This is a genomic window from Vibrio sp. Vb0667 (assembly GCF_033391095.1).
This window is the reverse complement of sequence record NZ_JAWPOL010000003.1, coordinates 1-230686: the sequence shown is the minus strand read 5'-3', so window position 1 is coordinate 230686 and position 230686 is coordinate 1. Positions and strand designations below refer to the sequence as shown.

Genomic DNA, 230686 nt, shown 5'->3' with positions numbered 1-230686 from the left:
GTATTGATCGCATCTGTCGCTCAAACTGGTATGGGGTTTGTTGATACCGTAATGGCTGGCGGCGTTAGCGCCACCGACATGGCTGCGGTTTCTGTCGCTTCAAGTATTTGGCTACCATCCATTTTGTTTGGGGTGGGTTTATTAATGGCATTGGTCCCTGTTGTCGCACAGTTAAATGGCTCTGGTCGTCGAGTGAAAATACCGTTTGAAATTCAGCAAGGCGTCGTTTTGGCATTGCTGATCAGTGTGCCGATAATTGCAGTCCTGCTTCAAACCCAGTTTATTCTCGGGCTGATGGATGTTGAAGCACTGATGGCTGAAAAAACGGTGGGATACATTCATGCCGTTATATTAGCAGTACCCGCTTTTTTACTTTTCCAAACGCTTAGAAGCTTTACGGATGGTATGTCATTGACGAAACCGGCAATGGTTATTGGCTTTATCGGTTTGCTGCTCAACATTCCTCTAAACTGGATTTTCGTGTACGGCAAGTTTGGTGCACCTGAATTAGGCGGTGTTGGCTGTGGTGTAGCAACCACGATTGTTTACTGGGTCATGTTTGCCATGCTATTGCTGTATGTGATGACATCAGAGCGATTGAAAAGCATCAACCTATTTGGAGAATGGCATCGCCCACAATGGAAAGCGCAAGTTCGTCTATTCAAGCTCGGCTTTCCTGTTGCAGCAGCGCTGTTTTTTGAAGTGACATTGTTTGCTGTTGTTGCACTGCTCGTTTCACCACTGGGTCCTATCATTGTGGCAGCGCATCAAGTCGCGATTAACTTCTCCTCGTTGGTATTTATGCTACCAATGAGTATTGGTGCAGCAGTAAGCATTCGTGTCGGCCATCGACTTGGTGAAGAAAACGTAGATGGCGCGCGCGTAGCGTCACGAGTCGGCATTATGGTTGGTCTAGCATTGTCCGTTCTCACAGCGATTTTAACCGTCTTGTCTCGTGAGTGGATCGCCGAGCTTTATACTAGCAACCCAGAGGTAATCACTCTAGCGATGCACCTGCTCGTGTTTGCCGCTGTTTATCAATGTACGGATGCGGTTCAAGTGATCGCAGCTGGTGCATTACGCGGCTATAAAGACATGCGAGCCATCTTCAACCGTACTTTTATTGCTTATTGGATTCTTGGCTTGCCAATTGGTTACGTCCTTGGCCGTACAGACTGGATTGTTGAGCCAATGGGAGCACAAGGCTTCTGGCTTGGTTTTATCATCGGCCTATCTTCTGCGGCCTTTATGTTAGGCGTCAGAATGCGTTGGATGCATCGCCAAGAGCCAGAAGTGCAATTGAACTTTTCAGTTCAATAAAAAGTAAAAAAAGCCAGCATCCGCTGGCTTTTTTGATCGAATAATCACACGGTTGAGTATACTTATAACAAGATTACGAAGCGGTTGATTTTGCTCTCTAGACAACGGATACGAAGTTATAAAAAAGGATATTTGTGCGGTCTATTTTATTGTTCTTAATCTTGATTCTTAATGGTTGTGATAACTGGTTCAATCCAGAGAACGCCATGTTTGATAAGTATCATCAACGTGTAGCCAATGTATTGGACGTTCCTGCTATTCCAATAGAATTACAGTCTACGGTAACGATTCCTGCGAAACGCGTTTTGTTCGAGCCATTGCCAAGGCTATCTATTGGCCTGCTAGAGAGCTATCAATTACGACAGTGCGGACTCTTCAATTTACTTGCTGAGAAAAACTCGCAACTTGGAAAGGTGCAGGATGCCTTTCATGATTTTGATTATCAAACTGCCCTTTTAAGAGTCATGCATCGATGTTTATCCGAATTTCCACTTAGCGATGAAGAACGCGCGACATTGACAGAGCTTTACTCAACCAAGTGGCAACATTTAGACATTCATCTCGACAACTTACTACTCGTAAGTGACGCCATGCAAAAGCAACTAACTGCCTCTGATTGGCTATCTCAAAATACGACGAATGATATTGCACGCATTAACGATGTCTATCGTATTTTCAGCGAAATGTATGATTTACCCCACCGCGCGGTCTCACGTCTACCCGATGTGGAAGTTACGCACTATCAAGAAGAGTTAGAGAAATCTCGTTTACTCGGACGACTTTACTATTCAATGGTAAACACATCCCTTTGGTTAAAAGCGACAACTCAGCTACTTGAGCAGAACCAGAGCAATGTATTGTGCGGGCCGAACAGAGACACCACCCAGTTCCGCTACTTAAGAAATGTCTTTCAATCCATTTACGTTGAAGAAGTGCAACCTTATTTGGCTTATTTAGACAGTACCTATCAACAACTTAATGATGGTGCCACTTTGGTGGAGAACCGTATGCAACTCCATGGTCACCAGTATGGCATCATTGAGGCACATAGGACATTTAGGCAAGAAACCCTAAACCACGTTCAGTTTTGGCAGGGTCTCTTCAAACGATGTGGCGTAACCGTTGGCAACTAGTAAGTGCAGAGCGTTCTATTCCTTCAACCTTTCACGCAAGAATCGAGCAAAACGTGGTTTACCAGTATGTGTAAAACCGTTATATCTAAAAGTAATGGTTGAACCAATTTTCGGAGGCTGGCGACGCACTTCATCGGTAAATCCGCTACCGATGTAAAACTCAATGCCATTTGGTAAGCGAACTAACATTGCTCCCATCATACCTAATAAGCGCCCTGTTCCTGGCTTATAACCCACAACTAACGCTTCATCATCTGCGTATCGTTTTAGTTTAAGCAAATCACTACCGCGTCCAGCCTGATAGCGGCTTGATACCTTCCGCAACATCACCCCTTCACCGTCGGATATTGAAATTTTATCCAACTGTGTAAACAGATGAGCTTCATTTTGAATCGCTCGGTGCTCGACATATTTGATATGAGGCTGGTCGACTTCAAGCACTAAGTCTTTGATGTTGTAATAACGCTTCCGATAATCACCAGCGGAATATGGCATATCAAAGATCATAAAGTCGATGTGTCGCCAAGCAGACTCTACAGGAGTTTTATCTAACACCGTTTGCTGAACAAGATGGAAATTACCTCTCCCAGCCCAAAGTTCACCGTCCAATGGATAATCAGGTAAAGGTCCTGTAAACCAATCTGGGGCGTAGATTCGATTACCATTTCTCGTCACGAGATGTTGCCCAGTCCAATAAGCGCGAACACCATCAAGTTTTTCGCTATACCAATATTCAGACACATCAATGCCATCCTGATAGCTTTGTGCAAGAGAAACTGGTGGTGCGAGAGAAGTATCCGCTTGAGGCTGTGAAGACGCAGCCATAACAGCCAGCGCAATTAATGTCATTTTTAATGGCATAAGAAGACCTTGTACAAAAAATCGCCTTTATTGAAACGTAAGTCCTCTCGATGACCTATTTATTACTAGTTATTCTTCGACTCATAACAATCAACATTAGTAATAATTTGCAAAGATAATCATAAACTTTAGACAGGTTTTGCATTTAGTCGTTACACATTATTCTCGTATGGCGGATGGTTCGTCAATCGAGTTGGAATCTAATCATGACGTGCCTCCCCCGGTCTAACGACTTCTTTCGGCTCAAAACCTCTTATAAGCAAACCATTTCTCTGTGCGTTTTTGATTCTCAATTTGAGAATCAGTCCTTTCTCAAATTGAACAATATAATTAACAATATTTAACTGTTTGATTTTTCATTAATTTCAAATTGGCACGTTACCTGCTCTATATCCAATTAGAAAAACAAACGGAGACAGAGTCATGGAATTACGCAAACTAGAAATCAATCAAGACAAGTTAGCCATTGAGTTTTTTGGTGACTTAGACGCAAGTGGCTGTCGACAAGCACAACATCACATTGATGAAGTAATTCACAACAATCATCACAAAGAAGTCGAAATTAACCTACAGCACGTCCAATTTCTTGATTCTTCAGGGATTGGTGCCATTGTTTACTTATATAAGCGTCTAGTTGAACGTGAAAGAAGCATGAGTATTGAAAACGTATCAGGCCAACCTTTAGAAATCATGAGCTTGCTTCGTATCAACCATGCCATTCCCGTTAACTCAAAAGGACACTAAAAATACCGGTTTAAACGGAGGTTGGCATGGTAAATCTTTTACGACGATATGCAGTAAGCGGTCTTGTTGTCGGCATGTTTGGTTGTTCGTCGTTTGACTACCCAGAACACGGGAAAGGTGGCTTGGCGGAAAGCTATCAAGATATCTCGATCGAGAATTATCAGTTTTCCCCAGTAATGCCTGACGAGCCTTTAGGTCCAGAACATGGGTTAAGGTTTGATTGGCAACTGACCAAGTTACATCTAGACGCACTAATCCAAGAGGGCGCGCGCTGGTGTTTTCCTGCGGCAGTTGTTCAGGCCCTTGAAAAACAAAATAGAATTGCGCGCGAGTTAGAAGGTGGGCTTTTACTCGACGCTGCCAACGACCTTGTGATTCAGCGTCGACGCTTAAACCAGCTCGAACAACAACTCGACTACGTACTGAGCCAAACAACTTGCACACCGCCCGATGATATTGAAGCACTACGTAGCGACCTAAACATAGTCTCGGATATCTATGCACTACTTAATATCGACAACCAGTTTGCTGTCGATTCAGCAGAAATCAACCCGAAGTACATGGGACATTTGGCAGAAGCAGCCTACATTTTACGTGACCACCCCAACCTATCTCTTGTAGTAACGGGGCATGCGGATGCAACTGGAACACCCGATTACAACCAGAAACTTGCTCAAGCGCGTGCGGAACAAGTAAAGCGTTACCTAACCGTATTTGGTATCACTTCAGAGAGAGTCACTACCAAATCTGTCGGAGATAACCTGCCACTCTATGAAGGTGAAACATCCGCCGTGCGTTTAACTAATCGTCGAGTAAGCATCGAGGTTATTAGCCCTAATTCAGATAGCGATACCTCAATAAACCGCAACCCAACGGCAGGAGGCGCGCTATGAACACGATGAAACCATTTATCCTCTTAATGTTGTTGTGTCTGGTCGCGTGGGTACCTTCTTCCATAGCGGATGAGAGCAATACTGTTAAGGTCGGTGATTTAATACAGATTAACTTACCTGGAGAGGCGTCGTTAAACCAAGGGTTTCAGGTTGATCGTCGTGGACGAATTAATTTACCAGAAGTCGGCCCTGTATTAGTGGCCGGCTACAATGAACAACAACTCCAAGACGTGATTATCGACAGGCTAAAGACCGTGTATCGTGACGTTAACAACGCTCGAGTTTTTATTAAACAGCAACAGTTGTTAGTGTCCGTTCAAGGCTACGTGGTCAAACCCGGTGAATATACCTTACCTTTTGGGTCCAACATTCAAATGTTTGTGTACGAAGCTGGCGGCCTGCGCGCTGGGGCTCAGCTTGATAAAATGATCGTGAAACGTGGAAATAAAAACATTGAATTTGACTACAAACGCTTCCTTGATACGGGTGACAATAGCCAACTGCCAAAACTAGAATCACTGGATGTCTTATTTGTCCCCGCTTCCCCACTCGTAGGGAATATTGAGCAAGAGTTTGATGCAGCAAAACTCGCGAATTCAGGTGACAGCGCAGATTCCGCTCGTGCAATCAAAGTCTTTGGTGAAGTCAACGCACCTGGCTCGTTCTCATACAAGCCAAACACCACGCTAGTTGATGTCGTAATGCGAGCTGGCGGCGTGACACGATATGCCAGTGTTGAGCAAATTCGCGTGATAACAAACAATAACCCAACCATGTTTAACCTGAAAAAGTACCTTGATACTGGAGACCAAAGCCTACTGCCAGAGATCCTGCCAGGTGCCACCATCTTTGTCCCAAAACAGGAAGAAGAAATCAAAGCAGGTGCAAATGTGGTTTACGTGATGGGTGAAGTCGCCCATCCTGGGGCATACGAAGGCAAGCAAGGCGCTAGCTTCATGGATATCCTCGCCAACGCTGGCGGGCCCACTCGCTACGCAGAATCTCGCCAAATTCGCGTTATAAAAGCCGATGGCAAAGTCATCAAATTCGATCTTACCGCGCATACAGAAGGACTATCTTCAGCCAGACCACCAAATGTTGGACCAGGAGACGCGATTTTCGTACCGGAGAAAACCGATTTCAATGAGAAGTCTTGGTTAAAAGTAGCACCTAGTCGAGCGGTCGCAGTGATGGGAGAAGTTGTTCGCCCTGGACGCATCGAGTGGTCAGACGAAATGGATTTGATTGATCTGCTTGCACACGTTGGAGGCCCAACTCGACGAGCTGATACCACCAAAATTGAAGTCGCCAATAACGGTCAAATGACACAATTTGACTTAGACCAATACATTCTGGATGGCTCGCCAACATCAAGCCTACCTCGAGTTTCCGCTGGTACAGTCGTAAGGGTACATGCATTGCCTGACGACCCATCCGATAATAAATCGCAATGGGTAAGCCAAAGCTCTGACGCATCAATATACGTTTTCGGACAGATCAATGCACCTGGGCGCTATCGTTTCACCGAAGATATGCATTTTCTGGATATTTTGTCTGCCGCCGACGGACCGACAATGGATGCAGATATTCACAACATCCGTGTCACACACCGAGGCCTAGGTTATGCCAAAGTGAGTAAATTGAATTTATCGATGTACTTTGAAACAGGCGATGAGTCAATTCTGCCCCACGTTCGTCCTGGTGATACCATTTACATTCCAGAAAAAAACAAAAACTGGTTAGATCGTTCAAAAGAGTCCACGGTACGCGTATTAGGTGAAGTAAGAGCCCCAGGGCGATACGTATTCAATGACAACATGACAGTGCTTGATCTGTTAGCGGAAGCAGGAGGACCAACTGACAATGCCTACCTTGAAAAGATCAGTGTGGTCAATATGTCTTGCTGCCAAGGCCAAGCCCGAACATTTGATTTGGTGAACTTTAGTAAAACAGCCAACATTTATGAGCTGCCAGTCATTCGCGCAGGCGACACGATTTACATTCCCCATAAAGACGAGAGCTTTGTTGAAAAAGCGAGGGCAGGATTAAGAGATATTTTACAAATCACCACAACCATCGTGTTAATAGGAGCGTTGTAATGACTATTCCTGCAACTCACGCTGAGATTGAGCAAATTTATCTTCAGAGTGAACAGAAAGGCCACAAAACGATTTGTGTTGTGGGTTGTAAATCTGAAGATGGTGTCACTTCCGTGGCGTCATCTCTTGCAGAGCGCTTGGTTTTAGCAGGCCACAATACTTTGTATGTAGACCTTAACTTATTCAAACCCGCTTATCACACTGTTCACGAATTTGATGATGACGAGAAGGTTGGCCATTTGATCACACGAGAGAATACACATCAAACTTTAGTCGGCCTCCCTGCTCCATCTCTCGCCAGCACTCAGTTAGCGTACCGAGACCCAACAACGCTGAAACAAAACATTGCACAATGGTTAACGCAGTACGAGCGCGTCGTGATAGATACATCACCACTTCTCAGTGTCAACCGAAGCAATATTGCGCCTCAAGTGATTGCTGGCGTATGTGATGCTACTTTGTTAGTAGCGCATTATGGCTCTACGACTACAACCCAGCTCGAGCAAGCCAAAAAGCTACTCGATGCTAGCGATGCGAACTTGATTGGTTCTGTACTGAACATGAAGCACACTCCAAGCCTGAAAGATGAGTTAATCCGCCAAGTTTCCAAGCTGCGTTTCTTACCAAAAAAGTGGAAAGAAAAACTGTCTCAGCAAATTAAAAAAAGCGAACTGTTTATGTTATAGGGAGCGCTATTATGACGATAAATAATACATTGACTATCGAGCAAGAATTAGTGGATGAGCATATTCTTCAGCAAATGATCAAAGATACGTGCGCCGAAATCATCCCTACCTTGATTGATCACTATGTCGAAGAGTCACGCGATCGCATGGAGAAAATAGAGCAAGCATTAAGCACAAAAGACCTTCAAACATTAGAGTTCGAGGTTCACACACTGGGCAGTTCTGCTCTCGCTTTAGGCAATCGAACGCTTTCAAGACAAGCAAGAATGATTGAGAAGTACTGTGTCGAAGGAAAAATACCAAAAGCATTGGAGCTTTGTGAAACACTTCCGCAACTCGCCAATGAATCGTTTGATGCGTTAGAAAAGCGAAAAGCTCAAGGGTTTGAGTAGTATTAGTGTCTTACTCCCTAGCGAAGCATCGCGTTTGATAAAGCGCGATGCCGACATCATCTCAGAAATTTAGGCTCCAAATTCAGTCACCCTCTCCAAGCCACATACCTTGAAATTATTTGGGTATAACTTAATCAATTAAAAAGTATGGATTTTTCGCAAATTTCCTACCTTGTGCTAATACTTAAATAACGCTTTTCTCAAATTGAGAATTTTCAGCACTAGAGAGCTATAAACCACTCATAATGCCAAATAGTAGTGCTGACAAAAATCATAAAAAATGAAACAAACTACGTTGGGATGGGACTATGAGACCAAGGGTGTTACTGGTAGAGGACTCTACTTCACTAGCCATACTTTATAAGCAGTATGTGAAAGACGAACCTTATGACATTTTTCATGTCGAGACAGGTCGCGAAGCGATTCAATTTATTGAAAGAAGCAAACCTCAGCTCATCATTCTCGATTTGAAACTGCCCGACATGTCTGGCGAAGACGTGTTGGATTGGATCAACCAGAATGACATTCCTACGTCCGTTATTATTGCTACGGCACACGGCAGCGTCGACTTAGCCGTTAATCTAATTCAAAAAGGTGCGGAAGATTTCTTAGAAAAGCCCATAAACGCTGATCGCCTAAAAACATCAGTCGCATTGCACCTCAAACGCGCCAAATTGGAAGATTTGGTGGAAAATATTCAGTCCAAGTTTGATCGCCACAACTATCACGGATTCATCGGTTCAAGCCTCCCGATGCAGGCGGTATACAAGACCATTGATGCTGTTGCGCCAACTTCTGCCAGTGTGTTTATTGTGGGAGAAAGCGGCACAGGTAAAGAAGTTTGTGCTGAAGCCGTCCACCGCCAGAGCGACCGTAAAGACAAGCCTTTTATTGCAATTAACTGTGGGGCTATTCCACGAGATTTGATGGAAAGTGAGATTTTTGGTCACGTTAAAGGGGCCTTTACTGGAGCAACAACAGATCGAAAAGGTGCGGCGACGCTGGCACATGGTGGTACGCTTTTTCTTGATGAGCTGTGTGAAATGGAACTTGAGATGCAAAAGAAGTTGCTCCGTTTTCTACAAACGGGCACTTACACCCCTCTTGGTGGCACTCGAGAAATGAAAGTAGATGTGAGAATCATTTGTGCCACTAACCGAGATCCATTAACAGAAGTAGAAGAAGGTCGTTTTCGTGAAGACTTATACTACCGTGTGCACGTTATACCTATCGATATGCCCCCATTACGTGAACGAGGAAGTGACATCGTCACGCTTGCCAAGCACTTCTTGACCACTTACGCCAAACAGGACAAAAAGAAATTCTCAACAATCGACAGCGAAGCTCAACATATCATCAAGCATTACGAATGGCCGGGTAATGTAAGGCAACTACAAAACATCATACGTAACATTGTGGTGCTTAATAACGACGAAAAAGTCACGGTGAGCCACCTACCCGCTCAACTTACTAAAAAGTCTAAAGTGACGAAAACAACGACGCCTGCGCATGTTGCTCAAGAGTCAGCAAACATTGCACCAATCACACCACCACCTGTTTATACTGAGGAACCTTCACCTTCTGCGGTCGAACCGTCGATTACCGCAGCGGAGCTGCCTGGTACACCGTCCTCTGCTGCTACCTCACCGTACTTTAACGCTGATGGAACCATTCGTCCTATGTGGCAAGTAGAGCGTGAAGCAATTCAAAACGCAATCGCGTACTGTGATGGCAACGTCCTCAACGCCGCTGTCATGCTGGAGTTAAGCCCATCTACGGTTTACCGAAAAAAACAAGCGTGGGAAGCGGATGAAATTAATCTCGAACAATCTTGATAAACCTGCCATTGGTGAAATTTGGATCTTGCTTGATAGCCGTCTATTCGGCGGCATTGAAAGTCACGTTATCGAGCTAGCTCGGGGATTAATCGCCTTTGGAAACAAAGCTCGAGTTGTGCTAACCACTGAGTATTCGCCAGCCGCTCAGATTGTACAGAAGGCAAAAGAAGCCGCGATCCCTGTGAGTTACTTAAACTATTTGTCTGGCGAGCCCAATAAAGCTTTAAAAATTAAGCACCTAACAAGCGCCGTCGCCAATCACCAACCCTCAGTGGTTCACTCCCATGGTTATAAAGCGTCGATTTTGTCGCGCTGCGCCAAACTGCTCACCCGAACGTTTCCTCGTTTGATTTCAACTTATCATGCTGGTGAATCGTCCTCAGGGAAGCTATGGCTATACGATTGGCTTGATAGAAGCTCAGGCAGCCTATCTGACCATTGCTTTGCTGTCAGTCCAAGTATTCAGCGCAAAGTTTTTTGTTCTTCAGAACTGCTGAATAACTTTGTTTCGATTCCCAACAGTCAACTCAACTATCAGGAAATCGCTTTTGTCGGCCGATTGAGTCAGGAAAAAGGCGCCGATCAATTTATTGAGGTAGCGAGGGTCTGTCCAACATTACAGTTTAGTGTGTACGGTGATGGCCCAGAAAAAGAGTCGCTTAATCAAACTGCCCCTTCAAATGTGACTTTCTTCGGCCATCAAACCGATATGGAAGGTGTTTGGGAAAATATCAGCGTACTTATTATCTCTTCTCGTTATGAGGGTCTTCCAATGGCGGCGCTTGAAGCCATGTCGAGAGGCATTGCCGTGATGAGCTTACGTGTAGGTCGTCTTCCAGATATTATCCAAACGGGTAAAAATGGTTTTATCGTCGAAGACATTCCCTCTCTTGCTAAATGTCTTCATGACTGGATGTCGATTGGTGAAGCGCAACAATCACTCATTCGCCAGAATGCTCGACAAACCATCATTGATGATTTCTCAGCGCAAAGTGTGATTCCCGTATTGCTACAAAAATATCAAATTGAAGCGGATCACTAATCCATATTGGTTCTCAATATGAGAATGATGAGTTCCAAACATAAATATCATATAAGATTCAATCACATAAACTAATGGCATATTTTGGCATCTCTATTGCAGCTCAGCAGTTAACGCAGATTAATGATGAGACAGAGGTGACTTATGACTACGCCAAAACGCATTCTATATGTTCATTATGGTGATAATTGGATTCGCGGCAGTGAAGTGGTGCTTCTGGATCTCATTTCAGGAATCGACCGCAATAAGTTTGAGCCATTCGTATGGTCAAACTGCCAACCATTAATCGATAAGTGCCAATCGCTCGGAATTGAAGCGGAACATTCAGCCTTCAATTTGGTGGGTGGTTGGAGCGCTCCACGCTGGGATATTAGCGGGTGGAATAGCCTTATCAAACAAGGCTCAGATTTGATCGAAAAGCACAGCATCGACTTGGTACACGTCAATAGCGGCGGCCCTTGTCAATGGATGTGTTTGGCTGCTCGCATGAATCATATACCACTTGTCACGCAACTTCATTGCCATTATACATTGCGCGATCGCTTCTCTCTCGGACTTCACCTCTCTCCAAAATTGATTTGCGTTAGCAAAGATGTTGGACGCGAAATTATTCAGGACGGCTACCCACAAAACCAACTTCATGTCGTACACAACGGCGTGTCACTTCAAGGCGTGGATACACCCATCGACATTAAAGATCGCCTCGGAATCCCATCACAGGCCTTTACCTTTCTGTCGGTGGGTTCGCTGATTAAGCGCAAAGGGTTCGACCGCCTTATTCGCGCAATGCGCATGCACAACTACCACCACCACAACCCTCACCTTGTTATTGTTGGTGACGGCGAAGAAAGAGAAGCATTGCAACAGCTTGCCGCGGATCTTGGTATCCAAGAACGAGTGCACTTTGTCGGGGAGCAACACAATGCCGGAGCGTGGATGTGTGGTAATGCAGACGCTTTTATTAGCGGCGCCTATGAAGAGGCCTTTGGTCTCGTGCTCGGGGAAGCGGCTTTAGCTCAACTGCCTATCGTGGCTCCTAAAACGGGAGGCATTCCTGAGTTGTTCGAGCATAATCACTCTGCATTGCTGTACCAGAACAGTGGAATGGCGAGCCTGTTAAACGCGATTCAACAAGTCATGCAAGACGCGGCATTAAGAAACAAGCTGGCGGAAAACGCTTACCTACATGCTAGCCAGCACTTAACGACGACTGCATCTATCAACGCTATTGAACGTATTTACGAAGGTGAACTTAATAACAACGCCATTACACCAATGCCAATGACTCACTGCATGAAGCCTCTTTCACGCTGGTTGAGCATCAATTGAGGAGCCCGGTCATGAAACGTGTATTGATGTTCGACGCCATCCCAATGCAAGGTGGATCCAAAATCGCGAATGCAGAGCTCCTTAAGCAGTGCGATAAGCTGAACGTGATTGGTTATCTACTCACTACAAATCCAGAGCATTGGGCGTCACTGCTTAGTGATACACCGCGTGTGCAAGTTATAAAAATAAAACCATCACCATTTAACTCGACTCATGGACTGACCTACTGGTTGATGAACGCTTACTACTTTCTCCAACTTCTCTACGCGTGCATGAAGCTGCCAAAAATAGATAGCTTTTTGGGCCTATCTTGCCCAAGTAATGATATGCCTTTGTACTTACTACGATTAATTAGCAAAAAGCCTGTGGTACAGATGGTTCATGGCCCTATTGGACGATCGAGATCTGCTGGCTACTGCTTAGTAAAAGCATCGGCAATTTACTACTTGGCAAACACCCGCGAATCAATGGTAGAAGCATTACAGGCCTACCTCAAAACAGAGAAGCCAGCCACCGAACGCTATTGGTGTGGTTTGAATACATCTACGTTTGTTAATGGATTATCGAAAGATCGCTGGCCAAAACAAGCGAATCCGATTTCAAGCCGCGTTTTCTGGGCAGCTAGCTTACTAAAATGGAAGAACATCGATCTTTTGCTTGATGCTTTAACACTTGATGAGTCGAAAAAGATCAAATCCACCGTGTGTTACATCAAACCTAACGTGGCAGGTGTGGAATATTCAACACCGGACTTCAACACACAAGGTGTTGAATGGCATGAGTGCCCAAACAACTTAGATGAATTGCGTTCACAGTGTGGTGTGTTTGTTTCCACCAGTCTCAACGAACCTTTTGGGTTATCTATTTTGGAGGCGCTCGCTGCAGGTATGTGTGTCGTCATTCCACATGATGATAGTTATTGGGACCGCGTGTTAACTCACGGCCGAAATTGTATTAAATACACGCCTAACAATGTGGCTTCGTTACACAACGCAATTCGCCTTTTGAATGAATCGCCGTGGATGAAAGTAACGATGGGTATCGAAGCACTCAATGTTTCTCAACTATACACAGCCGAACGTTGTTATTTGCCAATCGCCCAGCACCTTGCTGCCGAAATTGCTACCAACAATGATTGCACACTCAAGACACCGCGAGACATCAAAGGATATGACCATGTCTAAAGCAATGACCAACATGACGCTATTTGCTATCGCCTTAGTGATCAATAAAAGCATCAGCCTAATCATGCTGCCTGTATTGCCCCACTTTCTCTCACCAGAACAAATGGGCAAGCTTGAGCTTTTAACAACCTTTGGTGTTGTTACGACCTTGTTTGTCAGTTTCGTTTTGCATGAAGCGCTTTATCGATTCGTCGGCGTTGAAAAGGATAAAAATACACGCACAAGCCTACTAAACCAGCTGTACTCACTTGCTTTACTCATCGCTGGCGTCGTCGCTCTTAGCTTGCTCACTATCATTTTAATCGCCCCCATTCCCGCGCCTTTTACGCGAGTCGAATTTGCTATTGTTATGTTTGCTATCGTTCTAGAAGGCAGTATTGCAATCGGCACTGCCTGGTTAAGAACACAAGACGACAAAGCAAGAACACTGCTTAACGTCATGGTCACTACCACCATTTTTCAGGTCATTTTTATCGTCGCGGCGCTGTCTGTTCATCCCCATGTTATTTCTGTTTTGTGGGGTGGCTTGTTGGCTGCTATTACTCAATTTGTTTGGCTGCACATCGTTAACCGTTACAATGTCACCCTTCCTAAACTGACATTGGCAAAACAATACCTAAACTACTGCCTACCAATGATGATGGCCGGTTTAGTAGCATTTTGTCTCAATGGCGCTGAACGCTGGTTCATTGGTGCCAACACTTCTCTTGCGACGTTAGGGATTTACGCGATAGCGGTAAAATTTGCAGTGGGCATGTGTATTTTAGTGCAGCCATTTGGCATGTGGTGGATGCCACGTCGATTTAACTACTTAGAAGGGCGCAAGAGCACTGAAGCAGTGCGCATCACACACTTAGGTATGATTTACATTACAGGTTTGAGTGTAGTGGTCGGCACATTAGCAATGGTGATGATCACCCACTTACTGCCAGAAACCTATCATGACGCGGTATTATTCAGCTTATTCTTGCTGCCTATCTCCATGTTAAAAGAATGGAGTGAGTTGATTAACATCTCCATTTTGTACAAGCGTCGTACTCGCTGGCTACTGGGTATAAATGTCGTCTCTGCGTGCGTTGCGATTGCTTTGCTGTTTGGCTTATCTTCTCTGGGTATTTATGGTGTGTTCATTGCGCTTTATTACGCACAACTGTGTAAGCTGGGCCTGACTTATGTAGTAGGCCAACAATGTATGACGTTGCCTTTTCACCTCAGTCTGATGGTTTTATTACAGATTATATCCGGTGTGGCACTGTTCCTGCTTCACTCTTCACAATCAATAGGAATCGCCATCGCAATTTGCATTTTGACATGCAGTTTGCTGGCATGGATAGCCACTCGCTACATGAGTAAAGAGACGCTCAATGCTCTCACTCGATACATAGTGAAAAGGCGTGGACAGGTGAAGAGATACTCGTTATGAATGAAACCAAGGTGAGAACAAAACAGTCCATCGCAGCACTGACGATTACAGTCTGTATCGGCCTGCTTTGGATTGTTATGCCTCATCCCATTTTGATTGTTGCGTTGTGTTTCGCACCACTCGCGTTACTGTTTGTTCTCAATCAAACGTTTTGGCTTGTCACACTGTTCGTTATTTTTTCATTCTTTCGTATTCACGAAGCCTTTCCTGTTATCTATAACTTCAAGATCCCATTACTGTTATCACTGGGGGCACTCGCCGCACTCGCCTTTCACCTTCTTATAAGCCGCCAGATTACAGCTTTTTGGCACCCTTCATTAAAGTGGCTGTGTATATTTTGGGGTCTGGTGATCATCGGAATAATATTCGCTTCCAGTCGTGATATCGCAATAACGGTGTTCAAAAATACCTATTGGAAAATCATCATTATGACGTTGGCCATCACCTGGCTTATTACTAAACCTTCACAGCTCGCTCAGATGTCAAAAGCAATTATTTTCGCCGGATTATTGATTGGCTTAGTGGCATTACAAAACGCTGCGAATGGCATTGATTTAGTCGAAGGAACGCGCGTGTCAATAGGACGATCCATAGGTTCAGTACTTGGCGATCCTAACGATTTGGCACTAGTGCTGATGTTTCCCCTTGCCTTTACCGTTAGTCAATTGATGGAGAAGCATTCCCCCAAGCATCTCAGGCTCTTTGCCCTTATCACCTGTTTGGTTTTGTTCTTTGCGATAATTGAGACTCAGAGCCGCGGTGGGTTACTCGGTTCACTGTCTGTATTTGCCTACTTTGCTTTTAAACACATCAAAAGCAAAACATTAGTCTTGGTACTAGGCGCCATCGCAGCGATCGTACTCTACGCATTCGCTGGTATTTCAGGACGAGAATCGGGGGGAGCCGCTGAGGATGGTATAGATGCCTCTGCGATGGGGCGACTTTATGCGTGGGAAGCGGCATTTAAAATGGCGCTGCATCATCCGTTGACTGGCGTAGGTCTAGATAACTTCTACTTTAATTACTATTTCTACAGCCCACACTGGGATGGTATCAACCACGCCGTCCATAGTACTTGGTTTGGCGTGTTAGCAGAAACGGGTTTTGTCGGGCTCGCGGTGTTCATTACTTTAATTGTGTCATTGATCCGCACCTCTTTGCATTCCATCTCATTGCTGACACCAAAATCAGATTACACCCTCTCTGTAGGAGCAAACGCCGTGTTAAGTGGGCTTATCGGTACCATCGTATCAGGTACGTTTCTGACTCAAGGTTTCACTTGGCCAATTTACATTCTAGCGGCATTAACAGTTGTCGTTAGCCGTATTGTTCAAAGTGACTGTCAAAATGAGAAATCCTAGTTTCAAACATAAACAAAACCCATAACTCACTGTTTTAAAATGGCTAATTCCTTGGCACGCATTGTGATTACTCACTTAATTAGTAATCAAATAACCAAGACTCAAGGAGAGCCACATGACGGACATCGTAGTATTTGGAGAAGATTTTGGTGGGTTACCCTCTTCCACTCAGCATATTGTCAAGCAACTAGCAGCGAACCATCGAATCCTTTGGGTGAACTCCATTGGCCTTCGTCAACCTAAGCTGGATTCTAAAGACATACAGCGTGCGTTAAACAAACTCACTCGTGTATTTCATAACGTAGGCTCACACAAGCCAACATTGGACTCTGAAACAAGCCCAAACATTCACATCATCAACTTGCTCACCATTCCTGCCCCTAGTTCTGCATTAGCAAGAAAAGTGGCCGCTAAGATGATGAAACACCAGCTCAATAAACAATTACAAGCTCTTGGTTTTGATAAGCCTGTATTTTGGACGTCGCTCCCGACTGCTGCCGATCTTTGTTCAGAAATGAACCCACGTGGACTGATTTACTATTGTGGCGATGACTTTAGCGCTTTAGCTGGTGTTGACCACGACACGGTGGCCAAGCACGAACGTACTCTTGTTAATGCGGCCAGCGTTATCTTTACGGCAAGCGAAACACTCTCCACCAAATTTCCATCTGGTAAAACCGTCACTTTGCCTCACGGTGTCGACTTTAGTCTGTTTTCTGAGCCAGCACCTAAGGCTGAAGATTTTCCTAATAATGGTCGCAAAGTGCTGGGCTTTTATGGCAGTTTGTCGGAATGGTTAGACTACGACTTAATTGCCCAAGTCGCAGACCAAGCGCCTGACTGGGATCTCGTGTTCATCGGCCCTAACGAGTTCAGTGATAATCCACTTCCACAAAGATGCAACGTATACTACCTGGGCCCGAGAGCGCATCACACTCTGCCACGTTACTCCCAACACTGGGATGCCAGTTGGTTGCCCTTTGTTGATAACGCTCAAATCAAAGCGTGTAATCCGCTTAAACTTCTTGAGTACTTGGCAACAGGAACCCCTGTTATCAGCACACCGTTTCCTGCATTAATGCCCTACAAACATATGCTTCATGTGGTTCAAGATGTCGAAGACGTGCGTGCCAGTCTCGATCACCTCCTACCGCCACCGACAGATTCAAAGTCATTTGTTCAACAGCAAAGCTGGGAAGCAAGAGCCAACCAAGTTGATAAATTAGTGAGGGCGCTATGAACGATTTGAGAGAGAACCTTAGTGTATTACTACATGGCGCTTGGCGACGTCGTTACATGATCGTTATCCCTATGCTTGTCTTGCCGGTGCTGGGCTTCATCGTAAGTAAGCTGGTTCCGACGACTTATGTTGCTCATACCAGCATGCTTATTCAAGAGACAGCGAAAATGAACCCGTTCCTTCAAGACCTTGCCGTCTCAACAATGCTTAAAGACCGATTGAGCGCACTCAGTACTCTGCTAAAAAGCCGACACGTTTTGTATTCTGTCGCAAAAGAACAATCGCTGATCAATGACGAGATGAGTGCAAAAGAGCAAGAGTTCATCATAAAAGATCTTGCGTCGCGCCTGTCTATTCAGCCACTCGGTAAAGACTTCATTCAAATTCAATTGCAAAGTGGTAAATCAGAAGGAATGGAGTCGATGCTGCTCTCTGTCAGAGAGCATTTTGTCGAACAGCTTTTGGCTCCTGAGCGTTCTTCGATTAAAGATTCGAGTCATTTTTTGACTATCCATATCAACAAACGCAGGGAAGAACTAGACAAGGCTGAACAAGCTTTTGCAGAGTATAAAAATACTTACTCAGACGCGACACCCGAAATGCAAGCTCAAAGCCTTACTCGCCTTGCTAGCCTCAAACAAACGCTAGCCGAAAAGGAGGCGGAGCTTGCTGGTGTTTCACGAAGTCTAGGCAGTTTGGATCAACAACTATCCAAAACGAACCCGGTTATCGGTAAACTGGAAGAGCAAATCATCGACATTCGTAGTGAACTTACCCTGCTTCGCGCTAAATACACAGAGGCGCATAGTTTAGTTCAAGGTAAGTTGCGAGAATTAAACCGGTTGGAGCAGGAACGCTCGGTACTCTTGAACTCTAAACAACCAGAACTAAACAGTGCTCAACTATGGGATATCGCGAGCAATACCACAGTAAACAGTCTTGGCGAAGCACAGCCTCTACTTGTCTCCCAACTACATCAATTACAAATGATGCGTGGACGTTTTGAAGCACTTACGGAAGAAACCAACAGCTTGCGAGACATGATCCAAGAATTAGAGCGAAATGCGCACCAATTTGGGAGCACAGCAACAGAAATCAACCGCTTAGCTCGTGACGTCGCAGTGAAGAGAGAAATGTATGATGAACTCGTCGAACGCTATGAGATGGCCCAACTAACGGGTTCTTTGGGAGAGTTTGAAGAGAATAAGCGCGTAAAAATCATTGATGAACCGTTCACGCCAACGATTCCAACTAACTTACCTAGTTTTGTATTTGTCATTTTAGGATTTATTGGTGGCGCTGGTTTAGGCATTGGATTAGCGACGATACTTGAGTTAGCCGATAACTCTATCCGCTCAAAAAGAGCATTAGAAAAACACCTTGGTGTTCCTGTCATCACCACTTTACCTAACGTAGTGTACGGAAACTAACCGCCATAAGAACTCATTTACAAGCACTCGGTCGGCGAGTGCTTTTCTTTTACTACTGCCTTATACAGCCTCATAGCATGTCCACTAATATGAATCTCAAATTGAGAATAAACATAGAACCTCACACGAACTGAAGCTAACTTATTGTTTTTAAATGTTTAATTTCTTGGCACGTTGTCTGCAATTCCTAAATAAACAAAGAACTCAACGAGGGTTTGAAAATGGAAGTCAGACAAAAGCACAATAACACTAAGCACAGCAAAAAAGTGATATTACACGTCGTGCAGCACTTAGCTCCTGGCGGCTTAGAAACGCTCGTACTAGAAATGCTTCGTTTTGCGCAGCCAAACCATTCCGTTTTTGTCGTAAGTTTAGAGGGAAGCAAAGCGCAAGCACTGCAATGCTGGCAAAAACTATTGCCCTACCAAGGCCAACTGCACTTTCTTAATAAAAGACCTGGATTCAGCGGGAAGACCATCGCTACACTGACTTCAATGATAAAAAGAATGCGACCAGACGTGGTCCACACCCATCATATCGGACCACTCTTATATGGTGGTATTGCTGCACGTTTAGCGCACGTACCTGTAGTGATTCATACCGAGCACGACGCATGGCACCTTAATAACAAAAAATCAGCTCAACTACAGTCCCTTTTGCTAACGATGATTCGCCCGCAAGTGGTTGCCGATGCTAACTTCGTCGCCCATCAAATACAGACCAAGTTAAAGTATCGCAAAGTTTGTACTATCCATAACGGGATTGACTGTCAGAAGTTTAAAAGCGGTGACCAAACGGCAACAAGACACTTGTTTGAACTTCCAACCGACAAAATCGTGATTGGCGTTGCCGGGCGTCTAGAAGCAGTTAAAGGCCATAAAGTGCTTATCGAAGCATTCTCTCATCTTACGCCAAACACACACCTAGCCATTGCTGGAGATGGTTCTCAGCGAGCTCAATTGGAAGCACAAGTTAGAACGTTAAAACTTGAAGATCGAGTAACCTTTTTAGGCTTGGTCGACGATATGCCCAGCTTTTACCAAAGCCTAGACTTGTTTTGCTTACCATCACTTCAAGAGGGATTTCCTCTCTCAACCCTCGAGGCTCAAGCATGTGACATTCCTTGCGTCGCGACGGATGTTGGCGGCGTGAAAGAGACGCTCTGTCCGAACAACAGCACACTGGTTGAAGCAAATCGCGTGTTTTCGTTGGCCGAAGCGTTATCACAGCAACTGGAATCATCACACCATTCTCCTCGAACTTTTATTCTCAAACACTTTGATATCAGAGACATGGTGAGTCGCTACTCACGTTTGGCCAAGGAGGCTAGCTATGAATGATTTACTTTGGATTATAGGGTTTGGTTTATCCGCGTTTTTGATTGTCTATCATCACGTTGGGTATCCACTGCTCCTTAAGTGGCTTCCTTTAAAACAGCAAGACGAAACCAAAGCACCATTTGTAGAGCGAGCTTACAAAGCCTCCAAAACAGACAGCCAGCTACCCTCTATTACTGTCATCGTGCCCGCCTACAATGAAGAACAATGGATAGCAGAGAAGATCCGTAACCTTGCGAGCCTAGATTACCCAAGGGATAAGTTAAGAGTAGTGATCGCATGTGATGGCTGCACAGATAACACAGCCGAGATTGCTCAAGCGACAATTCAAGAAGCAATCTGCTCTGATACTCTGTTCATTATTAATGATCACCAAATCAATCGCGGTAAAGTTGCCCTACTCAACGAAGAAATGCGTCATGTTAGCTCGGACATTACCGCACTGAGTGACACGTCGGCATTGATTTCTTGCGATTCTCTGTTGCTAGCTAGTCAGCATTATCAAAATGAGAACGTTGGAGTGGTTAACGCAACATATCAAATAATGAGCACTAATAACCAAGGTGAAGCGGCGTATTGGCAATACCAGTCTCGAGTAAAGCACCAAGAATCCTTGTTAGGTTCAACGATTGGTTCCCACGGTGCGTTTTACACTTTCAGAACTCACTTATTTGAACCACTGGAAGTTAGCACCATTAATGACGACTTTATTCTCCCTATGAGAATCGTTTTGCGAGGCTATAGCGCTATTTACGAGCCAAACATGCTGGCTCTTGAGCTCGAACAAAGCTCAGACGACGCAGATTTCAAACGACGCCTAAGAATTTCAGCGGGTAACATGCAGCAGCTCATGCAATTAAAGAAATTACTGCTACCTCGTTATCGTGGCACTGCCTTTGCATTTCTATCGGGAAAGGTTCTGCGCTTAGCAACACCCTATTTGATGATTGTTTGCTTTATTTGCTCACTACTACTGGCACACAATCCGCTGTTTCAAGTAATGCTGTTCGCACAAGTTGGTATTTACAGCATCGCGCTTATTACTTACTTAATGCCAGCACTTAACACTATTAAACCTTTTAAGCTGATTAGCTACATCGTCATTGGTCATCTCGCCAACTTTATCGGCGGTATGAAGTATTTGCTCGGAATGGAAAATGGACGTTGGAAACGCGTCAACCAATAAGGAAAGCATCATGAAAAACTCACGCTACGATTCAAATGTATGCCACGCAAAAAGAACGTTTGATGTACTGGTTGCAATGCTTATTTTGGTCGTCACTGCACCACTATTCCCATTTATCGCGCTAGCGATCAAAACCACATCGAAAGGCCCTGTGATTTATCGCCAATTGCGAGTAGGACGCTGCACACCAGAAAAAATGGATCTTTTTCAAATCATGAAGTTTCGCACCATGTATATTGATGCAGAGCAACGCTCTGGCGCAGTATGGGCAACTGAAAATGATCCCCGCATCACGCCAGTAGGACGCTTTTTACGCAAAACGCGTTTAGATGAACTACCTCAACTGTTTAATGTGTTGAGAGGTGAAATGTCGATGATTGGGCCGCGCCCAGAACGCCCAGCTTTCTACCAGAAATTAGAAGATGAAATCCCCTATTTTGTAGAGCGCACATATGGCGTGTTACCGGGTATCACAGGCTTAGCTCAGGTTAACCAAGGCTATGATGCATGCATTGAAGATGTAAGACGCAAAGTTGGGTTTGACCACAGTTACGCACTAAGCTTAGGTTCGTTTTACTCTTGGATTTCAATGGACCTTTCAATCATGAGCAAAACATTCGTTGTGATGATTGACGGACGAGGTCAATAACTTCCGGTTCTGGTAACGGTCACTCTTGCCACTGGCGGCGCATCTTTTCTATCGTCGCTGGTGGCACGTCATGAATGCTTTGATACGCTCCGTGACACACTTTAATTTCCACCTCGATGCGCTTCTTCATGCAGTAGTCCATGTAACGCTTCATCTCCCAATGTCGAACAAACGTATTGCTCACAATCACGACTCTCCCTTTGTTCAACCACTTTCTAGTTTGCTGAAAACACCACTCATGCGCTTGAGGTAATTGAACCGGTTCAAAGTGATAATCACCTTCATCATTTTCAAAATACATGTCAGCTTCAAAATGCTTAGCACCAAGCTCTATTGCCAGTTGTTTTGCTAAGGTTGTTTTACCTGAACCCGGAAGTCCACGAATAAGAATGAGTTTAGCCAGTGACATAATGCAGTTTAATGAGGTGGAAATAAGCCTAAACTGTAACGAAATTATTGGAAAAGAAAAGTAGAAATAAAAAATGCCGAGCACATTAGGCTCGGCATTTAAACTCAATCATGGATCGCGTTGTATTTATTTGTAAGCTGGCAGTTCAGTTCTTAACCCTTTCACCAAACTGACACACATCAACAGCAGAACAAAAGTAAACGGTAATCCTGTTGCAACAACGCCTGATTGCAATGCTTGCAGGGCTTCTTTACCACCAACCCAAAGCATTACGGCTGCAATTGCACCTTCAATACACGCCCAGAAAATGCGTTGCGGTACTGGTGCATCAATCTTACCACCGGCGGTAATACTATCGATAACCAGCGAGCCAGAGTCTGACGATGTAATAAAGAATACCAGAATCAGCACGATAGAAAGCATTGAAATCACTGAGCTGTACGGAAGCGCATCGTAAACATGGAACAGAGTCAATGAAATATCAGTTAGGCCATTTGCACCTAGCTCACCAACTTTATTCACCACTTGGTCAAGCGCGATACCACCAAACACAGACATCCAAATCAAAGTAACAACTGTAGGAATAACGATGACTGCGAATAAGAATTCTCGAACCGTACGACCTTTAGACACACGCGCGATAAACATACCAACAAACGGTGACCAAGATACCCACCAAGCCCAGTAGAATACCGTCCAGCCGTGCATCCAAGTTTCATCTTCACGACCGTGAGGGTTACTCAATGGAATAATATTTTCAATGTAAGCCATTGTTGTGTCGCGTAGCGAGCTCCACGCCGTATCAAACGTGATGAAGGTAATGAAAATAAGCAGCGCAAACGCAACCACCATATTGACGTTACTCAGTAGCTTAACACCACCATCAATGCCACGAATCACTGATAACACCGCGATAAAGGTAACGAAGGTGATCACAATCATTTGTGTACCAATGCCGCCTTCTAGACCAAAGACATGGTTAATACCACTGGTCGCCTGCTGAGCACCTAGACCTAGCGACGTTGCAAGACCAAATAGCGTCGACAAAACGGCAAGGATATCAATAACGTGACCTAACCAACCCCATGCACGGTCACCAAAAATTGGATAGAACGCCGCGCGCAATGAAAGTGGTAAACCTTTGTTAAAGGCAAAAAACGCTAATGCTAGTGCAACGAGTGCGTAAATACTCCAACCATGCACACCCCAGTGGAACATAGTGGCACCCATCGCAAGGGATTTTGCTTCTTCGGTGTATGGTACTGCGTTAAGTGGCATTCCCCACCAATCAGTGAAATACGCGGTCGGCTCAGCCACACTCCAGAACAGAAGACCAATACCCATACCCGCGGCGAAAAGCATCGACAACCAAGAAACGGTTGAGTGATCCGGCGTTGCTTCTTTGCCACCTAAGCGGATTTTACCTAGCGGAGAAAAAAGAAGAGCAACGGCGAACAATAAGAAGAAGTTTGTCGACCACATAAAAAACGCATCAAACTGTTCGATAATTCCGTTTTTTAGACCGTTTAATACGTCACGAGCAGTGGTTGGCTCAACAAGAAGAAGTGAAATCAGACAGAAAACAACGAGCCCCGCACTAATGCCAAAAACCGGGTTATGTATATCGAATCCCCACTTTTGAACGTTATCCTGTCCAACCTGATAATCGGTTGTATCAATACTATATTTTTTAAATGCATTATCCATAAATACAAATTTAACGTGAATTTGAAACGCCCCTCAGGTGAGAAGAACTCCAATACCGCCCTCCATTAATTTGAACTCTAAAGTTTTAAAGCGGGACAAATTTTAGCAGCAATCACATATTTTTGCAAAAAGTCGTGATTTATTGCATTTTAAGCTCAATTCGAGACAGATGAAGGGGAAATAATATCAACACAAAATTATGAGGTCTAACGATTGATTTTGTCGTAGGTTGTAGACTAGAAAAGACACAAGAAAGACTTAAGTTCATAGCCAGTCACAGCGCAAATAGAGAAGACCTGCGCTGATTTGGTTTCACAATTAACGACGAAACCAAATCAGCAAACCTTTCATCCAGCGAGCGTTATAAGAAATGGAAGGTGATGTTCCCTGTTACGCTGCTAACGGTATCGCTATCGCCTTCAATATCCACGCCAAACGCTTGATAACTCGCGCCCACAGACACATTGTCAAGCAAGAAGTATTCGGCACCAACACCATACATGTAAGAGACGCCATCATCTTTGTCTAAGTTTCTCAGTCCGCCGTCATAATCAACGTTGAATGCATTGATGCCGCCTTTTGCGTAAACGTGTAACGGGCCGAAGTCGATACTAGGTTTCGCCGCTAAATAGAATGAATCAAAATCAGCACTACCCCTGCTGCCACTCAAAGATAAATCCACTTTGCCGTGGTTAAAGTAGCCTGCTTCAATGCCAATGAATGGCAAAATACCAGTACCGACATGAATACCATAAGTTGTATCATTTTCGCTGTCGATATCGGACTGACCAATTTGACCACCAGCGTAAATCCAAGAGTCAGCCATTGCTGACGTTGAGCACAACGTTAGAGCGAATAACGAGAGTGTTTTTTTCATACTATCCCTTCCTGATCGATTCCTAAGCGAAACATTACGCAAATATGCGCATTTAATCGCCACTATATATTGGAAAGCATAGGCATTTTAAGACTCTAAAAGTGAATAATTTATGTTCAACTTTTGTTTTGTGACTTCCAGACAAAAAAACACCGACATAAAGCCGGTGTGTTTCATATGGTGTTAGAAAGCTTGACGCTTATAGGAAATGTAGTGTTGCGTTAACAGAGAACGTGCTGATATCGTCTTTACCAGCAGTGTAGTTCATGTAGCTAGCACCAACAGACATTGGGCCAAAAATGAAGTACTCAGCACCCACACCGTACATTAGGTCCAAATCGTCATCGTCTTTGCCGCCTTTCACTTTTTTGTCCCACTGATGGAAACCACCTTTTGCGTACACGTGTAGCGGACCGAAGTCGATGCTTGGCTTAAGTGCTGCGTAGTAAGAAGTTAGCTTAGTGTCTTGACCATTTACGTTGAACTCACCGTGTTGTGTTACACCAGCTTCAACACCAATGATAGGTAGAATGCCTGTACCAACGTGAACAGAGTATGATGTGTCCGTTTCACCTTTGTAGTCAGACTGACCTACTGTTGCACCACCGTAAATCCAAGAATCCGCCATTGCCGCAGAAGATGCGCCAAGTAGCGCCACTGCTAATAGAGTTTTTTTCATCATCTACCTTTACTCTTTATTATTCCCACGTCTGCATAACTCAGTCGTTGGTACTACAAATAAAGGGAGGCGAACTATTGCCTCCCGGAACTAAAAAATAATGCTTATTGAGTTACTAGCAATTAGTGTACCAGCAACTTCTTAAGCGATAATTACAAATCTGACACTATTTTACTGGTTGATTAGCAAGCATCAATCGCGTTTTTGACTCGTTTATCAGAAACAGGATAAGGAGTGCCTAATTGTTGAGCAAAGTAACTCACGCGAAGTTCTTCAATCATCCAACGCACTTCTTTTACATTTTCAGGAATGGCCACACCTTTCGGGATCTTGTTCAGCAACTCTTTATAGTCTTGAGTCACAGATTCAATCTTCAGCATATGTAAACGATCTTTGTTTGGATCGATTGGCAACTTCTCCATACGGCGCTCTATCGCGCGCATGTAGCGAAGAATATCCGGCAAGCGCTTCCAGCCACATTCCGTTGCAAAGCCTTTGAAGATCAAGCCTTCAATTTGTGCTTTGATATCGGACAGAGCAAACGCCATTGTGAAGTCGATCTTGCCTTTTAGCTTCTTATTGATGCTAAACGCCGTGGTCAGAATAGTCTCAACCTGTTGAGCGATCTCTACAACGGTGTCACCCAATTCAGCACGAACGTGTTCTTTCAACGCTTCGAACTTCTCTGGCTCCCAAACTAAACCACCCTGCTCTTCAATAAGCTTATCGACACCGCAGGCAATGCAGTCATCTATCAGATCAAGCACCTTGCCGTAAGGGTTAAAATACAACCCCAACTTCGATTTGTTCGGTAAGTTAGCGTGCAAATATTTAATTGGAGACGGTACATTCAACAAAATCAAACGACGCTGGCCAGCGCGCATTGCGGTGATCTGCTCAAATTCGGTTTCGTAGAGTTTGATTTCAACGCTGTCTTTGCTATCAACAAGCGCCGGATACGCTTTTACATCGTAGCCGCCACGTTTTTGTTGATACACTTTCGGCAATTCGCCAAAACTCCACGTATGCAGACCTTGCTGTTCGATATCGTCATCCGCAACTTTGGAAAGCGTTTCTTGAACTTTGTCTTTCAAACTTTCTTTAAGTTCATGAAGGTCTTTATGTTCCTTCAGTTTACGATTTCGATGATCAACCGCGCGGAACGTGACTTTCAAGTGCTCAGGTACTTGTTCCAAGTTCCAGTCTTCACGCAGTACCTCTACGCCCGTCATGCGTCGCAACTCTTTCTCTAATGAATCTAGCAGCGGCGCTTCCATTGGCGTGACACGTGCTAAGAATGCATCGGCATAGTTTGGCGCAGGCACAAAGTTCTTACGAATTGTCTTTGGCAACGATTTAATCAAGCTAACCACAAGCTCATGGCGTAAACCTGGGATCTGCCAATCAAAACCCGCTGGTTCAACTTGGTTTAAAATCGGCAACGGCAAATGCACTGTGACACCGTCACTATCATCGCCTGGTTCAAATTGGTAACTCAATTTGAGCTTCAAACCATTTTGATGCCAGAAGTTCGGGTAATCCAAATCGGTCACATGGCTAGCATCACCCTTGAACAGCATCTCTTTTTCAAAGTTCAGCAGTTCCGGATTTTCTTTAGATGCCTTTTTCCACCACGTATCGAAGTGTTTGCCAGAAACGACTTCAGTACCAACACGTTGGTCATAGAAATCAAACAGCTCATCATCATCCACCAAGATGTCACGACGACGAGATTTATGCTCAAGCTCTTCCACTTCTTGCAGAAGCTTACGGTTTTGCTTAAAGAACGCGTGTTTGGTTTCCCATTCCCCCTCAACCAATGCACTACGAATGAAGATTTCGCGACTTACGGTCGAATCGATACTGCCGTAGTTGACCAAGCGTTTCGGTACGATTGGTACGCCGTAAAGCATCACTTTTTCGTGCGCCATCACCGCAGCGCGTTTCTTCGACCAATGTGGTTCGCTGTAACTACGTTTAATAAGGTGTTTAGCTAACGGTTCAATCCATTCTGGCTGAATCTTTGCGATGATACGACCCCAAAGTTTTGAGGTTTCCACCAACTCAGCAGACATGATCCACTTAGGCTGTTTCTTGAATAGACCTGATGCAGGGAAGATATGGAAACGAGCATTACGCGCGCCTTGATATTCATTCTTTTCTTGGTCTTTCATGCCGATGTGCGACAGCAAACCAACCAAAATGGCACTGTGTACGCCATGGTAAGAAGCGGGCTCATCGTTAAGCTTGAACTCCATCTCACGCATCGACTGATGAATTTGGAAGTACACGTCTTGCCACTCGCGAACGCGCAAGTAGTTCAAATAGTCTTGCTTACACTGTTTGCGGAACTGATTGCTAGACAAGGCTTTTTGCTGCTTTTGGATGTATTCCCACAAATTCACAAATGTCAGGAAGTCCGACTCTTCATGGAAGAAGCGACGATGTTTATCGTCTGACGATTGTTGTTTGTCGGAAGGACGCTCGCGTGGATCTTGAATCGACAAGGCCGCTGCAATGATCATCACTTCTTTAAGCGCACCATATTTTGGTGCTTCCAATACCATACGCGCCAAGCGCGGATCGATTGGCAAACGCGCTAATTGGCGACCAATGGAAGTCAGGCGTTTTTTCGGGTCTTTTACCTCAGAGTTAATCGCACCAAGCTCTTCCAGCAAACGTACGCCGTCTTGGATGTTACGTTTATCCGGTGCTTCCACAAATGGAAACGCTTGAATATCACCCAAACCAAGTGCCGTCATTTGCAAGATAACCGACGCTAGGTTGGTACGCAGGATTTCAGGATCAGTAAACTCTGGGCGCGACTCAAAATCTTCCTCTGAGTACAGACGAATACAGATACCCTCTTCCACACGACCACAACGACCTTTACGCTGGTTCGCACTCGCCTGAGAAACTGGCTCGATTGGAAGACGCTGAACCTTAGTACGGTAACTGTATCGACTGATACGCGCCGTACCCGGGTCGATAACGTATTTAATGCCCGGAACAGTTAGCGAGGTTTCTGCCACGTTGGTTGCCAGTACAATTCGGCGACCAGTGTGAGGTTGGAAAATCTTATTCTGCTCACCTGCCGACAAACGCGCGTAAAGCGGCACAATTTCCGTGCTCTTCAGATTACGTTTGGACAATGCATCTGCGGTATCACGGATTTCACGTTCACCGTTCATGAAAATCAGGATGTCACCTAAACCTTCATCGCACAGTTCATCTACCGCTTCGAAGATGCCTTCAAGCTGGTCACGATCATTGTCGTCATCACCGCTTAGTGGGCGGTAACGTGTTTCTACTGGGTAAGTACGACCCGATACTTCAATGATTGGTGCATTGTTGAAGTGTTTTGAGAAGCGTTCTGGGTCGATGGTTGCCGACGTGATGATCACTTTCAAATCAGGACGACGTGGCAGCAACTCTTTCAAGTAACCCAAGATGAAATCGATGTTGAGGCTGCGCTCGTGCGCTTCATCGATAATGATGGTGTCGTATTGATTCAAGAAACGGTCATGCTGAATTTCAGCTAGCAAGATACCGTCCGTCATCAATTTGATTTGGGTATTTTCAGAGATCTGATCGTTGAATCGAACCTTGTAACCAACAAACTCACCAAGCTTGGTTTCCATCTCTTCGGCAATACGGTTAGCAACCGAACGCGCTGCAAGACGACGAGGCTGAGTATGACCAATCAGACCAAATTTACCGCGACCAAGCTCAGCACAGATTTTGGGTAGCTGAGTGGTTTTACCTGAACCGGTTTCACCCGCGACGATAACCACTTGGTTTTCTTCGATCGCTTTCGCAATATCGTCGCGTTTTTGGCTGACTGGAAGAATTTCAGGGTATTCAATCGTTGGTTTGTAGCTACTACGTTGCTCCACAACCATCATGGATTGGGCGATGTCTAATGCGATTTCGTCGAACACAGCATTACGCGCTGCGTCCTTCTTAATTTTGCTTGCACCAGAAATACGTTTACTCAAGCGGAAACGGTCGCGCATCATGCACTGATTCAGCGCTTTACGCAGAGATGCAGCACTATTCACTTGAGCCTGAGGTGTTTGAGCTTGTTTCGCTGTCGCTTTTTGCGCACCATTTGACGGTGTCGCTTGCTCTTCAGCTAGATTCTTTTTTGGGGGCTGTGACGAAGTCAAAGCGTTTCCTATTCTTTTCATTACAAAAACTGCGCGGATTGTATCACACAAGATCTGTAACAAGATAACCGAAAGCTCATTCAATTTTTTCGAACATGTTCAGCGAATCGCTAGGCTTTTGAACTCACTTACGTTGCTTATAATAGCTCCCATAGTCGAAAGCACTTATTTAAGGAATAACCATTATGTCTCGTGTACTAGCTCTAAAATCAAGCATCCTTGGCGATTACTCTCAATCAAACAAATTGGTTGAAAACTTCATCAAAAATGTAGACCAAGACAAGCTTACTGTTCGTGATTTGGCTGCAAACCCTCTACCTGTTTTGGACTTCGCCGTTGCGACTGCACTGCGCGCTACGGAAGATCTTTCACAAGAACAGCAAGCGGTGGTCGACTTGTCTGACACCCTTATTGAAGAAGTAAAGGCCGCAGACACTTTGGTTATTGCCGCTCCAATGTACAACTTCACCATCCCGACTCAGCTTAAAAACTGGATTGATTTGATTGCTCGTGCAGGCGTGACATTCAAATACACAGAAAACGGCGTTCAAGGTTTGATTGAAGGTAAAAAGGCGATTGTAGTAACGACTCGTGGTGGTATTCATAAAGATTCACCAACTGACAACGTTACGCCATACCTACGCACTGTACTGGGTTTTGTAGGAATCACTGATGTAGAATTTGTTTACGCAGAAGCGCTAAACATGGGTGAAGATGCGGCTGCAAAAGGCATTTCAGAAGCGCAAAGCCAACTTGCAACAATGGCGTAAGTTAGAATAAACCAGAATACAAAAGGGATTGGTTCGCGCCAATCCCTTTTTGGATCCTGATGCCTTGAACGTATTTATAGGGTCTCTTACATCGTCAAAGACGATTCACTTTCTCCAAGTTGCGTATTGCATCGAGGTAGACTTTTTCTAAAGACCGCTCAGCTTCGCTTATCATATTCTCGATCATCGCATTAAACGCGACATCGCTACGGATTTCTATATTGTCTCCCGCCTTAACGTCAAGAGAGTTGACGTACAACACCAACCATTCATCTCCCTCCAAATGCCCTTCTCCGTGAATGGCAAAAAAGCGTTTAGCAAATTCATAGTTAGTACAATTTATCGCTTCAATTTGAATATTGAATGAGGAGTCGATACTCATGGTGCTCATGCCATCCGATTCATCAGATGCATCACAAACAGTCTTAACTCTGGCACGATATACGAAATTTCTCGTTGAAAGCAGCATAGTATTATTCATCTTTACTCATAATGGGCGATAAATAAGTCAGTTGCAAATCCGACCTATATGCATCTCGCGATGCGCTAAAACTCGAACTGGAAATAAATAGTATTGTAGTTGCTCCCACCTTTAATTCGCCCAAACTGGGAAGCGCTTTCAAAAATCGCCGAGCGGTGATGCAATGAATAGCCCACCCACATATTGTTCCAGCTCTTTTGGTTGAAGAGATCGCCTACATTGACATCAAACGAGAAATCTAGGTAGTTGAGCAACTTGCTTGGTGTATAACCCTTGTCTTCCATTTCTGTGCCTTCAATATAGGTAATGCTATCAATGTATGACACACCTTCCGCTACACCAAATCGCCAAGTCGTAGGCCAATTAACCGTATAATAAGCCTTAATCGCCATGACGTATTCTGTGCTCGCAGACTGAACACTGGACGACCAGTGATGAACCAACCCTGGAGTTAAATAAATATCAAGAGGAAAACCAAACAGCTCATCCGTTAATGGATGCCCATAAAACAATGAAGTAAGTTGATTGTCGTATGGGTCTTTTTCTCTCTCAAAGCTAAATATTTCACCGATGTTCGAAGGCGTCGCCCAACCATGCGCAATACGTAGGTATGCTTTATTGCTCAGTGTTGGTTTCGGAGCTTTGCTTTTATCGTTGAAAAAGCCAAAACCGACAAACACTTCTCCCTGATATCGATCTTCTACAAGCTGACTGTTGTAGGCGTTATCATCTAAGCGAGTAACACTCGTCTCACCCAATAAATACAAATTTGAAGTTACATGGTAACGAGCTTTAATACCAAGATTGGTGTCAAGTCCAGCTCCAATTCTCTCGCCAGTAATATCCTTAAAGGAATAATATTCACTATTGAAATCAGCGTCTTTGTATCGAATCGTAATCGATGGCTCTAATTCCCAATCACCAAATACATAATTGGCAGCAAGGCGGTAATTAGAGTGAAACTGGAGTTCGTCGTCCGTCATCAACTCTACTTCTGCGCGCCAAGTGTCGTTAATGCTATAACGCACTTGCCCACCGAAATCGACTCTGTCCCCTTCATTAGCATTTTGTAGCGACATGGGAATATCGACAAATCTCAATCGCATGAGTGCGCTCGCGCGCCAGTCGGAATAACTCTCGTTATACAAAAAAGCGCCACCTTCAATGCCATTGATATACACATGTTCGTTTTCAAAGAACATCATTGGTACAAATGTACTCACCGTAGAGTCATTATCGGCGGTGTAAAACGGAATCGATGCTGTGCGATACATCGCAGCAATCCCCCACGTTTGTTCGTCTGCACCATGCGCAGAAGAAACTGCCGCAGCTAAAGGTAAAGCGAGTGTTGTTAGAATTAATCTCTTCATGAGTTCGAAAAATGTTGGTTGAGAAGCAGGCAAACATCAATGATTTGCCATTAAAAGCTTATGTTCTGCTGATGATAGCCGTTACAATGGCAAATGTTGTCATCCTCGTGACAGTTTGAGTCCCAAGATCATATTAATATTGCACGACTAGGTGAGCTTGTTTGCGAATATTTTACCATTACAACAAGCGCTTAAACTCTAGCTTAGTTCTAAATCAAACATAATGAAGTAAAAAGTGAAAGCATCAGAACTCATCTCTACCTTGAATCATTTACCCGCAGATACAGACCCAGACATTGTGATGGGAGAAGCATGGCTGCCAGAGAGGTTGATAGGGACTCAACTCGATGGTGACATGTTGTTTTTGCACTTTGATAATGCACCAGAAGATGGTCAAGGTGACGAAGAAGGGCGTGGCTTCGTCGAACACGAAATCGACCTAATTAGAACTCGGCTTCAGCAAATTTTGGATGAAGACAGTGATAACGCGTCAAAAGCCGATGCGATGCTTGGTTTGTTCCTTATGGGACATGAACTTAGTAGCTCGCAAGTTATCGAAATATTAGAAGAAGAAGCTGACACATAAGGAGCCGTTTTGCCAGCATTGATGAACACGACTGAAATTTCTTCACTTCCTCTTGTCGTTGCAGGTCCGATCCTACGTAAAGTGACCGCAACTGAAATCAATATTTGGCTAGTCACCACCCAACGCTTGGAGGGTATGGTGCAAATTACGGATGAAAATGCCTCCATCCTTTATCAAGCCCCTTTAAGTGAACAAAAAGAACAGCTTCAAATCGGCCTCAATGCGTGGTGTTGCTTACTTAAATTAGAAGGCGAGTTTCCAACCCATCAAGCGTTACGCTATCAAATAAAAACGCAATATGGATTAGTGACGGAACTGCTCCCTCACCTAACTTATGAGCGAGATAATACGCCAAACTTGGGTGTTGAGTTCCTCGTTAGTGAAAAAGCGGATTATCTCCTACATGGCTCTTGCCGTAATCCCCATCACTTCAGTGATGATACATTGGTCGCTGCGGATCATAAAATCGCGTCTCAATCCATTGAAGAAAGACCGGATATGCTCATCATGAGTGGTGATCAAATCTATGCAGACCATGTTGCAGGCCCCACTCTCGATGCCATTGAGCAAGTCATAGCTTTATTGGGTTTGCCAGGCGAAGAATTCGATCAAGCTCCGATAAAAAATACCAATGAGCTCTACCAACACCCTGCTTGCTATTATGGTCGAGATAAATTGTTGCCTCATTATGTGAGTGATGACAGTTTACTAAGTAAGTTTTTTCCACACCGAGGGACACCAATATTCAGCGCCAAAGAGTGTGAGAATCACCTAATAAGCTTTGCTGAGTGCTTTGCAATGTACTTATTGGTTTGGTCTCCGACCTTGTGGAAGCTTGTTCGAACGGATCGTTTGTTAGAAAACGAATTTACTGTCGGCGGAGAAGTTCTTGAACCCAAATGGCAGCAGCAATGGCGCGAAGAAAAAAAACAAATTGATAAATTCGTCGCAGGTCTGGACAAGGTTCAACGCTTACTCGCTCACATTCCAACCTATATGATTTTTGATGATCACGATGTCACCGACGATTGGAATCTCACCATAGGCTGGGAACAAGCCGCATACAGCAACACGTTTGCAAAACGCATTATCGGTAATAGCTTGATTGCTTACTGGCTTTGCCAAGGTTGGGGAAATGCGCCAGAAAAATTCAATGATGAATTTATGAGCCTCGCTCAACGCTTTATCGATGAGCGAACCTCGCAAACCCAAGATGCATTTATTCAATATTTGTATCGCTTTGAGAATTGGCACTACACCATTCCTACGACACCAAAAGTTGTCGTGCTAGATACACGAACCAGACGCTGGCGTTCTGAGTCTAAAATGAACAAACCTTCTGGCTTAATGGACTGGGAAGCGATGATTGAGTTCCATCAGGAGCTCGTGCATCAAGACAAGGTTGTTATTGTTTCTGCCGCGCCAATGTTTGGTGTGAAATTTATCGAAGCACTACAACGTGTGGTGACCATGCTTGGTAAACCATTGATGGTTGATGCTGAAAACTGGATGGCTCACCCCGGAAGTGCGAATACTCTTATTAGTATTTTCACACACACAAAGACACCAACTAACTTTGTTATTCTCTCTGGCGACGTACACTACTCTTTTGCATACGATATTAAGCTCCGCTATCGAAAAAACAGTCCGAATATCTATCAAATCACCTGTAGTGGAATTAAAAATCAGTTCCCTACACAACTGCTCAATATTTGTGATGGCCTAGATAGACTGCTATACAGCCCTCGCTCACCTTTAAACTGGTTCACAAAACGTAAACGACTCAAGATTTACAAACGCGCACCAAGTACGCACAACTTTTATCGCTTGGTTAACCATAGTGCCATTGGTGAGCTACGCCTTGATGATGAAGGCAAACCAAGTCAAATTAGTATTCTGACGAGTGATGGTGACGAAGTTCATTTTCCACCGACACGTGCTGAAAGCTGAGTATCAATCCCAAAATGACTTGCCCTTTGTAAGAGGCAGTCACCTTGAACTAACTCAGGAGTTTAGGTTTTTTGGGGAGAAAGTGGCCGTTCTTAAATGTCAACGGCGTGCTAAATTTGGTATCGCACCTTGAGATCTTCCGTATTTATTACCATGTTAACCAAATAAACAATAGCTCGGTGTTCATTATGTTTAATTCTCTCACATCATTATTTAAACAACTCATTGATGGCTCTGATTTAAGCCAAACCAACACACTTTCCCCTAACATGGCTATCGCGTGTTTGCTTTGTGAAGTTTCTGGCGCAGACCATAGTGTCGATGATAGAGAACAAGAAACAAAGCGCTCTTTATTGATGAAACTGCTTTCGTTAAATGAAGAAGAATCAAATACTTTGTTAGAGCAAGCGCAACAGAAAATAAAAGATTCCGCTTCGCTGTACGACTTTACCTCTCAACTAAGAGAACTGACTCAAGAAACTCGTTACAACTTAATCAAAAGCATGTGGGAAGTCGCTTACGCAGACGGCGAAATTGACCCGCTAGAAGACGCGGTGATCCGTAAAACAGCAGAGCTACTCTATGTTGATCACAGCGAGTTCATTCGAGCGAAGTTACAGTCTCAGTAAAGTAACGAGATGAGTATATAAGTCGCTGGCTAACTCTAAGCTACCCCTAGAATGACAACAGATATCGCTTCTGTAGCCATAAAAAAACGCGCTCTCTGCGCGTTTTTCAATAAGCCAACGACATTGTTATTTAAAGTACTGGTCAAGGTATGTGTTTAGCTCTTTCCACACTAAACAGACTGCATGACAAAACAACAATGGTTGGATGATAATTTAATTACAAGCTAGCTAGGTTCGAATAACTAAAACATGGTCAAAGCAAGCTTAGCTAAGTTGTATGCATCTACATAGCCAGAGTGTTGACGCCCTTCCCAGTCTATTCCTTTTGCTTCTTGAGCGGCTCGATGGCCTATACGTTTATCTTTAAGACGATTTTGAATACGGTAGAGTGTCGCTAAGTTGATGAACTCTGTGAACGGTGCTTCAATACCTTTTTGCTTACACTCTTCTAGAAGAATGAGGTCATCTCGCCCCCAAGATGCAAAGATTTTGTTGCGACCACCGAAGTTCTTAACCATGGATTTAAGCACTTCTTCTAGTGGGCGTCCTTGTTTTTCAATCTTACGTGGTGTGATGCCCGTTAACTCAGCGCAGAACAGAGACACTTCATCGTGTTCTGGTTTCACGTAGTATTGAGCACGCTTGACTATCTCACCTTTAGACAAATCTATTTCAGCTAACCCCACTTCGATAATTTCACCCGTGCTGCCGACGCCATTTTCGTTCCAGCAACACATTTCTAAATCGAAGCATACAATACGGTTATGGTTCATAGTTTGCCTTGGTTCCTAACATAAAAATTTAAAGCGTGCGATTCTATCGTAACACGGCGTAAAACTCGAATTTGTGCGCCCATTTAATCGCCGATCGACACATTATTACGGCCGTTTTTTTTACTCAAATAGAGTTGACTATCCATTTTGTGATACAAGCTCTCAGGATCTTCTTCTTTATGGATAACCGCACCGATACTCAACGTACAGATGATTGACGCATCACCATAATCAAAAGCCGTACTTGCCACAACACTCCGTAATTTTTCTAGGTAAGCTTCTAGCACTGCTCTATCAATGACTTTAGAAATAATACAAAACTCGTCACCACCAGCTCGGTAAAACTTATCTCCCGGTTTTAAATTAGCACTGACCAGCTTAGTGACATGTTGTAACGCTTCATCTCCACCTAAATGGCCGTGTTTGTCATTAATCACTTTGAAGTGGTCGATATCAAAACCAACCAAGGCGAAGTTAACACCTTTGTTTACCTGATTAAGCAAATGATCGTTGAATGCTCGGCGATTCAGTAGTTGAGTTAGAGGGTCTCGCTCTGCCATTCTTTTTAATTCAACGGTTTTGAGCTCCAACATGACCGCTAAGCGCTCTTTTTCTCGAGACTGTAAATTCACAATCCAACTGATCAAAAAGGCGATTACCAATCCGGCTAGCGTCGTGCCCGCTAAAATAGAACGCTCCCAAGCTGAGACTGCGTCAGAAAGCTTAAAGTCAATACGCCATTCACGGTTAGGCAGTTGAATGGTTCGGCTTATAACGGTTCCTCGAATGTTATCCCAGCTAGCACTTTGAAAGAGAACAGGGTCATCTGCTGCGTCGAATCCCAAGTCTTCTACGCGCACCGACATATCGAGCTCCGTCGCGGTTTTCGTAATCAAATCCTCAAAGTAAACCGTACTTCGGATAACGCCGGTCACTACTCCTAATAAATATTTGTTCTCGAAGTCGAACACTGGATGGAACACCAGCAACCCAGTCTTAGGTATGGACTTGTCATAACCATCTTGCAGTAAGCGAACTTTATCCGAGACATTCGCTCGCCCATTTTCGGAAATATCATCCAAGATTAAATCGAAGCGTTTGCGCGAAAAATAGAAACCCAATAGAGAAAGGTTTTCCGGTGTTCTTGGGTAGATATCCGACGCGATGAAAATTGGCTCATTGTGTTCAAAAATGTACCCGTAGGTTTTGGGACCATCTTTAGGAACGGTAAACGGTTGGAAGTTTGGAAATTTTTGACGGGTCTTTAAAATATGTTCATCAAGATCTTCAAATTCGACCTTTTGCATCCATTGAAGTCCAATGAGACTTCGCGAGCTATTAATCACTTGTTCCGCATACATGGGAAACGATGGCCAATAGCTTCGCTCAATCGAATGGAAAAAGTTTGCGCCCGCACCAATGAACTTTAGATCATTCTCGACGTTTGCTTTAAGTGATTCTGCTTGTCGGTCGGCTAAAGTATCAAACGTCGTCTGTGTATACCGTTGCTGCATTGTATAAGCAGCACCGACTACACCAGCAGTGACACATAAAGTCGCCAAAAAAGCTAAAATAGAGTCTGAATGTCGTTTTATAAAGCTCTTATGAGCGGTGCTTTGTGTCATATCGTAATTTTTGATACTTCCGTAAGTTAAACTTCGGGATCTATTGAAATACTGCGTTAGCAATGCACAAACATCAAGCAACAACCTATATTGGGGAGTCTGATCGTCGATTTTTCACTCTGTTCGTACGGTATAGTCACGAATTATTACAGCCTTAAGCCTCGAATATGCTATCATCCGTCATCATTTTAATGTCTAAACTTGGTGCAAGATCGCAAAGACGATCGTTTTAGTGAACAAATATGAGCCAATACTGAGCACCAATAAATCAATAGAAAGAGAAAAAACGTCATGAACATTGATTTGAACCTAATTCCTCAAACGTTCGATATGCTTCACGCAGGCCTAACCGCATCGAGCGTTTTGCTTCTTCTAGTTGCAGTGTCGCGCAAATCAAAAGTGGTCGAGAAAGTGGTAGAAAAACCAGTCGAGAAAATCGTCGAGGTTGAGAAACCAGTTGAGAAGATCGTTGAAGTAGAAAAAGTAGTGGAAGTAGAGAAAGTCGTAGAGCGTGTTGTAGAAGTTGAATCAAAACTTGCAACCGCATCAACGGACTCTGCAATGCAGCTGCTTTCTATCATGCAACAAGAAGCTCGTCTGATTGACTTCCTAAAAGAAGACCTAACGTCATTCTCTGATGAAGAAGTAGGCGCAGCTGCTCGCGTAATCCACACTGGCGGTCAGAAAGTACTGAACGACTACGTGACGCTAGCGCACGTTCGTAACGAAGACGAAGAAACTCGCATTACGGTTGAAGAAGGCTTCAACCCACAAGAAATCCGCCTAACTGGCAACGTAACAGGCAGCGCGCCATTCAACGGCACGCTAGTTCACAAAGGCTGGAAAGCAACATCAATGACGTTGCCTAAACTTGCTGAGAACTACGATGCATCTGTGATCGCTCCAGCTGAGGTTGAGCTGTAATGGAACACATGAACCAAGAAAACCATTCTCAAGAAGCGTCTGTTGAAACTCAACAGACGCCTAAATTCAGTGTTGGTATCGACTTAGGTACAACACACTGTGTTATGTCTTTTGTTGATACACACAACGAAGACGCTCGCGTTGAAGTGATGCCAATCCCGCAGTTGACTGCGCCGGGTACGGTAGAGACTCGTAGCCAGTTAGGCTCTTTCCTTTACCAACCACACGAGCACGAAATGAACCCGCAATCACGCGTTCTTCCGTGGTCGAGCGAGCCAAAAGCGCTGGTTGGTGCAATTGCACGTAACCTAGGTTCAAAAACACCAATTCGCCTTGTGGCAAGTGCGAAATCTTGGCTTTGCCACGCAGGTGTGAACCGTCGTGATGCCTTCCTACCAGCAGGTAGCCCAGAAGAAGTGGAAAAAGTATCCCCTCTTCGTGCGACAGAGCTTTACCTAGAGCACCTAAAAGACGCTTGGAATCACACCAATCCAAATCACAACCTTGCCGATCAAGACGTGACTATTACGGTTCCTGCTTCCTTTGATCCTGCTGCTCGCGATCTAACTGCAGAAGCAGCACGCAACGTTGGTTTTGTGCACCTAACGCTTCTAGAAGAGCCACAAGCTGCGCTTTACAACTGGATCGATAACAGTAACGACAAATGGCGCGACGAAGTTGAAGTTGGCGACATCGTGCTTGTAGTCGATATCGGTGGTGGCACAACCGACCTTTCTTTGGTTGAAGTAACTGAAGACGACGGCAACCTAACTCTGAACCGTATTGCGGTAGGTGAACACATCCTACTTGGCGGTGACAACATGGACCTTGCACTTGCGTACCGCTTGAAGATGAAGCTAGCGCAAGAAGGCAAAGAGCTACAGCCATGGCAAGTTCAGGCAATGACGCACGCATGTCGTGACGCTAAAGAAGCGCTATTGAACGACAGCGAGCTTCAGTCAGTGCCAATCGTGGTACCAAGCCGTGGTTCTAAACTGCTTGGCGCAACGCTAAAAACAGAACTGACTCAAGAAGAAGTACAACAAACACTGGTTGACGGCTTCTTCCCTCAAGTTGCGATTACGGACCACCCTGTTCAACGTAGCCGTGGTGCACTAACGCAAATGGGTCTGCCTTACGCACAAGATGCGGGCATTACTCGTCACATTGCAGCGTTCTTGTCTAAGCAAGCTAATGCCCTTTCCGCTTCAGGATATGGCGGCGAAGCAGCTCAAGATTTCAACCCATTCGCTAACATGCCTGGTATGCCAGGTGCGGATGCAGCCCAATCAGCTGACTTCATCAAGCCAACCGCAATCCTATTCAACGGTGGTGTTCTGAAATCGAAACTTCTAGCAACTCGTCTAGAAGACACGATCAACGAATGGCTACTAGAAGCAGATGCAGAAATGGCAAAACGCCTAACAGGTGTGGATCTAGACCTTGCGGTTGCTAGCGGTGCGGCTTACTACGGCTCTGTGCGTCGTGGTCAAGGTGTGCGTATCCGCGGTGGTATTGCTTCGGCGTACTACGTGGGTATCGAAAGTGCAATGCCAGCGATTCCGGGCATGGCGCCTCCAATGGAAGCACTTTGTGTCGCACCATTTGGCATGGAAGAAGGCTCAAGCGTTGACGTACCAAGCCAAGAGTTTGGTTTGATCATCGGTCAGCCAGTTAACTTCCAATTCTTCGGCTCAACCGTTCGTCGTGATGACCTAGCAGGTACTCACCTTGACTACTGGGCACCAGAAGAGCTTGAAGAGCTACCAGAAATCCAAGTAACGCTGCCTGTATCTGAAGGTCGTCGTGAAGGTGAAGTGGTTCCAGTAACTCTTGCTTCTCGCGTCACAGAGCTTGGCACGCTTTACTTAGAAGCCATCGCCGCAGATAACGGGCAAAAATGGCATGTTGAGTTCGATGTGCGCGAAGACGCGAAAAGTGACTCAAACGAAGAACAATAATTAGAAGTCAAACGGCATCCAATCGGGTGCCGTTTTTAAATACACGAAGGTTTGGTTTTGTATGGCATCTCCTCGTTTTCTTGTTGGTATTGACCTTGGCACCACAAACACTGTGGTGGCCTACTGTGAAATAACCGACAACCTTGAACAATCCGAAGTATCCCTATTTGACATTGACCAACTGATTGGTCCGGGCGAAGTCGTTCGTAAACCACTTCTGCCCTCTTTCCGCTATCATCCAGCTGTAGGTCAAATCTCCCCTTCTGACCTCACTCTTCCTTGGGACAACGAACCTGTTGCTGGCGACATTAACAATGTCATCGTTGGTGAATGGGCTCGCGAATTAGGCGCGAAAGTAGAAGGTCGTCAGGTATCCAGCGCGAAAAGCTGGCTCTCACACCAAGCGGTTGATCGTAACTCAGATATTCTTCCTTGGGCTGGTGCGCAAGACGTGGATAAAGTCTCGCCAGTTATTGCCAGCGCAAGTTACCTCAATCATATTCGTCAAGCATGGAACTACCGTCATCCAAGTAACAAACTCGAAGACCAAGACGTAGTTGTCACCGTTCCGGCATCATTTGATGAAACCGCACGTAAACTGACACTTGAAGCCGCCGAGCTTGCTGGCTTGAAAAAAATCGTCTTGCTTGAAGAGCCACAGGCGGTGTGTTACGACTGGTACGCACGCCACCAGCAAACCGCGGCTAACGAATTAAAAGATCTGCCACTAATCCTTGTTTGCGATGTGGGTGGTGGTACCACCGACTTGAGCTTGATTGAAGCAAGTTTCTCTTCTCAAGATGAACTAGCCCTTGATCGTATTGGTGTTGGCGAGCACTTGATGCTTGGTGGTGACAACCTCGACTTAGCATTAGCACATCTTGCAGAGAGCCGCTTCAACCAAAGTAAGAAGCTCACTGCAGCAAGCCTAACTAAGCTGATTCAGCAAACTCGCAAGGCGAAAGAGAACCTACTTTCAGCGAGTGCACCTGAAGAAGTAAAAATCACCATGCTAGGCAGCGGCTCGAAACTTCTTGGCGGAACAAAGAGTATTGGGCTGAGCAAACAAGAAGTGCACCAAATCGCTTTGGATGGCTTCTTCCCGCTTTCTGATTTCAGTGAAGTACCAGACAAGCGCCGCAGCGCCGTTGTCGAGTTTGGTCTTCCATACGTTGCTGACCCAGCAGTGAGCAAACACGTTGCTGAGTTCTTAACTCAGCACCAACAAGTTGCTCGTGCCGCTCTCGGCATTGAAGACGACAAACAAAATGCAATTCCAGTCGGTTTGCTTCTTAACGGTGGTGTGTTCAACAGTGAACTTGTGACTGAGCGAGTCACTACCCTCCTTTCCGATTGGCGCGGCGCTCCGGTTACGGTATTAGATAACCCACATCCAGATTGGTCTGTTGCACTAGGTGCTGTTGCGTTTGGTAAAGCACGTCGTGGTGCACAGCTAAAAATTGGTGGTGGTGCAGCGCGTTCTTACTTCTTGCACCTTCAAGAGAAGAACAAGATGGGCAAAGCGCTCTGTTTGCTTGCAAAAGGTACAGAAGAAGGTCATGAGATCCGCTTAAGTGGTCGTCGTTTCTCGCTTACCCTAGGTGAACCCGTTCGCTTTAACCTGCTGACGTCTACCCACGACACCTTAACCAATAACATCGCTATTCAAAACGGTGTGATGGTGGACGTTGATCCTGACTTATTTGCCCCTCTTCCGCCTTATATCACCACCCTTGAAGGTGAAGGTGCCGAACTGCAAGCCAACCAAAAAGAGCGCGTAGAAGTACAACTGGCATGTCAGTTGACTGAAGTCGGCACACTTAAGATGGAATGTGTCAGCGCAGAAGATGACAGCAAACGTTGGGAACTGGAGTTCGAAGTTCGTAACAAGCAAACCGACGACAGCGAGCAAGTTAAGCTTCACCCTAAACTGAACGAATGTAAGGAGCTGATCGCTCGCCTTTACAGCGGTAATAAGAAAAGCGCGGAAAGCAAAGAGATCAAAACCTTAGCCAAAGATCTTGAGAAGAAACTTGGCAAACGGGACGAGTGGGATTTCACTACCCTACGTCAACTGTTTGATACCTTTGCACAAGGTCGTAAGCGTCGCCGTCGTTCTGAACAACACGAGAAAAACTGGCTTCGTTTGGCGGGCTTTGCACTGCGTCCGGGCTTTGGCGATCCAACCGACTCATGGCGCATTGAGCAAGTTTGGGGTCTCTACCAGCAAAACATTCAGTTTAAGAACCATCAAGGTTGGACTGACTGGTGGGTATTCTGGCGTCGTATCGCAGGTGGTTTAAGCCAAGAGCAACAAGAAACCATCTTGGCGGACATCGCGAAATATCTCCACCCTGGTGCGATGAAAAACCCACAATCCGCTAAAGCGGCACAAGATATAGGTTACGAATCAATGGTACGTTTGTCAGCCTCTCTGGAGCATCTAGAAGTCGAAGACAAGGTTCTATTGGCAACGTGGTTCTTGAGCAAAGCCATCAACCATAACCAGTTCGAACAAGCACACTGGTGGGCAATGGGTCGCTTGGCATCACGTACGCCTTTATATGGCAGTCAGCATAACGTCGTTCCTCGTGAACAAGCGGAACAGTGGTTGCCTAAGCTGTTAGAGCAGAACTGGCAGAAAGAGCCAATGATCGCGTTTGCAGCCGTAATGATTTGTCGTAAGACGGGTGACCGCCTATTTGATATCTCAGACGACTACCGTGAACAGGTATTGGCTAAGTTGAAGCAAAGCAAGGTACCTGAATCTTGGGTATCATTGGTTGAAGAAGTCAAAGAGTTATCTGAGAGCGAATCAAAACGTATCTTCGGTGATGCACTGCCAAGCGGTCTGACGCTGGTAAATAACTAGGCTCTCACGCTTATAAACGCAACAAAGCCCTTCTCGTGAAGGGCTTTGTTTTATCTGATTCTAATAGCTGACGAAAAACGACTCGTTAGTTCATTTCCGTATTGATCACCACATCACGCGTTTCATTATCCATGTCACTAATGCCGACAACTGAGATTTCACGGTCAGATAAATTCTCAATCATGCTGTCTTCTAACCCACCGTCCGTCATCCACGCATAGAATTTTTCTGCAATACGATCCGAACCTTCCCCGACAAACGTTAATGTGACCTTCTTCATTTGTGACACTCCATCAATTTACGATTCAGCCACTTAAGCGTAGTATGTTTCACAAATATCGACATAAACTAGGACTAACTTCTTTTATGAGTATCGAAAAATTTGACGCGATTTATCAGCGCGCTGCCGAGCGTAAAGGTGGTGAAGATCAACTTGAAGCGCTTTTGTCTCATCCACTAAGCAAAGAAGAATTGGCAGCGATTCCCGACGACCGTTGGCTAGCCGCTTTTTCGATGAAGGTATTCCAAAGTGGGATTTCGTGGAGCGTGGTTCGCAACAAGTGGCCGAACTTCGAAGAAGTGTTCTTTGGGTTTAAGATTGAGCCGCTATTGATGCTGTCAGATGAGCAATGGGAAACCAAAGCAACCGACAAACGCATCATTCGCCACCTCACTAAAGTCATGTCGATTCCTGCCAACGCTCGTATGATCCACGAAGCAAAAATCGAATATGGCTCGTTTGGCAAAATGGTTGCTGATTGGCCGCAAGAGAAAATCACCGACCTATGGGCGTATTTGAAGAAACGCGGCAATCGCCTAGGCGGAAATACTGGCCCTTACACACTTCGTCAAATGGGCGTTGATACCTTTATCTTGTCTAGCGACGTGGAAGCTTACCTGCGTAATTGCAAGATCATTGAAGGTGGCAAAGATACGAAAAAATCGCTCGATGCAACCAACAAAGCGTTTGTTCAATGGCAGCAAGAAAGTGGTAGAAGCCTGTCTGAGATCAGCCAAATCATTGCGTTCAGCACCGGCGATAATCGCATTTAACAGAGACTGAACCCAAAACAAAACGGCGCACCAAATATTGGATTTAGTGCGCCGTTTTTATGTTCATTGGTTCAAGTACAGACTTACTTTGAAGCCAGTGATTCCCACTCAGTCAGTAGCTGCATAATACGGTGAGAGTCTTCCCATGTTGCACAAGGGTTCTCTAACGATGTACGCCCTGCTTCAACCGCTTGGCGAATATTGCGCACTTGATAGAAGAAAGCGTCTCCAGCTGCCGATACAGACACCTCGCGCTTCGACGTCTCGTAAATTTCCACACTAAACTGGTTTTCTTGCGTTGGTAGCCATGGGTTTGAATCTAACGTAATACAGCCTTTGCTACCCAGAATGGTGAATTGGTGTTTCAATCCGTGATCTTCGGCAGTGTGTACGATCGCCGTTTGTTGCTCACCAAATTGCATCATTAAGCTCGATTCACAGATATTACCGTCATGGCCTCTTCGGCCAATCGCCGTCATAAAGCGGTTTCCAAAGGCTTGTTCACCCAACATGGTTTTCACCACCAAATGCACTAATGATATTGGGTAGCAACCTAAGTTATACAAAGCACCTTTACTGTCTGGATTCACAAACTGCGCAATCGACGCTATATAAGAAGTATGAATCGAGCGAAGTTCACCAATCTCTCCTGATTTAAGCACAGAAACCAACTCGCTGATCAACGGGTGATGCAAGTACATCAAACCTTCAGCAAAGAATACCTTGTGCGTTTCGACTGCTTTTAGTGCCAACTCGGTTTTTTCCATATCTACCGACAGTGACTTTTCACACAGGATCGCTTTCCCCTGCTCTGCCGCTTTGACGATAAAGTCATGATGAAGGTGATTTGGCAGTGCGATGTAAATAATGTCGACTTGCTCATCAGCAATCAACGCATCGTAATCGGTGAACGTATTCTCGATGCCATATTGCTCAGCGAATGTCTTTAAGTTCTGCTCCGAACGCCCAGCAACCGCGTACAGTTCACTCTTGTCATCGCCTTGGATTGCTTCAGCCATGACACCTGAGATAAAGCTTGTGCCTAAAATGCCCCATTTCATGTTCGCCTCTCCTATTGAGCTTGGGTTTCGAATGCTTGGACTAACTCTGCCACTTCAGCAGCAATAAACGCTTGTGTATGCGGCATAGCAAAATGCGCTTCAATCGCGGTGCGGTTTTCATATCGCTCCCAAAGAATCACACGTTGTGGTTCTGTAGAATCGTAGGTCGCATTCGCTTGCAAGCACCCCGCTTCGCTTTGCATATCAAGGCAAAATTGTTCAATGGCTTCAACCACTTGTTGTCTTGGCTTATCGGCATTCATTTTCAGTTCGGCGGTAACAAAAATCGTCTCGCTCATGATGGCTCTCTTTCTCCATTCTTAATCATACGTCCACTGTAATTAACCTCATTTGATTGATAAACTCTGCTTTAGTTATTTCTTTATCAACTCTGGGTGTGTAATGGATAAATTAACAAGCATGAAGGTTTTCGCTTACGTGGTCGAACACGGCAGCTTTCGTAATGCAGCACACCACTTTGATATTTCACCGACCATGGTTGGCAAGCACGTGAGCTTTCTTGAGCAAAGCTTAGGTACACAGCTAATTCATCGCACCACGCGCAAACAGTCCCTGACCGAAGCTGGCAGACTCTACTATCAAGAGTGCCACCGCATTATTGAAGACATCACCAACGCAGAGAACCTGATCCAGACGCTGATCAACCGTCCAACCGGAACTGTAAAAGTTAACTGCCCTGTCACGTATGGCAAAAAGGTCATTGCTCCTATCGTGGCTGACTTCTTAGCTGAATTTCCCGATTTGAACGTTGAGCTAATGTTGGACAACAATTTGATTGACCCATATCGAAGCGAAGCTGACGTGATTATTCGAATCGGTGAGTTGGTCGATTCGTCGTTAGTCGCGAGAAAATTGGGTGAATACCACATGACTTACTGCGCCTCACCCTCTTACCTTGAGCAACATGCCCCTATCCAATCACTTGATGACTTAGCACACCATCATTGTTTGGGGTTTCAGTATCACCAAGGAGAAAGCCAACAAGTGGTGAACATGCCATCTAATACCTTTGGAAACAGCAACACCCGATTAACGTCTAACAATGGCGATGTACTTAAGTTCGCCGCGTTAAAAAGCTCTGGTGTTCTTATGCAACCAAAGATCTTAGTTGAGCAGGAAATCCAATCTGGTGCCTTGGTAGAAATTCTCCAGCAACATGCTCCCAAGCCAAAACCGATCCACCTGCTTTACCGTTCAAAACAGCTTTCCCTTAAAAACCGTACCTTGGTCGATTTTATTCTTTCTCATGTGAATCCATAACGTCACCCCATAAAGCGGCGACAATTTAACCATTTAATTAACTTTTATTGTCGATATGACAAATATTATTGCTTGTTAATTGTCTTTATTTTTCATGTTGTTAGTCAGAGACACCCATTAACTAGGCATAATTTATTGATTCACACCAATTGCATTGCTCTGACAAAGTGACTAGGATTGCCGCCTTTCCTGAGTGAACTATCAAAAAAATATCGAGAAATTTAATCTAATTTCTCTTCCTGTTCGTGTGCAATCACAACATTTACACTCATTTCAAATTGCATAAGCACATTCCTTTGCTTATGAAAACGACATTGATTTCTCAACGCTTTTAGTCACGTATGTGACTTTTTGGCTTGAGAGAGATTTTTATTCAAGGTAGGTCACAAGGACGCTACCCCTTGACTGCATTTACTGGAGGATAAGATGCCTAAAGGTCTAATGCTGACTGACTTAGCCATCGCTGGCTTACTATTGATTTTGGCAAAAGTCATTCGCGTTCACGCGCCATTACTACAGCGTATGTACATTCCATCGGCGGTTCTCGCAGGATTATTCGGTCTATTTTTTGGACCAGCCCTGTTAGACGTACTGCCTTGGACCGATACGTTTACCGCTAACGCAAGCCTATTAACTGCTGCACTTTTTTCTGCGTTAGGTCTGGCAACGGATGTTCCATCACCTAAAACCGTCGCACAGCGTGCTGGCTCATTGTGGGCGTTTAACCAAATCGCTTCTGTTTCTCAGTGGTTGTTTGCAGCAATGTTTGGTCTAGTTCTCACAACCTTCTTCTGGCCAGAGATTAATCCTGGCTTTGGTGTGACAATGTCTGCGGGCTTTATGGGCGGACATGGCTCTGCATCTGTTGTTGGTGAAATCTTCACGGGGCTTGGCTGGGAAGATGGCTTCACACTTGGCTTAACGTTCGCAACCGTGGGTATTTTCATCTCGATTTCTGTCGGCATGCTCATGCTGCAATTCGCATTGAAGATGGGTTGGATTCGTAGCTTTACGACCTTCGACAGCATGGACGAACACGAACGCAAAGGCCTTGTTAAGCCTGATGATCAAGAACCGGTAATGAAAGACACCATGTCTTCCCTGTCGGTTGATTCTTTCGCGATTCACGCTGCGTTAGTGGTTGTCGTAACCGCTTTCTCTTATGTCGCCGCCAACTACTTGTCTTCTTTCCACGATAAGGTGCAGATCCCGACGTTTGTAACTGGCTTCCTTGGCGGCATGCTCGTGCGAATCGTCGCGAAACAAACGAAAGCTTCACGCTATCTTTGTGACGGTGCATTCAAACACGCTGCGGGCATCAGTACCGATTATTTGATTATCTTTGGTATCTCAGCCATCAAGATTACCGTCCTAGCCCAGTATTTAATGCCGATGGTAGTGCTTGCAATCGGCGGTATCGCCTTCACACTATGGCTAATCTTCTGGGTTGCCCCACGTATCATGGGAGAAGATTGGTTCGAGAAAGGCATTTTCTCTTGGGGTTGGTTAACCGGTACAGTTGCCATGGGTATTGCGTTGCTTCGTATTGTTGATCCAAAAATGCGTAGCAAGGTGCTTGATGATTACGCCATCGCTTATGTCCCTGGCTCAATCACTGACATCTTCATCATCTCTTTGATGCCAATCGCGATGTATAACGGCATGCACTGGCAAGCGCTTGGTGTAGGATTAGGTTACATCGCAATTGTCTTATTTATTTGGCGATTCATTTTTAAACGTAACAGCAGTGCTCTGACACACGAATCTTAGTCGCTATACTCGGGAGGATTTTATCCTCTCGAGTTCATTCCTTGGTTTTTATCAAAATCACTCCTCATCTCGAAAATAAGCAACTTGTTTTATATTTGAGATTTGCAATCCCGATCTCTTATTATCATTCTTTTTTAATACTTGACCTGAACGTTTCTATATCAGAATAGCCGCCTATTCGTTTCTAAAACATGGAGAAAGGCTGTGCGTCGCTCTCAAGGATTTACTCTTATTGAACTCATTGTGTGCATCATCATTCTTGGTATTGTAAGCGTCGTTGCATTTCCTAAATTTCTTGGCTTACAAAAAGATGCCAGAGTGGCGGTTCTATATGGAGCCAGAGAAGCACTCATGACCGCCAACAACTTTGTCTACACCAAAGCAGTGATTCAATCTCAAGAGACAGTAGATGGCGGCATACAATATAACATTGATCTAGATAATGACGGCCATAACGACCTAATTGGTTACTTTGGATTTATCAAAAATGTTATTCCAGCAAAAGAGCTAGCAGGCTTTGATCCGCAACTCACTATCAACACTTGGTATGGGGTAGACAGCCCAGACGAGCCCTACTTCCTTATTGGTTTTGCAAACAAGCCTGTTGGTCCAGAACATATGTGTTATGTCGAAGTTTACTACCCAGAAACTCCTGGTGGCCAAGTGAAATACAAAATACAAACTGACGATTGCTAATTCCCATATAGAGTGGCAGTAACACTTTTACTTTTGGTGTCTTCATCGTTATTGCAAGGTAATGGCTCCAAAACAACCATTAACAACTATTTCACATAATGTCGTCGCACAGTTAGCTCATAGAGATAAAACCAGTAATTTGCGCCGACACATGGCTATAATTGAAACAATCTATCGTTTTTAAACCCGCCTATAACTTGTGCTTGTAAACTCATCATTTCGCTCAATAATAGTTCTATAACAAATTCAATAATTTAAAGCGGGAGGCGTAATGAGAATATTCTGGCAGCTACGTTGGTATTTCCAACAAAAGTGGAGGCACTATGTCGGATCCATTCTGCTTTTCGCTGTGATATCAGCACTACAGCTTGTTCCGCCCAAAGCAGTTGGCATCATCGTTGATGGCGTCGTAGACAACACTTTAGATACAAATACGCTGATTCTATGGCTCTCAGGGTTAACTGTACTGATCTTTACTATTTATGGGTGTCGCATCTTATGGCGAATTTGGCTTTTCGGCGCAAGCTGGGAGCTCGGGACCATTCTACGTAACCGTCTATATAGGCATTTATCGACACAGCCACCTCGTTTTTTTGAACGTTACAAGACGGGGGATCTGATGGCTCGTGGCACTAATGATGTGCGTAATATCGTTATGACAGCCGGCGAAGGGGTTTTAACCGCCGCAGACTCTTTGATCACTGGTATTGCGGTTTTAATCATTATGCTAACGCAAGTAAGCTGGAAGCTCACCGTAATGGCGCTTCTTCCAATGCCATTTCTTGCCATCATCATCTTCTTTATTGTGCGTATCCTACATCAACGCTTTCGTGTCGCTCAGGAAGCCTTTTCTACCATGTCAGACATGACACAAGAGTCACTTAATGGCGTGCGAATGCTGCGTGCTTTCGGATTAGAAAACCAAGAGCAGCAACGTTTTGAAGAGGTTGTGGATGATACTGGCGAGAAGAACATCGCTGTCGCAAGAGTCGATGCTAGATTTGACCCGGCAATTCAGTTAACCATCGGTCTTTCTTTCCTTCTTAGTGTCGCTGCTGGTGCTTACCTTGTTGATAAAGGTGAGATCACGCTTGGTGATCTGACCGCATTTACGATGTATTTAGGGTTGATGATATGGCCGATGCTGGCATTCGCATTCCTATTTAACATTTTAGAAAGAGGCTCTGCCGCATGGAACCGACTACAAGAGATCTTTGATGAAAAGCCAGAAATTATCAGTGGTAATAAGCCAATAGAAAATAAACCACTTCCGTTAAAAATTGATATCGACGATTTCCACTGGTCTAGTGATTTACCGCCCGCTTTGACGGAAGTAAACATCGAACTTGAACCCGGAAAAATGTTGGGAGTTGCAGGGCCTGTAGGAAGCGGAAAATCGACCCTGTTAACACTACTTTTGCGTCAACATGATTTAGAAAACGGCTCAATTAAATTCGGGGATGTCGAGATCAAGGATGCCCTACTACCGCAGTGGCGCAACCGTTTTGCTGTCGTTAACCAAAGTCCGTTTCTATTCTCCAAATCTATCTTCGAAAATATTGCCTTAGGCAACCCTAATGCAGAGAAAGAAGAAGTCTATAGAGCAGCAAAGTTAGCCTGTATACATGACGATATTGAAAAGTTTCCTGAAGGCTATCAAACAGAAGTTGGTGAAAAAGGCATTACACTCTCCGGCGGGCAAAAACAACGTATTGCGATAGCACGCGCTATGCTGCTGAATGCTCAAGTGTTGGTTTTGGACGATGCACTTTCCGCTGTTGATGGACGGACCGAACATCAAATCCTTAAGAATTTGGAAACATACTACCGTAATCAGGCCCTAATCGTTATTGCGCACCGCCTCACCGCTTTGGAAGCAGCAGACGAGATCATTGTATTGAATCACGGACACATTACTGAACGTGGGCAACATAGCGCGTTATTAGCGCATAAAGGCTGGTACGCCGAGATGTTCGAGTATCAGAAACTAGAGCAGGCGATGGAGGAATAATGAATGAACCAGACCAGCACGTTTAAACGGTTAATGTCTTACCCATTATCTCAACCAAAGCCAATGATTAAAGGACTCGCCTTGCTGTTTATTGCAGCGTTAGCTAGCGCCGGCGGCCCTTGGTTGATTCAATATTTCATTGATGAGCACATCGCTAAAGGTGACTATTCACAAAGTGTTCTGATTTCGCTAGCAGTAGGTTATATCGCTCTTCAGATCGTATCGGCAACATTCCAGTATTTTCAGTCATTGCAATTTAGCATTGTCGCGGCTAACACGATCAAAGCGATTCGTAAGCAAGTATTTTCTGGCGTGATTAAGCAGCCGTTATCTGCGTTTGATTACACTCCTGCTGGAAAATTGGTGTCGCGAATCACCAACGATACGGAATCTTTACAGCAATTTTATGAGCTTTTGATCGCGACCGTGGTGAAAAACGTGGTCATGATTGTCGTAATGCTTGGCGTTATGTTTTTCATGAGCTGGAAGCTCACACTCGTTGTGCTTGTATTGCTGCCGATCGTCATCGGCTTTATGTACTTGTTTAAGCAGCTAAGTACAGAAAGCTACCGAAAGATGCGTGACCTATTGACCGATATAAATGCGAATCTGAGTGAATCCATTCAAGGGATGAGTGTCATTCAATTAATGCAACAAGAAGAGCGTTTTAATAAACAGTTCAACGAGCTAACCGCAGAGCATCTGGTGGCATCTAAACGAGTGATTCGGCTAAACGGCTATCTGCTAAGACCATTAATGGACTTACTCGCTGGTCTTGCGTTGCTTTGCTTGGTTGCGATCTTTGGTTTTAATGGTATTGAGTTGATTGGTGTGGGGGTACTGTATGCATTTATCAGTTATCTTGCGCGAGTTACTGAACCACTAATTGAGATGACTCAGCAACTTGCTCTACTTCAGCAGGCGTTAGTGTCAAGCGAACGTGTTTTTGAATTGATTGACGCGAAAGAACAAACTTACGGGGACGATCATCAACCATTAAGGTCAGGTGCTATCGAACTTAAAGACCTCACATTTAGCTACGATGGTAAACAGGACGTCCTAAAAGACATTTCGTTGAAGGCCAACCACCAAGACTTTATCGCGCTTGTCGGGCATACAGGAAGCGGTAAAAGCACATTAGCGTCACTGTTAATGGGCTTTTATCCAACGCAATGTGGTGAACTGCTCATAGATAGTCGTCCACTTAAAACATTAGGGAAAGACGTACTTCGCAAAGATGTGGCAATGGTTCAACAAGATCCACATATTCTCCCTGCTTCAGTCAGAGAAAACATCTCTCTCAGTCGGGCAGTTGATGACAATCAAATATGGGATGCGTTAGACAAGGTTGGTTTGGCAGAACAAATTCATCGTTACCCTAACGGGCTAGACACGCAGTTAGGTCAAGGCGAAACTAATTTATCTGCGGGTCAGAAACAGCTTTTGGCGTTAGCACGTGTGCTTGTGGTAAAACCTAAGATATTGATATTGGATGAAGCAACCGCAAATATTGACTCAGGAACAGAGGCTTTAATCCAAAAGAGCTTGGCGGTACTCAGACAAGACATGACGCTCGTTGTTATTGCTCATCGGCTTTCAACTATCCTAGATGCAGACCAAATCATTGTTCTTCATCATGGGGAGTTAGTCGAGAAAGGCACACACAAAGCACTCTTAACGCAAAATGGTCGCTATGCCCAAATGTATCAGTTACAGCAAGCAAACCGACATCTACAACAGATTGAAGAAGACACCAAGCAACTCGAAGAAGCGGTGTGATTTTATGCCCGTGCCTTCTTTTTATTTAGTCGGCATGGGCATAATTGGTGTAACTTCAAAATTTAACCTGTTAGCTTCCAATTTCTTCATAATGTGAACTAATTTTCTATTTCTTACCTATTATTGACATAACCCCTCGCTATATCGCGCAAGGTCGTTGTAAAATCGTACGGTACTTAAGTCTACTGCCTGTGGCATTGGACTGAATTCCGCTTTCTAATTATGCACATTAATCTCATGACACAAGTCCATGGACAAAGATAAGTTTACTAACATCTATCGCTTGCCTGGTTCGATTCAAATTCGTATCGGTAAATGGCAAAAGACGTTCCGCGGCACCTCTGATTTAGTTTTACATCAGGCGCTAATGGAGCGTAATAAGCAATTTAAGAAGCCAGACTTTTTACCTAAAGGCTGGTGTGTCACTCCTATTGATGAAAACGACATTACCATTACGCATCACGGTAAATATATCCAAACCGTTATGCGCACAATGCTGGACAGAAAGGTCTCATACAAGCGACTGTTCCTATCTCGAATGCGTCTCGAAGATGGTGAAAAAGTGCTCCACAATTACAAGCTGGAGTGGGTAAGAAAACATAACCAGATCGCCAAAAAGTACAATCAAATTAAAAAGAAACAATATATGAACTTTGCAAGAGAAGAAGAGGAAACCCTCTACCCTTCGATTCCAAAGGGTGAGTTTGACAAAACATTATGGAACAAACTTGTCGTATCATCGTTTGGTCCGCAGAAAAAGTACAAAAACCCGCACTTTGTCCGTAAAGCCGATTTCTAAATAAACACCCCTAAAGTTAGGGGTGTTTATTTATACGTTAACTCACCAGTCGTAAGTTAAACTTGCAATAACATTTTGTCGGTCGCCATACCAACAAAAGCCATCACATGTCGCTATGTACTTTTTATCCGCGATGTTTTTAGCTGCGACTTGTAACTTGTAATCGCCGATTCGATAACTGACCGTCGCATCCATTAAGAAATAACTTGGTACTTTTAGTCTCTCTTCATTGTCTCCGTATGACTCACCTGTATAGCGCGCGCCCAAGCCAACAGCAAAGCCATCAAGAGGTCCATCAAAGAAACGATAATGTGCCCAAGCTGATGATACGGTATTCGCCACTTGGGAAGGCGTTTTGCCAACCCATGCCTTATTGATGTCTTGTTTTATCTCTGCATCAACGTACGCAATGTTCCCGATCAATGTTAAGGATGGTGTCACATTAGCTACAGCTTCAAACTCAACGCCGTTATTTTCTATTTTTCCTATTTGCGTTAATTCACTCAAGTAGATACGAGCCAAGTTTTCTTTTGTTGCCCGATACGTTGCAATATTGAAATAACCATCAAATGAATCCGGTTGGTATTTCATACCGATTTCAAATTGATCACCGCTTTCAGGCTTCGCTGACTTACCATTGCTGTCTTCTTGAATAATTGGATCAAAGTACTGAGAGTAACTAAAGTATGGCGTGAAGCCAGAATCAGAAATATAAGCCGTTCCCACGCTAAACGTCCACTCTCCATTATCGACTTTCGTGCGAGCACCAGTGGTAACATTATGTACTTCATTACTTGTATCGTCGTAACGTGCCCCCAATAACATCGCCCATTTATCGTTGATCAGCATATGATCTTGAAAGTAGACGCCGAGCTGCTGATTATCGATTTTCGTTCTTTGCTTATCGGTTTCGCTCAATGGTTGTAGCGTATTCGGATCGAGTAACATTATGTTATCCGAATAAGTAGGATTAAATACATTAAACCTAGGATCGGGCAAAGCTCCCATTGGTGTGTTTAATAATGCATTACCATTAGCAACTATAGGGTCATTGGCAAAATCTTTACCATCGATACTGATCATTTGAAAATCTATGCCCAACATCAAGTTATGCTCAACACTTCCCCAATTTACTTGGTGCATCAAACGATTATCGATATTAAAAGCATCAGATGACCCATCTTCTGTTGAAGCACCCCTAAGTATGGTTTTGCGTTCATTTGATGGGTCCAAAGCCGGCCCCAACGCAGGCACGTCAGCCGAGTAAACGTACGAATACATTTGTCTTAGCTTAACATCCATTTCGCTGTAACGAGCTGCTTGAACAAATGAAGTGGTATCATTAAATGCATGAGAAAACTCATAGCCTAAAGACACCTGCTCACGCTCAAACGTCTCCCAGTTAGGATTGCCTATCGCTAAACTATCACTGATCTTTCCATTTTTGTTTGGCGTTAACGTTCCTTCAACTGGCAAAAATTGCAGATAAGGACCTGAGTCGTCTTTTTGATAGCTCGTTAGAAAGGTAATTTCAGACGTCTCATTAAATTTGTACGTCATCGATGGAGAGAGAAGAATGCGCTCTGCTTCTACCCCACTAATTCTCGTCCCATTTTTTCTCGCTAACCCTTGAAAGCGGAAAGCTAGCTGCTCACTCACCTCAGAGTTTACGTCAAGAGAAAGTTGTTTACGGTCTTCAGAACCGTACTCCAAAGATACAAGTCCTGATCCCCCATCAAATTGAGGTCGCTTACTGACAACATTGATAACCCCACCTGGAGGGTTTTGCCCATAAAGAACAGACGCTGCACCACGTAAAACTTCAACCCTCTCTAACGCAAACGGATCTATTTGCCAACTATAGAAGCCAGAAGAATATAAACGGGTACCATCTTGATACAACCCGCTGTTCGCTTGTTTAAAACCACGAATAATAAACCAATCTTGCTTGTTATCTTCGCCGAAATAATTAGTTTGAATGCTTGGTGTGTACTGTAGTGCGTCAGAAATGCTAATAGAGGCACGATCATCCATTTGCTCTCGCGTAACAACAGACACCGCTCTTGGAGTCTCATTGATAGCAATATCAGTTTTCGTCGCTGCCCGACTCTTCGCTCCGAGATAACTAAAATCTGGACCAACTGCACTGTCTTGCTGCTGTCCAATCACAACTATATTTTCATCTTCCTGAGCCAAGACATTTGGCGTTGATAAAGCTAATACAACCGCCATCGACGTTGGTGTCAGCATAAACTGCCGAGTCATATTCTTCTCCTTTTTGTCGGCAGCCAAACCAACCCTTCATGACTTCAGCGACCGCTGAAAGAAAAGCGAGTTACGGCATCGCCAGTTGTTTCCGTAAAAGACAAACCAGAGGTTTTGCATAAAGCACTCGCATAGGTTACGAATGCCACTACGAGTGCTTATTTGTATAAGTACTTTCTTGGTTGAGGCTTAACTCATCTCTATAAACGGCGTAAACCCCACATTAAATACAAACCGCCAATGAGAGACGCCATAAGCCCTGTTGGTATTTCTTGCGGGTAAAGGACCTGTCGTCCCAACCAATCAGCCAACAACATCACCCCTGCCCCCAGTATCGCGGCGCATAACATGTGTTGTGACGCTTTGTTAAAACCAAATAAGCGAGCTAAATGCGGAGCCAACAACCCAACAAAGCTAATCGGGCCAACAACCAATGTCGCACTGACCGTGAGACAAGCAACTAAAAGAAGCAGTATTGCGCGTGAACGATCAACTCGAATTCCAAGTGCTTTAGAGGAAGCGGCACCGACAGGAAGAATATCTAGCCATCTTACGCAGAGAAAACTCAACCCTATAAAGACAAGCGCAGATAAAGACAATGGGAGTAACGTTTCAACCGAGACATAGTAGGTAGACCCAGACAACCAAGCCAATGCTTGATAACTTCTTGGGTCACCAGTGGCTAGAATAAAGCTCTGTATTGCATTCATCAGTGCGGTTATCGCAATACCAGTCAACAAAATACGCTCCGGCTGAAAGCCTGACTTACGGTTTAGCAGCACAATGACTAATACCGTCGCTAATGCGCCTACGAGCCCGCCTAGAGAAAGAGTGAAAATTGACGAACCAAACCCAGTAAACATCGCGATGATCAATCCCATCGCTGTCCCTGAACTGATACCGATCACTTCAGGACTTGCCATTGGGTTTCCACTTAGGCGTTGAATCATGGTTCCAGCAATCGCTAACATTGCCCCCGCAATTGCTGCTGCAAATAATCTAGGTGCGCGCCACTCCAAAAAAATCCAATTTTGGCTAGCAAATAAGTTTGCCCACCCTTCATTTTGCACAGCAACCGTGGCAAAAAGAACAACAGAAATTAACGTGCCGATCAACGCCAATGAGATCGCTTTAGGGTTTAGCTTGTAAACATGTTCACGATGTCGAGTTAACACTGTTTGAGTATGGCCCTGCGTCTTTTGTGATAAGCGAGGTAACAGCCATAACAGTAGCGGAGCGCCCAGTGCAGCGGTTGCTGCTCCCGTTGGTATAAAACTCGCCATTAGCCCCGGCAGTTGCTGAATAACCAAATCGGTTAAAGTCAATAACATGGCACCAATCAGCATTGATACCCAAAGCTTATGCTGGATTTTATTGATACCTATCAATCGAGTAATCGCTGGCGCCGCTAACCCGATGAAACCGATGATTCCTACGGCAGAAACCACCCAAGAAGTGATTAACACCGCAAGCCCAAGACAGACAAAACGCAACTTAGCTAGCGAGACACCTAAACTCTTGGCACCTTGCTCGGAGAGTTCCAACAGACTTAACGGCTTTGCAATCACAAATGCAACGACCGTAGCAAGTGCGATTCGAGGGGCAAGATACGAGAAATCTCCCCATCCACTCTGAACAAGCGAACCGGCTCCCCATATCATTAACCCATTCAGCTTTTCGGTATTCATCATCAGAATAACCGTACTTAATGATGCAAAGTACAGGTTTATCACTAACCCAGAAACGACGACAACCGTTGGAGATAACGCTCGTCGCCATGACAACAGCATCACCAACCCCATCGATATCACACCGCCGATGAGAGCAACCAAATTAGGCGCGATATCCAACATCCAAGGTGCGAATAGCGTAGCTAACATCAAAGCAAAACTTGAACCGCTCGCCACACCAAGTGTCGTGGGTGAAGCGAGAGGGTTACGCAGCACTTGCTGCATCAATACCCCAGCAACCGCTAATCCAGCACCAGATATAATCGTGGTGAAGACTCGAGGCCACCAGCTAAAGTGAAGTAAAACAGAATCGATAGATTGAAAGTTAGGCTCCCATAAACTGCTTAGAGCCAACGAAAATGAGCTTACTTGGTACAATTGGAAAGCACCAATAGAAAAGGTAAATGCCGAAAGTAACACCACAAAGCTTAAAGGCATCGTTTTCATTGTGTTAACTCCTCGACCTTACTCGCCGTAACTAACTCTGCGAAACGGAGGGCTGAAGGCATAGAACCAAAACTCCAAACGGGCGCGACTTGCATGACCTTTTCACCAGATTGTTGAACAACATATTGCCAAAATGGGTCTTGAGAGAGCTGCTCCGCTCCACCATAAGGTAATGGCTCTACGATAACGATTTGAGCTTTTATGCCAGCTAACTTGTCGATGCCAACTAGGCTGAAGCCCCAGCTATTCGTCTTTTCATTCCATGCATTACTCAGCCCAATCTTTTCGATAGCCTGGGAGTAAAGACTATTTTGACCAAAAACACGTACGTGCTTTGTATCCATAAACTGAATCATTAGAAGTGGCGGCTGGCCTTTATTTATACGCTGTTTTAATAAAGACAAACGTTTTTCATATTGTTGGATAAGCGCCTCTGCTTCCGCCTCTCTTCCCAGCTCTTCACCAAACCTCCGAGTGAAACTGGTAAGTACCGACCAATCCGTAATCCCGCTTTCATATAAGTCAATCGTGGTAACGGGGGCAATATCGACTAAGCGATGCTTCATTGAGGAGAAGTACGGGGCAATAAAAATACGGTCAGGTCTGAGCTCGTAAATACGCTCTATATTGGGTTGAGTTCTTAACCCTACATCCTTAGTTTGAGGTGGTAACGGTGGCGATTTTACCCAAGCATCGTAATCTTGCCCTTGAGCAACGCCTACAGGTACGACCCCTAAAGCCAACATCGTTTCAGTTTGTGTCCAATCAACCGACATCACCCGAGGTGATGCGTCAGCTAGTGCTTGAAAAGAACTGACCAAAAGCGCACTAAGTGAGAGAGCGAAAGAGAAATGTTTAAGTCGAGTGTTTGTACTGCTCATTATTCCAACCTTTAGCTTGGCATCGCCACCGGATAACCCGCGGGGTGGTCAGAGATCATCATCTCTATCCCATATATGTCCCTCAACTTAGGTTCAGTAAACACCTGTTCAACATTGCCTTGTGCAATCAAATCACCTTGATGTAATGCAACGATGTAGTCGCAAAATCGTGCAGCCAAGTTGATGTCGTGTAATACGATAATAACGCCCAAACCCAGTTCTTGACTGAGTTTAGAGATAAGCTTCAACATATCGACTTGATGGCTGATATCTAGCGCAGACAAAGGCTCATCAAGAAGCAAATACTCGGTTTTTTGGGCTAACAGCATAGCTAGCCACACACGTTGACGCTCTCCTCCAGATAACGTGTCCACTAAGCGATCTGCGTATTTTAGTGTGCCTGTCATCGCCATTGCTTCTTCAACAATGTCGTGATCTTTCTTACTCAAACGTCCAAGTAAACCATGCCATGGATAACGACCAAAACCGACTAAATCTCGACCTAAAATACTGTCGGTCACTGGAAGATGCTGAGGCAAGTAGGCAATGTGTTGGGCAAACTTTTTCGCTGAGAGATCGTTAATGCTCGTTCCATGCAGAACCACGTCACCAGCGGTGTATGGCTGTTGCTGTGCCAGCAACTTTAACAATGTGGATTTTCCTGAACCATTGTGTCCAACAAGAGCGTATGTTTTTCCGGGTTCAAATGTCACATCAAACGCTTTTAGCAATGACTTGCCTTCAATCTCAAACTGGAGTGCTTTAGCTTCCAACATCCCTACTTCACCTAATAGCCATTTACGAATAACAGTTATTCAGAGCTCTCATTCGTTGATCACGTTTGCCGTTCTTATTCAACAGAACGATTAATAAGGGAGGTTTTATATAACAACAAAGATACAAATGCAAACCGTTGTCATTATCATTACATCAACAAGATCATTGAGAGAATTGCTAAGTGTTAGTGATAATTTGCTCTGCTGAACTTCATTAGTAAATTATAGGCAGGTCAACGAGAGCAGCGGTCTCCCACTGCTCTCGCATAAATTTGAACGAATACTGCAGCGTATGAAGAAATGAAAAATGCCGCAGTGAATACATTAATGACGAGCGTCAGCGCCAAACTCTACTTCTTTATAGATATCGGCCAGCGACTTTTTACCTTGTTTGTCTTTGGCTGAACGCTTTTTCTTAGTTTGATAATGGTATTCTTGCTCCTGAAGTGCTTGTTCGTGCTCTTTTGCTGACTCAACAAACTCAGGATTTGCAAGTGCTTGTTGGCGTAAGCGGTTTACTCTTTCAAGGGTTTCCCACAACATACTTCACCTCCAAACTTATTACTGTATATAAAAACAGTATTGTTTAAATATTCCTCCTCGTCAACATTTCAACTTTGTTACTGCTCTTCACATTAACCCCAAGCCTGTATAGTGCTCGGGATATTTGTGGATGATTTGCTTTATATAACCTTGATGCTCTCGCAGAGCATCAACACATTCTCGAGATAACCATCCCTGATATACCCATTTTTCAAGTTCTAACAATGCGTATGGGATGGACCACGCTTGTCTGTACGGATGGTGCGTCGTCATAAAATCAAAGGCATTCGCGACAGCCGTAATTTGCGCGGCGATTGGTATATCATCATTGGTTAAACCATAAGGATAACCAGTGCCATTTAAGTTTTCGTACTGATAAGTAACCATCTGCAAAAACAAAGTCACACTCGGGTGAACCGGATTTCCGATACGGGCAACCATGCCATCCGCTGAATCGATACAACGCTCAATATGTTGAATCAATATCGCCTCTTGTTCTTGAGAGTAATTTGTTCGGCGGCTAGCAATTTCAACTGGCAGCTGACTATCACCGAGCGCATGGAACTGAGCAAAAATACCAATATCTTCGACCATTTCGTCATTCAGGTGATAACGATCCGCTAACTGCGTTGCGATAATTTGACTGTAGTACTTCATGCGTTTGGTATGCGCGTAATACTCAGGTGAATAGCCTGGCATCATACATTGCATTCGGTTCGCTAGCGTTTCTATCGCATTGACTACTTGAGTTTCTGATTCAACCGCAAATCGAATCATTTCGAAATAAGGTTTAAGACCATTCAGCGCTTCTAAACTAAACGCATCACGTTGAGTGGAGTTCAAAAATACAAAACCAGTAAAAGCTTTATTGTCATAACAAGGAATAGCAGCCGACGACTGATATCCGTGTTTGAGTAAAATTTGAACCCGAGGACAGTGCTTAATATCATGAAGGTCTTCGACGATACGAGGAACCGCGTTTTTAGAGGCAATATTGAGGTGGTGGAGTTTACGGAATGCTGATTCGTGATGGGCTAAACACCAAGTGTCGAACTCACTTTCTGCAAATGATTTGAGCACATCTTGGTCTGGGTGATATTTTGCAAATGACACCCTATCAATACATGGCAAGTGCGCCTGCATCCTGCCTTTTAGCGTTTGCAGTTGCTCGTTAAGCGGTTTTGCAAACGGGTAAAAACTCCGGTGCGCCATGCTTCACCTCCACACCAAAGCAGAGAAACAAGAAAAGCTCATTGTGTTGCAAATTCAATGGTATTTTGAGCGGTTTTCTCCACTTAAATTATCGATATACCACAACTTAAGTGTACGAAATAAAAGCACATTTCTACCAATTTTTTCACCGGATATCTTACGGTAATTTGATCCAGATTAAAAAAGCCAACGAGCGAAACTCGTTGGCCTAACAATACTGATTGATTACGATGGATTCAGTAACTAGAAGTTATTCAAAGAACGTTCTAAACAACTAGCCTAGAGCAGGAAGCACACCCAGCGTAATTAACACCTGAGCGAATACGATGCCAGTGCCAGCGATGCCCGTTATCACTAACGCACCTTGACCACCTGCGACGCGGTACTCCCCAGTAAAATCATCCGATTTACGAACCTTGATCACCATAACCAAAGGCAAAAAGATGGCTAAAATCGCTAAGGCAATCGCTGCATAGCCCAAAGCCATAATAAAGCCTTGAGGATAGAAAAGTGCGAAGCCTAGCGGTGGGGTAAACGTCACTAGTGCCGCAATCAAACGATTAGGCTTATCGTTAGTTCCTTTGATGGTATCACCCAAAAACTCGAATAGACCTAAACTCACACCAAGAAATGACGTTAACAGTGCCAAATCAGCAAATACACCGACAATGTTGCCTAAGTTTGATTGGTGCACCGTCTGCGATAGTTGACCAATAAGCGCGCTCAACCCACCGTTTTCAATAAGAGTACTTTGGCTAACCACACCCAACGTCACGATTTGCCAAAAGATATAAATAACGAGTGGAATCGTCGAACCAATAATAACGGCTTTGCGTAAAGAAGAGGTGTCACCGTCTAAGTAATTCACAATTGCAGGAATACTTCCGTGGAAACCAAACGAAGTAAAGATAACCGGAATCGCCGCTACAACAAGGCCTTGTTCGATTGGCATACTTAACAAGTAAGATTCCGTAACGTTTGGAGCAAGAAAAGAAAGCACCGCAACCATCGCAATGAGCTTCATCGCGAACAGAACTCGGTTTACTTTATCGACCGTACCGGTACCCACTGTCACAACTAAAGTCACAATCAAGGTAAAGATTATCGTTGATGTAGGCCCTGAAATATCGAGGTCAAACCATTGTGCAAGGCGGTCTCCGAACTGAGCACCACCGCCAGCGATATACGCTGCACATAATGAGTAGAAAAGAAACAACATCGCAAAACTTGCCACCCACTTGCCTTTTTGACCTAGGATCTGTTTCGCCAAAGTATGAAGTGTAGCACTACTCTCCGCATGTTGATGAAGCTCAAGCATAAGCAAGGCAGTGAAAGCCATCAGAGCCCATAAGCCTAGCATGATGATAATAGAAGTTGAAAAACCAATGCCGGCAGAGGCAAGTGGAAGCGCTAGCATACCAGCGCCTATTGTAGTGCCCGCAATAATTAGCGTACTACCGAATACTTTAGAACGACTCATTGTATATTAATCTTTACACTTTATTAGAAATTATCAGTATTAGATCGGGCAACGGCGGACCGAAACCAACACCATATTTGTATTGCCGTCGATATTGTAGGATCTTTAGCAGAAGATCAAGCAAAGTGTAAGGATAAAAAACCACACATGTAAACTATAATTTACGCCTTGCTGATATTTAACAATAACTGTGTGCATTCTTCCCTGTTCATGAACTTGGGAACAGGGTAATTCCAGTGCGCCTCTTTCAGAATTAAATCAACAAGCGCATCAGCATCTTCACGTTGAATGAGCGCACTGGTTTGCTCAATATCAATAGTTGAAAACAAGGACTCCAGATTCGCCAAAAAATGCTGAGCACTTGCGTTACCTAACTGCCCCTCGGCCGTCAACTCATCGAGCTTTCTTAGTTGAGGCTCAATCTCTGATAATGAAAAGCGCAGCACAGGCAACAAGGCTAATCCGTTTGCCATACCATGAGGTATTCCATATCTCGCACCGAATGTGTGAGCAAAGGCATGAACATAACCCAAACTCGCTTTGGTAAATGCTAAACCCGCGTAATAGGATGCCATAGCCATTTTATGACGAGCTTCGACATCATCCCCTTGCATCACAGCCCTAGGAAGATATTTAAAAATGAGTTTAATAGCGGCAACCGAATAAGCCATCGTTTCTTGAGTAGCGTTTTTCGATACATAGGCCTCAATAGCGTGGGTTAATGCATCAACGCCAGTATCAGCCGTGATCTTAGGAGGTAAACCAATCATTAAATTCGCATCTAAAGCTGCCATTAGTGGCACCAACTTTGGATCCATTAAAGGGGTTTTAATGTGTGAGGAGGGATCTGACACGACCGCAGCTATAGTAACTTCACTTCCGGTTCCAGCCGTTGTTGGAATAGCAAAAAGCGGCGCTGGCATTCGCCATACCTTCAATAGTCCAGCTAATTTTTTGATTGGCCGTTTATTGGTAACTTTCGCAGCGATGACTTTTGCACAATCCATTGCAGAGCCGCCACCCAAAGCTAATATGCCCTCACAATGAAAACGATGATAAGCCTCTAGACCGCTCTCTACCTGATCATAGGTAGGATCGGGCTTAACTTGCGAGAAAACATCTAACTGTAAATCGAGTTTTGCTGCAGCCTCAAGCACCTTATCTACAATACCGACTTGGACTAACCCTTCGTCGGTAACTAACAAAACGCGTTTAAATCCCAGCTCGGTCATCGATTCTAATAGCTCATTCATCGAACCAGGGCCGGAAAACAAGGTTGGTCTCGGCATAGGAAGGATATGGGCTGCAATTTTTAACCCAGCGGTGTAACTCCGGTATAAACGATGCTTCAACATACGAAATCCTTTTCATTTAGAGCTATCATTCTAGCTACTTTTACTACCTATGCTTACTTTGCAATCACACATTTTCAATAAACTTATCTCACTAAAAGGGCTAGCATCGCTGGGAAACCGTACCATTTTATTATCTTTCCTCAACGACATGAGCTACAGAGAAAATGTTTTCAACGACGCTCTATTGTCATGTAGTTAACAAGCTTCTTTCCCTATTACTCTGTTAGTTACAGAGCGAGCCTCGAAGAAGTCTTCTTATTTTTTGCCTTCAAAAGCAACAATATGAATTCTGTTAATCAGACACCAATACCGTGTGTCTCTGGTTGAGCCCGAGCACGATTTACAAAAATAAAAATAAGAATGCGTTACATCATGATTTATTGTCGTTTTCAAATAAGTCAACAAGAGCAACAATAATCTTTCAAAACTTATACTTAGTTCAAATATCTGACTCTTAACCATGAGCTTCAGGTGATATTATTATGCAACTAGGATTATTATCCCGCCCATAATCAAAACTATGTCTAAACGCCCACCTTTTTGGGGTCTATTCGCTGTCGTACCCAATTTTTCCTATCACCTTCTGATTTGGGTTTAGCGTGGGCTAATTAGCAATGTCGGTATAAACCATGAATCATTCTTGCCATTCCCATACGGACATGGGCTTTGAAGTCGATCTGAAACAAGCACTTATCTGGGTTGCTCGAGCACTCGACTATGTCGGTGTTGATGATACGCACCATAGCCATCGTGTCGCTTACATCGCTTACCAATGTGCTCGGGTCATGAACTGGGAACCAGAAAAAGCGGAGTTTTGCTACTTCGCAGGGATGATCCACGATTGTGGAGTCTCCGAAACACAAGAACATAAAATGTTACTTGAGGAGTTGGTGCCACAAGATGTAAAAACACATTGCTTAAGAGGATACCGAAGCCTCAAGCAGTGTCGTTTGTTGCGTCAGTTTGCTACACCTGTTCTTTACCACCATACACATTGGAGTGAACTAAAATATCTTGATTTACCGCCTTTTGAAAAAGAGGTCGCTGCCCTACTCTATTTAGCCGATCGTCTCGATTTTATGCGTTCCAAATACGTCATGAACTGCCACTGTGACATTGTCACACTTCATGAAGAACTAATTGCAGAATGCATCATGGCAAACGCTGGAACTTTGTTTAATCCAGACATGGCTAAGGCAATGGTTAAGCTCGTTATGACCGACGCATTTTGGTTCGCGATGGAGTCTGAAAATATAGAAACCATCGGATTAAACTTTAAAAGCATTGATTGGCTTCAAAAACAGCTCACCATCCAAGATATGAATAGTTTGGGAATGTTTATCGCTCGAATTGTTGACGCAAAAAGCCCATTTACTTATCAACATTCGCAAAAAGTGGCGGAGTTATCTCGGTATCTAGCCATCAAGCTTGGGTTCTGTGAGCACGACCAAGAGATGTTATTTATTGCTGGGTTGGTGCATGATATCGGAAAGTTAAAAACACCAGATGAGATTCTTCATAAAGAAGGCTCTCTTAATAAACAAGAGTATACGCGTATTAAACGCCATACAATTGATACTCAGCTCGCATTACACAAAGTGTTTCCCAACGCTAAAATAGCGGAGTGGGCCTCTAATCATCACGAGCGTTTGGACGGTTCAGGCTATCCTTATCATAAAACAGGAGACGAACTCGATGTACCATCGCGTATTGTCGCGGTTGCCGATGTTTTTCAAGCTCTGTCTCAGGACCGTCCCTACCGCGGACGAATGGCGCAAGCACAAATCGCCGCGATTATGGGTGCGCAAGTCGCTAAACAAGAACTTTGTCCTGACGTCTATGCAGTACTAGAGCGAAACATGACCGAGTGTTACAAGCTATCAACTAATGTTTAATCGATAAAGGGCGTATCTACGCCCTTTGCTGATTTTATGCTGGTTGCAAACCAATCATTTTGCAATATCAAGTACATTGTCTCGCACACCATTGATTCTGAACCAACCTGCAATGCTGAACCGCTCTGCGTTGGTCGGTAAAACCTCATGCGGGAATTGCTCAGATAAGAATAAAAGTAAGCGTCCTGATTGAGGAGGGATGGTAGCTATCTTATTATCATTTAGATCGTAAACCACCAATTCACCTGCATCCTTTTCCGTCCAAGATTCGTTCATGTAAAAAACGGTTGTCAATCGACGGTTTTCATTGCCCTTAAAACAATCTAGATGCTTTTGGTAGAAATCCCCTTCCTCGTACTTGGCAAAGTGAGCTTCATACTCAAAAAGTCCCAGAAACAAGTGACGGTTCACTTCTTGGCGTATTTCTTCCATCTTATCTAAGTAAGAAGTAACCGCGTGCCCCATATTGGGCGATAACCATTGAATTTTGTCACTTCGAATTGACTCAATACGAGTCACATCGTCATTACGACCAATACGCGCTTTTTTCCAGTTACTTGGAATGCAGTCTCGTAATTGAGCCACTTCTTGTTCAGAAAGAAAATCATCCCAGATGTAGTAGCCATGGGTTGCTAACGCATCGATCATTTTATCCATTATTGCCGTTCACTCATATTAGTTGGGCGGTCTATATAAAAAATCTTCAACCCCACAACAAATGCGATTTTTTGTCGAAACGACAACAAAATAAAAAGAGAGTAAAAATAGGTGATGACGAATATAAAAATGCCGCTCATATGAGCGGCAATATCTTTTATTATTGACGAGCTTCTAATCTGGTTGGATGAACTCGCAACGGACTAAGACGTTTAATAGTCGGGCGTTGTTTGTTTTTTAACTGGATATGACAAAGTTCCAGAATTAAGCCGAATGCCATCGCAAAGTACACATAACCTTTGTTGATATGAATTTCGAAGCCTTCTGCCATCAATAAACCACCTAACAAAACAAGGAATAACAAAGCAAGTGTCTTAAAACCAGGGTAACACGACACCAGGTTATTGATTTTTTCGGCTGTCATGACCATCACGATAGCTGACGAAACAATCGCTGCGACCATAAGTGGGACATCACTTGTCAAACCAACGGCGGTTATCACCGAGTCCATCGAGAATACAGCATCCACGGCAACAATCTGCAACAGAACTACCGCTAAACCAGTGCGGGCGTGAGTTGAGTGAGCCGACTCGTTGTGATTTAACCAACTCCACAACTCTTTCAGGCTTTTAGCCAAGAGGAATACACCACCCGCAATCATGATGACGTCTCTTCCGGTAAACGCTTGGTTCGCCAAAGAAAATAGCGGTTGAGTCAGTTGCATGATCCAAGAGATTGAAAACACTAAACCAATACGAGCAATAACAGCAAGACCAATACCAAGGTTTCTTGCCAGCTTACGTTGGTGCAGCGGCAGTCTTTCACATAAGACAGAGATAAAAACGACGTTATCAACGCCTAAGACAACTTCAAGCGCAAACAAAGTGGCGAAAATAGCCAAAGCTTCTGGTTGCATAAAAAGTTCTAGCATGAGCATGTCTCCAATAATAAGAAGACATATGGTGAAGGGTTTTGTCGACTAAAGGGGTCGTCCATTAATTATTTATACCTTTGTTACTGAGGGATCATGAGTAAATCACCAAACAATCAACAAAACAATATCTATTTTAATTAACAAGGAACAAGTTTAATTCGTGTACAAATCAATCAACTCCTCCAAATTGATTAAAATTACATAGAAGCTTTAGTATTGAATAAATGAAAGCATTAAAGTCCAACAAAACTAAGATAAATTTCTAGACTTATAAGCACCATCAATCCTTATGCAACCCATTAAATGCATTGAGCTCAAAGAGAAACAGGCGTGTTTCCGAGATAAACAATAGTAAAAATTTGTTTCATGCTGATATACTGCCAAAAATCATAAGAAACCATGCTATTTATGGACTACATTGCTCTTTCGCGTATAAGCCTTAAACATCTAACTGTTTTACATATGTTGTTAACCACTCACAGCGTCACACTTGCGGCAGAACGCTTGTGTGTAACACCATCGAGCGTCAGTAAAACGCTCGGACAGTTGCGCGAAACGCTAAAGGATGACCTTTTTTACCGTGATGGCACTCGCTTAGTGCCGACAGCATTTGCGCTGCATATAGGCCCTTCAATCCATGGCATACTCTCCAGTATGAATGGGTTATTACATCAAGGCTCTTTTAATCCGGCTTACTATCAAGGTAGTTTTTCATTAGCAATGCGTGAAAGTTCGTTTGAGCTCTTTGCGCCAGTTCTACAGCATCTGTCCCAACAACTGAGTAACCACGCGCACTTGAATGTCCATGCGAAAGAGGAAATGAGCTTCGATGCATTAGCAAGAGGTCAAGTGGATTTTTTGTTGCTTCCTCACGATCTCAGCCAACCACCCACACAAAATAAAGACTTGGTATGGAAAACCATTTTGAAAGACGAAATGGTTTGCTTAATGAGAGCATCGAACCCACTCGCTGAGCAACCCTTATCTGTTGAAAGTTACCTTTGTGCAAGACACATCGGTATTCATGATAAAGATCTGTCACAACCTTATTTTGAGCAAAATCTCACCCAAAGGCATTCAAAGCGAAACTTGGCCATGCGTGTAGCCGACTTTGGTTCAGCTGCGGTGATGTGTCAGCACTCGGATTACTTGTTCACATGCTCCAAGCTTTGGGCAAGAGCGGCAATGCAAGCAAAAGGTTTGGTTGAGCAAGCTCTTCCATTCGATTACGGGCAAGTAGCCTACAGCCTCGTTTGGAACAAAGCGAGCTTAAACGATCCCGCTTTAAAATGGTTACAGCAACAATTACTCGACGCTTGCGCCATGTTAGATGCCTGTGATGCGTAAGCATAGATAAACAACGGTACTACGTGAGTACTGTCGGCACTGTGATAGGGTTACTCACGTAGCATCGAAGCTCTGATTTTAAGCGTTCGATATCATGATGAGAGCACATATCCCAAGTTAACGCCTCCCCCACTACTCCTTGATGCTGAAAGGCATTTAAACGGATAAGCACCGATTCAGGAAGAGTACTCAAGTAACGTCCAATTGCTACGATTTCTATATCTAAATCACTTTTTCGGGGAATATGCAGTAAGCGGACCTCGTACAATTTTTCGTGCTCAACAAGGTACTGAAGGGTTTTAAATACACGATGATTATCACGCCCAGTTAGCCACTGATGCGTCTCCGTCTGCCACGCTTTCAAATCGATCATTGCGCCATCCAGAAAAGGTAGAATACGCTGCCAACCAGCAACCGCTAAAGAACCGTTACTGTCGATGAAACAAGAGAGGTGCCGTAATTCAGGATCTTGTTTTATCCCTTTAAACAGCTCAATAATGAAAGGAAGTTGTAAGGTAGATTCCCCACCGGATACAGTAACACCACTGATGAAAAAGCGATGTTTGCGTATCAAATCGAGCATTGTTACTACAGAGTAATCAGTAATTTTTGGATTAGATTGGTTCTGACATATCTCTATACAATGATCGCAGTGGGTGCACTCCTCTTTAAGCCAAACAACGTTGTTGTTTTCGTCGAACTTCAATGCGCCTGCTGAACATTCACTCACACACTCACCACAATGATTACAATGGTTTATCGTGTGAGGATTGTGGCAGTTCAAACACTGATAGTTACAACCCTGTAGAAAGATGACTAGACGATTTCCTGGCCCATCAACACAAGAGAAAGGAAGGATACGAGTGACTTTTGCCAAAAGGCTTCCACTTCGTCTAGACATCTTGTTCTTTCCTAAACCGAACTTATGCCTGCGTGTAAGTCGGTGTTACTTCATGACTCACCACACGTGGCGAGCGTTCTAAAATTTTGGTATTTTTTGCTGCTTCTGCACCTAGAAACGTCGTGTTGGTTCTCGAACCTTCTTTATCATATTTCGCGACGTCTGAAAGTTTGATCATGTAGCCTGTCACGCGAATTAAGTCATTTGAAGTGACATTCGCGGTAAACTCACGATAACCAACATTTAGTGCCCCTTTACATAAATTGAACATCGCTTCTGGGTTAGATTTCACCGTTTCATCAATCGTCAAAACATCGCTGATACCCGCACGATAATACTGATGATGCTTCGCCGTTGCTTGTACATAAGTGACAGGGTCTGGCTCTGCACCATAAGGCAGACGTACACCTGGCGTAACATCATGATCTAAGCTAATGCCGCCTTGTGCATGTAAGAGCGCTTTGCCATCTAAACCATATTTCACCGGGGTTGAGTCCACCAGTTTAGCCAGTGTTGCTGAAACATCATGAGCAAAAGTATTTGCTCGATCATTTTTTCCGTATCGCCCTATTTGCCCTTCTTTTTCAAATAGAAGGTTTACCGCTTCGGCCATGCCGTAAACGCCATACATTGGCGCGAAATAGGACTCTTTTATCAACCCTTCTTGCGTCAAAAAGCCTTGAAAGAAGTTCGATTTTTCATGCAAGTGCGTGCTTCTTGCGTTTATGAGCTCGACCATTAATCGATGGTAAGAAGGCAACGCACTGTTTAAGAAGTCGTTACAGTCTGATGCTCGTTTTGCAACTTCTTTTAAATTCATTCGCACCAATGTGTTCGAGCCACCTGCTAATGGAAGCGAGTTGTAGCAACTTACAATACCAAAGCGTGAGCCGTTGTAGGCTTTCGCGTGCATTGGGTAATTGGCGATATGCGGTTTACTGCATTCACAAATGTTCTGTGTCGCTTGACGAAGTAAATCATCAGGTGTAACTGTCTCGTCGTACATAAAGGTGAGATTCGGTGCGATCTGCTTGAGCTCCGCATCTACTTTTAAAACAGTGCGACAAATAATGTTGTCTGTCGGTCCGACATTCACATGCATAAACGCATCTGGCAATGTGCGATCCAGCATGATCCAAAAATGTTTTAACTTTTTGTAAATCTGGCTCTCTGTTAGGTCGCCTATGTAAGGCAACAAGACATCATCTAACTGACCTAAATAAACCGGAATGTTCGTTACCGAAGGAACATGATGGTAAATGATGGTAAGCATATTCAGCGCATCATCGAAATCATCAGCCGGAGACAACTCTAGATAGTCTGAGCCTTGCGATAGAAATTTAGCGTAATCAGGCAACACGTAGCGAGGTTTAAACGGTGCATGACCTTCAAACATATCGCAGATGATGCCTTCATCCATTGCTTGTCTCAGTGATGAAGATACGGTCATGTAAGGAATGCACGCTTCCGCCTCTAAAGCTAAAAAACTCGACTTCTGTTTTGGAGAAAGACGGACGTCGGTCGCGATATCTAGAAAACGTTGTTGTAGTTTAGAAAGGCTTGTCATCTAAGATATTCCTACAAAGTAACCACAAGCCCACAAGACAAAAAATACGAGCTCTACCCCTAAAGAGTAACGTGATTTTACTCCTGCTTGGCTGTTGCCACTAATGAAAATAAACAAAACGTCTATTTCCATTCTGGAAATAAGACAAAGCTAAATTAGCGCATTCCAACTTACTATATGGAAAAACCTAACTGCGTACCGAAGTCTGTCTTATTTATCGGTTTGCCGTCGACAACATCACGCCTGCACCAATAAATACTCCACCAGTCAAACGATTGAACAACTTCGCTCTTCCAGCGACAAACAACCAATCGGAGGCTTTTACCCCTAACAATGCATAAAATGTTAGCCAGCTAAGCTCAAAAACCACAAATGTAGACGCGAAAATCGCGTATTGAGACAGTAGCGGTGCGGAAGGTTCTATGAATTGAGGAAACAAAGCGGTGAAAAAGACTATCGCTTTGGGATTACTAGCGCCAACAATGAAACCACTAGTGAACGCGCTAAACGCTGTCGCGGAACTTTGAGTCGTTGCCGTTTTATTAAAATCTGTCTGAGATGAGCGCAACGCTTGAATACCTAACCAGATTAAATAAGCGGCACCACACCATTTAATAATATTAAAAACCAACTCAGATGAAGCAATGACAACTCCCAGCCCGGTAAATGAGAGCGTAAGGATGATCGTAATCGCAGACAAACTGCCAAGCGCAGTCATGAAAGCAATACGAAACCCACTACTCACTCCTTTACTCAAACACAACAGTGAGCTTGGTCCTGGTGAAGCTGTGAGCACGAGAATGGCAAGAGTGTAAAAAATCCATGTATCTATTTGCATTGGCATCCCTTCCAGCAAAATGAGGTTTATAGCCCATTGTGTAGAACTATTTTATCGCCCGGTTTCTATCCATGAAGCCGAGGGCTTAATAACCATCTTGCATCTAAATAACTTAGAAAAAATTAATAGATAGTTATGCAAATAAAATACGATCTACATGCAAGGATGTAAAGCCTGTTGTATAAGCTTATCTATTTCTCTTAATCATAAAAAGGCTTAGGATCGATCTCTAACGATGAAGGCGCGATCGCTCTTTCAATTTTGTACGCACTCGTTTTTAAATCCACCATCGTGACATCAATGTATCGTTTATACTTGCGGGAGTAAAAACATTTCACTTCTGGCTTTAATGCTTGAGATTCATTTGAAGACCAAACAATACCAACACGCCCATCGTTCAACTCGACAATGGAGCCTACGGGATACATCCCAATGCAATTAATGAATTTGTAAACTAAGTCGGCGTCTAAATGAAATGGCGTTAGACTCAACAAGATTTTAAACGCTTCCGCAGAACTCATGCCTTTTTTGTAACAGCGATCAGCCGTTAGCGCATCGTAGATATCTACAATACAGCTCATACGGCCGTGAATTGGAATCTCCTCCCCCTTCAAGCCTCTAGGATAACCATTGCCATCTAACTTCTCGTGGTGCATCAAACAAACATCACGGCTTACGTCACTAAGTCCTTTTACGTGAAGGATTATCTCACCTGCGAACACTTGATGTAGCTTCATATGTTCAAATTCTTCAGGCGTTAGCTTCGCTGGCTTGTGCAAGATCTTATCATCGACTTTAATTTTACCTACATCATGAATAATGCCACCTACAGCAAGCTGTTTTAGCGTTGGCTTATCCAAGCCCAAGTACTTTCCGAATGACACTAAAAGACAAGCGACATTGACGGAGTGTTCCAATAAATAAGAGTCTTTTTTTCGGAGCGCAGAGACACACTGCAACGCATCTGAGTCAATCAAAACACTTTCAATGACATCGTCAGCCCAAGCTTCTACTTCATCAACTTCAATGATTTTTCCTTCAAAAGTTTGATTCAATAGTTTCTGCGCCAAATCTTTTGCTTCGGCGATCAGCTTTTTGGCTCGCTTGTGTTGGATGTCTCTCGAACGATAAGTTCGTTGACCCCTCTTAAAATCGGAGTGTTTCTGCTCTCGCGTCTCTTTAGTGGCATCAGTTGATTCATCTACAGGCTTGAAGACACACTGCTGCGAAGATAATGTTTGATCTACCCAAACATACTTTACGCCACTTGTAGCAAGCTTCTTAATGCCTTCAGGGCTAGATATCCGCCCTGCATTGGCTAAATTGACGCGCTTGTTGTGCTCTATCGCGGTAACAAACATACCAACGCCGATATCAGCGAGCGCAATTTTGATTGAATTTTTCGGATCGTACTGCATATAAAGAAGGCTTACTCGATATTAACGTCCGCATTATAAGAGATTTGATTACTTGGCGTGATAATAAATTTGAATTGATTACAATTAATGAGCATCCTGTCAATTAATAATCGGTCGCGCTCATTAAGTCCTTTTTGTTATTATGGTTTTATCCAAGATAACATATATACAAATGACGTTAGAAAACAACACATTGATACCGACACAACTGAAAATAACTTTAGGATAATTATTCATAAATATTTATAGATTGCGGACGGCATCAATAACTGTATTTTATAAATGATTTTTACTGTTGACTATTTTTTATAAATGTCGATGATTAGCCGCCTAATCTTAGTATGTTATTAACCTAGTAGCGCATAAAATGATAGCCAAACAATTTGAACTGACACTTTTGTGATTGTAATGTACGCCAGCAGATCAACTCTATGTTATCAACCCCAACACTCATCTCTGATGCTAAAAGGCTCGAGGAGGAAATATCTTGACCACCATATTTGACCAACAAGTCTCAGATAGTGACCGAGAGTTCCTAAAAATCGTCGAAGAACGATTCATTCATATCTTCGATGTATTTAACGAAGGCCTCTTTTACATGGATGAGTTTGGCACCATGGTATTTTATAACAAGGGCTTTTATGAGCAGCTTGGTATCAACGCTGGTCGAATCAGCTTAGAGCAATGGTTAGACCTTGTTCACCCTCTCGATCGAGAAAGACTCTCCACTCGGGTCGATGCTCACATCATTACCAACAACACGAGAGTCACAACGACCTACCGCGTGCGTAAACCCAATGGACAGTACGTCTGGATTGAAGGCGTAGCCATGACCAAAGAAACAGAACATGGTCATTATATGGTTGGTAGCCACCGTGATATTTCTGAACGCAAGCTGATGGAAAGCTACATTCATCAAGTCGCATTTCATGACAATGCGTCAGGTATGGCTAATCGCGCCCATCTCTTGCTGGATATTGAAGATAGTGTGCGAGCCACTGATTCTTGTGCATCTATCTGTTACATTCAGATAGAAGAGATTAAATCTTACTTAAATCAATATGGCAGCGAGTTGGTCGATGGGTTAGTGGAAAAATTGCTACAAACTCTCAGTCACCTACCTTCTCCAAATAGTTCTGTATATCGCGTACATGATGATGACTTTGCGATTTTGATTCACGATGAATGCTCGGTAGAAACGCTGCAAAGTTACGCCGAAAGTTTAAAGGAAACCTACCACGAGGCAGTGATTGAAGAGGGCCAATACTTAGGAAGTAACATTAGTATTGGTTTGTATCCTTGCATAGATCCAAGTCACTCAGCAGAGGAAATATTGCGTAAAGCAGCACGAACTTGTCAGTACGCAAGCGAGCAGAATAAAGACCGTGTTGCGGTTTACAGTGAGAAAACTCAGCATGCCGTAGACCGTTATTTCTTTATTGAACAAGGTCTAAAAAGTGCACTAGAAAAACAGACATTAAGCGTTAAGTTTCAGCCAATTATTGACGCCAAAAGCTCAAAAGTAGTGAGCTTCGAATCTCTGGTTCGCTGGCGTAGCAAAGAGTTTGGCGAAATTTATCCAGACGAATTCATCCCCGTGGCAGAGAACAAAGGTTTGATTGTCGAACTCGGATATCAAGTCTTTGCCAAAGCGTGTGAATTTATCAAAAACTACCGTGAGCGTTACCAAAACCAAGTTCGTGTAAACGTGAATGTTTCTGTACTTCAGTTAATGAATAGTGAATTCCCTGCGCGAATTAAAGCCATGGCGGATGAGGTTGGTGTCGATCCTGAGTCTATTGTGTTGGAACTAACAGAAACGTTTATTTTGGATAATAATCAGACAGCCATTGCCCCTCTGAATACCCTCAGGGAACTAGGATTTGCACTCTCTCTGGATGACTTTGGATCCGGTTACAGTTCATTAAATAGCTTCTTCGACCTCCCGATGACACAAATCAAAATTGATAGGTCGATGGCGTGGAAAACACTAACCAACCGCTCTTCACAAGAATATCTGAAGTTTCTTATCACTATGTGCCAGGAAAATAATATTGAAGTAGTGATTGAGGGAATTGAAGACGCCAAAATGTGTGAATTTTTTACCGAAATGGGCGTCGATTATCTGCAAGGTTATTGGTTCTCTAAGCCACTTTCTGTTGCCAGTGCAAGCCGCTATTCGTTGAGTTAAGCATACTAGAGCAATATTCCGCACGGCCACGTTAAACATGCTGAACTATTCACTATAGATTTCAGACACTAACTGGCCGTGACGAAAACAAGCTTAATGTCCCCCGATTAACGTAGACGTTCAAACACCACACTCTGATCTAAATGTTCGTGATACTGAGTGTAATCTAAGCCCACATCAAAGATATATTGGGTCACCAGGTTTCTAACGCACTCTATTAATTGGCTTGCTTGCCATGGTTTTTCAAAGTAGCGATCAATGCCTGCGGAGTTGATCGCATTAATCGTATCGGTGTGCGTCGCTTGCCCGGTAAGAAGCACTTTCCTCGTAAAGCCAAAACGACCGTCCCTTGATACATCGGTCAGCAGCTCTACTCCCGTTTTACCTGGCATCACATGATCGGAAATAATCAATGCGATCATCTCGCCTTCTGCATCAAATTCATCCATCAGTTCTAGAGCCTCACCTGCTGATTCGCAGTCTTCGACATTCAACCACTGATTTAACGGCTCTAAATCTTGTAGAACCGCGCTTAGTACCTCTCGTTGGTCATCAACGCAAATTACATTAAGCTTCTCCATGTTCACCCTCTACTGGTAACTTGATTCTAAAAATCGTTTTTTCACTGTCGCTCTTTACTACAATAGAGCCGTTATATCCGGCGATAATGCGCTTCACAATCGACAGACCTAACCCTAAACCAAACGACAATCCCCCCTTTTTAGTGGTGAAGTTTGGCCGGAAAATTTTTCTACGTGTCGCTTCATCAATTTCTGGTCCGTTGTTAGCAATCGTGACCAAAATTTTACCCTTACTCTCCCGAGTATGTATTTCGATACCGGGTTTCTCCGTTTCACCAAGTGCATCGCACGCATTCTTTAAGATATTTACCCAAACTTGGACGAGTTCGGTTTGAGAACCAATAAAAGCAGGTAAATCCGCAGGGCTAAAACGAACACTCACTCGTCTTAAGTCACTTTGCAATAGAGCCAAGGCGCGATTGATTGAATCATTGATGTTAATCGCTTCATCCAAGTCGATATCCGTGCGCCCCAATTGTTTTACGGATCGCACAATGCCAACGGTATGTTTAGAAGCGATGCGTAAGTCATGGAGATCTCGCCCCATTTGCCAGAAACGTATCGCTTCTTCTGGTCTTTTTAGCCAATGTTCTGAAAGGAAGTTATTTGGAACGGCTCGCGCAAGATCACGAGCAACCTCCTTGGTTAAACCGTAGTATTTTTCGAAGTGGCGCCCCCGCTTTCTCGCTTCGCTAGAAGAGACTTTCTGCCCTTGCATTAAACCAAAATCAAAAAATTGACTCGCTTCCGGATGAACTTCTTCAAGCAGTTCCATGATAACTGTCTCTAGCCGTTCTGATTTACTGCTTACAACGCCTATCGCATTGTTCAACTCATGAGCAATACCCGCTGCAAGCTGCCCCAACGTTGTCATTTGCTCTGCGGTATGAAGCTTTTGTAGCGCTTTTTCTTTAGCTAATGCCTCTTGCATTGCACGCCGTTGACGACGAGATAATTCGTTAACCATCACAGGCATAAATTGTGTCGTCAATGGTCCGTATGTCGCCTCTTCCACGGCGGGCGTATCACGCTGTATCCAAGCCAATTCAACATCGGTTTGAGCAATCACTGTCGAAGAGGCAGTCCACGTACCAGAAAAGAAACTGTGTACGCCAATAAACGCACCTTGAGACGCAGAAAATACCTGAATCGGTTTCTTGTCATCTTCCGCGTAATACCCCGCCAGTTCTCCCGACAGCACATAGTACAAGCGATCGTTGTAGCCAGCTTGCTCAATAAGCACCGACCCGGATAAAACCGTTAATCGGCGTTCAAGGTGATTAAAGTAGCGTTGTACTAACGCGTCTAACTTCGTTTCGTACATGGGTTATCCAATATGCCCAACAGTATGTAAAATCCACACCATCACAAAACTGAGTAATACGCCAATCACGCCTAGCACGGCACCGATACGAGCCATTTGGCCACTCTCGACATGCCCTGTTGCATGAGCTAACGCGTTTGGTGGCGTACTGATTGGTAACGACATACCGAGTGAAGCAGCAAATGTCACGACTAAGATCAGAGTAACTTCACCGCCGAGAGGCGTTAGCGAAGCCATAGAAGTACCCAGCGCAGCCATAATCGGCATCAGCAAGTTTGCGGTGGCTGTATGCGACATAAAGTTTGCCATTAACAAGCACAAGAAAGCCGCACCAAACAAGACAACATATGGCGAGAACTGATCAAACGGAATGCTGTGTACCACCAGCTTCGCAAGCCCGGTTTTATCTAGAGCAAGGCCCAGAGCAATACCGCCTGACACCAACCAAAGCACATCCCAAGAGATTTTCTTCAAGTCTTCTTTGTTGATGATGCCCGTCAATGAGAACACTGCGACCGGAATTAATGCTACTGTGTAAGAATTCATTCCATGTGCAGAACCCATCAACCAAAGAATAATCGTGCCGGCAAAGGTGACGTAAACCATTATTGCTTTGGGTGTTTTCAAAAACTTGCTTTTAATGTTCAGATCGATGGTGGTTTGTTCGGCTTTATATAAAAAGCCAATCAGAAACCAAGCTAACGCCATCATCACAATAACGAATGGCACACCAAATACCATCCATTCACCAAACGTAATTAAGTTGTCACCAACCAAATATTTTAGGGCGATGGCATTCGGTGGCGTGCCGATTGGAGTACCAATGCCACCAATGTTAGCTGCAACAGGAATACACAAGGCGAATGCAATTCGACCTGGGTCTTTAGGCCCGAAAACCGCTATCACAGGGGTTAAAATGGACAACATCATCGCTGTTGTTGCGGTGTTTGACATAAACATGGAAAAAACAGCGGTGATCAGCATCAACCCCAGCATAACGAACTTTGGTTTTTGTCCAAATGGTTTGAGTAACACTCGGGCTAAGTTGACATCTAACCTGTACTTTGTCGCCGCCATAGCCAAAAAGAAACCGCCGAGGAAGAGCATGATAATCGGACTAGCGAAGGTCGCCATTATTTCGTTGTATTGTAATAGCTCACCAAAATGTGGCTGCCCTTCTTGCAAACGAAAGAGCACAATACCTTTATTTGATACAAGCAATAGCTCTAGGACAATGATCACAACCGAAGTGGCGTAGATTGGAATTGGCTCGAATACCCAGCAAAGTGCGGCAAGCAAGAAGATTGCAATCACTCTTTGCTGGACGATAGTAATGCCATCAAATGGGAACGCAGAGAGAGGCATCAACCAAACAAGCAATGGTATCAATGTTGGAACAACGTATTTGAGATAAGGGCGCATAGTACTACTTCTCTTCCTGAGATGGTTAGCCAGACACATTTGGCGTTTGGAACGCTATTACCCGCCGCAAAACCAAAACTTTCAGACTGTTTTTAAGCCTTCAGAGACGAAATGCGGTAATGGCGTTCCAGAGAAGATTATGTACACTGTTTTCAAACAAAACGTTGGTGCGAGATCAATGAACTCGTTTTCACATTGGAAAACATTTTATATCTGTGTTCAAGCTCACTAAATGCTCACTATTTAAGTTAAATATACTTTTCCATCATAAAGTTAGTTAAGGTTTCTCCCCTAACCTCAACATGTTGTCGAGACTTAACTGTGAAACCCATTTTCTCGTAAAAAGGTCGGGCGGTAATACTCACTTCAGAATACAGTCGTTTTATCCCCTGTACTTTCGCCTGTGAAAAAAGAAAAGACATCAAATCACGACCAACACCTTGTCCTTGGTATTCATGATGGCAAAAGAAATGATCAATCAAGCCGTCACCTTGCAAATCACAATAGCCAACGACCTGCCCTTCTATCTCCGCGACGTATGGTTGAATATCGTCCATTTTTCGTTGCCACACATCGAGGTCAAAATCTGATGGTGCCCAAGCGGAAACTTGTGATTCCGTATAATCGCGACGATTAATGATTCGCACAGTATGGTAAAAGAGTGCCCACAGTGTTGGGGCATCCTCGGTGCGATAGCAGCGTATTGAGAGCATCAATTTCCTCATTCCTATTCAATAAATACTAAGCATTAACGCAAAGTGATACTAGTGAACTCATCATTTTCAATGCCAATCACTAAAGGCTTCCCAATCTGATCACTGTTCATCAATACGGTTGTATTCAGCTCTCGGCTTGATCTGCGTATATTGCTTTTTCTTATGATATGAATATTCACAATATAATCGGAATACTCCTTTGTGATTCCGCCGGAGAATTCTACGTGCTCACTTTCATTGTCTCGGACAATATGAAATTTTCGATTGGCTTGAATATCAGTACTGATGGAGGAGTCACCATAGTTCAGCACAACGGACGTTGGTTCGCTATCTTGATTGGCAAAACAGCCAAATGCGAACACGCTTAATGCGAGTATACTTTTTGATTTAAACATTAATTATTCTATTTCTAGTTATTTTTCTGCTATTTGCATGACCAAACAGCACTTGTTCTGTGAGCGCCTATTGTGCCATAGCTGAACGCTGACTCTAAACGCGCAAAAAGATGAGCGATGAAAATTCCGCCCAAAACAAGCAAATGTGAGACAATGTGAGGGCCCCAAACTCACTCAATCAGTCAAAATCCACTGTAAACCTCTGTTTTTTTAATGTTTTTAATTCATGTGGCCGTGTAAGGAATACATACAACCTCTTACTTTTTCATACGCAACTAGACGAATCGTTCGAGAAATACGGCATCGTCTATGCCACATGTTACAAATCGGCTTACCTTATTATTGCGTATGAACTGGAATTATGGCACTAACTTCCCTCTCTTTTAATAAGGAGAGGATTTCAACTATCAGACTTGCCACGTTTTTATAGCTAAAATCAATAGAGCGTTACCAGCATCGGTTGGTCTAGGAGCAATAAATGAAAGACCCTCTCAACTTTACTCACCTTGTAAAAATTTGGCTCATGTCAATCGCGGTTATGCTGGGTGGATGCACTCAAGGAGATTGGCGTACCGCAAGCAGAGAACCTGCGGGTATCGCACCCGATCCTTCCAATGTCAAGCATGCTGTGATTGAGTTTTACGCCGCAGACGCGTTTGGTTGGCGAGGCTGGTTTGCCGTTCATACATGGTTTGCAATAAAGCCTGAAAATGCGAACGAATATACAGTGTATGAAGTAGTCGGCTGGAGAGTGAATCGCGGACAACCCGCTCTATATCAGTACCAAACTGGGACGCCAGATCGATATTGGTATGGTGCAAAACCAGAAAAGATCCTCTCCATACAAGGTGAAAAGGCCCGCCAGCTTATCCCTAAAATACAAAGTGTGATTAACCAATACCCTTGGGCTGAAGAATATACGCTGTTTCCAGGGCCAAATAGCAATACATTTCCGGCTTGGGTGGGTAAACAAATTCCAGAATTAGAGCTGAACTTGCCGTTTCGCGCAATTGGTAGCGGTTACGCCAGCGATTAACAGCAAAGGTTAGTCACCGGCTCGTTTTATGTTCAGCCTAAAGCGCAATATCTATTGTGCGTCGTCACCCAACTCCGTTCTATTTCTTCCATTATGTTTCGCTTTATACAGTGCATTATCGGCGTCTTTCATTACCGCTTCAATTGGTGTGTCATTGCCTTTCCAGTGAGAAACGCCCAACGAAACCGTGACCTTACCAACCACCTGAAAGTCATGTTGTTCCACGTTGTGTCTAATACGCTCTGCAACATCCATAGCGTGGTTTACGTCTGTTTTTTCCAAAAACATCATAAACTCTTCACCGCCAGAACGACACAGGTGATCATTAGAGCGAGCTTGGTCTTTCATTAACTGCGCAAACTCTCTAAGTAAGTTGTCACCCACGTCATGGCCATAGTTATCGTTTACGCTCTTAAAGTGGTCAATATCTAGCGCCAAAACAGAGAACGCGGTATTTTCCTGCTTAAACAAACCAAGAACTTTATCTAATCCACGTCGATTCAATAATCCAGTCATCGAATCTGTTAATGTATCCAGTTGCAGCTTATCAATGGTTTTTGACACGATACCAAATGCTTTAAGAAAGCTAAGCTTCAAATGTGAGACCTCAAAATACCAAGACTTAACCAGTTTGAGATCATCGATAGAGGATGAATGTTCTTCGACACCTCGCACAGCACCCGCTAACTGCCAAAGTGGTCTAGAAATAAGAAGGGACAAGAACCAAATTAGCAACAAAGTTAATAAACCAATTGGAATCGACTTAAGGAAAACATTCCACATCTGTTCATCTAGCACAGATAACGTCATCGATTTCGGGCGCTGAGCAACAATTCCCCATCCTGATGACTTTACTGGTGCATAACCAGCAAGCATTTCGACGCCGCGAGAGTTAACAATTTCTTTGTTACCGCTCTGCCCCATCGTCACCGCTTTGATTGCCTCATTATCGTCGATTACTTCACCAACTCTCGATTGATCTGGGTGATAAATCAGAGTGTTACTCTCATCGACAACGTAAAGGAAAGAACCATCTTTGTATGCGTGCTGGCTGAGTAACTCTGCGAGAATATTTTCTTTTTCTAGATAAATAGTGCCGCCGATATAACCTAAATATTCATTAGATTGAGAAAATATAGGGTATGAGATGGTTAACAAGTAATTTCCAGCGGGCGATATAAATGGTTCAGTAACAACTGGTGCTTGAGCGTTTAAAGATTGGCGTTTTCTTTCACCCACTAACCTTACACCTTTCACCTGAAGTGTTTCAGGTGATACGGAAATAATAACCCCTTTTGCATTAACGACAACCACAGAGTTAAATGATTTGGTTTGCGTTCTTAATCTCTCAGCCTCTTTATCAAGAAGCTGAGCGTCATGCATCTTGTCTTTTAGCACGTTCGCACTGTATTTTAGCTGCGACATTGAGCTTTCTATGAAAGAGTCTGTCATTTCAGACATTTTTTGGGCGTAAACACGGTTTGATTCTAACGTGTTATTGATGATGAGATCCCTTTGAACACGATAAATCGAGTAGAATGCGTTGATCAAAGTGACAAGCACACTGAACACACATAGGGTGACAATAAGATTTCTAAGATTGAGTTTTTCTTTTCTTCTAAAAGACATTGCCAATGGCCAACTTTGAAGGCTTTCTATATGAATGAGCGTATAGGTTATATGAAATTGATTTGATTTTCAGGTAGTAAGTTGGGATCAATGTTAATATTTGCTCACATTAAAGAACACTTTATGAGCTAAAAAGAGAATTCAGTAGCACGATAAAGAAACCGTGCTACTTTCATATTTGGCGTTTAAGAGGGTTTTGTCTCTGTCATCGTTTTTAATATATCCACAACTAGCTGATGATCATCTAACTGCGGTAAACCCGATACCGTCACAACCCCAACCAAACCAGACCCAGAAAGCCGAATTGGGAACGCGCCACCATGAGCGCAGTACTCACGAGCATCGAGATGAGACTGATTTTCGAAATCACGTTGCTTTTGCTTGTTGTACAGAGAAAGATAGTAAGAGCTGTGGCCATACCTTAATACTGAGTTTCGCTTCCTACGGACCCAATCTAAATGATCAGCACAGGTTCCTGCCATTGCGTATTGAAATAGCGTTTGTCCAAAGCCGTAAACCTCAATAGCAACAGCCGCGCCGCGAGCTTCAGCCTCTTCTTTTAGAGCGAGGCCGATAGACCACGCAATATGGTGATTAAATTCCGCCAACTGAAGTTCATGCTCTTGCCGGGCCACGAGTTCAAGCGTCAAACTCATGGTTTCACCTGAATCGTTTTACCCGTTTTACTGCTTTCCAATGCCATCTCAATCAGAGCGATATTCTGTACTGCTTGAGCGGCAGGAACCGGGTTATCAGTGCCCAAACGAATGGCATCTGCCACACCAACAAAGTAAGCTTGGTACGCGCCTCTCTCCGTTTTGATAGTTTGCGCACCGTCTTCGTCGTAACGGACGCCGTATAACGCCTCATCTTCTTCCGACCAAGCATCGTTTTCCGGCAAACGGCCTTCTTTTAAGTAGCCCTCTTGAGGATCTAATCCGAACTTTTCATATTTAGCTTCCGTACCCAATACTTTGTAGCGGAGATTCGGCTCTGGGCTATACAAGTTTGAATGCAAGTGCACAATATGCTCAGGGTAATGAAGTATCAAGTTGTAATAATCAATCGTTGTCGCACCCGGGCGCATCATTCGACATTGTGCGTCTATCGCATCTGGCAAGCCAAACAACACCAATGCTTGATCGAGAAGATGAGGAGCAAGGTCGAATAGAATACCACCACCATCTTGGGCTAGCTCTCGCCAGCGTTGACGAACTTCAGGGCGGTAACGGTCAAAGTGTGACTCGAATAGCTTTATATCACCTAACTTACCTTGTTCGATAAGAGATTTAACCGTGAGAAAATCTCCATCCCAACGTCTATTGTGAAAAACGCTCAGCACCAGACCTTTCTCTTCCGCCAAGGCGATAAGTTCATTACCGTCTTCTATCCGAGTAACAAACGGTTTTTCGACGATGACGTGTTTCCCATTGTTCAACGCACGCTTTGCAAGTTCGTAATGTACGTCATTTGGCGCAGTAATGATTACGAGCTCTGCATCACTATCATCGAGTAAAGTATTCGCATCAGAAAACCACTTAGCATCTGGCCAATCATTTTGAACCGCCTCCTGTTGACGAGAGCTTATCGCGCTCAGCGTTAAATTTGGTAGCGCTTTAATGAAGGGTAAATGAAACGTTTTTGCTGAATATCCGTAACCAATCACAGCGGTTTTTACAGGATCGTAAGCCATTCTAAGATTCCTTATTTCGGTGACACAACAATACATTCAATATCATTGTGATCGAGGAGTTGTTGAAAATCTGATTGAGGGGGATGATCGGTAATAATGATGTCGATCTTTGACAAATCACATACGTGGTGGAAATTGTCGCTACCAATTTTTCGGGATTCACAAACGACGATGACCTGCTGAGCTTGAGCAATCATCGCTTGTTTCAATGTTGCTTCTAACAAACTATTTGTTGTCAGCCCTCGGGATGACAATGCACACACGCCAATGAACGCTTTGTTCACGTGATAATGCTGCATTTGCTGCTCTGCTTGCGCCCCTAAAACTGCTCTGGCATAAGGGTCAAAGTGTCCGCCTAAGAAATGAACGTCCATTGTGTCGTTTGTTTCAGCAGCGGTCAGCACATCAATGCTGTTAGTGACGACGTTGAGCTTGTTTTCTCCACAATGCGCTTTTCCTGCATAGAGTGGGAGCAGAGACAAAATGGTGCTGGTATCAATAACAAGATGGTCGCGCTCATCCAACAACGCTGCGGCAGCTTGAGCCAGTCGATGTTTAACGTCACTCACGGGTCGACTCGCGTATGCCTCGGTATGGGAAGAGATCGGCGCAAGCATGACACCACCTCGTATTCTTTGTAACCCAGGCTGCTGACTCAACTTAACTAAGTCTCGGCGAGCTGAATCTCGCGAGATACCAAAGTACTCACAAACTTCAGACAACGTTACTTTGTTTTGCTGCTCCAGCTTCGCTCTGAGTGCTACGAGTCTTTCTTCTTGTGTCATGACTTAAATTCACTTAAGTGGTTTTAAGCAAACTTGCCACAATAATAGAAAAATTACCAACAAAACCACTTACAACCAACTCAATTGACCAAAGGTTAACCAAAGATAAATGAGCAGCAAGGCAAAACTTCCTAGGACGGTACGTTCACTCAAGCCCACATAGTTAGGCGTATGAAGTTTATTTATACCCGTTTAAAACAACTGGCTCATCTAGCCCTAACTTCACTCTATTTCTTTTAATAAGCGCTTTTGGTAGTGGAATAAACCCAGCATTTCGTACCTGTTGTGTATTGTGGTCGGTTGTAAGGAGTTCAAATAGCTTTGATTTTTTGATCTTCTGATTAGTGTCGAATTGTTTATTTATATAAACGTAATAGACCACGGAAAATGGATAGCGAAGAGAATAGATGCAATCTGTGCTCAAAGAGCATGAGTCATCGTTATGATGAACAGAGAGAGCCTTGTAGCTCGACCACTGTTCTGAGTATTTAAAATCGGAGTATCGCATATAAGCTTTGGCTGACAAGTCGTCGCTTAAAGCCCGTTTCAATCGGTCTTCATCAAACATTTGAATCGATGATTGACAACCATTAGAGCTCACATCTGGGTTACTTAAACGCATCTCCCCGAAAGCATACGTATTTGCATCACAGCGTTTCAATTCACTAACGGAAACACTATCTACCGTACTCTTTTGACTATTGATTACGACAATAGCGTTTGCCATTAAAAACAAACGTGTAGGCCTGTGGCCTCTTTCTCGTTGAAATCGGGAGATGTTTTCATCTGACCATTTCTTAGATGTGATCGCAATAGAGGTTCCGTCATTTAGCATGTCGTTAAAACCACCAGACTGAGATGCAAGCGCTACATTTACACTTGGCTCATCTATCAATGTTTCTATCGTTTCTAATATCTCTGGTTCGACAAAAATCGATGTTCGAGCCTCAGAGTCAGCAAATGCCAGCGGTGAAATCAAACATGAAGCTAGAGTAAAGAAAGGTAAGACTTTAATTTTCATAATTCAGCTCCAACTTCGAATTAGGTGTCAACTCGCTGTCCGAACTAAATATAGTCCACGCTTGTTCAGTACTTTCAGCTTTCGTGTTTACAACAGCAATTGTGCGCCTTTCCCGTTTTTTTAGTTGTACCGTCAATGCCGTATTCTGATAAAACTCTTGCTCTTCAATTCGATTGTCTTGAATGCCGTTTCTCACTAGCAATTCTCGTATAGCTGCCGTTCTTTTCTTTGCCAACGCTTTGTTGTATTCGAGTGACGCTTCAGGGCTTGTGTCTCCTATCAGTATGACTTGCGCATTTGGGTTACTCTGAAGCAATGCTTTCAACTCGCTTAGCGGCATATCATGAGATGACGTTACCTGATGCTCATCCATCGCAAAGAAAAAACTGATCAGGTGTGTCTGCGAGTCGTTGACCCAATTCGCACAGCCTTCACTGTCAACAACGACACCTTTTGGCGTATCTGCGCAGTTATCTCGTTGGTTTATCACGCCATCACTATCATTGTCTTTAAGGTCGTTGTACTGGTAAGTGGTCAACGTCGTATTCGGTGATTCAGCACAGCCTGCTAACATAAAAACTAGAAGACTCGTCACTGCGAATTTATCCATTATTGTTCTCCTTCCAGTTCTCTGGATACTCAACTCGCAACGCATAAGTCAGAATCCCCATCGAGTTGAATAAACGGTAAGTGGCAACCAAATGATCGTACTTTGTTCGGGTATAGTTCCGTCTCGCAACAAACGTTTCAACTTTGGCATCTAATACATCTAACAAACTGCGTCGCCCTACATTGAACTGCTGGATGTACCCTAATTCAGTTACTTTCGCCGCATCAACGTTGACTTTTAAAAACTCCATTTGCTGTTGAAGCAATGTATGTGCGTCCCATGCCAGCCTTACACCTTCATTCGCATCTAGTTCTGCATTTGCTCGAATAGCCCTCGCCTCCTCTACTCGCCAGGCAGATGACTCCACTCGGGAGTCTGTAGAAAAGCCGTTAAAAAGATCGTAGTTGACCGTCAGCATAACCTTTGCATCTTCGTTAATGCCTTCAATATTATCCACGTTGTCTGTTTTGTTGGCTGACAGCTCAAGCTTGAGCTCTGGGTAGTAATCCCCCTTTTCTCTTTTTACTTCATGTCGAGCCGCCTCTAAATCTTTCATCGCCGACTGTATGGATGGGTGCAACCTAACCGCTTGTTTGAGTGCTTCGTCAAGCTTATTCGGAAGCAATTCCTGCGGGTAAACAGGCTCAACTAAGTTTTGCGGCGCTCGACCAACCAAACGTACAAATCTTGTTCTAGCATCGGAAAGATTGTTTTGGGCGGCAATCAATGAGGACTGTGTTGTCGCGACACGCGAAGAAACCTGCGCTAAGTCGGAGTTGCTGGTTAAACCTTTTTCTTTTTTATCTAGAATGAAACGGTAGATCTCTTGGTGTTCATTTAGGTTTCTTTCTGTCAGTTTCATCAACTCTCGGGCATGTAAAACATCCACATACGCTCTGACAGTATCTAATGCAACATTTTCCGCAGATGCCAATAAGTCCAAGCGTTCAGCTTCAGCCTCGTAAGATAGGCGATCAACATCAGCACTTGTTTTAAATCCATCAAATAACAGTTGGGAGATTCTTACGCCCATCTCCGTTCTTTCTAATGTTCTATCTTCACTGTCGATGTAGTTTCCGTTGTTATATCGAGTACCTTCGTACCCTGCTGCTGCATACAAATTAACCTGAGGAAGAAATGAACCATTTATGGCATTTCGGTCTCGTACCATCGACTCATAGCGAGAATAGCGAGCAAGCAAACTGGGGGAGCTATCGAGAGATAACGTAACTGACTCTTCTAAAGTCAAAGCGTTTGGCGACGATGATACTGCAAACAAGACCAATAACGTTGATTTAAGCCGCATCTTATATCCTTATGTCTATCTTTCTCTGAGCGAATTCTCTTTCGCACGTAATATAGGTTTTAACCAATAATTCAGTACTGTTTTTTCTCCTGTAAGAATGTCTACCACAACCTGCATTCCCGGGATGATCGTAAACTTATCATCAACCTTGAAAGTAACGTTGGCACGGTAGTAGGCATTGCCCTCTTCATTTTGAAGTGCATCGGCGCTTACGTAGGTCACTTCTCCTTCTAGGCCTCCGTAAATGACAAAGTCATAGGCAGACAACTTTACCGTTGCCGGCAGGCCAGGCCTTATGAAGGCGATATTCTGAGGAGAAATTCTCGCTTCAACGATTAACGTGCTATTACGAGGGACTATTTCTAAAATAGGCTCACCCGGCTTAACCACACCTCCGATGGTTCTGACAAAAACATCTTTGATGGTTCCATCGACCGGAGAAAGTAACTGCGTTCGATTCAACTGATCCGCAATCGCCTGACGACTTTCATTGAGCTGCGCTAGTTGCGTCACAACTTCATTGAGCTGCCCTTGTGCCTCTGCCCTAAAAGCAAGCGCAGTACCACGATAATCTGCGATGGATTCAGAATACACAGCCCTTTGCTTTTGGGCAGCAGCTTGTGAACTCGCGATGTCTCCTTTGAGCTTTATAACGTCTCTATTCAGTTTTAATAATTCCACTTCAGCCACCGCGCCACTAGAAACCACCTCTCTCAACATATCTCGCTCTTTCGAGACAATAACCAGACTGCTTTTTAGTGTTTGAATGGTATTCAAGGTATCTAGATAAGCTTGCGATTGTTGCTCAATTCGCAATTTAGCCTCCTCCAGCTCAGACTCCAGTTGGCTCAACCGCTCAAGATAGTTTGCTTTGGCATTCAGATAGGCAGAGTGGCCGGTCATCGAAATATCAAATGGCTGAGGCTCGATACTCACTTGTTGTTTCCAATCCAGTTGGAGGCTATTCACTTTTACCGTTTCTAATTCAATTTGAAGCCTCTGCTTTCTGGCGAGCAAAGATTCAACTTGTTCAGAGGTCTCCGAATAGGTCGACTTAAACCTTGTATCATCCAGAATGGCGATGGTTTGCCCCTTAGTGACGCTTTCACCAGGCATGACAAGTAACTCCTTTAGAATGCCTCCCTCTAAGCTCTGAATCGTCTGAACAGACAAAGTAGGAACAACTTTTCCTTCGCCGACAACCACTTCGTCTAACCTCGCCCACGAGGCCCAAATAATCACACTCAGCACTAACGCGGCAGACAACCAAATCAACGTTCTCGAACGGTTTGCTAAATGAGCATTACTCCAACGAACTGTGCTCATCATTGACCTCCTTCGCGTACAATTGATACTGCGCGTACTCTGTTCGTCTTCGCGTTAGACTGTTGTTTAGCAAAAATTTCTTGGGGCGCTCCTTCCCTCAAAATTGTGCCTTTATCAAGCACAACAATTCGATCACAAAGCGATAATAAGGAATGTTTATGAGAGCTAATAATCATCGTCGTCGAGTGCGGCAACGATTTGAGAGCATTAAACAACGCATTCTCAGCTGGCTGGTCTAAGGAACTGGTTGGCTCGTCTAAAATTAATGCTGCTGGGTTTCGATAAAAAGCTCTTGAAATCGCTACAGCTTGCCTTTGCCCCCCCGACAAATAACGCCCTCCTTCTCCGACTTGCGTTTCTAGACCATGAGGAAGGCGACTCATGTACTGGTTCAAACCCGATAATTCTATCGCACGGCGTAAACGTTCTTGATCAATAACATGATGTCCTAATACTATATTTTCCATAATGCTGCCGTATATAAGATGCGAATCTTGGCCAACCCAACCCGTTTTCTCTCTTATCAATTCGGCGGGCCAAAGCTGACTGTCAATGTCATCAAAATAAACGCTACCCTGTAAGGCACTGAGTTGATTGGTAATAATAGAAAGGAGTGTAGACTTTCCTGCTCCTGCACTACCAATAACGCCAACGCGTTCGCCTTGCTTGATAGTAAGATTAATATCTCTCAAACATGGCATATCAACATCTGGGTATTGGAAGCTCACGTTTTCTAAACGTATATTCCCTGTAAATTCGGCAGACGTAATGACCTGACTGCGTTGCGCCTCCTGAGGTAAAGACATGATAGAATTTAAGCCTTCAACCGCTGTTTTTGTCTGTTGATAGCGAAGTAACAGCATAGCTAACTGGTTAATCGCCCCTGCAGCACGACCGCTAAGCATGACAATAGCAATGAGCCCCCCCATGCTGAGCAATCCCTCAGAAATTCTGTACACGCCTGTTACAAGTAACATTACGGTAATTATCTGCTGGCTAGATTGAATGGAGTAAGCAACGATATTCGAATAGTTTCGCGATTGATTTTGCCAATCAGAAAGCATGGATACCGTTTGCTCCCAACGCTTTTGTGCTTCTCCCGTAGCGTTATTTTGCTTAATCTCTTTTAAAGAGGACAATGAATCAAACAAGTGAGCTTGTCGCTTCATGGATAGTGCAGCACTTTCCGTATGTGATTGTTCTATTTTTGCTTTTACCGCAAAGCCAAGGATCAGCAGGGTAAACATGACGGCAATAGGTATGAACATCATTGCCCCACCTAGCCAACCTATTAAGACTAAAAATAACAACGTAAATGGGAGATCAACTAAGGTCACAAGAGATGCAGAAGTAAAAAAATCGCGAACACTATCAAAATCTTGTAGTTGTCGAGCGAATGCACCGACTGATGCAGGACGGTGTTCAAGTTTCATCCCCATAACTTTAGAAAAAAGTATCGAAGAAAGCTTGTTATCGATGTACTTACCCGCGGTATCAGTGACAACTCCCCTTGCTTTACGCAATAGCCAATCAAAAATAATGATGACGGAGACACCAGCGACCAAAACCCATAATGTACTGAAAGCTTGATTAGGCACTACACGATCGTAAACGTTCATAGTGAAAAGCGGAATAACTAGCGCTAGCGTATTGATAAGGAAAGAGGCAATCAAAAGATCTCGATACCACGGAGACATTTCTTTCACTACGGCGAAAAGCCAATGTTCATTATAATCCGCTTGAATAGAACTTATCCGTTTGTCCAGCTCTGGACGCATAGAAACTTGCCATGCTTGAGGCTGGAATCGATTATGCAGTTCCTCGCTCGTGACGTATTGCGTTTCACCTTGATCTTCACTAAATAACGTGACTTGATAATCGCTGTTATGTCGCTCAGATATAATAGCGGGTTGTAACGTCTTCCTATTGATTACCACCAATGGAAAGCTCAACATTGCGGTGGATTTTAAATCGATTAATGTGAGTTCAAGATCGGCTCGCTCAGCGGCTCTGATGAATAAGTCAACATCCAATCTACCCTCAACAAGAGGTAATCCAGAAAGCACCTTTTTTGTATGGTGTCTAACCTCAAAATAACGCATCAACCAAGTTAACGAATGCCCCCAAGGATCGTTAGTCAGCTCACTTGATGAGGATGAGTGATGCTTCATGACATACCACCTACTAGCAAGTTGTTGTCATCAATCATCTTCTGTAAGACATTTTCTTCGGCTACGCCAGTCGAGTCACCTTTGTAAAGCTGATCGAGAGTGACGCCCTGCATAAGAATCTGTTGTTTTGTCCCCGTCTCTTCTGGTTTTATGTGAAGCGTTACGCCATCATCATTCTCTGTTAAATCGAGCTTATTATCGACTTCTGTTATCGAGGTAGCGGTGATTATCGAGGCGATATCAATTGTGTCATTATCATCACCAATAACGGATATTTGGAAGTCGTTGATCACATCGTACGAGGGCTTTAACTCGTTACCGAGCCCTGAACTGTCAAACTGGAATACATCGCTGCCACTTCCTCCAATAAGCAAATCATTAGCATCTGTCGCAAGTAATGTTTGGCCCCCTTCTTCCACTAAGGTAACATTGACTGTCTGAGCAGCACCTTCTGCGACTGTAGCACCCAGTGTTGCAATCGGTTTTATCGACAACGTAAAATCACTTGCACCGCTAAACCCGCCAACGATGGAAAGATCAGCGACATCCTCTTGATCAACAGTATAAATGCCGTTCAATCTTTCACCATGACTCAACTCTAGATCTGTTGGTAATCCGCGAATCTCCACACTTCCAAACTCTTCGGGTGCAGGATTGACTAAATTCATGCTCAACCCCAAAGGAATACTCCCAGACGCTTCAGACACAATAGACTGATAATCGGCCGTTAGTGTTGGCTCATCAGCTTCAGGGGTAACAACAATGGTTAGATCGGTAGTTTGCACATCTCCAAAATCGGTTTCGAGTGTCTCTGACACTATCGCTTGATCAAACGTTCTAACATTGAGAGCAACATCCATCGTTCCAAATGCATCCTTCGGAATGAACTCCAAACCTGACACTTCATTTGCTCGCACTAATACCGTCGCCACGGCATTGCCCGCGTCATCGAAGGTAAAGGATGAGAATTGAGTTCCAATACGAATCCTACCTAAGCCTTCCAATGCAGAGGGTTCAGAGCTTGCTTTGATCAACATCGACACTTCTATATATTCGTTGCTATTTGTTTCAAAACCGCTCGCTAAAAAGTCAATCGAAATGGAATCACCTTCATCTCCAGTGAACGTGTTAGAGGTTGTATTCAACGATACATCATCGCCAATCGGTTTTACGCCGACGTTGAACTGAGAAGTGGTATAGTTATAGTCGTTTGATCCAGACTCTTGGGTAATAGCTTGCAGTGTTAATGAAATATCCCCACTAAAATCTAGTGGCGGTAGAAAGTAAACCTTATCAAGTTGTGCTTGAGTTAGCTGCCACTCCTTGCTCTCACCATCCGTTGAACCGTTATCAGGGAGTAATTCGAACGTCCCATTATTGTCCCAAACCAACACGGCTCCGTCTGGCACTCCTGTCATGACCAAAGACATCGACTCAGAACCATCTTGATCGATTAATGATGCAGATAAGTTTCCTAAATAAATATAATTATCTTCATTACCAACTACGTCTTCTGTTTCCAGAACCGCTTTATCAACCACTGGGGCAATGGTAACGGTAACTTCTGTTGATTTAGTTTGAGTATCTTTCGCACTGTCAGTACTTAAACAACTTCCCGTGACTTCATCAGTAATGTTTGCGTCAACGGAAATAACAAGCTCTCCACTGTAGTTTTCAGGTGGGATTAACTGAATTTCGTTTAGACGCGTAACATCTGTCACTACCCATGTTCCATCACCGTTGTCAATGAGTAGGCTCGGGTCCACGGCAGTAAACCGCGCATTCTCGTCAGACACCGATAAAGAAACCCAATTGACACTTTCAAGGCCAGTCGCTGCGTCACCTTCTCCAATAATGGACTGCATTGGCCCTTCACTATCGCCCAATACAAGAGCAAGATTCAGGTTGGTTATAGTATCTTCTTGAACCGTAACTTGGCTTGGTGCTATCGCGATATCATCGACAACAGGAGAGATTTGTACCGTAATGGTCTGAGAGGTTGTTTTCGAGTCACCATCGCATGGGGCCGTTTCTGTCACTTCTAAATTGAAAGTAATGCAACCAGCAAAGTCCTCATCCACGCCAGTAAGCGTCAAAGAAGACAATCCAGCGCTAGAAATTGAATAACCCAACAGATTGCCCGCATTATCATAAGCAGGTATCACACCTTCGCCAGTAAGCTCGACTCCTTCAGGTAAAGAATCTGCGGCGACAAAGAAGGAAACTAAGTTACCATCACTACTCGCTACATCAGGGTTTAAAAACGCCCCAATTGAGACATCTTCACCTTCTTTACCTACAATATCCCCACTTTGAACGCTTCCTGGTTCACCAGGATCAGCACACTGGTCTCCATCTCCTTCATGGCCAGTAATTTGAATTTGGAACTGACCTGTGATGTATTGAGCATCCGTTCCATCTCGAACATACGCTAACACATTCACATCAAGTATCTCTGTATTAGATGGGCTATAAATCGATGCGCTAGCAAGCAAATCTTGAGCGGTTTCCAACACGCTATCACTTGTGATTCCTTCCATTGGAATCAGCCAGTTCCCATCGGCATCTTGAGAAGCACCATTCGGATGAGTAACAATGAGGTCTTGACCCTGCGGTATCTGTAAAACGATGTAATCGAGATACTCTGAACCATCAATATCCGCTTCTGTAAATGTAATGCCTCCACTCACGTCGACAGCAGACCCATCCGTACTTGTGAATACTTCAGTCGCGCCTTCTAAACGTGTTTTGTCAATATCTTCATTACCAATATCCACTTTGCCAGAAACCACGACGCTCAAAGAGCCATTGATTGCCTTTACATCAGTCTCCATCGTCGGAGACGTGTCTGTCACTTCGTACTGAACTTCCAGGCTAAATGTCCCACTTAGGTCTTCATTAGCTTTTACAGTGATTCGTCCACTGTTTAACAACTCAGATAATGTTGCCGAGCTACCATCAAGTAGTTCATTGAGTTCTAACGGTAAGTTACTTTCCTCTACTGCATTACCATCAAAGTAAAGCGTTAAGCCATCTGGAATGGATACAATGGTGTATCCTGTCAAGGACTCACTAGAATCTATATCTTGATTAACGACAGGCTCAAGATTTAGTGTGATGAAATTGTCCTCAATACCATTGCTTTGTAATTCTTGACCGTCAGTTTGATCAACAATAGGTGAGATTTCCATTTCCACTTTAAGAGGGGTTTCAGCAGAATCACCATCCGGCTCTGTTGAAACGACGATAACATCCATGCTCAGTGTTCCACTAAAATCTTGCTCTGTTTTGAGGTAAGTGTTTTCAAGAACAGCATTCGAGACCTGATAAACTGGCCCCGTTATTGGGTCCACGTAAGCAATTGGAAGAACAATAGGGTCACCATTTACATCTGTCAGTTGTGTTCCCAAAGGGATGTTCTGAAGCAAAATATTAATTTCTTCTGATAGATCGTCGTCTGATGTCTGGATGATAAAATCCAGTTGTATCAGGTTATCTTCGTCTAACGTAGAGAGATTACTAATTACTTTAGTCGCTTGATCATATTGCCAATTCCCCTGTCCACCATCTAGGACAATTGGTTCATCGACCACGCCTTTTAGCTTAATGTCAATGGTTGCAGATTGGCTCTCGGCGGTTTCATTAATAGGTGCTAAGCCATCAATAGTCGACTCTGTTGAAATGGCGGTTACTTGAAGGGATAGAGATTCAGTAAATGAGCTGATATCCGATTTTGGTTGAAGTAACGCCTCCGAATTGGCTAGAGCATTGGAGGTCACTAGGTAGGTATTAATACCGATAAGCGTAATCCCAGCTCCGACAGGCAATGTCCAACCATCTTGAACTTCTATGCGATAAGACAGAGACTCCGAGCCATCTGTGTCAGTGAGCCGCCCTAGGATGTACTCTTTTAAGTCAATCGCTTGGTCTTCAAGCCCCTGAATGTTTTTAACGGTCAGCGTAGGCACATCGGCATCTGGAGATATATCGATAACAACTTGCTCAGTGATCCACGCTGTTTTATCTTGCTCATCGGCAAACACACTACCCGACTCAGTCGTTACTGCCGTTACATCAAAAGTAAATCTTCCGGCCAAGTTTTCGTTAGATGTGATTTCAATTTGATCTAACTCGGATTGGCTATACGCTTTCCCTTCCTCAATAGCACTTCCGTTAAGTGTTAATATAAGTCCATCTGGAATATTCGAAATTTGGTAGTGGAGCGTTTCAGAACCGTCTTGGTCAAACTTTTCAGCGACAATATTGAGTGAAAGTGATTCAGCGGAACCTTCAACACTTTGATAAGAAAAGTCCGAATCATTAGACCACTCTGGCAAATCTGCAACCGGTAAAACGTTAACATTTAACGTATTATTGCCTTGTAATACAAAACCATCTGGTTCGACATCAGATACGATTAATGCAGACACTGCTAACGAAACTTTGATAGTGTTGCCCGACAGGTTTAGTGCTGGTTGATAAGTGAGATCACCATTTGGAACAGTGAATATACCCACCCCCATTAGCTCTGTACCAGAAAGACTAATAAATCCGTCATTATCATCATCTTCAAGGCGCGCTCCGTCTAAAAACAGAGCCCCTCCTTGTAGAGATTCAACAGAGATCCTTATCGCTTCAACACGCTCATTATTCTCCGTATCCCCAGGAGAAACTCTAATCGGTAACGCGACTGGCGTGGGGTCTCCACTATTATTCGCGCCATTATCTTCTAACGTATCTACATTAACGGTTCGAATAAAGCCCCTAGCATCATCAAGAATTAATTGAGCTTCACTGCTTGCTTGGTCACCGTCTGCATCCGTCACAGTTATCGTTAGATCATCAAGCAAACCACCTACAGGCGTATTAACAATAAGCTCGGTAGTTAGCGTAAATGTCCCATCTTGAGCAATAGTCAGCGTTCCATATTTTAAGTTACCATCACTACTATTGATTAAATCGATGGTCCAAGCATCATTGCTAAATACCGAACTCGCCGTATCGTATGTTTCACCTGCATAGGTCAAACTTGATATCAACGTGCCATCTGAACTGATTAAGTCGGCATTATTGCTAAACCAGTTTCCCGAAAACTCATCCCCCTCGGTAAGTTCAATTTCTATTGGTGAGCTTGTGTCTTCAGGGATATCATCTACTACACTAACGGTATATGTCTCAGCTTCAGACTGGTCGCCATCCTTATCAACGGCATAAATTGAAAAACTGAGTTCTAATGTGTTCTCGTCCGCTGGAACACCGTCAGGTTCATCGTGTTCAAGTGCACGGTATAGATCAAACTCGACAGTCCCATCGGTATTAAATCTAATTCTAAAGACGTCTTGCTCGCTTTCATCTCTTGCATATAACCAACCATTCGAGTCCGGTGAATCAAGCGAAACCAGGCTACCACTACTTGTTTTATAGCCGAGCGCATTGAACATATCGATATTCACGCTCACACTGGCGATAGAGTCTGAACCTTGTAATAGCGTAATGGATGGTGACGAGCCCTCGATGCCAGAATCAACCGAATCATCATTCAACCCGCTTTCATTGACTGTGATTCCCTCTGTAATTACTAGTTCCGGAAACAAGCCATCATAGACCAGTATGTTGGACTCCGTAGAGATCTCGCTTCCATCAGAATCTCTCGCCACGATGGGCATAGAGATCGACAATTGCGTCCCATCACCTAAAACATGGTCAAGCGAGTGATAAAGCTCTACAGTTACATTAACGGTAGACGTATCATTTGATGGCAAAGAGAAGTCACTAGGTAACGTGACCCTAAATACAACGTCTCCAGTGTCTGAAATTGCGTCAAAGCTTCCATCATTGTTATCGTACCAAGTGACAGCCTCTCCGTTATAAGTAACAGCATCACCAAGCGTAGTTTTGACAGTATCTCCATCATTTATGTCAACACCCAGATACACAATCGGATCGAATGATGACGTAACTATCACATCCGTATTCGCTATGGCTGAAACCCCATCAGGAGCAATGTTTGTATCGACAGGTGTTTCGGTCAACTCGACATTGCCACTATTGATTAGCGCTTGTCCATTGTCGTTATCTATCACATTAATGTCTAAAACGACCGACGTGTTATCTTGGTCTGAGTCCATTGCAGTAACAACGAGAGGTACGTTTGGATCAGTATTTTCTTGTTGATCGAGAGCCTGAAAAAGCTCAAAGGAGTAGGTAGTGTCGCTATTTGCATCAATAGGTAATGAAGCACTGAGGGTAGCTTGAAAGATGGGAATCTGAGTTTGCCCATCTTCGTCAAGAATATAACCATCAAGTGTTTTGCCATCCGCAGAGACTTGATAAAGCACAACTTGTTCACCACTCGTCAACAAGGGTTGTTCAGAGACGATGAACGACAAAGATTCGAGGTAATCACTGCCAACCTCAACTTGAAAATTCCCTGAGCTCAACACACTTCCATTTGCGAGATCAGATTCTTTTACTTCTACCCCATTCAAATTATTTAAAGTTGGGTCTGCGCCATCCTTTAGAACATAGTCAATTTCATTCTCTACAAGCGGTGTGGCATCTAAATCTACGCCACCAATGGTCAACGGGAAAGTGACCGTATCACTGCTATTGAATTGATCGATAGGGTGCTCAAGAGTAAGCGAAATTGAAGCTAATACATCGTTACCCGACTCAACGCTACTCAACGTTAACGTAAATACAGTGACACCATTCGCAAATGCTGTAATTTGCTTTCCACTGGAACTTAACGTGTAGCTAAGCTCATTATCAGAGACTGAGCTTGTAAGCCCTAATGCTTCTAACTTAGTAATAGATGACCCACCGAAATACAAACTACTCGGATCAGGGTTGTCAGATCCCACGACAATATTGACAGTTCCTTCAGAGTTCAATATCGGGCCATCCAAAGGGACTTCTGTTACGTCTATAGTCGCATTGCCTACGTAACCTGCTTGTCCATCAGTAATGTCAATGGTCGCGTTAGCCAAGCCATAGTCTTGGGAGTCATCTGCAGCTAAATAGCTGAAAGAAACACTTTGCTCGACCGAATGATCTAGGTTTCGACCTGCATCAAACTGCCAAGAGCCATCAGAAAATACGGTTAATTCGCCTTTTTCTAAACTAAAACTTACGGATCCCCCCTCTAGAATTGACTTCTGCTCCCCGCCAGCCTCTACAAATTTCACATAAAGTGTTCCATCAAGATCAATATCATTTTCAAGTAGATTGCCCGTAATTGTTTGATCTTCTACGACTGAGTATGTGTCATCTCTAATCACCGGATCAGAGTCATAAATAGTAATCGTTAACGGTGCCACAACCGTCTCTTGTGTACCATCAGCATCACTTTGAGTGCTTTCAACCAATACGTTAGTCACCAGCTCATCTTGACCTACACCATGATCAATCGCTTCATAAAAAGTAATTTGAACCGTACCATCATCATTGACTTCTGCTGAGAAAACTAATCGGTCGTCAGTCGATGTTCCTTGTAAGCTCAACCCATCTTCTGCAACAACAACGTTAATAGATTGACCGACCGATGTAAGCGCGCTCAAACTTGGCTGCTCTGCATGCAGTGCTGGCACACCATTTTCTATGTTGATGGCTGCCGAGCTGCTTTGCTCACCAAAAAATCCAACGATGTTTTCAGAAAATACCGTTGAACCGGGTAGCACTATTGTCGGCATGGTATCGACCGCGTGGTTGCCGGCGGCATCCAACACTTCTGCTTCAATGGTCCACGTGTTGTTTAGATTGAGAGTGTTTACGTCAATTGCGGTTACTGTCCACGAACCTGACGCATCAACAAGGCCAGTAAAATTCAGCGTGCTGTCTCCGTCACTTACCCGAATCGTCACCGCCAGACCTTGCTCTACACCACTGGTTGTTCCTCTCATTTCCGTGACTATACCCTCACGGAAATCATCAATGGCAAGACCACCGCTAATATAAAAATCCGTATCGATATCAATGGTGGGAGCTGTGGCATCTATGGTCGTAGCCTCATCCATCGCTTTCGCTTGGTTGCCCGCTACATCATTCACGGAGGCAGATACGGTTAACGCCCCATCGGCTAACGTGGATAAGTTAGCCCCTTCGACTTGCCACATACCATCAACGACAACGGTATTGAACGAGAGCATCCCCCCCGAGCTGTCTTGAACCGTGACAGAAACCGTCTGACCATTTTCAACATCACTGACTTGCCCTGACAAAGTGACAGATTGGCGCTCTTCAATGTTTAAATAGTCGTCTCCGCCATCGTCAACGTCCACCGTCACACTTGCAAGCGTATCTTTGATGATGGTGTTTTCACTGGTTGCAGGGTTGCCCGCTATATCTATACTCTCAGCAACAACTGTCAGCGTACCTTCAGACAACCCAGAAAGGTCAACGTCGTCCAGAGACCAACTTCCACCAGTCACCACCGTTTCTAAGTTTATGACCGCTCCTAACGAGTCGGTTACCGTAACTTGGATACGCTGGCCATCTTCAATGTTTTCAATCGTCCCTTCGAGGCGAGTAGTCGCGATTTCGTACTGATTTAAATACTCATCCCCTCCACCATCAAAATTGACGTTCACCGTTGCAAGTGTATCTTTAATGGTCGTATCGACAGCGTTCAGGTTATTGCCATAAATGTCAGAAACCACAGAAGTCACCGTAAGCGGCCCTTCGGCAAGAGAAGACAGATCAACGCCTGATAGGGTATAAGCCTCGTTCTCTACGGTCGTTGTAACAGTAATAGAATTATTGAGGCTATCGGTAATGGTGATAGTAACAAGCCACTCATCGCTTATCTTGAGTGCGTCACCTTGAATCGTGACACTAGGAACTTCAAACTGGTTTTCGTATCCATCGCCGCCATCAAGAATATCCACCGTTAAAGAGGCATCATCGTTCAAACCTTCAATTGCCTCTAAGGTAATATCCAATGTTACTGAGGTGGTGTCACCGTCTGAATCTGTTGCATTAACTAACAATGGTATATCCAGGATTTGATCTTTTGACAGATCGAAAGAGCGATATAATTCAAAGGAATACTCTATTTCACTACTCGACTCTAAAGGTAATGTGGATAATAGTTTCGATTGAAAAATATTTACTTCCACCCCACCTTCTAAGATATAGCCAGTAATTGTCGTACCGTCATCAGACAGACGGTAAAGCAACTCACTTTCACTACTCACTAATGTGGGCTGGTTTAATTCGCTAAATCGAAGAGAGTCAACATAATCACTCCCGATATCGAGTTGAAGGCTCCCAGTCTTAAAGATTGCCCCACTTTCTAGATTAATCTCCTCCATTGCAACAACAGTCAAGTTGCTCAACGTAGGATCAACACCATCTTTCAACACGAAATCAATTTCATTCTCTACAAGCGGTGTGGAGTCTAGATCTGTCCCTCCAATGGTCAGCGGGAAAGTGACCGTATCACTACTGTTGAATTGATCGATAGGATGATCAAGAGTAAGCGAGATTGAAGCTAGTACATCGTTACCCGACTCAATGCCACTCAATGTTAACGTAAATACAGTGACACCATTGGCAAATGCTGTGATTTGCTTTCCACTGGGACTTAACGTGTAGCTAAGCTCATTATCAGAGACTGAGCTTGTAAGCCCTAATGCCTCTAACTTAGTAATGGATGCCCCACCAAAATACAAACTAGTCGGATCAGGGTTATCAGAGCCAGCAATCACATTAACACTGCCTTCGGTGGTTAATAATGCCGCTCCCAGAGGTACTTCTTCTGCGTTTATAGTAGCACTGCCTACATAACCCGCTTGGCCATCTATAATGTCGATGGTCGCGGTTGCTACACCGTAATCTTTTGAATCATCGGCTGCGAGATAATCAAATACGATACTTTGCTCAACCGTGTGATCTAAGTTGCGACTGGCATTCAACTGCCAAGAGCCATCTGAAAATACGGTTAATTCACCCTTCTCTAGACTAAAACTTACTGAGCCACCATCAGGGACAGACTGGATCTCTCCTCCGGCTCTGACATATCGAATGTACAAGTCACCATCAATATCAATGTCATTCTCCAGTACATTGCCAGAAATGACTTGGCCTTCGGTTACACTATATGACTCATTTGCGATCACTGGGTCGGCATCACTGATGACGATTTCTAGGGGAGCCACAACAGCCTCTTGTGTACCGTCAGCATCACTTTGAGTGCTTTCAACCAATACGTTAGTCACCAGCTCATCTTGACCTACACCATGATCAATCGCTTCATAAAAAGTAATTTGAACCGTACCATCATCATTGACTTCTGCTGAGAAAACTAATCGGTCGTCAGTCGATGTTCCTTGTAAGCTCAACCCATCTTCTGCAACAACAACGTTAATAGATTGACCGACCGATGTAAGCGCGCTCAAACTTGGCTGCTCTGCATGCAGTGCTGGCACACCATTTTCTATGTTGATGGCTGCCGAGCTGCTTTGCTCACCAAAAAATCCAACGATGTTTTCAGAAAATACCGTTGAACCGGGTAGCACTATTGTCGGCATGGTATCGACCGCGTGGTTGCCGGCGGCATCCAACACTTCTGCTTCAATGGTCCACGTGTTGTTTAGATTGAGAGTGTTTACGTCAATTGCGGTTACTGTCCACGAACCTGACGCATCAACAAGGCCAGTAAAATTCAGCGTGCTGTCTCCGTCACTTACCCGAATCGTCACCGCCAGACCTTGCTCTACACCACTGGTTGTTCCTCTCATTTCCGTGACTATACCCTCACGGAAATCATCAATGGCAAGACCACCGCTAATATAAAAATCCGTATCGATATCAATGGTGGGAGCTGTGGCATCTATGGTCGTAGCCTCATCCATCGCTTTCGCTTGGTTGCCCGCTACATCATTCACGGAGGCAGATACGGTTAACGCCCCATCGGCTAACGTGGATAAGTTAGCCCCTTCGACTTGCCACATACCATCAACGACAACGGTATTGAACGAGAGCATCCCCCCCGAGCTGTCTTGAACCGTGACAGAAACCGTCTGACCATTTTCAACATCACTGACTTGCCCTGACAAAGTGACAGATTGGCGCTCTTCAATGTTTAAATAGTCGTCTCCGCCATCGTCAACGTCCACCGTCACACTTGCAAGCGTATCTTTGATGATGGTGTTTTCACTGGTTGCAGGGTTGCCCGCTATATCTATACTCTCAGCAACAACTGTCAGCGTACCTTCAGACAACCCAGAAAGGTCAACGTCGTCCAGAGACCAACTTCCACCAGTCACCACCGTTTCTAAGTTTATGACCGCTCCTAACGAGTCGGTTACCGTAACTTGGATACGCTGGCCATCTTCAATGTTTTCAATCGTCCCTTCGAGGCGAGTAGTCGCGATTTCGTACTGATTTAAATACTCATCCCCTCCACCATCAAAATTGACGTTCACCGTTGCAAGTGTATCTTTAATGGTCGTATCGACAGCGTTCAGGTTATTGCCATAAATGTCAGAAACCACAGAAGTCACCGTAAGCGGCCCTTCGGCAAGAGAAGACAGATCAACGCCTGATAGGGTATAAGCCTCGTTCTCTACGGTCGTTGTAACAGTAATAGAATTATTGAGGCTATCGGTAATGGTGATAGTAACAAGCCACTCATCGCTTATCTTGAGTGCGTCACCTTGAATCGTGACACTAGGAACTTCAAACTGGTTTTCGTATCCATCGCCGCCATCAAGAATATCCACCGTTAATATAGCATCGGGATTCAACCGCTCAGGAGCCTGAGTCTCAGAAGTTGGGTTCTCTCTTTCTTGCACTGCTGGCCTAGTAACATAGCCATTAGAAACGAGTTGCTCAGGTAAAACAGCGCGAATATAGGCAACAAAACTTAACCCACCAGAAGACTCACTAAAATCTCGAACGCTCTGATTAAAAGTGGATTCAATACCGTTTTGAGATGCAATTAAAAGATCATTCGAACTCGATTCATCCTCACTTGTTGAATCTTCATTAAATGCAATATCGAGAATGTCAGTATTAAGAACAACCACCTCTACTTCTGGAACTAATTGTTCGTTAGGCAACATTTGGATCCAAGAACCGTCACTTAAAACCGCCCAAAGAACATTACCGACTTGAATGTAGAGTATTGGCTGCATAATTCGCCCCATATGAAACAACGAACTTTAAGTATGGTCGACGAATGTGACTGTTCAAATGAAACTAGAAAAAACATGGCCCTAAATGGCTCTAATGAGATATTGAACCAAAAACATACCTCATGCATGCGAGAAAGAGCCATTGGGGTAAACTACTTCTGGCGTAACCCATCCACTGGAAATTGATTGAAATTCCCCTTGCTACAATCGGGCTTATATCCAAATGGAGCAGGGAAAGGAATCGTATCGCAGCTTGTTGCAACGGAAGATTCAAACTTTACTCTCTTTCCTATCATGATAGGAAATAACCATGTGGCATTATTTCTTAAATCAAACTCCTCTTTAGGGTCATCAATCAAATTGTATATTTCAGGGATCTGTAATGGGCGCCCTTTCTCCGGCATGATATCTTGATCAATAAAGTGCATCTTGTAATTTTCCCACTTATAAGCATAGGTTTCAGAGCCATTGTTAATGATAAAACCATCTCGATTAGACTTTTCACTATCTCCCTTTAAAAAGGCCCACTGATCAATACTATCTATTGTTCTATCGCTTGGTAATTTGTATCCACCGACATGAGAAAGTGAGGCAAATAGATCCACAACATGGATAATTTCATCACTCACTCTGCCCGGTTTGATGTGGTTAGGCCAAGAGGCAATAAATGGTGTTCGGAGAGAGCCTTCAAGAGCCGTAAAGTATGCACCACGCCATGGCCCGCTAGAGCCTTGGTATGGCATATGCCACTCTGGACCGTTGTCAGAAAACCAAATCACTAGTGTATTGTCTTTAATTCCTGCTTTTTCTATTGCACCAATAACTTGCCCAGCTCGAAAATCTATCTCAGCTAACACATCTGAGTAATTTCCTTTGCCTGTTTTACCAATAAAATCAGGATGAGGTAGCGTCGGTAAATGTGGTTGAGTAAAAGTAATTACAGAGAAAAATGGCTTATTCTCTTTCACATTTCGATTTATAAAATCTGTGGCATGTTCAACTAGCTCACTGTCAATCGTTCTACGTGAGTCCAAATTATATTCTTTGACCCCTTTAGGATCCTGCCCTGCTCTAGCTGAAAGGATTTGAGGTTTAGGTAATATAGCTTTATAACCGGGTTGAGAGCTATATTCTGACTCATCCGTCGTATTTGCAATGCCATACCATTCATCAAAGCCTTGATCCGTTGGAAAGCGCCCTTTTTGGTCTCCCAAATGCCATTTCCCGTAAAGGCTCGTGTTATATCCTTGTTCCTTAAACTTCTCTGCAATGGTTATCTCCCAGTTCACCATACCGTAAGGCACTCCCCAAACAACCTTATCTGTCCCAGATCTAAGCGCTCGCCTCCCCGTCATGAATGAGGAGCGAGTTGGCGTGCATTGCGGTTCCACATTAAAATTAGTAAGGCGTACACCTTCTCTAGCAAGTTGATCTAAGTTTTTAGTTTCAACACCTCTGGTACTCCCATAGGAACTTAGTTCCCCCCACCCAAGGTTATCAACCAACATTACCACGACATTTGGTGTCTCTTCCGCAACCACTTCTAACGGGATACATAGAAACAGGATAGTTGCTAGTTTATTTTTCATAGTGTCGCCTTTCATTGAAATTCAATCCTGTAAGTGCGTCTTATCACACTTAAAACACACTAAAGTCTAGTCCATGTTAGTTAACATTTTTGAAAAACAGGGATTACTTGGAAGCAACAAAAAACCTCTACTATATTCAACTGACTACATTGTCTCATTTGGTGTCATCTCACTCGACTTCGCCATGATGAACACAATTAGTAACGTTATATAACGATAATGGATTCATTTATCGCGGAGGATTTTCATGCGAAACTCGATTAAAAAGGTAATGGCATTGGTCGGTACATTAGCTGCGTCCACAGCCTTTGCTGCCGATAAGCCCAACATCCTTGTGTTCTGGGGTGACGATGTAGGTGTATACAACATTAGTGCGTATCACAATGGTATGATGGGAGGGAAGACTCCTAACATTGATAAAATCGCCAATGAAGGTGCCATTTTCACAGACGCTTACGCACAACAGAGTTGTACTGCCGGACGAGCCTCATTTATTCTGGGTCAACATCCGTTTCGTACCGGTCTATTGACTATTGGTATGCCCGGCGCAAAAGAGGGTATTCAATCGAAAGATCCTACTATCGCAGAGTTACTTAAAAATCACGGCTATGTGTCTGGTCAGTTTGGTAAAAACCACCTTGGTGATCAAGATGAGCACCTACCAACTAACCATGGGTTTGATGAGTTCTTTGGTAACCTATACCATTTAAACGCGGAAGAAGAGCCTGAGTCTGAGTTTTATCCAAAAGATCCAGAGTTTCGTAAAAAATTCGGACCTCGAGGCGTGTTGAAGGCGACTGCGGATGGCAAAATCGAGGACACAGGTCCCCTTACTCGTAAGCGTATGGAAAACGTAGACCGAGAGTTCATGGATGCTAGCTTGGCCTTTATGGAAAAAGCAGTAAAAGAAGACAAACCATTCTTTATTTGGCATAACTCAACCCGTATGCACGTCTGGACACATTTGAGTGAAGAATATCAAGGGAAGTCAGGTTACGGCTTATACGCCGATGGCATGATGGACCTAGATGATCAAGTAGGTGTCATGCTTGATAAACTTGAAGAGCTAGGCGTAGCAGATAACACCATTGTTGTTTTTAGTACCGATAATGGCGCTGAGAAATTTACCTGGCCAGATGGTGGTACTACACCGTTCAAGGGCGAAAAAGGTACGACTTGGGAAGGCGGATTCCGCGTTCCGATGATGGTACGCTGGCCTGGAAACATTAAACCAGGAACGGTTATCAACGATATCTTTTCACAAGAAGACTGGATGCCAACTCTACTCGCAGCTGTGGGCGAACCAGATGTGAAAGAAAAACTATTGAAGGGTCATAAAGCAGCGGGCAAAACCTTTAAAGCACATTTAGATGGCTACAACCAACTTGATCTGCTGACTGGTAAAGCTGATGAAGGCGCACGCAAAGAAATCTTTTACTTCGATGCTGGTGGTAATTTAAACGCCGTTCGTTATAAAGACTGGAAGATCCACTTCAGTATTATGGAGGGTGCCATTAATGAGGCATACCGCAAAACACCTAGTTGGCCTTTGATTGTAAACCTTCGTATGGACCCATTCGAGGTCGGTCCAGATGCAGCACTTTACGTCAGACATTTTTACGCTGATCAAATGTGGATGTTCGTTCCTGCTCAAGCTATCGTGCGTAAGTTCCTAGAGACATTTAAGGAGTTCCCTGCAACGAAAGGTAGCTCGTTAAGTATTGAAAAAGTGGTAGAAACAATGACACAGCAACCTAGAAACTAGACCCTAGGTATCGAAGCTACTGTGGAATTAACTAAGGCCTCAATTGTGAGGCCTTTTATTTCGTTGCAATTGTTTGGTTGCAGCAATTTATGGTCAAACAAAGATTATCATTTAGTGCTCTCTTTAAACACTTGATTCCAATCTTGTTTCATATCGACAAATAGCCAACCTTGCTCTTCACCTACTTTAAACGATTTATCTAACTTGCCAACATGAGAATCTTTATCATACGCCCATTCACGCTTGTCATCCGTGTGATGGATAATCGCAGAAAATCTTGGACCTGAACCTGCTTTCGTCCACTCTAACATCTGTAAATCACCATCAGAATTACCAAACGCCATTACCGGACGTTTGCCAATGAAGTTTTGAATCGTCACAGGCTTTACTGCTTTGTCATTGACAAAGTCTATTTCCGGCATGCGTTGGATGGTAGGTTTTCCATCAACACTTTGATATTCCGCCTTTAACGTCGTTCCCACGATGTTTTGCGTTGGAATGCCGTATACTTCCGGCGCCCAAACGCGCATAAATTCAATTCCGCCTCCAGAAACGATGTAGGTCTGATAGTCGTTCGCTCTTAAATAGTCGAGCAGTTCGAGCATAGGTTGATATACCATTTCAGTGTATGGTCTACCCGTTGTTGGATGGACAGCCGTTTTCAACCATTCCTTAACTTCTTGATGAAACTGTTCAGTAGACATTCCAGAATGGGTTGCCATAACAAGCTTCATTACACCTTCGAGTCCTTGTTTACCAATCCCCTCCATGTCACCTTTTAATGCGGAAGCAAAGGGTTCGGTTGTCTTCCAATCAGGATGCTCAGAGGCCATTTCTTTTACTCTATCGATCGCAAAAAACAACTGTAGATAAACAGGCTTTTCTGCCCAAAGTGTTCCATCATTATCAAACGTCGCGATTCGTTGGCTTTCAGGAACATAGGAATCCGAACCTTGGGTCGTTGTTTTCGTAACAAACGCCATAATAGCTTGCTTAGCGTCAGTGTTGTTCCATGACGGAAGTGGATCTTGCATATCAGCAGCAACAGCGTAACTAGACAGAGCAAAACCTGTTGCTAAGACAATCGTCTTTAACTTTATAGCCATCTTAATTCCTTATATTGAGGTGCTAGGTGCGAATCCAATCAAAAGTATAGTTCAATTGAAACAGGCGCATATTGAACTGACATATCCAACGGCCACCAAAGAGTGACGCCGTCACTAAATTGGTTCACTATTTTATTGAAATAGGAACATGGAATTTACCGATTAGAGTTTAAATTCATTGGCTTCAACTGATGTAGAGGCACTTTTACGTCCCTTTTTCTGATTGAGCTCTTCAATAACATAGTCGGGAGCGACCTTCGTTAGCTCTGTTAAACAGTCATCCGTTTTAGGGTTGCCGTATCTGACATAGATGTCACACACGGCATACAATTGTTCTGGAGCACCGGATATCAAATACGCTTGCTCAAAAGCGTTGACAGACTTCTTCAAGTCTAACTCTTCTTGCAGAACACCACTTAAATACCAAAAGTAACTGTTCGTCTTTGCCATCGTCGCAGCTTTGTCTATTTCAAACGCCGCTTCTTTCTTTTTGTCTAATCTAACCAAAGCGAGAGATTTAGAATAATGCAGCGAGGCATCTTCTGAATTTAGCTTGATACCCTCGTCAAGCACGTTGATAGCTTTTTGGTCTAGCTGTTGCGCTCGGAAGTTGTCTGCATAGCTTAACCAAACTTGAGGGTTGTTTGGCTCAAGCTTAGTTAACTCTGGGTATATCAGTGCCGCTTTATCCCAATCACGATGCCAACGGTAAACGTCTGCAAGTAATAACTTGGAAACATTATCGTTCTTACTGGACAAGTGTGCTGTCAGCTCTGAAACAGGCCCCTCAAGTGACTGCTGTTGCTCCGAACTCAAATTGGCGTAATCTCGAACGAGGTTAATCGCTGCTGTAATTCGCACCATGGCGGCGTCATCACTCAATAATGGTGAAATCAAACGCCAACGGTGCTCAATCATATATGGCTGTGCTCCCACGATCGCAGCTTCGCGAATACCTGCATCTTCATCCTGCAACCCACGCGCAACTGCAACCAACGCATTTTGGCTTGGATAGTTGGCTAACTCACGTAAAGCATCAATACGTTTTTCTGAAGACAACTTTTTATTTTGCGCATCATAAGACAGCTTTTCGACTCGTTGCGCCGGTGTCATTTGAGCTTCTTGTGGAGTGACAACCGTTGTCGGCGATACCTGGTCTGGGTCTAGCAATGTTGTTTCTTGTGCCACTGCTGTTTGACTCGCAGCAATGCCGATCGAGATCACGAGTAATGATTTAGAGAGCAGCTTAATTTTTTGCATTCAATAACCTATATTCTTTCATTTCCGGGCCTGTAGCAGGCGTAGTGACTATCTTAAAACTTCGTTTCAAACACAGTCTGTGTTTGAGTAGCTTGCTGGCGTAGAATCTGGTCACTGTATTTACCGTGAACCACTGGGTTACCTGTCGCTCGTAAGATGTACGCCATCGACTGATCAACATAGGTAAAAAACTTCTTCCAACCCGCGCAGAGATAATTAAGACCAGGCTCACCTTGCCTAGTACGGATAAAACGGTTTTTGGGACATTCTCCAAAACATGCAAATTGATAATCACATTGAAGGCACTGTTGGGGCAGCGTACGACTTTTAGCAAACCCAAATTTCTGCTGCTCAGAGCTATAAGCGAGCGTATCGAGCTTTTCGTGATGAATGTTTCCAACCTTATATTCTGGGTACACGTAATGATCACACGCAAACACATCACCATTAGGCTCCATTGCTAAGCCCTTCCCGCAGATTTCACCTAACGTACACAGTGGGTTTTTTCTGCCCATCCAGGTTTCGATACTGGCTTCAAAGTACTGCACAAACACGTTGCCGATATCGTGTAAAACCCATTCATTGAAAATCGCGATCAGAAAATTTCCCCATGCTTCATCCGCAACGCAAAAAGGCTCAACAACGGCATCTTTATGACCTGGGATCAACCGTTTATCTCCTTGCTTTAGTTGCTCGTTTGGCTCCCAAGTTTGAGGGGCGGTTGTTCTGAATGTTTTCTGCTCAACTATTGGAATAAACTGCATTTGAGGGGAGCGTACTTCATCTCGCAAGAATCGGTACACTTCAAGTGGGTTACGGCTGGTCAAGTTGTTAACACAAGTGAGCGTAGCAAACTTTACTTCGTGCTTATGTAATAGTTCAACCGCATTCATAACTTGCCGGAGTGTGCCTCTACCAGCTCGGTTTGTTCGATAAGCGTTGTGCATCATTTCTGGACCATCAATGCTTAAACCGACGAGAAAGTTGTTCGCCTTTAAAAACTCACACCATTCATCGTTAAGCAGTGTGCCATTAGTCTGGAGATCATTGGAGATCGTAATACCATCGGGACGGTATTTATTCTGTAGCTCAACAATTGTCTTGAAATAATCCAAACCTAGCATTGTCGGCTCACCACCCTGCCAAGAGAAAATAATTTCAGGTGTATTTTGTCCCGCTATATATTGACGGATATAGGTCTCTAGCGTTTCCTCATCCATGACTGGTGAGCAGCCTGGCTTGTACTCAAGTAAATCTTGTTTGCTTAGGTAGTAACAATAGGTGCAATCGATATTGCACACTGCACCGATAGGTTTCGCCATGACATGTAATCGCTTGGAAGCTTTTCCATTGAACTGCGGACCTTGAGTTATGTGCATTCATCACCTTCTTAGTTGCTAGCCTGCGCCCAACGGCGTTAAGACTAATCATTAAGTTAATCGCCTAGTGTGATGATAATGTTCAATTATTCGTGGCGCTTGTTATAGTGTGTATAACTGTTTTTCATAGACTTGCCTGATAAAATTTTTTGATCATAAATGTTGATGGAGCTCCCCTATGAAGCATTCCAAAAGTAATACTCTTTACCTTGGTGCCACTATTTCGATTTCGCTAATTATGACTGGATGTGCAACAACACAACCTAGCCCTCTTGCTCAAAAAATCGATCAAGATATGGTTCTTATTGAAGGCGGACAATTTACGATGGGCTCGGATAATCCATCAGCAAATAAATCCGAGCGCCCGGCCCGCACCGTTCGCGTGGAAGATTTCTATTTGGCAAAATTTGAGGTAACCCAAGAGTTATTCGAATCGGTTACAGGCTCTTCTCTGAGTTATTTTAGAAACCCAAATACGCCCGTGAATAACATTAGCTGGCAACAAGCCAATTATTTTATAAAGAAATTGAATGAAAAAACGGGAGAGCACTATCGTTTACCCACCGAAGCAGAATGGGAGTTTGCAGCGAAAGGGGGGAATCTAAGTCAAGGATTCACTTACGCGGGGTCTGATGATATTAACGACGTTGCCTGGTATGCCAGTAACTCAAACAATAAGGCACACAAGGTAGGTCAGAAAAAACCGAATGAGCTTGGCTTATACGATATGACGGGTAATGTTGGTGAGTTTGTTATTGATGCGTTTGATGAAGGTTATTACAAATCAGCACCAAGTGATAATCCGGTAAACGCAAAAGATGAAAAAGAAAGCCTTGCACACAAGTCTGTACGAGGTGGTAGCTTTGCCTATGATGCTGACGAATCCGAAAACTATCGTCGCGATTTTGCTAGCCAGTCAGTCATCATGTCCGATATGGGGCTGAGATTAGCGAAAGACGCTGATTAAACCAAGTAAGAAAAAGTGGAGCGATAAAAGCTCCACTTTTGGTAATTAGCTTCTATTGACCCCGACAATAGAGGCTTTAAGCTGATTAATAGCTTGTTTAGGCGCATAGTGACTAAGCTCTTGTATGCACCTGTCGAAAGCAAAAGCGACAGCGCCTTTTTTATGATTTCTCGCTAGAACCTCGCATTGAGCATACAAGTGTTGTGGATTGCCACCGACTTCAAATGCTGTATGCAACGCTTTACTGGCTTCTAGAACATCGCTTTTTTCTAAAGCTAGACCGTACACGTACCAATAATGAGCATTAGTTTCACCAATTTCTGCGGCGCGTCTAAGTAGCTTTTTCGCTTCATCAGCTTTGCCTTGACGCAACAAAGAAAGACCTGCGCTGTATGGTAATGTGCTGGATTTAGGTTGAGCTTTCATCCCTTGTTGTAGCACCGTGAGCGCCGCTTCTTCTTTACCTAGGTGGCGATACAAATCTGCTAGGTTAACGTAGCTATTTTCGAAATAGGGTTCGATGCTGATCGCTTGTTTATACAGCTCGGCCGCTTTGTCGATTTCACCTAAGCTGCGGTACACATTCGCCAAATTGGTTCTTCCGAAACCACGATCGGCATTAAACTCTTGAATTTCCATATACTCTTCTAAGGGCGATTTAATGACATCTTTTTGTAAAGGGGTCATTTGTGCGTAGTTCGTTACCAGCACCGAGGCAGCTTCCGCTCTCACTGAAAGCACCGGGTCACCAAGCAATGGCTCTAGAATCCGCCACCGATCATGAAATTCATAACCAGACGAGCCTGAAATTGCCCCTAATCGAACCATTTCATTCTCATTCTTAACGGCCCTAGCCAAAGATACTGTTGTATTTTGGTCAGTATTGCCCCCCATTCTCTCCAGGGCTGAAGCACGAATAATGTCTTTTAACGACGAATCCTGAGCAGAGTATGCCAACGCATTTGCTGCTCCTTGATGACCAATTGAATCCGCATAAAATGCGACAGCAAAATGTTGCTGATTACGATACTTCGAATTCGGGTACCATTCTGCTATCTGTTCATCGGCCCATTGATTGCTTTTATCTTCATGGCATGACATGCAAACATTGGGCGTTCCAATATGTTTGCTCAAATCCGGTCGTGGAATATGCCAACTGTGGTCTCTACGAGGATCGACTTGCATGTAAGTCGTTTCTGGCATGTGACAAGTCGTACATTGCGATGCTTCAGATCCAGCCTTATGAAAGGTATGCTTTTCAGGTGTATATTCCGATGCAATATGGCATTGCGAACATACTGCCTCTTCTGGGATCGTTAACTCTGCCGTGTGTGGATCATGACAATTAGTGCACGTGACCCCCTTCTCCGCCATTTCAGATTGAAGAAACGAACCATAAACATAATCTTCGTCGTAAATCTGTCCATCATGATAGTAGAGTTCAGGTGTTATAAGACTTAAGCGATATTTATCAAAAAAGGAACCTTTAACATGATCACCTGTTTCATTTAACTGGGTTCGGCGACTATGGCATTGAGCGCATGTTTGCACTTGATTGGTTGCTTCAATTGATTTCGGCTGTAACGTACTATGGCCTTCCTCAAACACCCAATCCGACACTGCTTTAGACAAATTTCGATCAAAGCCATAATGGCTGTCATGCTCAAAAGAAGTGCCAGCATTTTTGTATTTCTTGGCCAGTTCTATGTGCTGACTAGCGGGACCATGGCATGCTTCGCATCCCACATTAATCTCTGACCATGAGCTGTTGTAAGTGTTTTTGTCAGCGTCGTAATTCTTCTTTAGGTTCGTTGAATGGCAATCAGCACACATAAAGTTCCAATTTTGCCCGGTATTGGTCCAATAGAATTCATCCGTTGTTGTCGTTTCTGGATAAAGATGAAACCAACGCTGTCCCCCTTCAACTTTAGCTCTTGTGTCCCAAGCAAAAGGAATAAGCTGCACGCGGCCATCTTCAAACTCGACCATGTACTGCTGTAATGGCTCCCAGCCAAATGTATAGCTGATCTTATAGTCATGCCATTGCCCGTCAGCACCTTGAATATTGACCCAAAATTCGTCGCCTTTTTTAAAAAAACGATTAGGCATTCCTTTGTGCGTTACAACATGGTTATCAAAATCACCACGTACAGAGGTTGTACTTGCATGCTTCATGGCCATATCGTGATGTGACCCTTTCCAGGCCTCCACTTCGTTTTGGTGGCAATCTATACAAGCTTGTGTGCCAGCATATTCTGGATTTAAGCCTGAAGGAATATTTGGTTTCTCTGTTAATAACTCTTGAGAAAAAGCCATAAAACTGACAACAACGTTGACCAGCAATAAAATGCGAAACCGGCCTGCCCACTGACTCATAGATATCCTTATATTTATAATGTACAACCTAAATCAATATAGACACTAAATCACTGGTTATACAAATAATTACAAGCAATACATAACGACTTTAGTATTGCTTTAGGACCGTAAAACAAGCGAACATCCTATTGTTTTTCATTTCCATCCCCTCTTCTACTACGCAATAAAAATAAGGCTCTTAAGTGATCTAAATCTACTTTACGAATCTCTACAAACTAATAGAACAATCCTATTTCTTCTTAATTAACAAATGGTTACAACCTAGCAATAACTTATGGTTATATCGAGTATAAGAGGATTTTTCTATATACATCATTAACTTATGCAGCAACTAAGCATAAGGCTCACTTGTGCTTATCTTTACTCTCAACAATCTGGAGTTTTTATGGCAAATCAATTGAGCAAAATCGCTGTGGGCGCAGGACTGTTAGCGGCGTCCAGTGCTGCTATGGCAGCCGACAAACCGAATATTCTGGCAATTTTTGGTGACGATATCGGCTACTGGAATATCAGCGCATACAACCAAGGTATGATGAGTTACAAAACGCCAAACATCGACCGTATCGCGAATGAAGGTGCGTTGTTCACAGATCACTACGGACAACAGTCTTGTACTGCTGGTCGCGCGGCCTTTATTACGGGTGAAGAGCCATTTCGTACGGGTTTGTTAACAATTGGTATGCCAGGCTCTGACCACGGCATACCTGATTGGGCGCCAACCATTGCAGATCTGTTAAAAGAACAAGGTTACATGACGGGTCAATTTGGTAAAAACCACTTAGGTGACCAAGATAAGCACTTACCGACAAAACACGGCTTTGACGAATTCTTCGGTAACTTATATCACCTAAACGCAGAAGAAGAACCTGAAACTTATTACTACCCTAAAGACCCAGAGTTTCGTAAAAACTATGGCCCTCGTGGTGTCATTAAGTCTTATGCCGACGGTAAGATTGAAGACACTGGCCCGATGACACGAAAACGTATGGAGCACGCAGATGAAGAGTTCCTAGAGAGCTCTTTGGCATTTATGGAAAAAGCAGTTAAGGCGGATAAACCCTTCTTTATTTGGCATAACGCCACTCGTATGCACGTTTGGACTCGCTTGCAGGAAAAATACCAAGGTAAATCAGGCGTAAGCATTTATGCCGATGGTATGCTGGAACACGATGATCATGTAGGTGCTTTACTCGACAAGCTGGATGAGCTAGGTGTTGCAGACAACACTATCGTTATCTACTCAACGGACAACGGCGCAGAAACCATGACTTGGCCAGATGGTGGCGCAACACCATTCCATGGTGAAAAAGGTACAACTTGGGAAGGCGGTATGCGTGTTCCTCAACTGGTTCGTTGGCCAGGCGTCATTAAGCCAGGAACCAAGATCAATGAAATGATGGCACACCAAGACTGGTTGCCTACATTATTGGCAGCTGCTGGCGTACCTGATGTAAAAGAAAAACTGGCAGAAGGCTACAAAGCAAATGGCAAAGAGTGGCGTGTACATTTAGATGGTTATAACTTCATGCCATACTTTGAAGGGAAGGAAGAAAAAGGCCCTCGTGAGTCGCTGCTTTACTTTACGTCTAATGGTGAATTAAACGCTGTCCGCTGGAATGACTGGAAACTTCACTTTGCAACGCTTGAAGGGAACCTAAGTAACGCAGTTCGTTTTGCTCCGAACTGGCCTAAAATCATCCACCTACGTGCTGACCCATTCGAAAAAGGCCCAAGTGAATCACAAATGTACTTGCGTTGGATGGCTGACAACATGTGGCTATTTGTACCTGTACAAGACGTTGTGGGAGAGTTCTTTAAAACACTTCCAGAATACCCAATGCAACGTGGCACAGCGATGAACCCTGCTTCACTAAACTACGACTCTCTAAAAATGCAAGAGAAGCTGCAGCAACTAGACAAAGTTGAACAAGAAATCAGCAAGTTTAAGTAAACTAAGTTAACGTTAGTTAATCAGTAACATTAAGCCAGCAGACCTTTCTGCTGGCTTATATGTATCGCCACACAGGAACTTACTTAAATCGCCTGTTTAGCCTATAAAAAGCGGGCATTGTGAGTACAAACTGAAAAACAAAAAAGGAGAGCTAACCTGCTCTCCTTTGTATTTTAACCGTGGATAAACTAAGCCACATTAACCGATTTAGCTAAACTGCTACTTTGGAAAAACTCATCATGCAATGCGCAAATCGCGTGCTGGTATTCCTTATCACCGACAACAAATTGAACATTTACATTTCTCAACGATGAGTGCAGTGCAACTGGCGTAACGCCATTATTCATCAATGCAAGTACACCTTTTGCCAACGTCTTGTTGGTATCAATTTGAGAACCAATGGCTGAGATAAGCGCGACCATACGACCTTTAATCGAGGCATTCGGATAACGTTTCTCTGCTTTGTACAATACTTTGTTTAAGCTATCAGTACTGCCACCTAGATAGTAAGTAATAGAGTTCGCGTTCATCTCTTTACCAACCAAACTTACACGAGCATCGGAGATGATTTCCATCAATTCGTAACTAACGTTATCGGCTTTTCCTACCATTGCTTGGTCAAACAAATGCAGTGCAAATACTTTTTCTTTACCTGCGATGATCTCGACTTTGTCTTCTTCCGGACGATAGCTTGAAGAGATCAAAGTACCTTCGTGTTCAGGTTCGAATGTATTTTTAATCTGTAGCTCAATACCACTTTCACGCAAACCCGCAGCGGCATTTGGGTGAATCGCTTCCATGCCAAGGTTGGCAAGTTGGTCTGCTACGTCATAGTTTGTACTACCAATTGGTAATACTTTTTCAGGGCCAACAACGCGTGGGTCCGCTGAGCTCAAGTGGTACTCTTTGTGAATTACTGCTAAATCCGCTTTTGTTATTGCTGCAATTCGGCTAAATGTCATCTCACTATAACCTCGGTCATAAGTGTGCATTAGGCCCTCTTTACAGTAAGCATAACCTGTCACGATTGGCAGTTCTTTTGATACATCGATATCAGCAAACGCGTCACTGATCGACTCATCAAGGCTTCTTGGCGCTTGATTATCCCAACCAGACAGGTCAACGAACTTAGCGTTAATACCCATATTTTTTAGTTTTAGTGCTGTGTTGTAAGCACTATGTGCCTCACCGATAGACGAGAGAAACTCTCGAATTTGAGGCAAGTACTGGCGCAACGAAAATTGACCGTACTGACAGGTTTCTAAAATATTCGCGATACAGTTTTTCGCTTCAGCAATGCGGGAGCGAATGAATTTATCCGCACGGATACGATTCATTGGGTCCGCAAAAATATTTTCATTGGTCAGCAACATACGGCTTTCAACGTACGCTAACGCTTCTTCCCATTTGTCGTCGCGTTTCGCGATAAGCTGATAAACGCCTGGTTTACTGGTTTTTTTACACTCAAGCAGCGCATCGGTCATACCACCGTATGCAGATACGACAAAAATACGATTGTATGGTGTTTTGGGACGAAGAATAATATTGTCGAGAACAGCATCAAATGCTGTCATTGATGTACCGCCGATTTTTTCTACGGTAAATGTCATGATAAGCCTTTTTTTGATTGGTAACTTTAAAAAGAAAAAAGAAGAGATAGTTAAGTGTGGGGTGGCAAAGCACCCCACCATCATCTTTTAGTCAACGAGAGGATAAACACCGTTTTCATCGTGCACTTCAGCGCCAGTAATCGGTGGGTTAAACACACACGCCATTACCATTTCTTTATTCTTATAAGCTCTCAAGTAGTGCTCATCGTGTTTATCAAGGATGTATAATGTACCTGGTTTAATTGGGTACGTTTCTCCACCTACAACTTCAATCTCACCTTCACCACTCATACAAAACACCGATTCAAGGTGGTTTTGATAGTGAATATGAGTTTCTGTATCTTCATAAATCGTTGTGATGTGGAAAGAGAAACCCATGTTGTCGTCTTTCAACAACATGCGGACACTTTCCCAGTTATCTGAAACAACACGTCGTTCGCTGTTGCGGCATTCATCTAGAGTTCTGACGATCATAATTAAAATCCTTATTAAGATGCTTGTTTGAAATGTTTCGCAGCGATAGTCTCTACTGCATTTTCAAAGATGCTTAGTCCTTGATCTAGCTCTGATTCGCTGATAGTTAGTGGACAGAAGAACTTCACAACTTCATCGTCTGGACCCGCTGTCTCTATCACCATTCCATTCTCGAAACAGTTTTTCGCAATTTCAGATGCCATGTCACCATTGATACATTCAATACCAACCATCATGCCGCGGCCTTTTTTCTGCACAAACATTTGTGGAAAGCGACGAACACAACGGTCAATAACAGCACTTACCTTGTCTGAACACTGCTTGATGTGTGTTTCAAAATCATCGTTTGCCCAGTAAATTTCTAGTGCTTTTGCAGCAGTAATAAAGGCGTGATTATTGCCACGGAACGTACCGTTATGCTCGCCTGGCTTCCACTGGTCAAGCTCAGGCTTAAGTAATACGACAGCCATCGGCAAACCGTAACCACCGATCGACTTCGATAGCGTCACGATATCCGGTTGGATACCAGACGGCTCGAAACTAAAGAAAGTACCGGTACGTCCACAACCTGCTTGAATGTCATCGACAATCACAAGAATGTCATTGGCTTTACAGATTTTGCTCAAACGTTGTAACCACTCGTTTGAAGCAGCATTTAAACCACCTTCACCCTGCACAGTTTCAAGAAGTACAGCGGCTGGTTTATCCATACCTGCAGAGTTATCATTTAGCATGGTTTCGAACAGCGCAAGACCATCTACGCCAGCGTAACCTTCAAATGGAATACGAGTGACGTTACTTAGACTAGAACCGTTACCTTGTCTGTGATGCTGGTTACCCGTTGCAGCCAGTGCGCCAGCAGTACAACCATGGAAACCGTTAGTAAACGCAACGACGCTGTCGCGGCCTTTTACTTTTTTAGCCAGCTTCAATGCCGCCTCAACAGCGTTAGTACCTGTTGGGCCCGTAAACTGAACCTTGTAATCCAAGTTTCTTGGTTTAAGGATGTAAGTATCCAACGCTTCCAGAAACGATGCTTTCGCTTCTGAGTGCATATCCAAACCGTGAGTAATACCGTCCATTTCAATGTACTCAAGCAACGCTTGTTTTAGTACTGGATTGTTATGGCCGTAATTTAGAGATCCCGCTCCAGCAAGGAAGTCTAAGTATCGTTCACCTTGTTCTGTTTCTAGCCAGCAGCCTTTCGCTTTACGAAAAACGACCGGGAAATTGTTTGAATATGAGCGTACGTTGGATTCCTGCTTTTTGAAAATATCCATGATGAGACCGTTTTTAATTCCTATTGTTTGAGGATTATTTGAGAGGAATGCGATACAAATATTCTGTATCGTGTTTGCCTTTAAAGTGGGCTTCTTCATCCAAAAATGTGCTTACTTGGCCAGAATTGCCGTTCATCGCATCTAACTTTTTGAACAGTGCCCAAGAGGCTTTATTATCTTCCGTGATGGTAGTTTCTACCGATTTAACACCGCCTAATTCCTCTCGGGTGAGAAGTTCTTTCAACATGCGGAATGCTAAACCATGACCTCTAAAGCGAGGTGAGACTGCAACTTGCCAGACAAATAAAACGTCTTGCTCGTCTGGTTTCTGATAACCGGAAATGAAACCTGCGATTTCGCCTTTTTGCTCAACCAAAATACTGGTTTTGCTGAAATGCGTAGACTGTAGGAAATTGCAATAAGATGAGTTCATGTCCAATGGAGGACAGTCTGCAATCAAGCTGTAAATGTCGTCACCATCAGAGATTTTAGGCTCACGAAAAATCCATTTTTTACTTGAGTCTTCTCCAATCTCTGGATAAAGGACCCAAGGTGCTGATGTGATCATGTGAAAATACATATCCTTTGAGGTCTAATTAAATTTCCTTTTTATTATGGGCATCCCTCGCGACTAAAAATCAAATAATCCGCCTTTTTATCGGTATTTTTGTGACACATATCACAAAAATAAACCTATTAACCAAAAGTTAAAATAGTTCGAGGTCTAATTTATTAAATAGTCACCCAAATGCGCAGTACAAAAAACAACCAGAATAAGACCATTTTCCATGCTGTTCATTTCTCAGAGAAAAATTGAAATCCAAAAAAAAAGCGGCATGCTTTCGCATACCGCTTTTATCAATAATTTAACTGCTGATACTAGTTATTTTGATTTCTTAGAAACCACCTTTGGACGAGGTTCATCCATCAAACCTTTTATCAAAGATACCGTTGCAACAAGCAAGACAATAGTAAATGGTAAACCAGTCGTCACCGCCATTGCTTGAGCAGCAGCTAGACCACCACCCAACATCAATGCAATCGCAACCAAACCTTCAAACGTACACCAGAACACGCGTTGTGGCGTTGGTGCATCGACCTTACCGCCCGCAGCAATAGTATCAATAACCAGTGATCCTGAGTCAGAAGAGGTAATGAAGAACACCACGACTAAGATAATGCCGACAAAAGATGTTATCTCAGCCAATGGCATAACATCTAACATGGCAAAAAGTTTTAAAGGTAGTTCTGCGTTAAACACCGCCTCGTAGCCATCATTAACATATTGGCTAATTGCGTTACCGCCAAAAGCCGTCATCCATAACACACAAACTGAAGATGGGATAAGAATAACGCAAATAATAAACTCACGAACTGAACGACCGCGAGACACACGTGCGATGAACATACCCACAAATGGTGACCAAGAAATCCACCACGCCCAGTAAAACGCCGTCCAGCCTTGAGAGTAATTCACATCCTCTCGTCCAAATGGCATAGATAAGGCAGGGATATTAGCCACATAGGAAACGATGTTCTCGAAGAAACCAGTTAAAATCGCAATCGTCGGGCCAACAACAATAACAAATAGCAATAGCAGTGCTGCAAGCCCCATATTGATTTCAGATAAGATTTTCACGCCCTTATCGAGTCCAGCCACAACAGAGATTAAAGCGAGCGCAGTAATACCAATAATCAATATAACCTGCGTGGTATTGGTCATTGGGACATCAAACAGGAAGTTCAAACCCGTTGCGGCTTGAGATGCACCGTAGCCTAGCGATGTTGCTAAACCAAAAACCGTCGCTACCACTGCAAGAATATCGATAATATGACCAGTCCAACCCCATACACGCTCACCAAACAGAGGGTAAAAAATTGAGCGCATGGTGAGTGGCAAACCTTTGTTAAATGAAAAGATAGCCAGCCCAAGAGCCAAGAGCGCGTATATTGACCACGGATGAAGTGCCCAGTGGTAAATCGTCGCAGCCATCCCTAATGCCGAAGCTGCAGTTGCATCGCCCTCTGCACCACCTAGCGGTGCCCAGTCAGTACGTACACCATTCTCAACGCTCACGCCACCAATCGCAGAACTAAAATGGGACATCGGTTCTGATACACCGAAGAATACGAGACCAATGCCCATACCCGCAGCAAATAGCATTGCCAACCATCCGGCATAGGAGTAATCCGGTGTTGCTTCAGTACCACCGATTCGTACACGGCCTAATGGTGTGAAGATCAATCCGACACAGACAATGACAAAAATATTACCTGAAGCGAGAAAAAACCAGTCTAAATTGTGCAACAAACCCGCTCGTAGGTCTGCAAAAAACGGCTCTACCTGTTCTCGGAATAATAGTGTTATCACAACAAACATGACGATTGCTAAGCCAGAAATTGCAAAAACACGGTTATGAATATCAAGGCCAAATGGGCCTACCTTTAGCGCAACGTTATCCTGACCAATTTGATAGTCAGTATCTATTGCGTTTACTTTTCCATCGGGGCGTTGAATGCCACCGTTATTATCGGTGCTCACGGATAATCTCCTTAAAAATACGTGACCAAGTTTAAATTACTTTCGTCGGAGTTCGAGTAATGAAACGTCTTCATCACTACCAAGCACATGTTCATAAAACATTGTTCTTATAAGCGGTTACTCAATCCGCCATCATAATCTTAAAGCCCCCTATCTCTCATTGCATTTTATTGTTTTCACCATAAATAACGCCTATTGCCAAACCGAAGATATTGGCATGTTTCGATTAAAGTGATACTGCAGTTGTGCTTGAAACAGCTCCGCAGTTGCTAACGCATCCGTCAGGGCATGGTGAGGTTGATAAGCAGGGAGGCCATATCTTTCACGAGCGTGCCCTAATCGTACAGAACCGGGTTTCTTGCCTTTCAACTTATTGATAAAACCTCTGCATTCACGGCGTTGTATCGCATACTCAATATCTAACGTATCAACAACAGGAAACTGTATCCCCTCTCCGATGCTATTTAGCAAGGCGTTATTAAAGAACTGCCTTTCAATGTTCTTGTAGTGAACAAGTACCACTTTGCCTGACAACGCATCCAATATTTCACCCAAGATCTGAGACAGCTGCGGCGCGTTTTTAACCTCAGAGTCAGTGATACCGTGAATAATGACAGACTCGTGGTTTAACTCTCTGTTTGGGTTAACGACCCAATGAGCAGAACCATTACATTGAACACGATCAATAGTGAACGGCACAAGTCCGATCGTGAGAATGACATCCTCTTCCGAGTTCAATCCTGTTGTCTCAAAGTCTACCGAGACAAATGGCACTTGTTCAATTGGTGTTTCCCCATTAACCATCGGTGTCGAATAGTAGCGTTTGAGCCTCTCGTCTTTCGCTTCTTTAGCTAGTTGTTTGAACAACATTGACCACTCTGGCGTCTGGGATGTATCCAACAACGGCTGTTCTTTTTCTACTTTTTTTGAGAACCACATTATTTGCTACTTCTCTGGTATCGAAACTTAATGAAGTTCTGAGCGTTACTTAGAATTTGAAATGCTGCTTTTAAGTTTCGACGTTCAAATTCAGACATGTTCTCCGGCTCAATATTGTTGTCTGGCTCTTCTCCATTTTCTATATCAAGGGCTTGGTGACGAATTCGAACCATGTAGATTAGCTCCATCGCATCCCTTAAATCCAAACCTCGACCTTTCGGTAAAATGCCAGCATCATTAATGTCATCTAAACGGTCGAAAGAGTTTTGCGATCGCGAACCGATTGCCAGAGAATGCACCCGTATTAAATCGGCCAACGGAGCCGTCCCCCTTCGCTTCAAGTTAATCGAGTTGCGATGACGACCATCTTTCTCCATCACAAAGTCTTTGAAAAAGCCCAGTGGAGGCGTCCTACGTATTGCGTTATACGCCATACAAGCAAGAAAGCGGTTATTTCTTTTCGCTCGTCTCACAATAAAGCTGCTTAATTGCTCCGCCCATTTCACTCGCCCATGCACACCGAGGAGATCAAAAAAGATATTACTATTTAACAATCTCTCAGGGGTTGGATTGTCTATCCAGTTTCCAAAGCATTCTTCCCATTCTGCACGAGTTTTTCGCCATTCTGGGTTGGTAGCCATAATGTCTCCAGTACAATAAGCATAGCCGCATGCCGCTAAACCATCACAAACAAATTTAGCAAACTTTTCAAAGTACTCTCCGTGAATCTCAACGTCATAACTGTTATCGAGAATAAGGGCGTTATCTTGATCCGTTACAATTAGCTGCTCATCCCTCGCCATTGAACCCATTGCGACTAAACAATAAGGAATGGGCGCTGGGCCGAACTCTTGCTCAGCTAATTCAGCGAGGCGTTGTTTGAAACTACTGCCTATAACCGACATGGCTCGACCAATCATGTGCGCGTTGGCATCTTCATTGACCATTCTTACGAAACAGTCTTTTACTTGTTCAGAAACCTGCTTGAGATCCTCGACACTGGTTTGCTGAAAAATAGAGCTCACTAGCAATAGGCTGTTCTGAGATTCGTAACGAACGATGTCCGTCATGCCAATAATTCCTATCGGCTTTTTATCTTTTAAAATTGGTAAATGATGCACGTTGTAACGCAACATGGTTAACATGGCCTCAAACACATAGGCGTTATAATCCAATGAAACCACGTCATAACTCATGACCTCACTCACTGGAATATTGGTATCAATACCTTGAGCTAGTACGCGAATGCAAAGATCGCGATCAGTCAATATTCCAAGCAGCTGTTCATCATCTTCTTCTGTGAGCTCCTCTGTCGGGCGAATAATGAGCAGAGAGGTGACATTTTCCTCTGCCATTAGTATCGCAGCTTCCTGAATTGAAGCCGTTGCCTCCAGAGTTACTGGATCTCTTGCTAAGATTTTACGTGCCTTAGCGGTGGTAAAGTCATTGCTTTCGGAGCGGCTAGATATTGCGCTTCGCAAACGCGCGCTATCTTCCAGTTCCATGTAGTCCGCAAAGTTTTCAAACTCATCACAAAGTTCATTGAAGATGTTTTCCGGAATACAGTAAACGAGAGTGTCTTCTATCGCTTTGGCTGGCATACGTACGCGGTTGTTCATCAACAACCCCATCTGACCAAACAGTCCACCAGCATCAATCCTGTTGTAAAGTTCACCTTTACGTCGATAAATCTCTACCGCCCCACTTCTCACCATATACAAGTCGCGGATCGTATCTCCGAAGTTAAGGATTTTTGTTCCTTGCCGAAAGTATGCAACCTCGGCATTGAGAGCAATTTTTCTAAGCTGCTCTTCAGGTAGGTCATCAAAAGGTGGGTACTGGCTAATGAAATTGAGCACTTCTAACTGTTCGGCTTCCATTTTTTATTCCATACGTTGCCTAAACTACAGCGATAAATATCACCCTGAGTGAAATCAAGCAATAAATAAATCTAAGGATAACAGTACCTAACCGATTTCACAGGACCAAGCCTTAACCAAAAATTAGAGCTCTAACCTTTTTATATGTAGAGTTCTAAGCTATCACAGCTTATATCTATGCAAGCGAGTTGAGTTGAAATGTACAAAAAAATTCAAAATAAATTCAACCCTACGTCAGGGCAACGTTATGGCGGATAAAAACACATCACAAGCAATTGTTTTAAATATAAAAAATAAGAATTGAACATACCTTGCTCAACGAATTCTCTATGCACGGCAGAACTAGTTAACCACCCCCCTTTCGTTGAAAGTTGAACTAAAATTAATTAGAGTACAAATCGTTAAACAGTTATAAACACACGAAAAAGGACAGATAACATGGATCCCATACTGGAAGTTAAGGGACTGTATAAAGTGTTTGGAGAAGACCCAGAGAGAGCCTTCTCGCTTATCGACAAAGGCGTCGATAAAGACGGTATTTTTGAACAGACAGGTTTAACAGTCGGCGTAAACGATGTATCTCTCACCATAAATGAAGGGGAAATTTTCGTAATCATGGGCCTTTCTGGCTCCGGGAAATCCACCCTTGTTCGACTTCTTAACCGGCTCATTGAGCCGACTAAAGGTAGTGTTTATCTCAAAGGAAGAGATATCGCCCACATCTCCGAGAATGAACTTCGAGAAGTTCGTCGTAATAATATCTCAATGGTGTTTCAAAGTTTCGCACTCATGCCACACATGACGGTGATTGAAAATGCCGCCTTTGGTTTAGAACTTGCCGGCATCGATGTTAATGAGCGTCAGAAAAGTGCCCTTTCCGCCTTAGAAAGAGTGGGTTTAGACCCTTATGCAGAATCTTTCCCTGACGAATTATCCGGTGGTATGAAACAGCGCGTTGGTTTAGCGAGAGCGTTAGCCTGTGATCCTGACATCCTATTAATGGACGAGGCGTTTTCCGCTTTAGACCCATTGATCCGTTCTGAGATGCAAGATGAGCTTATTCGTCTACAGAACGATGACAAACGCACAATTGTCTTCATTTCTCATGATTTGGATGAAGCAATGCGCATTGGCGACCGCATCGCCATCATGCAAAACGGTGAAGTTGTTCAGGTTGGTACACCTGATGAAATATTACACAGTCCAGCAAATGATTATGTCGAAGCGTTTTTCCGCGGCGTAAACATCGCAAGTGTCTTGACAGCAAAAGATATCGCGCGCAAGAAGCCAGCGGCTGTTTTTAAGAAATCGGAAAATGACGGTCCAGGCTCTGCGATGCAGATTCTGATGGATCACGACCGTGATTACGGCATTGTCGTCGATAAATCTAGCCGATATTCCGGCATCGTATCTCTTGATTCACTACGTTTGGCTCATAAAGAAAACCGTTCGTTAGCCAGTGCTCAATTACCGGATGAAGTTACTCTTCAGCCTGATCAGTCAATTAATGACATTTTGGGTCTGGTTGCTGGTGTTCCTTATGCCGTGCCTGTCGTAGATGAGAAAGGAACTTACTTTGGTGTCGTGACTAAATCACGTCTTCTACAAACACTAGATAAGGATTAACACGATGTCTTCAGAGCAAACTAACAATGATCCCTGGTCAAATACTGCTCCTGCGCAAGATGATCCTTGGTCGCAAGGTACAGAGGCCGCGCCAAGTAATGATTGGCTCAACTCAGAAACTGTAGAGCAAGCGCCATTCGATATTATGAACCCATTCCAAGATGCGGTTTTACCCCTCGATAGCTGGGTAGAATCCGGTTTGAACTGGCTGGTGGAACATGGTCGACCTGTTTTCCAAGCAATACGAGTTCCAATCGACTTTATTCTAACGTCGTTTGAAACTGCTTTGGTGTCTACACCTGCGCCTATAATGGTACTCATTTTATTTTTGCTAGCGTGGCAGTTTTCCAATGTAAAACTTGGTTTTTCTACTCTTGTATCCCTTGTTTTCATCGGCCTAATTGGTGCGTGGTCACAAGCGATGACAACGCTAGCACTGGTGTTAACCGCCGTTTTCTTCTGTTTGCTTATAGGGCTACCAATGGGGATATGGTTGGCAAGGAGCCAAACCGCTGCCAAATTTGTTAGGCCAATATTAGATGCAATGCAAACGACTCCCGCGTTCGTTTACCTTGTGCCAATTGTTATGTTGTTTGGTATTGGTAACGTTCCTGGCGTAGTAGTAACGATCATTTTCGCCCTGCCTCCCGTTGTGCGCCTGACTATTTTAGGTATTCAGCAAGTACCTGAAGAGCTTATCGAAGCTGGCCACTCTTTCGGGGCAAACAAAAAACAGATGCTTTATCGCATCCAGTTACCGTTGGCGTTACCAACTATCATGGCAGGTGTAAACCAAACCTTAATGCTGTCACTTTCTATGGTAGTGATTGCTTCAATGATTGCTGTTGGCGGCTTAGGCCAAATGGTACTTCGTGGTATTGGCCGACTTGATATGGGTCTTGCTGCCGTTGGTGGCTTAGGCATCGTTATTCTTGCGATTTTGTTAGACCGTATCACCCAGGTGTTAGGGGTTAATGCGGGCAACACTAAACTTCGCTGGTATCACACAGGTCCTGTTTCATACCTATTAAAACTGAAAACAAAGACGAACCAAGACGATCTAAAACTTAGGAGAAACATCAATGAATAATTCATGGAAGAAAGCGCTCTCTGTTGGAGCTCTAAGTACTATCGCATTTTCAACTTATGGTGTGGCAAGTGAACTACCGGGTGAAGGTGTCACTGTTCAGCCTGTTCAATCAACCGTTGCAGAAGAAACATTTCAAACGTTGATCGTAAACCGCGCACTTGAAGAGCTTGGTTACGATGTTAAACCGACCAAAGAAGTGGACTACAACGTAGGCTACACCTCTATTGCTAAAGGTGATGCTACTTTCTTAGCGGTTGGTTGGTTCCCTCTTCACGCCGATAAGTACACGATGTCGGGCGGTGATGATAAGTTCTTCCGTAAAGGCCAATACGTAAGTGGTGCTGCGCAAGGTTATTTGATCGATAAGAAAACCGCGGAAAAATATAACATCACTAACATTGGTCAGTTAAAAGATCCAAAATTGGCGAAGCTATTCGATGCAAACGGCGATGGCAAAGCGGACTTAACTGGTTGTAACCCAGGTTGGGGGTGTGAAATGGTTGTTGAGCATCAGTTGGATGCTTTCAAACTTCGTGGCACAGTAACACACAACCAAGGTAACTACGCGGCGATTATCGCTGATACGATCTCACGTTACAAAAAAGGCGATCCGATTCTTTACTACACTTGGACACCGTACTGGGTAAGTGGCGTTTTAGTTCCAGGGAAAGATGTTGTGTGGTTAGAAGTGCCATTCTCTTCACTTCCTGGTGAGCGTAAGGACATTGATACGACACTAGAGAACGGTAAGAACTACGGCTTCGAGATGAACTCTATGCGCATCGTTGCCAATAAAGAGTTTACGGAAAAAAACCCTGCTGCTGCGAAGCTATTTGAAATCATCAAACTAAATATCAATGATGTTAGTGCTCAGAATATGATGATGAGCCAAGGTAAGAACAGCTCAGCGGACATCGAGTCTCATGTAAATGGTTGGATCAAAGCGAACCAGAAAAAGTTCGACGCATGGGTCGAAGAAGCGAAGAAAGCCGCAATGTAATCATGCCTTTATCAACCTCTAGAGCCAGTTGGTGTTATCAACTGGCTCTTTTTTTACACAAACGCCCCTCCCCCTTACATAGACATACCAACACTTACACTACTCGACCATAAACCCACATTATAATTCACGTTTATTTCACGCTTGCTTTGCTAAAAACAACACAACATAACAATTAAACTATTCGAATAAATATGAAAAACTTATCAAAGAGCTCTGTGTGGGGGCCTTTGCAGCCAATTGCTGCCTTTTCTTTGTTTTCGCTTCTATTTCTGTCTATCTCAAGAGTTTTGCTAGCTTTTTGGCAGATTGACCGTATTGACTCTCTAAACGACTTAATTTACATCCTAGGTCAAGGTTTGCGCGTAGATATTGCAACGCTTTGCTGGTTATTTATTCTTCCAGCACTGTTTTCAACCTTCATGCCATTAACCGGTAAGATGGGAGAGTGTTGGAAGCGAATATTACGCATATGGATGGTTTTAGGGCTTTGGGTGCTTGTATACATGGAGCTAGCAACAGCGCCATTCATTCAGGAATACGACCTACGTCCAAACCGCCTGTTTGTGGAATACTTAATCTACCCAAAAGAAGTCTTGAGTATGCTCTGGACTGGCTACAAATTAGAACTGTTTATTGGTGCGTTAGGTACAGTTTTAACCATCACTTTAGGTTGGAAGTGGAGTAAGAAACTGACCGATAAGGCGCAGCAGGTCAACTGGAAATGGCGACCACTATTGGCACTTTTCGTTGTTCTTTTTGGGGTTGCAGGTGCTCGCTCATCTTTAGGGCACCGCCCGCTAAATCCTGCTATGGTCGCCTTTTCTAACGATCCACTGCTTAACGACTTAGCACTGAACTCATCTTACTCATTGTTGTTTGCGGTTAATAGCATGAAGTCAGAAAAGAGTGCTGAGCAGTTCTACGGAAAAATGGACACTCAAAAGATGTTGGAATTAGTTCGCACTTCATCAACAAAGTCCGACTTCACCCCTTCATTACTCCCAACCATGAACAGTAACCCCGCGACTTACCAGGGTAAACATAAAAACTTAGTGATTTTGCTACAAGAAAGCTTAGGCGCCCAATTTGTCGGTGCTTTGGGTGGTTTACCTCTAACACCAAACCTTGATGAACTCATGAAGGAAGGTTGGCAGTTCACACAAATGTACGCCACTGGTACTCGTTCTGTTCGTGGAATTGAAGCCGTAACCACGGGCTTTCCTCCATCTCCGTCTCGCGCGGTAGTGAAGCTGAGTAAAAGCCAAACGGGTTTCTTTACCATCGCGGACTTACTGAAAGCTCAAGGCTATCACACGCAATTTATTTACGGCGGTGAAGCCAACTTTGACAACATGAAAACTTTCTTCTTTGGTAACGGTTTTGATCAAATAGTAGAAGAAGACGATTATAACAACCCAAGCTTTGTTGGCTCTTGGGGTGTTAGTGATGAAGATCTATATAACAAAGCAAACGAAGAGTTTGAACGCCTTTCAAAAAGCGACAAACCTTTTTTTAGCTTAGTTTTTACGTCAAGTAATCATAGCCCTTATGAGTATCCAAAAGGCAAAATTGAGCCATACGATTCAGAATATATGACGCGTAAGAACGCCGTTAAATATTCCGATTACGCTTTGGGTACTTTCTTTGAAAAGGCGAAAAAGTCATCTTATTGGGATGATACCATTTTCATTGTAATTGCAGATCATGATGCACGTGTTTCTGGCGCTAACCTTGTTCCAGTTAAGCACTTTCACATTCCAGCATTGATCCTTGGTAAAGGCATTCAACCACGTAAAGATGACCGCATAGCAAACAACATAGACATGCCGCCTACACTGTTATCTCTGATTGGGGTAGATGCTAAAACACCGATGATTGGTCGTGATTTAACGAAGCCACTGGCTCGCGAAGATGAACGCGCAATGATGCAATACGACAAAAACTTTGGTTATTTAACGCGCGACAATCTCGTTGTGCTTTCCCCTGGTGAAAAGATATCGACCCTGGCGTACGACTTTAAAGACCAAACCATGAAGCCGCTAGAGGTGGACGAGTCTATTATCGAGCGTGCAAAAGCAAACGCATTATTTGCATCTAAAGCGTATCAAAACAACTGGTATTCTTCCAAACACACTCATTAATACCAATGATTCCGCTGATAAAAAGGAGCTAAACGGCTCCTTTTTCTTATTCTGTCACTTACCTTCGAGAATGTTCTACTGACAACTCCTGTCGTTCCTTTCCGTTAGATTGCCCCTACTATTTCTAATTGATTAAGGAACAAACCATGCTGACTATCAATTCATTCGTTCTCTACGTTGAGGACATCCACATAAGCCAAGTTTTTTATTCGAAACTGTTCGAACGCAAAGTCACGCAGTTGTCTCCAACCTTCGCCGCTATTCCACTGACCGAAGGCTTAACGTTGACACTCAAGCAAAGAGATAATCTTTCACCCTACAGCGGAATTAGAGGTGGTGGCACCGAGTTGTCTTTATCGGTGCCCAATAGTCATATGCTAGAGCGCATTTACAAGCGCTGGAAAGACCTAGGTGTTGAGTTTGTTCAACCACCAGCGACATCAGTGTATGGGTTAAATTTTATGGCTATCGATCCAGATAAGCATCGCATTCGTGTTTTCATAAATGAATAAAAATGCGTTAAAAATGCTTTTTACCCATTCCCAATGTGACTTCAATAAATTAGACTCAAGGAAACATCAAAAGCGGCGTAGTAATAAGAAGGAATGCCCATGAGCTCAAGTATGATCCTTAGCGAATCCCTAATCGAGAGCGGAAGAGATATCCCCCTCAAAGAACTGCTTTATGCAAAGCGCGTGCTGGATAACTACATGGCAGTAGCCAAAGAAAGTAGCCCGCTTGAGCTATTAACTGAGATGAAATCGGCAGCAAAGCAAGTAGAATACTTTACAACGACGAGTAACCCGTGTGAGGCTCGTAATGTCATCAGTCAGATGATTGATAAAATCGACACCGCGGAATCTTTTGCTTCGTTCAAAGCATTAGCAGGTAGGCCATCTCAAGCACTCAATGAACTAATTGAAGATCGAGCTCAGCTGATTAAACACGAACGAGAGCTCCTGCTCGCCTCAGGCTATGACGCCTCACGAATCTAATATACGCGACAGGCTAAAAGTCATAGCTAACAACGAAAAAGGAGCTCTTAAAGAGCTCCTTTTGCTTTTCAAAACCGGATACAAAAGACTTAAAGGCCGATATCTTCCGTTATTGCTTTGATTTGTTTGAGGTCCATTTTATAGACTTCAATCATTTGATCGACCTGACTTAGTCGTGAATTAGCTTCATCATGTTTATCACACGCGTCCGACTTCACGTCCCAAGATTTGCCTTCTAAAAATACGTCACACTCTTTCTTGAGTTTCTCAATCTTAGGTAATAATTTCGACCGTTCTTTCTCGAGAGACTCTAATTCTTGCGAAATTTTTAGCTCTTTCTGGAATACTTCGCGGGACCGCTCAAACATAGTCGCTTGCATATCCGCTTGACGACTCAACTTCTCATTTTCTGACTTCGTCGTGTTGATCTTATCTGCCTGCTGCTTCAATTGAGACTCTAGTGACAAGTTGACCTTCTCGACCTCAGTCAACTGCTTTTGCAACTTCTTAAGTGCTTTCTGATGAGCTTCATCTTTCGCGGCGAGTAACTCACTAACTTGGTTTTGTATTTCTTGGTCGATCGCCTCTTCACGCACTTTTACTTGAGATGCCAACTGGGTTTTATCTTGCGTTAGTGCTTGATACTTTTCTTCTAATACGTGGTAAGTCGATTCCCACTTGTTCGCAGTGACAACCGATCCAACAAGGCCACCAAATGCCAAGCCTAACACCGCAGCGATTGCGATATAGATATGCGTACGTTTGTCACGCTCTTCAATGACAACTACGTCGTCTTGCTCTTCCATTTTGTTCTGAGAACTCACCGTATACTACTCCAAGGACTCTTTTACTTTGCTAGCGGATCAATTCCGCAAACATAATTGATGCTGTATAAATCAGAAATGCGCCAATTAATGTTATAACGGTCGCTTTTTGGACTTTTTCATTGGTTCGATAACGAAACAACACAAATGCTACTGCAATCAACACCGCAATGGCTAATAACCTGGTCATACCGCCTCCTTGTCCACTCATGAAAAACTGCCTAGGTCCGTAGACTGTTTCACAAAGATTCATTGTAACCCATTTATACGTACCATAAGGTCAACTTAGCGTAGATTTTAAAATAAGTGCTCCGATTTTAATCAATTTTGTGTCCTTAATTGAATAACTTATGTCGTAACGATCGAAACACATTTATCGTTCTGAAGTGTTTTGGGTTCCATTCCCTAACCCAATAAATTTTATTTATGCCGTGACTCGCACAAAAAGATTGGCAAACATACCTTCATGAAAATTGATGAGGTTATTTCATTGAAAATAAATTGACATAGGGTGTTGAAATGGACCAAAAACATGATAGAGTTCACACGTTAATGATGACCAGCATCATTAACTAACCTTTACTCATTTAATTGAGTAATTGTTCCGATGAAGACTGCAGGAGAGTGGTTATTAATCAAATTTTAACATTTGATTAGCATAACTCGCCGAAGAATTAACTATTTCAGGTGCTACCTAGGTAGCGGGGACTGTAGTTGGAGGAACCTCTGGAGAGAACCGTTAAATCGGTCGCCGAAGGAGCAAGTCTTGCACTCACGCAAGGTGAAACTCTCAGGCAAAAGGACAGAGGAGTGGAAAGTTACAACCTAACTATTTTGGCTTGGCCTTCCCGCCTACAACCAATAGCTTAGTTCTTTTAGAGATCGTTGATCTCGTCCTTTCCCTCTTCTCCTTATTAGTTGTTTTATTAAGGGGAAATCATGAACAACCTACAATCTTTACTACAAACCATCGATAATTTTGTCTGGGGTCCACCGCTGCTTATTTTGCTAGTAGGTACAGGTGTTTACTTCACTTTTAGCCTTGGCTTGATCCAGTTTAAACACCTCCCAACAGCGCTAGCGATGGTATTCAGTAAAGATAAGTCATCTAATACTCAAGGTGACGTTTCTAGCTTTGCAGCTCTTTGTACTGCGCTCTCAGCAACAATTGGTACTGGTAACATTGTTGGTGTTGCCACAGCAATCAAACTCGGTGGACCAGGCGCTCTATTCTGGATGTGGCTCGCTGCCCTTTTCGGAATGGCGACTAAATACGCCGAATGTTTGTTGGCGGTTAAGTACCGAAGAGTCGATGATAAAGGCCAAATGATTGGTGGCCCAATGTATTACTTGCAATACGGTGTTGGCTCAAAAGCTCTCGCGATCATGTTTGCAGTGTTTGCTTTGGGTGTTGCTTGTTTTGGTATCGGTACGTTTCCACAAGTAAACGCGATTCTGGATGCAAGTGAGATATCTCTTGGTGTTAACCGTGAGCTATCTGCCTTTGTACTAACTCTTTTGGTTGCTTTCGTAACTTTGGGTGGCATCAAATCCATTGCTAACGTTGCAGGAAAAGTGGTTCCTACCATGGCTGTATTTTATGTGTTGGCGTGTTTAAGCGTGATCATCATGAATGCAGACCAATTGTTCAATGCCGTTGAATTAGTGCTGGTTTCAGCCTTTACATCAACAGCAGCGACTGGTGGTTTTTTAGGTGCAAGCATCATGCTGGCAATCCAATCAGGTATCGCTCGCGGTGTGTTCTCAAATGAATCAGGTTTGGGTAGCGCGCCTATGGCAGCAGCAGCAGCGAAGACAGACTCTTGTGTTAAACAAGGCCTAATTTCAATGACGGGTACCTTTTTCGATACCATCATTATTTGTACCATGACAGGCCTTGCTCTAATCCTGACCGGTGCATGGCAAAGTGACCTAGCAGGCGCCGCGATGACGACTCATGCTTTTGCGGTGGGTTTAAATGCAGATACATTTGGCCCTATGCTCGTTTCAATCGGTTTGATGTTCTTCGCTTTTACCACCATTCTTGGTTGGAACTACTACGGTGAGCGCTGCGTTGTGTTCCTGTTCGGAACTAAAGCTGTACTTCCATACAAACTGATTTTCGTTGGCTTGGTGGCATCTGGTGCATTCCTTCACCTCGATATGATTTGGCTACTGGCTGATATCGTAAACGGTCTGATGGCAATTCCTAACCTGATTGGTTTGATCGCACTGCGTCACGTCGTACTGGCAGAAACCAAACTGTTCTTTAGCTCAACATCGCAATCAGGTGAAGTTGAAGCAGTGAAAGCTTAATGAAACGGCAGGTTTGCGGTCATAAACTGTCAGTCACAGAGAGCAAAACACATTAGACATGGTAAAAACACAAAGCCCGCTATTATTTAGCGGGCTTTATTTATCTTCGGTTAAATGGTTAATCTCTCAACCATTGATGCTCAACGTTTTCTCCACGTTCTTCAAAAAACTTCGCATTTTTTTGCTTGAATTGATCCGCTTTCAACTCTGAGAGCGGCCAGTCTAAAAATGCTTCTGTTACAAACGAGTCGCCGACACCAACTTCAATCGATTCCAGATGTTTCCCGATGTAGCGATAAAAGTAGCCTTGCCCAAACGCATCGCACACCATAGGTACATGCCTAACAGGTTGATGATTGACAGAGACCGAAGCCCAAGTTGTCGTTTTAGGTTCACAGGTTTGCTCTTTTACAACGTCAACCTCAAATTTATTGTCCATAGTTGTCGAAACAAAAATGACAATAGCGTCATGCAAATACACACGCCTGAGCAACAACTGTTTAGTATCTTGAGTTCGCGTTTGTTGTATTCCATTAGCAAAAGGCTCGAAGTAGCCCCAGTGCCAAGACCAGATCATGCCGCGTTGCGCAAACTGTACTTGTGGCCACGTATGCCAAGCAACAGCGGCACCTATCCCCACAATAAATACAGCGAGTAGTATCAACAATCGATAAATATTACGCATTAAACGGGTTTTTCAATCAATAACTTCACACCAAGTGCGACTAATACTGCGCCCGTCGCGCCTTCCATCCACTTCATAAAGCTTGCATTCTTTAGTAGATTTTTAGCCGAGTTAAGCGCGCCAGCTAAACCACACTGCCAAACCATCGCAATAGCAAAGTGTACAGATGCCATCATCATTGATTGAAGCAAGGGTGAACCTTCTGGATTCACAAACTGTGGCAAGAAAGCCAAATAGAAGACCGCCGTTTTCGGGTTCAAGACGTTAGAAAGAAAGCCCTCTCTAAAAGAGCGCTTACCATTAAACACTTCGTGAATCTGCTCGGTCACGGTCAATCCATCTTTCGACGACATTAGCGCTTTTAAACTGCTCAAACCAAGCCAGATAAGATAAGCTGCGCCAATCATTTTTACGATTTGGAACAACTCTGCTGATTGCGCAAGAATCGCCGAGATACCAACCGCAGAAAAAAAAGCATGTACGAATAAGCCAAAGCAAATCCCTAGACTGGTTGTACATCCATCTTTTAGGCCCGAGCGGCTAGTGTTACGGATAACAAGTGCAGTATCTAAACCTGGCGTTAACGTTAAAATCGTAATGGCAATAATAAATGCCTCGAAATTCAAAATATCCATATTATCGTGATAATTAATTGTCAATCCTTCATCAATACCGCCAATCCACAAGATTCGCAAGCTTCTTTTTGAAGAGAGCTATACAACTGGGTGAGTTTATGGACAATGGGTTGGAGTTAATTGTTAATTATTAGTAAATTAACGCAGGTTGCTTAGTGCAACACCATATGAAGGACCCGTTATCGGGTGTTTAGGGAAAGAACAAAAGAATAAGAGTAGTCACATGAACGCATTTACAAAACTCGTTGAACATTCCAAAAAAGTGGCAAATTTTGAGCATCTATCTGCCATCATAGATTGGGATCAAGCAGCGGTCATGCCACCTGGTGGCGCTGAAGCACGCTCGAATGCCGCGGCAGAGCTCGATGTACATATCCATTCTTTAATGACTCAACCGCACTTGGGAGAGCTTTTCGCTCAGGCAGAAGAAGAGACGCTGTCTACAAAAGAAGAATCTATCCTAAGAGAAATGAAGCGTGGGTGGCAGCAAGCTAACTTACTACCAGAATCATTAGTTCAAGCTCAATCTCTTGCTGGCTCCAAATGTGAACATGCATGGCGTACGCAACGTGGAGAAAATGACTGGGCTGGTTTTGAAAAGAACTGGGCTGAAGTCGTAAAGCTATCGCAGGAAGAAGCGCAAATTAGAGCCGAAGCAAACGGCACGACTCCTTATGATGCCATGCTCGATGTTTATGAACCTGGCACAACGTCTGCGTCGTTAGACATTCTTTTTGCTGACGTGAAAACCTGGCTTCCTACTTTGATCGATGAAGCGCTTGAAAAACAACAATCAGACAACATCTTATTGCCAACTGCGCACTACCCTGCGGAAAAGCAAAAAGCGCTCGGTTTGGAAGTCATGAAGCTACTTCAATTCGATTTTGAACACGGTCGACTTGATGAGAGTACCCACCCATTTTGTGGCGGTGTACCGACAGATGTGCGTATTACGACACGTTATAATGAAAACGAGTTTGTCCAATCATTGATGGGAATTGTCCACGAAACTGGCCATGCTCGATACGAGCAAGGGCTACCAAAAGATTTATCAGGAACACCCGCGGGAGAAGCTCGCTCTATGGGTATTCATGAATCACAATCACTCTTCTTTGAAATGCAAATAGGACGAAGCAGCGCGTTTATCGATCACCTCGCTCGACTGGCTTCTAACCATTTTTCTGGTAGTGAATTCGAAAAAGACAATTTAGCCAAAATTTACACTCGCGTAGAAAAAGGCTTTATTCGCGTAGATGCTGACGAACTTACATATCCTGCTCACGTTATTCTTCGATATGAAATTGAGCGAGATCTCATGAACGGCGTCATCAAACATACAGATGTACCAGAACTCTGGAACGAAAAGATGAAAGCGTACTTGGGGCTATCAACCGAAGGAAACTTCAAAAATGGCTGTATGCAAGATATCCATTGGACAGACGGAAGTTTTGGCTATTTCCCGTCCTACACGCTCGGTGCGATGTACGCTGCACAATTTATGGCAGCAATGAAACAAACCGTCGATGTAGATGCGGTTATTCGTTCTGGCGACTTAGCTCCGATATTCAATTGGCTCTCGGAAAACATCTGGAGTAAAGGTAGCTTATTCACCACTGATGAGTTGGTAAAACAAGCCACGGGTGAAACACTGAATGCTAAACACTTTCAAGCTCACCTAAAAGATCGCTACTTATAAAGCGAAAAGAATAGAAAGTAAAAGCCCAAAGTTCGTATGTTCCTTGGGCTTTTTGTAGGCTCTCTATGTGTTATGCCAAGCTAGGGATGAGCCTAGGCTTGTACAAACAGTCCTCACCCTCTGGTCTAGTTTTAAACCGACGATGAAGCCACATATACTGGCTCGGACTTGCCATGATTGATGTTTCAACTATTTGATTCACGAATGCGGCGGCACGTTGATGATCCTCTTTCGGGAAACCTTCGACGGGCGCACTAATGGTTAGGGTATAGTGTCCGTCTTTTCCTCTTACCATCGTAAAAGGCACAATGGCGCAATCTGTAGAATCAACCAACAAACTTGTACCTGTCGTAGTACAAGCATTTTTAACGGCAAATAACGGTGCAAATGTCGAGCGTCGGTTACCATAATCATGGTCCGGTGCATACCAAACCCGCTCACCCGTTTTAAGTGCTTCAAGCATGGCTTTGACGTTTTTACGATCAATCAGTGTACGATTAGAGCGAGAGCGTCCCTTATACTGAAAATAATCAAAGCACGGATTATTGTTTGGGCGATAAACACCGGTTCCAGACTTTTTAATACCAAAAGCTCGAGCACCTAACTCTAGATTCATTGAGTGTACGGCCAACATTAATGCACCTTTGCCTGACTTCTCTAAAGCCTCTAGATGCTCCATGCCTTTTATCGTGACGTGTTTGTTTACCCGTTTATCTGACCAAAACCATGCCATTGCGGTCTCAAAAAGTGCGATGCCAGTATTGTCGATGTTGTCTTTTAGAATTGCTTCGCGTTGGCATTTTTCCATATGAGGGAAGCAAAGCTCAAGATTGCGTCTGATAGTAACTTGACGTTTTCTCATGATTCGCATAGCTAAACGACCAATGTTGCGTCCCAAAGCTAGTTGAACTTTAAAAGGAAGGAGGCTAAGTAAGTACATCACGCTAATGATAATTAACGTTCCCCAGTAACGAGGCAAAAGAAATTCGGCCTTGAATGCAGGCTTTTTGTATTTGTTCATGTAAGTATTGTCAGATGTGCCCATCTATAAGTGATAAAAACAATGATAATGGACTGCACTTTTATCATTGATAACGCTAATAACATAAATTAAAGCGCGCGGATTCTATGGTTCTTCGACACACTACACAATAAGAACTTTGCAGAAATATGTAGGGAATGAAAAAGCAGTAAAGATGAGTCGCCACGTTAACATCTATCGGAGTGATTTATCTACTGCCCTTTCCTAAAGTTTGAAGAAACATAACTTTGTATTTTCAATGCGCTAAATAATGCCTGTTTTTCAATCACATAATGCGACCGTGATGAATACAACAATAAGACGTCATATCAATACTCGCCATTAGCGATTGAATTTGTACTAAAAAGCCGCAGCAATTTTTCTCGCTGCGGCTTCTTATTCACTTAACAAGTAGAGTGGCGTTATTCGTGCCCTACTGTTTTGGATAATAAATTTACGATCAACACACCAGCGATGATAAACCCAATACCAACTAGGGCTGGTAAGTCTAGACGCTGTCCGTAAACAAAGTAACCAACCGTCGCAACCAAAACGATCCCAGCACCACTCCATATGGCATAAACAACCCCGACAGGCATTGTTTGCACTGTGACGGAAAGCAAGAAGAAAGCGATGCCGTAACCAATCAAAACGACTGTGCTCGGCATTACTTTCGTAAATTGCTCTGTTTTGGGAATATAAGAAGTGGCAATCACTTCACATACAATCGCGATCGACAGCGCCAACATTGGTGGCATAGAGATAAGCATTTTGAACATAAGGCATTAACGCTCAACAGAAATGTAACCGACAACATGTCCGGATAATTAGGCCGCGCATTATACCCAACTCATCTCACGATGGAATACCACTAACGATGTTTACACACCATCACTTTCGCTTACTTTTTGATGACCAGGTGAAAGGCTGACGTTTTGGTGCTGACGAGAAATTTCAAAGTAGATATGCATATCAATCGGCTCAGGTGTATTGAGTAGCATCTTACCTACTTCACGTTGGAAATGACCATAATTACCTAGCTCATCCGTTAGTTCTAGGAGCTCGTAAGAGGCTTCATCGGCAAACATTCCATACGCATACTGATAATGACTGATATCCTTGCTCTTATCATAACCCAGCTTTTGAAGAGCTTGATCAATCTCTTCCGGCGTATAAATGTCTTTATCACCAAACGAATGCAGTAGCACGCAAGGAACTTCTTGAGCGATGCTCTGAATCTTTGTCTTTCTCTTGAAAATACCGAACATAATGTCCTCCACTGACGATGTTTCCAAATATGCACATTAATGCAAAATGGTGAGCTGATTGTTTTTAGTATGGCTCATTAATTTGAGACTTCCTTACTACGAAGTCACCTTCACATATTAACGTGATCGCATAATTACCAGCAAATAGTACACACTGCGTTTCAAACCTATCTCATCAGAAACTCTGCTTTAGTCACAATTGTGTGACAACCCCGAGTACGGTTTACCATAATGTAAAGAGTAGATTGAAAAGTCGGATTTCGTATCGACATCTAAACTTAATTAAGTTAGCTTTAGAAGTATAGACGTCTAGATTGACTATGCTTAGGGAGAGAAAGTCGTGCCAATTAGAATTCCAGATCAATTACCAGCTACCGATGTATTAAGGACAGAAAACATCTTCGTGATGAGTGAAACGCGTGCAGCGAGTCAGGAAATACGTCCTTTAAGAGTGCTGATCCTTAATCTGATGCCAAAAAAAATAGAGACTGAAACTCAGTTTCTGCGTCTACTCTCAAACAGCCCACTACAGGTTAACGTCGAATTACTGCGCATTGATAACCGCCCGAGTAAAAATACGCCAACTGAACATTTAGACACGTTTTATCGCCAATTTGAAATGGTGCGAGATAAAAACTTCGATGGCATGATCATTACTGGGGCTCCATTAGGTTTGGTGCAATTTGAAGATGTCATTTATTGGGATCATCTCAAAACCATCATGGAGTGGGCAAAAGATCATGTGACATCTACTCTTTATGTTTGCTGGGCTGCGCAAGCAGGGTTAAAGCTACTCTACGATCTACCTAAAAAAACGCGTAAAGAAAAACTTTCAGGTGTTTATCATCATCAAATCCATCATCAGTTTCACCCTATCTTACGCGGATTTGATGACACGTTTTTGGCTCCTCACTCGCGTTACGCAGATTTTTCGCCTCACTTTCTAGAAGAGCATACTGACTTAGACATTTTAGCGACATCGGATGTCGCAGGTGTGTACTTGGCCACCACAAAAGACAAACGCAATGTCTTTGTCACAGGACACCCTGAGTATGATTCTCACACCTTACATAATGAATATATCCGAGATTTAAGCGAAGGTATGGAGCCCGCTATTCCTGTCAACTATTACCCAAAGAACAACCCAGATAACCCACCAATTGCAAGCTGGAGAAGCCATGGACACCTCCTCTTTTTAAACTGGCTGAACTACTGTGTTTATCAGCAAACACCGTACGACCTCGATCACTTCAGTGAAGATGCTTTCACTAAAGACGATTAGCTTCAAAATAAGCAAACAAAGCACTCATCATTACCGAAATGTAATATGTGAACCAAGCCGCCATATGGCGGCTTTTTCATAACAGTTTGCAAACCTGATCGCATAGTGTTTTTTCCTCAATAGGTTTTTGCTAAGTAATTCATATCATGCAGAAAGATTCAAGGATGTAGGGATAAAGAATGAAAACAGCAAAGCTCGGTGCACTAATATTATTGTCTCAGTTTGCACTCGTGGGTTGCGTGACGGTGAAAGAAGATGGAAGCCCTGTCGTTCAAGCCGATCCTGTGGCAATGGCAGAATCACGTATCGCACTTGGCTTAGGTTATTTAGACGGCGGTAACATGATTCGCGCGCATGATAACTTACAACAAGCCTTAAACCACGCACCTCAATACTATCGCGCGCAATTATCTATGGCTCACTACTACGAAACGGTTGGTGAAGATATTAAAGCCGAACAGATGTATAAACGCTCTCTACGCCAACACACTAAAAACGGAAATGTGCTCAATAACTACGGTACTTTTCTTTGCAAGCGAGGTGACTTCGAAAAAGCCGATCAGATGTTTAATCGAGCCATTGAGCAGCCTTATTACTACCTTATTCCAGCAAGCTATGAGAATGCAGCTTTTTGTGCGCTAAAATCACAAGATAAAGACAAAGCGAGATACTACTTTACTAGAGCTATCGATCATGACCCTCATAGACCAAAATCGATTTTGCAACTCGCTAAAATAGAAATTGATAGCGGTGATTATACTGAAGCTAGAATTCGATTAATGAGATTCAATCAAATGTATGGCGTGAAGAAGCCCTCTTTGCAACTCATGATTCAACTTGAACGTGCAGCAGGCAATGAAGCTCTCGAGAAAAAGTATCAAAAACAATTGGAAAAATTTTCTTAGTACAAAATAGCGATACATAAGGCGCATTAGCTCACAGCCAATACAGCGCTTGACCAAGAATCCAGTGAATTCAGACTCACGGTGATACATTCATCCTGTACATAAACGTCAAATTCGGTACTATTTGAACGGAATAAGTGACCAAGTCACATTATAAAAAGTGCGCACACAACGAAATTTGTACATCATACTGTTTTTAAGATTGATTTCGGCACATTGATAAATACTAAATATTACTGACATGCACCAGAAGGAAGTTGAAGCCGGATGAAACCTGCCTGCACTCTGTTATTACTCACTTTGCTGAGTTCACCTTTTGTCGTCAGTGCACAAGAAAATATTGAGAAAACATTCACATTTGGCATTGTGTCCAATAAAGCCCAAAGCAAAATCAAAAAAGCGACGCCCCTTACTCAATATGTAACTGAAAATATGACTGAATATGGTTACGCAAAAGGGGCGGTAAAGGTATTTAAAAATTATCGTCAGCTCGCGGTTGCGCTTGAAAATGGCACCGTTCAAATTGCAACGGCGACCCCCTTTAATGCGATGACCTTAGAAAAGGAGTCTAATAGCCAAGTTCTTGCTATACGATGGAAAAAAGGCCTGCAAAAATATCATACGGTGTTCTTTACTAATAAAGAGAGTGGCATTGAGTCACTTTCTGACCTGCGCGGAAAAACGCTTGTTTTCGAAAAGCGCACGTCTACCAGCAGCTATTACCTACCTGCGATTACATTGCTGAACCACGGAGAAAAACTGCAATACCTTCCCTCTCCTGATGACAAACCGGCCAAAGACAGTATTGGTTATTTATTCCTTGATGAGCAACTCGCTCAGTCAAATGAAATCAACCTATCTGTATGGGTATATAAACAGAGAGTTGCAGCAGGAGCATTCAGTAACTTCAACTGGAACAATCCCAAAGATTTGCCAGAGAACATGAAAGACAAACTAGCGATTTTTTCTCGTTCTGTTGAAATACCCAGGGATTTAATTCTCGCTTCTCCAAGCATGAGCCTAGAGCAACAGCGTAAAATCACGTCCATACTCCTTGATATGGATACAACTCACGAAGGCTCTCTCGCACTTAAAAAGTTTCAGAACACCAAAAAATTCAGCGCGCTTACTCCAGAAATGCGAGCCTCCTTAAGTACAGTGCGCAAGTCAGTTCACTTGTTACCGAAGGTGGATTGATGTTTCAAAAGCTCTCACTCGAAACCAAATACATTTGCTCGACAATGTTCGTTGTCTTGTTTGTTGTGGTGATAAATCTTGCGTTATACATGCACGGTTACGATGCGTATTCAAATAGCTTAACTCAACAAATCACGAACAACTCTCAAGAAAAAACAGAATCTTACGTTAAGCAAAAAGGGTTGGTTTATGCAGAGCTATTATCAAAACAGCTTTTTGATCCACTCTATACAGACAATATCAGTCAAGCGTATGAGCAAATTAAGGCAACATTGAGCCAGCCAGATGTCTCGAAAATACATGTTGTTGACAATGAAGGGCTAATCTTTCACGACGGCACTACTCAGCTAAGGATGTTTGCCCAACCTCATTACCGCTCTCCTTTTATTTTGAAAGCAATAGAAGAATCTAGAACTCTCGTTTCCTTTTCCAAGCATCAGTTGGAGATCGCAGCGCCGATTCAGCAATCAAACATTACTCTTGGGGCGGTGTATCTTGAGCTTAACTTGATACATCTACTGGAAGAGAAAGAACAGAATATTGAACAAGTCCAAGCGATTACCTCAAACGATAAACAGAAGATGTTTAACTTGCTGCTAACGATCAGTGGGATATCCGTTCTATTCGGTAGCATCATCGCTTATGCTTTGGGGCGGTCGTTAACTAAACCACTCAAGCAACTAAAAGATCAATTTTCAGAGTCAAATACCCAAGCGCTGCCAGTCACCGACATACAAAGCAAAGATGAAGTGGGAGAACTTATTTCGGCGTACAACAAAATGTCAAACAAAGTGAACCGATACACCAGCCGAGTTGAGTTCATGGCGTACCACGATATTCTGACTTCCCTGCCAAACCGAGAAAAGTTACTCATTGATATTCAAACGCAAATAACTGACCACAAATCCCCCTCACTCGCGGTTGTGTTTATTGACTTGGATGACTTTAAGCACATTAACGATAACTACGGACATAACATTGGGGATAAATTGCTAGGCCATCTTGCCTCAGAGCTTCAAAGCCGTTTGCCGAGTTATTTTAAGCCGCTTTACCGCCTTTCTACCATCGTAAGTCGAGTAGGTGCGGACGAATTTGTACTGGCCTTTCCGTGCTCGGACAATCATGAAGCTAGAGAAAAAGCGCACGCTATTCATCGCCAACTACTCTCTCCCTTTAGTTTGGAAGAGAACGATATTCAAATTACGGCAAGCCTCGGAATTGCTGTGTATCCAGAATTTGGTTCAAACGCTGAGTCTCTTTTACAGCTTTCCTCTCTTGCGGCGCAGGAATCTAAAAGACGCGGTAAAGACATTATGACGATATACGATTCCACGTTTGATGAAACGATTAAACAACGTTTATACATAGAACGAGAACTGCGTCGTTCAGTACGTGACTTGTCTCAATTCGAGCTGTGGTATCAACCACAATTTGATCTAAAAACCTATCGCCTAATTGGGGTCGAAGCATTGGTTAGGTGGAATCATCCCGAGAAAGGCTATATCAGTCCAGAATCGTTTATCCCGATCGCAGAGCAAAGTGATTTAATATTGGAGCTTGGAGAACATATCATTGAGACGGCAATTGCTCAGCGGGCAATGTGGGCAGAACATTTCGGTACGGATTTTCACATCGCATTAAACTTGTCCCCAAGACAAATCTATCGCCAAGATTTAAGTCAATTATTTTCTAAGTATTTACGACGACATGATGTCGCCCCTCAAACCATTCATGTTGAAGTGACAGAGTCACTTTTTATTGATGATACAGAGAAAGCTCAATATGTGCTTAAAAAACTACAAAGTATCGGAGTGGAAGTTTGGCTAGATGACTTTGGTACGGGGTATTCAGCCCTTGCCTACCTACAACATATGGCTTTTGACGGGCTCAAGATTGATCGTTCATTTATCGCTCAAATCCGAAAAAGCGATCAAGACGATTCATTAGTTCGCGCGATTGTATCCATGGCTCACAACCTAAGAATGAAAGTAGTAGCCGAAGGCGTAGAAACTCAAACTCAACTCACACGAATGGAGTCTCTCCACTGTGACGTCGTACAAGGTTTTTTCTTAGGTAGACCTGTACCTGCCGAGGAATTGATTGCATTTGAATACCAACGAGGGAGTGGCGCTCAAAGCGTCAATCACTTTGCTTAGAACGCCGTTTTGTTAACTATTGCCGCTTAGCGCGTTAGTACTCGTAATGCAATATCGGTCACACTTCCCCCACCTCATTAATATGAATTTTCTCTTAAAATCTAACATCTGAGATAAATAAACTACACTTTTCATATCAACTTCTTGGATATGGAAATGCGCGTGGTAGGAATCTTTTCTTGGAACAACCTGTCGGTAAAACAAAAGCTATTTGGGTTGGTTTTGCTGCCAATTTTATTGTTGCTTGTCCTCGCGGGTAAACATGTACAAAGCCTTTCTATCCAGGCTCAGGAACTACAAAAAGCACAGTTATTCTCTGTCTACATCGACCGCGTATCTTCGCTTTATCACCTACCGAATAACCCTGATGTAATAGATAAGCAACTAAAAACTCAGCAGATATCTCAATTGTTACGCGACACCGCTGCACCAGTATTCGGTGAAAACGCTGAGATACTAAACCAGTTGACAAGCTTTGAGGAAGCAACCCTCTCGATGCTCTCTTCGCAAAATCAAGAAGAAAAGTTAGATGCGGCAGAGTGGCGCGCTGATACGTTCAAAGAAATCCTCATGAGCTTAGACAAAGTCTATTTTAGAAATGTGAGTTATGAAACAAACACTCACCTTTCTTCTTTGATGCAACTTGAATGGTTGATGTTTTGGTCCACTGAAGAGCATAGATTAAGCGAATATTTGATTCGATCTTCAGAGGAAAATAACGAGTATGACCTCACAACACAGGCTTCTATCCAATCTTTAATCCAGAACCAACAACTATTTCTAGAGCGTTTTGTGACGCTAAATGCCAATCAACAACAAGTAGATCTGCTCATTGAGACGTTTACGGGTGAAGTCTTTATCAAAAGCCAAGAGTTTCGTGCTTATTTATTGCAACCAGCTCAACTCAAATCATTAACCCCGGATGAGATTGATGCGGGGTTATCTGCACTCAACAAACGCTTATCGTTATTACAAAGTGTTGACGACAAAATGGAACAACAGCTGAGTGATGATATATCAAAGACAATCAACACGACGACACAGCACCGCTTTACCTTTATCGCAATGATGAGCCTTTTAACGCTGTTGGTCGTAAGTTTAACGCTAAGATTGGTGCGAAAAGTTACTGGAAACTTGAATCTAGTCCTCAAATTTCTCAGTAACGAAAGCAATGAACAAAGTAACACTGAAAATTCACCTCTTGCTCAACTAATAAAGGGTAAAGACGAGCTGAGTAAGTTTGCTCGAGAGGTAAAAAAGCTTAGTGATGAGCGGATGTTGTCCAGACTAAAGCTCACACAAGCTAAAGAAGATGCAGAACAAGCAAAAGATGATGCAATTAAGGCGAGTAAAGCCAAAAGTAGCTTTTTGGCCAACATGTCCCACGAGATCCGCACGCCGCTAAATGGCGTTATTGGCATCTCTGAAGTGTTATCCGATACTTCCCTGACTGCCACACAACGCGATTACGTCGACACGATTGAAACCTCCTCCCAACTGCTTTTGAGTTTAATTAATGACGTTCTAGACTTCTCAAAAATTGAATCTGGGATGCTGCTCATTAGCCCACATTCAACTTGTGTTCGAGAGTCTATCTATGACATTGCTTCTATCATTTCACCGAAAGCAAAGGAAAAAGGCATCGATGTGCAAGTCAACATTAGCCGTAACACGCCTTACCACGTAATGTTGGATGACCATCGTATACGCCAAGTTGTCATGAACTTCATGTCTAACGCGGTAAAATTTACCGAACAAGGCAGTGTAGAGCTATCGGTCATCACCCGCGAAATTAAAAATGGTGAAGCGGTCATCGAGTTTTCCGTTAAAGATTCTGGGATTGGTATTGATGCCCAGCAGCAAAAGAAAATATTTGCTCCATTTGCCCAAGAGGATAACTCTACTACCCGACAATTTGGGGGAACTGGACTTGGGCTTGCCATTAGCACGCAATTAGTTGAGCTAATGGGTGGAGAAATTCAACTTGAATCCGAGAAAGGTAAAGGCAGTCGCTTCTTCTTTGGACTAACTGCTCCTGTTGTGACGCAAGAGTTTAACGCTTATCACGCTCTGAATCACAACGACATATGGATTGTATGCAGCAGTACTCAACTAGAACAAAAACTGCGTAACGAGTTAAGTTTTTTCAACATCAATATAACGCAGTCAGTAGATACCTTAAGTGCGTTGCCAACGTGGATTGATAACGAGCGCGTTATCGTTATTCATGTAGAAGGATCACCAAATGCAGCGGCGATGCATATCGATGAGATAGAAAGCCTTTGTAAACGAAACATTCGTGTCTGCCTCATCAAGCACCTTCATAGCCCACAATTCGACTTTAGAAACAATATCAGCGCCTTGGTCACTCAGCCACTACTAGGGCAGCGCTTAATTAAAGCACTTGAAAGTTGTGCGGCAAATTTCTCGCACGCACAACAAGAGAGCACTTCAGCGCAACATGTTAAATCTCTGCCGAAAATTTTGGTCGTTGATGACAATACGGTCAATCAAAAAATCGCGGGGCTACACGTCACAAAAGCTGGCTTCGACTTTGATGTCGCAGTAAACGGACAAGAAGCGGTTGAGAAATTTCAACAGAATCAGTACAGCCTAATTTTAATGGACTGCATGATGCCCGTAATGGATGGATTTGAAGCCACCCAAATAATTCGTCAAATAGAAGTAAAAGAAAAACGCGCTTTCAGAATTCCGATTATTGCTCTAACGGCAAGTGTGGTCGATGACGATATACAAAAATGCTTTGACGTTGGAATGGATGACTATGTGCCCAAACCGTTTAAAGCAGGGTTGCTTAAAGAGAAGTTAGATAAGGCAATAGGGTTACGCGTTTCCAACACGACGCCTGCTGAACCACACCAAGAGAACACCACCCCCGATAAAACTCATGAACTACCTGCAAGTTCTGAGCAACCAGAAGCAACGGTAACGCCTATTCGCTCCGAACGCATCTTGCTTGTCGAAGATAATAGAGTGAACCAGAAAGTGGCTTCTCTATTGCTATCTAAAGCAGGCTATCAATTCGAAGTCGCAGAAAACGGTCAAATTGCAGTCGAAATGTTCCAAAAAGATGGAAAGTTTGATGTTATTTTGATGGATTGCATGATGCCCATAATGGATGGGTTTGAAGCTTCTAGGCAAATTAGAGCTTATGAAGCGAGTAAAGGATTAGCTAAGACGCCCATTATCGCATTAACCGCAAGCGTCGTTGATGATGATATTCAACGCTGCTTTGATTCAGGAATGGATGCCTACGTACCAAAGCCTGTGCGCAAAGAAAAACTGTTGTATCAAATTGAACAAGCAATGTAGGTGGATTCTATGAGTAGAAATCATTCTCGCGTTGCTTTTCCTTTGCGTTACATAAAACGCTATCTGTTTATTCTGATTGCCCTTCTTTCATTAAATTGCCAAGCTCTCGCTGCAGAGAGCTACGCAGTTTTCTCATTTAATGACGAATTCTCTCCGCTCACTGTCAATAAAGCGCGAAAGTTGTACAGAGGGAAGACGCAACTTTTACAAGGCCAGCGAATTGAACTCTCTGACTGGCCTGCGACATCAACAGAAAGAGCTGAGTTCTATCGTTATCTTCTCAACAAAAATTTAGCGCAAATGAACGCGCATTGGGCAAGCTTGTCTTTTTCAGGTAAAGCTAGACCGCCAAAAGTGATTGCACGCTCCAGCATTGATGACCTCATAGCATGGATGCAAGAGAAGCCGAATAGAATTGGTTATGCCCCAACATCGAGCGTCCCTAGTAATGCTCATGTTTTATGTGTGGTTAGCTCGGAGAATTGATATGAAAAAATATTTAACCATGTTATCGCTGAGTATCGCGACCTTTCCGAGCTCAGCCACGATTGAACTAACAGAACAACTTTCTTTAAGTGGTTTTGGCTCTACTTCGTGGGCAAAATCCGATAACCCAACTACGGTACTAGTTAACCGCTTTATTGGCGATGAATCTTGTTTCGATTGCGATACCACTTTCGGCATGCAGCTCGATTATTTTCACAAGGCATTTCGGGCATCCGCACAAGTCGTAAAGCGCCCGCAAGACCATTGGAGCTCGCCTCAGCTCGAGTGGGCGTATTTGGCTTATACCTATAAAAACATAGAAATAAGAGGAGGACGCTTAAGACTGCCACTGTTTTTGATGTCTGAGTACAACTATGTCGGTCACGCTTTTACCCAAGCCCGCCCACCGAATGAGGTATATGACAGCATTCTAGGTATCACGGCTTATAACGGCCTATCTGCACGCTGGATTCATGACCTTAATGAGCAAGTCGTACTTACCGCCATGCCGTTTGTCGGGTTTAAAGACAATAGTGACGTAACCATCAATGAACGTACTGAATTGGAAATTGAGTCAAACAACACTGCAGGGATGAACTTAACGCTAAGCGGAGAGAGCTATCGTTGGAATTTTTCCTACCTCCACGGCGATTATGATCAAACAACGACGCTCTCTAACATTGAGCAGTCCACTCCCGGTGGCGGAACCACAATCATTGACCGTCTAGTTGAAACAGAAAAAAACAACACGATCGATCTGTTCTCTCTAGGGTTAAGATACGAGCTCGATAACATTGTGATTATGGCAGAAGGACAGACCAGCAACCTTTCCTCATCTTGGTACGCGACAACAAGTTATAATGTAAACAAGCTGACTCCTTATATTGTTTACGGTCAGCAGTTTAATAGTCGGGATAAAAAAAGTGGAGACAGTTTCTTACTCGGGTTGAGATACGACCTAGATTACAACGTTTCCCTGAATGCAGATTGGCAAAGGTTCAACGCCTACAATAATAGCTCTGGCGCGTTTTCATCAGCCCCAAAGGATGACAGTGCGAGCCTTTATACGCTAATGCTCAACTTCGTTTTTTAATGTTTCTTACAGTACCAATTTCCACAACACTGGGGGCTGTTGTATTAAGAAGGCTTTTTGCAACACGTAACTAAACGCTAAACGACTGGAAGGGATAGAATCGATCAGATAGGTAAGTGGCAATCCAAACAGAGACAAAGGTTACTCTATTTCGGTTTGTTTTGATTGCCTTTTAACCGCTTTTCTTTGCGTCGCAGTGCCCGGAAAAACTTTGACTCTTCGTGGTACCAACCAAGGACACTAATTGGGAAGCCCACGAGCATCATAATAAAAACATCCGCAGGGAGTTGTTCCCAAATGTCGCTTAAAGAATGCAGCTCTCCAAAAATGAACAAACCGATGACTTTACCAAGCAGTAATGCACAACAAATCATAAAGAAGGACTTTAATATATAGTGCCATTTGCCTTTTTTACGCTCTTCTCTCCAATAGGCATATTTATATTGTCGGTCGTACATTCATCCCCCTAAAGTAAACTTGCCGTAAGTTTAAGTATCTCGATAGCGTAAAGTGCGTTGGCACCTCATTAATCATAGTGCGTATCTAAAGTGAATGCTTGTCGTGGCAATAAGAAGGAGAGGTATTCTGTAGTAAGAGCTACAAAATCTCTGAAAGTTATATGTCTTGTGTAATTCGGATGATGCCTGATTTTGCTTATCGCTAGTGTTTTCTGAACACCCAAATCGGGCCGATAAGTAGAAACTGTAAATCCTCAAAAAACGACGGTTTTTTACCTTCAATCTTGTGACCGATAAATTGCAATATCCACAATACGCCAAACAAGAGCATAGAAATATGCAGAACGGGCAACATCAATACCTCTAGAGACCAAATAAGGCCAATGCACGCTAATGTGTAGCCGATCATCATCATGAATACGCTCAGAGACAAACGAAAATAGAAAACCCAAGTGGGGATCACCGCTACCCAAACCCAATTAAGTTCGAAGCCTAATAATGAAATCTGGGGAATCGACCAAATAAATCCAACCACAGAAAGATAAATACCTGGAACTGCGATTGTGTGAATCTTTTGGTTGATAGGGTTTTGGTGACTCTCCCCGTATTCTTTTAGCCATTCAGATAATGCTCGTATATCATTCCCCTTTTCCACCTTCTATTCTTATATAGCCCGAGGATGAAAAAGGTGCGAATTTTTCCGTAAAGGCTAGGAGCAACGAGCGACAAAACAGCAGAGGCCAGTGCGTTGCCGATTACTCACCAAGCAACGCTCGTTGTGCTTTCGGCAGCTTGGCAACGACAAGAGCATAAGAGCGTTCACACAAGTCTTGAATCAACCCATCCTCGACATCACCGTTAAAATAAACCGTTATCCAATGACGCTTATTTAAGTGATATCCCGGGATAATGTCCGTAAACTGCGACGTTAAGACTTCTCCATCTTCTGGTTTTACTTTTACGCTGACATACTCTCGACCGTTTCTCTCTGCAATGATGGCAAACATCTTGCCTTTGATTTTGTAAACAACCGCTTCAGGCCCAAATGGGAAATCGCTTTCTGCACACATGAAGGTACTTAAGTATTGTTCTAGTTCTTTGCTTTTCATATCCCCTGCCTCCTTCTGCGTTCTCATTCAAATTGTGGCAATAGCAATTTTAACGCCTGGTTAACCTGCTCTTTTTCATTGTCTTCTAAACCATGCAATAACGATTGCTGAACGTCTACATGCTCCAAGATTAGCTTGTCAATTAAGGTTAAGCCTTGCCCTGTTAGTTCAACGGTGACGCTACGTCGGTCTTCTTTACTATGGGTTCTGGTAATAAACCCTTTCTTCTCTAGTTTATCTAAGCGATTAGTCATCGCACCCGAAGTGAGCATCATCGACTCTATTAACGCGGAGGGAGTAAGACAATATGGTGAACCAGCTCGACGCAGTGTCGCTAACACATCAAATTCACCCATTTTCAGATCGTACTTCTTATGTAGCTCGGCGACCCTAGATTCCATGTGTTTTGCAATTCGCATTAGTCGACCCATTATTGCCATCGGTTCAGTGTCGAGGTCTGGCTTCTCCCTAGCCCACTGCTCTACCACTCTATCAATTGCATCCATTATTTCTCTCCAAACATCATATATTTTTTATTTTAACATAAAGATACTTTACAAAAAGCCACCTTGCCGATATCGTTACATTTAATTATCTCTACATAAAGATATTTAACATGAACATTTTACTTGCGATGATTCCTGCCTTTTTTTGGGGGACGACTTACGCTGTTACTCAGTTTACTCTACCGGACTGGCCTCCCGTTTTACTTGGCGCTCTAAGGGCACTGCCTGCGGGTCTTTTGTTGCTGGCAATAAAGCCCTCGTTTCCAAAAAGAAGTGAGTGGAAAGTGCTGCTTGTTTTAGGAACCATCAACATCGCTTGCTTCTTTGGTCTCATTTTTGTCATGGCGTTGACGCTTCCTTCTGCCATCTCTGGTGTTGGTATGGTTTCGGTCCCCGTTTTTGCGATGCTGTTTGGTTGGGCGGTCTACAAACGTCAGCCTAGTGGCATTCAAGCAATAAGCGGCGCAACTTTGATTGCTTTAGCTTGGTTCTTATTTGATCCTAGCTCTATTTCTCTCGAACCCGTGGGCTTACTTGCGATGATCTCCGCCATTATGTGCATCGTGATAGGAAGTAGCGTAACAAAGTCACTAGGTACAAAAATGCACTGGTGGACAGTGCTAACATGGCAGCTCATTTTGGGTGGCGTGATTATGTCTATCGCAACAAGTGTGCTGGCGATAAACAATCCAGAGCCATATGTTACGGTCGTTCAGGACGTATCCATGACGAATATTCTAGGGTTACTGTGGGTAATTATTCTGAACACCGCATTAGGGTATGGCATGTATGTATGGTTATTGCAGCGGATGTCGGTCGTAGATTTTACCTTTGGTGGTATTGCAAACCCAGTCGCAGGCATTGTTTCGGGCCTACTGCTATTGGGGGAAACGTTCACTCCTCTGCAATACAGCTTAATGCTAGGAATGATCGTAATGTCATTACTACCTCAGCTCATTACGTCAATCAAAACGAAAAGAGCCGCACTCTCCTCCTAAGTAACGTTAATTCCTAACACTCTAGGAGTAATGAGAGTGTTAGGAATCCTCAAGTGTGAGCCTACCAGCAGAAATCAGCGCTAACCTAGGCAACTGGCACCTTTAAAGCGGGATGTTATGACGTTATGGCTATTAAGCACTTGCAAGGTTAGTCAGGGGCTCTGGTTTAGCGTAAACATAACCTTGAATAAGGTAAATCGCATGCTGAGCCAGGTATTCGACTTGAGCCTGGCTCTCTACACCTTCTGCAATCATCTCACATTCCGCTTTGTTCGCTGCAGACACAATTGAGTCCAGCACTTTCAACTTTTGGTCGTCAGATCCTATTGGATCAATGAACATCTTATCCACTTTTAGACATCGGATGCCCAAGTCTTGTAGGTAAGAAAAGCCACCATATCCGGTACCAAAATCGTCAATTTTGAACTTGTAGCCTTTATTCGTTAAATACAAAATCTCTTTTTTCGCGGCCTCAGTGTCTTTTACTGGTATTCTCTCGGTCAACTCAAAATGAATTCTATTAGAGATTGGCCAATTTAACTCCGACAGCAACTTCGTTAATACACCTGACTCTAAATGGGAGGAAACAATATTGATGCTGACCCACGTATGCTCGGGTAAGTCACTTAAGTCTTGTATGATTTTACGAATAAGCTGATTCGTCATCGGAATAATCAGGCCACTTTCTTCTGCAGCACCAATAAACATATTTGGTGGCACCATTCCATCACGTCGCGACCATCGAATCAGAGCTTCATATCCTACTGTCTTACCATCGCGACTATCGACAATCGCCTGGTAGTAAGGAATAAATTCTGCATTACTAATCCCATTTTCAATTAGACCTGTAATGGATTTTCTCAAGCTTTTACAAGATATGTATGCAAAGGCAGTCACAAGACCAGCAAGCACACTTACAAGACCGCCCCACAAAAGTACTCTTTCCTGAGCATAATTTTTAAGTTTTTCACCGCTGTATATCTTGATGAGCATGTTGGCTTGAGACTCTCCTGAAAAGAAAAACTCTTTTGACAGTGCGTTTTCTTCTCCTGCAATATTCGCTTTGCCACGGCTTATCGTTAAATCACCAAATATTGGTTCATCATACTTAAACTCTACAAATAGGCAGTCTTTGCAAGGCGTTTTTATTACCTCGTTAACCCAACTGTTATCAAGTACCCAGAAGACTTCAACGTGTTCATTATCATAAATGACCATCCACTCTATTTGGTCATTCTGTTGCGGCAAAATAAGTGATGCGAAAAAGTTCTCATCCATCTGAAATCGTTCACTACTAGATGGGCGAGACACTTCACTACCAACCGTGGAACACGTTTTTCCGCCTTCTGTGGTCATCGCAATAAAACGAATGTAACGGTTATAAAAACGTGGGTCGCGTAAAGTTCTTACATCACTATCACTACAAGTAAAATCTAACTGAGCAATCTGCTTCACTATTGCTCTGTCCAAATAGGCAGACCTTTGATTTAAATATTCTACGTAAGCATCTATTTTCGACGCTTTTACCGAGTTGACGTAAAAGTTGGTTATAGAATGAAAGGCCACTACAAATATGGCGATGGGAACTAAGCCGAGTAAAATGGCATACCTTGTATTCTTTGTTATCAAAGTTCGTCCTGCTAATCTGACAAGCAACCTAAGTGGGATATGAATACTATCTCATTTTTATAGTCCAAAAAGTGAGGAATGACGCTCAATAAAATTATAGACTCAAGTGGCTTTCAGATGTCGGGATTTAGAATGCGAGCACCAAACCACATTCGAGGAGAACAAAGTAGCGACTAAGTGGAAAGTAAGAACGAGCCCAATTGTTAAGTCATCCGTAATAAAAGTGACAACTTGGATCTTGAGCAATACTTTTTAGATAGGCAGCAGATACGCTAAAAAACAAAAAGGAAACGATTGATGCCAACCGCTTCCTTGATTTGTTATTGCTATTTAAAAGCGCGTGAATTACGCCACTTCAAGAATCACTTTTTCCAACTTATCTAGGCCTTCATTTAGCACGTCAGATTCGATGGTCAGTGGAGGTAACAGACGAATCACATTCGCTTTTACTCCACAAGAAAGCAGGATAAGGCCGTTTTCTTGCGCTTTAGAAATCACCGCTTTGGTCATCTCTTGCAGTGGTTTGCCTGATTCTGGATCAGTAAATTCAATCGCCATCATCGCACCTGTAGTACGGATTTCACCGATAGCAGGCACTGACTGTTGCAGTTTAGTCATACGAGCATTGACCACTTCACCGATGCCCATCGCTTTGGCACACAAGTCTTCTTCTTCGATGATTTTCAGCACTTCAAGACCAGCAACGCAACCAAGTGGAGAGCCCGCGTAAGTGCCACCTAGACCACCAGGCAGTGCAGAGTCCATCACATCCGCTTTCCCAACTACCGCTGAGATTGGGAAACCACCAGCAATGCCTTTCGCCATTGTCATTAGATCTGGTTCAATGCCTAGATATTCTGTGGCAAACATTTTACCAGTACGAGCAAACCCTGTTTGGATTTCATCGGCAATCAGCATGATACCGTGCTTATCACAAAGCTGACGCAAGCCTTGTGCAAACGCTTCAGGTGCTTTGTAGAAGCCGCCCTCACCTTGCACTGGCTCGAAGATGATCGCCGCAACGCGTGAAGGTTCGATATCGCAAGCAAATAGATCGTCGATCGCTTGTAAGCTTTGCTCAACGCTGATGCCGTGGAACGCATTTGGGTACGGCGCGTGGTAGATTTCGTTCGGGAAAGGACCAAAGCCTGCTTTATATGGCGCAACTTTACCGGTTAACCCCATCGTCATGTTTGTACGACCGTGAAAGCCGCCTTTAAATGCTACCACGCCGCTACGACCAGTATGAGCGCGCGCTACTTTCACTGCGTTTTCGACCGCCTCGGCGCCAGTGGTTAGAAAGATCGCTTTCTTCTTAGTCTCACCTGGTGCAAGTTCTGTCAGCTTTTCAGCGAGCTCAACAAATGACGCGTACGGCGTAACCATCGCACACGTGTGCGAGAAGTTATCCAACTGAGCTTTTACCGCTTCACTGATACGTTTGTGAGAATGCCCGGTGTTAGTTACCGCGATGCCCGCTGCAAAGTCGATGTATTTGTTGCCTTCGATATCCCATACGTAAGCGTTTTCTGCTTTCTCGACGTAAAGTGGGTACAGTGCGCCCATGCCTTGAGCGATAACTTGGCTTCTTCTTTCGTGTAGTTGTTGGTTTGTCATTGTCTTGTCCTTAATTAGTTGCCGCCAAAGCAGAGATATTTCACGTCCATATATTCATCGATACCTTGTTTTGCGCCTTCGCGTCCGATGCCGGACTGCTTAACACCACCGAAAGGAGCGACTTCAGTAGAAATCATGCCTTCGTTAATGCCGACCATGCCGTATTCGAGCGCTTCTGCGATTTTCCAAACACGGTGAATGTTTTGGCTGTAGAAGTACGACGCGAGGCCATAGATGGTGTCGTTCGCCATTTCGATCAGCTGTGCGTCACTGTCAAAACGAATCACTGGTGCGACAGGGCCAAAGATTTCCTCAGAGACAATCTTCATGTCGTGAGTAACGTCTTTGAGCACCACTGGCTGCATAAATAGACCATCGAGCTTTTTAAGTTCTGTAACTGGCTTAGCGCCTTGTTCAATAGCACCGTCGATAAGCGCTTGAATGCCTTGCTTTGCCGATTCGCTGATCACTGGACCAATATTCACGCCCTCTTCTAAGCCGTTACCGACGTTGAGCTGCTGAACCGCAGCGTCGAACTTAGCAACAAACTCGTCATACACTTTGCTGTGTACGTAGAAACGGTTCGCACACACACACGTTTGACCTGCGTTACGGAATTTCGACGCCATCGCGCCCGCCACAGCAGCATCAATATCCGCATCATCGAATACGATAAATGGCGCGTTGCCACCGAGCTCCATTGAGGTACGTTTGATGTCAGCCGCGCTTTGCTGCATCAGCACGCTACCGACTTGAGTAGAGCCAGTGAAAGACAACTTACGAATCAACGGATGCGAAGTGAAGATAGCACCTACCTGACGGGAATTTTCACCTAGAACCACTTGCAGCACATCGCGTGGGACGCCTGCTTGGTAGGCAAGTTCTGCGACCGCAAACGCTGACAGCGGCGTAGATTCAGATGGTTTTACGACAAAGCTACAACCTGCAGCTAAAGCTGGGCCTGCTTTGCGCGTGATCATCGCAATTGGGAAGTTCCAAGGTGTAATCGCACAGGCAACACCAATTGGCTGTTTGATGGTCACCAAACGCTTGTCTGCACTCGGCGCAGGAATCGTCTCACCGTAGGTACGTTTCGCTTCTTCAGCAAACCATTCGATAAAACTCGCGCCGTAAAGCACTTCACCTTGAGCTTCCGCTAGCGGCTTACCTTGTTCTAACGTCATCAAACGGCCAAGGTCGGCTTTGTTTTCTAACAGGAGTTGGAACCAACGATTGAGCATGCCAGCACGCATTTTTGCTGGCAGTGCCGCCCACTCTTTCTGCGCCACACTGGCACGTTCAATGCCATTTAAAATGTCGTTTTCGGTTGAAACTGGTGCGTACCCGAGGAGTTCTCCGGTCGCCGGATTAGTCACTGCAATGCCCTGTTGTGGATTCGCTACCATAAACGAAACAAGGCTTTGGTTTTGTATCTGTTGCATGGTCATTCCTTTTGACAACTCATCATCGCCGCTAAGCCAGCGGCGAGTTCATGTTTAAGCAGGGATCTGCTGCGTAATACAGTGAATGTTCCCTCCGCCGAGTAGAACCTCTCTCGACGGTATCGCGATGATTTGGTATTCCGGCATCGCGTTTTGCAAAATATCGATCGCCATAGCGTCGGTCTCTTCGTCCAGCATCGGCAAGAACACATGCTCGTTGACGATAAGAAAGTTCGCATAAGAGGCACTTAGGCGTTCGCCAGCTTGTCGACTCATTCCCGAACTGGCGTCAATGCCATTGGCTTCGCGCTCGCTGTAATGCAACGGACCCGGTAATGGCAAACGGACAATTTCAATATTGCGCCCTTTCGCATCGTGCTGAGATTTCAGTACTTGTTCCGCTTGACGAGATAACGCGTATTGCGGATCACTTGGGTCATCGGTCCAACTCAGTACCACCTTACCCGGAGCGATAACGTGCATCAGGTTGTCAACATGGCCGTCTGTTTCGTCATTGAATAAACCATTTGGCAACCAAATGACTTTTTCGATACCGAGATACGCCTTTAACTGCTCTTCAATTTGCGCTTTGCTCAACTGTGGATTTCGCCCCGGACTAAGTAAGCACTCTTCTGTGGTGTAAAGGGTGCCTTCACCATCGGTGTGAATCGCCCCACCTTCAAGTACAAACGGTGCGCGGTAATGATCAATACCGATGATGTCGCACACCGAACCAGCGACAAGATCGTCCTGCTGCCAGTTGTCGTAAAGGCCGTTGTATTCGCCGCCCCACGCGTTGAATTGCCAACTAATCCCACGGCGCTCGCCCGCTTGGTTAACAAGCACGGTCGGCCCGATGTCTCGCATCCACGCATCGTTAAATGGGATTTCCACCAAACGTACATCTGAGTGAAGCATTTGACGCGCTCGGTCAAAGTTGTGCGAGCACACCGCCACACACACTTTGGTCACTTCCGCGATTAAGTTCGCGATTCTGGCGAAGGTTTCTTGCGCGGGTAATGCGTCATCACGCCAATTGTCTTTCCTTTCTGGCCACGCTAGCCAAACTTCACTAACCGGCTGAAACTCAGCCGGAAAATAGAAGCCATCTTGCGCTGGTGTTGTCGATAACTTCATTTTAACGCCTCTTTAAACGGCTAGTTTGCCAACGCTGGTGTAAAGGTCTGGACGACGGTCGCGGAACAAGCCCCACGCGTGACGCGCTTTCGCTGTCGTAGCTAGGTCGATTTCTGCGTAAATGATGGTTTCACCTTGACGCGGTGCTTCGGCAATTTTTGCACCAGTGTGGTCAGTGATAAAAGAAGAGCCGTAGAACGTCGTCTCGATACCATCATCGACTTCAGTGCCCACTCGGTTTGACGCAATCACTGGAACGAGGTTTGCTGCCGAGTGACCTTGCATTGTACGTTGCCAGTGGTCACGTGAATCCAGTGTCGGATCTTGAGGCTCAGAACCGATTGCAGTTGGGTAAAAAATCGCTTCCGCGCCGTGCAGAGCCAAGCTGCGCGCAAGCTCTGGGAACCATTGGTCCCAACAAATGCCAGCACCGAACTTACCGAACTTGGTTTGCCACACTTTGAAACCGGTATCGCCAGGGCTAAAATAGTACTTTTCGCTGTAGCCCGGGCCATCAGGAATGTGTGACTTGCGGTAGTTATCTAGTACCGTACCATCGGCATCAATCATCACTAGCGAGTTAAAAAACGTGTTGCCCGCTTTTTCAAAGTAACTGACTGGAATAACGACGCCGAGCTCTTTAGCCAACGCACTCATCTCTTTAATAAGACGACAATTCTCCGTTTCTTCTGCAAGCTCGAAATACTTTGCTTCCTGTTTTTTGCAGAAGTAAGGCGCAGCGAACAGCTCTTGCGGAAGAATCACGTTCGCACCGTTTTGTGCTGCTTCACGAATCGCCTTTTTTGCTTTGGCTAGGTTATCTTCCAGATCCCAGCTTTTCGTCAGTTGAAGGGCTGCAAATTTCACCACTTTGCTCATTGGATATTCCTTATCTCTTAAATCGCCAGTTTGTCACGTAGGTTGTAGTAAGCCGCGCCCATTGCCGTAAACGGAATTTGGAAGTGGCGGCCACCCGGGAAGGAGTAATGTTTCAGTGCAGCAAACGCGTCGAAACGTTCAGCGTGTCCAGTCAAGGTTTCAGCCAGCAACTTGCCTGCTAGGTGAGTACACGTTACACCGTGACCGCTGTAGCCTTGTAGGTAGTAAATGTTGTCTGCAAACGAGCCAAATTGCGGCATGCGTGAGTAAGTCAGCAAGAAGTTACCCGTCCAGGTGTAATCAATCTTGATGCCTTTCAATTGTGGGAAAACTTTTTCCATCTTCGGACGGATCAGTGATTCGATGTTTTCTGGGTCACGTGCACCGTAAACTACGCCACCTCCGAACAACAAACGCTTGTCGGCAGTTAAGCGGAAGTAGTCAAGCAAGTAGTTACAGTCTTCAACACAGTAGTCACTGGTCAGCACTTGTTTGAGCTGCTCATCACTCAAAGGCTGAGTCGCCACCACTTGTGTGCCGCACGGGATCGCTTTGTTGCTGATGTTTGGTGCCAAACCACCAAGGTAGGCGTTACCTGCCAGTACCACGTACTTGCTCTTCACGCTGCCTTGCGCCGTTTTGACTACTGGGTTAATCCCTTTGTCAATCGACACGACCGCCGACTGCTCAAAGATTTGACCACCTAGAGAAATGAACGCAGCGGCTTCACCTAATGCCAGTTTCAGCGGATGAATATGACCACCGCGCATATCCAGCAAACCGCCAGTGTACACTTTCGTCCCTACCGCTTGTTCTACCTCTCCTGCGTCAAGCAGAGTCAGTTGGTCGTTGCCGTAACGCTCCCAGTTCTTCTTATGTTCTTCTAGCCCTTTGAGTTGTTTACTGTTCAGTGCCGTGAACAAGCCACCTTGCTTGTAATCACAGTTGATATCATATTTGTCGATCAGACCACGGATGATATCGCCGCCTTCAAAAATCATATCGCACAGAGCTTTAGCTTGGTTTTGGTCGTAACGGCTTTCAATCACGTCAACATCTCGGCTGTAGCTATTAACGATTTGGCCACCGTTACGACCAGTTGCCCCAAAGCCCACTTTTGCGCTTTCTAGCACAACGACTTTAAAACCTTTTTCTGCAAGGTGTAGTGCAGAAGAAAGACCAGAAAATCCCGCACCGACTACACACACATCGCACTCGATGTCGTTTTGCAACTGTGGGTATTCCGGCATGTTTGGCACAGAGTGCGCGTAGAACGAATCCGTATGCTTGTTCATAGAACTATTCCTTTATTTATCGTAATCGTCAGCAGGCTTAAGGATGGAGGCGAATCCAAGTGGTTTTGGTTTCGGTGAATTTTTCAATCGCGTGGAGAGACTTGTCTCGACCGTTTCCGCTCATTTTGAATCCACCAAATGGAACCGTCATGTCACCTTCGTTATAGTTGTTGACCCAAACCGAGCCAGCTTGCAGTCGTTTTGCTACGCGATGAACGCGGTTGATATTGCTACTCCAGAGTGCCGCGCCTAAGCCGTACTTCGAATCGTTAGCGATCTCAATTGCTTGCGCTTCGTCTTTGAATGGAATGACACACAGCACCGGACCAAAAATTTCCTCTTGAGCGACACGCATCTTGTTGTCGACGTTGTCTAAAATAGTTGGGGAAACAAATGCGCCCTGCCCATCGACATCGCCGCCACAACGTACGTTTGCACCTTCTGATTCACCTAACGAGATGTATTCCAACACTTTTGATTTATGATCTTGGTCAATGAGCGCACCCATTGATGAACTTGGGTCCATTGGGTCTTTTGGCGTGAACGCTTTCGACGCTTGAATAACTTTTTCTATAAACTGCTCTTTGATGCTTTCGTGAACAAGCAGGCGGGTTGCCGCGACGCACACCTCACCTTGGTTGTAGAAACACCCTGCGGCGGTGTCTGCTGCTGCGCGGTCTAAATCATCACAATCTTCAAACACGATGTTCGCGTTCTTGCCGCCCGCTTCTGCAAACACACGCTTTAGGTTGCTCTCACCCGATCTGACCATCAGTTGACCTGCAATGCGCGTCGAGCCTGTGAAGGCGATGCAGTCTACGTCTTGGTGTTTCGCCAACGCGTCGCCAGCTTCATGACCAAAACCCGTAACGACTTGGAAAACGCCTGTTGGTAATCCCGCTTGAGAAGCAAGTTGACCTAGAAATATCGCGGTGAGAGAAGATTTTTCTGACGGTTTTAGAATCACGCTGTTACCAGCGGCTAAAGCAGGACCAAGCTTCCAGCACGCAAGCCAAAGGGGAAAGTTCCACGGTACAACCGCAGCAACCACACCAATTGATTGATGAGAAATAAAAGCGTGTACATCTTTTTCGGTTGGGGCAACTTCGCCGTACACTTTGTCGATCGCTTCTGCGTACCAGCGTAAAGAGTTTGCTGCGCCAGGAATATCGGTTGAGAAGCTGTGAGAGATAGGTTTACCAGTATCAAGCGTTTCTAGCAGAGCCAATTCTTCTTGGTTTTGATCAATCAAGTCAGCAAACTGTTTAAGCACTGCTTTGCGATGAGCTGGGCTGCTCTCGCTCCACTGACCGGACTGAAATGCTTGGCGAGCGTATGAAACTGCGAGATCAACATCTTCATTTTGGCAACGGGCGATTTCGGTGAATATCTCGTCTGTTGCTGGGTTAACTACCGGGATGGTTTGCCCTGTTAAAGCGGCACTGTATTCACCGTTAATGTACGCCCTGTTTTCGATGTTTAGATTGTTTTTTAGTTCAATCCATTGCTCTTGGGTTTTCATACGCTCTCCTTGTGATCACACAAGGCAAGCCCCCACTAAAATGTGGTTGGCGTATGCGCACTTATCATTCGACAAGCCTTGTCTGTGTGATTTGTAAATCGATGGGGCTTCGTCGTATCAATAATGTACGACTCGCCCGCTGTTATGACATGAGATTGCCCTTTATATTCCAGAGTGATTTCACCCTCTAATACGGTGCCAATCTCTTCGCCTTCGTGTTTGATTTCTGCCGCACCAGTGGTTCCATAAGGTGCGTATTCCTCGATCAAGAATCCGATGACTTGATCTTTGTCACCATTCGTTACCAGTTTCATGGACACCGTCTCGCTCCCGATTTCCACAAGATCTGACGGCTTGATGACTACTTTCACTTCATCGTTCGAAGGTTGTTCAAAAGTGAAAAACTCTGATAACGATAAAGAAAATACATTAACGATTTTTTGTAGTGAGCTGACCGACGGGCTCACTTTGCCATTTTCAATGGATGAGATTGCACTGTGGGTAATACCTGCGCGCTCGGCTAGTTCCCTTTGTGACAATCCATGTTTTTTTCGTAACTGAACAATATTTTTACCAATCTCTTGATTGTCCATTCATACAGCTCCAAACGTTTAACGAGAGGTAGCCATCATAAATTCATTGAACAAAATTTGAGAGAAATGATTGGTTTTTGCTTCCCATTCTGGGTGCCACTGCACGCCAACGAAAAATTTTTGATTAGGAAGACTAAATGCTTCTACCAAGCCATCCGGGGCTTTAGCTTCTACTTGTAATAGAGGAGCAAGCTGATCGACGCCTTGGTTGTGTAGTGTGTTCACTTCAAAGAAGGTGGTATTTTCCCAATGATTTTGCACCAGCCATTGTTCAAATAAGCTCTGCTTTTGAACTAGTACAGCGTGTGCTGGCGCGTATTTTTGTTCGAAATCTTCAACAGGCGCTTCACGATGGTCATTGAAGCCGGAGTCATGAACGGCTGGGTTTAACGAGCCACCAAGTGCGACATTCATCTCTTGAAAGCCGCGGCAAATACCAAGGCACGGAATGTTTTGGTCAACCGCATGACGAATTAACGTGAATGAGAGCTCATCACGAGCTTCATCTTTGTAGCTCTCTTCGTGCGTTGCATTGTATCGATGTGGCGCAACGTTAGAGTGGCTGCCAGGAAAAAGAAAACCATCACATATGTCTAGGATGGTGGTTACGTCATCGCCCGACATGTCGGGAGCCAACATAATCGGTAGTCCTCCAAAATCCTTTATGGCGCGAAGGTAAAAGTCGTTGACCGCTTGTATCTGATAGCCACCCAACTCTTTAGCGCAGCTAACCACACCAATGATGGGTTTGTGTGTATCTGCCATGATATGTCCGTGTTCAATTTATTTAACACAAACCCTACAAACCATGTACAAAATTATCAACACAGATGACCATTATTATCGTCACAACGTGATCTGACGCACTTTTCAGGCTTCAAAACTGAATATTTATGCTCATTATATTGAACAAAACAAAACCAACTGTTACAAAATAGTTAACAGAAAGACATAAAAACCAGCCGTTAAACATCAAAAACACAGTGTAAGTGCATGTTTAAATTAAAAATAACCTAAAAAACAAACAACTCGCTCAGAGTACTGTAATTTATTTGTTAATTTGGTTATTTCTAATTTCTACTCGTCAGGCTATTTGGAGAAGAAAATGGAATCGTATCTACAGGAAGTAAAAAATTTTAAACAAAAATGGCCCGATATTGAATTTATCGATCTCATCTTTACCGATATAAATGCCACCCCAAGAGGAAAACGCATCCCGATAGATGCTCTAGAAAAACTGAATAAAGGTGTTGCCCTCCCCCTTTCGACCATCACCCTAGATACCAAAGGTAACGTCGTTGAAACAGCCGGGTTGGGAGAAGATCTCGGAGAACCAGATAATCTCTGCTATCCAATCAGCGGCACCTTAATGCCGACGGCAAAAGAACAAGTTGGTCAGCTACTGCTTAGTATGATGGATGAAACCGGGCAGCACCCTAACCCACTGTTCATCCGAAACATTCTCGCTTCTATATTGCAAACACTGCATGCTAAAGACCAATATCCTTGCGTCGCGCTCGAGCTGGAGTTCTATTTAATAGACAAAACCCGCGGCGAAAATGGCGAACCATTAACGGCAATTAACCCCACGAAAAAAACTCGAGAAAAAGATACCGAGGTTTACGACCTTGATGGACTAGATGACTACGCTGATTTCTTGGCCGACCTTAATCGAATTGCATTAGAACAAGGTTTAAACACTTCCGGAGCCCTATCTGAATCGGCACCAGGGCAGTTCGAAATCAACTTCAACCATTCTAAAGATGTGCTTCGAGCATGTGATGAAATCATCATCGCAAAACGCTTGATTCGCCAGGTCGCTCATCAGCACGGATTTGACGCCACATTTATGGCGAAACCTTTTAGTGAGCAAGCGGGTAATGGCATGCACATTCACCTCAGCTTGGTTGATACAGATGGTAACAACCACTTTAGCCAACCAGACGGTCAAGCGAGCGCCTTCTTCTATCAAACCATGGCAGCGATGCTGTCACAAACATCCGATGCCATGGCCCTAATCTGTCCTAACGTTAACTCTTACCGTCGCTTTGTTCCTGGCGCTTACGTCCCAACCAAAGCCGATTGGGGAGAAAACCACCGCGGTGTTGCGTTGCGTGTGCCTATCAGCGATAGCAAAAATCGCCGTATAGAGCATCGTATAGCAGGCGCTGACGTTAACCCATACATTCTCGCTGCAGTAGTACTTTCCGCAGTATTAGCGAGTGAAAGCTACACCAAAGATCAATGTCCACCGACTCTCAGTGATGATGCAATTGAGTTACCTCTGCGTATGTCAGAAGCTCTAGAGCGACTGGAGCACAGTGAGCTGGCTCAATACATCTCAAGAGATTTTATCGATTTGTATCTAGCTTGCAAACAGAGTGAACTCGCAGAATTTGAGCGAGCGATTACTCCATTGGAAATCGACTGGATGTTGCACTCGGCATAAACAAAGGAAATGAACTTTATGACTACGCAGACCAAGGCGCTGGATGCGCCTCTTAAAATCAACTCTCAACACATTATTGTTTCTTTAATCTCGGTTGCGACGTTTGTCTTTTTTACCACAATCGGTTTGAACCATGAGGAAGGCGAAGCCTACGGATGGATGAGTCTTTTACCAACGGCGTTGGTATTGGTCTTTGCGCTGACAACACACCGAACTGTGGAAGCCCTCTTTAGCGGCGCTATTGCCGGTGTTCTTCTGCTTAACCCAACTGAAGCGGTGGAACAGATTGTTGATATTTCCATGAGTGTAATGATGGATGAAACTATTGCTTGGATCATCCTCGTTTGTGGTTTGATGGGCGGCCTAATTGCTATTTTGGAGAAAGGCGGCAGTATCTTAAGCTTCTCCGACATGCTGGTCACGAAAGTAAAAAGCCGTAAGCAATCGATGCTGATGACCTTTGCTTTAGGTATTCTGATCTTTATCGACGATTATTTGAATGCGATTGCAATTTCTTCCTCAATGAAAAAAGTTACGGACGGCTACCAAATCTCGCGTGAAAAGCTCTCATATCTTGTGGATTCAACCGCCGCGCCTATCTGTATCCTCGTACCGATTTCCACTTGGGCAATTTTCTTCAGTTCGTTGCTAGAAGCAAACGGAGTAGCAGAAGCGGGAGATGGTATCAAAGCATACATTGAAGCTATTCCATACATGGCTTACGGCTGGGTAACGCTGGTGATTGTTTTGCTGGTTGCAATGGAAAAGATCCCAGATCTAGGTGCGATGAAAAAGGCAGAAAAGCGTGCGAAGAATGGTCAAGTTCGTCCAGACGGTGCAACAGATGTCGACTTTGGTCCCGATGTATCTGCACATACCAACCCAACCATGGGCCTTGTCAACTTCTTGTTACCAATGATCGTACTTGTTGCCGCAAGTTGGTATTTTGGTATCGATCTACTTGCTGGTGTTTTCGTCGCGTTAATCTTTACTATTAGCTTTTACGGCGCACAAAAACTGATCTCGATGAACGACATGTTCGAAGCTGTTTATGATGGCATTAAGGTTATGCTACTGCCGCTTGCGACCGTTATTGGTGGTTTCATGTTGAAATCGGTCAACGACTCATTGGGCGTCACGCAGTATGTCATTGAGACCGTCAGCCCTTACCTGTCAGCGTCTTACTTCCCGGCGATTATCTTTATGATTACGGGCGCGTTGGTATTTGCAACGGCATCGTCTTGGGGAACGTTTGCAGTAGCGATGCCAATTGTTCTACCTTTGGGCGAACAGCTTGGTGTGCCTCTACACTTAACCGTTGCAGCGCTGCTTTCAGCATCAGCGGCAGGGAGCCACTCTTGTTTCTTTAGTGACTCAACCGTGTTATCTGCACAAGGTTCGGGCTGTACAGCAATGCAACACGCAACCACACAGTTTCCTTATGCGTTGATTGGTATTGTTGCAACCGCGATTTTCTTCTTCATCATCGGTTAGCCCCTTTATCTAATTGCAAAACCCTGCTCAAAAATAGCGGGGTTTTGTTCTATCAAGTCAAATGATCCTCTTAAAACTACTTTACGTTCGTTCAGTATAAAAATACTCAAAGATGTACAGCTGCACTCAATAAGGGTTTGGTAAACCTAATATTTTTGGTTTACGCTTAGCGAAGCGTTTATTGTGCAACAAGGCAGCTTTTGAGTAACTTAAATGCCGCCTTAATACAGTGTTAACGGTTGGAGAGACATGAAAAAGTTAGCCCAAGAGATATGGATATTTGATGGAGATCCCGTCCAATTTTTAGGACTCCCATACACCACTCGTATGACTATTGTTAGGCTTTCTGATGGTGGCCTTTGGGTTCATAGTCCAATTCAGTTATCAAATTCGATTAAAGAGCAAATCAACAATCTAGGCCAAGTGAAATACTTAATCGCTCCTAATCAGTTACACCTCTTGTTCTTATCTGAATGGGTATTTGCCTATCCTAGCGCAGAAGTTTATGGCACAGATGAAGTCATCAAGAAGTGCCGTGATATACACTTTCACGCTTCACTTAACCAAGGCGGTAATGCTTGGAACTCTGAGATTGAACAAGAACTATTTTCTGGCTCTCCATTAATGGAAGAGTGTGTGTTTTATCATCGACTTTCAAAGACCTTAATTGTTACTGACCTCGTCGAGAATTTTTCTGGCCAGGACTTTAACTACTGGCAGCGGTTTGTGGCTAAAGGGGCCGGTATTCTTGCTCCGAATGGAAAAATGCCTTTGGATTGGCGCCTAAGTTTTATGTTTAGCAAACAAGAGGCTCGAAAACACTTAAATAAATTGCTGTCTTGGAAACCTAATATATTGGTTATGGCTCACGGTGAAATCGTCCTTGATAATGCAGACGAGTTCTTACAGCGCTCTTTTAAGTGGCTAGTATGAGACAACATTGAAAACTCACACAACAGAATAGACAAGAAGCTATTTTAAAACATTAGGCCCTTTTAGCTTAGTCTTAGGGGGCAATTTACAGCACTACACGTTATGTTTAACGATAAGCTCCCCTATTCCTCTTAATTGAGCATTATGCAGCAATTTAAAATTCCGTTAGAATTGCACTTCAAAAACTTCAATGCGAAGAATTCTGGACATTGATACGGACATAAGTTCAAGAGTTAACATAACGCTATAGCAATCTCTTACTAATAATTTGCTTCGAGACATTGGCATACTCCCGAAACAAACCCTTCTACTCTAAAGGTTTTGTTAATAACAGTTGCCATGCTTGTTAGTTATTCTCGTTGAACTCAGTATCTTGAAGTTGTTTGAATATATAAATTTAAAAAAAGAGACATAAGATGCACAAAAAACTCATCATTCTAAGCTTGCCTATTCTATTAGCCGCATGTGCGGCACCAAAGTATACGGTAGAAACAATCTCGAAAGAAAATCAGAGCAAGGAAATCACCATCGTAAAAGACAACGCCACGCGAGATGTTTTCTTAGATTCGATGCAAGACTGGTGTTTGGATACCGCCCATAAATGCACAGTCGTAAGCGATGGCACTCCTCCTGTTAGCTCTGAGCTGACACTTACTTACGTATCACGCTGGAGCTGGGATTTTAGAACATTTATCGCTGATGCTCAGATCAAAGCCTACAAAAATAACGAAAAAGTAGGACAAGTTGAATTTAAAGCACCAAACAGCGCGAATCCAGATAAATGGGGTAAAGACAACAAACGAATCATTTCGATGATGGATTTGTTATTCGGTAAACAAACCGTGAGTGAGGCTCAATCCAAGATTAAGCTGGGCGAAATGTAATGAGCCGAACAATTGCCCATTTAACAAGAATCATATATTTGTAGAGAAAGATAGGAATGTTTAAGTGACTGAAGTCAAAACCATTGGGCTTTTCTTTATAACCGCCATTGCAGAAATATTAGGCTGCTACTTACCTTATCTCTGGTTAAAGGAAGATAAGTCAGTTTGGCTTTTGGTACCAGCAGCGCTATGCCTTGCTATGTTTGCTTGGCTTCTATCTTTACATCCTACCGCAACTGGCAGAGTTTATGCCGCTTACGGAGGTGTCTATATTTTTGTCGCAATTCTATGGTTGTGGTGTATCGACGGCGTTCGACCAACGCTCTGGGACATAGTGGGGGTTTCTGTCGCTATGCTTGGCATGTCAATCATCATGTTTTCACCCAGAGCATCCTAAACGTAACCGAGGGAAACCCTTACGCTTGGTATTTTGGCTATGTGCTAGATTTATTGATTAATAACATTATGATGTAATTGCTACATAGCCAAAGTACGCTTGGGCTTCCTCCCAAAAAAGCGCTATTTATAGGAGATACCAATGAACCATGCAGTGAAGGCAAGATTTGATGAGTATCCAAAACATGTGCGTATTCGGATAGAAGAGCTACGAAATATCGTCTTAACTATCGCTTCTGAATTAAAACTGGGGGAAGTTGAAGAATCTCTAAAATGGGGAGAGCCAAGCTACAGTGTGAAAACAGGTAGCCCGGTAAGGATGGATTGGAAACAGAAAACGCCTAGTCGTTATTATCTGTTCTTTAATTGCCAAACTAAGCTCGTCGACACATTCCGCGAACTGTATAGTGACTCACTTGAGTTTCAGGGTAATCGAGCAATAATTCTATCTTTATCAGCACCTTTGCCAGAAGCTTCAATCAAGACCTGTTTAGAATTAGCATTAACCTATCAAAAGCGAAAGAACTTACCTCTTTTAGGTATGTAAGATCGCTTAATAAAACTATTTACGGCCGATTAACCATATTCAACTACTCTACCTTTGTATCCTTTTTAATGCTTCCGCAGTAAAGTTTTAGATTAAGTGGTCACCTTAATAGCGCCGTAACCAAACTAGTAATATCGAAATAAAGAAGAGTTTATGAAATCAAAAATCTTGTTCTTACTTATGCTTGGAGCTCATTTCAATGCTTTTTCAGCGACGAACTATCAAGTCAATGTGGTAGTAACAGAGCCTCAATCAACATTCATTTTTCCGACTTTTGAAATATCCTCTAAAGGAAAAAGCAAAACCAGTTTTGTCGACGGCTGCGCGTACTTAGGAACCCTTTCAGAACCGAGCAAAAATAGCATACAGCTTGAAGCTACCATGTCATGCAACCGAGATGGCGCTACGTCAAGGATGGAAATGCCGGTATTTGTACTCAACTCCGAGGCTCAAAGCGCGAGTTATGATCTTGTAGAAAACGGGATCGTGATGTGGAAATATTCTGTAGAAGTTAAGCCGTCACTTAAAAAGTGATATATCAGAAATACTAAAGTAACAATCAGCACTATTAACCGCCGCTTAAGTGTAATAGATATATTCTTTACGACTTAATGACGTTACTTGTTGCCGCAAGTCTCCAACTCATGTACAAAACAGCCCTAATTTTAATAGGAGCTAAGTGGCATGAATTTAATTGTACGTCAGGTAACTTTAGGTGATGCTGAAGGCATTACAAACGTCCTCAATCCCATCATTATTGAAGGTTTATACACTGTATTAGATACGCCTTTCACACCTGAAGAAGAAAAAGAGTTCATTACTCATTTCCCAGAACGGGGCGTGTTTACAGTCGCTTTATCCGAAAATAGCTCACAAGTCATTGGTTTCCAAAATATCGAGCCCTTTGCACAATATACAAAAGCTTTTGACCATGTTGGCATAATTGGTACGTTTGTTAGTGACGGTGCTCGTGGCCAAGGTGTGTCTAAACAGCTTTTCAAATCGACATTCGAAGTAGCCAAACAAAAGGGTTACGAAAAACTATTTGCGTACGTTCGCAGCGATAATGAGCGAGCGTTATCAGCCTATCTCAAACAAGGCTTCGAAATCGTAGGGACCGCGAAGAAGCATGCAAAAGTTCGTGGGAAATACGTAGACGAAGTCCTCATTGAGAAGTTTTTGTAGGTGTTAAGTCGCTAAACACTAAGCACGCATATAAGAACATTTGAACCAAGACTCAATTTCCGTCGTAACAATGTCTTTTCTAAAATAGGTTATTTGAAATGAAACTGACCTCGGAAACTGAGTCAAGAATAATAGAAATGGCATGGGAAGACCGCACCCCATTTGAGGCTATCGAATTTCAATTTGGTTTGAATGAATCCGACGTGATTCAGTTTATGCGTAGCCGGCTCAAATCAAGTAGCTTTAAATTGTGGCGTAAAAGGGTTTCGGGGCGCAATACAAAACACAACAAGCTACGAAACTCAGACATCATTAGAGGTTATTGCCCAACTCAATATAAGCCGCGATAGCGAACTGCACTTGGCATAAATTTTTATTACGAATCGCAACATTTATCGCCCTACCTTTGAATCAACTCCATGATTGGAGGGGAATAGTCACCACTTAAATCAACCTAGGTGTTTCAGGGCGATAATAAATTCCATGGGAGTCATATTAACATCCTCAGACGCCATCAAACTAATGATTCCACAGAAAAGATTGATACAAAACGCCCACTAAAAGTAACTCAGATTAAGGCGTCATTTAACCCGTGTATCAATCTCTTTTACCTTCTATTTAGGCACTAGAATCACTAACCTTCTATTTTATCTTTGAAGGCACAGACAAAAAGCTGCATGATTAAAAAGGAAAAATAGCTGATAACGGTTTAACAAGCACTCGGAGCTTGGAGGCAATTTTGAACAAATTACTTATGATATTTGCGTTGGTTTCTTTACCTTGCTTGGCTTCTGCTGATGTTGAAGATCCCTGCAAAGTAAAAGGCGGTGGCGTTATGGCTGGTTATCAGTGTGTAGAAAAGAAGATGGAATCTGCAGATAAAGAGCTTAACGAAAGTTACAAGGAAGCAATCGCTAGAATAGGTGAGGAAGAAAAAGCACTAAGGGAAACATGGTCTCAGACCGAACTGGTAGAGCCATTTCGAAAGGCCCAAAGAGCTTGGCTAAAATACAGAGACGCCGAATGTGAATTTACGGGCCTGTCTTCCACACCCTCACCCTGGCAAGGTGTCCAGATTGAAGAGTGTAAGTTAAGAATGACGTTAGAACGCGTCGAGTACTTCAATGGAGTATACGTAGGCTAAACGGATTACATCTAACAAAGCACTTCAATAAGATTCGCAACTCTTGGCAATTTCAGTTTAAATGTACTCGGTGTTTAAGATGCAAACGTTCAGGTTGAGTGGTCGCTCCGCTTACTACTTAACCCTGCGTTGTGCGTAAAGCTAATATGGGTGTGAAATAATTATGGAAAAAGACGATTTAGTTGGGCTAGTAGTTAAGTATTTCGAGAAAATAGATGCCGGTGATCCTAGCTATCTGGATCTATTCTCAGAGGATGTTGATTTTTTCTTTCCTAAATTTGGGCAAGCGAAAGGAAAGAGTGCCTTAGTGGAGTTTGGCAATAGGATTGGTAGCTCGTTGATTAGTATCTGGCACGACATAGACGGCTTTCAAATAACGACTGCTGGAAACAAGGTCATTGTTGAAGGACAGGAAGGCGGCGTAATGAGTGATGGTACCTCTTGGCCGGACAACAAAGTTTCCACAGGGCGTTTTTGTAGTGTATTTGAGTTTGAAGGAAAAATGATAAGTCGTATGTTTGTGTACGTAGACCCTGACTTCCCGAGTCGAGATTTTGAGAGAATTTCCGTGCTGTCAGGCGAGAGCAACGTGCGACAAACTGTTCAAGCCTGAATACTACCGCTACCGCATAGCATCTTTGTTATGCGGTAGTATTCGTAGTTAAGGTGTGTTAAGGGCTTTGGCATTGCTTTACTCGCACCTTATCAGTACGTTAGCTATATTCCCTTACTGATAGAAATGCTACTTTCTTCAATCGTCCTGTATTATGATAATGAAAAAGATTGCACTAATTTTAAAATTAAAATGAACCAAAAATTTTTTCTAAAACTACTCTCTGTCCCTTTTCTTCTAACCGGTTGCCAGTCTACGCAAAGCCAGCTTCAGCCTATACCTGAAAACGTATTATCAAACCTATCGACTCAATGGGCAGTGGTAGAGGCCTGTTTTCACTCCGATGCTTATAGCTTAGAGCAATCCGTAAACTATCGAGAGGCCATTAACTATTCTTTTTCTACTTGGCTAGTCGATCAGTCCGATATCGATCAGTCTGTAAATGAAGCTCGTGTAGCGTTATCAGAATATCAGTCTCAGAATGATGGTTTAGGAACAACATGTAAGGATTGGCACCTACCCCTAGAATCTGGATTGCGAGAAGTTAACAATCATAAGAATCAAGTGGCGATAGACCAACAGCGAGCACATGAAATACATAAAGCAAACGCTTCTAAACCTGTGACGTATTCAACACCAGCATCTACTTCGACTAGTAATGTTGTTCACTGTTACAAATTGGAAGACGTTAGCTTGAATAAGAACATTCAAACCTTTAATGGAATGATATGCCCTATAGGCTGGCTTAAATATTATGGCTATTAATGTATTTGATTAATACAGGACTTAAGAATGAACTCTAAGTTTAATTTTTAGTTCAAGATTGGGTTTCTTGTTTACAATGTTATGTTTCCAGTTGGATTACCGTATTCGAATAGATTGACGAAGTTAATCAATATATGTGTATTGATGCTTACTTTTTATCGAGTTATCTTTGTTTGATAGCCATTAAAACGAGTAAGGAAACAAAGTGACTGTGTTAACAAAAGGCATACACCACGTAGGTTTAACCGTATCTAACCTAGAAGCAAGCGCGAAGTTTTTCACTGAACAATTAGGTTGGAGTGAAGTAAAAAGAAATCCAGACTACCCGGCAATATTTGTGAGTGATGGGCATATCATGCTTACACTATGGGCGGCTAAGGCTGATGCCGCCACTCCATTTGACAGAAAAACGAATATTGGTTTGCATCACTTAGCTTTACTCGTAGAGACTGAGAAGCAACTCTATGAGTTGCGTGATCAATTTATGGCGTCGGGAATCGAAATTGAGTTTGGTCCCGAGCTTGTTAAAACAGGACCCGCAAAACATTTAATGTGTTACGACCCAAGTGGTATTAGGGTTGAGTTTTTCTGGGCGGGCTCATAAAACAAACATAACAAAGTTTTATAATAGGGATTTGGTACACATGGCATTGTTAGTTTGCACCGCCTTTGGTATTTAAGGTGCTTAGCAGAAGCTTGTGTATCGAATGCCCCTCCCCTCCTACTACACATTTTGCGACTTACGAGTAAGTCCAAAAGGATAAATGTTATGTATAAAATCGGCGTTGTTTTATTTGATGATTTCACGGATGTCGATTTCTTTCTTATGTATGACTTGCTGGGGCGCACAACCGACAGTTGGACAGTAAGTATACTTGGAACTAAATCTGAACATCATTCCCACCTCGGTATGAAAGTTAAAACAGACGGACACCTTTCTGAGGTGACGAATCAAGATGTCGTTCTTATTACAAGCGGCAAACGGGGTATTCCAGCCGCTTTAAAAGATGCTGAATTTATGTCGGCGTTGAATCTTGATCCAAATAGGCAGCTAATAGGTTCGATTTGTGCGGGATCATTCATCCTCCATGAACTCGGTTTACTAAAAGGCAAGCGATTAACAACAAACCCAGATGCAAAGGCTGTTCTACAAAGTATGGGAGGAGATGTTCAGGATCTGCCTCTCGTGATAGACGGTAATGTAGCGACGGCCGGTGGCTGTCTTTCACTGATGTATCTAATTGGTTGGTTAACAGAGCGGCTATTTGACTCAAACAAACGAAAAGCTATACAAAATCAATTGATACCTGCTGGGCAATTAGAGCTATTTGAAGAGCTTATTGCCACAACAATTCAATCAGCAGAGTTAGCAAGCTCGGATAACAAGGCGTTAAATAATCATTCATAACATGTGGTGTTTTACATTACGTTAGTTTTAGTGTTTAGGGTAAGTCACACATCAGTCTTGTGTGACTTACCCTTGAACATAACGCCACTTGGGGAAATTAACTTACAGGGAGTAAATCAATTGGTAAAAATGTACGGTTCTGAGGAGACAAGAGCGTTTTGCTGTAATTGTAAAGAAGTAACGCTACATCGGTACGAAAGCTTCTCTAAAGCGCAGGAAAAGACCGAGAAAAAAGCTAAAGGTTTCTTCTCAGGTCTATTTGCAGCAATAATTAGCTCATTAATGGAAGGCGAAGCGACTGGTGACTACAAATGTACAATATGCGGCACCAATCTTCACACGCCAGATAATTTAGATTAATAGTCAGTGTCTCTAATGCCACGGCTAGTGGCACGCAACATAATTTATAGACGGCTCTAGTGGTTTTGAAGCGTATACACCTTATGCATTGCATTTAGGGTTTTGAGGTAGTGTTGCGGATCAAGTAGTGCGCTTTTATCTCTAACAAGGGGCTAAAGCAGAGCAAAAACAAGGGACAAGAAAAGAAGTAGTTTTACTTGAGTATCAATGAATTACAGACACAAAAAAGCCCACCAAAAGGTGGGCTTTTTCTAAAATTTGGTGGGTCCGGGCGAACTCGAATCGCCGACCCCTACCATGTCAAGGTAGTACTCTAACCAACTGAGCTACGGACCCAAATTTTGTGTTCCTAACCATTCAATTCAGAATGGTGCGTCCGAGTGGACTCGAACCACCGACCCCCGCCATGTCAAGGCGATACTCTAACCAGCTGAGCTACGGACGCATTTCTCTGGAACGACGAGGATATTAGCTATAAGCGAACGACGGTGCAAGCACAAATTTGCCAACTTTGAACCGTTTGGCGAAAATGTAAACTCAACACGCGTTTTCAGATGATTTTATCGACAAGAACTGGGCCTGTAGGGTTTAAAAGTGTGATCTATATAACTTTTATTATCTCACTTAATTGTCGTAAGGCACTTCACTGAGCATCCAAATCTGTAAGGTTTGCGATACCTTAGGGCAAGTACCAAACAAAATCTGATATTTAGGTTTAAATGGTTCGCCGATATAGGTTGTACGGATCAACTCTCCTGTTTTAACATCCACTTGAGTGCTCACCCTGCCTTTGAAGTTTTGAAATATGACAAACTGCTCACTGTGGTAAACCATTTGCTCTCGGTAAAACAAGAAATGATCTTGGGGTGTCTCTGTCAATTCACACTCTAGTGGTTTCAAATTAGGTATCGCACTAACATTAGATGCGATGAACAATGCTGACAAAATCCATCCGTATCGCATATGGCTGCCCTATTCTGCACTCTTTTTCAAAGTATAGGTCTTGCCTTGAGGACAGATACAAAAAAGGCTTTGATCATCTCTAATCAAAGCCCCTTGTTTCTGCTGGTTAATTGTCGTGTTTAGTCGTCCGCCTCAAACACAACGTTATAATTTTCGGTGTATGTACAATTCGGCTGACGGCTACAAGTAAAGAAACGTCTCCCTTTGAACTCACCTTGGCTTGCGGTTTTAATGATCATCGGACTGCCGCATTTTTTACAAAAACGCACTTCTTTATCGGGCTCAATCAAATCAATGTGTGCCGCAAGCAAACGACGTAATCGCCCAACTTGATAACTGTGCTTTATCGAGGCGCCAATTAAAGGCAGGTTGGCCGTCTTACAAACATGAATCAATAACTTTTGTCTTTCTATCTTACCCTTGTTTAGCTCCTGCCCATTATCCAATTCAACGATAACGCGCGGCTCTAGTGTCCTTGGGTCACAAATAACGTAATCAAAATAGCTTCGAGATATACGATTGTTCGCGACAAAAAACTGCTTCTTATTTTTGATTTCTTTTGGCGTAACCAAACTGGACATGTTTACTTTCGCGAATACTACGGCATGCTCCCCTACCGCCGCTCTTAACGCATTATAGAACGCACCCTCTTGACCTCTGAGCAGAGGGCCTTTCGAGCGATAAGGATAATCACGCGTGTCATCGTGCTTAATCACGTACTTTTGAATAACAAAGAAGAATAAAACCAGAAGAACAACAATGATAAAAATGTTGGTCATAAATAAAGTGCATCCAAAACAACTCGTTGCTCAAAGCGTAAATGGAAATGTTATGCAGAGCAACAAAACCTCGCAATTTTGAGGCGCCACGACGATAGCGAGAAACAGAAAATTTTGCTCACCAATAAAAACGAGCCAATCACACACTTGGATTGGCTCGTTTAAATTTTGTTAATACATTATGTATGCTAAGAATCAACTATTAGCGTCTGGCTGATTCTCTGGCATCGCATCAATAAAAGCTGGCAGTTGATTGCATGACTGCACAACAGCGTTAATGGTTGGATAAAGAGAGGTATCTACACCAAAGCGTTGTGCGTTATAAAATTGTGGTACCAGACAAATATCGACAATAGATGGCGAGCTTGTCAGGCTAAACTTGCAATCACCATTTAGTTTACGATGCTTCTGAAGTTTCTCTTCTAATGCTGTAAAACCTTTGTGGATCCAGTGATGAATCCAAGCGACTTTGCGCTCTGGTTCGCAAGCTAGCTCCCCCTCTAAATACTGTAGAACTCTTAAGTTATTCAGGGGATGAATCTCCATTGCAATATCCTGAGCCAAAGCTAGCGCTTGGTATCGAAGCGGCGTTTGCTCGGGGATCACAGTGACATCCGGGTAGTGTTCTTCTAAGTATTGAATGATCGCCAGTGACTGGGTTAACTGAACCTCCCCATCCACCAGCAAAGGAACCAGTTCAGAAGCGTTTAACTCATGGTACTCGTCACTGTGTTGTTCGCCACCATTGCGCACCAAGTGTACCGATTTTGAATCATACGATAACTCTTTAAGATTCAAGCAAATACGCACACGATACGCCGCCGATGATCGCCAGTATCCGTATAAAATCATGCTATCGCTCATATCGTCTCCCAACCAGCATTGTTAGTGCTTGAGATATTGGCTAACTTGTTGGTCAATCGAGCCGAATATGTTGTTGCCATCCGCATCGAACATTTCCAATCTGATTGAATCTCCAAACGACATGAAGTTAGTCGACGGCTTACCATCACGAATGGTTTCAATCATGCGAACTTCCGCGATACATGAATAGCCAACGCCACCTTCTTCAATAGAAGTGCCATGTTCCGTTCCCTGCTTGTTGGATACCGTACCTGAGCCTATAATCGCCCCAGCAGATAGCGGGCGCGTTTTAGTCGCGTGAATAATTAAGTCTGCGAAATCAAACGTCATATCGATACCTGCATTCGGGCGACCAAACGGCTTGTGGTTGTAGGTCGAGACCAATGGTAAATGCACTTTGTTTTCGTACCACGCATCGCCTAGTTCGTCTGGTGTTACTGCCACAGGAGAAAACGCAGAAGAAGGTTTAGATTGGAAAAAACCAAACCCTTTAGCTAATTCTGCGGGAATTAGCCCACGCAGTGAGACATCATTCACCAGCATGATCAAACGAATCGACTCCTGAGCCTCTGCAACACTCGCGCCCATTGGTACGTCACCAGTTACCACAGCAACTTCACCTTCGAAATCAATACCCCATTCATCACTCGCAAACTCGATGTTGTCACAAGGTCCAATAAAGGCATCAGAGCCTCCTTGGTACATCAACGGGTCCGTCCAAAAACTCTCTGGCATTTCAGCGCCGCGAGCTTTTCGAACCAACTCAACGTGGTTTACGTAAGCACTGCCATCAGCCCACTGATAAGCGCGAGGAAGCGGCGACTCACAGTAGTGCGCTTCAAACTCTTCATACCCTGCAACCGTGCCATTGTTCAGTGCAACGTATAGCTCTTCCAGTTGTGGTGCTAGCGTATCCCAGTTATCAAGCGCCACCTGCATCGTCGGTGCTAAGTTCATAGGGTGGAAAATTTCTGTCGCAGGTACGCAGCGCGTTAAGTCTTTGCTCACGACCATCAACAAACCGTCACGAGTGCCATTTTTCTTGGTTGCTAATTTCATCCTTGCCTCTTACTTCTCTTGCCAGCTATAGACGTATTCTTTGTTTTCTACTTTTTCCAGCTCATCCGAAAACTGAAGTGCGTGACGCGTATCAATCATGACCGCAACTTCGTCGGTGAAAGTCTTCTTATGCTCTCGCCCTGCTTTGAATGCTTTCGGGTGAGGACCATGCGTAAATCCTGCTGGATGGAATGTCACCATGCCTGCTTCAATGTTGTCACGGCTGAAAAAATCACCTGCATGGTAGAACAAGACTTCGTCATAATCGTCATTGTTGTGGTAGAACGGTACTTTGAGCGCTCCAGGATCACTTTCAATTGGACGAGGAACGAAGGTGCACACCACAAATCCTGATCCTACAAATGTAGTATGTGCAGAAGGCGGTAAATGGTAACGATGTGACATAAGTGGACGAATATCACGCCAGTTCACTTTTACTACCGCCAAATCACCATGCCACCCAATCGCATCCAGCGGGTTGAATGGGTAAGTGATAACACTGACTTTATCGTGGCGTTTCACCTGAACCTGTGTTTGATTCTCAGAATATTGAGCACGGAACTGATCGTTGATCGACGGCGTTTCTAAAACCGCTGGATCAAACACCGCGTGGTTTCCAACCATGCCTTTTTCGGGCAATGTATAGGCCGCATCGGTGTTTTCAATCATCAGAATGAACATCGGCTCGCTTGGTTCTAAACGCCAGCTCGTTGAGCGCGGGATCATGACATAATCCCCTTCACTCACTTTAAAATGACCATAATCACAGTAGAGATCTGCCGTACCTTGGTGGATGAATAGCAGTTCGTCGCCATCCGCGTTTCTCACCAAGAAGTCCATTTTTTCATCCATACGCCAAACACGAACTTTACAATTCGCGTTGTGTAATAGATGCGGGACTGCCCAAGGGGTAATATGGCTGGCTTTCTCGACTAGATTAAAATCAAATGCTCGTGGACGTAGCTCGCCTTCCCACTCAGACCACCCCGTTGGGGCATGTTGATGATGAAAATGTGTTGCGGGGCCGAAGAAGCCACTTCGACCTGCCTCACGTTCATAAATTGCCTCTTCCGGGAAGTCAGCATGCGCTTGTTTAGAGCACACTCCCTCCCGGTGAGGGAATGTGATCCATTTATGCATCGCTCAATACTCCTCGTCGAATTTGGTCTTCTTCTATCGATTCAAACAACGCTTTAAAGTTACCCTCGCCAAAGCCTTCATTGCCTTTACGTTGGATGATTTCGAAGAACACAGGGCCGATAACGGTTTGAGTAAAGATTTGTAGCAAGATGCCATCTTTCGTTGGCGCACCATCAATAAGAATCTGCAAATCACGAAGCTTGCTTACATCTTCACCATGGCCTTCAACACGCTGATCGACTTTCTCGTAGTAAGTATCTGGCGTTGGCATAAAGTCCATGCCGCGCTCACGCAATGTTTTGACCGTTTCGTAGATGTCGTCTGTGGTCAATGCGATGTGTTGAATACCTTCGCCATTGTATTCACGGATAAACTCTTCAATCTGCGATTTATCATCTGACGACTCATTGATAGGAATTCGGATTTTGCCGCAAGGTGCGGTCATCGCACGGCTGACAAGACCAGTCAGCTTACCTTCGATATCGAAATAACGAATTTCGCGGAAGTTACCAATGCGCTCATAGAAACCTGACCAGACATCCATGTTGCCCTGCTTAACGTTGTGCGTTAAGTGGTCGATTTCGTAAAGACCAACATTCGCTTTTGATAAACGCTCATCAGCATCATCATAAAAACGAAAATCGACATCATAAATACTCTGCTTTCCATAACGGTCGACAAAATAAAGCAAGCTTTCACCGATGCCATAAATAGCAGGAATGCTAAGCTCCATCGGCCCAATTTCCGTTTTATATTCTTTACCGCCATTCTCTAACGCATGCGCCAGAGCAACGGTGGCGTCTTTCACACGAAATGCCATGCCACAAACTGACGGACCGTGAACTTTGGCGAATCCCTCAGCTTGGCTATGCGGCTGCGCATTCACAATAAAGCTAATGTCACCTTGTCGATATAACCACGCTTCTTTTGAGCGATGCTTTGCAATTTCCGCAAAACCTAACGATATAAACAGATCTTTAAGCTGTTGAATGCCTTTGTTGTCAGCAGCGGTATATTCAACAAACTCAAATCCGTCTGTTCCTAGTGGGTTATATGCATCAACCATGACTTTCTCCTTGTCTCAGTAGCTTTTGTTTGGACTTATTTTTCTAACTTGGCGCAGGTCTTGAGAAATTGGAATACGTGGGGAGAAATCTTTACCTTGGCGATTTTTACGCACAATTGTAAAATATATGTTACACACAGGAGGCGCGTCGAATCTACTTTCGTAAACATCAAATAAACTGCTTATTTTCAATATATTAGATTGATATTTTCGGCTTTACGCCAACACATAAAATGTAAACAAGTTGTTACTTTGGCATTTTATCTTGGCAACGTAACTCAAAAAGTAAAAGGGTATGGAAAATCTATTGCACCCTATCTCTATCCGATTTATTCATTTGCTCCTGCAAAACATCAAAAGTAATGTTTCGTGACGCTTCATACAGTTCGAAAGGCTCATCGGTCAGAATCGTGTCATGGATACCCCTTTATTGATTCACCTCAGTTTTATTTAAAAGTAACTGTGCCATAAGTGGTGCTCTGTTCCCTATCGAGCCGAGCCACAAGGCTTCACGCTCGATCAGAAAAAGAGACTTCTAATGACACACATCAATCAAGAACGCTTAGTTGAACATTTTTGCCAACTGGTACGTATCGATAGCGAATCAACAAACGAAAAACAAATTGCAGAAACACTGGCAGAGCAGCTAGGCGACCTAGGCTTTACCGTGCACAAGCTTCCAGTACCTAAGCACATTTCTAACGGCTTTAACGTGTACGCCCGTTTAGACGGCAAAAAAGACGGCTCTATCCTAATGAGCTGTCATATGGATACAGTCACACCGGGCATTGGCATTGAGCCAATCATCGAAGACGGCGTTATCCGTTCAAAAGGCAATACGATTCTTGGTGGCGATGATAAATCTGGTATTGCTGCCATCATGGAAGCCGTTCGTTGTATTCAAGCGGAAAACCTTGAGCACAAAACGTTAGAACTTGCTTTCACCGTGTATGAAGAAGGCGGTTTATTCGGTTCACAATACTTCGATATGTCACACGTCACTTCAACGGAAGCAATCGTGTTAGATACGGGTGGCCCTATTGGCACTATTGTGACCGCAGCCCCAGGCCAGCAAAAAATCGTGGCAACAATCAAAGGTCGACCAGCACATGCAGGGCTTGCGCCAGAAGAAGGCATCAGTGCGATCATGGTGGCGGCAGATGCCATCAACCAAATGAAGCTGCTTCGCATCGACGAAGAAACGACAGCCAACATCGGTATAGTGAATGGCGGTCAGGCCACAAACATTGTTATGCCTGAATTAAAAATCGTGGCAGAAGCACGCTCCCTGAATGGCGATAAACTAGATGCTCAGGTCAATCATATGATCTCAACATTAGAGTCTGTCTGTGAAAAACACGGTGCAGAAGTCGACATTGAATCTAGCCGAGCCTACGACGCTTTTGTTATTGAAGAAAACCACCCGCACGTAAACGCTATAAAAGCAGCGTTTTCAGAGTTGGGAATTGACGCCTTCACAAAAGGCACTGGCGGCGGTAGCGATGCCAACAACTTTAACAAGAAAGGTCTCACAACGGTCAATCTTTCAACTGGCATGGCAAAAGTACACACGACAGAAGAGTTTATCGCGGTAAGTGATATGGTCAAAATCACTGAGTTCGTGAAACATTTCCTAGTCAGTTAACGTCGTGCCTTTTGAAGAGCAGACTGACTATCTTCCCCTTCTAGCCTGTGCTTGAAGGGGATTTTAATTTGTATCGAAGCAAAATTACTTCCCGTCATGCCAACTTGATATCAGATCTTCAAAGAAATTCCCCTAGCTCACTTTTTGAGACCAGACAGCTCAATACCTGACACCCTGTTACAGTAATGTTAAAACTCGATTGTGTAGACAATTTATACAATATACATTTTTGGCATCTTTCAGGATGAAAAGAGTGAGACAAGGATGAAATTACCTAAGTTGCTTTTATTAGCGTCGATGATGAGTCCAATACTGGCAACATCAAGCTATGCCGCGCCGTATCCCGTAAGTGTGACCCTCGATGAGACACAAGAAATTACGCTAAACAATGGGGCTGAAGTTACTTCTATTGACCCAGCCAAGCAAGCCGCAGAGCCCGCTTTCAATCTCGGTCGAGACCTGTTTGAAGGTCTGGTCATTCAAGATAAGCAAGGTAAAACCATTCCTGGTGTTGCTGAGTCTTGGTCAGTCAATGACAACAATACGGTTTATACCTTCCACTTACGTGATGCAAAATGGTCAAATGGCGAAACGGTCACTGCACAAGATTTTGTCTACAGCTGGCAACGCTTACTGAATCCAAGCACTGCTTCACCCTACGCTTGGTTTGCGGCCATTCCAAATATCGAAAACTCGCAAGCCATTATGAAAGGCGACGCCGCACCCGAGTCCTTGGGCGTGAAGGCGCTGGATGAAAAAACGTTCCAGGTAACACTCGAAGAGCCTATTCCCTTCTTTACGAAACTATTAAGTCATCCAGTGCTTGCCCCCGTTCATAAAGCGACCATTGAAAAACATGGCAACCGTTGGACCCAGCCTGAGCATATCGTTACAAATGGTGCGTTTACTGTCTCTGAATGGAAAGTTAACGAAAAACTGGTGATGGTTAAAAATCCACATTATTGGGACGCAAGCAATGTAGTGCTGGAAAAAGTCACCTGGCTACCAATTGGTGATGCAAACGTAGTGCTAAACCGCTACCTAGCTGGTGAGATAGACCAAGCGGTTTCCATTCCTGCCGCTCAGAAGAAAAAGTTAATTCAACAACGCCCACAAGAAGTGGCAAGCACCAGTGCGTCTCTTGGCTCCACATTCTATTACCTCAACACTCAACAAGGGCCAACAAAAGACGTGCGGGTTCGTAAAGCCCTCTCATATGCCATTGACCGTCAACTGTTAACGAGTGCTATTTTGAGAAACGGTGGGGTTCCAATGTATACCCTTGTGCCACCTCAAACAGATGGTTTTAAATCTCACACTCCTGAGTTCGCAACTTGGAACCGCCATAAACGTATCGAAAAAGCGCAGCAATTACTGTCAGAAGCTGGATACGATAAAAGCAATCCGCTTAAGTTGACGTTTACCGTACCAACTTTCTCGATGGACGTAAAAATGGCAACGACCATGGCAGGTATGTGGAAAAGCCGTTTGGGTGCGCAAGTCACAATAAAACAGCTAGAACCGAAAGTGTTCTACGCACTTAAAGAGCCGACCGACATTACTCGCGGCGGCTGGACGGCCGACTACAATGAAGCCTCTACATGGTTGGATATCTTCGTTTCTAGTGGCGAGTACAACGATTCTCGTTATAACAACCCGCAATACGACGAGTTAATGGCTCGCTCAAAGACCATGAGCAACCCATCAGAACTGTATTTACAAGCAGAAAGCATGCTGATTGAAGACATGGCCATTATTCCTATTTATCGTCCGGGTAACGATCAATACCTCATCAAGCCTTACGTGGGCGGCTACGAACTGACAAACCCTGAGTCGTCGTACTACCGCAAGAATGTCTATGTAAAAGCCCACTAAAAGCATGTTTTCGGTCTGAGTCGGCAAGTTCAATGTTTACTTGCCGTTCCTCATATCTCTCGGTGGAGAAGGCAACCTGAGCTCAGACCATTTTTTATTCATAACCGTTCGAAGTGATTTCGGATGACCAAAGGATGATGGATCATGATTTGGTACATTGTTAAGCGATTAGCTATCGCTATCCCCACGCTTCTATTCATCGCACTCATATCATTTTGGCTGATGCACATTGCACCAGGGGGGCCATTTGATATGGAACGGCCTATGCCAGAGGTGGTACGTGCGAATATCGAAGCAAAATTCCATTTGGACCAGCCCTTCGTTACTCAGTTTTGGATTTACATTGGTAATTTCATACAAGGAGATCTCGGTCCGAGCTTCGTTTATCAAGACTTCAGTGTTACACAGCTCGTCGCACAATCATGGCCAGTTTCAGCAGTATTAGGCGTACTCTCCTTTTGTATTTCCGTTCCACTTGGCATGTTGCTTGGCACCATTGCGGCATTGAACCGAAATAGCCGCCTAGATTACGGCCTGATGACACTTTCGATGACTGGAGTTGTGGTTCCGGCTTTCGTGCTTGCTCCAGTTTTAGTCATGATCTTCGCTATTCAGCTCGGCTGGTTCCCTGCTGGTGGTTGGGAAGGAGGAAAACTGGCTTTCCTTGTTCTTCCCGTGCTCAGCCTGGCGATTGGTTCCATTGCGAGTATTGCACGCGTCATGCGTGGCGCAATGATTGAAACGCTCAACCAACCATACATTCGAACGGCAAAGGCCAAAGGTTTGTCCACAGCCTACATTTTATTCCATCACGCTTTGCGACCATCCCTGATTCCCGTCGTTGCGATGCTCGGCCCTGCGTTTGTTTCTGTCGTGACAGGCTCGGTGATTATCGACATTTTCTTTGGTACAGGTGGCATGGGACAACACTTTGTGTCTGGGGCTCTCAACCGCGACTACGGCCTAGTAATGGGCATTACTCTGATTGTCGCTTCACTCACTATCTTCTTTAACCTTGTGGTCGACTTGCTATATACGATTATCGACCCTCGTATACGCGTTTAGGAGTCCGGCATGTTAACGATAAAAAAACTGGATACACAAGCTCTTCAAGATCAAGTCGTCGACAATATTGAAGCCGTCGAAGGTCGCAGTCTTTGGCAGGATGCATGGACTCGATTTCGTAAAAACAGAGCCGCGATGACATCAGTGTATGTTTTGGCGTTCATTACCTTATGCATCACCTTCGGCCCCTCTCTTGCCGCTTTTGGCCATGATGAAATTGACTGGGAAGTGCTCATCGATCCATACGAGCTAGGGAAACCTTCACTGAGCAGTGGCCATTACTTTGGTACCGATGATCTCGGGCAAGATGTCTTTGCTCGCACGATGCAAGGCGGCAGGCTCTCTATTTTGGTGGGCTTTGTCGGGGCCTTAGTTGCCGTTGTTATTGGTACGATTTGGGGAAGTATTTCCGGCTATCTTGGTGGCGTTGTCGACAGCGTAATGATGCGCATTATTGAGGTGCTCGATTCGGTGCCATTTATGTTTATGGTTATCCTGTTTGTTACCCTTTTTGGCAACAACATCTACCTGATTTTTATCGTGATCGGAATGGTATCTTGGCTGGGCATTGCCCGTGTTGTACGTGGTGTCACCTTCGGTCTAAAAAAGCGAGAGTTCATCGAAGCCGCACACTCTATTGGGGTTTCTAAATTGACAATTGTCCGACGCCATGTTCTGCCTAATGTTCTTGGGATCGTGATGGTTTATTCCTCCTTAATGGTACCAGGATTCATTATGTTCGAATCGTTTTTAAGCTTCTTAGGGCTTGGTGTTCAACCACCAGACACGAGTTGGGGAATCCTAATCTCCGAAGGCGCAAAAACGATTGACGTTGCATTGTGGATGCTGCTTTTTCCCTCTCTGTTTTTAGTTGCCACCCTCTTTTGTTTTAACTTCATCGGCGATGGCTTGCGTGATGCTCTTGACCCGAAAGACCGATAAGGACAAACCCATGCTATCTATTGAAAACATGAACGTGCGCTTCGATACGCCAGATGGGCAAGTGCAAGCGGTCAGTAATCTCTCCTACTCGATTAAAGCGGGCGAAACTCTTGGGATTGTTGGGGAATCAGGTTCGGGAAAAAGCCAGTCTGTTTTCGCATTAATGGGGTTAACCGCGGATAACGGCGCCGTGTCTGGAAGCGCAATGTTCCACGGTGATGATTTACTCGCGATGTCTAAAAAGCAGCTCAACCGCATCCGTGCAGAGAAAATCGGAATGATCTTTCAAGATCCGATGACGTCACTCAACCCATTTATGAAAATTGGCAAACAGCTTTGTGAAGTTCTCATGATTCATAAAGGAATGACCCGAAAACAAGCAAAAATTGAATCGATTCACATGTTGGATGCGGTGCGTATTCCCTCTCCCGAAACTAGGATGAATCAATACCCTCACGAATTATCTGGCGGAATGCGTCAGCGAATCATGATAGCGATGGCCTTGTTGTGTAAGCCCGAGTTGTTAATTGCAGACGAACCAACCACCGCGTTAGATGTAACCGTTCAAGCTCAAATTTTGACGCTATTACGAGACTTACAACAAGAGTTCAATACGGCTATTTTACTGATCACTCACGATATGGGCGTCGTCGCCGAGATGTGTGATCGCGTATTGGTCATGTATGGTGGTCAAAAAATGGAGCAATCAGATACCGAGACATTGTTCGCTCAACCTGCGCACCCCTACACTCAAGGCCTGCTAAAGGCGATTCCTTCCATCACTGAAGATATGCCGCGTTTACCAACCATCCCAGGTAACCCACCAAGTGCGTTGATTAACCATCAAGGGTGTCCGTTTAAAGAGCGGTGCGAGCATCGAGAGACGCGTTGCCAATACGAAACCCCACGGTTTTCTCCATTAAACACGAGCCAGTCCATTGCCTGTCACGTTAAAGCACCCAGTGTTATCACTCCCATTCAAATAAAAGCTTAAGGAGGCGTTATGAATAAAAAAGAAGTCCTCATGTCTGCTCGTGATTTAAACGTCCACTTTCCTGTTTCACGTCATCTTATTCCAAGTCGACGTAAAATCGTGAAAGCGGTCAATGGTATCGACTTAGATGTTTACCGAGGTGAGACACTTGGCATTGTGGGGGAATCAGGCTGCGGAAAATCAACACTTGCTCGCGCCTTACTTCGCTTAATTGAACCTACACATGGCGAGTTGACTTGGAAAGGTCAAGACATGCTCGGGTTTAGTAAAAAAGAGCTTTCCTCTCGACGCAGAGAATTTCAGATGGTGTTTCAAGACCCATCCGCTTGTTTGAATCCGAGGTTAACCATCTCAGAATGCATCGCCGAACCACTGCTCACCCACGAGCCAAAGCTTAAACGGGCAGAGGTAGAAAAGCGTGTCATCGCTATGATGGATAAAGTGGGTCTCTTGGCGAGCCAGCGAAACCGCTATCCACATGAATTTTCCGGAGGTCAATGCCAGCGTGTGGGCATTGCCAGAGCATTAATTCTCAATCCAGATTTGGTCGTGTGTGATGAACCCGTTAGTGCACTAGATGTCTCCATACAAGCTCAGGTCATCAATCTTCTAGATGATCTTAAACAAGAAATGGGGTTAACACTGGTGATGATTGCGCATGACTTAAGCGTGGTGCGCCATATCAGCGACCGCGTTATGGTGATGTATCTTGGTAAACCTATGGAAGTAGGACGTTACGATCAAGTATTTGATGATGCTCAACACCCCTACACCAAAGCACTGTTATCTGCTGTCCCGATAGCTAATCCGCAATTAGCACGTGACCGTGAAATACAACTATTGCCCGGCGATCTTCCTTCTCCACTTAACCCACCGAGCGGTTGCGTTTTTCGTACTCGATGCCCAGAAGCAACAGAAGTATGCGGGCAACAGAACCCAATAAAAACAGGCTCGGAGCAGCATCATATCTATTGCTCAAATATGACTTTAGGAACCATTTAATGAACAATACTAACTCAGTAAACCAACGCCTTACGTTATTGCGTGAGGCAATGTCCTTTCACAACGTGTCTGCATATATCGTGACCAACAATGACCCACATAACAGTGAATACTCAGCGGATCATTGGTTAGCGCGAAGCTGGATTTCAGGTTTTACCGGCTCAGCAGGCGATGTCGTCATTACCCAACAAGGTGGTGGCCTGTGGACTGATGGTCGTTACTATATTCAAGCTGAAGAACAGTTACACGGCACAGGACTTGAACTGTTTAAAGCCAAACAACCAGAAACGCCGACAGTTGCCAAATGGCTGGCTACCACGCTACCAGAAAACAGTATTATCGCGGTTGACGGGCGCGCCATCAGTTACGCTTTTTATCAAGGCCTCAAACAAACCTTTGAAGCGAAAAACATTAAGATCATTCTCGACCTGGATTTACTCACACCGATTTGGCTTGAAAGACCACCTCGCCCAAGTGCACCCGTATTCGAGCACCCCACCGCTTTTGCTGGCGTTGACACTGAAAATAAGTTAGCGAGAATCCGTTCTTGGTTAACCGAGAACCAAGTAGATAGCTTATTAGTGTCAACGCTAGATGATGTCATGTGGACAATGAATATTCGAGGTGGTGATACGAATTACTGCCCAGTTTCTGAAGCCTATCTAATCGTAGAGCAATCACTTGCGACACTGTTTATTGATAAAGCCAAACTGCCTCAAGACGTTGAAAGAGCGCTGACAGAGCAGAGTGTACACATTCGCCATTACAACTACGTAAGTCAGTATTTGAATCAGCAATGTGAGGGATTATCGCTCGCTTTTAGCCCTACCCACACAGACAGCTTATTGGTGAGTTCGATTGAACGGAATGTGAATCTAAAACCAATGGCTTGCCCTGTAACGGCAATGAAGGCCATAAAAAATGAGACCGAACTAACCAGCCTAGAGCAGGCATTAACAGATGATGGTGTGGCAATCGTAAGGTTTATGAACTGGCTAGAAGAGCAAGTTCCAAGCGGATTCGTTACAGAATTGTCTGCTGAGGCACAACTGAACCACTATCGCCGTCAAACCCGACATTATGTGAGTGACAGTTTCCGCACTATCGCAGGCTTCGCAGCTCACGGGGCAAAAATGCATTATGCCGCCGATGAAGAGAGTAATGCGGCGGTCAATGAAAGCAACTTCTTTCTCGTCGATTCTGGTGGCCAATACCTTGGCGGGACAACAGACATCACCCGTACTTTCCACTTCGGGTCACCGACCGTTAAGCAGCGCAAAGATTATACCTTGGTGCTCAAAGCGGTCATCCGACTGACTCAGACTCGATTCATGAAAGGCTCTACGGGTGCCAATCTTGATATCATGGCGCGTGGCGTCTTATGGCAACATGGTATTGATTACAAGTGTGGCACTGGACACGGCGTAGGCATTTGCTTGAATGTTCACGAAGGCCCACAAAATTTCTCGCAAAGCCACCGCGAGGTTGAGCTAAAACCGGGTATGGTCATTACTAATGAACCAGGCGTTTATCGCGAAGGTGAGTACGGGGTAAGAATAGAGAACATTCTTAAAGTTGTAGAAGTAGAACAAAATGAGTTCGGCACGTTTTACGGTTTTGAGACCATCACTCTTGCTCCCATTGTGACCAACGCCCTTGACTTATCAATGCTAGATCAAGCAGAGCTAGACTGGCTCAATCATTACCATTCACGAGTCTATCAAGCGCTTAGCCCTTTTCTTGATACGCAAGATAAAAACTGGCTTCAAAGCACAACCCAACTTATTGAGAAATAGGATATCAGCAAGTTTTATAACGTTTTCATTTTCATCTCAAACTCCTTGTTTGCCAGCCTTCGGGCTGGTTTTTTTATAGAGATAACGGCGTAAAAAACAAAAACGCCCCGCGATGTTAGCGAGGCGATCCATTAAATTAAAATGATGCAGTTAAACTGCCCTACTGACGACACTTCTGAACATCAAAATCAACGACGATGGCAGCATTCTCAAAGTCACCAGAGACTTTAACGTAGCCCCAGTAGTTACTCTGATTTGACAACGTAATACACTCCCCATTACCAATATTATCTGACCACCCGTGAAGATTAGTACCATCCGGCCAACCGGAGTTACTGTATTCAAGCTTTAGGTTGCCCGTACCATTCCCCGTCGTTATCGCCAGATTTGAGCTCTCATTCACCGCTGGCACGCTCAGCCAAATGGTTTGTTGATTTGCCAAGCAAACGGGCTCTCCTGCTGTTAGGCGCCCACCGCTTACTTTACTTTGCACCGCGCAGTCTTGTGGCAATGTGTCATTACCGCCCAACGCTGAGATAACAACAGTATGAGTGGCGGTTGCCGTCAAGCCTTCACTGTCTGTCACACTTAGGCTGACCGAATACTCCCCTTCACTCCCATATTGGTGCGTCGGCTTGGTTTGTGTACTTGTCGAGCCATCACCGAAGTCCCATAAGACGCTGACGATCTTCCCGTTTGGGTCTGTACTGTTTTCACTGCTAAATGTAATGCTTTCACCGACTTTCCCCTTACTGTTTGCGGTTATGACTGCATTAGGTGCACCATTTGAGACAAGGGCTTGCTGCCACTGCTCAAACTCACTTTGATACAAATTCGCCCATTGGGTGATCGTGGCCTTGTAATTGCTCCAATTCCCTTGGCGTGTTTCCACCAGCATTTGGTTTACGTCATCTTTATGATTTTCAAACATAAAACGTACAGCTAAGTACCCCCAACGATAAATTCGATCGACATCAAACCCATCATAAGTAGTCTCGAAAATCTCACTTAAGGTATACGTCGAGCCGTCTAAAATCGTCTCAAGTGCTGCTTGGTTGTCATTTTCTTGAGCGACATACTCTGCAATGCCTTCACTCCACCACACTATTTTTTCAGTTGGATGACTAAACCCTCCATAGAGATCAAATCGACCATCTAAGTAATGCACGTATTCGTGCTCTAAGTTCCAGACAAAGTGATCCGCGTTCGCATAAGAGGCTTCATAAGCGATAAAGTTGGGAATATTCCCCGGCTGGGAAGGATCGCCCTCCAAGTACATACCGCCATTGTCAGTACTAATATCGAAAATTGGCCCTGCGTACTTACCATAATCGGTGCTTGAATCGAAGATATTGACTTGGAGCTGAGTATTGTGGTCATCTTTTACTGGCTGTTCACCAGTTTCTAATGACTGATGAAAGTAACCCTCTTCGTAACCCATTTTAGAACATGCGGCCGCGTGTTGCTCTTGCGTCATATTCTGGGACAATATTCGAATTGTCGGACTACAGGTATAAGTTTGCGATAGCACCAAGCCTTTTAGCTCAGTTTCGAAATTACAAATTCCGAACTCACTACAATCTGCGTAATATGAGGCGGTGTCCGCCGCCGCAAGCCAAACCGCGTCACCCCGACCATACATTTCATACTGTTCAAAGATTCGACTCAGCTGACTCTTCACAACAGAACTCGCGTTACCCGTATATTTGGTCAGACGCCCGAGCTCTCGCCCCGCATTCGCGGCCATAAACTCATCTTCAGCACCGATTGATGACGCCCTCAGAGCAAAATCGCCTAAAGCTTTGGCAAGGTCCGTTTGGTTACCAACTACTTGCACAAATTGCTCGTTCCACTGCCCACCAAACAAAATAGTGAAAACACCATTAACCGCATTGCGCATATACCAGTGCTGGGCGTATTGATCATTCCAACGTGTAAGCCACTGAGTCACTTGCGGTAAGTACGCGTGCTGCAAGCCCGCACTATCCATAGTGATGATGACTTCACTAAGCACTTTGCCGTGACGGTCGCTGTTCTCGTAGAAATTTGCGTTGTTAACAAACGCATCCACGGATTCTTTCACCGCTGGGGTGACCCATTCAATAAATGAGATGTTGTCATTGTAAAACTCGGCGTAATAACCCGCGCGCAAGTATAAGAAAAACGTTTCGAGTTCATCGCTCCCGCCACCTGTATACCCCTTCGCCAATGTCGTAGTGCGCTTCGCAATGTTGTACATATGATCGGAGCTAAATACCGACTCCTGAATCCGACTTTCAGCAGAGAATAACTGGTTCACGCACGTCGCGCCCTGACTTAAAATTTCGCTGATCAATTGGTTACTGCTTTCGGTAACCAATGCTTCCAAATCACAAGCAGTGCTAGACTCATCAAGGCTTTCAAGTGACTGTACTCGAGTTGCCTTGGAGGGCTGAATAGGGAGAGTTGCGGTTGGTTGGTATTCAACTCGATTGGATTCAACACCGTGTGTATGAGCCGAATGTGCATGTTGCTCTGTAACTTGAGAAACTGGCTCGCTTAACGCAAATACGCCAGTGCTGGTTAATGTTGTCGCAATCGCGACACTCAAAGTCTTCAGTTCCATCTAATTTCTTCTATATTGAGTTTTCCTTAAATGCATTACGTCTTTTGCATCGCCACTGCCCTTATTACTGCAAGAGCATCTCTATATAATCTACTCGCAAGACAAGATGAAACATTTTGTTAACAACTGAACGTGACGGTGTCAGTTTTTGGTACTCGCGTTGCCGTTGCACGAGCTTGCCAGAAATCGATTTGCTTTAGTAATATTGATCAACTAGTTGTTTATCTTTCCATTCAAATATCTTTTATTGCTCCTCACAAAAGCGATAAAATGTTTTCTTTTCTTTTTGCTAAACAACTCCTATGACCGACGCTGATATTGAGCTACAACATCTTTGGTTAGAAGTCCAAGCCGAACGCTGGCAAAACCTGCCACGCTTTTTATTCAGTTACTACTGCTACAAGCACAACCTTGTCAGTAAAACCAACAAAGTTTGCTGGGAGACGGCACGTGCAAGACTGCCCGCTTCAACATCAATAAAAGAGCGAAAAAACGCGGTGGTTGAACCGTTAGTCTCTGAGGAAACCGTCGTTGGGTTATTGAAAACCATCAGCAAAGATGGGGAAATGACGTTTGACGTGATGGTAACCACACTTAATACGTTTTTGCACTATGTTGTGATTAGCAAGGAAGAAAAAGCGCAACTTAAATCAAACATGCCAGCTAGTTGGTATCAGCAATCGAACAAGTCGCCTTTGGCACGTTTCGAGCAAGCTGGCATTAAGCTACCAGAGTGATATGTCAGTCATCGCTGACGACAAACACAAAAGAAAAGCGCCTACAATGAGGCGCATTTGATCAAAAATTGAGGTGCCCCTAAACAAAAGTGCAAAGTGACCAACAAAGAAAAAGTCTGGTTATTCTTGAATGCCTCGAATGCGTACATTACGTCTACGTAAAACTTCTAATGTCACGAGCAAACACACCGACATAAAAATAAGCAACGTAGCGACCGCCAATATGGTCGGACTAATTTGCTCTCGAATTCCTGACCACATCTGCCTCGGAACGGTTTTTTGTTCTGCCCCAGTCAGGAATAACGCCACCACAACCTCGTCGAACGAGGTGCCAAAAGCAAACAAGCCGCCAGATATCATCCCCGGACGAATCAGCGGAAAGGTAATGTGTCTGAAAGTATAAACAGGGTTTGCTCCTAAGCTAGCCGCCGCTTTTACCAAGCTATGGTCAAAGCCGCTTAACGTCGCAGTAACGGTAATGACGACAAAAGGCGTACCTAACGCAGCATGTGCCAAAATGACGCCTAAATAAGTTTGTGATAAGCCAAGGCGTGTGTAGAAAAAGTACATCGCAGCAGCAGAGATAATGACTGGTACGATCATGGGTGAGATCAACAGCGCCATAATCGTATTGCGAAAAGGCAAGTTACTACTTGCTAAACCCAACGCCGCCAGAGTTCCTAGCCCTGTTGCAACGAGTGTCGCCATAAAAGCAATAAACGTGCTGTTTTTCAGCGCCAACAGCCACTGATCACTAGTAAACATTTCTTGATACCAGCGAGTAGAATACGCTGCCGAGTCAAGGTTTAACATCCCCTCGGTAAAAGTAAAGTAAGGCGTTGCATTAAACGATAACGGGATGATGGTCAGAATTGGAGCGATTAAAAAGAACAGCACCACCCCACAAAAAGCTAAGTAACCTGCGTAAGCAACTCGCTCTACTTTTGATGCATAGTTTGGTAATGCCATGGTTATCCCCCTACCTTAAGGTTGTTAATGCCAACCACACGGTTGAACATATAAAACAGAACCAGTACAACGAACAAAAGCAGTCCACCCAATGCGCCAGCCATCCCCCAGTTCAGTGATGTCTGCATATGATAGGCAATCATATTGGAGATCATCTGTCCGCTTCTTCCACCAACCAAAGCGGGCGTAATGTAGAAGCCAATAGAAAGAATGAAAGTAAGCAAGGCCCCCGCACCTATACCCGGTAACGTAAGCGGCATATAAACTTTGATGAACGCAATGAAAGGCGTCGCGCCTAGAGAACGAGCGGCTCGGAAATAAGTTGGGCTAATTCCTTTCATTACGCTATACAGAGGCAGGATCATAAAAGGCAACAGAATGTGCACCATAGACACCACCGTTCCGAAGGTATTGTGAATCATCTGAATTCGCTCAGAAGTAAAACCCGACCAAATAAGGAGATCATTAATGACCCCTTGGTTTTGCAGCAGAACAATCCAAGACGTGGTTCTGACTAACAATGATGTCCAAAATGGCAGCAGCACAATAATTAAAAGTAAGTTCGCGCGCTTATCAGGTAAATTGGCAAGCAGGTAAGCAACGGGGTACGCCATCACCAAACAAGTTAAGGTGATTGAAATAGACATCCAAAAAGTTTTAAAGAAAAGGTCGACGTATATTTGGCGTTTTTCTGGTTGGGGCTCAATGTCTCCAAACTCATTCACTTGCAAGTCTAGCGCTGCAAGATAATGACTGAATGTTAATGCGCCACTAAGATTCTTAAACGCCGCCCAATATTTAGGATTAGCCCAACGCTTATCCAGCTTAGCTAGTTGTGTCACCGAGCTCGGCAGCGACGTCAAACGAGACAACTTTCTGCCGGTTTTCATGAGTAAACTGCGCATACCAGACTCTTCAATATTCATCCGGTTGGCTATTTTCGGTAGCTCTTTGCTTTGATAAAGCGCAAGTACCTCAACAGAGAATGCCTCAATGACTTCTTGATGAGGCTGACCTTGATAATCCCAACTTTCTAAGGCTTGAATAGTTTGTGGTAGTGACAGGGATATTTCTCGGTTATCCACGCTTCGATAAAGCATGTCGAGGATAGGAAAAGCAAACGTAAGCAGAATAAAACACACCAATGGCGTTGTGAGCATAATGGAGCGAAGCTTTTTTCGGCGCTCGGCCTTTTGCAACTGCGCTTTCAGATTGCTTTCTTGCTCATGAACTTGGCGTTCGATTTCCAATACAGAATCTAATGCGGTTAGCTCTCGACTCATGCTGCTACCTCGCTACTTTGAGTTTGTGTCCCATCAAGAGCATGGCAATCGTCACTTTGCCAACCAATACGACAAATTGAGCCAGGCGTTAACTGCAAGTGTTTACGATTATCGTTAGGTACTTTAACGATGAAGTGACCAACGCTCTCTACTTCGACGACCAGACGATAATGATCACCGTGATAAATCAATTCTCGTAGGACGCCCGAGACTTGGTTCTCGCAAGACGCTTTCTCTGGTTGAATAACAATCTTTTCTGGTCGAATGGAAAGTGTTGTTCTCTGCCCTTGCTCAGAGACTCTGACAGGTTTCGCAGTAAATAACTCTTTCCCAACGAGCACTTGGCAATACTTTCCGTTCCACTCTTTGACTAAACCTGAGAGTTGGTTGTTTTCTCCGATAAACTGCGCAACAAACGTATTACTCGGAGATTCATAAAGCTCGGTTGGTGTCGCGAGTTGTTGCACTTCACCGTGATTAAAAACCGCAATACGGTCGGACATAGTGAGAGCTTCGTCTTGATCGTGCGTCACATACAAAATGGTAATGCCAAGCTTTTCATGCAAATGTTTAATTTCCATCTGCATTTGCTCACGCAGCTGCTTATCTAACGCGCCTAGTGGTTCATCCATCAATACGAGTTTAGGCTCAAACACTAATGCTCGCGCTAACGCAACACGCTGTTGTTGACCACCTGATAACTGCTTCGGGTATCGAGTCGCAACATGCTCAAGCTCGACCATTTCTAATACACTCTGAACTTTGCTTTGAATCGTGTCACTGTCGAGTTTTCGCACCTTTAAAGGAAACGCAAGATTCTCAGCAATGGTCATATGTGGAAACAACGCATAGTTTTGAAACACCATACCAATATCGCGCTTGTGCGGCGCGAGATGATTGACAGGAACGCCATCGATATAAATGTCTCCACCGGTCGCAGTTTCAAAGCCTGCTAGCATCATCAAGCAAGTGGTCTTGCCCGATCCTGACGGCCCCAACATAGTAACGAACTCTCCAGGAGCAATATCTAAGTTGAAGTCTTTCACCACCAAATTCGTGCCATCGTAGGTTTTCTTAACGTGTTGAAAGCTGACATAGTCCTTGTTTTCCGTGCTCATGACTTCCCTCTTCTCATTTTTTGAATATTACGAATGAGTAGAGCGTCAGTTAACGCTCTACTAAACAGCACAATTACAGATTGTATTTGGATAGGTCTAAGCGGGTTTCTAACGCGTGTTCAACCATTTGAATGACTTGTTGACGCTCTTCACCTTGTAAGAGTTGGCGTGGCGCACGAACTTGTTCAGAGCCACGTCCGCAGACTTGCTCGGCCAATTTTATGCACTGAACCAGCGTAGGAATGGTGTCTAAACGCAGTAGGGGTAAGAACCAGCGGTAGATCTCTAACGCTTCAGCATAACGACCTTGGCTTGCCAGTTTATAAATCGCAACGGACTCTTCTGGGAATGCGTTGGTTAAACCAGAAATCCAGCCGGTCGCACCTAGCATCAATGATTCAAGAGCGATGTCATCAACACCACTGAACACGGTAAAGCGGTCATCAAATTTATTGTAAAGCTCGGTGATACGACGAGTATCAGTGGTCGACTCTTTGATAGCTACAATACTTTCAAACTCAGCCAGTTTCGCCATGATGTCGAGGTTTACATCTACACCATAAGCAACCGGGTTGTTGTAAATCATGATTGGCATTTCTGGCGTTGCTTCTGCTAGCGCGCGGTAATATTCGAACGTTTCGCTCTCAGACGTGCGGTAAACCATGGCAGGCATCACCATACAACCATCGATACCAATTTTGTACGCATCCTGCATGTAATCAACAGCTGCTGTGGTAATAGACTCTGCTGTACCAGCAATCAAAGGCACACGGCCATTTACGACTTCTTTTGCCGCTTGCAAGACCTGGCGTTTCTCCTCCGGGTACAACGCGCAGTTCTCACCGACGGTACCCAAGCAGATAATGCCATTCACACCATCTTTAATCTGGTTGTCTATAACGGTTTGCGTTGCGTCTAAGTCGATTGACTGATCTTGACGAAATTGCGTACTGACCGCCGGATAAACACCTTTCCAATCAATTTTCATGAACTACTTTCCTTATATGTATATTGTATGCAATTTAAATGAACGAGCGAAAATGCTCAGACATGGCTATCTATGCCATTTTCTAACAACACCGCCTTTACAGCGGCCAAATCAGCCAAAGCACTGCCAACTGATTTGTATAAAGTAATGACCTCATCGTTTTGACGTACTGAGATTTGTTGGGCGCAAAGCTGCGGTAATTCCCCTTTGATATCGTCTGACGTGAATACGCCCTCTTGAATTGGAATGAGAAGATCGCCCGCTTCGGCTAATACATTAATACGGCTATCAACATACACCTGTGCTCGTTGCACTGCTTTAGAGTCGCATTCACGCTTGTCCAAGTCATGATTACCGACCAAATCAATATGGGTGCCCGGCTGCACGTCTGCGCCATTAAACAAAGGCTCTGCTGATGCAGTAATACAGCTGATGATGTCAACGTGTTTGATAACGTGGTCCACTTTTTCTACGACTGAAACGCGAAACCGACGCTCATCAGGAAGCGACTGATACTCTGAAGATGACACAATGGCATCTACCGTCGCCTCGGCTTTATCTGAGTTACGCCCCCAAATATAAACCTGCTTAAGTGGGCGAACCGCAGCGTATGCCCACGCAAAATAAGGCGCAAGATTGCCCGTTCCGCAGATCAACAGACGATCAGCATCGGGACGCGCCAAATAGTCCGCTGCCAACGCAGAAGCTGCGGCGGTGCGCCAAAACGTTAAAACTTTACCGTCCACGAGTGCGAGCGGCTCACCATCGTTTCGTCTAAAAACAAGCAGCTTAGATGCAAGCGTATCTTTGCCTTGCTCAGGGTTATGCGGGAAATACGTAAAGGCTTTCACCGCAATTAACTCCTGGTTCCAAGCTGGAAGTAGCGCAAACGCCTCGTATTCTCCCTCTTCTAAGGGTATGACTCGGCGTTGAGGTATTGTTGCTGGCCGCGAGTACATTTCACGCATCGTTTCAATAAGAGACTTCATTGTTAAACATTGCGCGACTTGCTGTGCTTCGATGACTTTCATCATTTCTCCGAAAACATAAATACAGTTGAGGAAAAGTACGGAACCTCGCTTATGGATGAAAACTCGGCCCCATACAAAAATTAACGCCTAGTTAAGCAGCCAGGTGTTGAACTCTTCATTGAGTTCATCAGCGTAGTCTGACCACCATTCATCGTTAATCAGGAAGGCGGTTTGGAAGTTTTGAGGTGCGGTAGGAAGGTTCGCTAAAATGTCTGGGTTCACCTCCGCCGAAGACGACTTACGCGTAGGCCCATAGGCAACGTACTTAGCTTGATCAGCTAATGGTTTTGTTCCTGAAGAAAAAGCAATGAAGTCCAATGCAAGCTTTGTGTTCTCACTCCCTTTAGGTATCGCCCATCCATTCATGTAACCCATTTGACGGTCCCATATAATCCGAAATGGTTGACCTTCATCTTTACGGGCATTGTGGATTCGGCCGTTAAACGCCGAGGCGATCACCACTTCTTTATCTGCAAGCATTTGAGGTGGCTGGGCACCTGTTGTCCACCACAGCACTTCTGATTTGATCGTATCCAACTTAGCAAAAGCACGCTCACGCCCCGCTTCGGTTTCGAGCAGGCTGTAGACCTCTTCTGGCTTTACACCATCAGCCAATAGTGCCCACTCAAGATTGCCCTGAGGTTGTTTTTGCAATGCACGTCGACCTGGAAAAGTTTTTAGGTCAAAAAGATCGGTCAACTTGCTAGGCAAAGCCTTACCTTTAAACGCGTCTTCGTTCACCGCTAATACTGTGGACACAACGATGGTATTGATTGCGCATTCGTGAATCGCACCATCAATGAAATCCTCTTGTGCTGGTGTTCCATCTGCGCCCGGAGGCAAAATACTTGGGCTCACTGGTTCTAGTAACCCTTCGGCGCAACCACGAACAATGTCTGGCTTGTCGAGAGAAACCAAATCCCAGCGCACGTTGTTCGCTTCCACCTGTGCTTTAATTTCAGCTAATCCGCCGCTGAAATCCTCGGATACGATCTCAACACCTGTTTTTTTAATGAAAGGCTTATGATATGCCTCCACTTGGCTCTTGGTGAATGCACCACCCCAAGATACGACCGTCAATTTGTCTTCAGCATAAGCAGAGGCCCCCAACAGCATTCCTGAAATCAACAGCGCCAATGGTGCTTTGGTCATTCGTGACATGTTTTACTCCTTTTGGTTGTTTTTCTGGAGGCATCCGAGTACGGCTGTTGGACACCATTTTTGTTAAAATTAAGTTAACATTAGCATTTAATATATTTTATACAATATTTAATATTAAATTTTTCAGGCGAATCGTTGTAATGAAAAAGGTGATAGATCAATCGATGTCGGCTTTCCTTCGATAAGCTCTAAAAGGAGATCTGCCGTAATCGCCGCTTGAGTTAATCCAAGGTGTTGGTGGCCAAATGCCAGTAATACACTTCCATCCCAAATGCTATCAATAACCGGTAACGAGTCGACTGTTGAAGGCCGATTACCCATCCACTTTTCTCCTTGCTTGAGTGGATTTAACTCCGATTCAAACATCTCATCACCTAACTGAAAAAGCATTTCTGAACGTTTCATATTGGGTAGTGATTCTACATCGGCATACTCAACAGTGCCTGCCAAGCGTAGCCCGCCAGACATCGGAGTCATGATGAATTTTCTATCTGCAGAGCTAATAGGAAATGGCAGTACATCACGCTTGTCATCCACCATTAGGTGATAACCACGCTCGGCTTGAATAGGCACTTTGACTCCGGTTAGCTGCCGTATCAAAGGCTTAGAATGTACACCAGCAGCAACAATGATTCGGTCAAATGAATACGTTTGAGACTCAACCAGCACCTCGCCATTTTTCGCCAACGCAGATACATCTTTTTGTAAAACCTTACCGCCAATAACTTCAAAAGCTTCACTTAGCTCAACACAGAGCTGATAGGGGTCTAGCGTATGACCTGTATCGGGAAAAAAGACGCCGACACGAACCTTATGGCTGAGATCAGGTATCCGCTCTCGAATCTCCTCTTGTGTCCAAACTTGATACGCCACACCGTTTTTAGCCAGTGAGTTAAGCGTGCTTTGATAATTCTGAAACAGTTTCTCGTTTTCAAAAGTGAGCAATGAACCATTCATTTTTATTAGATGCGCTTTTCCGATTGAATCAAGCACGCCACGCCAACTTGCCACTGACCGCTCGTTAAGACTCTTAATCGCGTTTTTTGCCCGCTCCGCGGCTGATGGCTTGGTTTGTAATAGAAAACGAATCATCCACCCGATTGTGTTTGGAATATCTTGCCAACGGATCGAAACCGGACTTTTGGGATCTAGCAGCATTTTAGGTAATTGTGGAAGCAGCGCTGGCGTTGCAAGAGGGAAGATTTGCTCAGTCGCGATATGGCCTGCATTTCCCTTAGAGCATCCATTCCCCACGCCATTGGGATCAAAAATCGTGACTTGATAACCTTGCTGCTGCAATTTCAAGCCAATTGATAAGCCAATAATCCCCGCACCTATCACAGCGATCCTTTCCTTTTTAGTTTCATCCTTGACCAACATAAATATGCTCCGAGTCACACTTGAAAACGTAGATTGTATACAATATATTTTACATTACGTTAACATCACTATTGTTTAATTCAACCATTTTTTCAGCAAGGAGCGAAAAATGAGACAAGGAACTTTTTTCTGTATTGATGCCCACACCTGCGGCAACCCAGTTAGGCTGGTAGCAGGCGGTGTGCCTCCACTCGAAGGCAATACCATGAGCGAAAAGCGCCAATACTTTCTTGAGCATTATGATTGGATTCGTCAGGCACTCATGTTTGAGCCTCGCGGACACTCAATGATGTCGGGGTCCGTTGTCTTGCCTCCTTGCAGCGATAACGCAGACGCTTCAATTCTGTTTATTGAAACCAGTGGCTGCTTACCAATGTGTGGCCACGGCACCATTGGAACCGTCACTACCGCTATCGAGAATCGCCTTATCACTCCCAAAAAAGAAGGCCGTTTGATACTTGATGTCCCAGCAGGACAAATCGAAGTGCACTACCAAACAAAAGGTGACAAGGTCACGTCGGTGAAGATATTTAACGTACCAGCTTACCTTGCCCACCAAGACGTAACCGTGGACATAGAGGGCTTAGGTGAGCTCACTGTCGATGTTGCTTATGGCGGAAACTATTACGTAATCGTCGATCCTCAAGAAAACTACGCCGGACTTGAACACTACTCTCCAGATGAAATTTTGATGCTTTCACCAAAAGTTCGCGAAGCGGTATCTCGAGCGGTTGAGTGCGTACATCCAAAAGATCCAACAGTGTGCGGTGTTTCTCACGTGCTATGGACCGGAGAGCCCACTCAAGAAAACGCCACCGCCCGAAATGCTGTGTTTTACGGCGACAAAGCGTTGGATCGTTCGCCATGTGGTACGGGAACAAGTGCACGTATGGCGCAATGGCATGCAAGAGGCAAACTCAATCAAGGGGAAGACTTTGTTCACGAAAGTATCATCGGCAGCCTATTTCAAGGACGTATAGAAGGCATCACCGAAGTGAATGGCAAAGCCGCTATTTTGCCAAGCATTGAAGGATGGGCACAAATATACGGTCACAACACGATATGGGTAGACGATGAAGACCCATATGCGTACGGATTTGAAGTGAAGTAATAAGGATAGTAAGGAAGAATGATGACCCCACAAGAACCAACCACTTTTTACGCAGTCAACGCCTTTACTGGTGAGCCTCTACCTATAGCGTTTCCGGTACATGGAGAGCAAGAAGTTAATCAAGCCTCCTCAGCCGCCCAAAGCGTTGCGCGTGAGTTTCGCCAACTAAGCAATGCAAAGCGAGCGAGCTTACTTTGCTCTATCGCCTCTGAATTGGAAGTGAAGAGTGAAGAAATCGTTGCTCGTGCTCATTTAGAAACTGCCCTTCCCGAAGCACGTTTAAGCGGTGAAATAGGACGTACCGCGAGCCAATTAAGACTATTTGCCGAGGTTGTGAGATCGGGTAATCACCATCAAGCAATTTTCGATACGCCAAACCCAAACCGTCAACCACTGCCAAAACCAGATATTCGCCGTCAACAAATCGCAATTGGCCCTGTCGCCGTGTTTGGTGCGTCTAATTTTCCGCTCGCATTTTCTACGGCAGGTGGTGATACGGCTTCGGCACTGGCAGCTGGCTGTCCTGTGATTGTAAAAGGCCATACCGCCCACCCTGGCACCAGTCAACTTGTTGCTGAGTGTATTGAGGCTGCACTTGAGAAAGAGTGCTTACCGCAAGCCATCTTCACGCTATTGCAAGGTAACAAACGTGCACTTGGCCAAGCACTCGTTACCCATCCAAAAATTAAAGGGGTTGGGTTTACAGGTTCAGTCGGTGGTGGCCGTGCGCTGTTCAATCTAGCCCAGCAAAGACCAGAGCCAATCCCCTTCTATGGCGAACTAGGGGCGATTAATCCAACATTTATTCTCCCTTCAGCCATACGGGCAAACGCATCATTGGCTGAAGAATTTGTGGCTTCTATGACTTTGGGCTGTGGACAATTTTGTACAAAACCAGGCGTTGTATTTGTCTTGAATAGCCCAGAAACGCAAGCCTTTATCGAAATCGCTCAAGGGTTAATTCGACAACAATCAACGGCCACTTTGCTAACGCAAGGAATCCGAGAAACGTATGAATCCGAAGTGGATAAGCGAGCTTCCGAAACAGGCATTAACGTCACTCGTTCTGAACAAGCAGAAGCGACCAATGTCTCACCAGCACTGTTCGTGACGGACAGTAAAAACTGGCGTGAAAACCCGCAATGGGAGGAAGAAATATTTGGTCCTCAATCGTTAATCGTAATCTGTGAAGATTTCGATGACATGTTGAAACTGAGTGATTCACTGACTGGATCGCTCACCGCAACCCTTCACGCTACCGCTGAAGACGAAGAACAAGCCAAGCAACTGCTTCCAAGTTTGGAAGAAATCGCCGGACGCCTTGTATTCAACGGTTGGCCAACTGGCGTCGAGGTTGGTTACGCTATGGTTCATGGTGGACCATATCCGGCTTCAACCAATTCTGCCTCAACATCTGTCGGTGCGGAGGCTATTCATCGTTGGTTGCGTCCGGTCTCTTATCAAGCTTTGCCAGAATCTTTATTGCCGGATTCATTAAAAGCGTCGAACCCACTGGGTATCCAACGCGCCATAGATGGCAGTGTGTCCCAATAAGCCCACCAAATGGCTCAAAAAGGCATCAACTGATGCCTTTTATTTCACTCTACTTCTCAAAACCTTCTTTCCTAGTTGGTTTGTGCCAGAAAAACAATAAACTACTAAAGTAAAATGGATTGGATACAATATTAATTTCACGGGAGACTTCAATGTCACAGAAACCTGTTTTTAAAACGCGCACTCAGCTCGTTGAGGAAGCAATTCGAACTCAGATCTTGAAGGGCGAGTTAAAAACTGGTCAACCTTTACGTCAAGATGCGTTAGCAAAAGAGTTTAATGTTAGCCGAATTCCTGTGCGTGAAGCGTTAGTTCAATTGGAAGCACAAGGACTCGTTAGCTTTGAACCTCACAAAGGTGCGACGGTCACTGAGCTATCTCCAGAGAAAATCAATGAGCTATTTGAACTGCGCGCTGTCGTGGAATGCCACATTTTAGAGCGCGCGATTCAAAATATGACAGACGCTGATCTTGAACGCGCGCGCGAAGTTCGCGAACGTTTCGAGTCAGTAGTGAACAGTGGCGACGAAGTAGAAGAATGGAGCAACTACAACTACGAGTTCCACAAAGCCCTATATGCGCCAGCCAACATGCCTGAAACTATGGACGTCATTTACAACCTGAACACAAAGTGTGACCGATACATACGCATGCAGCTATTGTTTACTACAGGCATTAAAAAGGCAGAAGAAGAGCACTTAAGCTTGTTTGAAATGTGCCAAAATCGCGATATCGAAGGCGCCAAGTACCTACTGAAAAAGCACATTCTAGAAGCAGGCACAGCGATTCGAAACCTGCTGCTTGAAAGGCAAAATATCAGCCAGTAAACGGAATAACGAATAAGGTGATATTCAAGGATGAATGTTGGACCAAAGTTTTTACTTGCAGCGCTACGACAAAAGATTAAAGAAGAAGGGCTTTGCTACAATTCCTTGTCAGAGAAAAGTGGCATCCCTTTATCTAGTATTAAACGCCACCTACATAATCCAGCTTTAGGTTTGGATAAAGTACTTATTTATCTGAACTACCTGAATACCGATCTCATCGAACTCGCAACCTTAGCCAACGAGCTTCAGCACCAAAACGAGCAAATGCTAACAGATGAAGAGAGCGCCCTTTTCGTTGAGCATCCTTATTTACTTGATTTTATTTATATGCTGACTTCTCGTGATATTAAACCGCAAGAGATAGCCCAAACTTACGGACTTTCTGATACAAGCTTACGATTCTATTTGCGTATCGCGGAAATTCTAGGATATGTCGAAAACTTCGGAGACGGCTTGTTTTACCGTTCTGGTCGTCGATTTATTATGGAAGAAGGTACGGCATTAGACACCTTATTCAAAGAGCGATTTCAACAAGATTCGCTTTCTCATGATATCAACCCAGGCGTATGTATAGGTCGCATTAGGCTCACCGAAGAGCAGAAAGTGCAAATAGAGGACGAGCTTTGTAATAAATTAGCGAAACTTAACGCAGTTAACACTTCCAACAATGAAGGTGAACTAACAAATATATTAATGCGCTGCACTCCCGGTGCTCAGATATTTTTCGCTGATGATTTACCTAACATTGACGGAAGCTTATTAAAGCACGTCGCTCAACTCACTAAATTAAGTTAAAGCATCAGATAAATAAATCAAACACCCCCGAGATAACATCATATATCCCTACCAAACTATTGATTCAAAGCGTTTCCTGAATCTAATTCTGATTTTTTATTTAGCAAGCGTCGCTTAGTCAACTGAGAACTTGTCTTAATTTCACACTTATTAATTGTCTTGTTAGCTCTTTTGAAATAGACAGAAAACTTAAGTAATGACTAATTTAGCTTAAGTATAAAAGACAACTTTTTTACGTTATTTACCTCACACTATTTAACTATAAATTTGCAGACGAACAAATTAAATTAATACATTCACCTAGCTAATAAAAACAAAAGCAAAACACATAATTATAATTCTATTATTTATAAGGACATAGAAAAGTGAAATTTAAGTATTCTTTAGCAACGGCAGTCACTCTCGCATTATTACAAGGCTGTGGCGGTGGTGGCGGTGATAGCTCATCACCTACTCCGTCCACTAGCAGTGCAAACGGTCCAACGTGGAAAGTTCATGATTTTAGCCAACCGTCGAAAACGTTTATCAACCAATGTGAAACGCCCCGCGTCGGACTGGACCCATATGACAACTATGCCGCCTATCCAGATAAATTGGGCTCTGCATTACACGAAAAACTCTTTTTAAGAGCTTTTACTAACGAAACGTATCTATGGTATGACGAGGTTCCTGATAATAATCCAGCAAACTACAAAACTGTTACTGATTACTTCAATACGCTGGTCACCTCTGCTACTACCGCGACGGGTAAACCAAAAGATCGCTTCCATTTTACCGTCCCTTATGAGGATGATATGAAATCATCGCAATCCGGTTTAGTTGCTGGATTTGGTTTTAACTGGGCATTCCTACGTGGCGTACAACCTCGAGACGTTCGTATTTCCTACACTGAAGAAGCCTCGCCAGCTGATAGAAGCGGCATTGCTCGTGGTGATAAGCTTCTGAAAATCAATAATATTGATGTGGTTAACACCGGTAGTCAGTCCGACATTGATTTTATTAATAAAACGCTCTTTAACCCTGACATCAATCAAGATTACACCTTCACATTTGAGAGTGTTGGCGGTCTAGAGAAAACCGTGACGCTTACCGCCTCTGATGTCATGACCTCTCCAGTTAAAAATGCCAAAGTGATTACACAAAATGGTATGCGGATCGGCTATCTGCAATACAACTCCTTTGAACCAAGCGCTCAAGCCCCGCTTATTGAGGCGTTCAGTACGCTCTCAGCAGAGAATGTTGACGAGATCGTCGTTGATTTACGTTACAACGGCGGTGGCTTAGTCCTTCAGTCCTCGCAAGTAGGCTACATGCTAAGCGGTGCTGGTCAGAACCGAGTCTTCAGTGAGTTGATTCATAATGACAAAGTGATGCGTACCATTAAAGATGGGGATAACATCTATCGCTTTACGAATCTAGCAATAGACTGGGCAGCACAGAAATATTCGGATCAAGTGCTTCCGACACTGAACAAAAAGCGCGTATATGTGCTGACTTCAGGAGGCACGGCTTCCTCAAGTGAACTGCTAATCAACGCTTTGCGCGGCATTGATGTGGAGGTTATCCAAATAGGTTCAACAACCACAGGTAAACCGTACGGGTTCTCACCAGAACAAAACTGCGGCACTATGTACTACACTATTCAGTTCAAGTCGGCGAACGAGAAAAAATTTGGCGACTTCGCTGATGGTTTTATTCCTACTCCAAAGAGCCAAATCAATACCGAGCTAGGCTTAGACAATAGAGTGGAAGGTTGCTGGGTCAATGACGACCTAACAAAACCATTAGGCGATCCATCTGAAGGTATGCTTTCTGCGGCACTAAACTACATGGAAACTGGAACCTGTCCGCCAGTATCCCCTTCAAGTTTCAACGCCATGCCGCGTAACATTTCATCTCCGGAGTTAAGCGATCTTCGCTCTCCGCTACGAACAGAGGCAATTCATGTTGAGATCAACTAACTTTTTACGAATGCTGATTCGGGTTGCGCTTTTCTTAGGCACTTCGATTTCTTTGATAGGATGCCAAGCTATGTCACAAGAACCCGTTGAAGCATTGAGTAAAAAGAACTCTCCGGAAACAGTCATAGAGATTCAAAACGCGATCGCAGAAATCCAAGGGACACCAGCACCTAGAATCGCAAATAACGTATTTGAATCCTCACCGCATTTGTTGATTGAAAAAGGACGAGTAAAAGGGAACAACAATCAACTGTTGGATGGCAGCTATGCGGATCTTCCAGACCAATATACGTTGCAGATAAGAGGTGAAACCTGTGGCTTGTACTATGCCAAAACAGATACTTTTGTCTCTCTCAGTTCACTAGATTGTGAGCCCATCATTAAGTTTTAGATCTCCCAAAATAGAAGCCCGCTGATATCAGCGGGCTTCCTACTTTATTGTTCAGTGTGAAACGGTCAACGTTACTTGAGTTCAATCCATGCTCTGCGCTGTTGCTTATCCATGTATGACCAAGCTACAAAGCGGCTCACTTTCTGCCCTTGACTCATTTCAACCACACGAACGGCTTTCACACCCAATTTTTCAAGCTGCTTACGCATCGGGCGAACGTTGTCTTTTTTGGATATAAGTGTTGTAAACCACAAGACCTGCGCGGCAAAAGCTTGGCTTTCATTCGCCATTTTTCGGATAAACGCCGCTTCTCCGCCTTCACACCACAATTCAGCGTTTTGACCGCCAAAATTCAACGCAGGTTTACTTGTCTTTACTTGTGCGGTTTGAGGTTTTAGCCCTTTCTTGCGCTGGTTTGCTTTTAGATTATCGATTTTACGCTGGCTGCCCATAGCGGCATCTTCCGCCGAACGGTGGAATGGCGGATTACATGTCGTCACATCATAACGATCATTCGGTTGAATGATACCTCGATAAATATTGGCATCATTGTATTGCTGTACCAGTGCAATTTTTCCCGTCAAAACACGATTGTGCTCTACGATCGTTTGAGCCGATTGGATGGATTTTGGATCGACATCGCTGCCCGTATAGTGCCAACCGTATTTTGTTACACCAACAATCGGATAAATACAGTTTGCTCCCACGCCAATGTCCAACGCTTTCACTTTTTGGTGCGCGTACTGACCTTTTACTTCACCATCAAGTAGTTCTGCCACTCGGTGAATGTAATCAGCGCGGCCCGGAATCGGTGGGCAAAGGTAGGTGTCGGGAATGTCCCAGAACTCGATACCATAATACGCAGCAAGCAATGCTTTATTGAGCATTTTAACAGCATTAGGATCAGAGAAGTTTATGGAGTCTTCCCCTTTCGGATTTTTGATAACGAATGGCTTTAACTGTGGTTCACTTTCCACGAGTTTTTTAAAATCGTAACGACCTCGATGAACATTACGCTCATGCAAACCATTCTTCGCTATTTTTATGAACTCGACTTCGCTCTTTCCTGCAGGCTGCGAGGATTTGCGCGCAACTTTGTCTTTAACACGCTTCGGCTTGGCTTTATTCGCGTCTGTATTCTGAGCCGCCTTTGAAGCCTTTGGCTTTGCTTGCTTCGCGTTGTGATTATTGTTCTTCATTCAAATTCGCTTTTAAATCGAGGTAAATCATAAACAAACGAGCATCAAATTCGAGTTGGTGATACTCAGGCTCCATATAGCAACATAACTGATAGAACGCCTTGTCGTGGTTTTTCTCACGAGTATGTGCCAACTCATGTACCACCAGCATTCTTAATAGTGGCTCGGGCGCATCTTTAAATACATTGGCAATGCGAATCTCGTTTTTCGACTTAAGCTTACCACCATGGTTTCTACTGATTACACTGTGCAAACCAAGCGCATTGTTTACCGCGTGAATTTTCTTATCGTAGACAACTTTACTGATTGGCGCGGCTTTCTTCATGTAGCGATTTTTGATTGCCATGGCGTACTCATAGAGCGCCCTTTCGCTTTTGATTTGGTGCCTATCGGGATAACGCTTTTCGAACCAAGGAACAAACTTGCCACTCGCTATCAATGAGCTCACCTGCTCTACGATGTTTTGTGGGTAGCCTTGAATGTATCGAAGTGACGGATGCATAGAGTTAACGTCTGTTATGACAAAATAAAGGCGCTCAATATACCTGAGATAAAGGACAGTTTCACCTTAGCTTTCGCCTTTCATTTATGGTGAAAGGCCGTTAAACTTCGCCTCCCAATGATAATGGAGAGAAACTCAATGAAACGTGTCGTCCTTTACGTCAAAGACAAATGCCCTCACTGCAAAGATGCTCAACGTTATCTGGATTCGAAAAATATTAACTATCGTTTGTGCAATGCTAAGATGCAACGCGGTCGCAAAGAACTTGATGCGCTTGGTGCTCGTTCAGTGCCAGTTTTAAAAATTGGTGATCGGGTAATGATTGGCTGGAACCCAAAGAACTTCGAGAAGATGTACAAAGGCGACTAGTGCTCGGACGATGAATCTGCGCTGCGTTTAAACGTAGCGCTTGATAAAGTCGATAAACGTTCGATCTGCTATTGATAAATACCCCTGCTTGCGCCAAGCAAGTGCCAGATCCAGCGTAACTGGTGGTTCAAACGGTAAGCCAACAACGCCCGACTCATGTTGAGTCACCAATTCCAGTAACGCGGTAATCGCAAACTCTTGTTTTACAATACTCAAAATCAAAGGCAGTAAGTTGGTCTCGAATGATGACTTCATGGTAAACCCATGCTCCTCACTCACCTGATCCAAAAATTCGCGGTGAAAATAGCCATGCTGAAACATAACCAAATCGTGTTCAAAGAACTCATCAAAAGTAAGAGCGTGTCGCTGGGCTAACTCATGCTCAGGTGAAACAACTGCGACCATTTGGCTAGTAAACAAATGGTCAGTTTCTAGATCATCAGGCACATTATCACAACTGATCACACCAATATCGAGTTGACCATTGAGCAGCATACGACGAATCGATTGAGTTCCAGCTTCGACCAAGGTCAATTTTAACTCAGGGAATTGGCTTTTAAACGCCATCACAATTCGTGGAAAGAAATAACTGCCCATCATTGATGGCGTCCCTAGTCTTACTTCGCCTTTCGCTAAACCTTTCAACTCATCAATCGCGAGCTGCGCGTCGTGCAACTGTTGAATCACCCGCTTAGCATGTACAAATAACGTTTCGCCCTCTTTCGTTAAGCTGATTTTTTTATCATCACGGCGAAATAGGGTAACGCCCAAAGACTGCTCAAACTTTTTGATAGAAATGCTTAATGCGGGCTGGGCAATATGCAGGGCTTTCGCCGCATGGGTAATGTTTCCGTGTTCAGCGACCGCCAGAAAATGTTTAAGTTGTTTCGATTCCATTAGATCAAAAATATATGGTGTCCATATTTTTAATATATTTTTTTAATTTATAACGAACTGATAGATTGATCACAGTCTCTCCATTTGCTCACATTAGGCAGGATTCATGGTCAGTTTTGGCACACCGGAATACAAACGCATTACGCTCTCGCTAGCGCTTGGTTCCTTCTTGGTTTTTTCAAATTTATACCTACTACAGCCAATGCTGCCCACTTTTGCCCAAATTTTTACGATCTCAGAAACGCAAGTGAACTGGTTATTTGCGGCCTCAACACTCGCTCTCTCTTTTAGCCTCGTTCCAATGGCTGTGTTATCAGAATCAGTGGGACGAAAACCAGTCATGATGGCCGGTCTGTTTTCGATTCCTACCCTTTCCGCTTTGATGCTGTTTGGTGACTCATTCCTGTTTTTGGTGGTATGTCGAGCACTGATCGGTGTCGCGCTCGCCGCTTTTGCTGCGGTCGCCGTGGCTTACATGGCAGAAGAGCTCGACAAGCACGCTTTCTCGATGGCAATTGGAACGTACATTGCGGCTAACTCATTAGGCGGTATTGCAGGACGTATTAGCGGCGGCTTATTGGCGGACAATTTCAATGTTGATGTCGCCATTGAAGTTATGATGGTGTTCACTCTTCTTGGTGTCATTGGCGTTCACTATTTATTGCCAACACAGCGCAACTTCACCCCGTCATCAAGCAGCTTGCGCCATCAAAATCGTGCGCTTATTGGTCATTTTAAAAACCAACGCGTATGGTTCGCGATGCTGATAGGAGGACTCAACTTTGCTTTGTTCGTCAACCTTTACTCCGTAATGGGGTTCCGTCTGGTGAGTGAACCTCACAATGTGCCCGTCGGGTTGGCCTCACTGATCTTTATTTGTTACTTGGGAGGAACTTTCTCCTCTCGTTGCGCAGGCCACTGGAGTAAACGTTATTCATCAATCCTCGGCATGTTCTTGGGCGCGATAGTGAGCATGACGGGGATGTGGATTGCGGCGGTTGAAAGCTTGACTGCAATGCTATTTGGGTTGTTGCTGATAAGTTTTGGTGCCTTCTTTACTCATACCCTCGCCTACGGTTGGGTCGGTCAGAATGCCACTCGTGCCAAAGCCACCGCGACAGCGCTCTACTTAGTACACTACTATGTAGGCGGTAGTTTGGGAGGATTCTTACTTCTTTATTGTTGGCAACATGGTGGTTGGTCGAGTGTTCTTATGGGGGGAAGCGCCGTCTACCTAGCGATGTTTGCTGCGATTGCTTATTTGAAACACATTGCCGAAAGAAAGCACACTGACCAAACACCTGACGCTGCGAGTTTAAAGAGTAGCTAAGGTACGCTCACTTGCGTAATACCTCTCTGGTTACTTGGATAACCAACTCTGCTATGCTTGCGCTACTTTAATAAAAAACCAGAAAGTCGTATGTCAACGCGTTCAACACAAAACACAGATATCGAAGCGATCACTCAACAGGTCGATCAATGGCTCAACGATGTAGTAATCGGTCTCAACCTTTGTCCGTTTGCTGCCAAGCCGCAACGTAATAAACAAATCAAAATCTTTGTTAGTGAAGCGACTCAAGAAGAAACGCTTCTTGAAGATATTTTATTGCAACTGATTGAGCTGAGTAACACAGAGCCCGAACAACTTGAGACCACGTTGGTTGTGGTTCCCAACATGCTACAAGATTTCTGGGACTACAACTTTTGCATAGATTGGGTTGAAGGATTAATTAAGCAGCAAAACTGGGAAGGTATTTTCCAAGTAGCGACTTTCCATCCTGATTACTGTTTTGGCGGCGCAAAGCCTGAAGACGACGAAAACCTGACCAATCGTTCTCCTTACCCGATCTTCCATTTGATTCGCGAAGAGAGTATGGAAAAGGTACTAAAACACTATCCTGATCCTGAATCCATTCCCGATACAAACATCGCTCGTGTTTCCTCCCTCTCAGAGGAAGAACGTAAAAAGCTGTTCCCTTACCTATTTCGTTAAGCACCACCATTCCCAAAGGCAGATTTATCACCAGTTAGATGCAATGCCCTTGGGGTTCAAAGTGCGGTTTGGTATCATTGCCGCTTCAATCGATTCAATGGAAATTAGAATGCAACTGTCAAAGCTAACCCAAGAGATTTTTGATCACTTATACCGTGATATCACCGAGTTCCGTAGTACGTTCGACTTACCAGTCGCAGACGCTGCAAGCCTTGATACGCAAGCAGACACACTACACACCTCTTTGGCGATCGAAGAGCTAACAGAGCTAGCAGAAGCAGATTGTAAAACTGAGCAAGCAGATGCCATCGTAGACAGCGTGTATGTATTAATGGGCCGTCTCGTTCATCTTGGCCACAGCAAAGTAGAAGACAACCTAGCGATCAGCTACTTAATTGATCTTCTATTAAACGTTGCAGTAAACCGTGGTATTGAATTTATTCCTTGCTGGGATGAAGTGCACTCAAGCAACATGAGCAAAGTATGCCGTAACGAGCAAGAGTACTCAGAAACAGAAGCATTCTACGCAGAACAAGGCATCAAGTTGATGGCGGTGCAGAAAGGTGAATACATCATCGCGAAATGCGCCGAAGATTTCGTATCGGAAGGTAAAACCATTCGTAAAGGCAAAGTACTCAAATCTGTTTACTACCGCCCAGCAGATCTAAAACCGCTAACTCAGTAAGCGTTGAGTTTGGCTTTCTCGATTAAAAAAACGACCTCAAGTAGGTCGTTTTTTTATTGTCCCTAAATACTAATCAAAGATTAAATAAGGTTGCTCATCTACGATGACCTTTTTGACTTGAGTATTGAACACTTCCCCGAGAGCTTCTTCCGTTAGCACAGTATCGGCACTTCCTGATGAGTGCAGCACACCGTTGTTAAGCAGCAATACTTTATCTGCGTGCTTTAATGTGCGATTGAGATCGTGATTAGCAACCAATACTCCAATTCCCTGCGCCGCCATAGCGTTAATCAATTGATAGAGCAGACCCTCTTGCGCAATATCTAACGGTGCTGCTGGCTCATCCAAAATTAAAAACTGCGAAAAAGGATTAATGGTACGCCACACCTGCAAACATACACCTGCTAATCGGACACGCTGCCACTCACCACCGGATAATGTTTGAATACTGCGATGAAGCTTATCTTGCAGTTGTACCAGCTCCACCACCATATTGACGGCATCACGCACTTTGATATCCGCAATCTCAGCACCACTTGGCAGAGATAAAGCGAGATACTGAAACACATCAACATTAAACGCTGGGCGCGATTGCTGACACAAATAACCTCGAACATGAGCTTGCTCTGACAACGGTAAAGTAAGCAAGTTTTTGTTGCCAACGTACACTTCACCACTCATACCGTCTCGGTGACTTAACGTACCAGAAATCGCAGCCAATAAAGTACTCTTACCGGAACCATTAGGCCCAACGATATGTACGATTTCGCCAGCTTTGCATTCAAAAGAAAGAGGCAATAATCGACTACCAACCGACATATGTTTAACGTGCATCATGACTCTTCACCAGCATCCAGATGAAAATAGGTGCGCCAATCGATGTTGTCATGACACCTAAAGGTAACTCTGCGGAGTCCAATAACAGTCTTGCGCCGATGTCAGCAAATACAAGCAACGCAGCACCAGATATTGCAGAAAGTGGCAATAAATAACGGTTTTCCGTACCAAAAGCCAAACGCAACAAGTGCGGCACCACCAAACCAACAAAACTGATGATGCCACCCAAAGCGACTGAACTACCCACCAAAACAGAAATGGCGAGGATCAATTTCCAACGCATTTGATGCACATCGACACCCAATTGGGTCGCATGAATCTCACCCAGCATCAATTTATCAAGCGACTTGCCTTTACAACATAACCAGATAAGCACCGGTAACATCACCAAAGTAACGGTATGTTGATACCAACTTGCACCGCCAATACTGCCCATTAACCAATACATCAGTTGGCGTAAACTGAGATCATCACTAAAGTAAAATGTCCACGTCACAATCGCGCTCGATAAAATACCCAATGCGACCCCAACCAAAAGCAATCGAGCCGTCGTCAGGTGCATTGCCCTTGCTATCGCCACCAAAACAAACGTGAATACCATCGAGCCAGCAATCGCTGCCAACATAAAAACAATCGGGGTAGGAAGAACAGGTGACGCGAACATGATTAAGACCATTGCTAAGCTTGCGCCACCAGAGATACCAAGCACGCCAGGTTCAGCCAACACGTTCCCAAGCAACACTTGTAACGTCGCGCCAGATACCGCTAACGCAGCACCAATAATTGCCGCAGACACTAACCTCGGTAAACGCAAGTCCACCAATAACTTCTGTTCAAATGCAGATAAGGATTGAAAAGGAGAAAGAAAAATTTCTCCGACCATCAAGTGAATGGCAGAGAGTACAGCGAGCACGATCGACATAACCATCAGGTTACGTTGCCAGCGTCGCTCCTTGTTCAGGATAAGTTGTTGAAAATCCATAGCAGCCGATACAAACAAACGAGGCTTAACCTTACAGTTAAGCCTCGGTAAATTGCAATTAACTTCTCAAAGCAATGTTGGATTAATCGTAAACCAACTCACCCTCTTCAAAACGGGTTTTCACTTCACAAACCATCAGAGCTGCGCGTTGACCTATTGCGACGTGGCGATTCGGGAAGACAATCGCTTCGTTTTCATTCTTCGCCATTAATGGTTTGTCGCCATCATGACCAAACACTTCGCCGTGAACAAATGAGGTGAAGTTTTCAACATTGTCGTCGAACATAAAGTCAAAGTCTTCGTTCAAACGAACGATTGTGCGACTTACGCGATACTTAATGCATGGTTTTGGTAGGTGTTCTGGCTTCGTTTCCGCAATCAAATTACGTAAAGACAAATCAAACGCGGTCAGTTTATCGAGGTCATTTTCACCAATACGAGCCACGCGTCCAAGCTCCATCGTGAGAGCCTGCGCACCAAAGTTCTCGGCACTGTACCAGCTAAACGTACTCGATGGTGAGTTTGACAGGAGCACTGCTTCAATGTGTGCACTGTCCAAGAAATCGATCAATGCCTTGCTGCGCACAGGATGACGAGTCTTAGGACTTACTGCAAACGTATAGTGCTTCGAGCCTCTAATCGCGCAGTGTAAATCAAGGTGCCAGCGTGTTGTCGGGTCGGTATCCTGATAAAAATCTCGAACAAGCAGCTTAAGCGTATCGGCGATAACAAGCTCTTTTGTCTGTTTGTGTTCTTTTTCGTCAAACAGACGGTTGAGGTTTTCTTCGAGGAATCGCGTGTGCGCCAGAGTGGATTCTGGGTGAGCGATAATGAACAGACAACGGGTATCGACCGTCTGGAACCCAGATTCTATGTCTTGAATAATGGAATCCACCAGCTCCATCGGTGCGGTTTCATCTCCGTGAACCCCACAAGAGATGATGATGTTCTTCGTATCCTGAGTATAATTCGCAGGGATTACTTCTAATACACCACGCTGATAGAGTTTAAGTTTTACACCGTTAGAAAGCACCTGCTCCGCTGGTGCAACATCAATATGAACATCTAACGTGTCAGTTAAAAACGATTGGCGAAAGAGAGACTTCGTCATGCGTTACTCCTTAATAGCACGGCGGATATGTTAATAAATTGTACAAAGGATTTTTGTTGCTGCGATCTCACTTATGAGTAGAAATCACTATTTCCCTCGAAAATCCGATGCCTTTTCGCGCCAGGCACTCAAATCAAGCATTGAGGCGTTTAATTTTCAAACAATTACAAAGTGTTAGGGCTGTGAACTTTACCACAGCCCTGATTAAGATCATTATGATTTGATCAAATTTTTGTAGCTATAAAGCAGATTATGCATCAACACTGCGAAAAACTTAGCCGCGCTGTGCGAGCAAACGCTCAAACTCATCGACTTTTTCACGCACTAGCTCAACACTCTGCTGCCAAAACGTTGGCTGGGTTAAATCCATCGACAGGTGCTTTTCGACGACATCTTCCGCCATCATGCAGCCTGTATCGCGCAGCAAATTGATGTAATCGGTGTAAAACGCTTCGCCTTTGGTTTCTCGCTGTGCATAGATACCCTTGCTAAACAAGAAACCAAATAGGTATGGGTAGTTATAAAAGCTCACGCTATCAATAGAAAAGTGCAGCTTGCTTGCCCAGAAGTACGGATCCGGTTCGCTCATTACGTCGCCATACCATTCTTTCCAAGTTTCTGACATCAACTCACAGAATTCATCTGCGGTTAACTCTCCATCCTGGCGGCGTTCATAAAACGATTTTTCAAACTCGTAGCGAACCGGAATGTTGATCATTAAAGCTAGCGCAGATGACAACTCTTCCCACAACATCTCGAGCTTTTCATCAACGCTCTCAGCTTTCGAAATCAAATGATCACGAACGATGTTTTCTGCAAAGATAGAGGCGGTTTCTGCTAACGTCATTGGGTAGTAAGTTTGGCAAAGTGGCAAATCACGAATAACCCAGTTATGGAACGCATGGCCAAGTTCATGTGCCAGAGTCATAAGGTCTGAACGGCTGCCACTCCAAGTCATAAACACAAGTGGTGTTCGCGTTGCTGGCAGTTTGGTGCAGTATGCGCCAAGACGCTTGTTAGCATTTGGCGCGGCATCAATCCAACCATTTTGTACCATCAAACGGACAAATTCCGACATCTCAGAGTTTACTGTTTCAAATGCTTCACAAATAACCTCAATCGCTTCATCAAAGTCGTAGACCTTCGCTTCACCGCTCAAGGCGGGCATAGCTGCCAGATGATTCCAAGGTTTCATCTCATCCAGACCATGTACTTGCGCCATCAATAAACCCGCTTTCTGACCAATAGCTCGACTGTCTTTGGCTACGGTCATCATCGCATTTAAAGTTTCAGCTTGGATTCGGCTACCATGCAAACTCGGCTCTAGGAAGTGAACTTCACGCTTCGTAGAACGCTTTTTGTTTTCAGTTAAGCGCCATCCTGCTAATGCATTCAAAATCGCAGCGAATGATTCTTGGTGCGTTTGCATTGCATCTTGTACGCCTCGCCACGCGGCTTCTTGACGCTCGAATTCAGAACCATAAAGAATGCTTGCCGCTTGAGAAAACCCAAGCTCTTCACTATTACCATCTGTGTACTCAAGCTTCACTTTCAATGAGCCAGTCAGGTTATCGTATAGGTTACCCCAAGCCGATTTGCCATCCACACTCATCGCAGCCAGTAACTGTTCTTCTGCGTTGCTAAGACGAGTATCCGCCAACTTTCTAGAATTCAAGATAGAAAAAGCTTGCCCACTGATATCAGGATTCTCATGGTCTAACACGCGCAAGATAAACTCTTCGTCGGCATACGTTAGTGTCAAATCAAAGGGACTGAACGCTTGGGAAAGCTCCGAAAAGATGCGGGTCATTTTACCAAGTAACGATTTCGCTTCGGCGTTTGTTGCATCAACAGAAGCATAACAACTCGCAAAATTTGCAACTGTACCCGCTAAACGACTCGCGGCTTCATTGGTTAAAATCGCATTTTGCATGATCTCTACGTTGCCACAATCTGCTGATTGTTTATTCAAAAGATCAATACATTGTTCCACAAGAGCAATATCGTCTTGAATTCGTGGGTCAGAAAGGTCGTTATAAACGATGGACAAATCCCAACTCGGCGTTGTCATTTCTATATTTCCTTTTTATGTAACTGAGTCAATTTTCGCTTCCTGCACCTAGCAGATGGGCTTCCACTGACATCTTCCGTGACTATGCCCGTAAGCAATATCGTTCTGGGCATTTTAATATTTATAAATTAACGAGTTAAAAGAGGTACGCCAATCGAACGCACCGAGGCGTAAATTTGCTCATCTATGGTAATTGTTACATGCGTGACAGAAGCGTTTCCTATCGACAACGTCGAATACCACTTTGGGTTACGCCAATCTAACTCCAATACATGAGCAAGAATCATACGAATGACGCCACCATGCGTGACGATAAGGAGATTGTCATTGATATCGTTGATGATTTGAGACCAAACGCGACATATGCGCTCAGAAAATGTGCTTAAGCTCTCAGCATTCGGCAACGTATGTTGTGCTGGCGATTGCCAAAAAGCATCTAGCTTTTTCCACTGCTCAGTGAGCAGATCAAAAGGCATACCATCAAAATCACCAAATGCCATCTCTTGTAAAGATTCATCCGTCATTACTGGTAATAATTGCTGTTCAGCAATGATGTTTGCCAGTTCTTGACAGCGTGAAAGTGGAGAAGAAATTATTCCACCCACACCTCGTCCACTCTCAGCCCAAGCCCGAGCAATACTCTCTTGATCAGCAGGCGTAACTTTTACATCTGTTTGGCCATGGAGTCCTGGTGGAGCGTCTACTTTTCCATGACGCACAAGATAGATATTGAGTGTTTTCATTTTGTTCCATCCTACTCTTTAAGAACCAACGGCAAACCAGCAGCAACCAAGGTAACGCGATGGCAAACACTGGCTAGTTTTTGATTCATCCGTCCTGCATTATCCACAAAATAACGACTAACCGCCCCCAAAGGTACAATGCCCATTCCAACCTCGTTAGAGACGAATATTAACGTCGCATCTGAGCCACGCACCACCTGTATAAGCTTTTCAATTTCTGCTTCTAGCTTCTCATTGGAACATTCATCACCTAACTCAAATATCCAATTGTTGAGCCACAAGGTTAAACAATCGACCAATACAACATCGGTGGTAGAGAAATTTGTCAGTAACTCAGATAAATGAAGGGGGCATTCATGCTCTTGCCACTCGCCCCCGCGTTGCTTTTGATGATGCGCTATTCGCTCTCGCATTTCTTGGTCAAATGGCAGCGCGGTTGCAACATAGTGTAATGATCGATGAGAAGCGATCGATAATTGCTTAGCTGTTTTTTCTGCCAAATGCGACTTCCCAGAGCGCGCGCCACCGAGTATCAATTGCTTCATGAGGAGTGATACAACCCAATCATAGTGAGATAAATAAGCAGTTCCGACAACTGTTGCGCTGCGCCAAGGCAATCCCCCGTAAAGCCGCAAATTCTCTTGGTTAACCAACGTTTGAACATCAAACGAAATACCACGAGAACAAGCGATATCAAGATCGCATCCGCGATACCAAGCACAAGCAATGTTACGCCACCAGTAAACAACAAAATGGAGACTTCTAGAGAAGACTGGCGACTTGCTAGCGGTTTACTTTTCGACGTATCACTGTCACTAACATAAGGCATGTCATAAATAAGCGTCGCAGCTAGTGCTCGGCTTACGGTGTAAGCGACGACAATGACCAACCAAAAGTGCGGCAAGTTAGCCAGTTCACTCCAAAAAACATACTTAGCCAATAACGCCATAATGAGAGTGGCGGCACCATAAGTGCCAATACGACTGTCTTTCATAATAGAGAGGCGTCGCTCTACGGTCATGCCACCGCCAATGCCATCCGCCATATCGGTCAAGCCGTCTTCGTGAAAAGCCCCAGTTAACAATAAGCTAAACACCATCGTTAATACTATGGCAACCGACTCTGGGAAAAAAATTGAGGTGAGCGAGAATACCAAAGCGCAAAGTGCTCCAAGCACGAGACCAACTAACGCGAAGTAACGGCCTGCCTGATTCATGCGTTCTTCACTGTAAGGCAACGCTTGGGGCACGGGTAAGCGGCTAAAAAAACTGGTAGCTAATAGAAATAACTCCCACTGGTATCTTAACGATGACGGCATGACTTTCTCAGAATTATCAGGGACTGACACTAAACTGTAACTCCTGCACTCTCAAAGCTCGCCATTTTGTTGTAAAACTGGGCAGCAGCTTTTAACAAGGGTAAGGCAAGAGCGGCTCCTGTTCCCTCCCCTAGCCGTAAACCAAGGTCGAGCAGAGGTTCTGCTTTAAGATGTTCCAATACAAATTTATGTCCATTTTCTTCAGAGCGATGGGCAAACAACATGTATTCACGCGTTTCTTCGTCTAACAACGTCGCAATATAAGCCGCTACCGATACGATAAAACCATCCACTAAAACTGGAGTTTTAAGCCGCTTGGCTTCTAAAAAAGCGCCCACCATTTGTACGATTTCAAAGCCCCCAACCTGTGCGAGAATCGCTTTGGTATCAAGACCTCGACATCGGTTTACCCCCTGTGCTACCAGTTTATATTTGCGGCTCAACTGCTGTTGATTGATTCCGGTGCCAACGCCAACACAATAATCAATATCTAATGCGCTCAGCGCCGATAACAGTGCTGAGGCCGAACTGGTATTACCGATGCCCATCTCGCCGAACATCAAGAGGTTTGAACCATGCAAAATGGTATGCTCAGCAATCTTCGCACCATATTCTAAACCTAACGCCACTTGTTCTGGGGACATCGCTGATTGTTTAGAAAAATTAGCCGTACCGTTACCCAACCGTTGTTCAACCAAGTTGGGATGGGATTTAAATTCTGGAACCAGCACATCGATAGGAGCCAACATGCCGCAATCTATTACTTTGAGTTGAATGCCATTAATGTCGCAAAAACAGTTGATGGCTGCGCCGCCAGCGAGAAAGTTAGCCACCATTTGCTGAGTGACTTCGCTTGGCGCAATGCTCACGCCCTCCTCTGCAACGCCGTGATCTCCAGCAAATACCAGCATGCTTGGTTTGCAGATAGCGATGGAATCAACTGGCTGAGGTTTATCCTGGCTTTGAATAAGAGCTAACTGCAGTGCCACCTTTTCCAATAAGCCTAAAGAACCGACGGGTTTGGTTTTGTTATCTATGCGTGCTTGTATCTCCGCAGCAAAAGAGTCATCCATTTTTTACGTTCCTTTGATGTTGCCTGGGTGAGAGGTGTTCTGTTGTTCAAGAGGTCTTGTTCAGCGACAGTTTTTGCGCGCCCACTATTGTATACACTTGCATCCAATTGGGGCAGCGCTAATCAAGTTTATCTCAGGATAGTCTGCCGAGTTCGCAGAGCGTCTCACCTTTCTTGCACGAGATTATAAGTAACTCGTTGAAATCCGCTACAATAGCTTAGACTATGTTCCCATATAGGAGAAAAGATATGGATAACAACACCTGCGCAATCATCGCCGGTGCAACTGGCTTAGTAGGCTCAAAAGTCATTGCAAACCTCATAAATCAATCAGGTGTTGGAACATTATATTATCTTTCTCGCCGCCCACTCGATGGCGTCCTGGATGTGGACAATAAGCTTATTCCTCTCATTGATGCAGACCTTTCTATCCACCAATGGGATGAGAACCAACCAACACCAACCATCGGCTTTATCTGTTTAGGCACGACCCTTAAGCAAGCTGGTAGTAAGGATAATTTGCGTAGAGTAGATGTTGATCTGGTGTGTAAAGTCGCCCAACAGATGAAAACAATCGGAGTCAAACGCCTTGCGGTTGTTTCTAGCCTCGGTGCAAATAGTAAATCGCCATCCCATTACTTAGCTTGTAAAGGACAAATGGAACAACGAATCGAAGCTATGGATTTTGAGGAAATCGTATTTGTTCGCCCAGGCCCGCTTGTTGGTCAACGTCAAAACCCAAGAATGGACGAGAAGTTAGTACAAACTCTGTTTAAGGTAATTCGCCCACTTATGCTTGGCAAATTGTCCAACTTTTTACCTATTCGAGCAGAAGATGTCGCTAAAGCGATGATTTATCAACTTTTCAGTTATCAAGAAGACTCGGTGGTTTACTTACAAAGGAAAGAAATGCGTGACTTACTACATCACTACGAATAACCATTTTGTACAATTAACGTGCTAATTCACACTCTCACGCGACTTAGATCTCGTTTTTATATTCATTTTAGATCTAGCTAATACCCGTTTGTCATTTTTAAAGTTATATCACGAGCGTTATCTTACGCTCCATAAATAAATCCGTATAAAACCCCGTATAAAAAACAACCGCCACTTAGGTTGGTTGATAAGGTCAAATTATGAATTTTGCAGTGATAGCCTCTCTAGCCGTCTTTGTTGGCATATTGTTCTTTCTATTTAATCAACAACAAAAGAAACACACTCTTTCACGTCTCGTTTTGATCGGTCTTGTTACCGGTTCTCTTTTTGGTCTTGCTTTGCAACTCATTCACGGTGAAGGCAACAGCGCTATTGCTCAAACACTTGAATGGGTAGGCATTGTAGGCAGTGGCTACGTTGGTCTACTGAAAATGGTCATCATGCCACTAGTATTGGTATCGATGATCTCTGCAGTTGTTAAATTGGAGAAAGGTGGATCATTAGGTAAAATTTCTGGCCTGACCATCTCTGTTCTTCTAGTAACGACTGCAATTGCTGCACTTATCGGTATCTTGGTGACAACGACATTTGGCCTTTCAGCAGAAGGTTTAACTGAAGGCGCGCGTGAAACCGCTCGTATCGCCGTTTTAGAAAGCCGTGCTGGTACAGTAAGTGACCTAACTATTCCTCAAATGCTAGTTAGCTTCATTCCAACCAACCCATTTGCTGATCTAACAGGTGCTCGCTCGACATCAATTATCGCTGTTGTGATTTTCGGCGTGTTAACTGGTATCGCCGCTCGTAAAGTGATGATGGAAAAAGCAGAGTTGGAATCACCTATTCGTACTTTCGTAGAAGCAGCTCAGTCAATCGTTATGCGATTAGTGAAGATGATCATGGCGCTAACGCCATACGGCATCGCAGCACTGATGGCAAAAGTGGTAGCGACATCAAGCGCAGGCGACATCTTAAACCTACTTGGCTTCATTGTGGCGTCTTATGTTGCTATCGCACTGATGTTTGTTGTTCACGGTGTATTAGTCTCTTTTGTCGGCGTTAGCCCTGCGGAATACTTTAAGAAAATCTGGCCTGTACTGACCTTCGCGTTTACATCTCGTAGCTCAGCAGCAACGATCCCACTAAACGTAGAAGCGCAAATCACCAAGCTTAACGTTCCACCAGCGATTGCAAACCTATCAGCATCGTTTGGTGCCACTATCGGCCAAAACGGCTGTGCGGGTATCTATCCTGCAATGCTTGCAGTGATGGTAGCTCCGACAATGGGTATCAACCCTCTGGATCTTCACTTTATCCTGTCATTGATTGCGATTATCACCATCAGCTCATTTGGTATTGCAGGTGTCGGCGGCGGTGCGACGTTTGCAGCCTTGATTGTTCTTCCTGCAATGGGCTTACCTGTGACCATCGCGGCGCTGCTTATCTCTATTGAACCATTGATTGACATGGCACGTACCGCACTAAACGTTTCAGGTTCAATGACTGCGGGTACAATTGCTAGCCGAGTGCTGAAGTCACCAGAAAGTGAAGCAACATTGGAAGAAACACGAGCATAGAACTCAAATTCCTTCCAAAGCGATAAAACGTAAAATATCAAGCCGATGGTTCGCCATCGGCTTTTTTCATTTTCAAAAATTCAACTTGCATCTTTCGTTGCTAGTCAAGGCGTTGAATGGTCTAATACTGTCATCGGTTTTGTAAACGGTAAGCAGAATGCACCAAGATAATCAGCCCACTTTTTTCTTCTTTGATTATGAGACATGGGGAACCAACCCCGCGAAAGATCGCCCAAGCCAGTTTGCTGGTGTTCGTACAGATGAAAACTTTAATATCATCGGCGAGCCTTTAGTCATGTACTGCCAGCCACCTGCTGATTATCTTCCGTCTCCTGAAGCTGCACTTATTACTGGTATTACTCCGCAAAAAACGGTTCAAGAAGGCCTTTCTGAGCCAGAGTTTATCGCTAAGATTCACGCTGAACTCGCGAAACCAAATACTACCAGTTTAGGCTACAACAGCATTCGCTTTGATGACGAAGTGACCCGTTATACTTGTTATCGCAACTTTATCGATCCATACGCATGGAGTTGGCAAAACGGTAACTCACGTTGGGATTTACTCGATGTACTACGCGCGTGCCATGCCCTTCGCCCAGAAGGCGTAGAATGGCCAGAAAACGAAGATGGCTTCACTAGCTTTAAATTAGAACACTTGTCTGTGGCTAACGGCATAGAGCATAGTAACGCGCACGATGCCATGGCAGATGTGGTTGCGACTATCGAAATGGCAAAGAAAGTAAAAGCAGCGCAACCAAAATTGTTTGATTACTTTTTTTCTATGCGCCAAAAGCGCAAGCTCAATGATTTAGTCGACATCGTCAACATGACACCGTTGATGCACGTTTCAGGCATGCTAGGGCGCGAATGCCAGTACACTAGCTGGATTGTGCCTGTTGCTTGGCATCCAACCAATAATAACGCCGTTATCACCATCGATTTAGCGAAAGACCCTCAACCTATTCTTGAGCTATCCGCAGAAGAGCTGCACGAAAGACTCTACACTAAGCGCGAAGATCTTGGTGAATTGCTACCAGTGCCAGTTAAACTAGTTCATTTGAACAAATGCCCTATTCTCGCCCCTGCAAAAACGTTAACGGCTGAAAATGCGGAGTCTATTGGCATTGATCGCCAGCAATGTCTCGCCAATCTCGCTTTGTTGCGCCAACATCCTGAAATTAGAGAAAAGCTGATTAGCCTCTTTTCAGTCGAGCGCAAATTCGATAAAAGTGATGACGTCGATACACAACTTTACGACGGGTTCTTTTCTCCAGCCGATCGCGCAGCTATGGATATCATTCGCGAAACCGATCCGAATAATCTTGCTGCATTAGACATTGAATTTGATGACAAGCGTATTAAACCTCTATTGTTCCGCTATCGTGCGCGTAACTTCCCAGGCACATTAGACGAGCAAGAACAAAGACGCTGGGCACTACACTGTCGAGAAGTGTTTGAAAGCCAAATTGAAGAGTACATGCTGAATTTAGAAAACTTAGTTCACGAACATGAAAGTGACGAAAAGAAGATTGCGATATTAAAATCCGTGTACCGTTATGTAGAGAGCTTAGCTTCCTAACTCCTCCTAATACAAGCGCACCTTATGGTGTGCTTGTTGTTTATATACTGTCAAAATGATTAAAGAACGATTCTTACAACTGATCCAACTGCTCATTTCAATCTTCCTCATCATGGGAGCACTTGGCATCGGAATTACCATTCAAAAGTTCACTGGCGTTTCCGTTCCAGGAAGTGTCATCGGTATGCTCGTACTGTTTTTCTCCATGACTCTTGGGCTTGTAAAAGTCGACTGGGTCAAACCGGGCGCCACGCTATTTATCCGCTATATGATCTTATTGTTCGTTCCTATCAGCGTGGGATTAATGCAGCATTTCGACCTACTACTCGCCAATGCTCTCCCTATCATCGCTAGCGCGGTTGGCGGCTCACTCATTGTACTGGTCAGCCTCGCTTGGCTGCTGGATTACTTGCTACAGGAGAAACACTGATATGTGGTTAGTTGTTACCATTGCGGTTTTTCTTGTCGCGCGCCAAATCGCAATCAAAGTGAATAATCCTCTAGCAAATCCTTTGCTGATCAGTATTGCAGTGCTCATTCCTTTGCTTACTTACTTAAATGTACCGTTTGAAACGTATTATGCGGATAACGAAGGGATCAGTTTTTTACTTCAACCAGCCGTAGTTGCTCTAGCTTACCCGCTATATGAACAACTACCACAGATTAAAGCAAACTGGCGAATCATCACTTTTGCTTGCACAGTAGGCAGTGTGATGTCGATGATGACAACCACCTTGATCGCAGTCGCTTTCAAAGCAGATATCAGTTTAATCGCAAGTCTAGTGGGTAAATCCGTCACTACGCCAATAGCAATGGAAATTTCGAGTCACCTCGGTGGTGAAGCCGCCGTTGCGGCGATCTTGGTTCTGATTGTTGGTTTATTGGGCGCGATTTTGGCATACCCAATTTACAACTTAATTGGAATTAAACACCCGATTGCACGTGGTCTGACAATGGGTACAGTCTCTCATGCCTTAGGCACCGCTACTTGTGCAGAGAAACAGCCCATAGATGCCGCGTTCTCATCACTCGCATTGGTTTTATGTGGGATCATAACTTCTATTTTGGCTCCAAGCTTTTTTGCTTTGGCTGTCTGGCTATATCAATAGTTAAGCGCTCTCGGTCTGCCCTCCTTCCGGCAGACCGTAGCCTTTCCGCTTCTTCCTTACCCTTTTCAAAACCCTATCTTATCTAGCAACCTCACCCAGTAATATCGTGAAGGGACTTGATCGAGATATACATTCATAGCATTAGCATTCTAGCTGCTACCACTCGCTCTAGATTACGTAGGTATAAAGTAGCATAGCGGTAAAAGTCGCGTTGGTAACATACTCCTGCTCCTTGGTCATATGAATATATACTGATATGGTTAATTGTGAGACGGAGATAACGCTTCACACCTGTGCAATCGAATACATGTGTGAGCTCACTCTAATTATGTAACAGAATTATCAATTGCATTATTTATCGTGATCTAACGCACGGAACATTTCTATCTTTCACATAGAATAACTGTCCATGCAATAACAAGGATTCAACATGAAAAGTCGCATTGAACAGGCGCTAGCAGGCGCTCCAGAAGCACTTTCCAAACAACTTGCTCCTATCATCCAAGCTGATGATTTTGATGCTACGCTTTCAGTTCAACAATTTGAGCAGTTGCTTTCAGCTACCGGTCTATCAGACAAAGAGCTTCGTGTTGCGCTACTTCCTTTTGCCGCAGCGTACTCCTATGCTCCCCTTTCTGACTTTTATGTCGGCGCTATCGTTCGTGGTCTTTCAGGTCGCCTTTACTTCGGTGCCAACATGGAATTCTTTGGTGTACAGTTGGGTCAAACGGTTCACGCAGAGCAGTCTGCGATTAGCCATGCTTGGATGAAAGGCGAACGTGGTGTTAAGGATATCACTATCAACTTCAGCCCATGTGGTCACTGCCGCCAGTTCATGAATGAGTTATCTACCGCAAACGAGCTTAAAATCCAGCTCCCAGAACGCGAAGAAAAGTCACTTCATGAATACCTGCCTGAAGCCTTTGGACCAAACGATCTCGGTATCGAGTCCGGCTTAATGGCAGAAGTTAAACACCAATTCTCATGTGATGATGAAGACGCACTCATCCAAAGTGCAGTTGAAGCGATGAACATGAGCCACTCTCCATACACCAACAACTTGAGTGGTTTAGCATTAGAGATGACTAGCGGCCGTGTATTCCAAGGCGCTTATGCAGAAAATGCAGCGTTCAATCCTAGCTTGCCGCCATTACAAGTTGCGCTAATCCAAGTTTTACTTGCGGGTGAAACCTTTGACAGCATCAAAGCCGCTGCATTGGTAGAGAACTCAGAAGGTAAGATCAGTCATTTAGCCGATACGCAATCAACGTTAGAAGCGTTGAATCCAGATATTCCGCTTAGTTTTGTCAACGTATAAACGACAATGACCCGTCCTGATATGGGTTGACACTTTTTAACTAAAACGCTCGATGTACTTCATCGGGCGTTTTGTATTTTAAA

General features: G+C 44.0%; 193 protein-coding genes, 2 tRNA genes and 1 riboswitch (1 of these 196 cut by a window edge). Of the genes, 94 read left to right on the top strand and 101 right to left on the bottom strand.

What is annotated here, in order from left to right; genetic code table 11:
- A protein-coding gene (locus R8269_RS06240) for an MATE family efflux transporter (RefSeq protein WP_005377626.1) crosses the window boundary here: on the top strand, positions 1–1320 show its 3' portion. 51 nt of this gene lie to the left of the window's left edge; only the last 1320 of its 1371 coding nucleotides appear in the window; its start codon lies off the left edge, out of view; its stop codon occupies positions 1318–1320.
- A 134-nt stretch (positions 1321–1454) separates the two neighbouring features.
- Positions 1455–2453, top strand: coding sequence for a DUF3080 domain-containing protein (locus R8269_RS06235; protein ID WP_215810259.1), 999 nt, complete (start codon positions 1455–1457; stop codon positions 2451–2453).
- 15 nt (positions 2454–2468) lie between these two features.
- Here the strand turns inward: R8269_RS06235 and R8269_RS06230 are convergent, their stop codons facing one another.
- The gene (locus R8269_RS06230) at positions 2469–3314 is read right to left on the bottom strand and encodes a DNA ligase (RefSeq protein WP_017634928.1); all 846 of its coding nucleotides are present in this window, start codon (positions 3312–3314) and stop codon (positions 2469–2471) included.
- Positions 3315–3737: 423 nt separating this feature from the next.
- Between R8269_RS06230 and R8269_RS06225 the strand changes: the two genes are divergently transcribed.
- The 16 genes from R8269_RS06225 to R8269_RS06150 all read left to right on the top strand — a co-directional run bounded on the left by R8269_RS06225 (position 3738) and on the right by R8269_RS06150 (position 22147).
- Entirely contained in the window at positions 3738–4058 is a 321-nt protein-coding gene (locus R8269_RS06225; protein WP_017634929.1) for an STAS domain-containing protein, read from the top strand.
- A 26-nt stretch (positions 4059–4084) separates the two neighbouring features.
- Complete coding sequence (locus R8269_RS06220) at positions 4085–4951, top strand: OmpA family protein (RefSeq protein ID WP_017634930.1); 867 nt, start codon at positions 4085–4087, stop codon at positions 4949–4951.
- Positions 4948–7050, top strand: coding sequence for an SLBB domain-containing protein (locus R8269_RS06215; RefSeq protein WP_215810260.1), 2103 nt, complete (start codon positions 4948–4950; stop codon positions 7048–7050). The genes R8269_RS06220 and R8269_RS06215 overlap by 4 nt, the downstream gene beginning before the upstream one ends.
- Entirely contained in the window at positions 7050–7736 is a 687-nt protein-coding gene (locus R8269_RS06210) for an AAA family ATPase (RefSeq protein WP_318222483.1), read from the top strand. The genes R8269_RS06215 and R8269_RS06210 overlap by 1 nt, the downstream gene beginning before the upstream one ends.
- An 11-nt stretch (positions 7737–7747) precedes the next feature.
- Positions 7748–8128 carry an Hpt domain-containing protein gene (locus R8269_RS06205; RefSeq protein ID WP_005377636.1) on the top strand — a complete coding sequence of 127 codons (381 nt, stop codon included), beginning with the start codon at positions 7748–7750 and terminating at the stop codon, positions 8126–8128.
- 308 nt (positions 8129–8436) lie between these two features.
- Positions 8437–9963: a sigma-54-dependent transcriptional regulator gene (locus R8269_RS06200; protein WP_031778967.1), complete on the top strand. Its 1527-nt coding sequence runs from the start codon at positions 8437–8439 to the stop codon at positions 9961–9963.
- Positions 9938–11008 (top strand): glycosyltransferase family 4 protein, encoded by a 1071-nt coding sequence (locus tag R8269_RS06195; RefSeq protein WP_005377638.1) that lies wholly within the window; start codon positions 9938–9940, stop codon positions 11006–11008. The genes R8269_RS06200 and R8269_RS06195 overlap by 26 nt, the downstream gene beginning before the upstream one ends.
- Before the next feature lie 144 nt (positions 11009–11152).
- A complete protein-coding gene (locus R8269_RS06190) occupies positions 11153–12337 on the top strand; it encodes a glycosyltransferase (protein ID WP_005377639.1) in 1185 nt (394 codons plus the stop codon).
- An 11-nt stretch (positions 12338–12348) separates the two neighbouring features.
- Entirely contained in the window at positions 12349–13521 is a 1173-nt protein-coding gene (locus R8269_RS06185) for a glycosyltransferase (protein WP_005377641.1), read from the top strand.
- Positions 13514–14944 carry a lipopolysaccharide biosynthesis protein gene (locus R8269_RS06180; protein ID WP_005377643.1) on the top strand — a complete coding sequence of 477 codons (1431 nt, stop codon included), beginning with the start codon at positions 13514–13516 and terminating at the stop codon, positions 14942–14944. Before R8269_RS06185 ends, R8269_RS06180 begins: the two co-directional genes overlap by 8 nt.
- Positions 14941–16305 carry an O-antigen ligase family protein gene (locus R8269_RS06175; protein ID WP_005377645.1) on the top strand — a complete coding sequence of 455 codons (1365 nt, stop codon included), beginning with the start codon at positions 14941–14943 and terminating at the stop codon, positions 16303–16305. The genes R8269_RS06180 and R8269_RS06175 overlap by 4 nt, the downstream gene beginning before the upstream one ends.
- Before the next feature lie 115 nt (positions 16306–16420).
- Entirely contained in the window at positions 16421–17545 is a 1125-nt protein-coding gene (locus R8269_RS06170) for a glycosyltransferase (RefSeq protein WP_005377646.1), read from the top strand.
- Positions 17542–18975 (top strand): chain-length determining protein, encoded by a 1434-nt coding sequence (locus R8269_RS06165; RefSeq protein ID WP_318222482.1) that lies wholly within the window; start codon positions 17542–17544, stop codon positions 18973–18975. Before R8269_RS06170 ends, R8269_RS06165 begins: the two co-directional genes overlap by 4 nt.
- Before the next feature lie 221 nt (positions 18976–19196).
- A complete protein-coding gene (locus R8269_RS06160; protein ID WP_005377651.1) occupies positions 19197–20315 on the top strand; it encodes a glycosyltransferase in 1119 nt (372 codons plus the stop codon).
- Positions 20308–21498 (top strand): glycosyltransferase family 2 protein, encoded by a 1191-nt coding sequence (locus tag R8269_RS06155; RefSeq protein ID WP_005377652.1) that lies wholly within the window; start codon positions 20308–20310, stop codon positions 21496–21498. The genes R8269_RS06160 and R8269_RS06155 overlap by 8 nt, the downstream gene beginning before the upstream one ends.
- 10 nt (positions 21499–21508) lie before the next feature.
- Positions 21509–22147: a sugar transferase gene (locus R8269_RS06150; protein WP_005377654.1), complete on the top strand. Its 639-nt coding sequence runs from the start codon at positions 21509–21511 to the stop codon at positions 22145–22147.
- A 19-nt stretch (positions 22148–22166) separates the two neighbouring features.
- Here R8269_RS06150 and R8269_RS06145 read toward each other — a convergent pair whose 3' ends face one another.
- From R8269_RS06145 to hrpA, 5 genes are all read right to left on the bottom strand, one after another.
- Positions 22167–22556 (bottom strand): ATP-binding protein, encoded by a 390-nt coding sequence (locus R8269_RS06145; protein ID WP_005377656.1) that lies wholly within the window; start codon positions 22554–22556, stop codon positions 22167–22169.
- Between the two features lie 126 nt (positions 22557–22682).
- On the bottom strand, positions 22683–24263 hold the full coding sequence (locus tag R8269_RS06140) for a BCCT family transporter (protein ID WP_005377659.1): 1581 nt from the start codon (positions 24261–24263) through the stop codon (positions 22683–22685).
- Between the two features lie 361 nt (positions 24264–24624).
- On the bottom strand, positions 24625–25140 hold the full coding sequence (locus R8269_RS06135) for an outer membrane beta-barrel protein (protein ID WP_005377661.1): 516 nt from the start codon (positions 25138–25140) through the stop codon (positions 24625–24627).
- Positions 25141–25339: 199 nt separating this feature from the next.
- On the bottom strand, positions 25340–25819 hold the full coding sequence (locus R8269_RS06130; RefSeq protein WP_021033871.1) for an outer membrane beta-barrel protein: 480 nt from the start codon (positions 25817–25819) through the stop codon (positions 25340–25342).
- Between the two features lie 182 nt (positions 25820–26001).
- Complete coding sequence (gene hrpA / locus R8269_RS06125; RefSeq protein ID WP_005377665.1) at positions 26002–29988, bottom strand: ATP-dependent RNA helicase HrpA; 3987 nt, start codon at positions 29986–29988, stop codon at positions 26002–26004.
- Between the two features lie 185 nt (positions 29989–30173).
- On the opposite strand from hrpA, the gene R8269_RS06120 reads away from it, so the two are divergent.
- Positions 30174–30758 (top strand): FMN-dependent NADH-azoreductase, encoded by a 585-nt coding sequence (locus tag R8269_RS06120; protein ID WP_017820648.1) that lies wholly within the window; start codon positions 30174–30176, stop codon positions 30756–30758.
- Positions 30759–30852: 94 nt separating this feature from the next.
- Here R8269_RS06120 and R8269_RS06115 read toward each other — a convergent pair whose 3' ends face one another.
- Both R8269_RS06115 and R8269_RS06110 read right to left on the bottom strand, forming a co-directional pair.
- Complete coding sequence (locus R8269_RS06115) at positions 30853–31239, bottom strand: hypothetical protein (protein WP_258476674.1); 387 nt, start codon at positions 31237–31239, stop codon at positions 30853–30855.
- 65 nt (positions 31240–31304) lie between these two features.
- Positions 31305–32609: a MipA/OmpV family protein gene (locus tag R8269_RS06110; protein WP_213907241.1), complete on the bottom strand. Its 1305-nt coding sequence runs from the start codon at positions 32607–32609 to the stop codon at positions 31305–31307.
- Between the two features lie 235 nt (positions 32610–32844).
- Between R8269_RS06110 and R8269_RS06105 the strand changes: the two genes are divergently transcribed.
- The 3 genes from R8269_RS06105 to R8269_RS06095 all read left to right on the top strand — a co-directional run bounded on the left by R8269_RS06105 (position 32845) and on the right by R8269_RS06095 (position 35774).
- The gene (locus R8269_RS06105) at positions 32845–33195 is read left to right on the top strand and encodes a hypothetical protein (RefSeq protein ID WP_005377676.1); all 351 of its coding nucleotides are present in this window, start codon (positions 32845–32847) and stop codon (positions 33193–33195) included.
- A gap of 9 nt (positions 33196–33204) precedes the next feature.
- Positions 33205–35145 carry an alkaline phosphatase D family protein gene (locus R8269_RS06100; protein ID WP_171344683.1) on the top strand — a complete coding sequence of 647 codons (1941 nt, stop codon included), beginning with the start codon at positions 33205–33207 and terminating at the stop codon, positions 35143–35145.
- Between the two features lie 188 nt (positions 35146–35333).
- Complete coding sequence (locus R8269_RS06095; RefSeq protein ID WP_017820644.1) at positions 35334–35774, top strand: TerB family tellurite resistance protein; 441 nt, start codon at positions 35334–35336, stop codon at positions 35772–35774.
- Positions 35775–36016: 242 nt separating this feature from the next.
- Here the strand turns inward: R8269_RS06095 and R8269_RS06090 are convergent, their stop codons facing one another.
- Together R8269_RS06090 and R8269_RS06085 are read right to left on the bottom strand one after the other, a co-directional pair.
- Entirely contained in the window at positions 36017–36547 is a 531-nt protein-coding gene (locus R8269_RS06090) for a 3'-5' exonuclease (RefSeq protein ID WP_005377684.1), read from the bottom strand.
- Between the two features lie 83 nt (positions 36548–36630).
- Positions 36631–38172 (bottom strand): sensor domain-containing diguanylate cyclase, encoded by a 1542-nt coding sequence (locus R8269_RS06085; RefSeq protein ID WP_213907240.1) that lies wholly within the window; start codon positions 38170–38172, stop codon positions 36631–36633.
- A gap of 291 nt (positions 38173–38463) precedes the next feature.
- Between R8269_RS06085 and R8269_RS06080 the strand changes: the two genes are divergently transcribed.
- From R8269_RS06080 to R8269_RS06070, 3 genes are all read left to right on the top strand, one after another.
- The gene (locus R8269_RS06080) at positions 38464–39096 is read left to right on the top strand and encodes a DUF2760 domain-containing protein (RefSeq protein ID WP_017634945.1); all 633 of its coding nucleotides are present in this window, start codon (positions 38464–38466) and stop codon (positions 39094–39096) included.
- Positions 39096–41057, top strand: a complete 1962-nt coding sequence (locus R8269_RS06075; RefSeq protein ID WP_213871992.1) for an Hsp70 family protein — start codon at positions 39096–39098, stop codon at positions 41055–41057. Before R8269_RS06080 ends, R8269_RS06075 begins: the two co-directional genes overlap by 1 nt.
- A 61-nt stretch (positions 41058–41118) precedes the next feature.
- A complete protein-coding gene (locus R8269_RS06070) occupies positions 41119–43929 on the top strand; it encodes an Hsp70 family protein (RefSeq protein WP_005377690.1) in 2811 nt (936 codons plus the stop codon).
- Positions 43930–44014: 85 nt separating this feature from the next.
- Here R8269_RS06070 and R8269_RS06065 read toward each other — a convergent pair whose 3' ends face one another.
- Positions 44015–44209: a hypothetical protein gene (locus R8269_RS06065; RefSeq protein WP_005377692.1), complete on the bottom strand. Its 195-nt coding sequence runs from the start codon at positions 44207–44209 to the stop codon at positions 44015–44017.
- An 86-nt stretch (positions 44210–44295) separates the two neighbouring features.
- On the opposite strand from R8269_RS06065, the gene R8269_RS06060 reads away from it, so the two are divergent.
- Positions 44296–44982 (top strand): DNA-3-methyladenine glycosylase I, encoded by a 687-nt coding sequence (locus R8269_RS06060; protein ID WP_005377694.1) that lies wholly within the window; start codon positions 44296–44298, stop codon positions 44980–44982.
- A gap of 83 nt (positions 44983–45065) precedes the next feature.
- Here R8269_RS06060 and R8269_RS06055 read toward each other — a convergent pair whose 3' ends face one another.
- Positions 45066–46043 carry a Gfo/Idh/MocA family protein gene (locus R8269_RS06055; protein ID WP_033905244.1) on the bottom strand — a complete coding sequence of 326 codons (978 nt, stop codon included), beginning with the start codon at positions 46041–46043 and terminating at the stop codon, positions 45066–45068.
- A gap of 11 nt (positions 46044–46054) precedes the next feature.
- A complete protein-coding gene (locus R8269_RS06050; protein WP_005377698.1) occupies positions 46055–46342 on the bottom strand; it encodes a putative quinol monooxygenase in 288 nt (95 codons plus the stop codon).
- A 103-nt stretch (positions 46343–46445) separates the two neighbouring features.
- Here R8269_RS06050 and R8269_RS06045 point away from each other — a divergent pair, with 103 nt between their 5' ends.
- The 6 genes from R8269_RS06045 to R8269_RS06020 all read left to right on the top strand — a co-directional run bounded on the left by R8269_RS06045 (position 46446) and on the right by R8269_RS06020 (position 54379).
- Positions 46446–47324 (top strand): LysR family transcriptional regulator, encoded by an 879-nt coding sequence (locus tag R8269_RS06045; RefSeq protein WP_005377700.1) that lies wholly within the window; start codon positions 46446–46448, stop codon positions 47322–47324.
- A 426-nt stretch (positions 47325–47750) separates the two neighbouring features.
- Positions 47751–49094 (top strand): sodium/glutamate symporter, encoded by a 1344-nt coding sequence (locus tag R8269_RS06040; RefSeq protein ID WP_005377703.1) that lies wholly within the window; start codon positions 47751–47753, stop codon positions 49092–49094.
- Positions 49095–49298: 204 nt separating this feature from the next.
- Complete coding sequence (locus R8269_RS06035; protein ID WP_005377704.1) at positions 49299–49790, top strand: type II secretion system protein; 492 nt, start codon at positions 49299–49301, stop codon at positions 49788–49790.
- A 271-nt stretch (positions 49791–50061) separates the two neighbouring features.
- Positions 50062–51801, top strand: coding sequence for an ABC transporter transmembrane domain-containing protein (locus tag R8269_RS06030; RefSeq protein ID WP_031778970.1), 1740 nt, complete (start codon positions 50062–50064; stop codon positions 51799–51801).
- A gap of 3 nt (positions 51802–51804) precedes the next feature.
- Positions 51805–53580, top strand: coding sequence for an ABC transporter transmembrane domain-containing protein (locus R8269_RS06025; RefSeq protein WP_005377709.1), 1776 nt, complete (start codon positions 51805–51807; stop codon positions 53578–53580).
- A gap of 250 nt (positions 53581–53830) precedes the next feature.
- Positions 53831–54379: a hypothetical protein gene (locus R8269_RS06020; RefSeq protein ID WP_318222481.1), complete on the top strand. Its 549-nt coding sequence runs from the start codon at positions 53831–53833 to the stop codon at positions 54377–54379.
- Positions 54380–54421: 42 nt separating this feature from the next.
- Here the strand turns inward: R8269_RS06020 and R8269_RS06015 are convergent, their stop codons facing one another.
- From R8269_RS06015 to R8269_RS05980, 8 genes are all read right to left on the bottom strand, one after another.
- A complete protein-coding gene (locus tag R8269_RS06015; protein WP_215810263.1) occupies positions 54422–56644 on the bottom strand; it encodes a TonB-dependent siderophore receptor in 2223 nt (740 codons plus the stop codon).
- A gap of 200 nt (positions 56645–56844) precedes the next feature.
- Positions 56845–58821: a Fe(3+)-hydroxamate ABC transporter permease FhuB gene (gene fhuB, locus R8269_RS06010; protein WP_005377716.1), complete on the bottom strand. Its 1977-nt coding sequence runs from the start codon at positions 58819–58821 to the stop codon at positions 56845–56847.
- The gene (locus R8269_RS06005) at positions 58818–59702 is read right to left on the bottom strand and encodes an iron-siderophore ABC transporter substrate-binding protein (RefSeq protein WP_005377718.1); all 885 of its coding nucleotides are present in this window, start codon (positions 59700–59702) and stop codon (positions 58818–58820) included. The genes fhuB and R8269_RS06005 overlap by 4 nt, the downstream gene beginning before the upstream one ends.
- An 11-nt stretch (positions 59703–59713) precedes the next feature.
- Positions 59714–60478, bottom strand: a complete 765-nt coding sequence (locus tag R8269_RS06000) for an ABC transporter ATP-binding protein (RefSeq protein WP_005377721.1) — start codon at positions 60476–60478, stop codon at positions 59714–59716.
- 324 nt (positions 60479–60802) lie between these two features.
- Positions 60803–61021 (bottom strand): hypothetical protein, encoded by a 219-nt coding sequence (locus R8269_RS05995; protein ID WP_005377723.1) that lies wholly within the window; start codon positions 61019–61021, stop codon positions 60803–60805.
- An 87-nt stretch (positions 61022–61108) separates the two neighbouring features.
- Positions 61109–62233 carry an HD-GYP domain-containing protein gene (locus R8269_RS05990; protein ID WP_005377724.1) on the bottom strand — a complete coding sequence of 375 codons (1125 nt, stop codon included), beginning with the start codon at positions 62231–62233 and terminating at the stop codon, positions 61109–61111.
- A gap of 274 nt (positions 62234–62507) precedes the next feature.
- Positions 62508–63713, bottom strand: coding sequence for an aromatic amino acid transport family protein (locus R8269_RS05985; RefSeq protein ID WP_005377727.1), 1206 nt, complete (start codon positions 63711–63713; stop codon positions 62508–62510).
- 161 nt (positions 63714–63874) lie between these two features.
- A complete protein-coding gene (locus R8269_RS05980) occupies positions 63875–65068 on the bottom strand; it encodes an iron-containing alcohol dehydrogenase (RefSeq protein WP_215810264.1) in 1194 nt (397 codons plus the stop codon).
- 629 nt (positions 65069–65697) lie between these two features.
- On the opposite strand from R8269_RS05980, the gene R8269_RS05975 reads away from it, so the two are divergent.
- A complete protein-coding gene (locus R8269_RS05975) occupies positions 65698–66963 on the top strand; it encodes an HD domain-containing phosphohydrolase (protein WP_054579463.1) in 1266 nt (421 codons plus the stop codon).
- A gap of 54 nt (positions 66964–67017) precedes the next feature.
- Here the strand turns inward: R8269_RS05975 and R8269_RS05970 are convergent, their stop codons facing one another.
- Together R8269_RS05970 and R8269_RS05965 are read right to left on the bottom strand one after the other, a co-directional pair.
- Positions 67018–67620, bottom strand: coding sequence for a 2OG-Fe(II) oxygenase (locus R8269_RS05970; RefSeq protein ID WP_005377733.1), 603 nt, complete (start codon positions 67618–67620; stop codon positions 67018–67020).
- Between the two features lie 160 nt (positions 67621–67780).
- Positions 67781–68551: a TerC family protein gene (locus R8269_RS05965; RefSeq protein ID WP_054579462.1), complete on the bottom strand. Its 771-nt coding sequence runs from the start codon at positions 68549–68551 to the stop codon at positions 67781–67783.
- Between the two features lie 411 nt (positions 68552–68962).
- Between R8269_RS05965 and R8269_RS05960 the strand changes: the two genes are divergently transcribed.
- Complete coding sequence (locus tag R8269_RS05960; RefSeq protein WP_005377737.1) at positions 68963–69901, top strand: LysR family transcriptional regulator; 939 nt, start codon at positions 68963–68965, stop codon at positions 69899–69901.
- A 19-nt stretch (positions 69902–69920) separates the two neighbouring features.
- Here the strand turns inward: R8269_RS05960 and R8269_RS05955 are convergent, their stop codons facing one another.
- The 4 genes from R8269_RS05955 to R8269_RS05940 form a co-directional block, all read right to left on the bottom strand.
- Positions 69921–70802: a YjjW family glycine radical enzyme activase gene (locus R8269_RS05955; RefSeq protein WP_170890610.1), complete on the bottom strand. Its 882-nt coding sequence runs from the start codon at positions 70800–70802 to the stop codon at positions 69921–69923.
- A gap of 22 nt (positions 70803–70824) precedes the next feature.
- Entirely contained in the window at positions 70825–72369 is a 1545-nt protein-coding gene (locus R8269_RS05950) for a YjjI family glycine radical enzyme (RefSeq protein ID WP_215810266.1), read from the bottom strand.
- Between the two features lie 214 nt (positions 72370–72583).
- Complete coding sequence (locus R8269_RS05945; RefSeq protein WP_025766704.1) at positions 72584–73207, bottom strand: LysE family translocator; 624 nt, start codon at positions 73205–73207, stop codon at positions 72584–72586.
- Between the two features lie 200 nt (positions 73208–73407).
- Positions 73408–74625, bottom strand: coding sequence for an HD-GYP domain-containing protein (locus R8269_RS05940; RefSeq protein WP_025766705.1), 1218 nt, complete (start codon positions 74623–74625; stop codon positions 73408–73410).
- 487 nt (positions 74626–75112) lie between these two features.
- Here R8269_RS05940 and R8269_RS05935 point away from each other — a divergent pair, with 487 nt between their 5' ends.
- On the top strand, positions 75113–76816 hold the full coding sequence (locus tag R8269_RS05935; RefSeq protein ID WP_005377743.1) for a putative bifunctional diguanylate cyclase/phosphodiesterase: 1704 nt from the start codon (positions 75113–75115) through the stop codon (positions 76814–76816).
- A gap of 107 nt (positions 76817–76923) precedes the next feature.
- Here the strand turns inward: R8269_RS05935 and R8269_RS05930 are convergent, their stop codons facing one another.
- The 5 genes from R8269_RS05930 to R8269_RS05910 all read right to left on the bottom strand — a co-directional run bounded on the left by R8269_RS05930 (position 76924) and on the right by R8269_RS05910 (position 81254).
- Positions 76924–77397, bottom strand: a complete 474-nt coding sequence (locus R8269_RS05930; protein WP_064353882.1) for a response regulator — start codon at positions 77395–77397, stop codon at positions 76924–76926.
- Positions 77384–78721: an ATP-binding protein gene (locus R8269_RS05925; RefSeq protein ID WP_005389108.1), complete on the bottom strand. Its 1338-nt coding sequence runs from the start codon at positions 78719–78721 to the stop codon at positions 77384–77386. Before R8269_RS05925 ends, R8269_RS05930 begins: the two co-directional genes overlap by 14 nt.
- 3 nt (positions 78722–78724) lie before the next feature.
- Positions 78725–80143 (bottom strand): SLC13 family permease, encoded by a 1419-nt coding sequence (locus R8269_RS05920; protein WP_017634015.1) that lies wholly within the window; start codon positions 80141–80143, stop codon positions 78725–78727.
- 248 nt (positions 80144–80391) lie between these two features.
- Positions 80392–80856, bottom strand: a complete 465-nt coding sequence (locus tag R8269_RS05915) for a GNAT family N-acetyltransferase (protein ID WP_005389117.1) — start codon at positions 80854–80856, stop codon at positions 80392–80394.
- A 35-nt stretch (positions 80857–80891) separates the two neighbouring features.
- A complete protein-coding gene (locus R8269_RS05910; protein ID WP_132936635.1) occupies positions 80892–81254 on the bottom strand; it encodes a hypothetical protein in 363 nt (120 codons plus the stop codon).
- A gap of 478 nt (positions 81255–81732) precedes the next feature.
- Here R8269_RS05910 and R8269_RS05905 point away from each other — a divergent pair, with 478 nt between their 5' ends.
- Positions 81733–82290: a DUF3750 domain-containing protein gene (locus R8269_RS05905; RefSeq protein ID WP_064353879.1), complete on the top strand. Its 558-nt coding sequence runs from the start codon at positions 81733–81735 to the stop codon at positions 82288–82290.
- A gap of 51 nt (positions 82291–82341) precedes the next feature.
- Here R8269_RS05905 and R8269_RS05900 read toward each other — a convergent pair whose 3' ends face one another.
- The 11 genes from R8269_RS05900 to R8269_RS05850 form a co-directional block, all read right to left on the bottom strand.
- Positions 82342–83919, bottom strand: a complete 1578-nt coding sequence (locus tag R8269_RS05900; protein ID WP_005389121.1) for a sensor domain-containing diguanylate cyclase — start codon at positions 83917–83919, stop codon at positions 82342–82344.
- Between the two features lie 185 nt (positions 83920–84104).
- The gene (locus R8269_RS05895; protein ID WP_215810267.1) at positions 84105–84575 is read right to left on the bottom strand and encodes a heme-degrading domain-containing protein; all 471 of its coding nucleotides are present in this window, start codon (positions 84573–84575) and stop codon (positions 84105–84107) included.
- Positions 84572–85612 carry an oxidoreductase gene (locus R8269_RS05890; protein ID WP_005377752.1) on the bottom strand — a complete coding sequence of 347 codons (1041 nt, stop codon included), beginning with the start codon at positions 85610–85612 and terminating at the stop codon, positions 84572–84574. Before R8269_RS05890 ends, R8269_RS05895 begins: the two co-directional genes overlap by 4 nt.
- 11 nt (positions 85613–85623) lie before the next feature.
- Positions 85624–86397, bottom strand: coding sequence for a DeoR/GlpR family DNA-binding transcription regulator (locus tag R8269_RS05885; RefSeq protein WP_213986797.1), 774 nt, complete (start codon positions 86395–86397; stop codon positions 85624–85626).
- Between the two features lie 178 nt (positions 86398–86575).
- The gene (locus tag R8269_RS05880; RefSeq protein ID WP_215810268.1) at positions 86576–87418 is read right to left on the bottom strand and encodes a phosphate ABC transporter substrate-binding protein; all 843 of its coding nucleotides are present in this window, start codon (positions 87416–87418) and stop codon (positions 86576–86578) included.
- Complete coding sequence (locus R8269_RS05875; protein WP_054574113.1) at positions 87408–88028, bottom strand: OmpA family protein; 621 nt, start codon at positions 88026–88028, stop codon at positions 87408–87410. The genes R8269_RS05880 and R8269_RS05875 overlap by 11 nt, the downstream gene beginning before the upstream one ends.
- Positions 88021–89334, bottom strand: coding sequence for a TolC family outer membrane protein (locus R8269_RS05870; protein ID WP_005377756.1), 1314 nt, complete (start codon positions 89332–89334; stop codon positions 88021–88023). The genes R8269_RS05875 and R8269_RS05870 overlap by 8 nt, the downstream gene beginning before the upstream one ends.
- Before the next feature lie 15 nt (positions 89335–89349).
- Positions 89350–90663, bottom strand: a complete 1314-nt coding sequence (locus tag R8269_RS05865) for an HlyD family type I secretion periplasmic adaptor subunit (RefSeq protein WP_021033865.1) — start codon at positions 90661–90663, stop codon at positions 89350–89352.
- Entirely contained in the window at positions 90660–92831 is a 2172-nt protein-coding gene (locus R8269_RS05860) for a type I secretion system permease/ATPase (protein WP_005377758.1), read from the bottom strand. The genes R8269_RS05865 and R8269_RS05860 overlap by 4 nt, the downstream gene beginning before the upstream one ends.
- Positions 92828–104968: an Ig-like domain-containing protein gene (locus R8269_RS05855; protein WP_318222480.1), complete on the bottom strand. Its 12141-nt coding sequence runs from the start codon at positions 104966–104968 to the stop codon at positions 92828–92830. The genes R8269_RS05860 and R8269_RS05855 overlap by 4 nt, the downstream gene beginning before the upstream one ends.
- 152 nt (positions 104969–105120) lie before the next feature.
- Positions 105121–106557, bottom strand: coding sequence for an arylsulfatase (locus R8269_RS05850; RefSeq protein WP_225491420.1), 1437 nt, complete (start codon positions 106555–106557; stop codon positions 105121–105123).
- Between the two features lie 247 nt (positions 106558–106804).
- On the opposite strand from R8269_RS05850, the gene R8269_RS05845 reads away from it, so the two are divergent.
- Entirely contained in the window at positions 106805–108322 is a 1518-nt protein-coding gene (locus tag R8269_RS05845; protein WP_005377761.1) for an arylsulfatase, read from the top strand.
- 107 nt (positions 108323–108429) lie between these two features.
- Here R8269_RS05845 and R8269_RS05840 read toward each other — a convergent pair whose 3' ends face one another.
- The 3 genes from R8269_RS05840 to R8269_RS05830 all read right to left on the bottom strand — a co-directional run bounded on the left by R8269_RS05840 (position 108430) and on the right by R8269_RS05830 (position 112067).
- Positions 108430–109428, bottom strand: coding sequence for an HAD family hydrolase (locus tag R8269_RS05840; protein ID WP_005385672.1), 999 nt, complete (start codon positions 109426–109428; stop codon positions 108430–108432).
- A 162-nt stretch (positions 109429–109590) separates the two neighbouring features.
- Entirely contained in the window at positions 109591–110688 is a 1098-nt protein-coding gene (locus R8269_RS05835; RefSeq protein ID WP_132936628.1) for a hypothetical protein, read from the bottom strand.
- A 53-nt stretch (positions 110689–110741) separates the two neighbouring features.
- Complete coding sequence (locus R8269_RS05830) at positions 110742–112067, bottom strand: anaerobic sulfatase maturase (protein WP_172563292.1); 1326 nt, start codon at positions 112065–112067, stop codon at positions 110742–110744.
- Between the two features lie 238 nt (positions 112068–112305).
- On the opposite strand from R8269_RS05830, the gene R8269_RS05825 reads away from it, so the two are divergent.
- Entirely contained in the window at positions 112306–113034 is a 729-nt protein-coding gene (locus tag R8269_RS05825) for a formylglycine-generating enzyme family protein (protein ID WP_372034459.1), read from the top strand.
- A 45-nt stretch (positions 113035–113079) separates the two neighbouring features.
- Here R8269_RS05825 and R8269_RS05820 read toward each other — a convergent pair whose 3' ends face one another.
- Entirely contained in the window at positions 113080–115410 is a 2331-nt protein-coding gene (locus tag R8269_RS05820) for a tetratricopeptide repeat protein (RefSeq protein ID WP_149191827.1), read from the bottom strand.
- Between the two features lie 388 nt (positions 115411–115798).
- Here R8269_RS05820 and R8269_RS05815 point away from each other — a divergent pair, with 388 nt between their 5' ends.
- Positions 115799–117364: an arylsulfatase gene (locus R8269_RS05815; RefSeq protein WP_318222479.1), complete on the top strand. Its 1566-nt coding sequence runs from the start codon at positions 115799–115801 to the stop codon at positions 117362–117364.
- A gap of 188 nt (positions 117365–117552) precedes the next feature.
- On the opposite strand, the gene R8269_RS05810 is transcribed toward R8269_RS05815, so the two are convergent.
- The 7 genes from R8269_RS05810 to R8269_RS05780 form a co-directional block, all read right to left on the bottom strand.
- The gene (locus tag R8269_RS05810) at positions 117553–118974 is read right to left on the bottom strand and encodes an aspartate kinase (RefSeq protein WP_005377768.1); all 1422 of its coding nucleotides are present in this window, start codon (positions 118972–118974) and stop codon (positions 117553–117555) included.
- A gap of 87 nt (positions 118975–119061) precedes the next feature.
- Positions 119062–119448 carry an ectoine synthase gene (locus R8269_RS05805; RefSeq protein ID WP_005377769.1) on the bottom strand — a complete coding sequence of 129 codons (387 nt, stop codon included), beginning with the start codon at positions 119446–119448 and terminating at the stop codon, positions 119062–119064.
- A gap of 14 nt (positions 119449–119462) precedes the next feature.
- A complete protein-coding gene (ectB, locus tag R8269_RS05800) occupies positions 119463–120728 on the bottom strand; it encodes a diaminobutyrate--2-oxoglutarate transaminase (RefSeq protein ID WP_017820939.1) in 1266 nt (421 codons plus the stop codon).
- 34 nt (positions 120729–120762) lie between these two features.
- Entirely contained in the window at positions 120763–121296 is a 534-nt protein-coding gene (gene ectA / locus R8269_RS05795; RefSeq protein WP_005393379.1) for a diaminobutyrate acetyltransferase, read from the bottom strand.
- 315 nt (positions 121297–121611) lie between these two features.
- Positions 121612–123270, bottom strand: a complete 1659-nt coding sequence (locus tag R8269_RS05790) for a BCCT family transporter (protein ID WP_053306901.1) — start codon at positions 123268–123270, stop codon at positions 121612–121614.
- Positions 123271–123462: 192 nt separating this feature from the next.
- Positions 123463–124209, bottom strand: coding sequence for a 3'-5' exonuclease (locus tag R8269_RS05785; RefSeq protein WP_017820938.1), 747 nt, complete (start codon positions 124207–124209; stop codon positions 123463–123465).
- On the bottom strand, positions 124209–126089 hold the full coding sequence (locus R8269_RS05780; protein ID WP_005377775.1) for a DUF294 nucleotidyltransferase-like domain-containing protein: 1881 nt from the start codon (positions 126087–126089) through the stop codon (positions 124209–124211). Before R8269_RS05780 ends, R8269_RS05785 begins: the two co-directional genes overlap by 1 nt.
- 438 nt (positions 126090–126527) lie before the next feature.
- Here R8269_RS05780 and proV point away from each other — a divergent pair, with 438 nt between their 5' ends.
- The 6 genes from proV (at position 126528) to R8269_RS05750 (ending at position 132944) form a co-directional block, all read left to right on the top strand.
- The gene (gene proV / locus R8269_RS05775; RefSeq protein WP_005377777.1) at positions 126528–127715 is read left to right on the top strand and encodes a glycine betaine/L-proline ABC transporter ATP-binding protein ProV; all 1188 of its coding nucleotides are present in this window, start codon (positions 126528–126530) and stop codon (positions 127713–127715) included.
- Positions 127716–127719: 4 nt separating this feature from the next.
- Complete coding sequence (proW, locus tag R8269_RS05770; protein ID WP_005377778.1) at positions 127720–128805, top strand: glycine betaine/L-proline ABC transporter permease ProW; 1086 nt, start codon at positions 127720–127722, stop codon at positions 128803–128805.
- On the top strand, positions 128798–129805 hold the full coding sequence (gene proX / locus R8269_RS05765; protein ID WP_005377779.1) for a glycine betaine/L-proline ABC transporter substrate-binding protein ProX: 1008 nt from the start codon (positions 128798–128800) through the stop codon (positions 129803–129805). Before proW ends, proX begins: the two co-directional genes overlap by 8 nt.
- Before the next feature lie 194 nt (positions 129806–129999).
- Positions 130000–131949, top strand: a complete 1950-nt coding sequence (locus R8269_RS05760) for an LTA synthase family protein (protein WP_005377780.1) — start codon at positions 130000–130002, stop codon at positions 131947–131949.
- A 146-nt stretch (positions 131950–132095) separates the two neighbouring features.
- Positions 132096–132461, top strand: coding sequence for a VOC family protein (locus tag R8269_RS05755; RefSeq protein ID WP_005377781.1), 366 nt, complete (start codon positions 132096–132098; stop codon positions 132459–132461).
- A gap of 99 nt (positions 132462–132560) precedes the next feature.
- A complete protein-coding gene (locus R8269_RS05750; RefSeq protein ID WP_318222478.1) occupies positions 132561–132944 on the top strand; it encodes a hypothetical protein in 384 nt (127 codons plus the stop codon).
- 89 nt (positions 132945–133033) lie between these two features.
- On the opposite strand, the gene R8269_RS05745 is transcribed toward R8269_RS05750, so the two are convergent.
- Both R8269_RS05745 and R8269_RS05740 read right to left on the bottom strand, forming a co-directional pair.
- On the bottom strand, positions 133034–133768 hold the full coding sequence (locus R8269_RS05745; protein WP_025998562.1) for a chromosome partitioning protein ParA: 735 nt from the start codon (positions 133766–133768) through the stop codon (positions 133034–133036).
- 31 nt (positions 133769–133799) lie between these two features.
- Entirely contained in the window at positions 133800–133958 is a 159-nt protein-coding gene (locus R8269_RS05740; protein ID WP_005377784.1) for a hypothetical protein, read from the bottom strand.
- Between the two features lie 526 nt (positions 133959–134484).
- Positions 134485–134584, top strand: a riboswitch (glycine riboswitch).
- 123 nt (positions 134585–134707) lie between these two features.
- Between R8269_RS05740 and R8269_RS05735 the strand changes: the two genes are divergently transcribed.
- Positions 134708–136084, top strand: a complete 1377-nt coding sequence (locus R8269_RS05735) for an alanine/glycine:cation symporter family protein (protein ID WP_005377785.1) — start codon at positions 134708–134710, stop codon at positions 136082–136084.
- 118 nt (positions 136085–136202) lie between these two features.
- Here R8269_RS05735 and R8269_RS05730 read toward each other — a convergent pair whose 3' ends face one another.
- Both R8269_RS05730 and R8269_RS05725 read right to left on the bottom strand, forming a co-directional pair.
- On the bottom strand, positions 136203–136769 hold the full coding sequence (locus R8269_RS05730; RefSeq protein WP_053306902.1) for a hypothetical protein: 567 nt from the start codon (positions 136767–136769) through the stop codon (positions 136203–136205).
- Positions 136769–137404, bottom strand: a complete 636-nt coding sequence (locus R8269_RS05725; RefSeq protein WP_017820932.1) for a LysE family translocator — start codon at positions 137402–137404, stop codon at positions 136769–136771. Before R8269_RS05725 ends, R8269_RS05730 begins: the two co-directional genes overlap by 1 nt.
- A gap of 223 nt (positions 137405–137627) precedes the next feature.
- Here R8269_RS05725 and R8269_RS05720 point away from each other — a divergent pair, with 223 nt between their 5' ends.
- Positions 137628–139100 (top strand): carboxypeptidase M32, encoded by a 1473-nt coding sequence (locus R8269_RS05720; RefSeq protein ID WP_053306903.1) that lies wholly within the window; start codon positions 137628–137630, stop codon positions 139098–139100.
- Between the two features lie 70 nt (positions 139101–139170).
- On the opposite strand, the gene R8269_RS05715 is transcribed toward R8269_RS05720, so the two are convergent.
- The 3 genes from R8269_RS05715 to R8269_RS05705 form a co-directional block, all read right to left on the bottom strand.
- Positions 139171–140121 (bottom strand): LpxL/LpxP family Kdo(2)-lipid IV(A) lauroyl/palmitoleoyl acyltransferase, encoded by a 951-nt coding sequence (locus R8269_RS05715; protein WP_053306964.1) that lies wholly within the window; start codon positions 140119–140121, stop codon positions 139171–139173.
- A gap of 422 nt (positions 140122–140543) precedes the next feature.
- Positions 140544–140879, bottom strand: a complete 336-nt coding sequence (locus R8269_RS05710; protein WP_069593657.1) for a DMT family transporter — start codon at positions 140877–140879, stop codon at positions 140544–140546.
- 123 nt (positions 140880–141002) lie between these two features.
- Positions 141003–141389 carry a DUF6559 family protein gene (locus R8269_RS05705; RefSeq protein ID WP_005377791.1) on the bottom strand — a complete coding sequence of 129 codons (387 nt, stop codon included), beginning with the start codon at positions 141387–141389 and terminating at the stop codon, positions 141003–141005.
- 340 nt (positions 141390–141729) lie between these two features.
- Here R8269_RS05705 and metA point away from each other — a divergent pair, with 340 nt between their 5' ends.
- The 7 genes from metA to R8269_RS05670 all read left to right on the top strand — a co-directional run bounded on the left by metA (position 141730) and on the right by R8269_RS05670 (position 151841).
- Positions 141730–142671: a homoserine O-acetyltransferase MetA gene (metA, locus tag R8269_RS05700; RefSeq protein ID WP_053306905.1), complete on the top strand. Its 942-nt coding sequence runs from the start codon at positions 141730–141732 to the stop codon at positions 142669–142671.
- Between the two features lie 179 nt (positions 142672–142850).
- On the top strand, positions 142851–143576 hold the full coding sequence (pilW, locus tag R8269_RS05695; RefSeq protein ID WP_053306906.1) for a type IV pilus biogenesis/stability protein PilW: 726 nt from the start codon (positions 142851–142853) through the stop codon (positions 143574–143576).
- 267 nt (positions 143577–143843) lie between these two features.
- Positions 143844–144773: a phosphate/phosphite/phosphonate ABC transporter substrate-binding protein gene (locus R8269_RS05690; protein ID WP_053303129.1), complete on the top strand. Its 930-nt coding sequence runs from the start codon at positions 143844–143846 to the stop codon at positions 144771–144773.
- On the top strand, positions 144773–146929 hold the full coding sequence (locus tag R8269_RS05685) for a GGDEF domain-containing phosphodiesterase (protein WP_053306907.1): 2157 nt from the start codon (positions 144773–144775) through the stop codon (positions 146927–146929). Before R8269_RS05690 ends, R8269_RS05685 begins: the two co-directional genes overlap by 1 nt.
- Before the next feature lie 156 nt (positions 146930–147085).
- Positions 147086–150262, top strand: coding sequence for a response regulator (locus R8269_RS05680; RefSeq protein ID WP_215810271.1), 3177 nt, complete (start codon positions 147086–147088; stop codon positions 150260–150262).
- Positions 150263–150271: 9 nt separating this feature from the next.
- Positions 150272–150748 carry a hypothetical protein gene (locus R8269_RS05675; protein ID WP_017633987.1) on the top strand — a complete coding sequence of 159 codons (477 nt, stop codon included), beginning with the start codon at positions 150272–150274 and terminating at the stop codon, positions 150746–150748.
- Between the two features lies 1 nt (position 150749).
- Positions 150750–151841, top strand: coding sequence for a sulfate ABC transporter permease (locus R8269_RS05670; RefSeq protein WP_215810272.1), 1092 nt, complete (start codon positions 150750–150752; stop codon positions 151839–151841).
- Between the two features lie 146 nt (positions 151842–151987).
- Here the strand turns inward: R8269_RS05670 and R8269_RS05665 are convergent, their stop codons facing one another.
- From R8269_RS05665 to R8269_RS05650, 4 genes are all read right to left on the bottom strand, one after another.
- A complete protein-coding gene (locus tag R8269_RS05665) occupies positions 151988–152299 on the bottom strand; it encodes a hypothetical protein (RefSeq protein ID WP_005377799.1) in 312 nt (103 codons plus the stop codon).
- A 202-nt stretch (positions 152300–152501) separates the two neighbouring features.
- The gene (locus R8269_RS05660; RefSeq protein WP_213874438.1) at positions 152502–152936 is read right to left on the bottom strand and encodes a DUF962 domain-containing protein; all 435 of its coding nucleotides are present in this window, start codon (positions 152934–152936) and stop codon (positions 152502–152504) included.
- Between the two features lie 118 nt (positions 152937–153054).
- Positions 153055–153408 carry an MmcQ/YjbR family DNA-binding protein gene (locus R8269_RS05655; RefSeq protein WP_005377801.1) on the bottom strand — a complete coding sequence of 118 codons (354 nt, stop codon included), beginning with the start codon at positions 153406–153408 and terminating at the stop codon, positions 153055–153057.
- A gap of 23 nt (positions 153409–153431) precedes the next feature.
- Complete coding sequence (locus R8269_RS05650; protein ID WP_215810273.1) at positions 153432–153914, bottom strand: MarR family winged helix-turn-helix transcriptional regulator; 483 nt, start codon at positions 153912–153914, stop codon at positions 153432–153434.
- A 110-nt stretch (positions 153915–154024) separates the two neighbouring features.
- Between R8269_RS05650 and R8269_RS05645 the strand changes: the two genes are divergently transcribed.
- Positions 154025–154912, top strand: a complete 888-nt coding sequence (locus R8269_RS05645) for a DMT family transporter (RefSeq protein WP_064353868.1) — start codon at positions 154025–154027, stop codon at positions 154910–154912.
- A 132-nt stretch (positions 154913–155044) separates the two neighbouring features.
- On the opposite strand, the gene R8269_RS05640 is transcribed toward R8269_RS05645, so the two are convergent.
- The 9 genes from R8269_RS05640 to R8269_RS05600 form a co-directional block, all read right to left on the bottom strand.
- Positions 155045–156367 carry an EAL domain-containing protein gene (locus R8269_RS05640; RefSeq protein WP_215810303.1) on the bottom strand — a complete coding sequence of 441 codons (1323 nt, stop codon included), beginning with the start codon at positions 156365–156367 and terminating at the stop codon, positions 155045–155047.
- Positions 156368–156886: 519 nt separating this feature from the next.
- Positions 156887–158158 (bottom strand): 4-aminobutyrate--2-oxoglutarate transaminase, encoded by a 1272-nt coding sequence (gene gabT, locus R8269_RS05635; RefSeq protein ID WP_215810274.1) that lies wholly within the window; start codon positions 158156–158158, stop codon positions 156887–156889.
- A 14-nt stretch (positions 158159–158172) separates the two neighbouring features.
- Positions 158173–159600: an NAD-dependent succinate-semialdehyde dehydrogenase gene (locus R8269_RS05630; protein WP_215810275.1), complete on the bottom strand. Its 1428-nt coding sequence runs from the start codon at positions 159598–159600 to the stop codon at positions 158173–158175.
- Positions 159601–159654: 54 nt separating this feature from the next.
- Positions 159655–160737, bottom strand: coding sequence for an agmatine deiminase (aguA, locus tag R8269_RS05625; protein ID WP_017633979.1), 1083 nt, complete (start codon positions 160735–160737; stop codon positions 159655–159657).
- 12 nt (positions 160738–160749) lie between these two features.
- Entirely contained in the window at positions 160750–161616 is an 867-nt protein-coding gene (gene aguB, locus R8269_RS05620; protein ID WP_047100674.1) for an N-carbamoylputrescine amidase, read from the bottom strand.
- 17 nt (positions 161617–161633) lie between these two features.
- A complete protein-coding gene (locus R8269_RS05615) occupies positions 161634–162911 on the bottom strand; it encodes an NAD(P)/FAD-dependent oxidoreductase (protein ID WP_053303134.1) in 1278 nt (425 codons plus the stop codon).
- A 37-nt stretch (positions 162912–162948) separates the two neighbouring features.
- A complete protein-coding gene (locus R8269_RS05610) occupies positions 162949–164433 on the bottom strand; it encodes an aldehyde dehydrogenase (RefSeq protein WP_053306913.1) in 1485 nt (494 codons plus the stop codon).
- Positions 164434–164468: 35 nt separating this feature from the next.
- A complete protein-coding gene (gene puuR / locus R8269_RS05605; RefSeq protein WP_005377813.1) occupies positions 164469–165026 on the bottom strand; it encodes an HTH-type transcriptional regulator PuuR in 558 nt (185 codons plus the stop codon).
- A gap of 18 nt (positions 165027–165044) precedes the next feature.
- Positions 165045–165791 carry a gamma-glutamyl-gamma-aminobutyrate hydrolase family protein gene (locus R8269_RS05600; RefSeq protein WP_005377814.1) on the bottom strand — a complete coding sequence of 249 codons (747 nt, stop codon included), beginning with the start codon at positions 165789–165791 and terminating at the stop codon, positions 165045–165047.
- 340 nt (positions 165792–166131) lie between these two features.
- Between R8269_RS05600 and R8269_RS05595 the strand changes: the two genes are divergently transcribed.
- From R8269_RS05595 to R8269_RS05525, 15 genes are all read left to right on the top strand, one after another.
- Positions 166132–167475, top strand: a complete 1344-nt coding sequence (locus tag R8269_RS05595) for a glutamine synthetase family protein (RefSeq protein WP_053306915.1) — start codon at positions 166132–166134, stop codon at positions 167473–167475.
- A gap of 18 nt (positions 167476–167493) precedes the next feature.
- Positions 167494–168969 (top strand): Na+/H+ antiporter NhaC family protein, encoded by a 1476-nt coding sequence (locus R8269_RS05590; RefSeq protein ID WP_005377816.1) that lies wholly within the window; start codon positions 167494–167496, stop codon positions 168967–168969.
- Positions 168970–169218: 249 nt separating this feature from the next.
- Positions 169219–169902: a DUF4336 domain-containing protein gene (locus R8269_RS05585; protein ID WP_258476684.1), complete on the top strand. Its 684-nt coding sequence runs from the start codon at positions 169219–169221 to the stop codon at positions 169900–169902.
- A gap of 416 nt (positions 169903–170318) precedes the next feature.
- Complete coding sequence (locus tag R8269_RS05580) at positions 170319–170786, top strand: Sbal_3080 family lipoprotein (RefSeq protein ID WP_005385757.1); 468 nt, start codon at positions 170319–170321, stop codon at positions 170784–170786.
- Positions 170787–170850: 64 nt separating this feature from the next.
- Positions 170851–171183 (top strand): YnfA family protein, encoded by a 333-nt coding sequence (locus R8269_RS05575; protein ID WP_005377819.1) that lies wholly within the window; start codon positions 170851–170853, stop codon positions 171181–171183.
- 141 nt (positions 171184–171324) lie between these two features.
- Positions 171325–171729: a DUF1801 domain-containing protein gene (locus tag R8269_RS05570; RefSeq protein WP_017633973.1), complete on the top strand. Its 405-nt coding sequence runs from the start codon at positions 171325–171327 to the stop codon at positions 171727–171729.
- 153 nt (positions 171730–171882) lie between these two features.
- A complete protein-coding gene (locus tag R8269_RS05565) occupies positions 171883–172263 on the top strand; it encodes a hypothetical protein (RefSeq protein WP_318222477.1) in 381 nt (126 codons plus the stop codon).
- Between the two features lie 150 nt (positions 172264–172413).
- Positions 172414–172914, top strand: a complete 501-nt coding sequence (locus R8269_RS05560) for a GNAT family N-acetyltransferase (RefSeq protein WP_017633971.1) — start codon at positions 172414–172416, stop codon at positions 172912–172914.
- A gap of 98 nt (positions 172915–173012) precedes the next feature.
- Positions 173013–173264 carry a TIGR03643 family protein gene (locus R8269_RS05555; RefSeq protein WP_005377824.1) on the top strand — a complete coding sequence of 84 codons (252 nt, stop codon included), beginning with the start codon at positions 173013–173015 and terminating at the stop codon, positions 173262–173264.
- Between the two features lie 404 nt (positions 173265–173668).
- The gene (locus tag R8269_RS05550) at positions 173669–174058 is read left to right on the top strand and encodes a lysozyme inhibitor LprI family protein (protein ID WP_054865629.1); all 390 of its coding nucleotides are present in this window, start codon (positions 173669–173671) and stop codon (positions 174056–174058) included.
- 163 nt (positions 174059–174221) lie between these two features.
- A complete protein-coding gene (locus R8269_RS05545) occupies positions 174222–174671 on the top strand; it encodes a nuclear transport factor 2 family protein (RefSeq protein WP_005377826.1) in 450 nt (149 codons plus the stop codon).
- A 126-nt stretch (positions 174672–174797) separates the two neighbouring features.
- On the top strand, positions 174798–175436 hold the full coding sequence (locus tag R8269_RS05540; RefSeq protein ID WP_258639152.1) for a hypothetical protein: 639 nt from the start codon (positions 174798–174800) through the stop codon (positions 175434–175436).
- 205 nt (positions 175437–175641) lie between these two features.
- Positions 175642–176040 carry a VOC family protein gene (locus R8269_RS05535; RefSeq protein ID WP_031780991.1) on the top strand — a complete coding sequence of 133 codons (399 nt, stop codon included), beginning with the start codon at positions 175642–175644 and terminating at the stop codon, positions 176038–176040.
- Between the two features lie 165 nt (positions 176041–176205).
- A complete protein-coding gene (locus tag R8269_RS05530; RefSeq protein ID WP_054574092.1) occupies positions 176206–176844 on the top strand; it encodes a DJ-1/PfpI family protein in 639 nt (212 codons plus the stop codon).
- Between the two features lie 129 nt (positions 176845–176973).
- Positions 176974–177204 carry a hypothetical protein gene (locus R8269_RS05525; protein ID WP_017820907.1) on the top strand — a complete coding sequence of 77 codons (231 nt, stop codon included), beginning with the start codon at positions 176974–176976 and terminating at the stop codon, positions 177202–177204.
- Positions 177205–177463: 259 nt separating this feature from the next.
- Here R8269_RS05525 and R8269_RS05520 read toward each other — a convergent pair.
- The 8 genes from R8269_RS05520 to hppD form a co-directional block, all read right to left on the bottom strand.
- Positions 177464–177540 (bottom strand) — tRNA-Val (locus R8269_RS05520).
- 32 nt (positions 177541–177572) lie between these two features.
- Positions 177573–177649, bottom strand: a tRNA-Val gene (locus R8269_RS05515).
- 179 nt (positions 177650–177828) lie between these two features.
- Positions 177829–178167 (bottom strand): hypothetical protein, encoded by a 339-nt coding sequence (locus R8269_RS05510; RefSeq protein WP_005377830.1) that lies wholly within the window; start codon positions 178165–178167, stop codon positions 177829–177831.
- Positions 178168–178286: 119 nt separating this feature from the next.
- Positions 178287–178946: a DUF2726 domain-containing protein gene (locus R8269_RS05505; protein ID WP_005377831.1), complete on the bottom strand. Its 660-nt coding sequence runs from the start codon at positions 178944–178946 to the stop codon at positions 178287–178289.
- Positions 178947–179141: 195 nt separating this feature from the next.
- The gene (gene maiA, locus R8269_RS05500; protein WP_005377832.1) at positions 179142–179810 is read right to left on the bottom strand and encodes a maleylacetoacetate isomerase; all 669 of its coding nucleotides are present in this window, start codon (positions 179808–179810) and stop codon (positions 179142–179144) included.
- Between the two features lie 21 nt (positions 179811–179831).
- Positions 179832–180869 (bottom strand): fumarylacetoacetate hydrolase family protein, encoded by a 1038-nt coding sequence (locus R8269_RS05495; RefSeq protein ID WP_005377833.1) that lies wholly within the window; start codon positions 180867–180869, stop codon positions 179832–179834.
- Between the two features lie 9 nt (positions 180870–180878).
- Entirely contained in the window at positions 180879–182009 is a 1131-nt protein-coding gene (locus tag R8269_RS05490) for a homogentisate 1,2-dioxygenase (RefSeq protein ID WP_318222476.1), read from the bottom strand.
- Complete coding sequence (gene hppD, locus R8269_RS05485; RefSeq protein ID WP_005377835.1) at positions 182002–183075, bottom strand: 4-hydroxyphenylpyruvate dioxygenase; 1074 nt, start codon at positions 183073–183075, stop codon at positions 182002–182004. The genes R8269_RS05490 and hppD overlap by 8 nt, the downstream gene beginning before the upstream one ends.
- 538 nt (positions 183076–183613) lie before the next feature.
- Between hppD and R8269_RS05480 the strand changes: the two genes are divergently transcribed.
- From R8269_RS05480 to R8269_RS05450, 7 genes are all read left to right on the top strand, one after another.
- The gene (locus R8269_RS05480; protein ID WP_017820903.1) at positions 183614–184720 is read left to right on the top strand and encodes a M20/M25/M40 family metallo-hydrolase; all 1107 of its coding nucleotides are present in this window, start codon (positions 183614–183616) and stop codon (positions 184718–184720) included.
- Positions 184721–184984: 264 nt separating this feature from the next.
- Positions 184985–186595, top strand: a complete 1611-nt coding sequence (locus R8269_RS05475) for a peptide ABC transporter substrate-binding protein (RefSeq protein ID WP_017820902.1) — start codon at positions 184985–184987, stop codon at positions 186593–186595.
- A 144-nt stretch (positions 186596–186739) separates the two neighbouring features.
- Entirely contained in the window at positions 186740–187660 is a 921-nt protein-coding gene (gene oppB, locus R8269_RS05470) for an oligopeptide ABC transporter permease OppB (RefSeq protein WP_047100687.1), read from the top strand.
- Between the two features lie 9 nt (positions 187661–187669).
- Positions 187670–188602 carry an ABC transporter permease subunit gene (locus R8269_RS05465; RefSeq protein WP_005377839.1) on the top strand — a complete coding sequence of 311 codons (933 nt, stop codon included), beginning with the start codon at positions 187670–187672 and terminating at the stop codon, positions 188600–188602.
- A 10-nt stretch (positions 188603–188612) separates the two neighbouring features.
- Complete coding sequence (locus R8269_RS05460) at positions 188613–189596, top strand: ABC transporter ATP-binding protein (RefSeq protein WP_017820901.1); 984 nt, start codon at positions 188613–188615, stop codon at positions 189594–189596.
- Between the two features lie 9 nt (positions 189597–189605).
- Positions 189606–190598: an ABC transporter ATP-binding protein gene (locus tag R8269_RS05455; RefSeq protein ID WP_017633963.1), complete on the top strand. Its 993-nt coding sequence runs from the start codon at positions 189606–189608 to the stop codon at positions 190596–190598.
- Complete coding sequence (locus R8269_RS05450) at positions 190598–192394, top strand: aminopeptidase P family protein (protein WP_318222475.1); 1797 nt, start codon at positions 190598–190600, stop codon at positions 192392–192394. The genes R8269_RS05455 and R8269_RS05450 overlap by 1 nt, the downstream gene beginning before the upstream one ends.
- Positions 192395–192554: 160 nt before the next feature.
- Here the strand turns inward: R8269_RS05450 and R8269_RS05445 are convergent, their stop codons facing one another.
- Entirely contained in the window at positions 192555–194999 is a 2445-nt protein-coding gene (locus R8269_RS05445) for a collagenase (protein WP_318222474.1), read from the bottom strand.
- Positions 195000–195301: 302 nt separating this feature from the next.
- On the opposite strand from R8269_RS05445, the gene R8269_RS05440 reads away from it, so the two are divergent.
- Positions 195302–195736: a hypothetical protein gene (locus R8269_RS05440; RefSeq protein WP_165401694.1), complete on the top strand. Its 435-nt coding sequence runs from the start codon at positions 195302–195304 to the stop codon at positions 195734–195736.
- A gap of 120 nt (positions 195737–195856) precedes the next feature.
- Here R8269_RS05440 and R8269_RS05435 read toward each other — a convergent pair whose 3' ends face one another.
- From R8269_RS05435 to R8269_RS05405, 7 genes are all read right to left on the bottom strand, one after another.
- Complete coding sequence (locus R8269_RS05435) at positions 195857–196705, bottom strand: ABC transporter permease (RefSeq protein ID WP_006741629.1); 849 nt, start codon at positions 196703–196705, stop codon at positions 195857–195859.
- Between the two features lie 2 nt (positions 196706–196707).
- Positions 196708–197988 (bottom strand): ABC transporter permease, encoded by a 1281-nt coding sequence (locus R8269_RS05430; RefSeq protein WP_258476688.1) that lies wholly within the window; start codon positions 197986–197988, stop codon positions 196708–196710.
- Positions 197985–199106, bottom strand: a complete 1122-nt coding sequence (locus R8269_RS05425) for an ABC transporter ATP-binding protein (RefSeq protein ID WP_048626301.1) — start codon at positions 199104–199106, stop codon at positions 197985–197987. The genes R8269_RS05430 and R8269_RS05425 overlap by 4 nt, the downstream gene beginning before the upstream one ends.
- A 73-nt stretch (positions 199107–199179) precedes the next feature.
- Complete coding sequence (locus tag R8269_RS05420; protein WP_132936606.1) at positions 199180–200094, bottom strand: dihydrodipicolinate synthase family protein; 915 nt, start codon at positions 200092–200094, stop codon at positions 199180–199182.
- Positions 200095–200150: 56 nt separating this feature from the next.
- Positions 200151–201125, bottom strand: coding sequence for an ornithine cyclodeaminase family protein (locus R8269_RS05415; RefSeq protein ID WP_215810300.1), 975 nt, complete (start codon positions 201123–201125; stop codon positions 200151–200153).
- Between the two features lie 87 nt (positions 201126–201212).
- Positions 201213–202286, bottom strand: a complete 1074-nt coding sequence (locus R8269_RS05410) for a polyamine ABC transporter substrate-binding protein (RefSeq protein WP_005377854.1) — start codon at positions 202284–202286, stop codon at positions 201213–201215.
- Between the two features lie 123 nt (positions 202287–202409).
- Positions 202410–203666, bottom strand: coding sequence for an NAD(P)/FAD-dependent oxidoreductase (locus R8269_RS05405; protein ID WP_213961790.1), 1257 nt, complete (start codon positions 203664–203666; stop codon positions 202410–202412).
- Between the two features lie 109 nt (positions 203667–203775).
- Between R8269_RS05405 and R8269_RS05400 the strand changes: the two genes are divergently transcribed.
- From R8269_RS05400 to R8269_RS05375, 6 genes are all read left to right on the top strand, one after another.
- Entirely contained in the window at positions 203776–204777 is a 1002-nt protein-coding gene (locus tag R8269_RS05400) for a 4-hydroxyproline epimerase (protein ID WP_171342701.1), read from the top strand.
- Between the two features lie 21 nt (positions 204778–204798).
- Positions 204799–206331, top strand: coding sequence for an aldehyde dehydrogenase (NADP(+)) (locus R8269_RS05395; RefSeq protein WP_171342760.1), 1533 nt, complete (start codon positions 204799–204801; stop codon positions 206329–206331).
- Positions 206332–206483: 152 nt separating this feature from the next.
- A complete protein-coding gene (locus R8269_RS05390) occupies positions 206484–207158 on the top strand; it encodes a GntR family transcriptional regulator (RefSeq protein ID WP_005377862.1) in 675 nt (224 codons plus the stop codon).
- 30 nt (positions 207159–207188) lie between these two features.
- The gene (locus R8269_RS05385; protein ID WP_005377865.1) at positions 207189–207953 is read left to right on the top strand and encodes a hypothetical protein; all 765 of its coding nucleotides are present in this window, start codon (positions 207189–207191) and stop codon (positions 207951–207953) included.
- A gap of 365 nt (positions 207954–208318) precedes the next feature.
- Entirely contained in the window at positions 208319–209914 is a 1596-nt protein-coding gene (locus tag R8269_RS05380) for a S41 family peptidase (protein ID WP_042521927.1), read from the top strand.
- A 70-nt stretch (positions 209915–209984) separates the two neighbouring features.
- Positions 209985–210305 (top strand): hypothetical protein, encoded by a 321-nt coding sequence (locus R8269_RS05375; RefSeq protein WP_052484232.1) that lies wholly within the window; start codon positions 209985–209987, stop codon positions 210303–210305.
- Between the two features lie 71 nt (positions 210306–210376).
- Here R8269_RS05375 and rlmF read toward each other — a convergent pair whose 3' ends face one another.
- The gene (gene rlmF / locus R8269_RS05370; RefSeq protein ID WP_170893855.1) at positions 210377–211504 is read right to left on the bottom strand and encodes a 23S rRNA (adenine(1618)-N(6))-methyltransferase RlmF; all 1128 of its coding nucleotides are present in this window, start codon (positions 211502–211504) and stop codon (positions 210377–210379) included.
- Positions 211491–212006 carry a M48 family metallopeptidase gene (locus R8269_RS05365; protein ID WP_005377870.1) on the bottom strand — a complete coding sequence of 172 codons (516 nt, stop codon included), beginning with the start codon at positions 212004–212006 and terminating at the stop codon, positions 211491–211493. Before R8269_RS05365 ends, rlmF begins: the two co-directional genes overlap by 14 nt.
- A 138-nt stretch (positions 212007–212144) precedes the next feature.
- Here R8269_RS05365 and R8269_RS05360 point away from each other — a divergent pair, with 138 nt between their 5' ends.
- On the top strand, positions 212145–212375 hold the full coding sequence (locus R8269_RS05360) for a glutaredoxin family protein (protein WP_005377871.1): 231 nt from the start codon (positions 212145–212147) through the stop codon (positions 212373–212375).
- Positions 212376–212402: 27 nt separating this feature from the next.
- Here the strand turns inward: R8269_RS05360 and R8269_RS05355 are convergent, their stop codons facing one another.
- Positions 212403–213272, bottom strand: a complete 870-nt coding sequence (locus R8269_RS05355) for a LysR family transcriptional regulator (protein WP_005389786.1) — start codon at positions 213270–213272, stop codon at positions 212403–212405.
- A 106-nt stretch (positions 213273–213378) separates the two neighbouring features.
- Between R8269_RS05355 and R8269_RS05350 the strand changes: the two genes are divergently transcribed.
- From R8269_RS05350 to R8269_RS05340, 3 genes are all read left to right on the top strand, one after another.
- Positions 213379–214602, top strand: a complete 1224-nt coding sequence (locus tag R8269_RS05350; protein WP_005377873.1) for an MFS transporter — start codon at positions 213379–213381, stop codon at positions 214600–214602.
- A gap of 90 nt (positions 214603–214692) precedes the next feature.
- A complete protein-coding gene (locus R8269_RS05345) occupies positions 214693–215265 on the top strand; it encodes a DUF1415 domain-containing protein (protein ID WP_005377874.1) in 573 nt (190 codons plus the stop codon).
- A gap of 109 nt (positions 215266–215374) precedes the next feature.
- Complete coding sequence (locus R8269_RS05340; protein ID WP_005377875.1) at positions 215375–215950, top strand: nucleoside triphosphate pyrophosphohydrolase family protein; 576 nt, start codon at positions 215375–215377, stop codon at positions 215948–215950.
- Positions 215951–216019: 69 nt separating this feature from the next.
- Here the strand turns inward: R8269_RS05340 and btuD are convergent, their stop codons facing one another.
- The 8 genes from btuD to cobT all read right to left on the bottom strand — a co-directional run bounded on the left by btuD (position 216020) and on the right by cobT (position 224085).
- The gene (btuD, locus tag R8269_RS05335) at positions 216020–216787 is read right to left on the bottom strand and encodes a vitamin B12 ABC transporter ATP-binding protein BtuD (protein WP_017820884.1); all 768 of its coding nucleotides are present in this window, start codon (positions 216785–216787) and stop codon (positions 216020–216022) included.
- Positions 216774–217769: a vitamin B12 ABC transporter permease BtuC gene (gene btuC / locus R8269_RS05330; RefSeq protein WP_318222473.1), complete on the bottom strand. Its 996-nt coding sequence runs from the start codon at positions 217767–217769 to the stop codon at positions 216774–216776. The genes btuD and btuC overlap by 14 nt, the downstream gene beginning before the upstream one ends.
- A gap of 82 nt (positions 217770–217851) precedes the next feature.
- Positions 217852–218880 carry a succinylglutamate desuccinylase gene (locus R8269_RS05325; protein ID WP_005377878.1) on the bottom strand — a complete coding sequence of 343 codons (1029 nt, stop codon included), beginning with the start codon at positions 218878–218880 and terminating at the stop codon, positions 217852–217854.
- Between the two features lie 274 nt (positions 218881–219154).
- Positions 219155–220951 carry a M3 family oligoendopeptidase gene (locus R8269_RS05320; protein WP_137281905.1) on the bottom strand — a complete coding sequence of 599 codons (1797 nt, stop codon included), beginning with the start codon at positions 220949–220951 and terminating at the stop codon, positions 219155–219157.
- A 128-nt stretch (positions 220952–221079) separates the two neighbouring features.
- A complete protein-coding gene (gene cobC, locus R8269_RS05315; protein WP_115385893.1) occupies positions 221080–221694 on the bottom strand; it encodes an alpha-ribazole phosphatase in 615 nt (204 codons plus the stop codon).
- 11 nt (positions 221695–221705) lie between these two features.
- Positions 221706–222239, bottom strand: a complete 534-nt coding sequence (gene cobU / locus R8269_RS05310) for a bifunctional adenosylcobinamide kinase/adenosylcobinamide-phosphate guanylyltransferase (protein ID WP_137281904.1) — start codon at positions 222237–222239, stop codon at positions 221706–221708.
- A complete protein-coding gene (locus tag R8269_RS05305) occupies positions 222236–223012 on the bottom strand; it encodes an adenosylcobinamide-GDP ribazoletransferase (RefSeq protein WP_215810306.1) in 777 nt (258 codons plus the stop codon). Before R8269_RS05305 ends, cobU begins: the two co-directional genes overlap by 4 nt.
- A gap of 29 nt (positions 223013–223041) precedes the next feature.
- Positions 223042–224085 (bottom strand): nicotinate-nucleotide--dimethylbenzimidazole phosphoribosyltransferase, encoded by a 1044-nt coding sequence (gene cobT, locus R8269_RS05300; protein WP_149191865.1) that lies wholly within the window; start codon positions 224083–224085, stop codon positions 223042–223044.
- 248 nt (positions 224086–224333) lie between these two features.
- On the opposite strand from cobT, the gene R8269_RS05295 reads away from it, so the two are divergent.
- The 6 genes from R8269_RS05295 to cdd all read left to right on the top strand — a co-directional run bounded on the left by R8269_RS05295 (position 224334) and on the right by cdd (position 230603).
- Positions 224334–225023 (top strand): NAD(P)H-binding protein, encoded by a 690-nt coding sequence (locus R8269_RS05295; RefSeq protein WP_053350419.1) that lies wholly within the window; start codon positions 224334–224336, stop codon positions 225021–225023.
- A 200-nt stretch (positions 225024–225223) separates the two neighbouring features.
- Positions 225224–226597 (top strand): L-cystine transporter, encoded by a 1374-nt coding sequence (locus tag R8269_RS05290; RefSeq protein ID WP_005377885.1) that lies wholly within the window; start codon positions 225224–225226, stop codon positions 226595–226597.
- 157 nt (positions 226598–226754) lie between these two features.
- Positions 226755–228176, top strand: a complete 1422-nt coding sequence (sbcB, locus tag R8269_RS05285) for an exodeoxyribonuclease I (protein ID WP_085569561.1) — start codon at positions 226755–226757, stop codon at positions 228174–228176.
- 55 nt (positions 228177–228231) lie between these two features.
- Positions 228232–228606, top strand: a complete 375-nt coding sequence (locus R8269_RS05280) for a CidA/LrgA family protein (RefSeq protein ID WP_005377887.1) — start codon at positions 228232–228234, stop codon at positions 228604–228606.
- 1 nt (position 228607) lies between these two features.
- On the top strand, positions 228608–229285 hold the full coding sequence (locus R8269_RS05275; protein ID WP_005377888.1) for an LrgB family protein: 678 nt from the start codon (positions 228608–228610) through the stop codon (positions 229283–229285).
- 430 nt (positions 229286–229715) lie between these two features.
- Positions 229716–230603, top strand: coding sequence for a cytidine deaminase (cdd, locus tag R8269_RS05270; RefSeq protein ID WP_005377892.1), 888 nt, complete (start codon positions 229716–229718; stop codon positions 230601–230603).
- Positions 230604–230686 lie beyond the last annotated feature (83 nt).

What these genes read in the sequence shown, in the direction of transcription:
- R8269_RS05785 (WP_017820938.1), bottom strand. Translation starts at nt 124,209, where the DNA reads ATGTGGTTCTCAAAAAAAGTAGAAAAAGAACAGCCGTTGTTGGATACA.
- R8269_RS05960 (WP_005377737.1), top strand. Translation starts at nt 68,963, where the DNA reads ATGGACTACATTGCTCTTTCGCGTATAAGCCTTAAACATCTAACTGTT.
- cdd (WP_005377892.1), top strand. Translation starts at nt 229,716, where the DNA reads ATGAAAAGTCGCATTGAACAGGCGCTAGCAGGCGCTCCAGAAGCACTT.
- R8269_RS05865 (WP_021033865.1), bottom strand. Translation starts at nt 90,663, where the DNA reads ATGATGAGCACAGTTCGTTGGAGTAATGCTCATTTAGCAAACCGTTCG.
- R8269_RS05410 (WP_005377854.1), bottom strand. Translation starts at nt 202,286, where the DNA reads ATGTCACGAATGACCAAAGCACCATTGGCGCTGTTGATTTCAGGAATG.
- R8269_RS05530 (WP_054574092.1), top strand. Translation starts at nt 176,206, where the DNA reads ATGTATAAAATCGGCGTTGTTTTATTTGATGATTTCACGGATGTCGAT.
- maiA (WP_005377832.1), bottom strand. Translation starts at nt 179,810, where the DNA reads ATGAGCGATAGCATGATTTTATACGGATACTGGCGATCATCGGCGGCG.
- R8269_RS06160 (WP_005377651.1), top strand. Translation starts at nt 19,197, where the DNA reads ATGGAAGTCAGACAAAAGCACAATAACACTAAGCACAGCAAAAAAGTG.
- aguA (WP_017633979.1), bottom strand. Translation starts at nt 160,737, where the DNA reads ATGAAGTTATCGACAACACCAGCGCAAGATGGCTTCTATTTTCCGGCT.
- proW (WP_005377778.1), top strand. Translation starts at nt 127,720, where the DNA reads ATGTCTTCAGAGCAAACTAACAATGATCCCTGGTCAAATACTGCTCCT.
- R8269_RS06230 (WP_017634928.1), bottom strand. Translation starts at nt 3,314, where the DNA reads ATGCCATTAAAAATGACATTAATTGCGCTGGCTGTTATGGCTGCGTCT.
- R8269_RS05840 (WP_005385672.1), bottom strand. Translation starts at nt 109,428, where the DNA reads ATGGCTATAAAGTTAAAGACGATTGTCTTAGCAACAGGTTTTGCTCTG.
- pilW (WP_053306906.1), top strand. Translation starts at nt 142,851, where the DNA reads ATGAAAACAGCAAAGCTCGGTGCACTAATATTATTGTCTCAGTTTGCA.
- R8269_RS05815 (WP_318222479.1), top strand. Translation starts at nt 115,799, where the DNA reads ATGGCAAATCAATTGAGCAAAATCGCTGTGGGCGCAGGACTGTTAGCG.
- R8269_RS05930 (WP_064353882.1), bottom strand. Translation starts at nt 77,397, where the DNA reads ATGGAGAAGCTTAATGTAATTTGCGTTGATGACCAACGAGAGGTACTA.
- R8269_RS05320 (WP_137281905.1), bottom strand. Translation starts at nt 220,951, where the DNA reads ATGACAACGCCGAGTTGGGATTTGTCCATCGTTTATAACGACCTTTCT.
- R8269_RS05590 (WP_005377816.1), top strand. Translation starts at nt 167,494, where the DNA reads ATGACTACGCAGACCAAGGCGCTGGATGCGCCTCTTAAAATCAACTCT.
- R8269_RS05475 (WP_017820902.1), top strand. Translation starts at nt 184,985, where the DNA reads ATGAAATTACCTAAGTTGCTTTTATTAGCGTCGATGATGAGTCCAATA.
- R8269_RS05360 (WP_005377871.1), top strand. Translation starts at nt 212,145, where the DNA reads ATGAAACGTGTCGTCCTTTACGTCAAAGACAAATGCCCTCACTGCAAA.
- R8269_RS05290 (WP_005377885.1), top strand. Translation starts at nt 225,224, where the DNA reads ATGAATTTTGCAGTGATAGCCTCTCTAGCCGTCTTTGTTGGCATATTG.
- R8269_RS05990 (WP_005377724.1), bottom strand. Translation starts at nt 62,233, where the DNA reads ATGGCGCACCGGAGTTTTTACCCGTTTGCAAAACCGCTTAACGAGCAA.
- R8269_RS05895 (WP_215810267.1), bottom strand. Translation starts at nt 84,575, where the DNA reads ATGAGTTTGACGCTTGAACTCGTGGCCCGGCAAGAGCATGAACTTCAG.
- R8269_RS05970 (WP_005377733.1), bottom strand. Translation starts at nt 67,620, where the DNA reads ATGGATAAAATGATCGATGCGTTAGCAACCCATGGCTACTACATCTGG.
- R8269_RS05280 (WP_005377887.1), top strand. Translation starts at nt 228,232, where the DNA reads ATGATTAAAGAACGATTCTTACAACTGATCCAACTGCTCATTTCAATC.
- aguB (WP_047100674.1), bottom strand. Translation starts at nt 161,616, where the DNA reads ATGAGCAAAGTGGTGAAATTTGCAGCCCTTCAACTGACGAAAAGCTGG.
- R8269_RS05670 (WP_215810272.1), top strand. Translation starts at nt 150,750, where the DNA reads ATGAAAAAATATTTAACCATGTTATCGCTGAGTATCGCGACCTTTCCG.
- R8269_RS05615 (WP_053303134.1), bottom strand. Translation starts at nt 162,911, where the DNA reads ATGAACAAGCATACGGATTCGTTCTACGCGCACTCTGTGCCAAACATG.
- R8269_RS05540 (WP_258639152.1), top strand. Translation starts at nt 174,798, where the DNA reads ATGCTACTTTCTTCAATCGTCCTGTATTATGATAATGAAAAAGATTGC.
- R8269_RS05945 (WP_025766704.1), bottom strand. Translation starts at nt 73,207, where the DNA reads ATGCAAATAGATACATGGATTTTTTACACTCTTGCCATTCTCGTGCTC.
- R8269_RS06180 (WP_005377643.1), top strand. Translation starts at nt 13,514, where the DNA reads ATGTCTAAAGCAATGACCAACATGACGCTATTTGCTATCGCCTTAGTG.
- R8269_RS06140 (WP_005377659.1), bottom strand. Translation starts at nt 24,263, where the DNA reads ATGGATAATGCATTTAAAAAATATAGTATTGATACAACCGATTATCAG.
- R8269_RS05275 (WP_005377888.1), top strand. Translation starts at nt 228,608, where the DNA reads ATGTGGTTAGTTGTTACCATTGCGGTTTTTCTTGTCGCGCGCCAAATC.
- R8269_RS05955 (WP_170890610.1), bottom strand. Translation starts at nt 70,802, where the DNA reads ATGTCTAGACGAAGTGGAAGCCTTTTGGCAAAAGTCACTCGTATCCTT.
- sbcB (WP_085569561.1), top strand. Translation starts at nt 226,755, where the DNA reads ATGCACCAAGATAATCAGCCCACTTTTTTCTTCTTTGATTATGAGACA.
- cobT (WP_149191865.1), bottom strand. Translation starts at nt 224,085, where the DNA reads ATGGATGACTCTTTTGCTGCGGAGATACAAGCACGCATAGATAACAAA.
- R8269_RS05820 (WP_149191827.1), bottom strand. Translation starts at nt 115,410, where the DNA reads ATGAGTCAGTGGGCAGGCCGGTTTCGCATTTTATTGCTGGTCAACGTT.
- R8269_RS05455 (WP_017633963.1), top strand. Translation starts at nt 189,606, where the DNA reads ATGAATAAAAAAGAAGTCCTCATGTCTGCTCGTGATTTAAACGTCCAC.
- R8269_RS05305 (WP_215810306.1), bottom strand. Translation starts at nt 223,012, where the DNA reads ATGCCGTCATCGTTAAGATACCAGTGGGAGTTATTTCTATTAGCTACC.
- R8269_RS06120 (WP_017820648.1), top strand. Translation starts at nt 30,174, where the DNA reads ATGTCTCGTGTACTAGCTCTAAAATCAAGCATCCTTGGCGATTACTCT.
- R8269_RS05435 (WP_006741629.1), bottom strand. Translation starts at nt 196,705, where the DNA reads ATGGCATTACCAAACTATGCATCAAAAGTAGAGCGAGTTGCTTACGCA.
- R8269_RS06085 (WP_213907240.1), bottom strand. Translation starts at nt 38,172, where the DNA reads ATGACACAAAGCACCGCTCATAAGAGCTTTATAAAACGACATTCAGAC.
- R8269_RS05645 (WP_064353868.1), top strand. Translation starts at nt 154,025, where the DNA reads ATGAACATTTTACTTGCGATGATTCCTGCCTTTTTTTGGGGGACGACT.
- R8269_RS05845 (WP_005377761.1), top strand. Translation starts at nt 106,805, where the DNA reads ATGCGAAACTCGATTAAAAAGGTAATGGCATTGGTCGGTACATTAGCT.
- btuC (WP_318222473.1), bottom strand. Translation starts at nt 217,769, where the DNA reads ATGGATTTTCAACAACTTATCCTGAACAAGGAGCGACGCTGGCAACGT.
- R8269_RS05385 (WP_005377865.1), top strand. Translation starts at nt 207,189, where the DNA reads ATGAATGTTGGACCAAAGTTTTTACTTGCAGCGCTACGACAAAAGATT.
- proX (WP_005377779.1), top strand. Translation starts at nt 128,798, where the DNA reads ATGAATAATTCATGGAAGAAAGCGCTCTCTGTTGGAGCTCTAAGTACT.
- R8269_RS05390 (WP_005377862.1), top strand. Translation starts at nt 206,484, where the DNA reads ATGTCACAGAAACCTGTTTTTAAAACGCGCACTCAGCTCGTTGAGGAA.
- hppD (WP_005377835.1), bottom strand. Translation starts at nt 183,075, where the DNA reads ATGGTTGATGCATATAACCCACTAGGAACAGACGGATTTGAGTTTGTT.
- fhuB (WP_005377716.1), bottom strand. Translation starts at nt 58,821, where the DNA reads ATGAAAACGATGCCTTTAAGCTTTGTGGTGTTACTTTCGGCATTTACC.
- oppB (WP_047100687.1), top strand. Translation starts at nt 186,740, where the DNA reads ATGATTTGGTACATTGTTAAGCGATTAGCTATCGCTATCCCCACGCTT.
- R8269_RS05885 (WP_213986797.1), bottom strand. Translation starts at nt 86,397, where the DNA reads ATGACACAAGAAGAAAGACTCGTAGCACTCAGAGCGAAGCTGGAGCAG.
- R8269_RS05740 (WP_005377784.1), bottom strand. Translation starts at nt 133,958, where the DNA reads ATGACCAGGTTATTAGCCATTGCGGTGTTGATTGCAGTAGCATTTGTG.
- R8269_RS06130 (WP_021033871.1), bottom strand. Translation starts at nt 25,819, where the DNA reads ATGAAAAAAACTCTATTAGCAGTGGCGCTACTTGGCGCATCTTCTGCG.
- ectB (WP_017820939.1), bottom strand. Translation starts at nt 120,728, where the DNA reads ATGGATATTTTCAAAAAGCAGGAATCCAACGTACGCTCATATTCAAAC.
- R8269_RS05570 (WP_017633973.1), top strand. Translation starts at nt 171,325, where the DNA reads ATGAACCATGCAGTGAAGGCAAGATTTGATGAGTATCCAAAACATGTG.
- R8269_RS06165 (WP_318222482.1), top strand. Translation starts at nt 17,542, where the DNA reads ATGAACGATTTGAGAGAGAACCTTAGTGTATTACTACATGGCGCTTGG.
- R8269_RS06090 (WP_005377684.1), bottom strand. Translation starts at nt 36,547, where the DNA reads ATGAACCATAACCGTATTGTATGCTTCGATTTAGAAATGTGTTGCTGG.
- R8269_RS05415 (WP_215810300.1), bottom strand. Translation starts at nt 201,125, where the DNA reads ATGAAAGTCATCGAAGCACAGCAAGTCGCGCAATGTTTAACAATGAAG.
- R8269_RS06155 (WP_005377652.1), top strand. Translation starts at nt 20,308, where the DNA reads ATGAATGATTTACTTTGGATTATAGGGTTTGGTTTATCCGCGTTTTTG.
- R8269_RS05890 (WP_005377752.1), bottom strand. Translation starts at nt 85,612, where the DNA reads ATGGCTTACGATCCTGTAAAAACCGCTGTGATTGGTTACGGATATTCA.
- R8269_RS05445 (WP_318222474.1), bottom strand. Translation starts at nt 194,999, where the DNA reads ATGGAACTGAAGACTTTGAGTGTCGCGATTGCGACAACATTAACCAGC.
- R8269_RS06225 (WP_017634929.1), top strand. Translation starts at nt 3,738, where the DNA reads ATGGAATTACGCAAACTAGAAATCAATCAAGACAAGTTAGCCATTGAG.
- R8269_RS05560 (WP_017633971.1), top strand. Translation starts at nt 172,414, where the DNA reads ATGAATTTAATTGTACGTCAGGTAACTTTAGGTGATGCTGAAGGCATT.
- R8269_RS05705 (WP_005377791.1), bottom strand. Translation starts at nt 141,389, where the DNA reads ATGTTCGGTATTTTCAAGAGAAAGACAAAGATTCAGAGCATCGCTCAA.
- R8269_RS06040 (WP_005377703.1), top strand. Translation starts at nt 47,751, where the DNA reads ATGCCTAAAGGTCTAATGCTGACTGACTTAGCCATCGCTGGCTTACTA.
- R8269_RS06025 (WP_005377709.1), top strand. Translation starts at nt 51,805, where the DNA reads ATGAACCAGACCAGCACGTTTAAACGGTTAATGTCTTACCCATTATCT.
- R8269_RS05735 (WP_005377785.1), top strand. Translation starts at nt 134,708, where the DNA reads ATGAACAACCTACAATCTTTACTACAAACCATCGATAATTTTGTCTGG.
- R8269_RS05345 (WP_005377874.1), top strand. Translation starts at nt 214,693, where the DNA reads ATGTCAACGCGTTCAACACAAAACACAGATATCGAAGCGATCACTCAA.
- R8269_RS06065 (WP_005377692.1), bottom strand. Translation starts at nt 44,209, where the DNA reads ATGAAGAAGGTCACATTAACGTTTGTCGGGGAAGGTTCGGATCGTATT.
- R8269_RS05870 (WP_005377756.1), bottom strand. Translation starts at nt 89,334, where the DNA reads ATGCGGCTTAAATCAACGTTATTGGTCTTGTTTGCAGTATCATCGTCG.
- R8269_RS05630 (WP_215810275.1), bottom strand. Translation starts at nt 159,600, where the DNA reads ATGCAACAGATACAAAACCAAAGCCTTGTTTCGTTTATGGTAGCGAAT.
- ectA (WP_005393379.1), bottom strand. Translation starts at nt 121,296, where the DNA reads ATGATCACATCAGCACCTTGGGTCCTTTATCCAGAGATTGGAGAAGAC.
- R8269_RS05825 (WP_372034459.1), top strand. Translation starts at nt 112,306, where the DNA reads ATGACTGGATGTGCAACAACACAACCTAGCCCTCTTGCTCAAAAAATC.
- R8269_RS05925 (WP_005389108.1), bottom strand. Translation starts at nt 78,721, where the DNA reads ATGTACGAAACGAAGTTAGACGCGTTAGTACAACGCTACTTTAATCAC.
- gabT (WP_215810274.1), bottom strand. Translation starts at nt 158,158, where the DNA reads ATGACAAACCAACAACTACACGAAAGAAGAAGCCAAGTTATCGCTCAA.
- R8269_RS06060 (WP_005377694.1), top strand. Translation starts at nt 44,296, where the DNA reads ATGAGTATCGAAAAATTTGACGCGATTTATCAGCGCGCTGCCGAGCGT.
- R8269_RS05555 (WP_005377824.1), top strand. Translation starts at nt 173,013, where the DNA reads ATGAAACTGACCTCGGAAACTGAGTCAAGAATAATAGAAATGGCATGG.
- R8269_RS05805 (WP_005377769.1), bottom strand. Translation starts at nt 119,448, where the DNA reads ATGATCGTCAGAACTCTAGATGAATGCCGCAACAGCGAACGACGTGTT.
- R8269_RS05950 (WP_215810266.1), bottom strand. Translation starts at nt 72,369, where the DNA reads ATGACAAGCCTTTCTAAACTACAACAACGTTTTCTAGATATCGCGACC.
- R8269_RS05550 (WP_054865629.1), top strand. Translation starts at nt 173,669, where the DNA reads ATGATATTTGCGTTGGTTTCTTTACCTTGCTTGGCTTCTGCTGATGTT.
- R8269_RS05405 (WP_213961790.1), bottom strand. Translation starts at nt 203,666, where the DNA reads ATGTTGGTCAAGGATGAAACTAAAAAGGAAAGGATCGCTGTGATAGGT.
- R8269_RS05525 (WP_017820907.1), top strand. Translation starts at nt 176,974, where the DNA reads ATGTACGGTTCTGAGGAGACAAGAGCGTTTTGCTGTAATTGTAAAGAA.
- R8269_RS05655 (WP_005377801.1), bottom strand. Translation starts at nt 153,408, where the DNA reads ATGAAAAGCAAAGAACTAGAACAATACTTAAGTACCTTCATGTGTGCA.
- R8269_RS05600 (WP_005377814.1), bottom strand. Translation starts at nt 165,791, where the DNA reads ATGGCAGATACACACAAACCCATCATTGGTGTGGTTAGCTGCGCTAAA.
- puuR (WP_005377813.1), bottom strand. Translation starts at nt 165,026, where the DNA reads ATGGACAATCAAGAGATTGGTAAAAATATTGTTCAGTTACGAAAAAAA.
- R8269_RS06020 (WP_318222481.1), top strand. Translation starts at nt 53,831, where the DNA reads ATGGACAAAGATAAGTTTACTAACATCTATCGCTTGCCTGGTTCGATT.
- R8269_RS05585 (WP_258476684.1), top strand. Translation starts at nt 169,219, where the DNA reads ATGAAAAAGTTAGCCCAAGAGATATGGATATTTGATGGAGATCCCGTC.
- R8269_RS05545 (WP_005377826.1), top strand. Translation starts at nt 174,222, where the DNA reads ATGGAAAAAGACGATTTAGTTGGGCTAGTAGTTAAGTATTTCGAGAAA.
- R8269_RS05905 (WP_064353879.1), top strand. Translation starts at nt 81,733, where the DNA reads ATGAAAGACCCTCTCAACTTTACTCACCTTGTAAAAATTTGGCTCATG.
- R8269_RS05350 (WP_005377873.1), top strand. Translation starts at nt 213,379, where the DNA reads ATGGTCAGTTTTGGCACACCGGAATACAAACGCATTACGCTCTCGCTA.
- R8269_RS06185 (WP_005377641.1), top strand. Translation starts at nt 12,349, where the DNA reads ATGAAACGTGTATTGATGTTCGACGCCATCCCAATGCAAGGTGGATCC.
- R8269_RS05325 (WP_005377878.1), bottom strand. Translation starts at nt 218,880, where the DNA reads ATGACGAAGTCTCTCTTTCGCCAATCGTTTTTAACTGACACGTTAGAT.
- R8269_RS05495 (WP_005377833.1), bottom strand. Translation starts at nt 180,869, where the DNA reads ATGAAATTAGCAACCAAGAAAAATGGCACTCGTGACGGTTTGTTGATG.
- R8269_RS05685 (WP_053306907.1), top strand. Translation starts at nt 144,773, where the DNA reads ATGTTTCAAAAGCTCTCACTCGAAACCAAATACATTTGCTCGACAATG.
- R8269_RS06005 (WP_005377718.1), bottom strand. Translation starts at nt 59,702, where the DNA reads ATGAGCAGTACAAACACTCGACTTAAACATTTCTCTTTCGCTCTCTCA.
- R8269_RS06015 (WP_215810263.1), bottom strand. Translation starts at nt 56,644, where the DNA reads ATGACTCGGCAGTTTATGCTGACACCAACGTCGATGGCGGTTGTATTA.
- R8269_RS05510 (WP_005377830.1), bottom strand. Translation starts at nt 178,167, where the DNA reads ATGCGATACGGATGGATTTTGTCAGCATTGTTCATCGCATCTAATGTT.
- R8269_RS05725 (WP_017820932.1), bottom strand. Translation starts at nt 137,404, where the DNA reads ATGGATATTTTGAATTTCGAGGCATTTATTATTGCCATTACGATTTTA.
- R8269_RS06170 (WP_005377646.1), top strand. Translation starts at nt 16,421, where the DNA reads ATGACGGACATCGTAGTATTTGGAGAAGATTTTGGTGGGTTACCCTCT.
- R8269_RS05450 (WP_318222475.1), top strand. Translation starts at nt 190,598, where the DNA reads ATGAACAATACTAACTCAGTAAACCAACGCCTTACGTTATTGCGTGAG.
- R8269_RS05940 (WP_025766705.1), bottom strand. Translation starts at nt 74,625, where the DNA reads ATGCAGTACGATCCGAAAAATTCAATCAAAATTGCGCTCGCTGATATC.
- R8269_RS05835 (WP_132936628.1), bottom strand. Translation starts at nt 110,688, where the DNA reads ATGCAAAAAATTAAGCTGCTCTCTAAATCATTACTCGTGATCTCGATC.
- R8269_RS06215 (WP_215810260.1), top strand. Translation starts at nt 4,948, where the DNA reads ATGAACACGATGAAACCATTTATCCTCTTAATGTTGTTGTGTCTGGTC.
- R8269_RS05965 (WP_054579462.1), bottom strand. Translation starts at nt 68,551, where the DNA reads ATGCTAGAACTTTTTATGCAACCAGAAGCTTTGGCTATTTTCGCCACT.
- R8269_RS06030 (WP_031778970.1), top strand. Translation starts at nt 50,062, where the DNA reads ATGAGAATATTCTGGCAGCTACGTTGGTATTTCCAACAAAAGTGGAGG.
- R8269_RS06200 (WP_031778967.1), top strand. Translation starts at nt 8,437, where the DNA reads ATGAGACCAAGGGTGTTACTGGTAGAGGACTCTACTTCACTAGCCATA.
- R8269_RS05400 (WP_171342701.1), top strand. Translation starts at nt 203,776, where the DNA reads ATGAGACAAGGAACTTTTTTCTGTATTGATGCCCACACCTGCGGCAAC.
- R8269_RS05720 (WP_053306903.1), top strand. Translation starts at nt 137,628, where the DNA reads ATGAACGCATTTACAAAACTCGTTGAACATTCCAAAAAAGTGGCAAAT.
- R8269_RS05995 (WP_005377723.1), bottom strand. Translation starts at nt 61,021, where the DNA reads ATGTTGTGGGAAACCCTTGAAAGAGTAAACCGCTTACGCCAACAAGCA.
- R8269_RS05490 (WP_318222476.1), bottom strand. Translation starts at nt 182,009, where the DNA reads ATGCATAAATGGATCACATTCCCTCACCGGGAGGGAGTGTGCTCTAAA.
- R8269_RS05830 (WP_172563292.1), bottom strand. Translation starts at nt 112,067, where the DNA reads ATGCACATAACTCAAGGTCCGCAGTTCAATGGAAAAGCTTCCAAGCGA.
- R8269_RS05980 (WP_215810264.1), bottom strand. Translation starts at nt 65,068, where the DNA reads ATGTTGAAGCATCGTTTATACCGGAGTTACACCGCTGGGTTAAAAATT.
- R8269_RS06150 (WP_005377654.1), top strand. Translation starts at nt 21,509, where the DNA reads ATGAAAAACTCACGCTACGATTCAAATGTATGCCACGCAAAAAGAACG.
- R8269_RS05295 (WP_053350419.1), top strand. Translation starts at nt 224,334, where the DNA reads ATGGATAACAACACCTGCGCAATCATCGCCGGTGCAACTGGCTTAGTA.
- R8269_RS05915 (WP_005389117.1), bottom strand. Translation starts at nt 80,856, where the DNA reads ATGCTCTCAATACGCTGCTATCGCACCGAGGATGCCCCAACACTGTGG.
- R8269_RS05465 (WP_005377839.1), top strand. Translation starts at nt 187,670, where the DNA reads ATGTTAACGATAAAAAAACTGGATACACAAGCTCTTCAAGATCAAGTC.
- R8269_RS05595 (WP_053306915.1), top strand. Translation starts at nt 166,132, where the DNA reads ATGGAATCGTATCTACAGGAAGTAAAAAATTTTAAACAAAAATGGCCC.
- R8269_RS05810 (WP_005377768.1), bottom strand. Translation starts at nt 118,974, where the DNA reads ATGACATTTACCGTAGAAAAAATCGGCGGTACATCAATGACAGCATTT.
- R8269_RS05480 (WP_017820903.1), top strand. Translation starts at nt 183,614, where the DNA reads ATGACACACATCAATCAAGAACGCTTAGTTGAACATTTTTGCCAACTG.
- R8269_RS06205 (WP_005377636.1), top strand. Translation starts at nt 7,748, where the DNA reads ATGACGATAAATAATACATTGACTATCGAGCAAGAATTAGTGGATGAG.
- R8269_RS05750 (WP_318222478.1), top strand. Translation starts at nt 132,561, where the DNA reads ATGAGCTCAAGTATGATCCTTAGCGAATCCCTAATCGAGAGCGGAAGA.
- R8269_RS06210 (WP_318222483.1), top strand. Translation starts at nt 7,050, where the DNA reads ATGACTATTCCTGCAACTCACGCTGAGATTGAGCAAATTTATCTTCAG.
- R8269_RS05730 (WP_053306902.1), bottom strand. Translation starts at nt 136,769, where the DNA reads ATGCGTAATATTTATCGATTGTTGATACTACTCGCTGTATTTATTGTG.
- R8269_RS06145 (WP_005377656.1), bottom strand. Translation starts at nt 22,556, where the DNA reads ATGTCACTGGCTAAACTCATTCTTATTCGTGGACTTCCGGGTTCAGGT.
- R8269_RS06195 (WP_005377638.1), top strand. Translation starts at nt 9,938, where the DNA reads ATGAAATTAATCTCGAACAATCTTGATAAACCTGCCATTGGTGAAATT.
- R8269_RS05505 (WP_005377831.1), bottom strand. Translation starts at nt 178,946, where the DNA reads ATGACCAACATTTTTATCATTGTTGTTCTTCTGGTTTTATTCTTCTTT.
- R8269_RS05430 (WP_258476688.1), bottom strand. Translation starts at nt 197,988, where the DNA reads ATGAGTCGAGAGCTAACCGCATTAGATTCTGTATTGGAAATCGAACGC.
- R8269_RS05780 (WP_005377775.1), bottom strand. Translation starts at nt 126,089, where the DNA reads ATGGAAGCCGAACAGTTAGAAGTGCTCAATTTCATTAGCCAGTACCCA.
- R8269_RS05850 (WP_225491420.1), bottom strand. Translation starts at nt 106,557, where the DNA reads ATGAAAAATAAACTAGCAACTATCCTGTTTCTATGTATCCCGTTAGAA.
- R8269_RS05880 (WP_215810268.1), bottom strand. Translation starts at nt 87,418, where the DNA reads ATGAAAATTAAAGTCTTACCTTTCTTTACTCTAGCTTCATGTTTGATT.
- R8269_RS06055 (WP_033905244.1), bottom strand. Translation starts at nt 46,043, where the DNA reads ATGAAATGGGGCATTTTAGGCACAAGCTTTATCTCAGGTGTCATGGCT.
- R8269_RS06070 (WP_005377690.1), top strand. Translation starts at nt 41,119, where the DNA reads ATGGCATCTCCTCGTTTTCTTGTTGGTATTGACCTTGGCACCACAAAC.
- R8269_RS05760 (WP_005377780.1), top strand. Translation starts at nt 130,000, where the DNA reads ATGAAAAACTTATCAAAGAGCTCTGTGTGGGGGCCTTTGCAGCCAATT.
- R8269_RS05340 (WP_005377875.1), top strand. Translation starts at nt 215,375, where the DNA reads ATGCAACTGTCAAAGCTAACCCAAGAGATTTTTGATCACTTATACCGT.
- R8269_RS05665 (WP_005377799.1), bottom strand. Translation starts at nt 152,299, where the DNA reads ATGTACGACCGACAATATAAATATGCCTATTGGAGAGAAGAGCGTAAA.
- btuD (WP_017820884.1), bottom strand. Translation starts at nt 216,787, where the DNA reads ATGATGCACGTTAAACATATGTCGGTTGGTAGTCGATTATTGCCTCTT.
- R8269_RS05710 (WP_069593657.1), bottom strand. Translation starts at nt 140,879, where the DNA reads ATGCCACCAATGTTGGCGCTGTCGATCGCGATTGTATGTGAAGTGATT.
- R8269_RS05875 (WP_054574113.1), bottom strand. Translation starts at nt 88,028, where the DNA reads ATGGATAAATTCGCAGTGACGAGTCTTCTAGTTTTTATGTTAGCAGGC.
- R8269_RS05355 (WP_005389786.1), bottom strand. Translation starts at nt 213,272, where the DNA reads ATGGAATCGAAACAACTTAAACATTTTCTGGCGGTCGCTGAACACGGA.
- R8269_RS05365 (WP_005377870.1), bottom strand. Translation starts at nt 212,006, where the DNA reads ATGCATCCGTCACTTCGATACATTCAAGGCTACCCACAAAACATCGTA.
- R8269_RS05910 (WP_132936635.1), bottom strand. Translation starts at nt 81,254, where the DNA reads ATGTTTAAATCAAAAAGTATACTCGCATTAAGCGTGTTCGCATTTGGC.
- R8269_RS05440 (WP_165401694.1), top strand. Translation starts at nt 195,302, where the DNA reads ATGACCGACGCTGATATTGAGCTACAACATCTTTGGTTAGAAGTCCAA.
- R8269_RS05855 (WP_318222480.1), bottom strand. Translation starts at nt 104,968, where the DNA reads ATGCAGCCAATACTCTACATTCAAGTCGGTAATGTTCTTTGGGCGGTT.
- R8269_RS06110 (WP_213907241.1), bottom strand. Translation starts at nt 32,609, where the DNA reads ATGAAGAGATTAATTCTAACAACACTCGCTTTACCTTTAGCTGCGGCA.
- R8269_RS06115 (WP_258476674.1), bottom strand. Translation starts at nt 31,239, where the DNA reads ATGAATAATACTATGCTGCTTTCAACGAGAAATTTCGTATATCGTGCC.
- R8269_RS06220 (WP_017634930.1), top strand. Translation starts at nt 4,085, where the DNA reads ATGGTAAATCTTTTACGACGATATGCAGTAAGCGGTCTTGTTGTCGGC.
- R8269_RS05375 (WP_052484232.1), top strand. Translation starts at nt 209,985, where the DNA reads ATGTCACAAGAACCCGTTGAAGCATTGAGTAAAAAGAACTCTCCGGAA.
- R8269_RS06190 (WP_005377639.1), top strand. Translation starts at nt 11,153, where the DNA reads ATGACTACGCCAAAACGCATTCTATATGTTCATTATGGTGATAATTGG.
- R8269_RS05565 (WP_318222477.1), top strand. Translation starts at nt 171,883, where the DNA reads ATGAAATCAAAAATCTTGTTCTTACTTATGCTTGGAGCTCATTTCAAT.
- R8269_RS05580 (WP_005385757.1), top strand. Translation starts at nt 170,319, where the DNA reads ATGCACAAAAAACTCATCATTCTAAGCTTGCCTATTCTATTAGCCGCA.
- R8269_RS06075 (WP_213871992.1), top strand. Translation starts at nt 39,096, where the DNA reads ATGGAACACATGAACCAAGAAAACCATTCTCAAGAAGCGTCTGTTGAA.
- R8269_RS05680 (WP_215810271.1), top strand. Translation starts at nt 147,086, where the DNA reads ATGCGCGTGGTAGGAATCTTTTCTTGGAACAACCTGTCGGTAAAACAA.
- cobC (WP_115385893.1), bottom strand. Translation starts at nt 221,694, where the DNA reads ATGAAAACACTCAATATCTATCTTGTGCGTCATGGAAAAGTAGACGCT.
- R8269_RS05715 (WP_053306964.1), bottom strand. Translation starts at nt 140,121, where the DNA reads ATGAACAAATACAAAAAGCCTGCATTCAAGGCCGAATTTCTTTTGCCT.
- R8269_RS05985 (WP_005377727.1), bottom strand. Translation starts at nt 63,713, where the DNA reads ATGAGTCGTTCTAAAGTATTCGGTAGTACGCTAATTATTGCGGGCACT.
- R8269_RS05690 (WP_053303129.1), top strand. Translation starts at nt 143,844, where the DNA reads ATGAAACCTGCCTGCACTCTGTTATTACTCACTTTGCTGAGTTCACCT.
- R8269_RS06045 (WP_005377700.1), top strand. Translation starts at nt 46,446, where the DNA reads ATGGATAAATTAACAAGCATGAAGGTTTTCGCTTACGTGGTCGAACAC.
- R8269_RS06050 (WP_005377698.1), bottom strand. Translation starts at nt 46,342, where the DNA reads ATGAGCGAGACGATTTTTGTTACCGCCGAACTGAAAATGAATGCCGAT.
- R8269_RS05755 (WP_005377781.1), top strand. Translation starts at nt 132,096, where the DNA reads ATGCTGACTATCAATTCATTCGTTCTCTACGTTGAGGACATCCACATA.
- R8269_RS05610 (WP_053306913.1), bottom strand. Translation starts at nt 164,433, where the DNA reads ATGAAAACCCAAGAGCAATGGATTGAACTAAAAAACAATCTAAACATC.
- R8269_RS05675 (WP_017633987.1), top strand. Translation starts at nt 150,272, where the DNA reads ATGAGTAGAAATCATTCTCGCGTTGCTTTTCCTTTGCGTTACATAAAA.
- R8269_RS05650 (WP_215810273.1), bottom strand. Translation starts at nt 153,914, where the DNA reads ATGGATGCAATTGATAGAGTGGTAGAGCAGTGGGCTAGGGAGAAGCCA.
- R8269_RS06175 (WP_005377645.1), top strand. Translation starts at nt 14,941, where the DNA reads ATGAATGAAACCAAGGTGAGAACAAAACAGTCCATCGCAGCACTGACG.
- R8269_RS05395 (WP_171342760.1), top strand. Translation starts at nt 204,799, where the DNA reads ATGACCCCACAAGAACCAACCACTTTTTACGCAGTCAACGCCTTTACT.
- R8269_RS05900 (WP_005389121.1), bottom strand. Translation starts at nt 83,919, where the DNA reads ATGTCTTTTAGAAGAAAAGAAAAACTCAATCTTAGAAATCTTATTGTC.
- R8269_RS05425 (WP_048626301.1), bottom strand. Translation starts at nt 199,106, where the DNA reads ATGAGCACGGAAAACAAGGACTATGTCAGCTTTCAACACGTTAAGAAA.
- R8269_RS05975 (WP_054579463.1), top strand. Translation starts at nt 65,698, where the DNA reads ATGAATCATTCTTGCCATTCCCATACGGACATGGGCTTTGAAGTCGAT.
- R8269_RS06135 (WP_005377661.1), bottom strand. Translation starts at nt 25,140, where the DNA reads ATGAAAAAAACACTCTCGTTATTCGCTCTAACGTTGTGCTCAACGTCA.
- cobU (WP_137281904.1), bottom strand. Translation starts at nt 222,239, where the DNA reads ATGAAGCAATTGATACTCGGTGGCGCGCGCTCTGGGAAGTCGCATTTG.
- R8269_RS05420 (WP_132936606.1), bottom strand. Translation starts at nt 200,094, where the DNA reads ATGAAAATTGATTGGAAAGGTGTTTATCCGGCGGTCAGTACGCAATTT.
- R8269_RS06000 (WP_005377721.1), bottom strand. Translation starts at nt 60,478, where the DNA reads ATGTTGGAAGCTAAAGCACTCCAGTTTGAGATTGAAGGCAAGTCATTG.
- proV (WP_005377777.1), top strand. Translation starts at nt 126,528, where the DNA reads ATGGATCCCATACTGGAAGTTAAGGGACTGTATAAAGTGTTTGGAGAA.
- R8269_RS06080 (WP_017634945.1), top strand. Translation starts at nt 38,464, where the DNA reads ATGAACATTGATTTGAACCTAATTCCTCAAACGTTCGATATGCTTCAC.
- R8269_RS05920 (WP_017634015.1), bottom strand. Translation starts at nt 80,143, where the DNA reads ATGCGCCCTTATCTCAAATACGTTGTTCCAACATTGATACCATTGCTT.
- R8269_RS06095 (WP_017820644.1), top strand. Translation starts at nt 35,334, where the DNA reads ATGTTTAATTCTCTCACATCATTATTTAAACAACTCATTGATGGCTCT.
- R8269_RS05460 (WP_017820901.1), top strand. Translation starts at nt 188,613, where the DNA reads ATGCTATCTATTGAAAACATGAACGTGCGCTTCGATACGCCAGATGGG.
- rlmF (WP_170893855.1), bottom strand. Translation starts at nt 211,504, where the DNA reads ATGAAGAACAATAATCACAACGCGAAGCAAGCAAAGCCAAAGGCTTCA.
- R8269_RS05860 (WP_005377758.1), bottom strand. Translation starts at nt 92,831, where the DNA reads ATGAAGCATCACTCATCCTCATCAAGTGAGCTGACTAACGATCCTTGG.